We start from the raw sequence: 230686 nt of genomic DNA on the forward strand, positions 1-230686 counted from the left end.
TTGATGCAATTAAAAAGCCCTGATATCGCTATCAGGGCTTTGAACTCAATTAAATACCAGGAGTATTTAAAATTATTTCAACAACTCACGGGCATTCGCCACCACGTTATCAACCGTAAAACCAAACTCGGCAAACAGTTGTTCTGCCGGAGCGGATTCGCCGAAGCTGCGCATGCCAACAATACGACCGTTCAGACCAGTGTACTTGAACCAGAAGTCTGCAATACCCGCTTCCACAGCCACACGTGCACTTACGCCTGATGGCAGCACCGATTCACGGTAACCCGCATCCTGACGGTCAAACACTTCAGTACATGGCATGGAAACGACACGAACTTTACGGCCTTCTGCCGACAGTTTGTCTGCCGCATCCACCGCCAGACTCACTTCCGAACCGGTGGCAATCAGAATTAACTCAGGTGTACCGGCACAGTCTTTCAGTACATAACCACCACGGGCTACGTTAGCCAGTTGCTCTGCGCTACGTGGCTGTTGGGTCAGGTTCTGACGGGAAAAAATCAGGGCGCTTGGGCCATCCAGACGCTCAATGGCTGCTTTCCACGCAATCGCTGATTCAACCTGGTCACACGGACGCCAGGTGCTCATATTTGGCGTCAGGCGCAGGCTGGCCATCTGCTCTACCGGCTGGTGAGTCGGGCCATCTTCACCCAGACCAATCGAGTCATGGGTATACACAAATACGCTGCGGATTTTCATCAGCGCTGCCATACGTACCGCGTTACGGGCATATTCCATAAACATCAGGAAGGTGGCACCGTAAGGCACAAAACCACCGTGCAGGGCGATACCGTTCATCATCGCCGACATACCAAACTCGCGTACGCCGTAATGAATGTAGTTGCCCGCCAGGTCATCCACAATCGACTTCGAACCGGACCACATGGTCAGGTTGCTTGGTGCCAGGTCAGCTGAGCCGCCCAGGAACTCAGGCAGCACTTTACCAAAGGCTTCCAGCGCATTTTGTGACGCCTTACGGCTGGCGATATTGGCCGGATTAGCCTGTAAATTCTCGATAAACTTCTGTGATTCTGCCTGCCACTGAGCCGGTAACTGACCGCTCACGCGACGGGTGAACTCGGCAGCCAGTTCAGGATGAGCTGCCCGATAGGCGGCAAACTGCTTGTCCCACGCTGCTTCCGCCGTCTGACCGGCAGATTTGGCATCCCAGGCGCTGTAAATTTCCTGAGGAATAACAAATGGCTCGTATTTCCAGCCCAGCGCTTCACGGGTGGCGGCCACTTCGGCATCACCTAATGGTGCGCCATGGCTGTCGTGAGTTCCGGCTTTATTGGGTGAACCAAAACCGATGATGGTTTTGCACATCAGCAATGAAGGCTTACCGGTCTCTTTCTGAGCCTGCTCTACCGCTTTACGAATGGCCTCTGCATCATGACCATCGATGCCACGAATTACATGCCAGCCATAAGCTTCAAAACGCATGGCCGTATCATCAGTGAACCAGCCTTCAACGTGGCCGTCAATGGAGATACCGTTGTCATCATAGAAGGCAATCAGTTTACCCAGTTTCAGGGTACCGGCCAGTGAACAGGCTTCGTGAGAAACCCCTTCCATCATGCAGCCGTCACCCATAAAGGTATAAGTGTGGTGGTCAACAATGTCGTGACCCGGGCGGTTAAACTGGGCAGCCAGCGTGCGCTCGGCAATCGCCATACCCACCGCATTACAGATACCCTGACCCAGCGGGCCGGTAGTGGTTTCCACGCCCGGCGCATAGCCATATTCCGGGTGACCCGGGGTACGGGAATGTAACTGACGGAACTGTTTTAAATCATCGATAGTCAGATCATAACCGCTCAGGTGCAGCAGGCTATAAATCAGCATGGAGCCATGACCGTTAGACAGCACAAAGCGATCGCGGTTAGCCCACTGAGGATTGGTTGGATTGTGTTTTAGGAAACCGCGCCACAGAACTTCCGCGATATCGGCCATGCCCATCGGGGCTCCGGGATGGCCAGATTTGGCCTTTTGTACGGCGTCCATACTGAGGGCGCGAATAGCGTTAGCGAGTTCTTTATGAGAAGGCATTATTAACTCCATTTTAGGCTTAGGATTCGAGGTTCAGATCCAGAATAGGAAAAACGCTCTTATCTTCTCAAGTCAGCGCTAAAACGGCAACCCCGATTGACGATACAAATAGTTGCAATTAAAGGTGGGTTTTTGTGTCACAGATCTTTTCATTTCCTCATGACACACTCTTTTATTATTGATATTATCGTCCAACTGGATAGGACCAGTCTTGAAGGCTAATAATCATATAATCACAGGAAGATAGTTTTATGAAAATGCGTTCTACTTTAATCGCTGTAACCTTAGCATCGGCTACCATGTTAGCAGGCTGCCAGAGCGGTAGTTTTGGTGATACCCTTCTGTCTGCTGTAACCGTTAGTGATGCAGAAGTTAAAGCGCTGTCAGATCAATCTTGTAAAGAAATGGATCAGACTAACAAAGTTGCAGGCAAGAGCAGCAAGTACACCAAACGTCTGAACAACATCTCCAAGAAGTTAGGCACCAACATCAATGGTCAACCTCTGAACTACAAAGTTTACTTAACTGATGACATCAACGCATGGGCAATGGCTAACGGCTGTATCCGTGTGTATAGCGGTCTGATGGATAAGATGACTGACGATGAAGTAATCGGCGTTCTGGGCCACGAAATTGGTCACGTTGATTTAGGCCACACTAAGAAAGCATTCCAGGTTGCTTATGCAGCTCAGTTCGCTACCCAGGCAGCACTTCAGTACGGCGGCAAAACTGCAGCAGTTCTGAACGACGCTCAGGTTCTGGATTTCGCTAACGCACTGATCAACGCTCAGTTCTCTCAGTCTCAAGAATCAGAAGCTGATACCTTCTCTTACGACCTGCTGAAGCAGAAGAAACTGAAAACAGCTGCTCTGGCAACTGCGTTTGACAAACTAGCTCAGTTAGACGGTGGCGCAAGTGCTGGTATGATGAGCTCTCACCCAGGTTCTAAAGACCGTGCTGAAGCAATCAGAGCTCGTATCGCTGCTGATGGTAAATAATATATTTATGCGATAACACGCTTATCTATGTATCTAAAACCGAGGTCATGGCCTCGGTTTTTTTATTGCCAGAAAAACTCCCCTCCTCCGAACATTTGGCACGAAATCATTAACACTCAAATATTCAGTGACGTACAGTGGTCAGATTATCGGGAAAAATAGAGATAATCTTTTCATTTATCAGGATTATTTCTTTGCCAGAGTGATGATTGTCAACTATCTTTTATATCAATGCCGCACTTGTGCGGGGTGTCCCGTTTCATCACTTATTCAGGTTGTAGTATTGAATGAATCATCAATAAAATTCACCAAGGAGTCGTCTTATGAGTCAAGTGAAACACGTAGCCGTTTTGGTTGGTAGCCTGCGTAAAGAGTCAATCAACAGAAAAATTGCCCTGGCATTGGCTAAATTAGCTCCCTCTTCAATTAAGCTGGATATCGTGGAAATTGGCGATTTACCTCTCTATAGCGAAGATATTGATGTCACTCCAGCACCTGCCGCTTACACTACATTCCGTAATCAAATCAAAGCTGCTGATGCCGTATTATTTGTCACCCCTGAATACAATCGCTCTGTGCCAGCAGCATTAAAAAACGCACTGGATGTAGGTTCTCGTCCTTACGGTCAAAGTGCCTGGTCAGGAAAACCTGGGGCTGTTGTTAGCGCATCACCGGGTGCCATTGGCGGTTTTGGTGCCAACCACCATCTGCGTCAATCACTGGTATTCCTGAATATTCCATGTATGCAGCAGCCGGAAGCCTATATCAGTAACGCCGGGGCTATTTTTGAAGAGAGTGGTGAGCTAACTGAAAGAACCAAAGCCTTCCTGCAAAGCTTTGTTGATGCTTATGCTGATTGGGTTCTATTTCAGACTCGCCCACAAAAATAGGCTATTGAGATAAATCCATTAATACGAAAACGGCTGATAAATATCGGCCGTTTTAATGTGATGGCCAACCAGATAAATTGGCCTCAATAAATATTCCGACCGTAAAAACACAGTGCTTATATCTGCATCGAGAACGGTCGGTAAACCATCTGTACTCAGCTATGGTGCGCGTTGGGCCTGGCCGGGTTAGGGGCACTTCGTTGGCTTACGCCAAGTCGCCCCCAACACCCGTCCCTCCCAACGATTGGCTATCTTAAGGTATTAAACTGAACTGGCAGACTTTGTCATTAATAAAAAACGGCTGATAATTGTCAGCCGTTTTTTATTATCCTTATATTCGGATTAAATTACTTTTTCGTTACTTTTTCGCTGCCTGCATATACAGCATATCCAGAGCAACTGTCGCGGCTGCCAGCGCGGTCATCTCTGCGTGATCGTAAGAAGGAGCTACTTCCACTACATCCATTCCCACGATATCCAGCGATTGTAATCCACGCAGAATTTTTAGTGCACGGTCAGACGTTAATCCACCACACACTGGCGTACCGGTACCCGGAGCAAAAGCAGGATCCAGACAGTCAATATCAAACGTCAGATAAACCGGCATGTCTCCTACAATCTTTTTAATCTGAGCAACAACATCATCTACTGTGCGATCGTTTACCTGAGCGGCATCCAATACGGTGAAACCGTTGTCAGTATCATGCTCAGTACGGATACCAATTTGTACTGAACGTGTAGGATCAATCAAACCTTCATTTGGCGCATGATAAAACATGGTGCCATGATCAAACTTACTGCCGTTAGAGTAAGTATCGGTATGAGCATCAAAATGAACCAAAGCCATTTTGCCAAAATGTTTAGCGTGAGCTCTTAATAAAGGCAGCGTCACAAAGTGGTCACCACCAAAAGTCAGACAGCGCTTACCGGCAGCCAGTAAACGTTCGGTGTGAGCCTGAAGCTGTTCACTCATGTCCTGAGCGTCACCAAAATTAAAAACCACATCACCGCAATCAACAACCTTCAATTTGCTTTGCAGTTTGAATGTCCATGGCCAACGACAGGATTCCCAGGCCAGATTAGTCGATACCTGACGAATGGCCGCTGGTCCATGACGAGCGCCTGAACGACCAGAGGTTGCCATATCGAAAGGAACACCGGTGATAACCCAATCAGCATCACTCTCATACGGTTGGAAATTGAGTGGTAAACGTAAAAAACCAAAAGCATTGGAGACCAGTGAATTATCAGGCTTATTGCCAAGCGTGCTATTCATTGTATTCCTCAAAAAGTCTGCGTTATCTTTCCGTTATCCCATGCTATCGGCAATGAGTCATAAATGGAAATCAACTAAGTCGCGAAAAAAAATCCCTCCTCGTCAGAATGGAGCGCCCGACGAGAAAGGGATTCAGAGAATTCTTCAATTGTGCTGGGGTAAATTATGGAGTGTATTCCCCCCATCTTCAAGAAAAATCCCGAGCCTCATCGATTATCGTTAGCGGGACTTTTCAGACTCACAAGCAGTTACAGAATTGACTAATCTTTCAGTCTGTTAAAGTTAGTATATAGTTAAACTAAATGCACTAACCGGATTTATATATGGCAGAAATGACATCGGCAATAATTCTACTTTTTCTTATCCTGGATCCGCTGGGAAACCTGCCGATATTTATGTCGATCCTTAAACATATCGATCCGAAACGCCGCCGCATTATTGTTATCAGAGAGATGCTGATTGCGTTGGTGCTGATGATGGTTTTTCTGTTTACCGGTGAGAAAATTCTGGAAGTATTAAATCTGCGTACCGAGACAGTGTCTATTTCTGGCGGGATTATTCTGTTTCTGATTGCCATCAGAATGATTTTTCCATCCTCTGAGAATGGTAGTACTTCTGGTTTACCGGCAGGAGAAGAGCCTTTTTTGGTGCCAATGGCTATTCCATTAGTGGCCGGACCTTCTATTCTGGCGTCATTAATGATGCTATCACATCAATACCCCAACAAAATGGGCTATCTGGCCATTGCGCTGTTTATCGCCTGGGCGCTTTCTGCCATGATATTGATGATGTCCGACTTGTTTTTACGTCTGCTGGGCGAGAAAGGCGTTAATGCACTGGAACGTTTGATGGGATTAATACTGGTGATGATCTCAACCCAAATGTTTCTGGATGGGATTCGAAGCTATTTATCGCACTAGAGAGCAGAAATAAAGCAGGCGATCGTTGACCACCTGCTCCTCAATTAATTACTCATCTTCAAGATAAGTATAACCATACAGCCCGGCTTCAAACTCTTCCAGGAACTGCTCTTCAAGCTCAGGGCTTAAATTGGCGCTCTTGATTTGTTCGCGATAGCGAGTCATCAGGGTTTCCGGATTAAGCTGAACATACTCCAGCATTTCCGCAACCGTATTGCCCTCTTCAGACTGTTCAACTTCAACGCTGCCATCGTTAAAGACGAACACATCAACTGATGCGGTATCACCAAACAGGTTATGCATATTACCCAGAATTTCCTGATAGGCGCCAACCATAAAGAAGCCTAACAGCGGAGGGTTCTCCGGATCGTAAGGCGGCATTGGCATAGTGGTTGCCATACCGTCACCGTCGATATAGTGGTCAATAGCCCCATCAGAATCACAGGTGATATCCAGTAATACTACCCGGCGCTCAGGATCTTTATCTAACCCGCTCAGTGGCAATACTGGAAACAGCTGGTCGATACCCCATGCGTCTGGCATTGACTGGAACAGCGAGAAGTTAACATAAAGTTTATCCGCCATACGCTCATCCAGCTCATCAATGATGGGAAGATGGGCACGATTGCTTGGTTCAAGCTGTAGCTGAATATGATGACAAATGGTCAGATAAAGCTGCTCGGCATAAGCGCGGTCGGTTAAATCCAGCATGCCGTGTGCATATTGAGTATGCACATCATTCAAATCCAGCTGGCTATCGTGCAACCACTCCCGCAGTGAGCGACGATTTTCTGGCTCTTGCATCTCCAGCCAGGTGTCCCACAGGCTACATAAAGCACGGGGAGCATCTTCATTAGGTGGTTGCGGCACTTCAAATTCATTGCGCTCCACACCAATCACGTTAGATACCAAAACCGTATGGTGCGCCGTTACTGCACGTCCGGATTCTGTAATCACCGTTGGGTGCGGTAAACCATGTTCATTACAGGCTTCACCGATTCCCCAGATAACGTTATTCGCATATTCGTTCAGGCCATAGTTCACTGAACAATCAGACTGAGAGCGTGTACCTTCATAATCCACGCCTAAACCGCCACCAACGTCGAAGCATTGAATATTGACACCCAGTTTATGCAGTTCTACGTAGAAACGGGCTGATTCACGTACGCCAGTGGCAATATCACGAATATTAGATAGCTGAGATCCCAGATGGAAGTGCAGCAGTTGCAGGCTGTCCAAACGCCCGGCATCACGCAACGTATCGACCAGTGTCAGTACCTGAGAAGCTGATAAACCAAATTTAGACTTATCACCACCGCTGGCCTGCCATTTACCAGAACCCTGAGAAGCCAGACGAGCGCGAACGCCAAGGCGAGGAATGACATCCAGACGTTTGGCCTCTTCCAGAACCACCTTTATCTCAGACATTTTTTCAATGACCAGATAAACTTTATGCCCGAGTTTTTCCCCGGTTAACGCCAGACGAATATATTCACGATCTTTATAACCGTTGCAGACGATCACTGAGCGGGTAAACCCTGCATGACCTAATACCGCCATTAATTCAGCTTTGGAACCGGCTTCCAGTCCCAAAGGTTCACCGGAATTAACCAGTGACTCAATTACCCGACGCTGTTGATTAACTTTAATCGGATAAACTAAAAAATAGTTGCCTTCATAACCAAACGACTCACGTGCACGTTTAAACGCAGCATTAATAGAACGCAAACGATGCTGAAGTATTTGTGGAAAACAAAACAACGATGGCAGGCGCTGCCCCTGTGCTTGCATTCCCTGAACTAACGTTGCCAGATCCACGCGTGCATCAGGTAAGTCAGGATCCGGACAGACAGTAATATGGCCAAATTCATTCACACCATAATAACCACCACCCCAGTGAGCGACATTATAAGTACGCATCATTTTGCTTGCGGAACCGTTTGTCATAACAACATAAGCCTCTTAGAGCCCGGAACGGAAACAAACCGATCTGAGCAACTCAACAGTAAAAACTACCCGATTAGTTCGTATTTCACCATGCAGCACTGGAGGGTAACTACCCGGACCATACGACCGCATAAGAATAGACGATAATATTGCTATTTCATATTGTTAATGAAGCAATCTGACAGCAAAAAACAAAATTTTTGTTTATAAATATGTCCGGAGGATAGTTAGATACCCTACCATTAAAAATCATTTACAAATCAATTAATAAAGAAGATAACTTCAATTTAGAATACGGTGATTATTGTCCAGCTATATAACCAGATCAAAAGCCTGATTATCTACGGTAAAAAAGCAATTTTTTCAGAACTAAATGATAATTAAACAGTTAATAATTTTATCCACGCTCCCCCACCGGTTATTTATATTTCAACTCGGTATATCGGTACTTTGTATGTGCTAAATCACCGTCAAAACCGCCTTCTATTTCCAGTTATAAAAAAAATGTAATTCAGAACAATAGGTTGAATATTTTCAGATAAAAAACAACTGGCAATATTGTAGTAAATCTTTAGAATAGCCATCCAGAAGTTAATCCGTCTATACCGATTAACTAACGTATTCATAAACTCCTTAATCTGCGCATGCGTTGTCTCACGCCCAACGATCTCCCCAATAAGGGATAACGCCGCTTTGCAGTTAAACCGTCTTAGAGGTAAGAGAAGAAATGGCCCAACACCTGTTTACTTCCGAATCCGTATCCGAAGGGCATCCTGACAAAATTGCCGACCAAATTTCTGACGCGGTGCTTGATGCAATTCTTGAGCAAGATCCTAAAGCGCGCGTAGCCTGTGAAACCTATATTAAGACCGGTATGGTTTTAGTCGGCGGTGAAATCACAACTTCCGCCTGGGTGGATATTGAAGAACTCACTCGTCGTACCGTATGTGACATTGGTTACACACACTCAGATATGGGATTTGATGCTAATTCTTGTGCGGTATTAAGCGCTATTGGCAAACAATCACGTGATATCAATCAAGGTGTTGACCGCAGCGACCCGTTAGAACAAGGTGCTGGCGATCAGGGCATCATGTTTGGTTATGCAACTAACGAAACCGAAGTTTTAATGCCTGCACCAATTACTTATGCTCACCGCTTAATGGAGCGTCAGGCAGAAGTACGTAAAAATGGTACCCTGCCTTGGCTACGTCCGGATGCTAAAAGCCAGGTCACCTTTATGTATGACAATGGCAAAATCAGCGGTATTGATGCGGTAGTATTATCAACTCAACACTCTGACCATATCGGCCAAAAAGATCTGCAGGAAGCGGTAATGGAACACATCATTAAACCGGTTCTACCTGCTGAATGGTTATCAGCTAATACCAAATACTTTATTAACCCAACCGGCCGCTTCGTCATTGGTGGACCAATGGGTGACTGTGGATTAACCGGTCGTAAAATTATCGTTGATACCTACGGCGGTGCAGCTCGTCACGGCGGCGGGGCATTCTCCGGCAAAGATCCTTCTAAAGTTGACCGTTCTGCAGCCTATGCTGCACGCTACGTGGCTAAAAATATCGTGGCTGCTGGCCTGGCGGAGCGCTGCGAAATTCAAGTTTCTTACGCTATTGGTGTTGCTGAGCCAACCTCAATTATGCTGGAAACCTTCGGCACCGAAAAAATTCCACACGACCGTTTAATTCAATTGGTTCGCGAGTTCTTCGACCTGCGTCCTTATGGATTAATTAAAATGCTGGATTTGATCAGACCTATTTATCAGCAAACCGCAGCTTACGGTCATTTTGGTCGTGAACATTTCCCATGGGAAAAAACAGACAAAGCGGCAATGCTGCGCGAAGCTGCCGGACTTAAATAATTCCAGACAGGCATCGTAGCTAATTTTAACGGCGTGATGGCATCAGCCTCACGCCGTTTTTTATTGCTCATTTTATGGCACCTCGTTATGCTAGCGCTCATGACCACACTTCGCCTTCCCATCGCTACTCAGCAAGCCGTTATGCGTTGCTTACGCCATTATCTGGCACTGGCTAATCGCCATTTAGAAACTGAGTATTCAGAACCCAAAGTCACCTATCGCCAGCGTGGAACAACCGCTGGAACGGCCCATCTTACCCACTGGGAAATCCGACTTAATGCAGTGTTGCTGGTAGAAAATGGTCAACAGTTTATTGATGATGTGGTTCCCCATGAGCTGGCTCATTTACTGGTTTATCGTCAATTTGGCCGTGTATCCCCGCATGGTGCCGAATGGCAATGGATGATGGAAAAAGTTCTGGGAGTTAGCGCAACCCGAACACACTGTTTTGATGTGATGTCGGTACAGGGGAAAACTTTTACCTATATCTGTAATTGCCAAACGCATCAGTTAACCGTACGCCGCCACAACAAAATCCTGCGTAAAGAGAGTGAGTATCGTTGTAAGCACTGCGGCAATCTGTTGAAACCAGCTGAAACCTAAACTATTTGCATGTCAGGCCTACTTAACTTTTCCTGCTTTTAGTGATGATAAAAACAACGCAGGGTTGAACAGTCTGTTCTACAATATTAAGCTTATCCGGCTCAGTTAACATATTTACGACTTCTTTGGCCATTTAGCCGGAAAAGAATACCCTTGAATGCCTGTTAATTCAGGAAAATACCGGAAAACAAAATATAACTATGCGTATTCCCCGCATCTATCATCCCCATTCTCTTGCTATCGCTAATGATATCGCCCTGAGCGACGATGCAGCGAATCATGTTGGTCGCGTACTGCGTATGCAGCCGAACCATCAGCTAACGCTATTTGATGGTAGCAATCATGTTTTTGATGCTGTGATTACTCGGGTTGATAAAAAGCAGGTACTGGTCAATATCGTTGACCAGCGGGAAGAGAACCTTGAGTCACCGCTTAATTTTCATCTCGGTCAGGTGATTTCTCGCGGAGAGAAGATGGAGTTTACTATCCAGAAATCTATCGAGTTGGGTGTGAATGTGATTACCCCACTGATTTCAGAACGCTGCGGCGTAAAACTGGATAAAGAGAGACTGGAAAAGAAAGTTCAACAGTGGCAAAAAATTGCCACCGCTGCCTGCGAACAGTGTGGACGTAACCGAATTCCCGAAGTTCGTCCGGTAATGAACCTCGAAGAATGGTGTTCAGAATCTGATGGCGGAATTAAATTGAATCTACACCCAAGAGCCAGCCAGAGCATTAATACGCTCACTATGCCGGTACAAAACATCCGTCTGTTAATTGGTCCTGAAGGAGGATTATCCCAGGACGAGATCGATATGACAGCGAATTACGATTTTACAGATATTCTACTCGGCCCCCGGATTCTGCGTACAGAAACCGCGGCGCTTACCGCGATTGCTGCACTACAGGTACGCTTCGGCGATCTGGGATAAGGAGAAAAAGATGATCAAACTCGGCATCGTGATGGACCCGATTACGTCCATCAACATTAAGAAAGACTCCAGCTTTGCTATGCTGCAAGAAGCTCAAAAACGCGGCTGGGAATTGCACTATATGGAAATGAACGATCTTTATCTACAGACCGGAGAGGCTCGCGCCCGTACGCGTACGCTAACGGTTCAGTATGATAAGGAGCACTGGTTCGATTTCCATCAGGAGCAAGAGATCCCACTGCACGATCTTGATGTTATTTTGATGCGTAAAGATCCTCCATTTGATACTGAATATATCTACGCAACCTATATTCTGGAACGTGCAGAAGCAAAAGGCACGCTGATCGTCAACAAGCCTCAAAGCCTGCGCGACTGCAACGAAAAACTGTTTACCGCCTGGTTCCCTGAGCTAACGCCGTCTACGCTGGTTTCCCGCAGTGCAGAGCATATCCGCCGTTTCTATGCAGAGCATGGTGACATTATCCTTAAACCATTGGATGGCATGGGTGGTTCCTCTATTTTCCGCGTTAAACCAAACGACCCTAATCTGTCGGTAATCATTGAAACCTTGACTGAATTAGGCACCCGTTACTGTATGGCACAAAACTTTGTGCCACAGATTTCGGATGGTGATAAGCGCGTTCTGGTCGTGGATGGCGAGCCGGTTCCTTATTGCCTGGCACGTATTCCAAAGCAGGGAGAAACTCGTGGCAATCTGGCGGCTGGAGGACGCGGTGAAGCGCATCCTTTAAGCGAAAGTGATTGGAAAATCGCCCGTAGCGTAGCACCAATCCTGAAAGAAAAAGGATTAGTATTTGTTGGCCTGGATATCATTGGCGACAAGCTGACGGAGATTAATGTCACCAGCCCAACCTGTATCCGTGAAATTGAAGCTGCTTTCCCGGATGTTTCTATCACAGGTATGTTAATGGATGCCATTGAGCGCCGCATTAAGTAAGCTGCTAAGCTCAAACAATAAGTCTGTTTAACTAAAATGACTCTGTCACCTGTAATTTAAGGGACAGAGTCAATTTTTTTACTACCAATAGTTTTCACGCTAAGCATCGGTGAGCTAAATTTGCTATAATAATCAATGGGTGACAAGCACCTACACATCACATTTCCATTCAGCCAACGGTTTAATACCATGAACTTACAACACCATTTTCTTATTGCGATGCCTACCCTGGAAGATCCCTGCTTTAGCCATTCGGTTGTGTACATTTGCGAACACAATCAGAATGGCACGATGGGATTGGTTATTAACAAACCTCTCGGAGAGCTAACCGTCGAAGAAGTACTCGCGAAGCTGGATATCTACCCCACGCCAAAGGTATCCAATATTCATTTAAACAATCCAGTATTGGATGGCGGACCGCTGGCTGACGATCGGGGATTTATTTTGCATACCCCTCGCCAGAAATTTTCATCCAGTATCCAGATCAATGAACATGTTATGATCACCTCATCGAAAGATGTATTAGAAACCCTGGGTACCGCCTCTCAGCCATCCGAAGCACTGGTTGCTTTAGGTTATGCCGGGTGGGATGCAGGTCAATTAGAACGGGAACTGCTGGAAAACAGCTGGTTGACCGTTGAGGCAGATACCAACATTCTATTTCACGTTCCGGTCAATCAACGCTGGCAAACAGCCGCGAGGAAGTTGGGTGTGAACATCCATACTATTGCAACACAAGTAGGTCACGCATAAATGTCTAACCGTACTGTATTAGGATTTGATTTTGGCACCAAGAGCATCGGTGCAGCTATCGGCCAGGAAGTTACCGGTACTGCTCGCCCTCTTGCTTCATTTAAGGCCAGGGATGGCAGCCCCGACTGGCAACAAATCGAAAAATTGCTGAAAGAATGGCAACCTGATTTAGTGGTGGTTGGGCTTCCATTGAATATGGATGGAACTGAGCAACCAGTTACTGCTCAGGCAAAAAAGTTTGCCAATCGCCTACACGGTAGATTTGGAGTGCAAATCCAATTACACGATGAACGTCTAAGTACGGTAGAAGCTAAAGCTGACTTGTTTTCCCGTGGCGGTTTTCGCGCACTGGACAAAGGCAGCGTAGACGCTGCCTCTGCGGTAATCATTCTGGAAAGTTGGTTTGAACAACAGCTCGGTTAATCTAGTGCAGCAGATTATCCAACGTACTACCCCAGTTAATACTCATTTTAATATTACAGGCTTGATTTGCCGCATAGTAAACGGTATATCCCTGCCGGTTTGATACGCCTTTATATTCCGGAATATCCCCACATCCGGTAATCACATAATCGGTATTTGGCAATGGAATAGAGTTACCGGTTCCCAGCAGAGCGAAATACTTGCCATACTCTCCCTGACCTACTTTCTGCACCAATACATAATCGTTCGCATTCAGTTGAGTTTTACTGACAATTTTTGCCGCACGTCCAGTAGAGTCAGTAACGCCAAACAGTGGCTTGTGAAATGCAGGGTCAGTCTCAGTATCTTTAGTTACTACCAGATAGAACGGCGTATCAGCCATTGGTTGATTGGTTTTTGGCTCTAACAAACCCACAGTAATCTCAAATGTGCCTTCGGAACCGTAAGTTGGTAACGTATTTTTATAATACCAATAGCCACCACCACCAATGATTGCCAGTAAAACAACCACTAAAAGCCATTTAAATGCGTTCAAGATTTACGTTTCCTTTCTGTTTATATTACAAGTCGTTAGGAAAATGGCAGTTCACCATACTTAGGAAGAATAGAAAAGAAGTTTAGCGAAACCTTTACGTTTACTACCCCATAATCAACCCGTTCGATAATAAGCGGCTTCTACATTGCTCCATGGTTTGCATTCCATTAACCGCTCCGGTTTGTAACAGTGTTAATAGCTGGTGGTGTTTACCTTCCCGAATCATATTGCTCACTGCAGGAGTATTCACCAGCACTTCATAAGCAGCGATACGTCCACCTTTACTACAGGGTAAAAGCTGCTGACAAACTACTGCCTGTAAACTGTTTGCCAATTGAGTACTAACAAAACGTTTCTCTTCAGCCGGGAACACATCAATAATGCGTTCAATTGATTGCACTGCAGAACGGGTATGCAAGGTGGCAAATACCAGATGCCCGGTCTCCGCTGCGGTTAATGCCATATGGATAGTTTCCACATCCCTCAACTCCCCCAGCAAGATAATATCCGGGTCCTGTCGCAATGCCGCACGTAACCCCTGAGAGAAGCTTTCCACATGCCTGCCGACCTCACGCTGCTGAATCAGGCAACGATGACTGTGATGTATAAACTCGATGGGATCTTCCAGCGTAATAATGTGGCGAGCTGACTGCTGATTAATCATGCTTATCAGAGCAGCCAGCGTGGTCGATTTCCCACTCCCGGTCGCTCCGGCAACGATAACCAAGCCATCAAGGCAACTGCTCATGGCTATCAACGAATCAGGAATCCCTAACAACTCTGGCGGAGGTATATCATTTCGAATAAAGCGAAAAGCGGCAGATATGCCATCGCTCTGCTGAAAAAGATTCACCCGAAGACGTATGTCTTCAATCGTTAAGGCAAAATCTAACTGCCCCTGTTGCTGAAATGTCACTCGTTGTTCACTGGCTAAGAGCGCTAACAGTTGTTCTGACAGCCATTCTGGCGGTAGTAAACTTTCGCCAAAGTAGTGTAAATCCCCGTTCACGCGCAATACTGGCAAATGCCCGGCAGAAAGGTGCAGATCGGACCCATTTTGCTTTACACTATCAGTTATTAATTGGCATACATTCATAGCAGACTCCCTGAATAGACTTATGACAACTATCCAACAGAATCTAGAAGCAGTCAGGCACCGTATCGCTGAAGCAGCGCAACAATGCGGCCGTTCTCCCAAAGAAGTTCAGTTACTTGCAGTGAGTAAAACAAAACCTGTGGAGGCGATTCAGGAAGCGATTGATGCAGGTCAGCGCCTGTTTGGCGAAAACTATGTGCAGGAAGGCGTCGATAAAATTCAGCACTTTAACAGCACAGCTGAATCAGAGCAGTTGGAATGGCATTTTATTGGCCCACTGCAATCGAACAAGAGCCGACTGGTTGCTGAGCACTTCCACTGGATGCATACTCTGGACAGAGAGAAGATTGCCAGACGTTTAAGTGAACAGCGGCCAGCAGCTATGCCGCCGCTAAATGTACTTATTCAGATTAATATCAGTGATGAACAGAGTAAATCCGGTATTAAACTTGAGGAGTTGTCAGAGCTGGCGGCCCAAATTCACAATCTGCCTCACCTGACACTGCGTGGACTAATGACCATCCCAGCGCCGGAAAACGATCCTGCCCGTCAACTTATCGTATTTCAAAAAATGACACAGGCGTTTAACCAGCTTAAAACTGCCTATCCACAAATTGATACCCTCTCTATGGGAATGACTGACGACATGGATAATGCTATTCGCGCAGGCAGTACCATGGTGCGCATTGGTACTGCTATATTTGGTGCACGTGACTATACCTTGTAATTCATCAGGTAATCCGAGCTACTCCCGATTATCTGAGCTTTAAACTGACAAAGTGAGACTTATCATGCAACACCGTAAAATTGCGTTTATTGGTGCCGGTAATATGGCAAAAGCGATTATTGCCGGATTAGTCAGCGACGGTTATCCGGCGGATTTGATTACCGCAACTTCCCCATCAATGAAACAGGATGGCCCGCTGCATAGCCAATATGGCATTCGTTGTAGTAATGATAACGTTGAAAGCGCTCGTCAGGCCGATGTGGTGCTACTGGCAGTTAAACCACAGATGATGGCTGACGTTTGTGCTCCTTTACATCAGCAGGTGGACCTCAGCAAAAAATTAATTTTGTCCATCGCTGCCGGAGTAAGTGTCACTCGTTTTTCCCAGCTGCTGGGGCCTGTTGACCTTATTCGCATTATGCCCAATACCCCATCATTGATTGGTTTAGGAATGAGCGGCCTGTACGCACCACCACAGGTTAACGCTCAGGATAGAGAATTTACCGCTCAGTTGATGCAATCTGTCGGAAAAATCTGTTGGGTGAATGAGGAAAGTGGGATAAATAGTGTCATCGCTGCTGCCGGTAGCGCTCCGGCCTATTTCTTCCTGTTTATGGAAGCGATGCAAAATGAGTCTGAACGCCTTGGATTTGAACCAGAAACTGCACGTTTACTGGTGCAACAGGCTGCTTTAGGTGCCGCACAAATGGTGGTAAATAACCCACAGTTAGATATCGCGACTCTTCGCCAGCAGGTCACTTCAAAGGGCGGTACTACTGCTGAGGCACTGCGCGTTTTTAATGAACATGGTTTGAGCGAAACTGTAGCTTCAGCTATGCAGGCCGCCATTAAACGTGCCGATGAAATGGAAAAATCACTTTAAAATGATAATCCGGCAATGAATTAGCGGGTTCATTGCCATTTTTCCTTGATTTACTATATGCTAATCCCCAAATATACGGGTGTCGTTATAGCATAATACCGTTTCTCAGATTTCAGTCTGGCTAAGCCAGGGCAGACAATAACCAAGGGTTAACCATGCAATTTTTATCTTTTCTTATTGTAACCGTGCTCGATCTTTACGTATCGGTGCTACTGCTACGGGTATGGATGCAATGGGCAAGAGCCGATTTCTACAATCCATTCTCACAGTTTGTGGTGAAAATCACCCAGCCGATAATTGGACCATTACGCCGTGTCATCCCGTCGATTGGTCCTATCGATACTGCTTCACTACTGGTTGCCTACATCCTTATTCTGTTGAAGTATGTTGTTGGGCTGTGGCTGATTAATCAGGTGCTATTATTCTTCCCGGTTTACCTCCCACTCTCGCTACTGGAACTGCTGACTGCTGCCGGTAAGCTGGTATTCTGGGTTATTATTATCCGTGCGTTGATGAGCTGGATTAGCCAGGGACGCAATCCGGTAGATCAATTGCTTATCCAGCTAACTGAACCACTATTGTCTCCAATTCGTCGCTTACTGCCCTCAATGGGAGGAATCGACCTGTCGCCAATGGTGTTGATCCTGATCCTTTATGCGTTGAATTACCTGAAAGCAGATGTTCTGGCTCTGATTCTGTAATGAGCGCTGTAGAACAACAGTCTGATGCGATTATCCTTCGGCTATATATTCAGCCGAAGGCCAGCCGCGATCAAATTGTTGGTCTGCATGGAGAAGAGTTAAAAGTCGCGATTACCGCCCCGCCGGTTGACGGTCAGGCGAACGCCCATTTGGTTAAGTTTCTGGCTAAACAGTTTCGCGTTGCCAAAGGTATGGTAACGATTGAAAAAGGGGAACTGGGGCGTCATAAGCAGGTAAGAATCGATAATCCACAGCAGGTTCCTGCTGAAATAAAACTCCTGTTACCGGATGCCTGATAACTCAGGCATCCTTTAATATTTCTCTACTGTCTATCAATTAAAATAAATTTTCTGTTTTCAGCAAATCGCACTGATAGTCTTGTATATCTCCGGTATGCCCTGCATTCAGGCCAAAAATATCCAGCCGATTTGCCAACAATAAATACATTGGCCTATCGTTATAGCCAGTGTAAGCCACCAGCGCCAGACCATATTTCTCCATATTATCCGCTGCATCCGATACTTCCGTTGCCAGCCGCTGGAACGGATTGATTTCACGTAACTGAGATTCGGTCAATGTACGGGCAATATAGTGGTGACCATTGATACCATAAGGAACCGATGACCATTTCTCGCTGAAGTTTTCTATCTGGCTTCCCAACTGCGCCTGTATTTCTGGCTTAACGCAGGCAATATGAATGTGCAATTGCTCCTGGCTACGCCCATAGGCTGAATTAACCGCTAATGACACCATTTCCCGGGAAATAGGTTTACCCGCCTGTTGAGCCAGATAGTGGCGAGCTACCCATGCCTGATAGAGGTAATCGGTAGAATCTGGCTGCTGTAATACCTTGCTCTCAATACCATCAATTTTCGCCGTAGGGATTAGCAGAAAATGCAAAGGCCCGTTACGATCTTTAAATATGACGTATCCTCGTTTGGCATCCGGCGTCAAAATCACGTTAATACAGGGAGAAGCTGTTGATGCGCTTAATTGCTGATGAGGAACACATTGCTCACTAACGATCTTCCATAATTCATTTGAGTGACTACGTACCCAGCCCCACCAGATAGCTAAAATTACCAGCGATACAATGATAATCGCGACCAGCCACTTCAGTAATTTAGGCAATCGTTTTTTTCGTTTCATTCTCATCTTCGGAGTGTTAATTGATAGTCTCTCCTGGCAATTATAACACACATGTAACAGTTGGTTTTAATTCAATAAATTATGTTTCTGATTAATAAATGAATAAAACCTATTGATAATATTAAATAAAAAACAAATTACCCTTCATTCAGTGGTCAAAAAACACTCCCCCTTACCATTTTCGCTCATTCACTTACTTCAGTTTGAGTTATGCTATGCGGCTATGAAATATTGAAAAATGAAACACTATTCTATCGCAGGTATACCCTGCCCTGATTAAAACTCGAAATAACAGGTGGACTCCACAATGCAGAAACTGGTGCTTGCAACCGGTAACCCCGGTAAAGTGCGTGAGCTGGCAAATCTTCTGGCTGATTTTGGCTTTGAAGTGATTGCTCAAACCGATCTCGGTGTCGATTCGGCTGAAGAAACCGGATTAACCTTTATTGAGAATGCCATTATTAAAGCACGTCATGCCGCGCAGGTTACCGGTTTGCCCGCCATTGCTGATGATTCAGGTATTGCCGTTGATGTTCTGGGCGGTGCACCCGGTATCTATTCAGCCCGCTATGCCGGCGTTGATGCCAGCGATCAGGCTAACCTGAATAAGCTGCTGGAAACACTGAAAGATGTTCCAAAGGAGCAACGTCAGGCACAATTCCACTGTGTGCTGGTTTATATGCGTCATGCCAACGATCCTATCCCATTAGTTTTTCATGCCAGTTGGCCGGGTGAAGTGCTGTTTAGCCCAGCCGGTGAAGGTGGCTTTGGTTACGATCCTATTTTCTATCTTCCGGAATTAGGCTGTACCGCCGCTGAGTTGAGCAGAGAACATAAAAGTAAGATTTCTCACCGCGGTCAGGCATTGACCATGCTGTTGGATGCCTTGCGTAATGCTTAATCCCCCGCCGCTGAGCCTCTATATTCATATTCCCTGGTGTGTGCAGAAGTGCCCTTACTGCGATTTCAACTCACACGCCTTGAAGGGCGATATTCCCGATATGGATTATGTGGAGCATTTGCTTATCGATCTGGATAACGATTTACCTCTCACCGGTGGCAGGCCTGTCAGTACAATATTTATTGGCGGTGGAACTCCCAGCCTGCTGGGTGCAGAAGCCATGCAGAGACTGTTAGATGGGGTGCGTAGTCGGTTAACGCTGGAGGATAACGCTGAAATTACCATGGAAGCCAATCCGGGAACGGTAGAGGCCGACCGATTTAGAGCCTATCAGCAGGCCGGAGTAAATCGCATCTCTATTGGCGTTCAGAGCTTTAGTCAGCCAAAGCTGGAGCGACTGGGGCGGATACACGGTCCGGAAGAGGCAAAGCGTGCGGCACATCTGGCACAAGGCCTTGGGTTACGCAGCTTCAATCTGGATTTAATGCACGGTTTGCCGGATCAATCACTGGAAGAGGCGTTGGATGACCTGCGGCAGGCCATTGAGTTAGACCCTCCTCATCTATCCTGGTATCAACTCACCATTGAGCCAAATACATTATTTGGTTCACGCCCTCCGGTACTGCCGGACGACGACGCGCTGTGGGATATCTATCAGCGCGGTCATGAATTACTTAGTGCTGCCGGTTATCAGCAGTATGAAACCTCAGCTTACGCCAAACCCGGTTATCAGTGTCAGCACAACCTGAACTACTGGCGTTTTGGTGACTATCTGGGTATTGGCTGCGGAGCGCACGGTAAACTGAGTTTTAGCGACGGGCGAATTATACGCACGGTAAAAACCCGCCATCCCCGTGGTTATATGAACGGTAAGTATCTGGATAAGCAGTACAACGTTGAAGCCGATGAACGACCTTTTGAGTTCTTTATGAACCGATTTCGCCTGCTGGAAGCTGCGCCAAGAGCTGATTTCAGCCGTCTTACCGGGTTGAATGAGAGCGTTATTCGGCAGAATCTTGATAGTGCATTGAAGATGGGGTACCTGACGGAAACCAGTGAGTACTGGCAGGTTACTGAGAAAGGGAAATTATTCCTGAATTCTTTACTCGAATTATTTTTGTAGTTCGCCCTTACTCTTTTCCCTTGACCTTCTCTTTTGACCTGATAGAGCACTGGAATTCAGCCGACAACTGAATGAGGGTAGCACGGCTGGCATGGATGCCAGCCGAGGCGCAGCGACGTCGGGAGCGGCTCTGCGCCGGTGCGTAAGCCCGAATGAAGGCGGAGGGAAGTCGCCTAAGCGACCTGGATTCGTGTGCGAAGGCGCGGGAGTGCAGAGGGAATTCGCCCTAATTCCCTCTGCTCGGCTGCCAGCACCTCAGTCAAACAAAACACTGAAGGTTTAGCAGACGAAACTTACCCTGAGCTACATTTATACTGACAGGATAATTATTGCGGTAATACCTTCAGTAAATTGGCCCGCTGCTGTTCCAGCACCGTAACCTTACCACATGCTTCTTGACCAAACTGGTTGAAGTCTTTTTCCTGCTTCTTCCATTCGTCTTTAATTTGCTGCTGTAAGCCACCCAGGCTGCCTAATACTGCCTGTAAAGGATTGCCTGACTTACCGGCTTTAGCCACTTGCTGGATACCCAGTTCGTTAATGCTGTCCTGTAACACACCACCCAGAGTATTTTGCATAATCACCTGACCATTAGCTTCAACTTGTGAAACGGCCTGATGGTGAAAAGCTAAACCTCCCGGACGAGGCTCCAGTACTTTTTCCATCTCTTTAGTCAGTTCTGAACTCAGAGTGACTAAACGTTTACGCACATTACTCTCGGTACCCAATTGTTTAACAATCACGTTATCCAGTGCACTCTGAGCGATCTTCAGGCGTGAACGAACACCGTCGTTAATATAAGGCAAATCGGTACGCAAATTAGTTTGATAGCTCACCGCCTGAGCGCGAGCCGCATCAGAAAGAGTTAATACTTTACCATTACGGGTCACATCACCATTCTTACCAATTACCAGCTCACCGCTGGCACCAGCAACTTTAACCGTATCCTGGTTAATAAAAATATCATCCTGTGGTTTTACATTACATTCATAAGCCGCTTGCGCCTGCCAGGCCATCAACAGCAAAAGGGCCGCGCCGGTTTTTCGTAACATAATTATTCCTCAATGGTTAATGCGAAATCGTACTTTTGTAGGTTCAACCAGACTATAGACATCAGAGTCCGTCAGGTGTTCATCAAATCGGGGGGATTAACTGAAAAATAGCAGAATTAGTCAAAGCTGTTCAGCGCCATGGATAATCAACCTTACCCAAAACTGAAAACTATCAGGGGGAAATTCTTCCCCCTGACTTAACCATTACTCTTCGTAATAGTTAATATCCATCAGCTCACTGGCTTTTACATCCAGCATGCCTTTGTCTTCCAGCCAGTTAGTCACGATACCACGGTGTTCTTCGGTGCATTTACCGATCTTTTGCAGGCATACCAGACCATCCCACTTCAGATAGCCGCCGCCCTCAAAGGAGAGGTCGTGGGCTTCAAACACTTCGTTGATAAAGTTATCAATTGTTGCGTCGATCTTCTCAACTGCGGTTCCTTCAGGAAATGCCCAGCTAATTAAAAATCCGATTTCCTGAAACTCATCGATACGCATTTTTTTACGTAAACGACGACTACGTTGATGTGCCATTATTCACTCCTCTCAAACATCAAATCCCATACACCATGCCCTAAACGATGGCCACGTAACTCAAACTTAGTTAACGGGCGAGAATCAGGACGTGGCACATAAGTACCATCAACCGACAGATTACGATATGCCGGAATCGCGTTCATCACTTCTAACATATGCTCTGCATAATTTTCCCAGTCGGTGGCCATATGAAACACACCACCCACCTTTAATTTTTTCAGTATCGCCATAGCAAACGGCGTCTGGAGAATTCGGCGCTTATGATGGCGCGCTTTATGCCACGGATCGGGGAAGAACAGCTGAACCATATCCAGAGAAGCGTCAGGAATCATCTTATCCAGCACTTCGACCGCATCATGGCACATTACCCGCAGGTTCCCTACTCCGGCTTCATGAGCCGAAGACAGACAGGCACCGACACCCGGACTATGAACTTCAATCCCCAGAAAATCTTGCTGCGGGTTATCCTGCGCCATTTTGACCAGCGACATCCCCATACCAAAGCCGATTTCCAGAGTGACCGGTGCTTCACGACCAAACACTTCTGACAGGTTTAGAGGTTCTGGTTGAAACTCTACCCCCATTATTGGCCAGTAGTTATCCAGCGCGTATTGCTGGCCTTTTGTCAGCCGCCCCTGACGGCGAACAAAGCTACGAATGCGGCGCATCGCGCGGCCGTCTTCATTAAATTCAGGGGAAATGACATCGTTAATCATAAAAAATTCTGTTTATACCGGCCGCTGTTAATTGTTAATGATGAAGATAAAATTTTCAGGCTGGCATCATACCCTATATTGCCTTAATCCTTAAACAATCCGCGACAATCCATCCGGGTTATTCTGCATGATTATCTCAGGTTAAGGTTTACTCTGGCTGATGTCTGTGCTGGAATCACGCCATCTGTTTTATTCTCCGAGAAATGTCACATTTATATGATGCAAGCAAAGCCATTTGCACAGGCCGTTTTGAGCTGGTACCAAAAATTTGGTCGTAAGACCCTACCCTGGCAAATTGAAAAAACGCCCTATCATGTCTGGCTTTCTGAAGTCATGCTGCAACAAACGCAGGTCACTACTGTAATCCCTTATTTTCAGCGTTTTATTGCTCAATTCCCCGATATTAACTCACTGGCGGCAGCGCCAACGGATGAAGTATTACACCTCTGGACGGGCCTTGGTTATTACGCCAGAGCGCGTAATCTGCATAAAGCAGCAAAAACTATTGCCTCACAGCATCAAGGTATCTTCCCGACAGATTTTGATACCGTACACGACCTGCCGGGCATTGGCCGTTCTACCGCCGGAGCCATACTCTCCCTCTCTCTTAACCAGCACTATCCGATTCTTGATGGCAATGTAAAACGGGTAATCGCCCGTTGCTATGCCATAGAAGGCTGGCCGGGTAAGAAAGAAGTGGAAAAACGGCTTTGGGATATCAGTACTGAAGTCACACCAGCAGAGGGTGTAGCTCAATTCAATCAGGCCATGATGGACCTCGGTGCGCTGGTTTGTACCCGCTCTCGCCCTAAATGCGAACTGTGCCCGCTCAATTCAGGCTGTATTGCCTATGCCAATCAAAGCTGGGCAGACTATCCGGGGAAAAAACCAAAACAAAAAATACCGGAGAAAAACGCATGGTTCCTGTTACTTAAGAACAATGATAAAGTCTGGCTGGAACAACGACCGGATGTCGGGCTCTGGGGAGGACTTTACTGCTTCCCTCAGTTTAGCGATTGGACTTCGCTGACCCACTGGCTGGAACAGCGGGGAATGTCTGCCAACGATTTAAAACAGCAGACGGCTTTCCGCCATACCTTCAGCCATTTCCATCTGGATATTACGCCGATGTTGCTTAATATGGTGCCCGGTCAGCGCTGTCAGGAAGAGAGTCAGGGTATGTGGTACAACCTGACTCAACCGCCATCCGTCGGGCTGGCAACGCCAGTTGAACGATTACTTAATCAGCTTAAAAATGAACACGAGGATTAGCATGAGCAGAACCATTTTCTGTACTTACCTGCAAAAAGAAGCCGAAGGGCAAGACTTCCAGCTTTATCCTGGTGAATTAGGCAAACGGATTTTTAACGAGATTTCAAAAGAAGCATGGGCACTATGGATGAGCAAACAAACCATGCTTATCAATGAAAAGAAATTGAATATGATGGACCCGGAGCACCGTAAATTACTGGAACAAGAAATGGTGAATTTCCTGTTTGAAGGTAAAGATGTCCACATCGATGGTTACACACCACCAAGTCAATAATCTTTGTTTTGAATAATGCGCCATTAAAAAATGATCATTAATTTAAAAAGAATCTGCGCGCTACTGCTGATAGCGCCTTTGCTGGTCTCGTGTGGGGGCGGCAGTAAGAAAAAACCACAGGATGACGACAGATATATTAAAGACACCAATGCGTTCGATATTCTGATGGGCCAGTTTGCCCATAACGTCGAAAACATCTGGGGAATGCATGAAGTCCTGATCGCCGGTCCTAAAGATTATGTGAAATATACCGATCAATATCGTACCCGTAGCCATATTAACTTTGATGCCGGTGTTATCACCGTGGAAACTCTGGCCACAGAGAGCCCTGAAAACAATCTGCGTCAGGCTATTGTGACCACCTTGCTAATGGGTGAAGATCCACAAACCACCGATCTCTATTCGGACGCTAACGATATTCAAATCAGTAAAGAACCGTTCCTGTATGGTCAGGTGCTGGATCAGGATGGTAATACCATTCGCTGGCAATGGCGCGCCACACATTTTGCTGACTATATTATCCAGACTAAGCTGAAGAAGCGTTCCTCCGGGCTGCGGGTAATCTGGTCGGTGGATATTCCGCTGGTAGCTAACCACCTGGATAAGCGGGCCCATAAATACCTGCCGTTGGTGCGTAAAGCCGCCCGTAAATATAATGTTGAAGAGTCGCTGATTCTGGCAATTATGCAAACCGAGTCCAGCTTTAACCCTTACGCCGTCAGCCGTTCTGATGCACTGGGGCTGATGCAAGTAATGCAGCACACTGCTGGTCGTGATGTATTTAAAATGCAGGGTAAATCAGGACAACCAAGCCGTAACTTCCTGTTCGATCCGGAAAGCAATATTGATACCGGCACGGCTTACCTGTCGATTCTGCAAAACAGCTATCTGGGTGGAATTACTAACCCTACATCGCGCCGATATGCGGTTATTACTGCCTATAACGGTGGTGCAGGTAGCGTATTGCGCGTGTTCTCCAGCGACCGCAATAAAGCGCCGGATGTGATTAACCGTATGTCACCAGGTGATGTGTATGAAACACTGACCACCAAGCATCCATCGGCTGAGTCACGTAATTATCTGAATAAAGTGAATACGGCACAGAAGAATTATCGGAGATAATCCATTCATGTCGCTGTCAGTTAAGGCTGTCAGCGGCATAAATTAAACAATAAGGAATCCTGTTATGGGTGGTATCAGCTTACCGCAGATTATCGGCATCGTTGTCGCCGTTGCTATCGTTATCTTCTGGCAAAAACGTCAGCGTGAGAAAATGGCTGCACAACAACGTGAATTAGACAATAAGCAGCAAAATAACCAAGAGTGATCTCAGATTTCTTAGTCTACTGATAAACCTAATAAATCAGCATCAAGAGATATTCCGGCCGTAAATGCATAGTGCTTATATTTCTTTTGTGCGCGGCCGGAAAACAATTTGTACTTGGTATTGGAGTGCGTTGGGCCTAGCCGGGTTAGGGGCGCTTCGTTGGCTGACGCCAAGTCGACCCCAACACCCGTCTCTCCCAACGATTAGCTTTTTTAAGGCACAAAACAGGACCAGATAAAACCGGCAAATAATCGATATTGCCGGTTTTTTAATGGGTTTACATCACCGTAGGCAAACCTGTAAAAACTGATATTATTCTGTTTTAGTTTTCAATCACTCAACCATTAAATCGTGACGCAAAAAGACACTCCGTCACCGCAGTATTAAAGGAATATACTGATGAATGTGGAATTGGATGTTAATGGCCTTAGCTATATCGCCACATTTCCGGATAAGGATATACGGGATCTTCATCTGCCTTTATTGCGGATGTTGACTGAATTCCAACGACGTAAAAAACAGCGTCTGATTGTCTTTCTTGCTGCGCCTCCCGGCGTTGGTAAATCAACCCTGACCAGCTTTTGGCAAATCCTGTCGCGTCAGGATATGGATCTAAAAGATCTGCAAGGGCTGCCAATGGACGGTTTTCACCGTTATAACAGCTATCTGGATGAGCATAATCTTCGCGCTCGTAAAGGCGCACCCGAAACCTTCGATTTAGGCCTGCTGAAAGACTATATCGCGACACTACAGCAACCGGACGCACGTTGGCCTGCTTATGACCGTAATCTTCACGATCCGGTGCATAACGCTATTGAGGTCACATCTCCTATTCTGGTCATTGAAGGCAACTGGTTATTGCTGAAAGAACCAGGTTGGCAGGAGCTGGTAGCCCTGTGCGATTACAGTATTTTTATTGGCAGCCCAATAGAAAACCTGAAGCAGCGTCTGATTGAGCGAAAAATGAAAGGCGGATTAAGCTATCAGGATGCAGAAAACTTCTTTGAAAATTCAGATGCGCTTAACGTCCAACGCGTATTAAACAATAGTCAGCGAGCGGATATGACGCTGATGCTGCTACCTGATGGCTCCTATAGTACCGTTGATATCAATATTCTTGATTGATGCTAATCTGGCATAGCAAATCATGAAGTCGTTGCTTCAGAGATATAAAAAATACAGTAACGAGTTGCGGAACTATTCCTGCTGACAGGTACATATTGCACCGTTTTAAAGTGCTTATCTTATCAAGTCATATGTTTTACAGATCGTTATTACCAACGAACTATATCCTCTGCCGGTAAAAGCCAGACACGGCCAGTACTTTGACAGGGATACCTGATTTTTGCTCAAATACTGAAACGTTTTTTCATTCTTATATGTTGGTTACCGGAGCAACCGCTAATGTCCCGTCCACTATTATTAAAACTATTATGCCTTTTGTCTGGCTTGATGATACCTGCCACCAGCTTCGCGGCAGATATTGATGGTTCAACACTGAGTCTGGGATGGGGTATTCCATTTGTTGGTATTCTGTTGTCGATTGCACTCTGCCCATTGATCATCCCCACTATCTGGCATCATCATTTTGGCAAAATCACCGCCTTATGGTCGGTACTGTTTCTGGTTCCGTTTGCCATCACGTTTGGCATGAGCACCAGTATCGGATTAGTCGCCCATGCCATTCTGGCAGAATATATCCCTTTTATTATCTTGCTGTTTGCCCTGTTTACCGTGTCTGGCGGCATTTTAGTTAAAGGTAATCTGCACGGTTCACCTAAATTAAATACCGCCCTGCTGGCCATTGGTGCGATTCTTGCCTCACTGATGGGAACCACCGGAGCGGCAATGCTGCTGATTCGTCCTCTGATCAGAGCAAACGATAATCGTAAGCACCGGGTGCATGTGATTATTTTCTTCATCTTCCTGGTGGCTAATATCGGTGGTGGTCTTACACCGCTGGGAGATCCTCCACTGTTTATTGGTTTTCTGAAAGGCGTCGACTTTTTCTGGACCGCTAAACATATGCTGCTACCGGTTTTAATCAGTACTCTGGTATTGCTGACGCTGTTCTATTTGGTGGATAGCTACTATTACAAACGTGAAGATGAGATTCTGCCGAACGATCCAACCCCCGACTCTAAATTACGCCTGTACGGTAAATTTAATTTTATTCTGCTATTGGCGGTAGTTGGCAGCGTTTTACTCTCCGGCTTCTGGAAGTCTGGCGTGGAGTTCAGCGTACTGGGTGTACATATGGAATTACAGAATATCACTCGTGACATTCTGCTACTGGTGATCGCTGCTCTGTCGATGATGTTAACCGCCAAACAGGTTCGCTCAGCCAATCAGTTTAGCTGGGAACCCATTCTGGAAGTAGGTAAGCTGTTTGCCGGTATCTTTATTACTATCGGCCCGGTATTAGCTATCCTGCGGGCAGGACAGGATGGTCATATGGCCGGACTGGTTGCCATGGTTTCTGACTCGGAAGGTGCGCCAATCAACGCCATGTATTTCTGGCTGTCCGGAGCACTGTCCGGATTTCTGGATAACGCCCCAACCTATCTGGTGTTCTTTAATCTGGCTGCCGGTGATGCCGCAACGCTGATGGGTCCACTACAGCAAACGCTGCTGGCCATCTCGATGGGTTCAGTATTTATGGGTGCACTGACCTATATTGGTAATGCGCCAAACTTTATGGTGAAGAGTATTGCCACTCAAAGTGGTATCGCGATGCCAAGCTTCTTCGGTTATATGAAGTGGTCGTTCGGTATTCTGATACCGCTGTTCCTGATACTGACGGTGATATTCTTTCTGATCTAAAGATACCGTTACCAATAAAAAATGCCGCTTATGCGGCATTTTTTATTGGTAACAAAGTCTGAAAGTTCGGTTTTATGTTTTAAAATAGTCAATTGTCGGGAGGGGCTTCCGTTGGGGTCGACTTGGCGCAAGCCAACGAAGCGCCCCTAGGGAGACCAGGCCCGACATGCACCAAAGTCAAGTACAGGCGGTCTTCCGGTCGAGCATCAAGCCAATATAAGCACTTTAGATTTTACGACCGGAATATTCATTGAGGCCAATTTATCTAATTTGCCATAATGCAAATGAAACTACTTATATCCCCATTGCCGACATCGACATAACAATAATCCCAAACAGAATACCAAACGCAATCAGCGCGCCGATCAGGTTTGTTCCGCCTTTAGCTTTCAGCGCCGGAATGATTTCTGATTTTTGAGCGACAGCCAGCGTTTCAGCAATTTTCTTATCCATATGCTGTTTATACAGACGGTTAGCTAAAACACCAGCCCCTACTCCCATTCCGATACTGATAACGTTGGTAATCACCTCGGATATGCCCAGCATTGACTGAATACCGGTCAACAGGAAACCAAGCCCCAGATAAATCGCGGCATACAGATACATTTTGCGGTAGATGAACCAGAATACGCCGATAAAAAACGCCGCCCAGTTCCAGCTTTTAGGAATGTCACGACCATGGGGAAAGAAGGAGTAGTATTTGCTACCAACAAATACTTTTGAATATTCCTCTGCTTCAGGCGTAGAGGAAATATCATCGATAGGAAAACTATCGGTAACCGCAGCAGAAACTGCATAAGGATTGACGGATGCCGATTCATCACAAACAACGCACTCACCGTTGTCGTTGACCGACATATTCCCACACTTTTGACACTTCTCCATGACATCTTCCCGTATTTATCTGAGGTCTGTTTTGTCGTTCCGATCGACAAATATGATTAAAGTGAGCCTATAGTATCGTTCATGAAACGGGCTTTCAACACGCCTTTCACCTGATAAATAAATTGATTACTCATGTAACCAATTTATTCTTTGGATTGAATCGATTATGCACCCGGGTAGGTTTTAATTAGTTCAAAGACGCCATTAATCATAAACTGAACGCCCATACATACCAGCAGAAAACCCATAACCCGGGAGATGGCTTCAATACCGCTTTTACCTACGCCTTTCATAATTAAATCAGAACTACGTAAGCAGCCCCACAACACCAGTGATAATACCACCGCCGTTAACACCACCGCGGTATAAACCATCCATTCACTGTAGTTTCCTACCTGATGCCAGGTTGAAGCCGCAGAGATAACCATAGCAATGGTACCCGGCCCGGCAGTACTCGGCATGGCAATAGGCACAAAGGCAATACTTTGAGTGGTGGGCTTCAATACCTTTGTCTCTTCGCCCTCGCTCTTCTCTGGCTTAGGCGGATGCACAGGAGGAAACAACATTCTGAAACCGATGTAAGCCACAATTAATCCACCGGCAATACGCAAACCAGGAATTGAGATGCCAAACAGGCGCATCACCAGTTCACCGCAGAAAAACGAGATAACCAGAATCAGAAACACATAAAATGAGGCCATCATTGCCTGATTATGACGCTCTTCACGGCTCATATCACCGCTCAGGCTGAGAAACAGAGCCACCGAAGTTAAGGGGTTGGTCAATGGGATCAGTAACACCAAACCAAGGCCAATCAAGTGCATAATTTGCAGTACATCATTCATACTTTAGGGAGTTCCATCTTGTATCGCGCAGGCCAAATGCCTGTGATGTTTCATTACCATTAGATTAGCGGATATTGAAGCAACATCAATTTGCTAATCAGACATTCATCATTATCAATGATAACGCATAGTTATCATTTCAATCGCGCAGTATACAGACTAATAATGGATTTTTATTAGCAACCCGAGCCTGAAGCATGATTTATTCCGCTACTCTGCTGGTCTGAAAATCATTAAGTTAACGGCGAAACTGGTGGAAAAAAAACCAGTTAGCTTAGTTTTATAGCCTTACTGGTTTAAAGTATTTGACCTTCGGCACGTAATCCGGTTTAATGTCGCTCCACTGCCCGGATAGCTCAGTCGGTAGAGCAGGGGATTGAAAATCCCCGTGTCCTTGGTTCGATTCCGAGTCCGGGCACCATAATTTAAGAACCCGCCTTTTGGCGGGTTTTTGCTTTTTGGGATTTTATCAACCGTTCTTTATACACCACACCCTGTTTTTTTCCGTACAGCAATATCACTCAAACTCAACACACTTTCCCCACTCTCCTCTCCGGCAAGCACCAAATTTCTTAACTCACCCACCCGAGCTTCTTTTTGCTCCAACAAACGAAGTGCCGAGCACACTACTTCATTAACCGAGCTATAACGCCCATCAGCAATCATCCGTTTCACAAAGTCGTCAAGCCTGTCATCAATATCAACGCTGATAGTTCTTAACATATACATTCCTTGCGTTACCCATTAACTACTATCACCTGATCTCAGCTTATTTTAATATTGATAGAAAAGCAGCCGTTCGCACACAGGAAACTCTAAAAATGTACTGGCAAGAAAAAATCCACTACCTCAAACAACAGTACCCTGCCCCGCAATTTAATGACCCCTTCTGGCGGGGAAAAAATGTTATCGCGACGATCATCGATACCTTCTTCAGTTTCTCTCAAGAAGATATCTATTCAAATAAACTTGATGCTGCGAAAATCAAGAACAGAGAGCTGATAAAAACCTGTTCGGTAAAAACACTCTATCAGGAAGAAATGGACAAACTGCCAGAGAATACGAACTTTTGGCTGTTATTAATGAACCCACCTATGGGTGCAGAATGCCAGATTTACGACTGCCAAAAAAACGCACTAAGAGAACTGTTATATCTCTCTTCCGGAGTGCCTGAACCACAATTTTATATCATTGATAAAAAATACCGATGGTTAGTCTTTTTTGACGTTAACCGGCAGCAGGATATTGCAGCCATCTATAAAAGTCCTTTACAGTCAAAGATATGGGACTGAACAGCCTGACTATTCCTATCTATTTTTTCTTCTTCTGTTGCCATACTTTCTTGCTATATTAATCCCAACCCCATGCTGAACAGGAAATCAGTATATGAGTAGCTCTAAAAAGTTACATGTGCAGGATGTCAAAGATCTACTACCTTTTATGACGCCGTTCCCATCCGCTGAACAGGTTTTCGCCGGTGATATTAAAACCCACCGCCGCCATCTGTTACCGCTGTTAACTCTCGACCTTGCCGCTATCAATCCTGAATGGTCTGGTAAAATTCATTTTATTAGCCCAAAAGAGCCTTATGAAGGCATGATTGGCGGCAGAACCACCGAATATCATGACTATTACAATCGGGAGAACTGGTTGGCATTTCGTCTGGAAAACGATCGCTATACCTTTCTTGGTGATTTCCGCTATTTCTATCTGGAAGGACGTGAAGACAGCGATCTTGCGGAATACTATGAAGATGGTGAACAGGGCCTTGAAAAGGCAAAAGCGTTCTATCTGCAACACGGCATGCTTAACCCCTGGGACCAGACGGATAATCCTCAGGCCTGGGTTGATGATATTGGCTCTGAGCCAGGCGTTGGAAACTGGTGTGATGGCTTCCCGCTGGAGTATGAACCAGGAAGCGACGGATATGATAACGCTTATCCATTAACTCAGGATGGTCGACGCTTTCATCTGATTGGTTGGGTAACCTCTTACTCCTATTGCGATACCGGAGCCGATGCCATTTTGCTATTTTACGACCCGGTTGAGAAGATTGCCCTGTTTACCTTTGACTGGACATAACAGGTTTAGAAAATAGCTCTGCTTTCTGATTCACATCATGCAAAAAGGCCACCCTCGCCGGTGGCCTTTAATTTCAATCAATAAACGACTATCAGAAGTTAATTCTGAATCCGATATTCGCCTTCATTGGTGACTCAATATCGCGACCCTTCACGTAATCCACTTCAGCATAAACGGATGTATGATTGTTTACCGCCAGATTCACCCCTACACCGTACTTACCCGCAGTACCGGAGTAATCATTGGTGAACTTATGGATCTCGTTGATATACACATCGTTATCAGAGATAAACTCATGCTCTGCAGCCACTTTAATGTATGGGCTCAAAATAACCTTATCGTTTAAGGCAAACTCTGCACCAAACGAAACGCCGACTTCCCCTAACAGAGATTTCTGATCGTCAATTTTAGCTTTCATACCGTTATTAAAGCGGAATGACTTCCCTTCAATGGTCAGATAGCTCACACGACCGTAAGGCTCAGCAAACAGACCATATGGCGAGTTAGCAAACTGATGCTTGTAACCCATTTCTAACGCAGCACCCAAACCGTTTTGCTTGTAGTCAGCACTGGCCTGTGAGCCATTGGTGGTTTTCACCCGCAGTTCATTATCAAAATGAGAGTACTTCACCAATCCATCAATATAGACGTTATTCTCTGTTACATAGGTGGCATAGATACCGGCTGTATAAGCATTAATATCACTGTTACCACCGCGAGCGTGCTTCACACGGTTATCCGACATAGAGGCACTTAAACCAATCATCAGCTTATCATTGCCAATATCAAATGCCTTATCGCCCCCCAGCTCCATACCGCTACGGTAAAGCTTATAGGCTGAATTTTCAGGACCATTCACCCGCAGGCTACTATTCAGAACACGACCCCATGCGTTAGCACCTTCACTATTGTTACGCGTGATATCACCGCGACGCAGGCGTAAGTTATCCAACTCTTCGTTGAAAATAAACTGAGTTGCAGAAGCCATGCTCAACACACCATCGGTTGATGGGCTGGTTTTAGGGCGGTCGGTACCAGGCTCTGGATCTGGTGTTGGTATTGGGTCCGGCGTTTCACCCGGCTCTGGATCTGGTGTTGGTTCTGGATCAGGTGTTGGCTCCGGCTCTGGTTCGACTATTGCAGAATTTTGCTGTGTCAGGAACCAGGTATAACGATCGCCACTTTGTGCTGATTTCAGATCGTAAACATAGGCACCAATATCAACACCATTGCCATCGTTTAACAAAAACTGTCCGCTTTCACCTTTACCAACATAAATCAGCGCTAAATTATCCTGACTGGTTGGTTCATTCCCGCTGTCCTGAATTGCCACATTAAACGTACCCGTAGCTTGTTTAATATCCAGCAAGTCACCACTCAGTGTTGATACATCACTGTTCATCGCGATGATACCCGTACCGTCTGAATTCATTTCATCAACGTACAGGTGTTTAAACGCCCCTACCGGTGAAAAAGCAAAGGTTGAACCACTGTTAATATTGATTTGATGAATATAGGAATCATCATAGTGTGGCGTTTTGATACCCGCTTGCTCATTCTCTTCCATGGCATAACGGTTACAGGTATCAGTACAGTCACCTAAATAGTTAAAAACCGAACCATTATTTAATGACAAAGAAGTATTGGTTAAACGCAGCCCACCGTGGCGCTCACTGTATATACCGGAAGTCACCACAGAATTATCTAAATTAACCTGAAACTCGTCCCGATCAAGATCGCCTTCAGTCTGGTATTGTCCGGCATGGGTCAGTAAGTTTTTAAACTCCCCGCTGCTGTTGGTTAAATTGATGGCAAAAGCATTATTACGGTCTGTCCAGCCACTCGATTCGCCAAGCTCAATACCCGCCAATGTTTCTGCTTTTAGCGTACTACCAACAATATTCAGGTTAGCGGTTAAATCATGCTGACTATAATAAAGCCAGTCATTATGCGACCTAAAATTAAATATGCTACCTAAGCGCGTTGACAGATATTGCTGATCGATAGCGCCATCATTATCGGATATATGCTGCTTATTATTGATAATGGTCGAGTCAACAATCGAATAGAGATCGATACTATTAGCCGCAACGGCTTCCTGACCATAAGGTGTAAAAAGAAAAACGGAATGCGCATCTACATTAACGTTAGAGTTAACCAGAGAAATCAGCTCACCATTTTGGCCACTGGTATTGTTCAAATTGTATTCAAAAGAAAATAGCGTATTGATCTTCCCGGTAATATCAACATCCCATGAATTCAGCGTAACACCGCCCGTAGCGGGATTTCCGTATGAATCACCGTAAACATAAATCAGCTCATTGTAGCTGCTTTCATCTTCATACCATTCCGAATTGACGTTCTCATCTCGGAGAGTCAGGTTATTAACAATAAAACGTTTATCAGAATCAGAGTAATTTTCAATCCAATAGTAATTATTAATAAAAATTGAATGTCCGGTGAAATCTAAAACATTATCGGTTTGAGTATCAAAGGTGCAGCCATAGCTATTACAATAATCATCAGGTTCAGCTGCAAATACGCTACCAGAAAGAGGGAGGCTTAAAAGTGTACTAAAAGCAATATAATGGCGAAATTTAATCATAATAACTCCTTGAAATTATACTAATTCCCTAATACTAATTAAGCTTTTGTAAAGATGATTTCATTGAATATTATATTATGATAACCAATCAAAAGCGTGTCATCATTAAAAATCAATCTTGTTGGAGATATTAAATTACAAATATTAAAATAGCAACACATTTGCGTCATTCAATTAATTCAATTGAGTTGAATTAATAATTTTTATTATAAAATTCAAATAAATAAAATGATAACAAAGAGGTTATTTAAAAATATTAAATTACAATCAGGTTTATGTGGTTATAGATAGAATACATACTCACAGTTAATTGATTTAATAAAAATAATTAATATAAAGTTAATTATTGGTTAATAAAATAACTATCAGTAAAAATAATAATCCCTAATTATTACTCATGTAATCATTGCACAAATAGATATCAAGTGAATTAGCCAGCGTATTTATCTGTTTCGTACTTTTTCAGTCCGACTATTTATGCAGTGCATATACACTTTTTGTTCAAAAAACGAGCTTAGAGCGCAATTTGTTCGCTGTAATAAAATAAAATAATTTTACTCCACAACCACATTTGTTTCGTCTTAACATAAATGATTTAATAAAAAAAACAGAAATTAATTGGAAACAAAAAATAATAAACTACTGTTTAAAATCAGTAATATAAAAATAATTAAGAAATAAAAAACAAAACTTAAAAATAAACAAAAAAACGAACAGAAAAAACAAAACAATAAAAAACAACACAATTAATATAGAAAAAACACCAATAAAAACAATAAGTAATGCAGGAAAAATAAAACAACACCATTGAGCAAGTTAATTGACAACCATTACCTTAGCCATTAGCATCATTTTTGATAAGTATATTCCTATATATATTCAGATGAATTCTAAATATAAGCTACTTATCAATTATCATTAGATATTTATATATCGCTTTTAAATAAGGATTTTTACAATGCGTGAATTACATAGCCATGAAGTAGAAGAAGTATCTGACGCTGGTTTTATTACTGATGCAGGTGCCGCTTTAGGTACTGGTATTGGCGCTATCGTTGATGCAGCAACCAAAGGCAACACTGCTACTGCTGCTGGTACCAAATTAGGTGCAGGTATCGGCCAAGTTGTTGAAGCTAGCGTTAGCGTAATCGGCGGCTTCCTGAAGAATCTTGGCAGCCTGTTCGGCCGTAAGTAATCGTTATTCTTCAATAAATAATAATGAGAGGCACGACGCCTCTCATTTTTAATTTTTGTACCTTTCGCTCTAACTCACCGTGATGTCTAAATCGGCAATCAGGATATGCAGGCATGGAAAAGCGTCGTTTATTTCGCCAGGAAGCGATAGAACACCAAAAAGCTAAGTGGACAGGTACTGCGTTACTGGTTACTGGCTATCCCGCATGGATTATTGCCTGCGCCTCCACATTTTTTATTATCGTTTTGGTTATATCGTTAACCTTTGGTAACTATACCCGTCGCATAAACGTTAATGGTGAAATAGTCACTCAGCCTCGGGCTATTAACATTTTTGCTCCGCAACAAGGTTTTATTTCAAAGCTGTTGGTTGATGCAGGCGTTGAAGTAACCAAAGGTACCGCACTCTATCAGTTGGACGTTAGCCGTATTGCTCGCTCTGGTAATGTCACAATTCACACCACTGAAGCAATTGAAAAACAGCTTGTTCATGTTGAAGGGATTATCACCAAGCTGGAAAAAAATAAGCAGGCAACGCAAGAAAATATAAAACAACAGATCGCTCAATCAGAGGCTGCTAATAAGAAATCTCAATTCCTGGTCAATAATGCCGCTAAGGGTGTAGAAGAAATGCGCCAAAGCATGAAAAACTATGAGGAATACCAACGGCAGGGTCTGGTGAATAAAGAGCAGTTTAACAACCAGCGTTACCTCTATTACCAGCAGCAGAGTTCCTATCAGGCACTGAATACACAAATTATTCAGGAAAATCTGAAGATCGGCAATCTGCAAAGTGAACTGACCACCAGCGCTGCCGATTTTGATAATCAGATTGCTCAATACCAGTATCAACTCAATGAACTACAGCGTCAGCTAACTGAAGCTGATGCTGCCGGAATGTTAATTATCAATGCTCCCAGCGATGGCAAAATAGAGTCACTGAGCGTCACTGAAGGACAAATGGTTAATCCGGGCGATAGTCTGGCGCAGTTAATTCCAACCAGTATCAACGCCTACTATCTGGTACTTTGGCTGCCAAACAACAGCCTGCCTTATGTATCACCTGGCGATCGCATCAATATTCGTTATGATGCCTTCCCCTATCAAAAGTTTGGTCATGTTTCCGGGAACCGTTCAAACCGTTTCGGCGGTACCGGCATCTATTCAGGAGATGTCCACCTACAGCAGTGCACCGCGTGCCACAGACGGCGGAACAGCTCAGTCTTACTATTAAGTCATTGTCGCACTGGATAGCCACCACTTTATGTTAGCCAACAAAGAGCTGCGCCTAACCAGCGGTATGAGAGCACAAACCACCCTGTTTCTGGAGAAACGCCCCCTGTATCAATGGATGCTTTCACCTTTTTACGACATCAAAAAGAGCATAACGGGGCCCGTAAATGGATAAGGCAGCCTTCACCCATCTGTTAGAAAGCCTGAATTTTAGCATGCGCAAAAAAGTACCTCAGATACTGCAAACCGAAGCCGCAGAATGCGGACTCGCCTGTCTGGCGATGATCTGCCGCCATTATGGTATGAACGTCGACCTGTTCAATTTACGTCGCCGCTTTGGTATTTCATCTCACGGTGCCACTTTGGGCGTGGTCATCAATACCGCTTCTGAGATCAATCTGAAAAGCCGGGCGTTAACGCTGGACCTTAATGAAGTTAACCAGCTCAAAACCCCCTGCATTCTTCACTGGGATTTAAACCACTTCGTGGTTTTGGTGGCGGTGAAACGCAATAAGTTTGTTCTACACGACCCGGCGTTTGGCCGGCGGGTTGTCAGTGAACAAGAGATGTCACAACACTTCACCGGCGTGGCATTAGAACTTTGGCCGGGAAACGAATTTTTACCTTATAACCAAACCAGTCGTTTAAGCCTGTGGAGCATGATGAGCCATATCGAGGGTCTGAAAGGATTCCTGATTAAGGTATTTGCTCTGTCTATTGTTATTGAAGCAGTTAACTTACTGATACCCGTAGGGACTCAGTTAGTAATGGACCATGTCATTCTGGCAGAGGATCACGATCTGCTTGGGTTGATCTGTCTGGGGTTACTGTTCTTTATTCTGTTCCGCACCTTTGTTGGTATGCTGCGTTCCTGGACGTCACTGGTGATGGAAGCGCTGGTTGGCGTACAGTGGAAAGCTGGTCTGTTCGACCATTTAATGAAGCTTCCTCTCGCTTACTTTGAAAAACGTAAACTGGGTGATATTCAATCTCGCTTTAGTTCGCTGGATACCATCCGCACTACGCTAACCCATAATTTAGTCAGTAGCATTATCGACAGCCTGATGGCCATTGGTGTGTTTATTATGATGCTGCTATACGGCGGCTGGCTGGTGTGGGTAGTGCTGGGTTTTACCGTGTTATATATGGTCCTGCGCCTTTCCACCTATCAATACTACCGACAGGCATCAGAAGAGCAAATCATCAAAGGTGCAAAAGCTAACTCCCACTTTATGGAGACGCTGTATGGCATCAGTACCCTGAAAGCGCTGGGACTAACCTCCACCCGCGGGCAATACTGGCTCAATCTGAATATCGATACCACCAATGCCAATATCCGTCTGACCAAGTTGGATATGGTATTTGGCGGCATGAATACGCTGCTGGGTATGGTAGATCAAGTGGTTATTCTGTGGCTGGGCGCATCCATGGTGATTGACGGACATATGACATTGGGAATGTTCGTAGCATTTAACGCTTATCGTGGTCAGTTCTCAGAACGCTCAGCCAATCTGATTAATCTGGCGCTGGAGTTGAAAATGCTATCGCTGCACAGCGAGCGACTTACCGATATCGTCTTCTCTGAGCCAGAGGTCACTCAGCCTAATAATATGGTATTTCCTGAGAATCAACCGCTGGGCTTTGAAGTTCGCAATGTGGAATTTCGTTATGACAATCTGTCGGCCCCTATTTTTTCTAATCTGAATTTGAAAATAGAACCAGGGGAGAACGTCGCGATTATTGGTCCATCGGGCATTGGTAAAACCACCCTGATGAAAGTGATGGCGGGCTTGTTGTCACCCACACAGGGGGAAGTGCTTGCCAACGATATTGATATTAACAAAGTCGGAGTTAACAATTACCGCAGATATATCGCCTGTGTATTACAGGATGACAAGCTTTTTGCTGGTTCCATCGCCGATAATATCTCCAGTTTTGAAGCTCAGAAAGATAACGACTGGGTAATTGAATGTGCCAAATACTGCAATATTCATGAAGAGATCATGCGTATGCCGATGGGATACGAAACGCTGATTACTGAGTTAGGCGGCAGCCTGTCCGGCGGACAGAAACAGCGCCTGCTGATCGCGCGCGCATTGTATCGTCGACCAAGTTTGCTGTTTCTTGATGAAGCCACCAGCCATCTGGATACCGCCAATGAAGCACATATTAATGCGGCGATTTCGGCGCTTAAAGTCACCAGAATCTTTATTGCCCATCGTCTTTCAACTATTGAAAGCGCCGATCGGGTGATTGATCTGGATCCTGTCGTCGAGTCCTGACCAAATTGACAACCCTATTCCGATTATTACAACGGCCTAAATATTCGAGGCCGTTTTTTATCCCTTCCGGAGCCAGAATGTTTACTGTCATAAAGCTGTTGTATAATCTGCTTCAATAATAGCCATCTATATCGACTACATGGACAGAGAATAACTTTATATGTCTGCACTATCAGGGAAGAACATAAAAGAACTCATTGAATTTTCGCCATTGTTATTCACAGCACTGTTCTCAATTTCTGTTGGCCACACCCAACCCTCACCAATACTTATTCATACCAATATTCCCGATTGCCGTAATACCGATTCTCAAGAAAACTGCGTTATTGCTTACTTTAAGGATTTCGCCGTTACTGATAAAAACAGCAGCCATACATATCGGATCCTGATAAGTAGAGATAGCCAACAACGCTATATTGTTCAGGATTTCTATAGCCAAACCCACCATGCCTACACGGAACCTTTTGTGATCAAAGACCCACAGGATCTCAACAAAACTCTGGATGATTACACAATGGTTAATATTAGTATTGATGGCCGCTACATTGGATGGTATCCCGATGGACAAAAAGAGTTCGAGTTTCTGTATGCTAACGGTGTACCTGTTGGTACCTGGTCTGGCTGGCATGAAAATGGGAACCTCTTATTTCAAGAAGTAAAAAGCGGCGATCTCACCGGCACTGAGCTCTGGTGGTATAAAGATAGCCTTCCTCGTTCTGAAAAACGCTATCAGCGAGGTAAAGAGTTAGCGACTGAAATCTGGTGGTACGAAAATGGTCAAAAACAGTCTGAAGGTAATTACATTAATGACCACCGTAAACACGGCTCATGGAAATATTGGTACCAGAATGGGCAGCTCAAAGAAGAAAGCCTGTATGATCAGGGTCAATTGCTGGGTACCAGTAAAAAATGGGATGAAAACGGCAACCCTATACCATAGTCTGGCGAATTACCCATAGAGGGCCCTATAACGGCCTCCCAGTCAGGAAACCGTTACCACATCTGAAACTATCACTTCTCAAGCTGGTTAAGCACGCTGAACAAGGCCGCCATCTTTTCATGCAAAATAAACTGTAATGATTCCTTCACTGCGACCTGTTCAATATGAATGATCGCACTGGCAAGGGCCATACACTGTTCCGCCAGCTCCAGCGGATCGTTTGGGCGGATATCAGTAACATCAAACATGATGATAACCCCCACTTTTCAGGCAACTGGCTGAAAAAGAGGATCGTTTATTAGATCCGGATCTGAAACTGGATCGAGGGTAATGTATAAATTCAGGGTGAGTTTGGGTATGCTTCTCAATAGCCATGATGTTAGTACCTCTAACGTTGTGGTCAGAAACCCCGTATGTGTTGCATCACTGCGGGGTTTCGCTATTTTAAACCGACCGCTTTTATCAGCAGACAGTCACCGTACGGTATATATGCACAGTTAAAGGGTCAATGCCCAATTACTGGAATTCACCAGAGAATTAAAACTTTCCACGCTGTACCGCAAAAATTTGAAAATTGGGGTGGGGTTTGCAAGGATTTATCAACAGCTGACTACTACTTATAAATATTATACCGCCTACCCTAAATCCTCCTCTCCAATACATAATTTCTGGCATAAGCTATAAACTAAGCGTAAAGTATATGGCATATGCCAATCAGGAGCCTCTATGTCGAGACCAAAAATCCCCCGTAAAATCTGCGGCCAGCCCGCTAACAGCTGCTTTAAACCTAACGGTATTCCGATGCGTTTGCTGGATGAAGTACAACTCTATGACGACGAATTTGAAGCACTGCGTTTGGTTGACTATCTCGGCATGCAGCAACAAGAAGCAGCGATACAAATGGGAGTTTCCCGACAAACCCTGGCAAACGTACTCAAAGCCGGACGATTTAAAGTGGTGGAGTGTCTGAGTCAGGGCAAAGCGCTACTGATGAACCGAAAAATTGAAGATGAAAAAATAGAGAAGGAAAACTAACCATGATAACTGCCGTACCCATTAGCCACGATCGCATTGCCGGACACTTTACCAAAGCAGACAGCTTTATCTTTATCAACGGAGAAGGTCGTGTGGTATGCCACCATATAAACCCTGCTCGCGAATCGGGCTGCGCCGGTAAAAAAGCTTTATTAAATCTGCTTGGCAAACAAAAAACAGAACGCGTCATCACCCGCAACATAGGTGAACGCATGCTAGGCAAACTGCTGGATCGTAATCTGGCAGTATTTCAAATCGACCATAGCCAGTTAGATACACAAATACTGGGCGCCTCTGAAAACCTTCCCCTAACCGCCCTGACCGACTCATCACAGGGCCGCCGCTCTGTAAACTATGAAACCAAAAAAGAGTCCGGCGGATGTGGCTGCCACCATGACGAAGAACATGAAACCGGCGAGAAAACAGAAGGCTGCCACCAACACGGCGGCAAACGCTGCTGCCAGCATTAGTTTTTAGCTAGCAGATAGAACACAGTTCTATATCTCTTCTAAGTTAATGCTAAAGCCAATCGTTGGGAGGGACGGGCGTGGGGGTCGACTTGGCGTAAGCCAACGAAGTGCCCGTAGCCCGGCCAGGCCCAACGCGCACCACAGCTAAGTACAGGTTGTTTTCCGGCCGGGCACAATACCAATCTAAGCACTATGCCATTACGGCCGGAATATACACTAACACCAAATTACCCCTGTACTACCTCACTCAAAACGCAAAACAAGAACACCCCAACGCCCCCCAAAACGCCCCTTCATCCGATACCGGAATCGATGAGCCTCGGGCAATATTGTGTTGATGCTGATGCACCTGACAAGGCCCACAGCAATGATGCACCTGAGCAAACATTCCCGCTTTACTGGCGGCTGGCGGAGCAGGACGATAATGGCCCGGAACCAGTGAAACCGGAGACCAGTCCGGCAGAATCGGTAGCGCCGGTGGCGATAACGGAGCAAAAGTACTGGTGGCATAAACAATTTTGCCGTCTACCACTGTCATGACTGATTCAATACCTTTAATCTCTTCTTCTGCCACACTGAAGTAATCTTTAGATAACACCGCCAAATCAGCTAACTGCCCGGCCTTTATCTGCCCTTTCTTACCCTGATCGCTGGAAAACCATGAACTACCGGCGGTCCAAAGCTCTAATGCAGTATCGCGCGATAACTTATTATCGCTGCTGTACATCTCCATACCACCAACGGTACGACCAGAAACCAACCAGTAAAGCGCAGTCCACGGGTTATAGCTGGCAACCCGAGTCGCATCGGTACCTAAACCTACTGGTACACCGGCGGCCAGCATTTTGGCTACCGGTGGAGTATGTTCTAACGCCTCTCTACCATAGCGTTCAGCGAAATACTCTCCCTGAAACGCCATACGATGCTGCACCGCAATACCGCCACCTAATGCTTTTACCCGATCGATATTTCTCTCACTGATAGTTTCAGCATGATCAAAGAACCAGTGTAATCCGTTAAACGGAACTTCCCGGTTAACCTTCTCAAACACATCCAGCATGCGGCTGATTGATTCATCATAAGTCGCGTGTAAGCGGAACGGCCAGCGATTATCTACCAAATGATGAACTACACGCTCCAGTTCATCTTCCATACCCGGTGGTAAATCAGGGCGTGGCTGTAGAAAATCTTCAAAGTCAGCAGCAGAAAACACCAGCATCTCACCGGCACCGTTATGGCGATAGAAATCACTACCGCTTCCCGGTTTAAGCATATCTGTCCATTTTTCAAAATCATCCAGCTCCTGTTTAGGCCGCTGAGTGAACAGGTTATAAGCAATACGTACCGTCAGTTGGTTCTCTTTCTCCAACTGCTCGATAATTTGGTAATCTTCCGGATAGTTCTGAAAACCACCTCCGGCATCAATGGCGCTGGTCAAACCAAGGCGATTAAGTTCACGCATAAACTGACGGGTGGAGTTAATTTGCGCTTCCAGCGGCAATTTTGGTCCTTTCGCCAGTGTGGCATAAAGAATTGTTGCATTAGGACGCGCAATCAACATACCGGTCGGATTGCCTTTATCATCACGCTGAATTTCACCGCCGGGAGGGTTTGGCGTATCTTTGGTATACCCTACTACCTGTAGCGCCGCACGGTTTAGCAATGCGCGATCGTAGAGATGCAAAACAAAAACCGGCGTATCCGGAGCGGCTTCATTCAGCTCTTCCAGCGTAGGCATCCGGCGTTCGGCAAACTGAAACTCAGACCAACCGCCAACCACCCGTACCCACTGAGGCGATGGCGTTCTGGCAGCCTGATCTTTTAACATTCTTAGCGCATCAGCCAGTGAAGGTACCCCTTCCCAGCGTAATTCAAGATTGTAATTCAAACCGCCGCGAATCAAATGAAGGTGGGAATCGTTTAAACCCGGGATCACCGTATGGCCTTTCAGGTCCACTACTGATGTGCCCTCACCGGCATAACGCATCACTTCTGCGTCACTACCTACGGCAAGAAACTTACCCGCTTTAATCGCAACAGCGCTGGCAAGAGGTTGAGTGCGGTCAACGGTATGAAACTTACCGTTGGTTAAAATTAGTGATGCATGTTCAGACATAATAATCTCCCTTAATTACTCTTATCGGGCTTTTAGCCATCGAGCAAATATTCGTGTCATCATCGGCATCCAGAAATAGACCATTAATCCGGCGACGGTGGCATCATTCAGAAAGTGACCCGGCAAGGTCCCTTTCAGTTGAGGAAATAGAAATCCCCATATCAAAGGAACAACCAGAGTTGACGGGAAAATAACCGCAATAGAAATAATGAATTGTTTCCATTGTGCAGGTTTACTTACCCCTGCCTGAGGCGGTGTAAACCAGAATTCAGCGCCTGGCCGAACTTCTAACACATCATCTCCGGCCAGAATCGGCTTTATATCGACTACTAACTGTTTCCGCTCGGCCGACTGCGTCCAGCGGTACAGGTTATCCAGTGAATTAAAGCGGATTAATACCGTGTAGGTTTCGTCATCACCGGATGGACGTATGACGTTAACCCCCATATGACCTTCGAAATGCTGGGCAACAGGTATAATTCGCTGTAACCATTGCTCATAGTCAGATCGGTGAATAGTGTGAATTTTGTGGGTAATCACCAGCGTTGCTGGCTCAGAATTCGCCATCATAAAGAGATTTCCCTAAGAGAAGGGATGGCGCAAAGCGCCATCCGGGTGCATCACTTAGTGCGAGGCGCGGCTTTGTGTACCAGCGTATAAGCGTAGTCTACGCCCATACCATAAGCACCACTGTGCTCACGAACCAAATCCATCACCGCGTCATAAGTCTCTTTACGAGCCCAGTCACGCTGGTACTCCAGCAGGACTTGCTGCCAGGTCACCGGCACGGCACCGGCCTGAACCATGCGATCAATCGCACGTTCATGGGCATCAACAGAAGTACCGCCTGAAGTATCCGTCACAACATAAACTTCAAAGCCTTCTTTTAAAGCCATCAGTGCCGGGAAAGTCAGACAAACTTCCGTCCACAACGCTGAAATGATCAGTTTTTTACGACCAGTCGCTTTTACTGCTTCAACAAACGCTTTATCTTCCCATGAATTCATGGAGGTACGTTCGATTGGCTTGATTTCCGGATGTACAGCTAAAAGCTCAGGCCAGATATAACCGCTGAAACTTTCGGTTTCAACAGAAGTATAAATGGTCGGCACATTAAAAATTTTCCCCGCTTTAGCTAAGGCGACGGTATTATTTTTCAACTGCTGGCGGTCGATGTTGGCAACACCAAAAGACATTTGTGGCTGATGATCGATAAAAATGAGGGTTGAATTTTTTGGATCAATAAGTTCGTGAATAGACATGTTCATACCTTTTTCAAGAAACAAGAATACATGCAGCACTATTAAGAATAGTGCCAAATATTAAGTTAGCCATAAATTCAGCAACGCTTTACAAAATCATTAATAACTGCTGAATACGTTGACAAGAATACGCTTTAAAAAAGAAAAGGGAATAATCAATATCTTTCAAAAAATAGATTTCGAAAATAAGAAGATAGATATAACTTATTGTATTAACAGATAATAAAAATGTTTATTATTAAGTTCCGTCAACAGCCCTGAACAACAACATCAGCCTGACTGATGAATAATTTCTCAGTAAAAAACAACAAAAACATCAATAAATATCAATATAAACAAAAAGATAGAGAGCGTGCCTTACCTTAATCATAAAACATGCCTCTATCCTGTCACTAATCGCTGATTAACATACAACAGCACTGATATTCATACCAAAGAAGTCATTACTGTATTTATCTTTATTCATTTGATATTTCTTTAATGCTGCTTCTGTTCCCTCAGATAATATATGAACATTAGAGACAACAAATCCCTGATACAGTAATGAACTAATAACTTCACCACACTCTTTATCCTCTAAACATTGAGGAACAATAATTTCATCTTTTAATAAAAAAACGTAATGTTTATTATTCATATATCCTCCGCAATCGGTTATAAATGTTCCACCTGAATCCGGTTGTCAGTGGTAAGCTTGCTACCGGGTAATGTTTCATCGCGATAAGCGGATTACAGCAAAAGCCTGCTGTTATTTATAATGAATAATTATCCTCTGGTGATAACCAACAGGAATGGAATAATGGAAATACGCCAGTTGCATGCGTTTGTGGTGCTTGCAGAATCTCTGAGCTTCAGAGAAGCCGCGCAAAAACTGTTTATCACTCAACCTGCATTAACCAAACAGATCAAAGCGCTGGAGCAATCGCTGGGAGCGCCTCTGTTTACCCGCGGTCGCCATGGAGCCCAGTTGTCATCGTTTGGCCAACAGCTGTATGAAAAAGCCAAAGAACTGGTTGTTCAGGCACAAGATTTTAAGCAGTTTGCCCAAGAAAGTGCCCGTCAAATCAAGGGGAATCTGGCCATTGGCTATGGTTTGTCAGGAATAAAGCTAGTTCCTCAGTTAACCGCTCAGTTCAAAAAACGCTATGACAGCATTAGCATTAAACTGGTGGATATGACCTCCTCAAAACAGACAGAAGCGCTGTTGGAAAATCAGTTACAGATAGGATTTTTACGCCAGCCGGTACACGCCGGTTTAGAGTGCCGAACGCTGTTAACAGAAAATTTGGTTCTGCTGGTTAATCCTCGTTTTTATCCTTCAACCGAGATCAACGCACAAAACTATATTCAGCAACTCAATAAGCTACCTTTTATTCAAATAGCCACCGGATTTTGTGCCGGCTTCTCACACCTTTCTCATCAGATTGAAAAATTTCTGCACGCCAACAACCTGGCACCTAAAGTGATTCAATATGTTGAGGATATGCAAACCATGCTGGCGCTGGTTTCTACCGGAATGGGGGTTGGAATATTTCAGGGAAGTGCCGTTCATATCGCCCCGGCAGATGTGGATATTATTCCTTTATCCGGTGAGCACGCCAGCTGGAGTATGGGAATGTGCTGGAATGCAAAATTTGCCAATCCCGTCAGGGATATCTTTATCAATATGGTAATGGAACAACAAAAATCAATAATGGTGGCTAACAGCTAGCTACAGGTCTGTTGCACAACATGGATGACGCCCGGTGGAATGCCTTCTGGTAACCGATAGCTAACCCGGCAAGACTGCTCATGCTCCTTGCCCCACTGAACCAGCACATCACCATCCTGCTCCAGGCCGCTCAGAAAAACTTGTCCCTTTTCTCCAACCAAACTACTTTGGGGCTGTTCTCCGTTTTCCAGCGTTGCCACCGCTCCAAAAGGTACCGGCCCACCTTCGGTGCGCAATAGTGTCATCAGCACCCGATACCCCGGATAAATATCAAATTCAGTAACCACTACTGCCCCTCGGGTTGGAACCGTCGTACGTATCTGCTGGATAAATTGGTCATTTTCCACTTCCCCTAATGCGTCCAGCGATATCTGATTTCTGCGATAAGGCTGTACGCCGGGTAATACGCCATAACCCCGGAAATCGGTATAAACACCCGTTTGATTATTTACGTTAGCATCACTAAAACCTGGCGCTTTAATCAACGCTATCGTCTCCCCCAAAGGCTGAGACAAAGTAATGCCATCCCGATGTATGACCACTCCACCCGCTACGCCATAATTAAGTTTTTGGTTATAGTCATCATAGCTATAGGCGGTATTGGCTTCGCCATACCCTCCTTTGTAAGTCATCCCCAGATTACCGGTGGTATTACGATTGTTATGGTCATAGCCCGTTTGCGCGTTCCAGCTCAGTTTATTTCCCTCTAATCCACTACCGCTTAAGCCAGCATTTTGAGTCATTCCACCCTTTTTGCTGTTACTGATGTAGTAATTAGCACTGGTTCCTGAGCGCCAACGATCCAGAGGAATGCTGATATTTAGCGCAGAAATCTGGTCACTATCAGTATAAGTGGCCCCGCTACTCGCGCTGGTATTACGGCTATAGGTGTAGTTCAGGCCAAAACGAATACGATCCCAGCTAAAGTTATAGCCAATACCGGCGGAAGCTGTGCTGCTATTATTCCAGTAATCTTCATTGATAAAGCTAAGGGAAAGCGCACTGTCGCCTATCTTTTGAGAGACCAATGCCTCCTGACGGTTACGCTGGCGATTTTGGTAACTTTTACTGTTGTTGTAGCTCTCCAGCACATCTGTCAGGCCATAAAATCCATTGGTGGAGTAACGATACCCCGCCACCGTAACATTGGTGCCGGTTTGTAAAATGTTCTTGTTATAACGCGCACGGAAGGATTGACCCGTATAGTTTTGAATAAGATGCTCCCCCTGCCTGAGAGCGGATTTAGCCTGAGTAGCATCAATAGATAGCGCGCCAAAAATCCCCATGCTTTTACCAAAACCCGCTTGTAACGCATGATATTTACTACCGGCGATCTGGCTACCACCATAGGCTGTCATTCCCCAGGGCAAACCATAACTTCCGGTCAATTGAGTAAAGACTGTTGCTTCAATGCTATTGTTGTAAGAACGATATTGACCGGATGTCAGGCTATATTTCATTACCCCCTCACGTAGCAACATGGCTAATGAAGCATAAGGCACCAGTAGATGCTGCTCGCTTCCATCCGCCTCTTTAATGGTGACATCTAAGTCCCCGGAGCTACCGGTAGGATAAATATCATTAATTTCAAATGCGCCAGGAGCAACATGCGATTGGTAAATCACATAACCGTTCTGACGAACCGTCACTTCAGCATTACTGCGAGCTATCCCTCGTACTACCGGAACATAACCGTTTAAGCTATCGGTAACCATATCATCATCAGACATAATCTGAATGCCGCGAAATGGCACGCTATCAAACAGATCAGAGGGGGTGTTGCTGTCACCAATCGTCAGCTGGCTTTTCAGGGTGTGGATATCCCGCATAACGTAACTATAAATGGACTCCCACTGCTTATCCTGATTGCTGCTGTTCCAGGTCGAGTAGTTGCGAAAACGCCATGCGCCAAGATTAATACCTGGCTGTAAGCTAATAAACTGCGAGTCCGCAGCGGAGTTTGGGCTGACGATATTATGTACCCCGGCCAGACTATAATTAAGCAAAACAGCATTAATACCGTCATCCCAGCGATCTACAGGAACATATCCACTGGGTACATTGGTAATAGCCTCTGCGGGTAAGCTGATATTTAAACGCTGGGCGCTAAATTGTAATACTGCATGGGCTTGGGGTATGGCCAACAGGTTCATGCATGACTCAGTACTGGTTTCGTCTGGCTGTAGTTGAGGATAAATATTAACGTTAATCCCCAATTGCTTAAGATTCTCCAGACTAAAGCAGGGCAGCAGGCTACTTTCACCTTCAGAGTTTTCTCGCAGTTGAAAAGGGACGTACCAGGTATCAATCATTTTGTCGTTGATATAGATATCAACATAGTAGGTATCACCCGGCTGAAACCGATGATTTGTTGATGCATTCGCCTTACTTGAGCCGGCCATATCCCTGGACAGAAAAGCGGGATTAAACGCATCTTCTGCAAAGGTACGGGGTATAGTGCATGTGGTTACAATGAGTAACAAAATAAAAACCATAGTCCAATAGCTATGATAAAGCCTGTAATATAACCATCTATTAATCCTTGTATTTCTACTCAATACTAATCATTCCTTGTCTGATAAAATTATTATTTTGATAATGATTCTTAATAATATGCGTTATAAAAGATAATAATAAATTGTTCCAGAAAATGATTCCCGATTCAATAAAGAATTAATTCATACCATTTAAATTAACAATGCTGTAATAGTTAATTTAAATATAACTCCTGAACAACACACAAAAAACAAACACTAAATGATAAATAATCTCTTTTTTAATAAATAGATAAGTAGTGTTTTTAAATAAAAGCAAATAAGTAAGCGCCTTATATAAGACACTTACTTAAAATAATGTTATTAATATTTAGCAGGCAAATGATTTAATTTAATTAACCGCCCCTTTTTCAGGGTAATATAGCCTCCGGTTTTTAAATCTGATAATACTTTCATAATATAGCTGCGAGACAAATTAGTACGTTCCTGAATAAACTCAGCAATATTAATGCTATAGCGTTTTTCCTCTGGCAACTGATTAAGCTGAAATAGCAAGTGACGAACGACCAGATATGAGCTCTTAGTGTGGGCGTAACTATCGCGCCACAAGAAAACCGCATGATAGTACGACAACACTGCGATAACATCTAACCAACAATGCTCTTTTTCCACTGCCTGATAAAATGCATTACGTTCAACAAGTTCAATATCGCAAACGCTGTTAGTACGCAAATAGCAAAAACGTTGAAAGGTTTCACTCATTGGCAAACCAATAAGTTGACGATTCTCACTTGAGAATAACAATAGATCGTCAGACTTCCTTCTTAATTCAGCTTCACCTTGATAAAAGATAGTGATATCAGGCCCATCATTAGGAATTATTACCCCTGGCTTAATAAGTTCTCTTTTCCCCATTCCTTGCACTAAGGACATAAGACTAATAATGGTCTCTTCGGGTCTTTCTGGTATAGGAAGCATCACTCTTATCCCTGAATAATGTATTTTTATAATGGGTTCAATTAATAAACATAGTTATCCGAGTATGTCTGAGCTTAATTTAACCGAATTAAATAGAATATAAAAGCGTTAAACAATAGAGTGAATTATCTGGCTGTTTATCATTCTGATATCTAAATAACATTCAGCGCTTATTGCCTTAGATTCCTTGCCGTGCCTCATATTTATATCACTAGCTACTATTGTGTGTGGTCATTCTGAGATAACATATCAAGAAGAAACAGAATCGATCCTTGCTCAGAAACACCATCCCCACAATATTCAGCAGTATTTAAAGGATTATCTATATGGATTTACTACGGTTTATATTGCGGCTTCCCTTCACACTTCTGCGAGCGGTTTGGTGGACTATCAGTGCCATCTTTCGCCTTGTCAGTAAGATTCTGTCCCCCGTTATTGGACGCGTCCATTGGCAATTGCCACGCTGGTCTAAATTCGTTGGACAACTATTTACAGCTACGGAAACCTGGGTAAACCGCCATCCTAAAGGAATATCTCTGGCTATCGTTTTGCTTGCTGCCGTGGGAGGTGCTTCTGTTTATGGCTATCACTGGAACCTTAATCGTCCTAAGCCGATAGAACCAGCACCGATGGTTTATCAACAAACCGATATTCGTGTTATTTCTCCCCGCGCTTATGACTATACATCAGCCAAACCATCACCTCAGCGCGTTACCCTGCGTTTTTCACATTCTTCAGCACCCATTACGCTGGTTGGTAAAGCGATAACACAGGGTATTAGCATAACGCCTGCAATAGAGGGTGAATGGAAATGGGAAGATGAAAGAACCCTGGCCTTTACTGCCAGCAAAATTTTACCTATGGGCCAAAAGTATCAGATAAAACTGGATGCTGACAAACTGGTTGCTCCGCAAACTAAGCTGAATAACACCAGTTATGATTTCACTACCGTACCCTTTAACTACAACCTGAATCAGGCTGAGTTTTATCGCGATCCGCAAGATCCACAGAAAAAAAGCGCCATCTTTACCGTGAGTTTTAATGCACCGGTTGATGTGGTCAGTTTCGAAAAACAACTTTCTTTATCCCTGCTACCTTCCCAACCGCTGAAATACTCGGTGGTTTACGACGATAAAAAAATGAAGGCCTGGGTACATTCAGAATCGCTGTCGTTACCGGATAATGCCGGTCAGGTAAAACTGCTGGTTGGTAAAGGAGTAAAATCTACCGTTACTGCTAACCAGATTGAGCAGGCACAAAGTAATTTGGTCAATGTTCCTGGCCTGTATAGTTTGCAATTAACCGGCGTAAATGCCGTATTGGTCGATACGGATAATGGTAAAAGCGCCAAAGCGCTGATCGTTGAAACCAACGATAATGTTAATGATAAAGCCATTAAAAAGTCAGTCACCGCCTGGTTATTACCACAACATAATCCTGAAGATGATAAGCAGAATCTGCAGCCAACCGATTTTTACAGTTGGAACCTCGAAGTGATTGATGAAAAGGTCATGGCGCAATCTAAAGCTTTGGCCCTCACTTTGAATGATACTGAGCAAGAAAATCAATCTGTCTTCAGCTTTGCTTTTGATGCACCGGCTAATCGTTCGCTGCTGGTAGAAGTTGAAAACAATATAACCTCTGCCGGAGGTTATAAGCTTAAACAGAAGCAGTATCGGGTTATTACCGTACCGGATTACCCTAAAACTTTACGCTTTATGTCGGAAGGCTCCCTGCTTTCGATGCACGGGGAAAAACATATCACCGTTGCCGCTCGCAATATGCCGGGTTTACAGCTGGATATTAAACGGGTTATTCCCAGCCAGCTACAACATATCGTCTCATTTAAATACCGTGAGTTTAGCTCTGTAGATTTCCGTCGTTTAGACAGTGAATATTTTACCGAGCACTTTACTCATCAAACCGCGTTGAAAAACGAGCAGCCGGGTGAAATTAACTATCAGGGTATCGACCTTTCCCGCTATCTGACCAACGATCCTAATGCTAAACGCGGCATTTTCCTGCTGACCCTTAGCCAATGGGATCCGGCGAAAAAAGCCAAAAAAGAAGACGTGGAATATGACGGTAACGATCCTGATGCGATTGCAGAAGAGTCCGATGAAGAACAGGAAGAGAATCCAACGCTGGATTCACGCTTTGTTGTCGTTACCGATCTGGGAATTATCACCAAGAAGTCTCTGGATGGATCTCGTGATGTGTTCGTTCAGTCTATTTACTCCGGCAGCCCGGTTGACGGGGCTAAAGTCTCAGTAGTAGGCAAAAATGGTGTTGTACTGTTAAGCCAAACCACCAGCAACGATGGTCATGCACGTTTCCCGTCACTGGAAGAGTTCCGCAATGAACGTTCTCCAGTCATGTTTCTGGTTGAAAAAGAAGGCGATGTTTCCTTCCTGCCAACTACCGCTTATTACGACCGTGAGCTGGATTTCTCCCGCTTCGATATTTATGGCGAAGAAAACCCAACCGACCCAAGAACGTTAAACAGCTATCTGTTCTCTGACCGTGGCGTATACCGTCCGGGCGATACCTTTAATATTGGTTTAATTACCCGTACCGTGGACTGGAAAACTTCGGTAGAAGGCATTCCTCTACGGGCAGAAATTCGCGATCCACGCGATACCATTATGGGGACAATTCCGCTAACGCTGGATAAAGCCGGATTTAACGAACTCAGTTACACCACCAGTGAAAACTCACCAACCGGTGACTGGAGTATCTATCTGTATCTGGTGGGTAAAGATAACAGCAGTTCCCGGCTGTTAGGCAGCACCACCGTTAAAGTGAAAGAGTTTGAGCCAGACAAACTGAAAGTTGAGCTGAAGCTAACGCCAGACCGCCGTCAGGGCTGGGTTAAACCACAAGAGCTGAAAGCAGCAATTAATGTACAGAACCTGTTTGGTACACCGGCTCAGGATCGTCGGGTAACCTCTAAACTGACATTACGCCCTATTTACCCAAGCTTTGGCCAGTTCCCGGATTACATGTTCTATGAAAATCGCCACAGTGATGAAGGATTTGATACCGAACTGGAAGAGCAGACCACTGACGCAGAGGGTAATGCAGATATTCCTTTAGGCATCAACTCTTATGCCGCAGCAACCTATCAGCTACAGCTGGTTTCTGAAGCATTTGAAGCCGGTAGTGGACGTTCGGTCAGTGCCGCCGCACGAGTTATCGTTTCACCTTACGATTATCTGGTAGGCGTAAAAGCCGATGGCGATCTGGACTATATCCACCACAATGCGGTGCGTCATCTGAACATCATCGCAATTGACCCTCAGTTGGCCTCTATTCCGCTAACGGACGTCAAAGTTTCGCTGGTTGAGCAAAAATATCTGTCGGTCCTGACCAAACAAGACTCTGGCGTATATAAATATCAGTCCAAGCTGAAAGAAGAGACAATTTCAGAACGGCCAATGTCCATCGCGGCACAAGGTTCTGACTTTACTCTTGATACCAGTAAGCCGGGCAGCTTTGTCTTAGTGATTAAGGATGCCAACGATAAAGTGCTTAATCGGGTTGACTATACGGTTGCGGGTAATGCCAATATTTCCCGCTCTCTTGACCGTGATGCCGAACTGAAAATGAAGCTGGACAAGACACAGTACCTGCCGGGTGAAGAGATAGAGATTGCTATCAATGCGCCTTATACCGGTAGCGGTATCATTACCATTGAGCGCGACAAAGTGTATAGCTGGCAGTGGTTCCATTCTTCCACGACCAGTTCTATCCAGAAGATTCGCGTACCTGCGGAGATGGAAGGCAACGGCTATATTAACGTACAGTTTATCCGCGACATTAACTCTGACGAAATCTTTATGAGCCCGCTGAGCTATGGCGTAATGCCGTTTAAAATCAGCCATCAGGCTCGTCAGGCGAAAATGACTATCGACTCGCCAAACGTGATTAAACCGGGCGAAACCCTGGCCATCAAAGTCACCACCGATACGCCACAGCGAGTTGCGGTGTTTGCAGTTGATGAAGGTATTCTGCAGGTTGCTCGCTATCAGTTAAAAGATCCGTTGGATTACTTCTTCCGTAAGCGCGTTCTGAGCGTTGAAAGTGCCCAGATACTGGATCTGATACTGCCTGAATTTAGCAAGATCATGTCGCTAACCTCAGCACCGGGCGGGGATGCCGCTGAGAGTGTTGACCTGCATCTTAATCCGTTTAAACGTAAAAGAGATAAGCCAGTGGCCTACTGGTCTGGTATTACCGACGTTAACGGTGAAGTGACCTTTAACTATCCGGTTCCTGACTACTTCAACGGCAAGATTCGGGTAATGGCTATTTCTGTTACTCCGGAACGTATTGGCCGTGCGATGAACTACACCACCGTACGCGATGACTTTGTGCTAACGCCAAATCTTCCAATGATGGTTTCACCAGGGGATGAATTTGACGTCAGTCTGGGAGTAGCCAATAACCTGACAGACCTCAACGGTGCCAAAGCCGATCTGAAGGTGTCTATTACCCCACCACCTCAGCTACAAATCGTCGGTGAAGCAGAACGAGTATTAACACTGGCAGAGAAGCAGGAAGGGTTGGTTACCTTCCGTCTGCGCGCTCAGGATAGCCTCGGTAACGCCTCTGTGGTGTTTAAAGCGGCTTATGGTGATAAATCAGCTCAACGCACGGTTAGCCTCTCTCTGCGCCCTGCTATGCCATACCGTACCCAAACCGTGATGGGTCGTATGGATGGTTCACAGCAGAGCGTGAAGGATATTCGTCAGATGTTCCCGGCATTTGCTCAGCGCGATGCCAGTGTAAGCCACTCACCGTTGGTACTGACTAATGGTCTGGCGAAGTACCTTATCGATTATCCGAATAATTGTTCAGAGCAGATCATCAGCCGGGCGGTTCCTCTGCTGTTCCAGAATAACCATCCGGAAATGCAAGGCACATTAAGCCAGGCTGAAGTTCGCAATCAAATTAAGCAAACTCTGACGGTACTGCTATCACGGCAGAATAACCGGGGAGCAATTGGTGGATGGCGCTCAACGCCAAATCCTGATTCGTTTGTTACCCCTTATGCCGTGCAGTATATGCTGGAAGCAAAAGCTGCTGACTATCCGGTTCCTGAAACACTACTGAAGTCAGCTAACGTTTATCTACGCAGCCTGGCTGCAAATGATGCTTTCCGTAGCCTTGGTGAATTGCGTTTACGCGCTTTTGCCGCTTATCTGCTCACCAGACAGGGCGAGATCACCACGAATGAATTAGCGGCGATTCAGAGTCGGCTACAAAATAACTATCCGGAACGTTGGCAGCAGGACCTGAGCGCGCTGTATCTGGCAAGTGCTTACAAAATGCTGAAAATGGATCAACAGGCCGATCAGTTACTACAACCAACCTGGAAACTGCTCAGCAAGGCTTATGATAAAGCCTGGTGGACACAAAGCTATCTGGATCCGCTGGTTCAGGACAGCACTCGTCTGTATCTGATTACCCGCCACTTCCCGGAAAAAGCGGCACAGATTCCGCCACAACTGCTGGAGAATATGGTATTGACGCTGAAGGCAGAGCGCTACACCACCCTCTCTTCCGCCATGAGTATTTTGGCTCTGGAGCAATACTCATCATTAGTCGCGGCCAATGCCGATGCGACGAATGGATTAACGATTAGCGCCAAAACGGGTCAGGATGGTACAGCACCACAGGTAATCTCTACCCTGATGGGCTTTATTGCTAAAGCGCAGTTTGCCGAAGGTACACAGGAAGTTCTGTTTGATAACCCGGCGAATAAGGCACCAGCCTGGTATGTGGTTACACAATCGGGTTATGACTTACAGGCACCAAAAGAGGCTATCGCCCGTGGGTTAGAAATCACCCGTGATTATACCGATGAGAAAGGTCAGCCGATTACTCAGGTCACTCTGGGGCAAAATCTGTATGTTCACCTGAAAATTCGGGCCAACTCCGCAGAAGGTCTGGATAATCTGGCGATTGTTGATTTATTACCAGGTGGGTTTGAAGTAGTACAGCAAACGCCACAGGCTTCAAACGGTGAAGAAGAGAGTGAAAACACTAACGATGTCTGGTTATCGCCAATCAGCGTAAGTGGCTCCAGCTGGCAGCCGGAATACAGCGATATTCGTGAAGATCGCGTGCTGATTTATGGTAGTGCAACCAATAAAGTACAGGAATTCATCTATCAAATTAAGCCAACCAATACCGGTGTCTTTACTGTTCCACCGGCTTATGGTGAAGCTATGTATGACCGTGAAGTTCAGGCGCTTTCTGTTGGCGGTACTACGCTGACCGTTACCCCACCGGCGGCAGAAAATGCCGCCGCCCAACTCTCACAGTAAGAGGATAAAACGCTTACTGTGAGCCGTTTATGCAACACAATGGGTAGCCGGGTAGTGAATGCGATACGCAGGCAACTACAACCGGTTACCTTTAAGCGTCACCTGCAAAATCTTCTTATGGGAGTGTTTTTGCTGGCGCTGTTTTGCATCGGTTTTCGCCTCTGGCCCCATCCCCCGCTTTCGCAAGGCTTACCGCTTTCTACCGCCTATTATGATCGCCATGACTCGCTCCTGCGTTTTTCTCTGGCTAATGATGACCGTTACCGACTGTGGACCAAACTGGAAGATATTTCACCGTTGGTGGTGGAAGGCATTCAACTGCACGAAGATCGCTGGTTTAATTATCATCCGGGGTTTAACCCTTACAGCCTGATTCGCGGCTTCTGGGTTAGCTATATCAGCGGAGGGCGGCAACAGGGTGGTTCAACGCTAACCATGCAGTTAGCCAGAATGCACTGGCAGCTCAACACCAAAACTCCTCAGGGTAAACTGGTGCAAATTATACGGGCCATTCAACTGGAACTCAGCTATTCAAAACGCGATATTCTGGAAGCCTATCTGAACTATGCTCCTTATGGTCGCAATATTGAAAGCATCGGTGCCGCCAGCCTTATCTACTTTGATAAACAACCTAAGGATCTGACGCTGCCGGAAGCACTAACTCTTGCAGTTTTACCCCAATCCCCCAGTTATCGTATTGATGCCAATACTGGCATTGTTGGAGAAGCACTAACCAAAGCACGCAACCAACTTTACCAGCGCTGGCAGGTAGAACATCCAGCAGATAACAGAATGTCAGCCCTGTTTCAATTGCCACTTTCTTTGCGTCAGCCAGAAAAGCTGCCTTTCGTCGCTCCTCATTTTGTTGAGCAAATACAGCAAAATAAGCAGCGTCGGGCAATAAACAGTCAAAGCGTTACCACCACTCTGGACAGTAACTTACAGCTGCTGGTAGAAAAACAGGTTAACGCCTTTATTGAGCGCAACCAGAACAAAGGAATACACAACAGCGCAGTTTTATTGGTTGATACGCGGGATATGGGGATCAGAGCCATGGTTGGTTCTGCCGATTACCATAATCGCAAAATTCAGGGGCAGGTTAATGGAACCAACGCCAAACGCTCCCCCGGTTCAACACTAAAGCCGTTTATTTATGCCCTCGGCCTGGAACAAGGTATTCTCCACCCGATGACCATACTGAAAGATGTGCCTTCATCTTTTGGTGCTTATGCGCCAGAAAATTTTGACCGTCGCTTTCTTGGCCCAATTTCAGCCACAGATGCATTAAACTACAGCCGCAATATCCCCGCGGTTTATATCTCTTCGCGCCTGAAACAGCCTAATCTTTACCAATTTCTACAGCTGGCTGGCATCTCAAATTTGGCTAGTGAAAAGCATTATGGCTTATCTTTGATTTTAGGCGGTGGTGAAATTACCGCTCAGGAGCTGGCCCGACTCTATTCCATGTTGGCTAATCGCGGTGAGCTAAAACCTTTGCGTCTGGAACAATCGACACCAACCAATTCATCAGTACGCCTGCTAAGCAATGAAGCCAGCTTTATCACTCTGGACATGCTGAGCCAGCACCGCAGGCCGGGAGATACACTGGCCCAACAGCCAACCTCGCTGCCGGTTTACTGGAAAACCGGTACTTCATGGGGGTTCCGCGATGCCTGGAGCGCCGGAATCTTTGGCCCCTATGTTTTGATCGTCTGGCAGGGAAATTTTGACGGTAAAGGCAATAATGCCTTTATTGGAGCTGACGCCGCAGCTCCGCTGTTTTTTAATATTATCGATAGTATCCAGGCTGACTATCCGGCATTAAAAGAGCCCGGCCGGGGAATGCCACCGAACATTAAGCAGGTGGAAATTTGTCTGGCCAGCGGCGATTTACCAACGCCCTGGTGCCAGCGCAAAGGAAAGACCTGGTTTATCCCCGGCAAGTCGCCGATTAAGGTGGATACCGTTTATCGACCTGTGATTATCGATAAAGCCAGCGGTCAGGTTGCCTGCCCCCCTTATCGGGATGAAGACGTCACTACCGAAATATTTGAATTCTGGCCTTCAGATTTAGCTAATGTATTTGCACAGGCCGGATTACCTAAACGTACGCCGCCGTCTTCCGCCCATTGCAAAATAAGTGGTGTAATCACTACCGGGCAAGCTCCGCGTATTACATCGCCATTACGCAATACCACCTACACCCTGCGTAATGTTAAGCAACGCAATGACCCTATCGTTTTTAGCGCGATTACCGATGCTGATACCAAAGTCATTTACTGGTTTGTTGATGATATCTATCTGGGAAATACCGCCAGTAAACGCACCATTGAATGGCGACCGGTTACCAGCGGACGCTATCGGGTACGCGCCATAGACGATCGAGGACGAGCAGACAGCAGAACCCTGAACGTTGAGCTGATTAACTAGATTAAGCTTCTGCGCTTTCCCGTTCAGATTGTTTAACCTTTTCCGGCCAGACCAGAAAACCCGCCAACAGCAGTGCCAGTGCTGCAACATACAGTGCGGGTTCCAGCCGATGAGTTAATGCAGTAGACAGCGCAGACAACATTGGGCCAACCAACTGCCCCACCGCATAGCCAGTTGTTAGCAACCCCGCCATATAACGGGCATAGTCCGGAGCCAATTCTCTGCCATACTGCAAAGCGAGCTGAACCACACACAAAAACGCGCCACCAACCAAAGTTGCCCCTATCACCAGTCCACTAATTCCCGGCACCAGTTCAGCACAGACAATACCAATAGCCTGTAACCAAAGAGCAATGGCTAAACGAACTGGCGTTGGGGTACTGAAATAGTGGCGAGTCATAATGCCAATGGCAATCCCTACCACCGAAGCCGCCCCAAAAACCGGCCAGACAAATTGAGCAAACAGACTATCCGGAAAACGTTGAACTGCCATTTGAGATAAGAACGTAGCCGGGAGAATATAACCGAACCCCGCCAGACTGTAACTGAGGACCAGACGTTTGACTTTTCGCGTCATCACTAACGGAGACTGAACAACACCACTGGCTCGATGTAACTCACCTTTACGTGGAAAATTGATGGTAACGCAGGCAACTAAAACCAATGCGATACAGCCATAACCAAACCAGGCCGTTTGAGCATTCCAGCTAAAGGTATGGAACAATACCGCCAGCATCCCGCTAAGAAAAATCCCTGCTCCCGGCCCGGCAAATACTGCCGCTGCCAGCCCTGGTTTTCCTAACGTTAATAAGCGTTCATTGGTCCAGGCAGCAACCATCACCAAGCCCCAGCCGCTGGCCCAGCCAATAGCAAAACGAATCAGGCTATGCCAATAAATACCGGATACCACCCCTGACAGCAGCGTCAGCAACACCGCCCCCCAAACACCACCCCACAAACGATATTCCACATGGCGGGAAGAACGCATGGCATCATAAGAACCGCACAAATATCCCAGATAGTTAAAAGCCGCGACAATACCCGCCCCAGTGAGAGAAAAATCACCTTCAGCCAACATCAAAGGAACCTGAGGCGTAAAAGCAAAACGCCCAATTCCCATCGCCACCACCAAAGCAATAAATCCACTGAAAGCAATGCGCAACGCCATCGTTGTCTCCCGATATGTTTAAGACAGCGGTATAACTATAGTTGAGATTCGAAGCAGAAATAGAAACGAAAGGCGAGCATGAGAGGAATATCACTTATTGTTCATTGGGTAGCCATGCTTTCATCTTTCATAGTACGCCAGAATTCAGCCTACAACAGAATGGGAATAGCAGTACCCAAATAACAAAAAACCAGCTTTAAGCTGGTTTAGAATTTCTAGCAAAATCAATCGGAGGGAGAGACCGCCGTTGGGGTCGTAGCAGCTTTAGCTGCCGAAGTGCCCCTAGGCGGGCTAGGCCCGACGCGCTCCAGGCCTAAGTACTGATGGTCTTCCGGCCGGGCATAACGGCAATATTTGCAACATCGTTATTACGGCCGGAATATTCTCGAAATCAAAAACGTTCTGATTCAAAAAAATATTCTAATCCGCCGACTTCTGCGCTCTCATCGTATACAGAATCCGTCCTTCACCTAACGACCGGTATTCAATATCACGATTTGGTTTAGCAAATCCGCCTTCTTGTCCCTGATAGCTGGCAAATTGAACATCACGAGTCTTTGAATTACCAAACGGGTTTCTTCCTGTATTGCCGCTATTACTTGCAACACGGGTATTATCATAGCCACCGTTAGGTAAATTGAAGTTATTCACCAGAATCAAATCGCTGGAAAGTGGATCCACAGCACGGTCATTGACTCTCAACTCATAGTGCAGGTGAGCACCTGTGCTGCGACCTGTATTACCCGATAATGCAATCTTCTGGCCACGGCTTACTTTTTGCCCCGGCTGTACCATCAGCTTACTTAAATGCATGTAATACGTTTCGTAGCTGTTCTTATGGCGAATCACAATATAGTTACCAGCAGAAGGACTGTATTTAGCAATAACCACTTCACCCTCTCCCGTAGATACTACGGTTGAGCCAATGGGCATTGAAAAATCAATTCCTTCATGTGGAGCACGCTTACGTGTAACCGGATTTAAACGAGAAGGATCAAACTGAGATGTCACTTTAAAAGGCTCAGCGGTCGGGTAGCGGAACATCGTGCTACTACTAGGACCAGTGGCTAAGCTATATGATTTAGCATCAGCAATTTTAGTTGAAGACAATCTTTCAGATGATACTTTAGCGGTTTTAGTTTTTGCCGTTTTAGTACTGGTAGATTTAGTTTTCGCCGTTTTAGTTACGGAAACTTTTTTCTCTGATGCTTTGGTTTTTGTACTCTTGGTACCTGACGATTTAGCGGTAGACGCTGTCTTAGTACCAGAAGTTTTAGTATTCGATGTTTTAGCGTTAGACGTTTTGCTATTAGCCGACTTAACAGAAACTTTCGCTGTTGAAGCTTTAGTTGATTTGCTACCAGAACTACTGCTCTGAGAAGCGAAAGAACTACTTGTTACCAATAACAGACAGCATCCAATAGCCTGATAAAATCGCTTATTAGAAACTTTCTTAATTATATTAAATCCTGCTGACATTGCACCTGTACCCCACTACAAACATCCATTTTATATTGTGGATTCCGAATCAATAATAAACTAAGTGTGCATTGTGCACTATTCGAGCCAAAATTTGCGTATAATTTTGTAAATATCAGGGATAACCTCAATAAAAATTGAAGTTAGAAAGAGAGTGATAATAAATTTTTTATACAGATCAAAGAATAACTTCACCTCTATTTATAATAAAAAATTTCACCATAGAACCGGTTGTTTACTGAAATAACCCCTTAAACAGGTTATAAAATCGCACAAAATTGTAGTAATTTAGTAAAATCTTAATATATTTCTACCAAACTGCGATTTTCATATAATTAATCTTAATCAAAACTAATAATCAACAAATGTAATTACCTTCATTCGGCTTCCGGATAATAGATTTTAACCGGCTCATTACCGACTACTACATCGTGCCATTGCTTATGTTTTGCTTTCACATTGCCAGATCTCAGTGCCTGCTCAAAATAGCTAGCATTTACCGTTGTTGGAGGAAAATAAGCATGACCAATATTCCGCCATTCTTCACCCTGTTTAGCAAAAACATGACAGCTGATATCGGAATCACGTTCAATATGACACAACAAGTATTCCGATATTCCATCCTGGTTTAAATCCAGTGAATTAACGATACACACATCGCTATCACGTAAACATAAATCAACATCAACCTGTTGGTTATTTTGCAGCATTTTCCACCAACTCTCTTCCGGCATTGATGTACTTTTCGCCAGCACCAATTTTTGTTGTATAAAATCCGCAGTAAATTTTGGATGTATATCTTTCAATTCTTCAAGTTCGCTATTAACTTCCCAACGGTTATGCTCCATCATCATTTTTTCCAGTCGCTGCTTACGTTGCGCATTGTTAACAAACTCGGTGTCCTGATAGAGGAATATCAACGCTTCCTGACCACGTCTACCGGTGTTAAAACGCAATAAAGCTAAATCCAGATTATTTGCAGCCACTTTACCAGACAGATAACGACTCATTTGGTCATTAACACTAATACGATAAGGATCAATTAATGGTGTATTAATTAAAATCAACAGTATGGCACAGCCAGGAAGCAAAATTCGGTTAATCATTCCTAATGGATGTAACCAGCTTCGCTGACTACGCAGCACCGCGATGGCATAACCGCACGAGAAAAAGAACGAGACAATGATTACCAGATATCCCCATACTCGTACCGGAGTCCAACCATACTCACTTACACGAATAGAAATAGCGTACAGCGCCAATCCCGCATACAGAGGTAAAACCAATAAAGAAGCATTTACCATCAACCTGACGGGCGTCGGATATGGCGGTACTTTTAATCCACTTTTATAAACGATATTTGTGGCAATAATCAGCAGACTAACCATGGTAATTAACAGCGCCGAAGGTGACCAGGTTCCGGATAATGCATCCAGACCAACAAATGGCAAAGTCATGATAAAAATTAGCGCAACAAAGGAAAGTACCGGGAGTAGACCTTTAACCATAAGCGTTAAAAGATTACGTACCGCTTTCATCAAATGAGTCTGAAGACGACAGGTTCTAATCGCCACCCCGACTAAAAAACCATTGATGGTATAAATAAACAGGTTGTTTCTGAAAAACAGATGACGAAAAAAATGAATCTCCAGCTGTTTAAATAACTCAACGCATAACCACAAAATTCCCCAAAAAAGAACAATCAGCAATAGCGTCAAAACAACAGTGATAGCGTTAATACACAGATGGTCATAAATAGTGGCATAGCTAACATTCCACTGCTTATTCTTAATCCGCGTCTGTAACCAGGGTAATGCAATAAACATCAGTATGCATAATGAACAGAGGTAAGGCACAACGACACCGTCATATTGACTAATGTTATCTACCGCCTCCACATTCCAGTTAACCCAAGTGGCAGTTAATAAAACAACAACTAAACAAATCGCCAAATTCTGCCACAGGAAACGGTCTTTTAATCTCACAATGGTAAAAGCAAACACCAAAGGCAATACCAGCAATAACGCTTGCCAATACAGGATGGTACTTTGTTGCAACAACAACGAACTGGTGCTGCTATGGTGGATAAAATAGGTTAGAAATCCCTGCATTATGCAGACAAATATGATGAAAATACGACTCAGTCTGGGTAAAGAATTATCACTCATAATGGCTGATTCCATCTGCCTGAAATAAAGTGAATAACGTATGGTGTTATCGATGACGCTTATTACAACATCCCTGCCTCAAATCAATAACCGTTATTATCACGCAACAAAACTTTAAACTTATTTTAGTCGCTTCAATTTAAATAACGTACTGTACTTACGTGATATAGCAACGCAACAGAATGAAATACCCCCTAAAATATCCTTGTTATTTTGAATAAAAGAATAATAACGATCATAATGACTTGATATGGTTAAAATTTTGATCATTTATTTTGATAATAACTACATGTTAATTATTTCAGAAGAAAGTTAATCATAAAAATTTAAAATAAAATGATGGGGTCACATAAAATCATTATATAAATCAAATGATTTAATCAGATCAAATATTATTTTTTTGTAAAACACGATATGTACCGAAGAAATGACAGCAAGAATAAGATTTCATAAACAATAATTTTAAAATTAATTATCACACATTAATCTAACGTCTCTATTTTTATCCATATGTGCGTTATTCCTTTCCCCGAAAAAAGCCTCCTTAAGATCAAAATCGCCTAACCTTTTGAGTTACCGGTCTCTTTAGACATAAAATTCTACCAGGCATCAAAATTGCCATTAATCTATCTGTAGAAAGCCCCTACATTTAATGGTAGCTTATCGATTAATTACATAAACATAAGTTATTTTTATCCCTGGACAACGATTGAAAAATTGAAAGGCACAGGATGAAGAACGCTATGGTTATTAAGATGTGTACAGGCCGTACCTGATAGCCAGCGTTATTCTCAGCCAAAGGTTACATTCCGGCTGTTTTGATTTTCAGTGAGATCGTCAACAAGTCCGCACTCTCTAATCGATATGGGATCATTTTTTAGAGGAGGTTGATTTACACCATGGCGTTTTATACACCAGGTCATTATTTTGCCGGAATCGATGTAGGTTCAACCACAGTAAAACTGGTGCTACTCGATCAACAGCAGCAGCTTATTTATCATGACTACCAGCGTCACTTTTCTGATATCCGCCAAACGCTGCTCGCTCTGCTCGAACAGGTACAACACAAATATCCAACCATCTCCATCACGCCAGTTATTACCGGTTCCGGAGGTCTGGCACTATCCGATTTATTAGCTATACCTTTCGAACAGGAAGTGATTGCCAGCTCTAAAACCATCACCACTCTGGTACCGCAAACCGATGTCGCAATAGAACTCGGCGGGGAAGACGCCAAAATTACCTATTTCGACCATCACAGCGTTGATCAGCGCATGAATAATAGCTGCGCCGGTGGTACCGGGGCTTTTATCGACCAAATGGCCTCACTGCTGGAAACCGATGCGGCAGGACTGAACCAGTTAGCTAACCAATATCAGACCATTCATCCTATTGCTTCCCGCTGTGGTGTTTTTGCCAAAACTGACGTTCAGCCATTAATTAACCAGGGGGCAGCAAAAGCGGATATTGCAGCATCAATTCTGCAAGCGATCGTAAACCAAACCATTAGTGGGCTGGCTTGCGGTAAACCTATTCGGGGAAAAGTCGCCTTTCTGGGCGGCCCCCTCTATTTTTTAGATAATTTACGTAAGCTATTTATCAAGACACTGCGCCTGAAAAAAGATGATGTTATTTTTCCTGAGCATCCCCAGCTGTTTGTCGCCATGGGCGCAGCATTACTGGCCAGACAGCAGGGAGATAACCTGCCGTTAACGCAACTTATAGACCGCCTGCGTAGTGCCCAGGAGAACACCGTCAAAGAGGTCGATCTACTTCCTCCATTGTTTAATCACCAGGAAGAAGTGGAGCATTTCCGCCAGCGCCATGCGAAAGCTAACGTTAAACGTTTACCGTTGGAGAGCTATCGCGGTAACGCCTTTCTCGGTATCGACTCCGGCTCCACCACCACAAAAATCGCCATGATTGGTGAACAGGGTGAGCTGCTGTATGACTTCTACGGTAACAATAAAGGCAATCCTCTGAATATTGTGTGTGAAGTCATACAGGATATATACCGACATCTGCCGGAGCAGGTTACCATCGCTAAAGTCGCTACCACCGGCTATGGCGAGCAACTGATTAAAGCCGCTTTCCGTGCCGATATTGGAGAAGTAGAAACCGTCGCCCATTATAAAGCCGCAGAACAGCTGTTGCCCGGTGTGGAATTTATTCTGGATATTGGCGGACAGGATATGAAGTGCCTGTATATTCGCGATGGCGTTATCAACAGTATTCTACTCAATGAAGCCTGTTCTGCCGGATGTGGCTCTTTCATTGAAATGTTTGCCCGTTCGCTGAAAATCCCGGTAACGGAATTCTCTCAGCAAGCCCTGCTTGCTACTCACCCGGTGGATTTAGGTACTCGTTGTACAGTATTTATGAACTCCAAGGTGAAACAGGCACAAAAGGAAGGCGCTACCGTTGCCGATATTTCAGCGGGGCTCTCCTACTCAGTAATCAAAAATGCCCTGTATAAAGTCATTAAATTGAAACAGTTGGACATGCTGCCGAAGAAGATCATGGTTCAGGGCGGAACCTTCTACAATGAAGCGGTACTTCGTGCCTTCGAAAACCTGACGGAACGCCATGTTACCCGGGTCGATATCGCCGGATTAATGGGTGCTTATGGCGCGGCTTTAATCGCCAGAGAATCAGGACAGCAAGATAGCCAACCCACCTCTCTGTTACTACCTGATGAACTGATTAATTTTGACGTTGAACAGAATAGCGATCGCTGCCGGGAATGTAATAACCAGTGCATGCTAACCATCAATACCTTTGATGATGGTCGGGAGTTTGTTTCCGGCAACCGCTGTGAGAAAGGGGCTCGAATTGAAATCACTCCCAGCCGACTACCTAATCTGTATGAATATAAAGAACATCGGGTATTCGACTATAAATCGCTGGCAAAAGAACAAGCACCCAACGGCACGGTCGGAATCCCCCGGGTACTAAACCAGTTTGAGAACTACCCGTTCTGGCATACCTTTTTTACCGAGCTGGGATTTCGGGTGGTATTGTCCCCCCCTTCTACCGAGCGCTTGTATCTGAAAGGCATTGAGACTATTCCATCGGAGTCTGCCTGCTACCCGGCTAAACTGGTTCACGGTCATATCGAGCATCTGCTTGACCGAAAAGTTGATCGTATCTTCTTTCCTTCAGTGACCTATGAATGGCAAGAGGATAAGGGCAGCGATCACCACTTTAACTGTCCGGTGGTGAGCACCTACTCCGAAGTTATTCGCACTAACATGGACCCAATAAGCCATGGCGATGTTCCATTTCATAATCCATTCATCAACTTTAATCACCTTGAATCCGTGGAGAAGGTACTGTTTGATGAGCTGAAATCGCTGGGGCTTAAACGTAAAGAGGTCAGGAAAGCGGTACAGGCCGCATGGCAAGAGCTACAGGCAGTACGTGACGATATTCGCAACAAAGGGAAGGAAGTGGTGACGTGGTTGGTGGAAAATAACCTCCCCGGCATCGTTCTGGCTGGTCGCCCTTATCATGTTGACCCCGGCATCCATCACGGCATTGACCGAATCATTATCGAAGAAGGCATGGCGGTACTAACTGAAGATAGCGTGGCACATTTAGGCGAATCTTTACTGCAACGCCCTCTGCGGGTTGTTGACCAGTGGGCTTACCACTCTCGCCTTTATGCTGCAGGAGCCTATGTGGCTGCCAGTCCTCAGTTAGAGTTGGTGCAGCTCACTTCATTTGGCTGTGGGCTGGATGCATTAACATCCGACCAGGTGGAAGAAGTTCTGAAAGCAGCCAATAAGGTCTATACCCTGATAAAAATTGATGAAGGGGCAAACCTGGGCGCTGTGCGTATTCGTATTCGTTCGTTAAAAGCGGCCATGAGCGCACGCCGCCTGCGTGGTGTTACCGCTACCGATACGCCTTATAAATCCAAAAGAAGCGCGTTTACTGAAGAAATGCGTGATACCCACACCATTCTGGCACCACAAATGGCACCAATGCATTTTGATTTGATTCAGTCGGTGTTTCGTTCTGAAGGATATCGCCTGCACGTGCTACCAACCGTCACTAAATCAGCCATTGAGCAGGGTCTGAAATACGTTAATAACGATGCCTGTTATCCATGTGTGTTAGTCACCGGCCAAATCGTTGATGCGTTACAAAGCGGTGAGTTCGATGCCGAAACCAGCGCAGCGATTATCACCCAAACAGGAGGAGCCTGTCGGGCAACTAACTATATCGCTTTTATCCGCAAGGCGCTGGAAGATGCCGGTTTCTCACAGGTTCCGGTCATATCATTAAGCGCCTCCGGTCTGGAGGAAAACCCCGGTTTTCGCTACAGCTTCAGCATGATAAAAAAAGCGATAATGGCAGTAATTTATGGCGATTTACTGATGCGTACGCTGTTTCGCACGCGTCCTTATGAAGCTGAAGCTGGCTCGGCACAACGTCTGTATGAGCATTGGAACCAGCGGGTTAAGCAGAATCTGGAAGGCGAAGGCAGTATGGGTCAATTTAAACAGGATGTAGCAGATATTGTTACTGATTTTGACCAGTTACCTCTGCTGACCGTACGCAAACCGAAGGTAGGTGTCGTGGGCGAGATTCTGGTGAAATACCACCCCGGTGCCAATAACGATCTGGTTGGTCAGATTGAATCAGAAGGAGGAGAAGCTGTAGTACCGGATATGCTGGACTTTTTCCTCTCCTGCACTTACGGTACGCGCTATGACCGCCAGCAATATGGCCTGAATTTTCTGAGTATGGCACTTAATCAGGCGGCAACGACCACTATTGAATGGATGAGAAAATCCGTTAATAAGGCGTTAAAACGCAGCCAGCGATTCAGTGCACCTCCAGCAATTGCCGAACTGGCCTCAATGGCAGAGGAGGTCGTTTCTTTAGGTAATCAGGCTGGTGAGGGCTGGTTATTGACAGCAGAAATGTTGGAACTGCTGGAAATGGGCGTCAGCAACATTGTTTGCGTTCAGCCATTTGGCTGCCTGCCAAACCATATTACCGGCAGAGGTGTAATCAAGAGCCTGAAGCAGCGCTATCCGGCAGCAAATATTTTTGCCATTGACTACGACCCGGGAGCCAGTGAAGTTAACCAGCTCAATCGGTTAAAACTGATGATGTCTGTGGCACAAAACGCGATTGATGTTCGGGTTGCGAATAATGAAGGTGAAAAAGGCTTAGGTTTTGGTAATTCTTACCGGCCTAAACCCTCTACCAGCTAGCCATCAATACCGGTTCAGACATGAGCCGGTTTCTTTTAATAATGGAACTGACAGATTGTTCACATAACCTGACGTTGTCTGAATACTTCTTACCATGGAACGGGGTTTATACCCGCTTAAGGATATTATTATAATGAAAAAGTTTTCCCTGCTGCTGTTGCCGGTTCTACTATCCGGCTGCGTTGCTTCTGGCCCTTCATCCCCGGCAGTTGAAGCCTCTACCATTGTGCCAAACTCCATCATTCATCTGGACGATAAGATGAATGCCATGAGAAAAATTACTCTGACCAATGGGCAAGAGCATCAACTATGGTTTAACTACGATTGCACCAATAAGAAAATCTGGTCGCTATATCGCGATCAATATCAGAACGGCAAGCTGCAACAGCGCTATTACGGCTATGGTAGCGGTACTCGCACTTCTCAATATACCGCTCCCGTTCTGATTGGCGGCGGCGCAGAGAACCCTCAACAGGAAGCGGATATTGCCGCCATTTGCCAAATTAAAAGCATGAAAGTTGATTGGGTTACACTGTCTGAAACCAACGCTTTTGATTATCGTCTGTTATTTGACCGAAAAAATAGCTCACGCAAAGGCGATCTATTAATGGCCAGATTGGGATTTCAATTCAGCAATAGCCAATATATCTCTGCCTATAACGCGCCTTATTCATTAACGGTTGAAGACCATATATTTAATTGTAAAACTCAGGAAGATACCGTGGTCGCTACCTTTAATGTTGATCGGGAAAACTTTATTACTAATGCTGATATTGGTCGTCCATCCCTTACGGCCAGTGATGTTCATCAGGATGCGACTAAAAAACGCTTGATCTCAATGTGTAAAGTAAATGACCTGACCAGTTATAAAAATAAATAAAATCAGTTTATTAAATGAATAATATTTTTCTCCCGGTTTGGTTCAATTATCGATACATTAAGCCGGGTGAAAAATACCTGTTAAAACTACCTGCATGAATAAATGATGTCAGCCAAATGGATTATTATTAGAATATTTAAATAACCATTTTATACGGACGTCAAAATGAATCTCTTCAGAAAACTTTTCGGCAATAAAGAAAAGTCAGCTGCCTATCAAATACTCCAATTTGAAGGTGAATCTGCCTGTAAAAGCCAGCAGGAATTGCTGGAAAGATACGGCACTATCGCGTTAGAAAAGCAGAATACCCTGGGCAATATAGTCGAAGACTTATCCTGGGAAACAGACCTGGAAAAAGGCACCATTCAATTCGCCGGCAAGGCTACATTTCCTATGCAGGTGTTGGGAACTTTGTCCCACTCTTCTGGAACATGGATGTGGGCATGGGCTAACGCTAAGTCAGATATTCCACAAAATTTATTACAGCAATCATTAATCCTGAAGCAGTATGGTGAAGATAATGGCATTGATATCCTCACTAACCCGGAATTTACCGCAGACGATCGCGATTTGCATGTTATCGGTATGATTGCTTCGGGCATGTTCAATAACAGTGGTTATTATCTGGCAGACTACGGGCGTGGCATCATGTGCGTCACTATCAAATCAGAAGATATCGATCTGGATTATCACAATAGCCACCTTGATGCACTTACCACATTTCCCCGAATGATCTCTCTTTACGATATTAACCACCGCCGGGCCCTAATCTGCTATTTAAAGCAAAAAGGTTACCAAATCACGGAAAATGGTGCCCAGCTCACCGCTATTCGTAATGATGAAACCATCACAGCATCGTTTGACGATCTTAACCGGTTGTCGCAGCTGAATGGATGATTACCATAAATTTGAACAACTAAATGCCCGGCAAATACTGCGTGATGCTTTTTTAGATATTAATGGTGAAACTGTTCATCGCTTTGATATCAATAACGATTAAATACTGGCCCACCGCAATATCATATAGCAGCAGAAAATAATCCTCTCTGCTGCTATATATCCCACTACCTGCGTACAACCTCAAAATAATGCCTGCAAAATCTTCAATCTTCTGTAGTGAATAAAAGTGAACCAACGATCTTTTGGTAGCAGTTTCCATTATTTGGTGTATCGTTACACTAAACAGACATACATAACGGGTAAACATGCCATAAATGATTAAAGGTATGTTTTGCCGACTTAACTGAAGATAAAAACAGGAAACAGGCTTATGTTTAACGATCTCCAAGGTAAACGCATTCTTATCACCGGTTCCACTGCGGGTATTGGTTTGGCAGCGGCGAAAGCATTCATCCGTAGCGGTGCGAAAGTGGGTATTAACGGTTCTCGTAATGAAAGCTGTCAGAAAGCCAGAGAAGAGCTGGCTGCACTGGGTGGAGACGTCGAATTCTTTGTTGTTGATGTATCCAAATCCGAACAGTGCGAAACGCTGGTTAATGCTTTCGTTGAACGCTTTGGTGGTATGGATGTACTAATCAATAACGCCGGTGGCTTAGGCGGTCGTCGTGGGTTGGAGGCTATCGATGATGAGTTCTACGACCACGTAATGAACCTTAATGCCCGCTCAGCGATGATGGTGACTAAATTTGCCATTCCTCATCTGCGTGCGGCGGCTAAAGCCAGTGGGAAAACCACTTCGGTAATCAGCAGCTGTTCTATTGCCGGACGCGAAGGTGGCGGTATGGGCGCCAGCCTCTATGCCAGCTCTAAAGCCTGGTTACACAACATGCATCGCAACTGGGTAAAAGAGTTCACCAAAGACAACATTCGCTTTAACGTGGTTGCTCCGGGCAGTATTGATACTGCATTCCACAGCGATAAGAGTCAGGAATTAATTGAAAAAATCAGCTCAACTATCCCAATGGGCCGCTTTGGTACCAGTGAGGAAGTAGCACCAACCTATCTCTTTCTGGCATCTCACGCCTGTAGCGGTTACATTACCGGTCAAATTATTGACGTAAATGGCGGTCAGATGGCACCTTAAGCCGCTATTGATTGGCAAATTAGTATCAACAGCCCGGCTTTTACCGGGCTGTTGGTTATAAACCGGGGATACATGGCAAACATACGTGATGTAGCACAGCGCGCTGGGGTTTCTGTCAGCACCGTATCTAATCTGCTCAATGGCCGAACGAATCGTATGAGGCCAGAAACACTGGCGCGAATTGAAGCGGCCATTACCGAGTTACAGTTTTCCCCTAACCGCGCCGCCCGCCAGCTAAAAACCGGACAAGTGAACATGCTGGGGTTGTTGGTTCCTTCCATCGTTAACCCCAGTTTTGCTGAATTGGCTCATGAGATAGATATTGCTGCTAAACAGCATGGGTATCGGGTCTTATTAGGTAATACATACCGTAATCAGGAAGAGGAACGTACCTTCCTTAACGATCTGCTTTCTCAGGGGATCCGCGGCATGATTGTTGTTTCTACTATGACCGAGCAGTCCCATTTTCATGATGCGATCGCGCGTGGCTTAGTAATGGTTAATTACGATATGCAAACCCACCCTGACTCACCAGAACGCTCCGTTATCGGTGACAATATTTCCATGGATAACTTTCAGGCAGGAAATATTGCAGCTCAACATCTGATAAATCGGGGTTGTCAAAATATCGCCTTTGTCACTGAAAGTGGTAAAACCGTGAGTCGAATGAACCGAATCAGCGGTTTTATTCACGCCGCCCAACAGTCTGGTTTGTCAGACCATTATCGCATTATTGAAGGTAAAGCCCGCTCTGGATATGGTGATGCCGAAATGACCGAATTGGGTAAAGCTTTGGCAAAAACCATTAGCCAGCAAGCAACCCCACCAGACGGTATTGTCGCGGTTAACGATGTGATGGCCATTGGCCTGATTGCCGGTTTTCGTACCGCAGGTATTCGAGTCCCTGAAGATATCTCCGTTGTGGGTATCGACAATACCTTCCTCACCAGCCTGATTACACCGGCATTAACCTCTGTTGCTCCACCGCTCACCGAGATTGCTACAGTGATGGTCGACAGACTTATCGCCCGGCTGGATGATCCCGCCATTGAAGTAGAAGAATTTTTGTTTTTACCGGAGTTGGTGATTAGAGAATCAGTTGTTGATTAGTTTTTTAGTTATAAAAAGCCTTTTACTTCATATTGATGAAAAATCTGATGCTACAACTTTATACTTCAAAATAGTTAACCGGAGGGAGACCTTTCCGTTGGGGTCGACTTGGCGCAAGCCAACGAAGCGCCCCTAGGAAAGGTAGGCCCGACGCACTCCATACCTGAGTACAGACGGTTTACTGACCGCTTTCGGTGTATATATAAGCACACTGTTATTACGGTCGGAATATTCTCAGAGGCTGATTTATTATATTTGCTGGCAATTAAAAACCCCGCACCGCGGGGTTTTAAGCTCTAAAACAGCAACCCATCAATAATTAACGGCAACCTCTGCCACCGTACATGCCTTTACCACTGTGCATACCTTTACCACCCATGTGGTCACCCATTCCCATCCCCATGTGGCGACCTGTCATTGGCATACCGGCTTTCGCCATTTCAATGTCCATTGCAACGCGATTCTGGTGAAGAGCATTACGTAATTCATCGATTTCTTTACTTACTGCCTGAACCTTTTGCTCATCCAGCGGGTTACTGGTTAACAGCGCTTTATACTCGTAGTTTTTAGACATCATTTTCTGACGCAGGTCAGCACTTTTAGTCTGGAACTCATTGAATATTTTCTGGCTGGTAGCTTGTTGTTCAGGCGTCAGATTAGCCATAAAGCCACGGTGATAACCCTGTCCTGGTTTCATTCCGTTATGTCCCATCATTGGCTGACCATTCATACCCGGTTGAGGTACAGTTGCGTTTTGTGCCATAGCAACACCACCAAATCCGGTCAGGGCAGCAAGAGAAAGCACAGCAGCAATAGCAGTTTTATTCAGAGTCATAATTAATTTCCTTCTGTTGGTATATCAATAAATAAGTGAAACGTCACTCTGTGGTTTAATCTGATATTGCAACTGCCGTGCCAATTTTTCTCTGGCACGAAAATTGAATAGCTATAAGCACTATTTAAGATAAGCAACCTGACCGTCAAAGCGCATTGCAGCAGGTATTTTCCCCAGTGGCTACGCTTCTATCGGTTAATCAATAAATTTTAGTGACCAGCGGTTTGAGGTTTGAATGATGAGATATGGTCAGGAAGATCGGGTAATTATTACCCGTTCAGTTTATAGTGTGAGTAATTATTACCCGCATGACATTTTAACCATGTCCGGTTATAACCTTCCTCACGCCAACTATAAGGATACCTGTAGTGAAAGCGCTTAAGTGGAGACCGGGGTTACCCGCCATTTTGCCCTCGTGGTTTTTTATCGGTTCCGTCATTATTCTGATCGCTGTCATTATTACCGTGACTATTAAAGATCTGAACCGGGGGCGTGATATTGAAATTCAAACACTGCTGGAAAAAAGCACGGTATTAATACGTGCTTTCGAATCGGGTACGCGAACCGGGATGGGAATGCGCTGGCGTCACGACCAGCGACAAACGCTAGTGGAAGAGATGGCCTATCAGCCTGGTATTCTGTATATCGCAATTACCGATACCTCTGGCAGAGTTTTAGCCCACAGCGATCCGGATAAAGTAGGTGCACAACTTTACACGCCACAGGAAATGCAAAACCTGCACGTTGCCCAAACGGAACAGTGGCGTATTACGCCTTTCGTTGACGAGCAGGACAAACACCAAAGTGCCTTTGAGGTCTACCGTTTCTTCAAGCCGTTGAAGCGCATGCCAGGCCATCGTATGCATATGGGGAATAAAAGGCCTGATACTTACTGGTCTAATGATATCGAGGATGAAGATCAGGATCGTAATGTGATCTTTACCGCCTTCGATACCTCCGCATTAGAAGCCTCGCAGGCAAAAGACATCCGCAATACGATAATCTTTTTATCTATTCTTGGCCTGTTGGCCTTGGCCAGCATACTGTCGTTATTTTGGGCCAAACGTTACCAGCGATCCAGCCGTCAGTTACAGGACTCCAAAGCTTTCTCATCAGAGATCATTAGCAACTTACCGATTGGATTAATCACCACCAACGAACACCGACAAATCAGCGTGGTAAACCATACTGCTGAGAAAATTCTGGGCCACAGTGCTATCGGGCTTTCTGGTCGTAATATCAAACAGGCGCTTCCTGACAACTGGAATCAACTGGCTGGCAATGAGCATAACCATCAACCAGTCATAGAACGTGAAATTGACTATACCCTGACATCAGGCCAGATCATTCCACTCAGTATCAGCGTAGCTAATATCGTTAATGGCAGCGGGAACTTTTTAGGTAACGTATTTATCTTCCGGGATATGCGCGAAGTCCGTCAGCTACAGGAAGAGATTCGACGTAAAGAGAAAATGGCAGCTATCGGTAATCTGGCGGCTGGTGTTGCTCATGAAATCAGAAATCCACTCTCCTCCATTAAAGGCTTTGCTAAATACTTTGAGGGACGTTCGGAACAAGGTAGTGAAGAGCAAGAACTGGCAAAAGTAATGGCAAAAGAAGTTGACCGTTTAAACCGGGTCATAACCGAATTACTGGAGCTGGTTCGCCCAACTGACTTAAGAATTCAGCGGGTGAATATTTGTGAAGTTATTGAGCACTCACTTCATCTGATACGACAGGATGCAGAAACCAAACATATCAACATTCTGTTTAAAGCTGAGCCTGATTTACCGCTGGTTGATATCGACCCGGATCGCTTTACTCAAGCGCTGTTGAATCTTTATTTGAATGCTATTCAGGCCATTGGTAGCAACGGTAGCCTGGAAGTTCATCTGAGCATCAATGCAGCTTCAGAACTACAACTGGTGGTTAAGGATTCCGGAAAGGGTATTCCTGCTGACAATCTGACCAATATTTTTAACCCCTACTTTACCACCAAAGCCTCTGGCACTGGCCTTGGCCTGACCGTGGTTCAAAAAGTAGTGGAGGAACACCAGGGCAAAATCAGTGTTACCAGCCAACTCTCAACAGGCACCAGCTTTGAACTGATTATTCCGATAAAACACAGCCCATCAATACAGGAGGCATCTGACCATGACCACTCATAAAGCTCATATTCTGGTCGTTGATGACGACCTGAGTCACTGCACCATTATTCAGGCACTGATGAAAGGCTGGGGTTATCAGGTTACGCTGGCTCATAATGGCCTTGAAGCGCTGGAGCAGGTCAGGCAAACACCATTTGACCTGATTTTGACCGATGTCCGCATGTCTGAAATGGATGGTATTGAGGCATTGAAAGCTATCAAAGCCTACAATCCGGCCATTCCTATCCTGATTATGACCGCCTATTCAAATGTAGAATCCGCCGTAGAAGCTATCAAGGCCGGTGCGTACGACTATCTCACCAAGCCACTGGATTTTGATATGTTGCAGCTAACTATCGAACGGGCGCTGGAGCATACCAATCTCAAAACCGAGAACCAGCAGTTACGCCAGCAGCTAACGGTAGACAATCCAAATATGATTGGCCGCAGCCCACAAATGCGGCGGCTGATGGAAATGGTGGCGATGATTGCCCCCTCAGAAGCAACCGTGTTGATATGCGGAGAATCAGGCACCGGTAAAGAACTGATTGCCCGCTCGGTTCACGCCTATAGCTTACGCAAAGACCAACCCATGGTGATTGTGAACTGCGCGGCGTTAAGCGAGTCGCTGCTGGAATCAGAGCTGTTCGGTCATGAGAAAGGCGCATTTACCGGCGCCGATAAGCGCCGGGAAGGTCGTTTTATGGAAGCAGATAAAGGTACACTGTTTCTGGATGAAATTGGTGAGGTCTCACTATTGATGCAGGCTAAGCTGTTGCGAGCCATTCAGGAACGGGAAATTCAGCGGGTTGGCAGTAACCAAACTTTGTCGGTTGATGTACGACTGATTGCCGCAACCAACCGCGACCTTAAGGCCGATGTGGAAGCAGGAAAATTTCGTCAGGATCTCTACTATCGCCTCAATGTAGTTACCGTCGATACCCCGGCATTAAGAGAGCGCCGGGAAGATATTCCCCCGTTGGCTATGCACTTTCTGGAGAAGTTTGCTCAGCGCAACCGTAAGTCAGTGAAGGGCTTTACCCCACAGGCTATGGATATGCTGCTGAAATACAGCTGGCCGGGTAATGTTCGTGAATTAGAAAATACTATCGAACGGGCCGTTATCTTGCTGACCGGTGACTTTATCAGCGAGAAAGAGCTGCCGTTAAGTATTAATCAGTTTGCAGAAGAACATCTCCACAGCCTCGATTTGGATAAACCCATTCAACCATTGGAACTGGTAGAAAAAGAAGCCATTTTAACCGCGCTGGAAAAAACCGGCGGTAATAAAACTGAAGCGGCTAAACAGTTAGGTATTACCCGAAAAACGCTATTGGCGAAACTACAAAAGTAGCCAGCATGATTGAAGATTGTCCGGGGCGCTGATACAAACGCCCCTACTCTATGTTTTCATTAGATTTATTCGTGCCAAATGCCACGTTATCCGGTATATATAAACAAAACCTAAAAACCTGATCATGGAACCTTACTCAATGCCTCAAATTCATATCACTTATACCCCTAACCTGCCGTCACAATCGCAGTTAGAGTCTTTTGTTATTCAGATACATAAATCGGTATCACCGCTTATCTCATCTGATGCTACTAACTTTAAAACCTACCTTACGCCAATTGAGAGATCGGTCATTGGTCTGGCAGATAAAGAAAAAGCCGTGATGCACATTGATTTCAGAATGTTTGCCGGGCGCAGCGCGGCTATTAAACAAGAAGTGGCAAAAACCATTCTGGCTCTGGCGAAAAATACCTTTTCACAGCCAAATGGTGTCGAAACAGAAATTACGTTAGAGGTAGGTAATCTGGATAACGATAACTATCATAAAGTTATCGTTAATCAGTAACAATAATGAATTGATACAGAGTACACCGGTAACGCCAAATCAGGAGTTACCGGCATATATCTAGCTGTCGTTTTTAGCAGGAAAAATAAAACTACTCAGAATACCGATAGCTAACGCCGCTAATACCACACCAAGGCTAAGGGTTGCGCCTATTTCATATCCATGATGCCATATATGCTCACTGGCATTCAGTGCCAGCTTAAAGCCAACAAAGAACAGTAAAAAGATAACTGCCTTTTCCAGATGAACCAGATGGTTACGTAACGCTTCCAGCACAAAGTAGAAGGTTCTCAATCCCAACACGGCAAACATCATGGCTGAATAGACAATTAACGGTTCACGACTAACCGCAATCACCGCAGGAACGCTATCAAAAGCAAACATCACGTCAGAAATTTCCACCACTGCCACGCATAAAAATAGTGGCGTGGCGTAACGAACATTTTTCTTCACGTGAAAAACGAAATCTTTATTTTCAGGACGTGCTAAATCAGCCTCAACTTCCCCGGCACTCAGCAAAAAGCGATTACCCACTAACTTTGGATAAACAGGGAAAAAGCGCCGTACTAAACGGTTTGCCGGATGACGTGAATAGTCTTCAATCTCATCACCATCATGATTGGAGCGTAGCATCATCACCGCGGTGAAGAACACGATAACCGCAAACAGCATCTCCACCCAAGGTCCTAACGCCAATAAACCAGTCCCAATCGCCACAAAAATACCGCGGAAAACAATGGCACCAATAATGCCCCAGTAGAGCACCCGGTGGCGATACCCGTAGGGATCTTAAACCAGGCAAAGATAGCCATGATAACAAACAGATTATCAACGGACAGTACCTCTTCCAGCGCATAACCCGTCAGGTACAGGCTGGCGATGTCTGCGCCATGTTGCACATAGAGAAAACCACCGAATCCGAGGCCGATAGACAGCCAAAACAAACACCAGATTGAGGCGTTTTTCAAGCTAATAGGCTTATCCTTGCGATGTGCAATCAGATCGATAGCCAGGGCAGAAACGGCAAGCACAATAAAAACCGTTACGGTTAACGGAGGAAAACCAAGGCTGGTTTGTTCCATGATTTGACGGGCCTTTATTAAATTTGAATAAATTAAATACGACGGGATTCATGCCACTGTCGATTATAGCACCGTTGATAAACAGGTGGGGGAAAGAGTTATTAGTCAAAGAACCAACGAAAAATCAGTATTAAGAGGGGGAAATATCAAGATTTCCCCCATTGATTTTACTTCTTATAATTTCCAGCCAGTCGCATTTCCATCTTTCTGCTTCGATGCTTGATCACCTTCTCTCTTAAGGTGTCATAAGCCAGGTTGAAGATATAGGTATAAGGCAAAAAGAAGAGAAAGAAACCAATCTCCATCATGAATGCCGTTTTAACACTCACCCCTAATATTGCCACCACTAACCCCAGACCGATGATGATAAATCCACCTTCAAAACCCAGAGCATGAAAGGTTCGCACTTTGGCGTTGCGAGTAATGCGACTTGAAAGCCAGAAACGATCGAACAATGCGTTATAAATGACGTTCCAGATCATCGCGGTAGTCGAAAGCACAATTGCCAACGTTCCCATCTGCAAGATGGAGCGATCCATCAACCACGAAAAAAGTGGTGCAGTAATAATAATGGCAATCACCTCAAAACAGACCGCATGAAAAATACGCTCTGCTAATGTTTTCTTCTGCATAAATGACCTGCTTGTTACTTTAAGTTTAAAAAAGGCCGAACTATTCGGAATTGTCGATTATCATCGTTTTTTGGGATATATTAAAAATAGATACCATCTAAAAAATCGATACATCATGAACTATTCCCCTGAAGCATTAGTCGCCTTTGTTGAAGCCGCCGCACTGGGTTCCTTCTCCGCCGCAGCCCGTAAGCTCCATAAAAGCCAGTCCACTATCAGTACCGCCATTGCTAATCTGGAAGTTGACCTCGGGCTTATGCTATTTGACCGCAATAGCCGTCACCCGGTACTGACACCTCAGGGCCTTAGAGTATTAAATCAGGTAAAAGAAATTCTGAACGCCAGCCAACGCCTTGATGAACTGGCAATTCGGCTTTCTACTCATATTGAACCACGCCTCAGTTTTGTCTTATCGGATACCTATCAACCAACCCGCCATGAAGAGATCATGCAAAATTTTGAGCGCCGCTATCCTGATATCGAGTTCGAATGCCTGATTGCTGAAGATGAAGATGTGATCAACTTACTGCAAACTGGTCGGGCTCATATCGGGCTAATCGAAGTACAAAACAGCTATCCACAGGACATCGGCTTCTCACGATTGTTGGAACAAACAGAAATGAGTTTGTTTGTGGCAAAGCTGCATCCGTTAGCATCACTAAAGCAGGTGACTAAAGAGCAGCTGGCAAGTTCACGCCAGCTCTGTCTTAACACCTATCAACGCACCCAGGAACGAATACCTCAGGGCCTTATCTGGTCAGCACCCAGCTACTTAATGCTATTGGAAATGGCTGAACAGGGCTTTGGCTGGGCAATCCTTCCCCGCTGGCTGGTTCGTCAGTTCAGTCAACGTCCACTGATTGAGCTTAATGCTCGGGGCTGGCCAAAAACCATTTCGGTAGATGCCGTCTGGTCAAAGAACTCTCTACCCGGTCCTGCAGGACGATGGTTTTTGGATCAGCTATTAGATCTGGATAAACAGCCCCTGTAAGGCGTTGCACAACCAGTTAGCAATAAAATAATCTCGATTAAATATTGAGAAACCATGGATTAATGCCTACTATGCTGCCGTTAATGTCAGCGGTTAAAGATTATCCACTGAACAATAATGAAACCGGTGCCGACAACAAAGTTCGGTCCGAAACAAAAAATGTGGATAATAATCAATGATTAATACTTATACCTTACGAAGTGTACGTTACATGCTGGATCTCAGTGATGCTCAGATGGTTCAAATCATTAAACTGGCAGATCTGGATGTCTCTGTAGCTGACATGGCTTGCTGGTTAAAAAAAGAAGACGAACCCGGCTATAAAGCATGTGACGATCGGGTGATGGGGCATTTTCTTAACGGCCTAATCTTCTTCAGACGTGGTAAAGACGAAAACTTTCCTGCGCCGGAAATTGAGCCCCGGATAACCAACAACATCGTATTAAAAAAATTGCGTATCGCTTTTGAGCTGAAAGATACCGACCTGCTGGATATTTATAAATCTGTAGATTTTCGCGTTTCTAAACCGGAACTAAGCGCAGTGTTCCGCAAACCAGGCCATAAAAACTACCGCGAATGTGGCGATCAATTATTACGTTATTTCCTGAAAGGCCTCACCAAACGCCTCCGTGGCTAATTAGATTCATGGCTCAATATTCAGGCCGGGATATCCCGGCCTGATGCTAATTATTGAAGTTATAGGTAAAGGTCGCATTAAAGCGAAAACCACGTTTATCACTGTCGCTGGGGACATCTCCCATTGGTCGCGCGCCCTCCAGAGACAGAGAATAGTGCTTACTGTCCCCAACGGTAACACCCGCCGCATAGGATGCTAATTTTCTGTCATCCAACGCCCGTTGATTAAAGTAACTTCTGGCAGTATCGACTAATACATAAGGCTGAATAGTGTTAAGCCAACGACTTTCGCGGCTATACATATAACGCATTTCAAGCTGTCCACCATAACCATAATCACCGCTGGCATCACCGTCCGGATATCCCCTGCCATAGCGTAAACCACCAAAACTGACGCGTTCCGGCTCAGGTAAATCATTATCTGACCAGTCGCCCTCCAGACTGGCGCTTAAACGCCACTTTTCAGCCAGAAGATAAGCCGCATCGTTATTCAATCTCCAGCGGGTAAAAGCAAGATCGGTATCGGGTAAATCACTGTTAGCCATTGAGCCTTCAATACCCTGCCGTAAATTCAACCGGGTAGACCAGACTCCCTGAGTATATTCCCGGTAACGCGCTAACGATAAATCAGCCGCCGGATAACGCAGCTTAAATCCTTCTTTTGCCGAGAAAGGATCTCCCAGCAGTCGGCCATGGTATGAGACATCATATTGCTTATCCAGATAGTCCAGACCACCACTTAAGGTCCATTGATTCTGTCGGGTTAACAGCAAAGGATAATTAAACTGAATACCACTGGTATATTGGGTCTCTTCCGTCTTGCTACCAATATCAACATCCAACTGGGGCAATACCAGGACTGGCGTATTTTTCTTCGGTTTTTTATTGTAATAGCTTCCTTTCAGCTGTATCTGCAAACCCTCATCATTCAGATACTGTTGGTAGTTCATACCAACATAATTCTCTTTATTATCATTGCTCCCCAATGGAACCAGGGTCGCAATACCAAGCTGCTCGCCATAAGAAGTCAAACCGCTTAGCGTGCCGTTAATGACTGCCTTCTGCTGGTCTTTGCGACTATCTACTGTAGAACTCAGATTCCAATAGTGAGGATGGTCTGCTTTGACATCCAGTAACGTAGCGCCATAAATATTGTCTGGATTTTTTGCCGATGCACTGACAGTAGTATCCGGCGTTCGGTTCATTAAAATGCTGTAACGTTCGAACCACTCTTGCGTCAGTGGCTTTTGCTCCATAATTTTACGCGATAGCCGTTCTAATCGATGGGCAACCGCAGTGTTATCACTTTGAACCCGGCTATTAGCAATATAGCCCTCCACCAACGCCACGCTTAACGTACCCTGCTGAAAATTGTTTGATGGCAGGTAAGCATAAGAAAGGATATAGCCATCCTGATGATATCTTTCGGTGATGGTTTGCGTCGCTTCAATCAGCTTCTTCAGCGGAATTTTTTTACCAATAAAATCAGCATAGGGTTTAATTAATGTTTCATTGGTATAGCGTGTTCCGCCAATAAACTGCAGGTGTTTAACGTCGATTAAGGTTTCCAACGTTAGCCCGGTAGTTGCGGCCTGTTCACCAGAAGCTGGAACCGTAGCCTGTGCTCCTCTGGCTCGTGATACGTCAGGTTTGGCAACTTCACTGGCTAATTTTGCCGGATTATTGGGGTCAATCAGCGTTGGCAGAACGTCAGCCCACGCACTGCCCATGCCAGAAGTGAATAAACACAACAGGCCAATTTGTCTTATTTTCATAATCGATTTCTCGTGGCATACCCAGATATTAAAGTGCCCCCACAAATGGGGGCACTAAGTATGATTATTAAAAATGACTATTTCCCTGTCTTATTTTGTGTCCCACCGATGCTGATACCAGCACCTGCCCCAAGACCTGCCGTAACATTACCGACCAGGCTTCCAACCGGGTTGGTATTGGTGCCACCCGCAGCATTACCAGAGGTGATACCTCCAACCGTATTGGTTACACCGCTAACTACACCACCAACCAGACCACCAACACTACCTACGTTCCCCGCTGAAGAACCACCGCCAGAACCGGTTGCACCAGATGCGGTATTAGTCAGGGTATTAACTACACTGCCCACCACGCCGCCACCAGATGATGCTGAACCAGAAGTCACCAGGCCACCGGTATCCCCTACCGCTTTCCCTACATTGGCGACCGTATCTCCCAAACCATTTAATGCTGGTGCAGTATTACCAACCTGATTACCCAAATTGGCAACCGCAGTACCAACCTGACCAAGCACCGTGTTAACTGGCGCACCCAGTCCTGTAGTATCCCCCACTTTTTGGGTGATATTTTCTGTCGTAACAACGACTGGGGTAACAACACCGGTTAATGCTGTTGTCACTTTAGCCGTAGTACCTGAAGTCAGATCTTTTGCTAATCCATCACCAACATCAGAAACAACTCCACCAACCTTATTAACTACGCCACCTGTGGCATCCAGCACGCCTGTTTTACCAACGGTACCTAATAGTTTGGTATCACCTAAAGCAGCAACCGTATCGCCTAAGCCAGAAACACCATCACCCAATGAACTCACGGCTTTTGGCACACCGGCAGCGGTATCACCAATAGCATTTGGGTTTGAACCTAACTTACCAACGCCATTTTGAATGCCGCTACCTACATCGTTAATGGCATTACCTGCGGAATCCACCAGTGATACAGTTCCCTGAACAACAACCCCTCCGGCATCCGGCAATGTCACATTGCTAACCACATCACCAACACCTTTAACCGTGTCGCCAACGCCATTTACGGCACCACCGACGTCGTTCAGCACATTTCCGGTAGTCGTAGAGGCAGTATCAGTTCCACCACCACCGTTGTTGCCGCCATTATTTCCGCCGTTGTTGCCACCATTGTTACCGCCGTTATTTCCTCCATTGTTACCACCATTATTTCCAGCACCGCCATCTCCATTGCCGCCGCCGTTATTTGCATTACCATCATCACCACCAGAACCGCCATTATTGCCAACGTTCTGGTTACCCTTATCTTTTAATGCGGAGCTGATCGATCCTCCCCCACCCCCACTACACGCCGCAAGAGAACAGGCAAGCATAATTGCCAATGCAATGCTGCTCAGGCGGCCAATATTTGTCCGTCTCATATAAATAGCCTCTTATTAGGAAACGTCTGATGACGTAATTATAATTTTAGGATCGCTTTTTAATTATTCCAGATTATATGAGATATATTTATTGATATAACCGATATTGGTTAAAGACAAATTTTAATATTTTATAAATAAGAAAAAAGCATATGGATACAATACACAAAAATATATCTAAAATTACTTTATGAAATAACTGTTAAATATTTTTATTATTAAATATCAAAAAGATAATTAACTAATACAATAGTATTAATATATGCATTAATAATGAATGTTTAATGTATTGAAAGATTCAAACAGAATGATACTTTATTATAAATATCTTACATAAAGTGAAAGGTTTTAAATATACGAGAATATCATTTGTTAATTAAAAAATGATTAATCTGTTAAAAATGTTTCAATAATTTTCAGGGCCATCTTTGGCCCTGTTTTAACATTATTTAGTTAACTAATATTTAACCCAACTTTTCTTTATCGGCAAAATAAAAACTCGATGATATATCTTCTCTGAATTGGCCAAAAAAGATCTTCCCCATAGCGACCAAATCCATTGTGTCAGGAAACAGGAAATCAACGCCACCATGAAAGCACCAGCCATATCCATTGGCCAATGAACACCTAAATAGACTCGAGACCATGCAATCCCCAATGCCCATGCCATAAAGAACATACCAAGGCTTAAAGGGCCCCAAAGCAGAAACGCCAGTGCAAATGTAAACGCTCCCGTACCATGATTACTTGGAAAAGATGGCGTATTGGCATGGCCTAACAATTGATAACCTGCCCCCTGAATAAATGGACGGACATGAGGAAAAATAGTTCCTAACGTTTTGGCCAGTATCACACCGAATACCAGAGCAAGCAGCGTTTTTATCACCAACTCCCGACGAGGTACCCATAACCACGCAATCAACAGAACAACGGGTATAATATTTATCGCCTGTTTTGCTAAAAACATAGCTAACTCAATGACCCATAAGGGAGAGTCTGGCGTGACATTCATTATCATAAATAATTGATAGTTAAAATTTTCCATACAATATTCTCTCTCTTAATAACCTGATCTGCGCCATGCCGTAATACGCCCCACCAGCCAATATCCTCCAAGCTGGCTTAGCCATACCCACCAGCCAGCCCAAAGATTATGAGAAAGAAAATGAGCCCCTCTCATAACTTGCCCATACCCCATAACCATTCCAAGAAAAATACCCAGCAACCAATAGCACCAAGCCAGTTTGGGACGTTCCGGATAAAACAAAAAGAACAGTGCCATCACGGCAAACCCACAAGATGAGTGACCTCCGGGGAAACACTTTCCCGGTCCGGGGTTCATTCCAGTAGAAACCGATTCAAACAGATGAAGATAAGCAGCCTGACCGCCAAATTCACTCAGGCTCCAGGGACATGAATGAATGCTGGATGCTTTTAAAATGCCAACTACCGCAGTGCCAATACCAAGCAGTGCCATCGCCACAATTAAACGGGGATTCTTACGATATATCCCCCAAAACAACGCGATAACAGCAGATGTAATAATCGAGAACTTAAGTAATTTGTGATTAATTAATTCCAGCCAAAAGTTGTCTTTCAGAGGGAAAGAATGTGTTTCGGCCTGGTACCACTGGGTCGTAATCCAAAAATCGAGTCGATCGTGCCAGGAGAGCCCCAAAAAGAGCACGGCTGCGGCTAAAAGAAATAGAGCCTGACGTATATAGAAAGAAGATGGTAATACCTGAATACCATTACCAACGATCTGAGTGTGCTTGCTGCCTGTCATTAAATTACCCTGTCGAGAGTACAACGCGATCTTCACCAACATGGGAACAAAGTGTAGGGAGCAATTCTTAGTCAATTATTAAGTGCTAACTGTTTGACCGGAATTCATTATTAATATCGTTCAGGTATCGCATGGAAGGTATGTCGCGAAATGGTTTTTCGGTCTATTCTAAATGCCTGACACTCAATTCTCATTTCATAACATGGTTAATCGTCTATCAGACTGAGGATGCTATATGCGAATTCTTATCGTAGGGGCCGGAGCCGTTGGTGGCTATTTTGGCGGCAAGCTGCTGGAATCAGGACAGGATGTGACTTTTTTAGTTCGCCCAGCCCGAGCAAAAAAGTTAAAACAAAATGGGTTAAATATTAAGAATCCGGGAAATCAGCTAATCTCACTCCCTTCTCCTCCTTTAGTCACTACAGAGGAAATTAGCCATCCTTACGATTTGATTCTGCTTAGTTGTAAAGCCTACGATCTGGAAAATGCCATCGATTCACTCTCTCCTGCTGTAGGCCCGGATACTACCATCCTGCCATTACTCAACGGCATGCGACACATTCAAGTGTTAGAGCAGGCTTTTGGCCGAGAAAAGATACTGGGTGGATTATGTAATATCGTTTCTACCGTAGAAGCAGATGGCACTATCTATCGTATGACGCCTATCCATAACATCATTTTCGGTGAATTAGACGGGGCTAAAAGCGACAGAACCAACCAAATCGCTAACATTTTTAAACAAACTGATTTTCAGTCTGAACATAGCGACAATATTCTACTGGCAATGTGGGAAAAGTGGCTATTTCTTGCCTCTCTGGCATCCAGTACCTGTCTGATGCGAGCCCCCATTGGTGATATTGTCGCTTCACCAGATGGCAAAACGTTTATTTTAATGTTAATTGAAGAGATAAGAAGCATAGCACTTAAAGCAGGCTATGCTCCCGGCGTAGAACGAGCACATCAAATGCTAACTGAGCCAGGCTCTAAATTAACCGCATCAATGTATCGTGATTTGCAAAATGGCTCACGTATTGAAGCTGACCATATTGTTGGCGATCTGCTATTCCGCGCTCAACAGTTTGGTATCGATCCAAATAGCCTGATACGACTACGAGCAGCCTACACTCACTTGAAATCTTATGAATTACAGCGCCCTACAGTCTAAATTCATTAGTTAATATACTCCCTGGTAATCTGCCGGGGAGTATCACCCTTCCATTCTTAATAATTCATTTTTTGCCGCAACAGCCAAAAAATGGCTGCGGTCACGGTAATCTTCCTGAGTTTTAACCCGCGAATCAATTCGACGAATTAACACATCCGGTAGAGAAATATTTATACGCTGTGGCTTTCCCTCCAGCTCGGACAAATCAACCTCAATCACGAACCACTGTTGCCCATCAAATTCAGGATGTGTTTTCTGATAAACCACCGGGCCAGGATCTTTAATCTGATCCAGAGAATAGCACCCGGATTCAATCATATCAGTGATAGTCAGTAAGATGGCTTCCCGAGCCATTCCGGCTACATCCTCTACGTGGTCCGCCGCAGAAAAACATCCATAGTTTTCATTACATAACGCAGGTATCGTCAAACCATAAGCAGTTTGCTCATCCTGTGGTACTTCAACAGCAATAGAAAATAACATATAGCACCCCCTGATAAAGCTTAAATTCCAGCCGCTCTTCTGATCGATTTAATCGTACCCTCAGGCAAATTCTTTTTAGGATGAGGTACTGGAAATGTTTTTTTCGTTATTGGAGACCACCATATCTGGTGGCTTCCTCCATTATGGCGCCGCCATTCACATCCAGCGGCCCGAAGGTCTTTTATTAAATCCGATGATTTCATCTATCACCTCCATTTCAATATACACACGAATACACATCAATGCAATATTTGTGTGTATTCGTGTGTAAAAAATTAAACATCACCACTACAACCGCTGTTTAATCTAATGGCATATGCTGATAAATAAGAAGAAAGGGTTAATGCGGATGGAATATGCTCTGCTTAAAAAGAGAGCTGAGAATGTAACTTGCATATTTTTTTAGAGAGATATCGCAACGGATAAAACGCGATATTCATATTGATACTATTTTGATAAAGATATGGACAGACAATCTCAATAAAACCAATAGATAAAAGCGGCTTCAATGAGAAAAATCCGACCGAATTAATTGAAAATTTTAATGAAAAAAACGCAATTAATTCGGCCAGAAATGTTCATTTCAGATACTGAAAACAGATAGCCTGTTATAACTGGCCATAATAAGCATTTGGACCATGTTTTCTCTGGAAATGCTTATTTAATAAATAGTTATCTATTGGTCGTATATCAGGGTTAATGCTACAGGCAATCCAGGCCATTTTTGCCACCTCTTCCATAACTACTGCGTTATGTACTGCCTCCTCAGCATTTTTTCCCCAGCTAAAAGGACCATGCTGATACACAACAATACCTGGCGTGTATAAAGGGTTAGATTCGCCGACTGTTTCAATAATGACTTTTCCTGTATTGAGCTCGTACGCGTTATTTACCTCATTGGCGGTTAGTGCCCGAGTGCATAGAATATCGCCAGAAAAATAATCCGCGTGTGTTGTACCCAAAGCGGGTATTGGCATTCCTGCCTGCGCCCAAGCCGTTGCATATGTAGAATGAGTATGAACAATACCACCGAGTTGCTCATAGCGACGGTAAAGTTCAAGATGGGTAGAAGTATCAGAAGAGGGTTTATAGCGCCCTTCCACAACCTTCCCATGGAGATTGACCGTCACCATATCCTCAACTTTCATCTCTTGATAGGCTACACCGCTGGGCTTAATCACCACCAGTTGCCGCTCACGATCGATAGCGCTAACGTTTCCCCAGGTAAAAGTCACCAGTCCATGGCGGGGCAGGTCCATATTTGCTTCATATACTTGCTGTTTTAACTGTTTCATCATGCAACAGCCTCCATCAACAAACCCGCATTTAGCATCCGTTGCTTAACCCAATCCCGTGCAGCTTTCACTTCTTTCACGGGATCGGCTGCAGTTTCACTCCACATCTCAATTAAGTATGGCCCGCAGTAGCCACTCTCCTTTAATGTTCGGAAACAACGTTCAAAATCAACAACGCCAGTACCAAAAGGAACGTTTTTAAATACCCCGGGTAATGTGTCCTTAATATGTACAGCAACAATATGACCACTCCCTGCTTTCAGTTCCATCTGTACATCATTATCCCAGGCAGATAAATTGCCAATATCCGGATAGAGCTGAAACCATGGGTTATTCAAATAGTGGGCATATCCCATCGCTTTGCTGATAGAGTTCATCAAGGGATAATCCATAATCTCCATCGCCAGAGTCACTTGAGCGCGGCTAGCCATATCAACTGCCAGCTTCAAACCATCCCGAAAGCGCTCACGGGTTTCATCATTAGCTTGTTGATAATAAACATCATAACCAGCCAACTGAATTACCCGAATACCGACATCCTGCGCTAGTCGTATTGCTTTACGCATGATTTCTAACCCTTGATTGCGTATAGCATCATCTTCAGAACCAAGGGGAAAGCGACGGTGAGCACTCAAACACATAGAGGGAACGCGTATTCCCGTCATGGCAATAGCATTAACCAACGACAAACGCTGCTCGCTACTCCAGTCAAGCCGGGCCAGTCGGGTATCACTTTCATCTACTGACATTTCAACAAAGTCGAACTCCAGTTCTGCCGCTAACTGCAGACGGTTTAACCAGTCTTCACCTGCGGGTAATGCTTTTTCGTAAATACCTAAAGGCACGGCTTTTTGCAGCATAGCGTTTCCTTAAGCCCAAATACGGGCGATTGAACGTTTAAACTGGCGGGCAGCCTCTACCGGATCGACGGCATCACGAATGCTACGACCAGCAATAAAGACATGAATAGGTATCCCTTTAAACAGAGGTAAATCGTCTAATGCCAGCCCTCCGGTCACCGTCACTTTAAAACCCATATCTGATAGCCGTTTAACAGCCTGAATATCTGCCTGACCCCAGGCTACTCCAGCGGCCTGAGCATCACGACTACGGTGATATACTACTTGTTGAATCCCTGCCTGATACCACTCCTGTGCCTGTTCCCAGGTCCAGTATCCGGTCAGTTCTATCTGAACATCACCACTAAACTCTTTTGCAACTTCCAGTGCACCTTTAGCCGTATTGATATCCGCACAGCAAATGACCGTAACCCAATCGGCATTGGCCTCAAAACACATACGGGAGAGAATCTTACCGGCATCAGCAATCTTGGCATCGGCCAGGATAATTTTATGAGGATAAAGCGCTTTAAGATCGCGTACGGCACGAACCCCTTCGCCGACACAGAGAATGGTTCCCACCTCGATAATATCAACCTCTTCGGCAATCAGACGGGTAGTTTGGTAAGCATGGTCTAATGTCTGGTTATCTAACGCAACCTGTAACATAGGTAAAGGATGATTCATATTTTTTCCTTTTAAATCAATAAATTTAATGTCATCACTACGGCGAACCTAAGCATTCACCCTATCGATCAGTGCCAGCACCTCTTCAGAAGTTCGGCAAGCCCGTAAATGTTCAAAATTGGCGTCGTCTTCAAACAGATTAACCACCTGCATAATCCCCACTTCCTGATGGGTATGCGCATCAACAGCCGCTAAGGTGATCAAAATATCAACCGGATCATTATCTTCATGATGAAAAACCAGCGGTTTTTTCAGCGTTACCAGAGCAAAACCCGTTTTCTTTACCCCTTCTTCAGGCCGCCCATGGGGCATCGCCAAACCGGGAGCAATAACAAAATAGGGGCCAAAACGCGCCACACCATCCAGAATGGCCTGATAATAACGAGGCTCTACAACATCAGCCTTCACCAGTAAATCAACACCAATCTTCACCGCCTCTTGCCAGTCATCGGCCTCTGCCTGCAGGCAAATAGAGTTATTCTCAGCCAGAGAGTCTCGTAACTTCATACTCACTCCCTATTTCATGTCCTGCGGGAAATGGGTTTGAATCACTTCCATTAATTTGGGTCCAAAATCGGCGGCTGATAGCATATTTCGCACACCGACCACATGCTTATTACCACTCACCGTGATTTCACTGGCGACATGGGTAGAAGCAACAATAATGTCAGCTCCCCCTAACTCTGCTTTGTATTCACCTACCGCACAGCTATTAACCGAATGGTTAACACCTTGCTGCGTCAAAAACTGATCCACTTTCATTTTCATGATCATCGAGCTACCCTGCCCACAACCACATACTGCAAGAATGCGTACCGTCATAATTGGTTCTCCTATCAGTTAACTGGCAGAATTTAATGAAGATTCTGTTAAGCGTTTTTCGGTATCTTCCTCAGCTCGTAGGCTGCGACCGGCAAAAAACATGTAAATCAGAGCAATAACAATCACTACCCCCATAAACCACAGGCCCAGCGTTAACCCCTGCATTAGAGGCGGAGCTAAGATAGACCAGTCGGCCATCCCCATCCATGCACTCAACCCTGTTAACTTAACCGCCCATACGCAGCCAAAAATCTCAATCATTCCCATAACCAGACAGATCTTCAGTGCAGCACGCCATCCACCAAAGTGGTTGGCAAATACACCGATAGTGGCATTAGAAAAGAACATGGGAATAAAGCCGGGAATAATCATGATGGAAGAACCTGCTGCTATCAGAATGGCTACCGCAATCAATTGGCCAATCGTTCCCCACAGGAAGCCCCAAACCACAGCATTAGGAGCAAAGCTATAAATTGCAGCACAATCGATGGCCAGTACGGCGCCAGGAATCAGCCGCTGAGAGATTCCATTAAAAGCTTCAGATAGCTCGGCAACAAACATCCGAACGCCCTGAACGATAATGAAGATGGCTACTGCAAACTGAAAACCGGTTTGCAGAATATAGATGCTCCAGTGCACCTTCCCTGCCATCTTTTGCACAGTATCAAGACCAAATGAGCAGAGAATGGCACCGAAAAACAGCGTCATCACAATTGCCGTAGAGACGATATTGTCGTGAAAGATATTCAGCCAGCCCGGAAGTTTTAAATCTTCAACGCTCTCGCCTTTTTTACCCAGATAGGGCGCTATTTTGTAGGCAATCCAAGAGGCAAACTGTTGCTGATGACCAATAGAGAATCCACAGTTATCGGTCACTTCCTGAGTTGGTTTGAACATCATATTTGAGGTGATACCCCAATACAGAGAAACCAACACTGAGGTGCAAAGAATGGTGGTCCACATCGGGTAACCGAGAATATAGAAGAATACAGCAATCAGCCCAGCCTGCTGAAACATGATATGGCCCGTCAGCATGATGGTGCGAATACCCGTCACCCGACGCAGCAACACATAGGTGATATTTAATGCCAGCGCCAACAGCACGGCATAGCCAACCCAGCTGTAGGCATCCCCCATACGTTCTATTGTTGCCATCATTGAAGCATAGGTATCAGAAATCGCACCGTTAATGCCATAAACCTCCGACATCTTTGCAACGACAGGCTTAAAAGTGCTGGTCAAAATACCTGACCCAGCCTGCAGTAGCATGAAACCAATGATGGTTTTAATTGTTCCTTTGATGATCACCGTTGCGCTTTTACGCAGCAGCAAATAGCCAAGACAAGTCACAATGCCCAGTAACAGCGGAGCATTAGTCATTACCTGATTAAAAAAGATGGTAAAAACGTTATAAAAGGTTTCCATAAAGCACTCCATTCGGCTTTTGGCATACTCGTCACCTCTAATATTTCTAACTTAAGATGTGATATGCGAGCTGTGTTTATAATGCTCGACCACTCTAACAATCAAATTTAATCACACAAAGATTAAATTTGATTATTTGTGAATAAGATCGCAACTTAGTTTTTTGTCGTAATCATTTCATTTACCAATAAATCAATATAATCACTTTCTCCTTTATTTACATACAAATAAATTAAATCCCCCATCCAATCCCCAAAAAACAAGCAGAGAAAACAGACTAAGTCAGGAGATAAATCATAAAAAACATGGTTCCCATTCTCATTAGTTAATGATAGATTTATCACAAACAATCTTAATTAATCTTTTTGTGATTAATTTTGATTAATATGAAATGCAACATGCATCAATCATTATTGGGAGTCATCGCCATGAGTAAAATTGCAAATATCACCCGTGAATCCTGGGTTCTGAATACTTTTCCGGAGTGGGGAACCTGGCTGAATGAAGAAATTGAACAAGAGATTGTCGCTCCAGGAACTTTTGCTATGTGGTGGCTGGGTTGTACTGGTATCTGGTTGAAATCTCAGGGAGAGGCAAATATATGTGTCGATTTCTGGTGCGGTACTGGTAAACAAAACCATAGTAGCCCACTGATGAAAACAGGCCATCAAATGCAGCGGATGGCTGGAGTAAAAAAACTACAGCCAAACCTGCGTACTGCACCATTTGTGCTCGACCCTTTCGCTATTCGTAAGATCGATGCTGTTTTATCTACCCACGATCATAATGACCATATTGACGTCAACGTTGCCGCAGCTGTGATGCAAAACTGTGATAGTTCTGTTCCGTTTATCGGCCCACAAACCTGCGTTGATATTTGGGTTGGATGGGGAGTACCGCGCGAACGCTGCATAGTGGTAAAACCGGGTGATGTGATAAAGATAAAAGATACAGAGATTCACGCCCTTGATGCTTTTGACAGAACGGCACTGATTACTCTCCCCGCAGATGAAAAAGCCGCTGGCGTACTGCCTGATGGTATGGATAAACGGGCCGTTAACTACCTGTTTAAAACTCCCGGAGGTAATCTGTACCATAGTGGTGATTCACACTATTCAAACTATTATGCCAGGCATGGTAATGACTATCAGATCGATGTTGCACTGGGTTCTTATGGTGAAAACCCTCGGGGTATAACGGATAAAATGACCAGTGCCGATATTTTGCGTATGGCTGAATCACTAAATACTAAAGTAGTTATTCCCTTCCATCATGATATCTGGTCAAACTTTCAGGCCGACCCTCAAGAAATTCGCGTACTGTGGGATATGAAAAAAGACCGATTGAAATATGGGTTTAAGCCCTATATCTGGCAGGTAGGAGGCAAATTTGTCTGGCCACAGGATAAGGACGATTTTGAATATCACTACCCACGCGGCTTTGATGACTGCTTTACTATAGAGCCAGATTTACCATTTAAGTCATTCCTGTAATAACTTAGCTTTCAGTAGCCGGGCATTACCCGGCTTTCATCCTGTTGGCGATAGGATAAAATGTTTTTTTCAAATATAATCATCAAATCGTCATCAGACATCTGGATTTTTCATGACAGAATCACAACGACATCAGATTTTACTGGAAATGCTACAACAGACTGGCTTTGTTACTGTAGAGCAAGTCATCGAACGTTTAGATATTTCTCCTGCTACCGCGCGCCGGGACATTAATAAACTGGGAGATAGCGGTAAATTAAAGAAAGTGCGCAATGGCGCAGAAGTTATCAGCCAAAATCGCGTGGCCTGGACGCCAATGAATATTCATCAGGTACAGAACCATGAAGAGAAAGTCCGTATTGCCAAAGCCGCTTCCCGTTTAGTACAACCGGGAGAAAGTGTAGTGATTAACTGCGGTTCTACCGCTTTTTTATTGGGGCGTGAAATTTGCGGTAAAGATGCGCAAATCATCACCAACTATTTGCCACTGGCAAACTTTTTGATTGAGCAAGAGCACGATAGCGTGGTCATTATGGGCGGGCAATACAATAAAAGTCAGGCCATTACCCTTGCCCCACAAGACGGTGATGCATCGCTGTATGCTGGCCACTGGATGTTTACCAGCGGTAAAGGATTAACGGCTGAAGGTCTGTATAAAACAGATATGCTAACTGCCATGGCAGAGCAAAAAATGCTGAACTATGTCGGTAAATTAGTGGTACTGGTGGACAGCAGTAAAGTGGGTCAACGAGCAGGAATGCTGTTTAGTCGGGCAGAGCAGATCGATATGGTGATCACCGGTAAAGAAGCCAACCATGAAGTCATTGAACAGCTTAAAACTCAAGGTGTACAGGTCATATTGGTATAAATCTTGATAGTCTCCGGCCTGGCAAATCCATTATATCTACAGATTGCTTTACGGCCGGAATACCTATTAAAACAGCGCTCCGTCATGTTTTTCTGTATGTAGTTAAACCAGAAATAACGTCGCCAGCCCAAGAAAAATAAAAAAGCCGCCGGTATCTGTAATGGCGGTAATCATCACGCTGGAACCAATTGCCGGATCTTTCCCCAACCGGTTCATGGTGATTGGAATAGTTACCCCCATTAAGGCTGCCAGCAGTAAATTCAGTAACATTGCCAGCGTCATTACCCCCCCCATTAACGGGTTACCGTATAACAGCCAGGTGATCCCACCCATGACGCCCCCCCAAACGAGGCCGTTAATCACAGCAACACCCAGCTCACGCAACAGCATAAATGGCATATCTTCGGAACGAATATGGTGTAAGGCCAATGCTCGCACAATCATGGTAATCGTCTGATTACCGGTGTTACCACCAATACCGGCAACAATCGGCATTAACGTTGCCAACGCTACCAGTTCAGAGATAGTTCCTTCAAACAACCCAATTACCCGTGATGCAATAAAAGCGGTACAGAGGTTAATTGCCAGCCAGGCTGAACGTTGACGGACTGAAGTCAGAATCGGGGCAAAAATATCCTCTTTCTCACTTAAGCCCCCCATACGGCGCAAATCATTGTCACTTTCTTCAATGACCACGTTAACCACATCTTCTACGGTTAAACGCCCAATCAATTTGTTTTGATGATTCACTACTGCGGCGCTGATCAGGTTATAACGTTCGAAAGCACCAGCCGCCTCTTCAGCATTATCGTCAGGTAAAAAGGTGAGTGGTTCGGTATGCATCAACGCAGAAACTTTTGTTTCCGGCGTATGCAATAAAATATCGGTAATCAGTAACTCACCCATCAGGCGATTTTCCCTATCGATAACAAACAGCTTATCGGTAGAGTCCGCAATGGTTTTACGCTTTTGCAAAAAGCGCAGTACTGTAGCTAGTGATATATCATCACGAATGGCTATCAGCTCAAAATCCATCAGGGCACCGACTTTATCCCTACCCAGATGAATCACTTCACTGATTCTGGCTCGTTGATGTGCATCCAGAGATGCCAATAACTGTTCAACCAGATCGCGAGGGAGATGACCAGCCAGATAGGCTTGTTCATTCAAATCCAGATGCTGTAGCGCCGACAATAACTGGCGGTCGCTCATATCCTCAATCAGACTATCCCAAACGGCATCCGATGCTTCAATCAGCGTTTTACCGCGTTTTTTATCGCTCAACAGAGACCAGATAGCCTGACGTTTGCTCTTTGGCAGTGACTCCAGCAAATCCGCAAGGTCAGCAGCATGTAGCTTATTGGCCAGCTGTCGAAGCTCATGCACGCCTTTCATCAACGAAGGATCAGACAAACTGGAGGATTGCTTACCGTAATCAATCGCCGCCACCAGCAAATGATCGGACAATAAGTGCATTATCCGCTGGCGACTATGCTCCAGTTTTGAACCGGTCATTTTTTCATTATGTACCTGGTTACTACTTTCATTTTGCATCATAAAAATGGTGACTCTACCGCTGTAAATTCATTACCCAAGACCTTACTACTAAGTCATTGTTATCAGGCTGGGCGATCAATAGTGCATTACCATAACGCTTTTCAATATAAATAGTAGTGAATGATTGGGATTAATCCGCTTGAAAAGTCAGATTAATTTTTCTCAGGCTGAAAAAGAGAGCAGATTCTCCTACCCCAAAAGAGGTGAATTGAGCCTTAATGTCAGCAAACCCGATCTATCTCAATAAACATGCATTTATGATGCAATATTCTTGCCTGATACCCCTGTTTCACTCTGATTAACCGGATGCCCGTATCCATTGCTGCTTGTGCCAGGTGATTATGAAAAGTCTTCCCCAACACCAGTCAGAATCTGATGTTCATGTTTTATGTTCAACCGATGACATAGAGCAAGCTGCTTCCCGCTCCCGTATAAAATTGGTTCGCCGTCCGGGTACCGTGGCGGGTAAGCTGCCCTGGAATGATGTCCGGAATAGCAAGCTTTGGCGACATAGTGCACAGTTTATTTTTGTGCTGATTAATATCTATATCTGTACCACTTTCTACTTTTGGGTAAGATTTTATGAGACTGGCGGTGCCACGACGTATGTGCCCCGTCCGGCAGGAATTGAAGGCTGGTTGCCAATAGCAGGTTTGATGAACCTGAAGTACACGTTAGAAACCTGGAATATCCCCCCCATTCATGCAGCATCAATGCTGTTATTACTGGCTTTTTTATTGATGGCGCTCCTGCTTAAAAAGGCCTTTTGTTCATGGTTATGTCCGGTGGGTACGCTATCGGAAATGTCAGGTAAGTTAGGGAAAAAGCTGTTTGGCCAAACGTTCTTACCACCACGCTGGTTAGATATCCCTTTGCGCAGCTTGAAGTATCTGTTATTGGGCTTTTTTCTGTATCTGGTAATTCCAATGCCAGTAAGAGCTATTCAGGCATTTTTGATGTCTCCTTATGGCTTGATTGCTGATGTGAAAATGCTGAACTTCTTCCGTTTTATCGGGGAAACTACTTTAATTTCAGTTATTGTGCTGATATTTGGCAGCCTGTTTATTCAAAACCTGTGGTGTCGTTATCTTTGTCCATACGGTGCATTATTGGGGCTATTTTCGTTATTTTCACCGTTTAAAATTCGCCGTAATGTGGAAAGCTGCATTGACTGCGGTAAATGCGCCAAGGCCTGCCCTTCACGTATTCCCGTCGATCGCTTAATTCAGGTTCGCACTGTGGAATGTACTGCCTGTATGAGCTGCGTCGAATCCTGTCCGGCAAAAGATACTTTAGTGTTTTCGGTAGCTAAACCAACGGGAGCTCCGGGTCAAACTCGCGCCAGAGGAATTTCCGGTATGATGGTGGCATTGCTGTTAACGCTTATTCTGGGGGGAACCATTGGTTATGCTAAATATGCAGGCCACTGGGAAACCAACCTGCCAGAACAGTTTTACTATCGTTTAATACCTGATAGCCAGATGCTGGGGCATCCCTGATAGATAAACAAAGCCCGCCGATTAGAGAGCTCTGAGGCTTCTGACAAATCTAATAAATCCGCATTTATGCATATTCCGGCCGTAAAAATAATGTGCTTATGTCTGCATCAGTAACGGTCGGTAAACCCTCTGTACTCAGCTACAGAGCGCGTTGGGCCTGGCCGGGTTAGGGGCGCTTCGTTGGCTTACGCCAAGTCGACCCCAACACCCGTCCCTCCCAACGATTAGCAATCTTAAAGTACTAAACTGAACGATAAAGCTTTGTCATTAATCCTCTTACTTCAGCTTAAAATAACGCTCTGCATTTCCGTAGCAGATATCTTTAATCATGCTTCCTACCAGTTGATAATCATGAGGGATTTCACCGTTATCCATCCAGCCACCAACCATATCGCACAGAATGCGGCGGTAATACTCATGGCGGGTATAGGAAAGGAAGCTTCTCGAATCGGTCAGCATACCGACAAACTGGCTTAATAAACCCAGCTGTGATAACTGCATCATCTGACGTTGCATACCTTCTTTCTGATCGTTAAACCACCAGCCAGAACCAAACTGTACTTTTCCGGCAATACCACCGCCCTGGAAATTACCGCACATCGTAGCCAGCACTTCGTTATCTGATGGATTCAGGCAATAAAGAATAGTTTTCGGCAAGTGGTCATCTTTATCCAGCTCGTTAAGCAAACGGGACAACGGCTCGGCAACCGGGCGATCGCCAATCGAATCAAACCCGGCATCTGCGCCCAATCTGGCAAACATACGTTGGCTATTATTACGTAATGCGCCAATATGTAACTGCATTACCCAGCCACGCTGATGATATTTACGCCCCAGCCAGACCTGAACCGCCGTACTGAACTGTGCAATCTCTAATTCACTTAATGTCTGACCCGACAAACGTTGACGCAAAATACGATCCAGCTCTGAAACTGTAGGAATTTCAGCAAAGCGAACAATCTCGACACCATGATCGGCAGCAACACAACCATGTGCGGCGAAATGATCCAGACGTTTTTCCAGAGCTTTCAACAAATCAGCAAAGCCGTGAATGCTGATATCGGCAGCTTTTTCTAACAGCGGAAGGTAATCAACAAACCCGGGTAAATCAATTTTAAAAGCACGATCCGGCCGCCAGCTTGGACATACCCGAATATCAAAACTGTCATCTGCCGCAATGCCACGATGATATTCCAGAGAATCAATAGGATCGTCAGTGGTACCGACCATTTTTACCTTCATCTGCTGCATAATCCCACGAGCAGAAAACTGAGGTTGTGCCAGTAATGTATTAGCCTGTTGCCAGACCTGCTCTGCAGTATCAGAACTCAGGCAAATATTACTGATACCAAATGGACGTTTCAGCTCCAGATGAGTCCAGTGGTAAATTGGGTTTCCTAGAGTTTTAGGTACCACTGATGCCCAGGCCAGATATTTCTCATAATCGCTGGCATCTCCGGTAATCAGACGTTCGTCAATACCAGCAGTTCTCAGTACCCGCCACTTGTAATGATCCCCCGCCAGCCAGATCTCTGACAAATTACCAAAGCGGCGATTCTCCATAATATCTTTCGGAGGCAGATGGCAGTGATAGTCAAAAATCGGTTGAGGAGCGGCATAGTCAAAATAGAGGCGCTGAGCCGCATCGGTGGATAATAAGAAATCATCCGCTAAAAAGTCTTTCATGATTAAATACTCCCCTGACTAACCAACCGATGAACGGTATTTTTGGCCCCGTGTTCCATCAGTGCCAGATAGCTGCGACTTACCGCTTCAACAAAATGAGCGTCCTGTGGCAATGCGGTACCAAACACCTCTTCCACAGCCAATAAACCCTGCACTCTTTCAATACCATCTTTAGTCGAAGTACATACTTGTTTCAGGCGCTCCGCCATTGGATCCCGAACATCAATAGCCGCTCCCGCATCATCAACTCCGCCAACGTAGCGCATCCACCCTGCAACACCCAACGCCAGACAGTCAAAATGGCTGTTGTCGGTCAGATGCCAGCGAATCGAATCTAACATCCGCTGTGGTAACTTCTGGGTGCCATCCATCGCAATCTGCCAGGTACGGTGCTTCAACGAGGGGTTACTATAACGCTCAATCAGACGGTCAGCATAACCCGCCAAATCAACATTTTTCAGGCTCAGCGTTGGTGCCTGCTCTTGTAGCATCAACCGATGAGCAGCGGTACGATAAGCGCTGTCCGTCATGCAGTCGTTGATATGTTGATAACCAGCCAGATAGCCTAAGTAGGCTAGGAAGGAGTGGCTGCCGTTTAGCATTCTCAGCTTCATTTCTTCATAAGGCAGTACATTGTCTACCAGCTCTGCGCCAATAGCTTCCCACTGAGGACGACCGGCAATAAAGTTATCCTCCACCACCCACTGAATAAAAGGCTCACAGGCGATGCCGCAAGGATCGCTTACTCCTAACGTTTGTTCTATTTCCGCCAGAGTTTCATCCGTAATGGCAGGAACAATTCGGTCTACCATAGTGCTGGGGAAAGGCACATTTTGGTCTATCCAGTCAGCCAGTTCAGTATTACTGGCTTTGGCTAATCCAATAACCGCTTGCTTAACAATGTGCCCATTTTCCGGAATATTGTCACAAGACAACACGGTAAAAGGCACTAACCCACGCTCACGGCGACGGCGTAAGGCTTCAATGATAACGCCAATGGCAGACTTCGGTTGGTGAGGTTGCGCCAGGTCGGCTTTAATTAATGGGTTATTAATATCCAGACCACCTCCACCTGGCAACACACAATAGCCTTTCTCGGTGATAGTCATAGACACAATAGCTACCTGAGGTTCAGCCATTTTTTCAATAACAGTTTCTATGCCATCCAGCTCAGAATGCAGAGACTTCGTAACCGAACCAATAATCAATGCCTGATTACTTTCTGCCCCTTTTTCCAATACGCTATACAAGTGATTCTGTTGGCGAAGCGCCTCGATTAATGCCTCCCCCCCAAACAGATTCACTTCACAGATCCCCCAATCGCCGCCAGACTGTTGCAATACCCGGTTGGTTAACAATGCCTGATGAGCGCGATGAAACGCACCAAATCCCAAATGCACAATACGGCTTTTTAGCTGACGGCGGTCATATGTTGGTCGCTGTATTGCTGTAGGTAACTGGCTGTTATCAATGGTTTTCATGTTACATCCCATAATTTTTCGAATGACGAATGGCGCAGAAACGGCGGTCAACCTGCTACCGGAAGCCGCCGTTTGTTATCTATTTCAGATTAAATTCCGGTGATTAACCGCCATAACCCAGAATAGTTCTTGGTAAATACAGGCTGATCTCCGGAATATAGGTCACCATCATCAGCGTAAATAACAACATGGCGAAGAACGGCAGTAATGGTTTCAGTACCTTATCAATGGATACATCACCCACGCTGCAACCGACAAACAGCGCACTCCCTACCGGTGGAGTACAAATACCAATACACAGGTTAAAAGTCATGATGATGCCAAAGTGAACCGGATCAATGCCCATCTGATTGGCTAATGGTAGGAAAATTGGAGTAAAGATCAGCAGTGCCGGTGTCATATCCATAAACACACCGATAATTAGCAAAATAACGTTAATGATCAGCAGAATAATAATTGGATTTTCTGATACCGCATTCAAACCATCGCTAATCATATAAGGAATATCAGCATTGGCCATTGCCCATGACATTCCCATCGAAGTACCAATTAGCAGCAATACGATAGAGGTTGTTACCGCAGAATCAAGAATCACTTTTGGTAAATCCGCCAGCTTCATTTCACGATAAATCATTGATAATCCAATGGTGTATACCACCGCTACCGCTGAGGCTTCTGTCGCAGTAAAAATACCGGCAATGATTCCCCCCATGATCACTACAATCAGAGCCAGAGAAGGTAATGCATCTAACATACGATAGAAGGCTTCTGAACAGGTGGCCTTTTCCGGGCGGCCGTATCCTTTACGCTTAGCAATGATCCCTGCCACGATCATCAAACCAACACCCATCAAAATACCGGGTAAATAACCGGCTAAAAACAGGGCTGAAATGGATGTACCGCCAGAAATAAGAGAATAAACAATCAGGGTATTAGAAGGCGGAATCAACAGGCCGGTTGGGCAAGAGGTAATATTCACTGCCGCCGAGAACGCCGGATCGTACCCCTCTTTTTTCTGCATTGGAGACATAACGCCCCCTACTGCTGCTGCCGATGCGACTGCTGAGCCGGAAAGCGCACCAAACATCATATTAGCTAATACGTTGCAGTGGGCCAGCGGGCCGGGTAAGCGTCCACCCAGTACTTTGGCAAAGTTAATCAGCCGTAGCGCTATTCCGCCCCGGTTCATGATGTTTCCTGCCAGAATAAAAAACGGTATGGCCAATAAAGCAAAACTATCCAACCCGGTTGCCATTTTCTGAGCAATAACAGCAATCGCCGGATCGAAAGGGAGCGACAGCATAATAGTCGCCAGAGAAGCTAAACCGATAGAGAAAGAGATCGGTACACCAATGATTAGCAGGAAAGCGAAAACGCCAAACAGCGTCAAAATAATATCCCATTCCATGATTAAGTTACCTTTTTCAATATTTAGTTATTAAACCTGTTAGCTATCCTGCCTCAGGCTACTAATGGAAAAGCACAATTACCCTGCGGTATTGACAGAGGAATGCGGCGTAAACTTGTTCAGTAAATCGACCAGTGAATAAAAAATAATGGCGATACCGCTGAAAGGAATGGCGAAATAGATATATCCCATTGGAATACCTAAAGCCGGAGAGAGTTGTTGAGTGCTCAGGGTTTTCTGAACTAAGCCAAGGCCGCCATATACCATGACCAGCCCGGCAAACAGGAGCGTCATTAAAATGATGACCACTTCGGAAACCAGCTTGCGTGTGCCGGTCAATTTTTGCGTCAACAAATCAATAGCCAGATGGCGTTTCAGACTTACCGCATAAGCAGCCCCCACCAGACCAACCCACATAAACATAAAGCGGGCAATTTCATCCGTTGCTACGCTGGGAGTTCCCAGGCAATAACGAGAAAAGACCTGCCATAAAACGCAAAGGACAAGAACGCTGGAAATAAGGATCACCGCCCACGCAAGAAATTGGTCAACCATTTTCTTAAGTGTATTCATCAAGTTTGACTCCCTACTGGTATTGCTGATTTAGCCGGACTAACAAATTCATTCTATTTATTTAGCCACAACAGCATGATTTAAATATAGTTACTTTCAATAAGACTAAATTTCACACAAAATTGGTCCGTGTTATAAGACATTTTTTCTGTTTCTCGATCAATCAATTCGAGCGACCTTATTGCATTTTTGAGATATTGATCAACCAATTTGCATTATTATTGTATTTTATTTTGACTTTTTACCGCAAAGTGGTCAGCCTGCTGAGCGTACCCTGCTATACCCACTCTGAAAAATACAACAACGACAGAAGGAGAGTTACATGACACTAAAGAAGGGCCTGTTGCCTCTAATTATTGGTTCCGTCATGATGGTGGCAGCACCTGCCTACGCTGCAGTTACTATGAAACTCAGCCATAACCACAACCGAAATCATCCGGTACAAAAAGCCATGGAACAAATGGCCAGCCGGGTGAAAGAACTGTCCAATGGCAATCTGGTTATCCGCATTTATCCGGATGCACAATTGGGCGACCAAAGAGAATCACTGGAGTTGGTACAAAATGGCGCGCTGGCCATGGCAAAATCGAATGCTGCCGAGCTGGAAGCTTTTGCCAAAAACTATGGTGCCTTTAACATGCCTTATCTGTTCACCGATCGTGAACACTACTATCGCGCTATGTTAAGTGAATCAGGCAAATCCATTCTGCAATCCTCACGACCAAATGGCTTTATCGGTTTGACCTACTATGATGCTGGATCTCGCAGCTTCTACGCTAAAAAAGCCATCAATTCACCGGACGATCTGAAAGGGTTAAAAGTCCGGGTTCAGCCAAGCCCAAGTGCGGTTGAAATGATTAAACTGTTAGGGGGTAATCCTACTCCTCTGGCATACGGTGAGTTATATACCGCATTGCAACAAGGTGTAGTTGACGCCGCAGAAAACAATCTGACGGCACTGACGTTAAATCGCCATGGTGAAGTAACTAAGTTCTACAGCGTTGATGAACATACCTCGATTCCTGACGTGCTGGTGATTTCAGCCAAAGTCTGGGATGAGTTGTCAGATAAAGACCAAAAAGCCTTACAGCAAGCGGCTGATGAATCCATGATGTTTATGAAAGATTTATGGGCTAAATCTGATGCGGAAGAGAAAGTAAAAGCCGAGAAGATGGGCGTTCAGTTTATCTATCCGGAAAAGGCCAGCTTCCAGCAGGCAGTTCAACCAATGTATGACAGCTTACAGAAAAGTAATCCTGAAGTTTATCAACTGGTTGATTCTATGAAAAAACTTTAATGGAACGAATCGAATAATTGGTCAACCAGTTAATTGATCTTGTGTTGGATATTGCTACAATTAGCCTGATACCTACCAAGACCATATAACGCTAAGGATATAACATGTCAGGTGCTAAACGCTCCTATCAAGAAATTGGTAAAGCGCTAAAAGCCATGTTGAGCTCAGGTAATTTTCCCGTGGGTTCACGCCTACCGCCAGAAAGGGATATCGCTGCCCAGTTCAGCGTTAGCCGGGCGGTAATACGCGAAGCATTAATCATGCTGGAATTGGAAAATCTGGTTGATGTGCGTAAAGGCTCTGGGGTTTATGTAATAAACCTGCCTGACGATGTTAAGCAAGCTCCACAACAGAACAGTGACGATATCGGTCCTTTTGAAATGCTACAGGCGCGGCAACTGCTGGAAAGCAATATTGCCGCTTTTGCTGCCACTCAACTGGTTAAATCAGATATCGCCGAACTGCGTCAGGCTCTCGAGCAGGAGCGTTCCGCACTGGAAAGTGGGCAAACCAATTATGACGGTGATGAGCTGTTCCATACCCTGATCGCTAAGGCTACTCAAAACTCGCTGTTGGAAGATATGGTGCAAGATCTGTGGCGCCGCCGCAGAGACAGCGCCATGTGGCAAAAGCTGCATACCCATATCTCCAATCAGGACTATCGGCGGGCCTGGCTTAGCGATCACAACAAGATCTTGCAGGCATTACAACGCAGAGATCCTCAAGGTGCCCGTCAGGCTATGTGGCAGCACCTGGAGAATGTAAAACAGAAGTTGATGGAACTTTCTGATTCAGATGACCCCTCTTTTGATGGTTATCTTTTTGAATCAGTTCCCGTTGAGAATCAGGATCCCTGATATCACGGGAAAAGCGAATAACCGCCATGGCAGGCTCTTCTGTCATGGTCAGACAAGCGACATATAGCGCAACGCTGATGAGTCGATAAATATAATTTTATGTTTATACGCTATTTATGGCGGGGTTGCTGCTGTCTTTAACACCCTGATTTGAAGGTATTTATATATGGAACAAACATGGCGTTGGTATGGTCCTAATGACCCGGTATCTTTAGATGACATTCGCCAGGCTGGTGCTACCGGTATTGTCACTGCATTGCATCATATTCCAAACGGTGACGTCTGGAGTGTTGAAGAGATCGAAAAACGCAAAAAGGTGATTGAAGAGAAAGGATTAGTCTGGTCAGTGGTAGAAAGTATTCCTGTCCATGAAGAGATTAAAACTCAGACCGGTAACTATAAGCAGCATATTGCTAATTACCAGCAATCTATTCGTAATCTGGCCACCTGTGGCATTGATACCGTGTGCTACAACTTTATGCCGGTATTAGACTGGACGCGTACCGATCTGGAATATGTGTTACCTGACGGTTCCAAAGCGCTACGCTTTGACCAAATCGCTTTTGCTGCCTTTGAATTGCATATGTTAAAGCGTCCGGGAGCTGAGGCAGACTACACCGCAGAAGAAGTCATTCAGGCTAAAGCCTATTATGACGCCATGAGTCAGGCTGACATTGATAAACTGGTACGCAATATTATTGCTGGTCTGCCGGGTGCTGAAGAAGGCTATACTCTGGATCAATTCCGTAAGCACCTCTCCACCTATGATGGCATTGATAAAGCGAAGCTACGCGAGCATATGGCTTACTTCCTGAAGGAGATTGTTCCGGTAGCCGAAGCCTGTGGTTTGCGTCTGGCGGTGCATCCTGACGATCCACCGCGTCCAATTCTGGGCCTGCCACGCATCGTTTCCACCATTGAAGATATGCAGTGGTTAAAAGAGACCGTTGATAGTATTCATAATGGTTTCACCATGTGTACTGGTTCTTATGGTGTTCGCGCTGATAACGATTTAGTCCGAATGATCGAAACCTTTGGTGACCGCATTCACTTCACCCATTTACGTTCAACCTGCCGTGAGGGTAACCCAAAAACCTTCCATGAAGGTGCTCATTTAGATGGCGATGTGGATATGTATTCAGTGGTGAAAGCCATTCTGGAAGAAGAATCTCGCCGTCAGAAAACCGGCGATATGCGTAAAATTCCAATGCGCCCTGACCATGGTCACCAAATGCTGGACGACCTGAAAAAGAAAACCAACCCCGGCTATTCCGCCATTGGCCGCCTGAAAGGTCTGGCAGAAATACGTGGTGTGGAGTTGGCGCTGAAACGCACTTTCTTTAACGATCTTAAGTAATAGTTTTCTTAAGTATTGAATGGAAATGGCGCCTTATGGCGCCATTTTGCTACAGATAAATCTAATAAATTAATATCAATGGATATTCCGGCCGTAAAATCGATGTGCTTATATTGTGAAAAGTGCTCGGCCGGAAGGGCCATATACTTAGCTGCAGCGCGCGTCGGGCCTAGGCTGCCTACGGGCGCTTCGTTGGCTTACGCCAAGTCGACCCCCACGGCACCCTCTCCCTCCGATTCGCTATGTAAGACATAAAGCCAAATGGCTCCATAAGGAGCCATTTGGAATATCAGAAGACCAAAAACCTTACCGCAACAACGATAGAGCCATCTCTTCAACTGCCTGACCATTAACATACAGGCTACGCTTTTCTCCCTGCGGTAATACCATCTTCAGCGTATCCCACACTGGAACATAGTTGCCTTTAACATCAATTTTCAGGTCGATGCGGTTGGTATCACTGGTTAACCTCCAGTTCAACCACAAAGCATTGCCATCGCGATAGCCAAAGCTTTCACCGTCATCTTCGAAGATTTCACCACAGGTTTCTCCTGCTGAGACCAGAGGGAAAATATGCAGTTCACGAACTTCCTGCTTAATCAGTTGGGTAGAACCAATATGAGTCGATAGCGGTAAAACTGCACCCGCTTTCACTAATAGCGGCAGACGGTCCAGCGGTGCTGGCAGTACAATTTTTTGCCCGCTCTTATGCCACTGGCCAGAATAGAAGCAGTACCAGCCACTCTGATTATCAGGTAAATAAACCGGGCGCTCACGCTGGCCTTGTTCTACTACGCTGGCTACCAGCAGATCTTTACCAATCAGAAAATCATCGGTTTCGCTGAACGTGTTGATATCATGCTCATGATCCAAAAAAGTAGCACGAAGCATGGGCTCATCATCACGGTGAGCTTGCCACAACAGGTTATAGAAGTACGGCAGCAAGCGATAACGCAAGTTAATAGCATCACGAATGGCAGGCGTCGCTTCCGGATACATCCAGGGTTCATTAACCGTGTGGTCGTCATTCCATGAATGGATGGTAAACCGTGGGTGCATCACACCATTTTGTACCCAACGGACAAACAGTTCTGCATCCGGACGATCGCCTGAGAATCCCCCGACATCGTGTCCTACGTTATACAACCCGGATAAACTCATACCGACACCCATACGAGTGTTATAGCGTAAAGTCTGCCAGCTGGTACGATTATCCCCACTCCAGGTCTGTACATAACGCTGCATGCCTGCACAACCAGAACGGGAGATCAAATAAGGACGTTTTTCCGGCGCAAATTTCTGCTGGGCCTCCATAGAAGAACGACACATCAATAATGGCATCACCGGGCGGATATGCTTAATAGCAATCGGACGACCAAAGCCGTGACAAACTGCTTCGCCATCCCATACTTCATATTCGTTATTATCGTTCCAGGTTGAATTTATGCCCATTTCCAGCAATTGCTGAGTAACATTTCCCTGCCACCATTGAATAGCTTGTGGATTGGTAAAGTCAATGTGGGAACCTTCGTCATCCCAGAAAACTGAACGTTCCGGCGAATCGGATTCAGAATCACGAATAAATAACCCGGCTTTCGCTACTTCCTGATATTTAGGATGATCCTGTAACAGACAAGGTTTGATATTCGCCGCCAGTTTCAATCCGGCCTGATGAAACGCCTGACTCAATATTTTTGGCTGAGGTACTTTGTCGTAGTTCCAGTTAAATACATAGCGCTTATTGTTAATAGAGGTATAACCGGACGAAAGCTGGAAGGAATCACAAGGGATCTGGTGTTCACTGCATAAGGTGATGAATTTTTGCAGTTGCTGTTGAGCATCCGGCGCATCGGTGTAGTGCATGGTCGAGCCGCTGTAACCCAGGCTCCATTTTGGCCCAAAGAAGGTTTTTCCCGTTAGTTGGACAAATTTTTTGGTGACATCCAATACTTTAGGGCCAAGAAACAGATAGTAATCCAAATCTCCTGCCTCCGCCTGATAGCGGCGATATGGCAGATGGTAGTTATCCAACTCTTTACCCAAATCCAGCCAGCAGATGCTCAGGTTATCGTAAAACAAACCAAAACTAACTTCATTACGACGAGTAATGGTAAACGGAATATGCTTATACAACGGATCGGTAGAAGCTGCGTTATAGCCCATTGCGTCCAGATTACGCATTTCAAACCGGCGACCATTGCGATTCAGGTCGCCCGCCTTTTCCCCCAATCCATAAAATTGTTCATTGCCATAACGACGCTGATAATGTGCAACACCATCACCATGGGCATTTAATAAATAGGCGCTGGTAGGACGATCGGCGGCCAGCGGTTGCCAGTCACCATTTTGGGTTTTGTATTCCCACTCCAGCCAGAGAGGCTGATGAACGGTTACTCGTAGTTTATCAGTACTGACACGTAGCCATTCATCCTGCTGTTCCAACTGATAGCCGGGAAGAGAGAATCCCTCACAGCTCAGTCTGGAGCGCCCTTCCCAGGGAGTGTCGTTATCCGGCGCAATCGTCCAGGTACGGTCCAGAGCTAATTGGTTATTTTGCTTGATAAGAACCCGAAATAGATCCGGCTCCAGCACATACAAACAAAAGCAATGGCGGTTATCAACATTAAGTTCTATGCGATCGGTGAGCTGTTGCTGCAACGTCCAGTTTTTTAGTGTTTTCATGATGTTCGTCTTTATAGTTAGCAATAATCACAGGTAATTGACGCTAGCTAATGATAAAAAAAGTCATGTCTCAACGGCTTTTTTTGAAAAAAATTGCATAAATAAGTCATTAATCAGATAAAAATCGAATTTATCCTTATTTAATTACATATTATTTTTATGAAAATTTTTTCATTGCCTTATTCGTGAGAGATCACAAAATGAGCGGAAAGTTAAAAACCCGAAAAAGAACCAAAATTATCCGGCTCAGTGATAACAATTATCTGCTCATTGACCACAAACTGGTAGCCGTTCTGGTTTTCCATTAACAGACAGCATTTGGCGGGAATGTGACAGCAAAAACGGACAGATGAATTAGCCTGTCCTATAGTTAATAAGTTGTGATTAAGATATCCACGGGAGGTGCTATGAACTTATCCTGCTTTCGAGCCAATATGTTGGGGCTGGCAGATTTTTCACTACCGAGGCTAACAACGCTGACGGGTACCAGCTCAAAACCGGTTTCACCAAACGAAACTGACAAGCATCGACAAAAGACAACATCGCGTTTTACATTTAAAACCGATAACTATTCAAAAGACTCATCAGACAACTGATAAGCTATTCAGGCTACCATTGATTAAAGCGGGTGAATCTTACATTCACCCGCTTCAACGGTTTTAATCACTTAAAAAGATGGCTTTTTTCTGACCGATTTTTTTGGCTTTCCACTTTTTGCTGAATGTGCAGTTTCCTGCTTACCGCTTTGTGGTTTAGCGCTTTTCGTTTTATTGTCTGGCTTACGTGGCGTTTCTGCTGGTTGATGCCCTTTTGCCGGATCTCTCTGACGAGTAATATCCGTATGTTTGGTTAACGCAGGACGCGTCTGGCGCAAATTACGTTTAGCGGCTCTTTGCTCTTCAATAGTTGCTGCAGGCACCAGACAATCACGACGGCTACCTATCAGGTGCTTTAATCCCATCTCTTCCAGTGCTGTACGAATCAATGGCCAGTTAGCTGGATCATGGTAGCGTAGCAGTGCTTTTTGTAACCGACGCTGGCGATCCCCTTTTGGAATAGTGACATCTTCGCTTTTATAGTCCACTTTCGACAATGGGTTCTTGCCGGTGTAATACATAGTGGTTGAATTAGCCAGCGGTGACGGATAGAAGTTTTGTACCTGATCCAGACGGAAACGGTTCTTCTTCAACCATAGCGCCAGATTAACCATGTCTTCATCTTCAGTACCCGGATGGGCTGAAATGAAATAAGGGATAAGATACTGCTCTTTTCCTGCCTGCTTAGAGTAAGTATCAAACAGTTCTTTAAAGCGATCGTAACTGCCCATGCCGGGCTTCATCATTTTGGATAGCGGCCCTTTTTCCGTATGTTCCGGCGCTATCTTCAAATAGCCACCAACGTGATGGGTTGCCAGTTCCTTAATATAACGAGGATCCTGCACCGCTAAATCGTAGCGAACACCGGAAGCAATCAGGATTTTCTTGATACCCTTTAAATCTCTGGCTCGACGATACAGTTTGATGGTTGGCTCATGGTTAATATCCATGTGCTGACAAATTTCAGGATAGACGCAGGAAGCACGACGACAGGTCTGCTCCGCTCTTGGCGACTGACAACGCAACATATACATATTGGCCGTTGGCCCGCCGAGGTCAGAAATAATACCGGTAAAACCCGGTACGCTATCGCGAATCTCTTCGATTTCACGAATGATCGAATCTTCTGAACGACTCTGAATAATGCGCCCTTCATGCTCGGTAATCGAACAGAACGAGCAACCGCCATAGCAGCCACGCATGATATTAACGGAAAAGCGAATCATCTCATAAGCCGGCAGCTTTTGACCGTTATAGGCAGGATGAGGAATACGCTGATATGGCAAAGCAAATACGCTGTCCATTTCTTCCGTTGACAGTGGAATGGCCGGTGGATTAATCCACACGTAGCGATCCCCATGTTTTTGCAGTAACGCCCTTGCACAGCCGGGATTAGTCTCATGATGCAAAATACGTGAAGCATGGGCATACATGATTTTATCAGCCTTCACCTTTTCATAAGATGGCAGCAAAACATAGGTCTTTTCCCATGGCTTCGGTTTGGCTGGTTGAACGATAACTTCTTTCGCCACCGGCTGTTTTTCAAGAGCAAACGGGCTGTCTTCATCAACGCAGGGCAGGTCATCACCATAAGGATGAGGAATAGGGTCGATACGCCCCGGTTTATCCAGACGGGTGGAATCTACGCCTGACCACCCAGGCAAAGGCCCTTTGCGCATTAGCGCCGTGTTACGTACATCCTGAATATCGGCGATGGCTTCTCCGGCAGCCAGACGGTGAGCCAACTCAACCATTGGGCGCTCACCATTACCGTACACCAGCATATCTGCCTTTGAGTCCACCAAAACAGAACGGCGCACGGTATCAGACCAGTAGTCATAATGAGCAATACGACGCAGGCTGGCTTCAATACCACCAAGGATCACCGGAACATCTTTATAGGCTTCTTTACAACGTTGGGTATACACCAACGTGGCACGATCCGGTCGTTTACCGCCGACATTATCTGGCGTATAGGCATCATCATGGCGCATACGTCGATCGGCGGTATAACGGTTAATCATGGAATCCATGTTTCCTGCGGTTACCCCGAAAAACAAATTGGGTTTTCCAAGCCGCATAAAATCGTCTTTATTAGTCCAGTCGGGCTGAGCAATGATGCCCACGCGAAACCCTTGGGCTTCCAGCATTCTGCCGACGATCGCCATTCCAAAACTGGGATGGTCAACATAAGCATCGCCGGTCACGATAATAATGTCACAGCTGTCCCAACCTAATGTGTCCATCTCCTCGCGGGACATCGGCAAAAAAGGTGCCGTGCCAAAACACTCAGCCCAGTAAGGCTTGTAGGAAAAAAGGTCACGTTCAGGCTGGATCAGACTAATGCTGCTACTCATAGAAAACTCATTTAAACGTTATTAGGGGAACCGACGATACGGCAGGCCGGGAATTATACCGTTTTATTACGCTGAATCACGGACAAAAAGTCATCACTCTCGGAATTATTACCAATGTGCTGAAATTAATAACAATAGATTTGATGAAAAAATACGCTTTTTCCGATTATTTTCGTCTGAAGAATGAGCAAGTAATCAATTCCTTGTTCTTCGTCAAATAAATCGGCTTTTATTTGTGCCAGATACAATATATAGTGTACGCAATTTCGAACACACCTATATATAGTGATTTATCCACATTCCATCCACAAGAACCCCCTCCTATGAGGTGGTATTTCTTGTGGATAACTACGAATAAAGAAGACTAAACAGTCAGCTAGTGAAGGAGTCAATAGTGAAACCAGTTGTGATTAAACGTGATGGCTGCAAAGTGCCTTTTGATGAAGTACGAATCAAGGAAGCGATTGTACGTGCAGCCACTGCCGCCAATATCTACGACGACGACTATTGTGCCGACGTAGCAAAAGCAGTTTCAGAGCAAATGGAAGGCCGAACCGCTGTTGATATCAATGAGATCCAGCAAGCAGTAGAAAACCAGCTGATGAGCGGTAACTACAAGACGCTGGCCCGTACCTATATCGAATACCGCCACGACCGTGATATTTCACGGGAGAAACGTGGTCGTCTGAACCAAGAGATTCAAGGTCTGGTTGAGCAAAGCGATCTCGCTCTGCTCAATGAAAACGCCAATAAAGATAGCAAAGTTATTCCAACCCAACGCGATCTGTTAGCCGGTATCGTGGCTAAACACTATGCCAAGCAACATCTGTTGCCACGCGATATTGTCATGGCTCATGAGCGTGGTGAAATCCATTATCACGATTTGGACTATGCCCCATTCTTCCCAATGTTTAACTGTATGCTTATCGATCTGAAAGGCATGCTGACCAACGGGTTCAAGATGGGTAATGCAGAGATTGAGCCACCAAAATCTATTTCTACTGCTACGGCAGTAACGGCTCAAATCATCGCTCAAGTCGCCAGCCATATTTATGGTGGCACTACCATTAACCGTATCGATGAAGTACTCGCGCCATTTGTTACAGAAAGCTATAACAAACACAAAAAAGTAGCGCTGGAATGGAACATTGCCAATGCAGAAGAGTACGCTCAGTCCAGAACGGAAAAAGAGTGCTACGATGCATTCCAGTCACTGGAATATGAAGTGAATACTCTCCATACCGCCAATGGTCAGACGCCATTTGTTACCTTTGGCTTTGGTCTGGGCACCAGTTGGCAATCACGTATGATTCAGCAATCTATTCTAAAAAATCGTATTGCCGGGTTAGGTAAAAACCATAAAACCGCCGTGTTCCCTAAACTGGTATTTGCCATTAAAGATGGGATTAACCATAGATTTGGCGACGCTAACTACGATATCAAACAATTAGCGTTGGAATGCGCCTCTAAGCGCATGTACCCGGACATTCTTAATTACGATCAGGTGGTAAAAGTTACCGGTTCATTTAAAACCCCAATGGGCTGTCGTAGCTTCCTGGGCGTTTATGAAGAGAACGGCGAGCAAATTCACGATGGTCGTAATAACCTTGGCGTTATCAGTCTTAACCTGCCACGTATTGCGCTGGAAGCCCGTGGCGATGAAGCTCGCTTCTGGCAGATTCTGGAGCAGCGTCTGACCTTGGCTAAACGCGCCCTGATGACTCGCATCGAACGCCTCGACGGTATTAAAGCCCGTGTTGCACCAATTCTGTATATGGAAGGTGCCTGTGGCGTTCGTCTGAAGGCAGATGACAACATTTCTGAAATCTTTAAAAATGGCCGCGCCTCTATTTCATTAGGCTACATTGGTATTCATGAAACGGTAAATGCGCTGTTTGGTAATCAGGTACATCCTTACGATAGTCAGCAACTGCGTGATAAAGGTGTGGAAATTGTTCAGCGTCTGAAAGTGGCAACTGAAGAGTGGAAAAAAGAGACTGGTTACGGTTTCAGCCTGTACAGTACGCCGAGCGAAAACCTGTGTAACCGCTTCTGTCGTCTGGATACTACTGAGTTTGGCGTAATTGAAGATGTGACAGATAAAGGTTACTACACCAACAGCTTCCACCTGGATGTTGAGAAAAAAGTTAACCCGTATGACAAGCTGGACTTTGAAGCTCCTTACCCGCCATTAGCTAACGGTGGTTTCATTTGTTATGGCGAATATCCAAACATTCAGCACAACCTGAAAGCGCTGGAAGACGTATGGGATTATAGCTACAGCCGTGTTCCTTACTATGGCACCAATACGCCAATCGATGAGTGCTACGCATGTGGTTTCTCAGGTGAGTTTGAGTGCACCAGTAAAGGCTTCACCTGTCCGAAATGTGGTAACCACGACTCATCAAAAGTGTCGGTAACCCGTCGCGTTTGCGGTTATCTTGGCAGCCCGGATGCCCGTCCGTTTAACGCCGGTAAACAGGAAGAAGTAAAACGTCGCGTGAAACATTTAGGCAATGGTCAGTTGGACCAAAGTGAGAGCCAGGCCAGCTAACAAGAACTCCGCTTTAACCTGACAAGCAGCAGAACCCAGTATCTTATTGGGTTCTGCTGCAAGTTAACCGCTTCCCGGATACAGACATTTAAACTATGAATTACCACCAGTACTATCCCGTCGATATCGTTAACGGCCCCGGCACGCGTTGTACGCTGTTTGTCTCTGGCTGTGTTCATCAATGTCCCGGCTGCTATAACAAAAGTACATGGCGCTTGAACTCGGGTGTACTGTTTACCTCAGAAATGGAAGATCGCATTATTGCCGATCTCAACGATACCCGAATCTCTCGTCAGGGCCTTACTCTGTCTGGTGGCGATCCCCTGCATCCGCAGAATGTTCCCGATATATTGAAGCTGGTAAAACGAGTACGGCAAGAGTGCCCGGGGAAAGATATCTGGCTTTGGACTGGATACTTACTGTCTGAACTCACTCCTGCACAGCAAGAGGTGGTCGATTTAATCAATGTGTTGATCGATGGAAAATTCGTTAAAGAATTAGCCGATCCATCGCTGTTGTGGCGCGGTAGCAGTAACCAGATCGTACATAAATTGCGATAAATATCGCATTCTTTTGCTTATCTCTCACCAGTATGGTAATTAAATTTCGATGCGCCTCGCAACCTGAGCGCCTCCATGTCCTGCCTGTCTTTTATTAACCTCCATTAAGCGTAATCTTCCCATCAGGATATTTTCCTCCTATTGATTTGGGGGCTCATTGTGGTCACAATGAGCTCATGCAATCAGATACTAATTAAGGGGAATATCATGAATGACGCAATCGTAAAAGCGCGAGTTTCACCGGAAATAAAGGCGGCAGCAATGGCAAATGCAAAAACACTGGGTTTCGATTTATCTACCGTCATCCGACTGGTAGTCAGACAGCTGGCAGCAACGGGAAAAATACCCGAAGGCCTGATTAACCCAAATAAGGAGACCCTACAGGCAATTAAAGAGTTTGAACTGGGTATTGGTGTACATCGTGTTAATTCAGTAGACGAGCTGAAAAAAGATCTGGGATGGTAAGTAATGCTGACGATTGTTTATCAGAATCGGTTTAAAAAAGACGCTAAACATTATGCAAATAATAGAAACGCGCAAAGAGTCATCCTGTACACAATCGCTTTGCTACAAACAGGTCAACCATTACCAACTGGCTACCGGGAACATAAACTATCCGGTAGCTATGTTGGTTATCTGGAATGCCATGGGGCTCCGGACATTTTACTGATTTATCAACGCACCGATTCAGAGTTAAGATTGTATCGGGTTGGAAGCCATTCTAATCTGTTCTGACTATTCACATTCACTGCGCAGCCAGTAAAACTTTTTCCCAAACCCAAGTTTATTATCAGTCATTTTGATTTCATCAAAACTCAATCGCCACAAAGGTGCGCTGGTTAACTTAGCAATCGGAAAACGTTGAACATATTGTTCCCGAGCCCTTTGCGCATCTTCTCCGCTCAGCAAGTGAAGCTGTCCGGTATATTGAATACCCTGAATTAAGGCTATATTTTTTGTCTGGGCAGCAATTGTTCCTGCTACCTGAGGGTTAGTCAGTGCCTGCTTACCATGTCGGGTATGAGGCTCTGACATAATAATTAACCCCATACTTTCCACATCAAACAGATAAAAACAGCTGGCGCACCACAGTTCATCGGAACTCATGGTACATAAGCTGACAACATGATTTCTTTTCAGATAACGACAAATGGATTTCAGACTGTATTCAGGGTCAGTTGTCATCAGATTAATATCCTACGATGAAAATAGAGTTCTGCCGCCAAGTTAACACAAAGGATAATTCGGAACACCTGTAGGACCGTACGCTGTTTTCAGACAATAAAATTGGTAAGATGCGCGCTGATTTAGCAACCGAAAATGGAACTGGTGTGAAACAAAGCGACTCCCAGACAGAAAACAGCGACTGGTATCTGTATATTTTGCGTACCGCAGATAATCGCCTGTATACCGGGATCACCACCAGTATTAAACGCCGCTTTAAACAACATCAATCCGGTAATGGTGCCAAAGCCTTAAGAAATGCGGGAGAACTAACCCTGGTTTATCAGGTGAAAACCGCCGGACACTCTGATGCGCTGAAGTTGGAATACCGTGTAAAACAGCTGACTAAAGCTAAAAAAGAAAAGCTGGTCAAAGACCAGCCTTCCATTGAACAGCTAACCGCATTGTTAAATCATTAAAAACGGTTAAAGGGTTCTGAATACTCTACCAACCCGGAAACACCCTGTAAGGATTCTTCAGCCAAAGGATAGATTTGGAAAGCAGAAGCGGTATCCGGCCACTTGCAGTGTAAATCATACTCAGCAGCGGTTTTAAAACCTAAAGCGCCGTAATAGGCTGGTTCACCTAATACCGCAACAGCGGCATAGCCGAATTCATTAAGCGCATCTAATCCTTCGTAAACTAATGCTTTGCCTAGACCTTTTCCACGGTATTTTTCAGATACGGCTAATGGCGCTAAACCAACCCACTGACGATCTTCACCATTAACCATCACCGGACTAAATGCTGCATAGCCAATAACACCGCCATAATCATCGGTAGCAACAATGCCCAACGTTATCAGACCATCTTCACGCAGATGATTAACCAGTTCAGCCTCACCATCACTGGCAAATGCCTTACGCAGCAGCTTATTTATGCCTGCCGCATCAACGGGTATTTCAACACGAATTAACACGATGCAGGTGCGTGCGAATGCTCTTCGCCGCCCTCTTTTAAACCAGCTTCAACAAAATCAGCCAACTGCTGTAACCCAATTCTCAAAGGAGCAGGCATATTTTCCAGCTCTATCGCATCCATCAGGTTTTTCACATACAGGCCCAGTTCAGTATCGCCTTCAATCACCAAGCGACGTTGGAAAAACAGAGTATCAGGATCTTGTTTGCGGGCCGCAATCAGAATCAGATCGTTCGCATCGCCGCTAAAACTGACATCTTCTTGCTGATTATCACTGACCAACAGTACACCTTCGCGTACGGTAACAAACCAGCGCAAACCCAGATCGCGAACTTCAACTTTCAACCAGCGTTGTTCGAGAAAATCTAAATCCCCTTCTGCTAATGCATGGCGAAACTGCCAACCCAACAGTTGTTGCAGAACCTGTTTCTGTAAAGCAAACGGGGTTAACTTTATTGGTAGACGTAGAAGGGAAGGTCCCTGACGAACCAAACGGGCTCTCAGTTGATCAAACACGGGCTGACTCCTGCAAAAAAATAATTAGGCTATTTTGCCACAATGAAGCACGAGATCATCGAGTCAGGTCAAAAAATTATCAAATTATCTACTGCTAAATACTACAACCTCAGAATGAAAATGCTTTTTCCTGTGCGCCCTGTACTTTGGGACATCATAATTAACTGACCAATCAGCAATAAGCTGCCTCAAATCAAAAATCGTTATCAAAAGGTTAACTACAATCAGCCAACAGAATCAGGTAACGACTTCAATAGGTTATTAGGCGCTTCGCTTTAATAACCTTCTTACTTTTTGCAGGACGATAAGATGGAACTGCTGTGCCCTGCCGGTAATTTGCCGGCGTTGAAAGCAGCCGTAGATAACGGCGCTGATGCCGTCTATATTGGCTTTAAAGATGATACCAATGCCCGTCATTTTGCCGGTCTGAACTTTACCGATAAAAAACTTGAGGAAGCGGTAAGTTACGTTCATCGTCATCGGCGTAAACTGCATATCGCCATCAATACCTTCGCTCACCCGGACGGTTATAGCCGCTGGCAACGCGCAGTAGATCAAGCGGCGGATATTGGTGCCGACGCATTAATTCTGGCGGATATCGCGATGCTGGAATACGCATCAGAACGTTATCCTCACCTTGAACGCCATGTCTCAGTTCAGGCATCAGCGACCAATGAAGAAGCCATTCGTTTTTACCAGCGAAACTTTGATGTCGCACGGGTCGTTTTACCACGGGTGCTTTCTATGCATCAGGTTAAACAACTAGCCCGTACCAGCCCGGTACCGCTGGAAGTTTTTGCCTTCGGTAGCCTGTGTATTATGGCTGAAGGCCGTTGTTATCTTTCCTCCTATCTTACTGGTGAATCCCCTAATACCGTAGGGGCCTGTTCACCAGCCCGTTTTGTTCGCTGGCAACAAACGCCACAGGGTTTAGAGTCACGCCTGAATGATGTCTTGATCGACCGCTATAAAGAGGGTGAAAACGCGGGTTATCCAACGCTGTGTAAAGGTCGCTATCAGGTAGGAGATGAGCTGTACCATGCTCTGGAAGAGCCAACCAGTTTAAATACGCTGGAACTATTACCAGACCTGTTAGCCGCCAATATTGCCTCGGTAAAAATTGAAGGACGTCAGCGCAGCCCGGCCTATGTTAGTCAGGTAGCGAAAGTTTGGCGTCAGGCAATCGATCGCTGTCTGGCAAATCCTCAGAACTTTAGCGTGGAAAAATCCTGGATGGACACGCTGGGATCTATGTCAGAAGGTACTCAAACAACACTGGGTGCATATCACCGTAAATGGCAATAACAGGAGGCAACAATGAAATATTCTCTGGGGCCTCTGCTCTACTACTGGCCTAAAAATCAAACCGAAGCGTTCTATCATGCGGCAATGGAAAGCAGTGCCGATATTATCTATTTAGGCGAAGCGGTTTGCAGTAAACGCCGTGAAATGAAGGTGAATGACTGGCTGGATCTGGCTAAAACACTGGCACAATCGGGTAAGCAGGTGGTGTTATCCACACTGGCACTTATACAGGCTCCGTCAGAATTAACCGAGCTAAAGCGCTATATCGAAAACAGCGAATTTCTGATTGAGGCCAACGATCTTGGTGCCGTCAATATGGCATCTGAGCACGGCTTACCCTATGTTGCTGGTCCGGCACTCAACTGCTACAACGCCTATACTCTACGTTCATTACATAAGCAGGGAATGATACGTTGGTGTATGCCGGTGGAACTTTCTCGTGACTGGCTATCTAATTTGCTGAACCAATGTGAAGAATTGGGCATTCGCCGTCAATTTGAAGTTGAAGTATTCAGCTACGGTCATCTGCCTTTGGCCTATTCCGCCCGCTGCTTTACCGCCCGTTCAGAAAATCGGCCTAAAGATGAATGTGAAACCTGTTGTATTAACTACCCAACAGGCCGCAACGTTATCTCTCAGGAGAATCAGCAGGTCTTTGTGCTAAACGGCATTCAAACCCAAAGTGGCTATTGTTATAACCTCGGTAACAACCTGAAAGAGATGGATGGACTGGTGGATATCGTTCGCCTGTCACCACAGGGACATGACACTCTGAACCTCATCACGCAATTTCGTAAAAACGAACAGGGCCAGTCACCACTGAAACTGCAAAATCATGCTGACTGCAATGGCTACTGGAAACGTATTGCCGGACTGGAGTTAGTAGAGGAATGACAACCTTTCCGCTCGGGTCAATGACAAAGTCTGATAGTTTAGTGTGATGGCTTAAAACAGCTCATTGTCGGGAGGGACGAGGTTGGGGCGACCTGACGTCAGCCAGGATGGCACTCAAGCTGAGTATATGGCCCTTCCGGCCGAGCACGATGATAATTTTTCTCATAGCTTTTACGGCCGGAATATCCACTGAAATTGAAACAGACAAATTTGCTATCACTCTGATGTTGGATAGATTCAAATCCCCGTAAGGGCATAGTCGACATAAATCTTAACGTATATCCCCCTGCAACAGGGGTTCCAGAGTCGATCTTTCCTGTTTTTCTGCTATGTTCAAATTAACGCTGGCTTCGTGCCTACTCAGAATTCCGATGCTTCACCAGGCCAACCACCGGCGATAAGTTCAGGTTACAGAGAGCGTTCATTATGACTAACCCTACCATTCTTATTACCGGCGGAACGGGTAAGACCGGCCGACGTATCGCATCCCAGCTAAAAGATGCCGGGCATTCCTGCGTCATTGCTTCACGTTCTGGCTCATCGATTTATGGACATCAGGCAATTCGTTTCGACTGGAGCAACAGACTTAATCATGCTGATGTTCTACAGGGTATTGATGCGGTTTATCTGGTAGCTCCACCGAATGTTGCTGAACCACTTACCGTGATGCGCCCCTTTATTGATCTTGCGCTTAAACAAGGCATTCGACGTTTTGTATTACTCAGCGCTTCCCTGTTAGAGGAAGGCGGTCCAATGATTGGCACGGTACACAGCTATCTGAAACAAAATGCGCCTGAATGGGCCGTTTTGCGCCCTACCTGGTTTATGCAGAACTTTTCGGAGGAGTATCATATGTCCTCCATTCTGGATGAAAGCCGTATCTATTCCGCTACCTTTGATGGGCGAGTTCCATTTGTTGATACCAGCGATATCGCAGCGGTTGCCTGCTCGGCACTGTTACGCCCTGATTCATTAAACCGGGATGTCGTTATTACTGGGCCTAAAGCACTGTCTTATTGCGATGTGGCGAAAATTATCAGTGCGGCAATTGGGCTGAAAATAGACCATATCAAACTGACAGAAGGAGGACTGGCTAAGCGTTTTGTGGCTCAGGGTATGAATGAAAATTATGCCCGCGCACTGGCCTCTCTGGATACCATGATTGCAGGAGGCGCAGAAACCCGGTTAACCAATGAAGTTGAAACACTCACGGGCAGAACACCGAAAAATCTGGAAACCTTTGCCAGAGAAATGCGTAAAGTCTGGCTGTCAGATTGATGCGGTGAAATCTGCCCTGATGCGTTATTACTCGGCTAATACCAATGATAAAGCAGCGCTTTCGGTCAAACGATAAAGCGGAAGCACTGACAATTTGACCTCTGCATTAGCAGCCTGAGGTTTAGCTTTGTTTTTTTTCTTTTCTGTTTTTACTTTTGGCAGACTAATAATGCCATTTGCCACAAAGCTACTTTGCGTTTCTGGCTCCAGGGCCGCTATAGTCAGATTAGCCAGAGATTGATTCAGCGGAATGTAATAGTAACCAGCCGTCAGGTCCAGTTCCCGGTCGTCTATTTTGGTGGTTACCTGAATCATCTGATTCCCTTTCTGACCTACGCTGCCGGTAACATCCTTTTTAGTCCTTTCATTACGATCTGCCAAAGTATATTGCTGAACCTTAACTTTTTGCGGTTGAGTAACGCGATAAACTTCAATCCCTAATGCCTGAAGATTTTGTACCGTTTTTTTCTCGGTCGGCGCTAACAGATAAGCATAGGGACGAGTACGGGTAATCACTGGCATGATGCTTAATGCCGAGCGCCAGTCTGCATTCACTTTAATGCCATCGGCGGTTTTCGCGTCAATCATAGAGATAGTACGTTTTTCCGGCGTCATAGCACCTTTCACAACAATTGCCCCCTGTCCTGCCTGAGTGGCAATGTCGTGGCGAATCTCTTGCCCACTATTAAGCAAGTCGGCACTATTTTTAGCACTGGTTTTGACGACGGTTTGCATCGCCAAAAACTGGGTGTACACCCGACGGGCAAAGTGTGCTTTTCCTAAACCTACACCACGGTTCTCCAGCAAAAATGAAACTGAATTACGTAATCCGGCAATATTACGCAGCGTGTCAGCTTCAATACCGCCCATAGATAATGTCTTATCCTGCTTATCTAATTTATCTGTGGTGTAGTACCAGGAATGGCTTAACCCATTGGTTTCAAAAGTACTGACGATACCTTCACGAAATGGTTTATCCATCATCTTGGTTAAACGTGTCGGCAGATTATTGGTAGTTGCCTGTTGTAGCATGGCGTCATAACGCTGTACTGCACCAAATTTATCCACCCAACGACCGGCAACGCTATATTCATGACTATCTAATACGACATCTGGTTGATACTGAATAAATATCTGTGCAATAGCACGACTTTCTGGCGTGCTCAGTAGTAAATGGTCGCGGTTAAGATTGATACCGTTTGCCAAATCGCGACTGAAACTTTCGGCACCATCCGGGTTGGCTCTGGGCATAATTAATACGTTGACCCGTGAGAGCACATCCCCTTCTTTTCCTTCAGCCAGGCTTTTAGCGTAAGCCAGTGCTGCTTCACCCGGAGCAGGCTCATCACCATGCTGTAACGCAATAATCAATACCGTTGGTTTGCCATTTTTCAGCAAAACTTCCGGTGAAGCCGTTTGTGTGGCAGAAAATACTAACAGTGGGATTGATTTTCCCTGTTGAGATACCCCAATTTGCTTCACCCGCAATGTATTGGATGTTTTGCTCAGGTCATTAATAAATTTTTCCATCTCCTGTTGAGAGGTGAAATCAGTTTTATCTTTATCAAAGGCTGGAGTACCCAACTCAATCAGACTGGGTGCCGGGAACTGTTTTACGATAGCGGGAATTTCCTGATAATCTTTCGTGGGGTCGTATTTTGCCAAACTGACTGAAGGAAAAACTAACCCGGATAACACACAGGGAAGCAGTACGGATACTACCGTGCGAGAAAAGCACTTCATTGAACTCTCCAAAATACGCTATCGATTATCAGCCTGGCTAACGGCATGATTTTTTCTGTATGCCAATGATAAATCGGTTTATCACTGATGTGTTATACAACACATAAAAAAACTTCATAAAGAAATTCAAATTACTTCATCTGTGCTTCACATAAGACACTTATGCTGAATCTCATGACCTCAGTAACCTATGCTTGTAGCGAGCTTTTTACAGGATGTTGATATGCCAACCATTATCACCCATGCAGCAGTACCTGTCTGCCTGGGGATCGGACTAGGATCGCGTAAAATTCCACCAGCCTTATTTATAACTGGTATTGCCTTCTCAATGATTCCCGATCTGAACGTGCTGGCCTTTAAGTTTGGTATAGCTTACGCCAATGCTTTTGGTCATCGGGGGTTTACCCACTCTCTGCTGTTTGCGTTTGCTCTGCCAACTCTGGCGTTATTATTCAAAAATGCGTTTAAGGTTGGCTACCGACGAATTTGGAGTTTTCTAACGGTTTCACTGCTATCTCATAGCGTGCTGGACTCACTAACAACAGGTGGAATGGGTGTTGGCTGGTTATGGCCGTGGTCAGAAGAACGTTTTTTTGCCCCCGTTCAGGTGATTAAGGTTGCACCATTCCAGCTGGCACAGTACCTGAAGCCTAATGGTATCGCGGTTATTCAGTCAGAATTACTGTGGGTTTGGCTACCGGGCGTCGTCATAATGTTAGCGTTAATAGCATTAAGAAGAATAAATAACCGCTCAACAGCCTCATCATCGGTATAAGCTATCTCTTTGATAGTCTTTATATTCAGTCTAATCTGATCACACTTTCTGGTGAATAATATCGTTATTCACCAGTCGGGTCGTTTTTTAACAAATTTAACACCTTGGGCATAACCTTTTAGTCTGTAATATAAAAAACCGCAATAAATATTATTTAACTATTTTTGATAGGAAATCATTAAATATCCCCCTGCAAAGCAGGGTTTTATTCCTGATTCTTTCGAAAAATCCACATCATCCGCTCAATTAAACCACAACAAAATGATATCATTTGATGACAACGATTTAATGATATTTACATATTTGTAACTTTTCCATAAAATTGCCGCACACCCGGAACCAATTTTCATCGGTTCTCAATACCACAAAGCGCTTATGTACTTTGTCATGAGGTCGTTCAATGAGACTCAAACAATGCAATAAGTTTTCTAAAGTGCTAATGCTCGGCCTTGTAGCTTTGCTACTTACTGGCTGTGATATGGCTCTGATGAATCCTAAAGGCCAGATCGGGATGGAACAAAAATCCCTGATCATTACGGCTACCCTTCTAATGTTGATCGTTGTTGTTCCCGTTATCATTATGACTTTTCTATTCGCATGGAAATATCGCGAATCGAACAAAGAGGCTAAATACACACCTAACTGGGCCCATTCAAATAAAATTGAAATGGTCGTTTGGGGTATTCCTTGCGTCATCATTTTGGTATTGGGCACATTAACCTGGAAAAGTACTCACGCACTTGACCCGCGTCAGACCATTCCAAGTGAAGCTCAAACGATTACCATTGAAGCAGTCTCCATGGATTGGAAATGGTTATTTATCTACCCTGACCTCGGTATTGCGTCGGTTAACGAACTCTCTTTCCCTGAGAACGTGCCGGTGAAATTTAAAATTACCTCCGATACCGTTATGAACTCTTTCTTTATTCCTCGTCTGGGCAGCCAGATTTACGCCATGGGCGGTATGCAGAATATTCTGCATCTGGTCGCCAATGAAAAAGGTGTTTATCCAGGCATGTCGGCTAACTATAGCGGCAAAGGATTCTCCGGAATGAAGTTCAACGCTATTGTTACTTCTCAGGAAGACTTTGATAAATGGGTTGAAAAAGTTAAGCAATCCCCGAATCAGCTCCAATGGGAAGATTACAATCAACTTGCTAAACCAAGCGAAAACAATGCTGTTGAATATTTTTCAACGGTTAAGCCTGGTCTGTATCTCGATATTATTAATAAATATATGAAAATGGATACCAGCAAGCACTCACATCATTCTGGAGGCGAGGAATAAACGATGTTAGGAAAATTAACACTTGAAGCGATTCCTTACCATGAACCGATTATTATGGGTGCTGTTGGCCTCATTGTTGTCGGCGGAATTGCCTTACTTGCTTTGATTACCTGGGCAGGAAAATGGAAATGGTTATGGAACGAATGGCTCACCAGCGTTGACCACAAAAAAATTGGTGTGATGTATATTCTGGTTGCCATGGTGATGTTACTGCGCGGCTTTGCCGATGCCATCATGATGCGTACCCAGCTGGCGGTGGCTGCTGCCACCAGTGGGGAAGGTTTCCTCCCTCCTCATCACTATGACCAAATCTTTACCGCTCACGGCGTTATCATGATCTTCTTCATGGCCATGCCGTTCGTTATTGGTTTGATGAACATTGTGGTGCCACTGCAAATCGGTGCTCGTGACGTCGCATTCCCATTCCTGAACTCTCTGAGTTTCTGGCTGTTTGTTGCCGGTGTGGTGTTAATCAACATCTCTCTTGGCGTGGGTGAATTTGCGCAAACCGGCTGGCTGGCTTATCCACCGCTCTCGGGTAAGGTTTATAATCCAGGGGTCGGGGTCGATTACTGGATATGGAGCTTACAGATATCCGGGGTCGGTACCTTGCTTACCGGGGTTAACTTCTTCGCTACCATTCTGAAGATGCGCGCCCCTGGCATGAAAATGATGCAAATGCCGGTTTTCACCTGGACAGCATTATGTGCCAACATACTGATTATCGCGGCGTTCCCTATTCTGACCGCCACCATCGCCATGCTCACTCTTGACCGCTATCTGGATTTCCACTTCTTTACCAATGATCTTGGTGGTAACCAGATGATGTACGTCAACCTGATCTGGGCATGGGGTCACCCTGAAGTCTATATTCTGATTCTGCCATGCTTTGGTATCTTCTCCGAAGTAGTAGCAACCTTCAGTAAAAAACGGCTGTTTGGTTATACCTCGTTGGTATGGGCAACGGTAGCGATTACCCTGCTCTCCTTTATCGTTTGGTTGCACCACTTCTTTACCATGGGTGCAGGCGCCAACGTGAATGCCTTCTTTGGTATTGCCACTATGATTATCTCCATCCCGACAGGTGTGAAGATTTTCAACTGGCTGTTCACCATGTATCAGGGCCGTATTAAGTTTTCTACGCCAATCCTGTGGACGCTGGGCTTCCTGGTGACCTTTACCGTAGGTGGTATGACCGGGGTTCTGCTGGCGGTACCAGGTGCCAACATGGTACTGCACAATAGCCTGTTCCTGATTGCTCACTTCCATAACGTGATTATTGGCGGTGTAGTGTTTGGCTGTCTGGCTGGGTTTAACTACTGGTTCCCGAAAGCCTTTGGTTTCAAACTGAACGAAACTTTGGGTAAATACGCTTTCTGGTTCTGGATTATCGGTTTCTTCGTTGCCTTTATGCCGCTGTACATTCTGGGCTTTATGGGTATGACCCGTCGCCTGAACTACAGCCTGCAACCTGAGTGGACGTCACTTCTGGTAGTCGCAGCCTTTGGTGCGGTATTAATTGCACTGGGTATTGCCTGCCAAATCCTGCAGTTACTGGTGAGTATTAAAGATCGTAAGAAAAATATGGACGTTACCGGCGACCCATGGGGCGGCCGTACGTTGGAGTGGGCAACGTCTTCTCCGGCACCGTTCTATAACTTCGCTCATCTTCCGGTAATTAAAGGTATTGATGCTTTCTCCGACATGAAAGATGACGGTACTGCCTATAAGCACCCGGCAAGTTATGAGCCGATTCATATGCCAAGAAATACCGGCACTGGCGTTATCATTGCCGCCTTTAGCGTGGTGTTTGGCTTTGCTATGGTCTGGGAAATCTGGTGGATGGCTATCGTTGGTCTGATTGGTATGGCAGTAGTTTATATTGCTCATACCTTCAATGATGATACCGACTACTACGTACCTGTTGAAGAGATTGAGAAAATCGAAAATCAGCGTTTTGAACAATTAAGCCAGGCAGGGGTAAATCATGGCAACTGATACCTTGATCAATTCTCACGCTCATCTCGATGAGCATGAGCACCACGATCACGACAGTGGTGCCAAGACCGTATTCGGTTTTTGGATCTACCTGATGAGCGACTGTATTCTGTTCGCCTCGGTATTTGCTACCTATGCAGTACTGGCTACCGGAATTGCGGACGGCCCATCAGGCAAAGAGATTTTTGAACTGCCTTATGTTATCGGTGAAACAGCCTTGCTGTTATTAAGTAGCTTTACTTACGGTATGGCTATCATTTCGATGTACAAAGGTAATAAGAGTCAGGTTATTGGTTGGTTAGCCATCACTTTCCTGTTTGGCCTTGGCTTTATTGGCATGGAAATTAACGAATTCCACCTGCTGATAAGTGAAGGTTATGGCCCATCACGCAGCGCCTTCTTATCAGGATTCTTTACTCTGGTTGGTACTCACGGACTGCACGTTACCCTGGGTCTGATCTGGATGGCAATCATGATGATTCAGGTATCAAAAAAAGGGTTAACGCCTAAGAACAATGCACGTTTAATGTGCCTCAGCCTGTTCTGGCACTTCCTGGACGTTATCTGGATCTGCGTGTTTACCGTAGTTTATCTGATGGGGGCAATCTAAATGAAACATACCTCTGTAGACGTTTCCGGTGCCAGCCATGGCTCGGTTAAGTCTTATCTTATCGGGTTTGTGCTCTCAGTTATTCTGACGGCAATTCCTTTCTGGATGGTAATGACAGGTTCAGCCGCTCCGGCGACGCTGGCTGTAGTTATCTCCCTGTTTGCCGTAGTTCAGATCGTGGTTCATTTGGTCTATTTCTTACATATGAACACAAAATCAGAGGGCGGCTGGAACTTTGTCGCCCTGGTATTCACCGGATTGATAATCGCCATCGTCGTTGTAGGTTCACTATGGATTATGTACAACCTTAATACCAACATGATGGTTCACTAAGAGCTACTCAGATGATTAAGAAATATCTGTTAGTCACCAAACCGGGAATCATTTTTGGCAATATGATTTCAGTCATTGGAGGATTCCTGCTCGCCTCTCAGGGCAGCGTGGACTTCTCCCTGCTGTTTGCCACTATTATCGGCGTCTCTCTGGTAGTGGCATCCGGCTGCGTGTTTAATAACTATATTGACCGGGATATAGATTGCCTGATGGAAAGAACCAAGAACCGCGTTCTGGTTCAGGGATTAATCTCCCCTGCCATCACTATTCTCTACGCTTGTTTGTTGGGAATTGCTGGCTTTGCTTTACTCTACGCTTATACCAATCTGCTGGCGGTAGAGTTTGCTCTGTTAGGGTTCGTGGTTTATGTGGGGCTATACAGTCTGTATCTGAAACGTAAATCCGTTTACGGTACTCTGGTAGGAAGTCTGTCTGGTGCAGCTCCACCGGTTATCGGTTACTGTGCAGTGAGCAATCAGTTTGATACCGGGGCATTAATTCTGCTGGTGATTTTTAGCCTGTGGCAAATGCCTCACTCATACGCGATCGCGATTTTCCGCTATAAGGATTATCTGGCAGCGTCGATTCCGGTTCTACCAGTAAAACGCGGAATTTCCGTAACCAAAAACCATATTACGCTGTATATCATCGGCTTTATTGTGGCGACTCTGATGTTAACCATCAGTGGCTATGCAGGTTATAGCTATCTGTTTGTTGCGGCAGTAGTCGGTTTTGGCTGGCTGATTATGGCCTTAACCGGTTATAAAACCACAGATAACAAAATTTGGGCTAGAAAGCTGTTTATCTTCTCCATTGTCGCTATCACCACGTTAAGCATCATGATGTCGGTAGACTATTCTCAGGTGGCAGCACCTGAATCTCTGCTTACCTTCGTCTGGCCATAACTATCTGTAATATGGCGGCAGCCGCTCAATTGAGCGTGCTGTCGCTAATCCACCCTAAATCTTGTCGTTATCTCGATCTTTATCAGAAATATAAAGCAATTCACCTGGCTTACTACTATCCTATTCAATGCCATAGCCTAATGGTTTAACTAACCCATGGCAGAATAAGAATAACAACAGGCCGTTCGTTTTCAGTTGGAAAATTCCGGCAATGGACGCGAAGTGTTTTGAGGTGATATGAACGATTATGCAATGACTCCGGGAGAGCGCCGGGCAACCTTTGGTCTGGGGCTAGTATTCTCCCTGCGTATGCTGGGAATGTTTATGGTCCTGCCGGTCCTCACTACTTATGGTATGGCGCTGGCCGGAGCAACCAAGCCGCTAATTGGCCTTGCTATTGGTATTTATGGTCTGACACAGGCTATCTTCCAGATCCCTTTTGGCCTGATCTCCGATCGGATTGGTCGTAAGCCATTGATTGTTGGTGGGTTGCTAATTTTTGCTATCGGCAGCGCGATTGCTGCTCTAAGTGATTCGATATGGGGCGTGATTCTTGGACGAGCTCTTCAAGGCTCAGGAGCTATTGCTGCCGCCGTTATGGCCCTACTTTCCGACCTGACAAGAGAACAAAACCGAACTAAAGCCATGGCGTTTATTGGCGTTAGCTTCGGTATTACTTTTGCTATTGCCATGGTGCTGGGGCCCATTGTTACGCACGCTTTTGGCCTTAATGCGCTGTTTTGGGGCATCGCCGTATTAGCGCTGGCAGGAATAATACTAACACTCACTCTGATACCAAATCCTTCCGGCCATGTATTAAACCGGGAATCCGGTATGGTAAAAGGCAGTTTTAGCAAAGTACTCAGAAATGAACGTTTGCTAAAACTGAATATCGGCATTCTCTGCCTGCATACTTTACTGATGGCCACCTTTCTTGCCCTGCCGGTCGCGATGGAAAATGCTGGTTTTATGCCAGCCGATCACTGGAAGGTTTATCTGGTCACTATGTTGGTTTCTTTTGTCGCAGTTGTGCCCTTCATCATAATTGCGGAAAAAAAACGCAAAATGAAGCAAGTATTTTTAACCTGCGTCGCACTGCTTCTTATTTCAGAGTCTATACTTTTTTCCAGCGGGCAACACCTGTGGACTATTTTCGTCGGTGTTCAGCTATTTTTTATCGCTTTCAATATCATGGAAGCCATCTTACCTTCGCTGATAAGTAAAGAAGCGCCTGCAGGTTATAAAGGTACAGCGATGGGTGTCTATTCGACCAGCCAATTTATTGGTGTGGCTATCGGCGGAAGTTTGGGTGGATGGTTATTTGGCCTTAACGGAACAAGTGCAGTATTTATTGGCTGCGTTGTGCTCTGTGCGTTGTGGTTGATGCTCAGTACCACAATGAAACAACCACCTTATGTCAGTAGCCTGCGCATCGAATTACCAGAAACAGCATTACAAGACGGCCTGTTAGAAAGTTACCTGAAAATGGTTGCCGGTGTGAACGACGTGGTCATTGTGCCGGAAGAACAGTCCGCCTACGTAAAAATCGATTCGGGTAAAACTAATCGTGCCAAATTGGAACAGTTAATCAGTTCGTATCACTCTCAGCCGGCGTAGCCCGATGGGATAATCTATTAAATAATAGCGATAACGGAGATTACCAGTATGTCTAATTCTTCCAGCGTACCACTTTCAGTGCTTGACCTCTCACCCATTATTCAGGGTGGAACTATCCCTCAGGCATTCACTCGCTCAAAAGAGCTGGCCATTCTGGCAGAACGTCTTGGTTATCATCGCTACTGGATGGCCGAACACCATAACATGGCGGGTATCGCCAGTTCAGCGACTTCCGTACTGGTCGGTTATATTGCAGGAGCGACATCAACCATTCGCGTTGGTGCCGGTGGCGTAATGCTACCTAACCATTCACCATTGGTGATTGCCGAGCAGTTTGGCACTCTGGCATCCCTGTATCCTGACCGTATCGATTTAGGCTTAGGGCGAGCACCAGGAACCAATCAGGAAACCGCACAGGCCCTGCGCCGTAATGACCATGATGCCTCAGAGAACTTTCCGGCCAATATTGCCGAGCTGACCAGCTATTTTGATGATGAAAAACCGACCCAGACCATAAAGGCGATTCCAGGACAGGGATTACGCGTTCCGGTTTGGCTATTAGGTTCAAGCTTATATGGCGCTCAACTGGCTGCGCGTATGGGGATGCCTTACGCTTTCGCGTCCCACTTTGCGCCAGATATGATGTTACAGGCACTTGAGCTATATCGCCGTGAGTTCAAACCCTCTGCCGATTTGAAAAAACCTTATGCCATGGTGTGTGTTAATGCGATTGCCGCTGATACCAGTGCTGAAGCTGAGTATATGTTTACTTCTTTACAGCAGCACTTTGTCAACATGTTGCGTGGAACGCCGGGTCCACTGCCACACCCTGTAGAAGACATTAATTCAGCAGTGGCTAAACATGAGCTATACAGTGCAAACCATACGCTGAGCCTGTCGGTTATCGGTGATAAAAATGGTGTACGTACCGGATTGCAAAACTTGCTGAAGGAAACCGATGCGGATGAGATCATGATTAATGGGCAGATATTCGATCATTCTGCCCGTATGCGCTCTTTTGAACTGATTGCAGAAATCTCTGCTGATTTAGCTAAATAACCGCCAAAAACGTGAATAAACAGCAATGGGAGCAAACATTATCATCACTTTCTACATTAATGGACGTTCTGGTGAATTATGAAAATAGTTATCTTAGATGGTCATACCCTTAATCCGGGAGATATTTCCTGGACTGAAATTGAACAGCTGGGTCAGTTAACCGTTTACGACCGCACTCCGGCAGAACTCATTGTCGAACGAATCGGTGATGCCGACATTGTATTAACTAACAAAACACCGCTTAGCCAGCAAACCATTGAGCAATGCCGTTCAATTAAAATGATTGGTGTATTAGCAACCGGTTATAACATTGTTGATGTTAAAGCAGCCCGTCAAAGGGATATACCAGTATGTAATGTACCCAGTTACAGCACTATGGCAGTCGCTCAGTTAAGCACCGCTCTGTTACTGGAACTCTGTCATCACGTTGGCGAGCATAGCAGCGACGTACGGTCCGGCGGTTGGTCAAAAAGCATCGACTTCTGCTACTGGCACTCATCGCTTATTGAACTGATGGGTAAAAAGTTAGGCTTGATTGGTTACGGTCAAATTGGTTCCGCCTTTGCCAAAATAGCGCTGGCTATGGGCATGGAGGTACTGGTGTATACCCCAAGCCAGAAAAAAAGCATCGAACAACCTAATTTGCACGTCGTTACGTTAGACCAGCTATTGGCAGAGTCGGATGTGATCAGTTTGCATTGTCCGCTGACCGAGCAAAATACCGGTTTAATTAATCAAAGCAATATCGCCAAAATGAAGAACGGGGTAATGCTGATTAACACTTCTCGCGGTGGGCTAATTGTTGAACAAGACTTGGCTGATGCATTGAACAGTGGAAAAGTTGCCGGTGCAGGATTAGATGTATTATCTGTCGAACCACCGTCCGAAAAGAATCCGTTGCTTAATGCCCGTAACTGCATTATCACGCCTCATATCGCCTGGGCACCAAAAGAAGCTCGCCTGCGCCTGATGGAGATTACGGTCAACAATCTGAAACACTTCATCGCCGGTAAGTTACAAAACGTCGTGAATTAAACCTGACACATTAACGGGGCAATGTGAAACATCACCATTGCCCCGTTGTTTCTCACTATTTTCTGATTAAATAGCGAATGGTTGGCCCATCCTGCTGAATATCCAACACTTCATAGCCATGATTTTTGGCATCAAGAGGGATATTATTAATGGATTGTGGGCAATCACTGATCACTTCCAGTATTTCCCCGCTCTTCAGTTGAGGCATTGCTTCCAATGTTGCTACTGCCGGATAGGGGCAAGGCTCGCCAACCATATCTAAACGGTAATCCGGAACTATATTTTGGTTATTCTGACTCATGCTGGTTCCTTACTGGTATCAAGGGAAAGGGCGCTTTGGGCATTCTTTTTGGCAAAGAAATGCTTCTCCCACCACAACATGGCGGCAAAGGCTATGCCCAACAAAATATAGGTGACTAACAGGCCGCCATAAGGGCCAAAGGTATCAAGCAGGTTTACTTTGTCATAGTTGGTCGCCAGCGCCGGAGCAATGTCATCCCAATAATAGGCCAAAATAGTCGCGCCAATAACGTTACCTATACCTACCCACCAATAGTGAACTTGTCCTTCAACTGCACGATACATCCAACCAGTTTCACAACCACCGGCTAAAACGATACCGAAACCAAACAGTAAGCCACCCAACACCGCATTTGGCCCGGCCCACATAATTTTTGGATGTGCGCCCATCTGAACATAGCTGAAGATACCAATAGCGCTCACCGCCATACCGATAATAATGGCTTTCGCCATATGGGTACGCCCGGTAATCCATAGGTCGCGAAAAGCCGATGTGAAGCAGATTTGAGCCCGTTCAATCAATAAACCAAACCCCAACCCAAACAGCATCGCAATTCCCAGTTTAGGACTGCTGGTAATCTCCACCATCCCCCAGATAACCATCAGCAAAAAGATAATCATACCGATGCGAAAGCGACGACGAGCCTGTGTCGGTTTTTGAGTCAATGGTGATGCGGCGCTAACCTTCTGCAATTTGACCGGAATACGAAATATTGGCAATAGAGTAAAACGAGCGCCAAAGTAAGAACCCACCGCCGTAGCCAGTGCAAAAAACCAGGCATGCAGAGAAAACTGAGGAATACCGGTAAAGAAAGCGGCCAGGTTACATCCCATCGCTAAACGAGCACCGAAACCCGCAATGATGCCGCCCAGTACCGCCTGAAAAATACGAATACGATGCTGTGGTAAACGTAGCTTAATATTATTGGCCCATAGTGCAGCGGCAATACAGCCACCGAACATACCAATAATCATCATGCCATCAATTCGATCCAGCGGTGTTCCTTCCAGACCTATTACTTTGAAATAACCCCACTGTTGAGGATCTGCACCAAATAGCTGAGCTATATGGCCACCCCAGCGAGTAAACTCACCCGTCACTGCCCAAAATGTGCCGGTTAAGCCAAAATAGTAAGTAGAAAGAATACCTGCCGCAATAACCGCAGGGAGAGGTGCCCAGAACTTTATCAGATACTGGGTTTTAAAATCTTGCCAACGCATAGATTTCTTATCCTTGAAAAAATTATTTTAAATAAATAATTGTTCTCAATAGTGATAAATCAATCTTAATCAGGAACAGTATCAGCACTTGCCAGCCAGAAGGCGACAAACAAGATAAGAATTGATGTATTGCAGTATTAAGTAACGAACAGGCGCTGAGCTATTAGCATCAGAGCCGCGTTATTTTACCCAATAACATGTAAAAAAACCGTGATATTTTTGTGTCATCACACAAAGTTTATAGCAATAAAAAAACGGCACTATGGCCGTTTTTTTATTCTTATCACTGTAATAATTATTTCAGCAACTCAGCAACTCAGCAACTTTTGGCGTGAAGTAATCAACGTTCAGGTAGTGCTCCTGACCCATAAGTTGACCACTGCCATACCAGTTAATGCCACCCAATCTCAGGCTCAAACCATTAATGTCATAGTTAAATACATAACCATTTGAACTGGTGAAAGTAAATTGATTGTTCTGCATTTGTAACAAGTTGAAATTCAAACCATTATGGAAATAGGCCTGAACGCGCTCCATATATACCGGTGCTAATAAACCAAACAGACGAGAGATTTCAGTACGGTAAGCTTCAACTGTTAGATTGTCTGGCAAAATGCGAGCAATCAAAGCAAACACATCAACGTTAGCTAAAGCAACCGCCAGCTTAGTGGTTAATGACGCATTCAGTCTTTCCTGGTTAATCGAGAATTCTTGTTTATCCTCTTTATTATCATCAGATTTTTCTGTCGCAGGCTCCAGGAATTCAGCAAAATTAGGCGGGATTAATACTGTTGAAGCAATATACGCAGCACATGCTGCATCTTGCTCAGGACGACGTTCGCCAACAAACAACGAGAATGCCTTATCATTAGAGGTATCAATAACATTTTCTTTTAAATAGTTTGCCGCTTCTTCCGCTGTTTTTTCACCACGAACTAATGCACATAATACGTTCATATGTCCATCATGACGTCCACCTGCAAAGGTCGGTGCTGAAGCTAAAACAGTGCTTTGAATAATAGGTAATGCCGGAATAGGTAAAACGTTTGTTGCTGTATTCATGTGTTAATTATCCGTAAATTAAAAACAAATTAAATAAAACCTTTCACCTCATTATATGCAGGAGTCGGGTTAATATCAGATTAAATCCATTAATAATGACAATAGGTGAATGCTCCTGTTTATATAATAGCATAATAAAAAAAAGCACCTGATGAGAGTACTCACAGGTGCTTTTTATGTAATCTTTAATGAATAAGGGCTTACAAACCTTTACCCATATTTCTTACATCTTATTCGTTACCAGAATATGAACGGCGACGTGAAGCGCTATTGCCACCCTCACGGCTACCAGATTCACGGCGTGGACCACGAGATTGACCATCACGACCACGACCCGCACCACCGTTACCAGAGGAACGACGTTCGCCATTAAAAGGACGACGCTCACCACCACCAGCAGGAGCACCATCACGGCGGCCACCGCCACCACGACGAGGTTCACTGGCAGGTGCATCACCCATCAGTTGCATATTTAATGGCTTATTCAGTACCCGAGTTTTAGTGAAGTGCTGTAACAGCTCTCCAGGCATACCTTTTGGCAACTCGATGGTTGAATGAGTGGCGTACAATTTAATGTTACCAATGTAACGGCTGCTGATATCACCTTCGTTGGCAATAGCACCAACGATATGGCGAACTTCAACACCATCATCACGACCCACTTCAATACGGTACATATCCATCTCGCCAACGTCACGACGTTCACGACGTGCTGGAGCTTCACGATTATTGTCACGCTCGCGACGGCCAAAACGGTCGTTGCTGCCACGATCGTCACGATCGCGCATTTCACGACGTGGACGGCGGTCAACTGGCGCATCCGGTGGCAGAATCAATGGGCGTTCACCCTGAGCCATCTTCAGCAGTGCAGCTGCCAGAGTCTCAATATCCTGCTCTTCTGCTGGCTGCAATTTAGCCAACAGCGCACGGTATTGATCCAAATCGCTGCTTTCCAGTTGCTGGCTAACGCGAGTAGCAAACTTCTCTAAACGGCGCTTGCTCAGCAGATCGCCTGAAGGCAAATCAACTTCAGGAATGGTAATTCTCATCGTACGTTCAATGTTGCGCAGTAAGCGACGCTCACGGTTCTCAACGAACAGCAATGCACGACCTGCACGACCTGCACGACCGGTACGGCCGATACGGTGAACATAAGACTCTGAATCCATCGGGATATCATAGTTTACTACCAGGCTGATACGCTCAACGTCCAGACCACGCGCAGCAACGTCAGTTGCAATCAGAATATCCAGACGACCATTCTTCAGACGTTCCAGAGTTTGTTCACGCAGAGCCTGATTCATATCACCGTTTAACGCAGCGCTGTTATAACCACTGCGCTCTAATGCTTCAGCAACTTCCAGCGTGGCATTTTTGGTACGAACAAAGATAATTGCCGCATCAAAATCTTCTGCTTCCAGGAAACGAACCAGCGCTTCGTTTTTACGCATACCGTATACCGTCCAGTAGCTCTGGCTGATATCTGGCGTATTCACTACGCTGGACTGAATGCGAACTTCCTGTGGATCCTTCATGAAACGACGGGTAATACGACGAATCGCTTCCGGCATGGTAGCAGAGAACAGAGCGGTCTGATGTTCAGCCGGGATCTGCGCCATGATGGTTTCAACGTCTTCGATGAAGCCCATACGCAACATTTCGTCGGCTTCATCCAGCACTAAACCTTTCAGTTTAGATAAATCTAATGTGCCGCGCTTCAGGTGATCTAACAGACGACCTGGGGTTCCCACTACAATTTGTGGACCCTGACGTAAAGCACGTAACTGCACGTCATAGCGCTGGCCACCGTACAGAGCAACAACACGAACACCCGACATATTTTTAGCATATTCAGTACAGGCTTCTGCTACCTGAACCGCTAATTCACGGGTTGGAGCCAATACCAGAACCTGCGGGCAGGCCATATCGGCTTGAATATTGTTAAGAAACGGCAATGCGAATGCCGCTGTTTTACCGCTACCGGTTTGCGCCATGCCTAATACATCGCGACCTTCCAGCAGGTGTGGAATACAAGCCGACTGAATCGGGGATGGTTTTTCATATCCCATATCGGTCAATGCTTTTAATAAAGGTGCTGATAAGCCTAAATCAGCAAAAGAGGTTTCTATCTCAGACATGTACACGTGCCTCACTAAAAATGGCGGCCAGTCTACATACCTTATTGAGAAAATACTCAGTCATTTTCATTTAAAAGTGTGAACCAGCTCAAATTAGATTAAAAAACGAACAGAAAAACCGCCCTTGTTTATCCTTAAGACACGCAAGGCCGCTTTGACTTAATCGTCAGTCTATTTTTTATCCGATTCTGATAGGTCGTCTTGCTCTAGCCCGAACAAGGCTAATTCCAACAGTGCATAGCGGTGCTCAACAAAGTTATGTACGTTATTGGCAACCGTCAGTTTGAACAACGCCACGGCGGTGTTCTTGTCCCCCAGACTCAGGTAGTGTTTACCTAAATAGAAGTCAGTTTCACTGAGATGCTCAGCGAGCGAAGTGTTATCCGTTGCTTCTGCCTGTAAACGGTTAACCAGCGTTTTTTCGCTGATATCACCCAGGTAGAACTCCACAATATTCCAGCCCCACTCTCCTCGTTCAGCCTTAGCATAACGCTCTTTAAGAGCTTTTTTTGCTTTGCCTGAATCAATCTCTTTTTCAGCTAAATACAGCCACAGAGATCGGAAAGGATCGTTAGGGTCGTCATGATAAAACGCCAGCAGATCATCCTGCGCTAAAATGTAGCGACCGCCATAATACAAGGCAATCCCTCGGTTTAAACGCGCGTAGTTATAAGTTGGATCAAGCTCTAATACAGAATCAAACGCATCATAAGCAGCATCAAAGTTGCCGCCCTGCGTCAGATATATTCCTAAGTAATTGAATGCCTCTGGAATATCAGGACGAATCATTAACGCTTGCGAAAAGTCATTACGTGCCAGTGCCCGCAGCCCAAGACTGTCGAACAATACGCCACGCTCATACAATAGCTGCGCTCTTTCATCACCTGATAAGACCTGACTCGCAAGAATTTGTTCCATGCGGGCCAGCATCACTTCCTGTTGCAGCGTTGGCTGCAATGGAATTGCCAAAACGCCATATTTACGCCCTTCAAGGCTGCTACATCCTGTTAACAGAATGGCTGTTGCAACAATGTAGCACCAGCGCAAAATAGGCTTCATTTCAACTCCCGGAGACAAACATGGGATAGGTATCCTACCATCCACTTGCTTTTACACAAGAACTCCCTGTCCCAGTCATACACATGGTGACTTGTCATTATACAACAACAAGACACCATGTAATTAATTACAGTAATAATAAATATTACCGTTATTGCTCTTCAGATGCTGCTGGAGTGTCTTGACTCGGTGCAGTCGCTTCTTTAATGCTTAAGCGAATACGACCTTGACGATCAACTTCCATCACTTTCACCTGAACTTCCTGACCCATTTGCAGGTAATCTGATACTTTCTCTACACGCTTATCAGCAATTTGAGATATATGAACCAGACCTTCTTTACCGCCAACGATGGATACGAAAGCACCAAAGTCAACAATACGGGTCACTTTACCGGCATAAATACGGTTAACTTCAACGTCAGCCGTGATCTCTTCAATGCGGCGAATAGCATGTTTCGCTTTATCACCATCAACTGCTGCGATCTTCACGGTACCGTCATCTTCGATTTCGATAGTAGTGCCGGTTTCTTCAGTCAGAGCACGAATTACTGCACCACCTTTACCAATAACATCCTTGATTTTCTCAGGATTGATCTTGATGGTATGAATACGTGGAGCAAACTCAGAAATATCACCACGAGGAGCAGAAATAGCCTGTTCCATCACGCCAAGAATGTGCAGACGAGCACCTTTAGCCTGATTCAGAGCCACTTTCATGATCTCACGAGTAATACCTTCAATTTTAATATCCATCTGCAGAGCAGAGATACCCTCGCGGCTACCGGCTACTTTAAAGTCCATATCACCTAAGTGATCTTCATCACCCAGAATATCTGACAGAACAACAAAGCTTTCATCATCTTTCACCAGACCCATTGCAATACCGGCAACGGCGGCTTTAATTGGCACACCTGCATCCATCAGTGCTAATGAAGCACCACAAACAGAAGCCATTGAAGATGAACCGTTAGATTCAGTAATTTCTGATACTACGCGAACGGTATATGGGAATTCAGTCTGGTCAGGCATCACCGCTAATACGCCGCGCTTCGCCAGTCGACCGTGACCAATCTCACGACGTTTCGGTGAACCAACCATGCCGGTTTCACCTACAGAGTATGGAGGGAAGTTATAGTGGAACAGGAAGCTGTCAGTACGCTCACCGGTCAGCTCATCAATGTTTTGTGCATCACGGGCAGTACCCAGAGTTGCCACAACCAGAGCCTGAGTTTCACCACGGGTGAACAGCGCAGAACCATGGGTGCGTGGTAATACGCCAGTGCGTACATCCAGACCACGAATCATATCTTTTTCACGACCATCGATACGTGGCTCACCGCGTAATACGCGACTACGAACAACGTTTTTCTCGATGCTGCTCAGCATATCGCCGATTTCGCTTTGGTTTAAGTCTGCATCCTGAGCTAACAGAGCAGCCACTACGTCCGCTTTAATCACGTCGATTTGAGCATAACGATCTTGTTTATCAGTAATACGGTAAGCATCACCTAAACGGGCAGAAGCTAAAGCTTCAACCTGAGCATACAGCACCTGATTAGTTTCAGGTGCTTGCCATTCCCACTTAGCTTTACCCGCTTCTGCTGCCAGTGCATTGATGTTATCAATCACAACTTGTTGTTGCTCATGACCAAACATAACTGCACCCAGCATTTGTTCTTCGCTCAGTAACTCTGCTTCTGATTCAACCATCAGTACTGCGCTTTGAGTACCTGCAACTACCAGATCCAGACGGCTCTCTTTCAGCTCATCGGTAGTTGGGTTCAGAACATATTGATCGTTAATAAAACCAACACGTGCAGCACCAATTGGGCCGTTGAATGGAATACCTGACAGCACTAATGCTGCGGAAGTACCAATCATTGCCACGATATCAGGGCTAACCTGTGGGTTTACAGAAACTACGGTTGCGATAACCTGAACTTCATTCAGGAAACCTTCCGGGAACAGAGGGCGAATTGGACGGTCAATCAGACGAGCGATCAGTGTTTCACCTTCGCTAGGACGACCTTCACGACGGAAAAAACCACCAGGGATACGACCAGCAGCGTAAGTACGCTCTTGATAGTTAACGGTTAATGGGAAGAAGGATTGACCTTCTTTGGCTTTTTTCGCGCCCACTACGGTCACAAATACTGCGGTGTCATCAACGTTTACCATCACAGCAGCCGTTGCCTGACGAGCCATCATACCGGTTTCTAACGTCACGGTATGTTGACCATACTTAAATTTACGAACAATCGGATTTAGCAAGCTATTTTCCTTTATTTTCATACGAGTCCATCAAGCATTTGCTTCAACAGACTAATTTTAACTTTCTTCTAACTGCATCCTCGCGACTAATGAAAGTCCTGATTTAACAAAGCGTTAGTTAAAGAAACAACCACAACTCTATCAATACTTTCATTAGCCGCGCGAAACGCTGCACCAGAAGGCCCAAAAAACTAACGTTCTATAATACTGCTATTTCTCATCTAATCCTAGAAGAAAGGGGCCACATTTGGCCCCTTTCTCCTGAAACTCATCGACTTAGCGACGCAGACCCAGACTTGCAATCAGTTGAGTATAACGTGAGCTGTCTTTACGCTTCAGATAGTCCAGCAACTTACGACGCTGAGAAACCATACGCAGCAGACCACGACGACTGTGGTGATCTTTTTTGTGCTCGGAGAAATGGCCTTGCAGGTGGTTAATTTGTGCAGTCAGCAGGGCTACCTGAACTTCTGGTGAACCACTGTCGTTTGCGCCACGACCATACTCAGCAACAATTTTAGCTTTCGCTTCAACACTTAGAGACATTATAGAACTCCAACTCTTAGATATAAATAAAACAGGCGCCGATCTCTAATTCAGCCACCCAATGCATAAGCCGACATATACTACTCCCCACTCTGCCATATAGCAAGCCAGCGAACGGGTCAGCCTGTAAAAATTATTTAACAAACCTCAATAACCATTAACGATGGCCATTGAGAACATTTCATATTCCCACCTAACCATTAGCTACCTAATGAGTTTTATGGAAAAGAGTGGGATATTATATCAAAAACGCACAAATCCTCTTTTCATAAAATCCCTTGGCGAGTATGATTATCGTTCCTCAATCCCCCGCTACATTTGATTTTCTGGGTGCTGAGGGCCTTGGCTAAAATAATTTTTTGAATATATGGATTTGGTCAATACTTTATAGACCATAAACTCCCTAAGGAAAGAGAAACATACTATGACTCAACAAGACCATAACCCTTACACACCACCAGAATCTAACGTCGAAGACGTTGCAGTGGTACTTGATAAAACGGGTGAAACCTTTATCCCTGGTGGTCAGGCTGTTCCTGCCGGTGAAGGTGTGAACTGGATTACTCAAGCCTGGAACTTCATGAAACCTAAATTAGGTATGTGGGTTGTTCTGGGTATTGTCCTGTTCGTAATTCTGATGATTATCAGTTTTATTCCATTCCTGAACATTTTAACTGCCGTTATCATGCCAATTTTTGTTGGTGGCATCATTGCTATCTGTGAAAAACAACGTATGACGGGTGAAGTTGACCTTGGCCTGCTGTTCTCTGGTTTCCAAAAGAATCTGGGTTCACTGCTGGGTGTTGGCGCTATCATGTTCGGTATCATGATTCTGGCTATTATTGTGATGTTCGTTGTTGGCGGTAGCGCTATGCTGGCAATGGCAGTGGGTTCACAAGCGGGTGGCGATCCTTCAATGGCAATGGCTGGCGCAAGCGGCGGTATGATGTTCCTGGCCTTCCTGTTAATGATGGTTATCTATCTGGTTGGTTATGCATTAACCTGGTTTGCTCCTGCATTAATCGTTGTTCACAACCTGCCTTTAGGTCAGGCTGTTTCTATGAGCCTGTCTGCTGTTAAAAAGAACATTGTTCCCGGCCTGCTGTTCTTCCTGGTAATGGGTATCATTATGTTCGTTTCAGCCTTACCTTTTGGTTTAGGTCTGTTAATCACCATGCCTCTGTTCCTTGTTACTTACTACACGACTTACCGTAGTCTGTTTATCGCTAAGTAATTTTCAGAGATAAAGCCGGGCTCCGCCCGGCTTTAATATATGATGCTTGATACAGTTCGTGACATTACCACGCCGGAGCTGATTGAGATCCGATTGCACCCTGCCGGATTCCTGCCCCGCGGCTTTGCTTTTTTTATTGATACCATCCTGCGCTGGCTTTTAATGCTACTTATCGCAATCCCCTCTATGTTTATTGGCGATTTGGGTGTTGGGCTCTTTCTGATTTCAATTTTTCTTATTGAATGGTTTTACCCGGTCTTTTTCGAAGTGGTATTTAAAGGAAAGACACCTGGTAAACGCCTTGTTGGCTTAAAAGTACTTAATGACAATGGGACACCGGTTAGTCTGAGTGCTTCTATCATTCGTAATTTTCTACGTTTCGCTGATTTCTTCCCGCTTTTCTATTTGTTTGGCCTGATCGCTATGCTGACCAATAAAGAGTTTCGCCGTTTAGGCGATATTGTGGCGGGTACGATAGTGGTTTATACCGAACCCGCAGCCAGACGCTTTAGTGTGCCAGAAGCCATGCCGGTTCCTCCTGATTTTCCATTATCGCGCGATACTCAAAAAACTATTGTCTCTTTTGCTGAACGTTCGGTAGGTTTAACTAAGCCAAGGCAGGAAGAGCTGGCGGCCTTGCTACCGCAATTATCACAAACAATGCACCCGCAAGAACCTCAGGGTGCAGCACGCCTTATCAGCCTTGCTAACTTTTTGATAGGACGCAAATCATGAAGCAGGAACGCTTCGAGGCATTACATCAGGCGGAATGGGAAGCCTTTGAAAACTGGTTAGGTCACCATCTGAGAATTATAAAACATCAGGATGGAACAGTATCTCAGCCGCCTTTTGCTAACCATGAGATGCCGCAACGCTACCGAAATCTTTGTCAACATTTGGCTATCGCCCGCGATCGCGGTTATAGCCTGTTGCTGGTTGAACGGCTACATAATTTGGTCCAATCAGGGCACGACATCTTATATCGAGCCAACAGTGGTATCAGTGGCCGAATGCTCAATTATATTGCCGGTGGGTTTGCTGCCGATCTGCGTGCCAACCTTCGTTGGGTACTTCTTTCTACCCTTCTTATTATCGGGCCGTGGATCGTTATGATGGCGGTAATTCGCCTGTGGCCTGATTTTATCTACGTGGTTATTGCTCCTGATGATATTCATCAGATGGATGAAATGTACAACGGCGATGATGCCTTTGACTATGGAGCAAGTATCCTGCGTGATTCTGGTTCTAACTGGAAGATGTTTGGATTCTACATTTATAACAATATCAGCATTGCTTTCCGGGCTTTTGCCGGTGGTCTATTGGCCGGTTTAGGCACAGTATATACGCTGGTATTTAATGGTATTCATATGGGTGCCATTGAGGCCAGACTGGTCAATATTGGTGCCGGGCGTAACTTCTATTCGTTTGTTCTTGGTCATACCGCGTTTGAAATTGGTGGAATAATTATTTCAGGTGCGGCCGGATTAAAGCTGGGCTGGAGTTTAATTATGCCAGGTCGACTGAGTCGCCCTGATTCATTGAAAACTACGGCGCGTTCAGTGCTGGGACTGATTTGCGGTAGCGGCATTATGTTACTGATTGCTGCTATGATTGAAGCATTCTGGTCGCCACATAATTTCCCTCTACCGATAAAAATTGCTGGCGGTGTCATTACGCTGCTTCTGCTGCTTGGCTACTTTATTTTTACAGGGCGCCGCCATGCAGCTTGATCGTTTAGCTATTGTGCTACGTACCAGACCAGCCAATGAAGCCATTGATTTAGGCGTTCGTATGGCGATGCATTGGTTCAAGCCTCTCTATATTGCGTGGTTATGCTTTTCGTTACCAGTGATTGGACTGTTGTTTGGTTTGTCCTATTGGGCAGAGTTTAGTTATACCGCTATTTATCTGCTGATTTGGTGGATAAAACCGATGCTCGACCGTATGGCTCTATTTGTCATTAGCAGGGCGGTTTTCGGTTCTGCCCCAACATTACGTCAAAGCATAAAGGCGATCCCTACTTTACTGTTCAAAACCCGGCTAATTCGGGCATTAACCTGGGCCCGTTTCTCACCCTATCGTTCACTGACGCTACCGGTTGATGTGCTTGAAGGTGTTAAAGGCCGTAACGCCAGAATAAGACGTAAAGCGATATCAAACTACATTGGTATTAATGCTGCGGTATTAACGCTGTTTGGCTTTGTGGTTGAAAAAGTTTTTCCGGTTTGTGCCATCGCCTTCGTGGCCATGATATCGATTGATAACAATAGCTATAGCGACGATCTGCTAAAAGACTTATGGTTCAACAATGTTAGTTACCATTCACTAATGGCATTGGGATTCTATATTTTAGGTATCTTATTGTGGGAACCTATTTATGTCGCCGCTGGTTTTTCACTTTATCTAAAAAGACGCAGTGATATCGAAGCATGGGATATTGAACTGGAATTTCGCAAAATAGAAAAGCGGAGTCGTATTACTTCATCAACTCTGTTTAGTGCTCTGCTGCTTGTTCTGACCATTGGCATATCTGGCTATTCTCCCCATAGTTACGCCGATCAGGACGTTTCCGCTACCCGGCAAGAAACCATTACCAACGCGCCTGAAAAATTACAACAAATACTGAAACAACCGGAGTACGGCGGCAAAGAAGTCAGAAAGCGTCTGAAGTTTATGCAAGAAAAAAAGGTGAAAAAGCCCAATAAGAAACCGGATTTCTCACCGCCTCCCGTTTCAGCCAATCCTAACAGTGCCTTAATGGCATTGACGGGTGCTGGTCAATGGATGCTTTGGGGGATTCTGGCTTTGGTGGTTATCGCTATTGCCTATTTTATTATTATTCGATTACCTGATATTCGCGGACAAAAAGGCCAAAAAATGGCCCCTCCGGCACAAATTGCCGGCCTGGATATTCAGCCAGAATCTCTGCCTGAGAATATCGCAGAAGTTGCTCTGTCGATGATTCATGCTGGCGATTTGCGATCTGCCCTCAGCCTGCTATTTCGCGGTTCGCTCTCGGTTCTTGCCCATCGGGATCGGGTGATGTTCCGTTCTTCAGATACCGAGCAAGACTGTATCCGTTTAGTCAAACGAGCGGAACTGAACAGTGCAGCTTTCTTTATTAAATTAACTCAGCTTTGGCTGGCACAAGCTTACGCGCACCGTTCACCTGATATCTCCAAATTAGAACAGCTTTGCCGGGAGTGGCCAACTCACTACGATCACCAATCTCAGTGGGAGGCCAGTTAATCATGTCAACGGACAATGTGAAAAAGAGCAGCAACCCATGGCTGATTTTGGGGATTATATTCGCCGTTATCGCCGGGCTGGCAATTTACTACTATCAGCAACTAGAGTGGGAAGAAAAAGAAGTTACCACACCACCCAGTTGGAAAGTTATTGCCAATAACTACTACACTGCAGAGCAACTACTCAGCAAGTCTGGCTATCAGGTTAAAACCGTTGGTGATTCGCTGTCATTGAATAAGTTACCGGCTAAATCAACCTTAGTGTTATTCAATCCTGATGGCTTACTTAAAGAACCCACGCAAAAAACGAAATTGATGGACTGGGTTAGTCAAGGCGGCCACCTGATCATTTCACCCCTTGAAGATAAAAACAGCATCGACCTGCAGGAGCTGTTTGATATTTATCTGAAAGATGAGTGTGATGACGATGATAAATGCGAAACCACAAAAGCGCCGGTTGAGCTGGTTACGGTTACATTACCTGAAAAAGAAACAGAGAATGATACGCCAGCCAAAAAGCGAGATGGGGTGCCAATCGTTTTTGAAAAAGACAAAATGGTAGCTGATGTCGCTGACACGCCTCGTTTTTACGTAGACTGGAAAACCACAGAAAACGTTCCGGAATCAACCAAAAGCGAATGGGATATTATCAGTCGTTTTCAGTTTGAACAGGGTTGGGTTACGGTTGTTCCACTCAAGCTGTTTAGTAATAGCAATATTAAGCAATATGACCATGCCAAACTCTGGCTACATGTTGCCACCTTGCCAGACAGAAACGACACCCTCTATCTGGTTCGTTATGCCACTTTACCAAACCTGATGAGTTGGCTGGTTGAACATGCGCTTTACACATTACTGGCATTTGGGCTTTGTATCTTACTGGTGTTGTGGCGCTATATTCCGCGTTTTGGTGCACTTATCCCTACGCCACCGCCAGCCCACCCCAGCCTTACCGAACATTTAAGGGCCGTCGCTGATTTCCATTTGCATAATTACGACTATGAACGGCTGGTCGCCCCATTGAGGGAAGAGGTGTTACGCCTGCTTCAACCATTACGCATTCAGTATCCAGGCAGACGTAGTGATGCCCAACTTATTGAACATATTACTCATTATGACATCGGGCTTATTACTCAGGCGATGGAAGGGGAAGTTCAGCATCTGAACCAATTTACCCAGTCGACCCAAACCCTGTGCCTGCTGATTGACCGATTAAACTCACTGCAAAGCAGTTCGAGTAGGAGACTAAACTATGGAATTTAACTCAACGGATAGCTATTTTTCACCATCCGCTCCGGTACCCACTATCCCGACTACTCCTCAGGATGCAACGGATATTGTTCTGCGTATTCAGGAACAAATTCGTAAAGTATTTATCGGTCAGGATCATGTTGTAGAACAGATTCTTTGCGCTCTATTAGCTGGCGGCCATGTGCTGCTGGAAGGCGTTCCGGGGCTGGGGAAAACGTTACTGGCTAAAGCACTGGCCCAAGCCTGTAGCTGCCACTCGTCACGTATTCAGTTTACTCCAGACTTAATGCCAGCTGACGTTACCGGTCATATGTTTTATGACATGAAAGCATCTGAATTTGTGGTACGCCGTGGCCCCGTATTTACCAACCTGATGTTGGCGGATGAAATTAACCGTGCTCCAGCAAAAACCCAGGCCGCGTTGCTGGAAGTTATGCAAGAAGGTCAGGTGACCATTGAAGGAGAAACGGCCCAGCTGTCACCGCCTTTTTTAGTTATTGCCACACAAAACCCGATCGAACAGGACGGAACCTACGCCTTGCCGGAAGCTCAGTTAGACAGATTTTTACTTCATGTGATGTTTGACTACCCTACTGAGCAGGAAGAGCTGGCATTAGTTGCCGCCAGTACCTTTGAGCGCGTAGGCGATCGTCTGGACGTTGATAAAATCGAAGCGGTTGCCAGCCCGGAAATGATTGTTGCCTTACAAAAAATTACTGCCAGTATTCGGGTTGATGATAGCGTATTAAACTATGCATTAAGCATTGTCAGAACAACGCGTAACTGGCCAGGTATCAGTACTGGAGCTGGCCCACGCGGCGGTATCGCACTGATTCGCTCAGCCCGAGCCAGCGCCATATTGGCAGGTCGCGACTTTGTCACACCTGATGATGTGAAACAACAGGCAATACCAACATTACGCCATCGTATTGCCCTTTCACCTGATGCTGAAATTGAAGGACTGACAGAAGAGCACATTCTCAATCGCCTGTTAGACCAAATTGAGGCTCCACGCAGATGATTCTGCCTTCTAACCGGCTATTAGTGCTTGGAGGTCTTTGGTTCTGTGGGTCAATACCCGCAGCGATTGTACCTTCCCTGTTTCCGGTCTGGCTAATAGGTGGCGCAGCACTTTTACTGCTGATTACGCTGGACGCAATCGGTTTATATCGGCAGCCGTTGCCTGTTATTGAACGCGAAGTTGCGGGCAGTCTGCCGCAAACCATTTGGCGAAACGTGACCTTATATGTCACTTCGCAGGTATCCGTACGTCAAAAAATTCAATTAAAAGATAGCCCGCCGGAAAAGTGTGAATACGATGACAGAACCATTCATCTGATGCTTACCCCACCACAAGTTTCTCAGGTTGTTTACCGCATCAAACCGCTAATGCGGGGCGATTTATGGTTTGGTCACGTTCACCTGCGTCTGTTTTCCCCTTTGCAGCTATGGCAACGTCAGGCATTGGTTGGCTCAACACAAAAAGTCAGTGTTTTTCCAAACTTTGCACCAATAACCCAAATGGCACTGCAAACTACCATTACTCAGGCAGGTATGGGATTTCATAAATTCCGTAAACGAGGTCAGGGTATGGAGTTTGAACAACTGCGTGAATATCGTAGTGGTGATGCTATGCGGCAAATAGACTGGAAGGCCACAACCCGAATGAGAAAAATGATCTCTCGGGAATATCAGGACGAGCGCAATCAGCGCATTATTATGATGCTGGACTGTGGACGCCGTATGGGCGCCAGTGAAGGCGAATTAATGCATTTTGACCATGCTCTAAACGCCGTATTACTACTCTCTTATGTTGGGCTACGCTATGGCGACTCAGTAGGGTTAATAACTCTGGGTGGCCCGGAACGCTATTTACCACCGGTTCGCTCGGTTAACGCGATTAACCGAGTCCTGCATGAGGTGTACGATCTGCAACCGACGTTGTCCAGTAGCGATTTTGAAGTCGCAGCCCAATCTCTAATTACCCGGGAACGTAAGCGTTCACTGGTAGTTATGTTTACCAACTTAAGAGATGAAGATGAGCAAAGCCTGCTGGCATCGGTGAAACTGCTAAGTAAACGCCATCTGGTGTTAGTTGCCAGCCTGCGGGAAACCGAGCTGGATGATGCAGCTTCAATGTCGATTAATAATCAGCAGGATGCTGCTCTGCGTGCCGCAGCTGCCAGCTATCAGTCTAAGCGTCAGGCGGTATTAACGCGATTACGTAGTGCCGGGGTACTTTGTCTGGATGTTCAGCCGCAGCAGTTGGCGGTTGAGAGTGTGAATAGGTATCTGGCGATTAAGGCGGCGGGACAACTATAGTGGGAATTATGTGGTTGATGGTTCCACTTTAAATTAGCTTTTGAGAATATTTCGGCCGTAAAAGCAAAGTACTTATATTAACTTCGTGCTCGGCCGGAAGACCGTTTGTACTTAGCATCAGAGTGCTTCGGGCCTAGCCCGCCTAGGGGCCGTTACAAAACACCTTCGGTGTTTTGCCCTTCGGGCCAGCGTTCGTCCTTCCCGACAATTGGCTCAAACCGAACTTTATTCTCAATACAAAATGATAATATATGAATCTACAGTACCAGCAAATTCAAACTGAGGGAGAGACCGCTGTTGGGGTCGTAGCAGCTTTAGCTGCCGGAGCGCCCCTAAGCGGGCTAGGCCCGAAGCGCACCAGAATAGAGTACAGACGGTCTTCCGGTCGAGCACTTTAGTGATATAGGCACTTTGCTTCTACGACCGGAATATACTCAGTAGTCAATTTCTTAGGTTTATCAATAAAAAGACTACTCAACCGGGTTTTCAACTACCAAACGGCGGGGGGCTACACGGCCGTCGTCGTCGATTTGGCCGACGCCGATAAATTCACGTTCATCGCCTACGGTAATGCGCACCAGTCCGCTGCGTGGTGCGCCAGCGGCTTGTACTGCTTGCCCTTGTTTAACGTATACGCCCATGACTGGCAGTAAGTTAACTTCCGGGAAATCAGCAACGGCGCTGTCCATTGGTAATAATAGTGGATCTAAATCTTCCGCCGGAGCGCGTTCTTCAGCCTGAGCGTTATTAACAATTTGCTCAAGCTGAGTTAGCGTTACCATTCGTTCGGTTGGATAGTCTGCCACATTCAATCGACGCAGATAAATCACATGAGCACCACAGCCCAATAGTTCACCTAAATCGTCAACGATGGTGCGGATATAGGTACCTTTGGAACAATGAATTTCCAGTTCCAGCTCATTGCCTTCCCAGCGAATGAATTTCAGCTCATATACCGTAATTTTTCGGGATTCGCGTGGTACTTCAATACCCTGACGGGCATATTCATATAATGGTCGCCCCTGATATTTCAATGCAGAATACATTGATGGGATCTGGTCTGATTCACCTCGAAAAGTTTCCAGAGCACCATCAAGCTGAACCTGAGTAAAGCTAACCGGACGCTCAGAAATAATAGCGCCATCAGAATCGGAGGTATCGGTTCTTTGTCCTAACCGTGCAATCACTCGATAACGTTTATCAGCATCCAATAAGAACTGGGAGAACTTGGTGGCCTCTCCCAGACAGATTGGCAACATACCCGTCGCCAGTGGATCCAGCGCACCGGTATGTCCCGCTTTGTTGGCGTTAAAGATACGTTTTACTTTCTGCAAGACATCGTTCGAGCCTATGCCCGTCGGCTTATCCAGCAGCAGAACACCATGTATATCGCGACCGCGACGACGAGGACGTCCCATTACTCTTTTTCCTCATCCTCACCGGCAGCAGCACGGCGCTCGGCATCGTTCTTCACTACACTGGTAACCAGGTTTGACATACGCATACCTTCCACCAGTGAATTATCATAAGCAAAGGTCAGCTCAGGAATAACTCGCAGGCGCATTGCCTTTCCTAGCAGTGAACGGATAAAACCAGATGCATCCTGCAATGCTTTCAGACCGCCAGCAATGGCATCTTCATCATTGTCATTAAGGAAAGTCACGAATACTTTGGCGTAGGCCAGATCGCGTGAAAGTTCTACACCAGAAACCGTTGCCATTCCAATGCGCGGATCTTTAACTTCGCGCTGTAAAATGATGGCAATCTCTTTTTGCATCTCCTGAGAAACGCGCTGAGTACGGCTAAATTCTCTTGCCATAAATATAATCTCCAAAACAATGAGGGGGGCGCCAGGCCCCCCAAATGGATACTACTTTAAGCCATCGGAATTAAGCGATAGTACGCTGAATCTCGATAACTTCAAACACTTCAATCAGGTCGCCAACGCGAACATCATTGTAGTTTTTCACGCCGATACCACATTCCATACCGTTACGAACTTCGCTGGCATCATCTTTAAAGCGACGCAGGGATTCCAGCTCGCCTTCATAGATAACCACGTTGTCACGCAATACGCGGATTGGGTTATGACGTTTAACAATACCTTCAGTTACCATACAACCAGCAATGGAACCAAACTTCGGTGAACGGAATACGTCACGCACTTCAGCCAGACCGATGATCTGCTGTTTGTATTCAGGCGCTAACATACCACTCATGGCTTGTTTCACTTCGCCAATCAGGTCATAAATAACTGAGTAATAACGCAGATCCAGATTCTCAGATTCAATAACTTTACGCGCAGAGGCATCAGCACGAACGTTAAAGCCTAAGATGATAGCGTTAGAAGCCGCTGCCAGAGTAGCGTCAGTTTCAGTAATACCGCCTACGCCTGAACCAACAATCTTCACTTTCACTTCATCAGTAGACAGGTTCAGCAGTGATTCACAAATCGCTTCAGTAGAACCCTGAACGTCCGCTTTCAGAACGATATTCAGTTCAGAAACATCACCTTCTTCCATGTTAGCAAACATGTTTTCCAGTTTAGATTTCTGCTGACGAGCCAGTTTCACTTCACGATATTTGCCCTGACGATATAAAGCTACTTCACGCGCTTTCTTCTCATCACGAACTACAGTCGCTTCATCACCGGCTGCAGGAACCGCTGACAGCCCCAGAATCTCTACCGGAATAGACGGGCCCGCTTCATTGATTTCATGACCCACTTCATCACGCATTGCGCGAACACGGCCATATTCGAAACCACAAAGAACGATATCGCCTTTATGCAGTGTACCTTCCTGAACCAGAACCGTTGCCACCGGGCCACGACCTTTATCCAGGAACGATTCAATCACTACGCCGCTCGCCATACCTTCGCGTACTGCTTTCAGCTCCAGAACTTCAGCCTGTAGCAGAATCGCATTCAATAGATCATCAATACCGGTACCCACTTTCGCAGACACTGGAATGAACTGAGTATCGCCGCCCCATTCTTCAGGCAGAACGTTGTGCTGTGACAGTTCGTTCTTAACGCGATCCATATCTGCTTCTGGTTTATCGATTTTGTTTACAGCAACCACTAAAGGAACTTTCGCCGCTTTAGCATGCTGAATAGCTTCGATTGTCTGTGGCATTACGCCATCATCTGCCGCAACCACCAGAACAACGATATCCGTTGCCTGAGCACCACGAGCACGCATTGAAGTAAACGCGGCGTGTCCCGGGGTATCCAGGAAGGTGATCATGCCATTGTCAGTTTCAACGTGGTAAGCACCGATATGCTGGGTAATACCACCCGCTTCGCCGGAGGCTACTTTGGTTGAACGGATATAGTCCAGCAGCGATGTTTTACCGTGGTCTACGTGACCCATGATGGTAACAACTGGTGCACGAGGTTCCAGTGCTGCATTGGTATCACGGTCGCTCATCAGCGCTTCTTCAAGCTCATTTTCACGACGCAGAATAACTTTATGGCCCATCTCCTCAGCAACCAGCTGAGCGGTTTCCTGATCGATAACCTGGTTGATGGTCGCCATGGCACCCAGTTTCATCATGGTTTTAATAACCTGAGAACCTTTAACTGCCATTTTGTTTGCCAACTCAGCAACGGTGATGGTTTCACCAATCACTACGTCACGGTTTACTACCTGAGCCGGTTTATTAAAGCTGTGCTGTAAGGTGCTTGGCTTACGCTTGCCTTTACCACCACGGGTAACGGCGCGAGCTTCTTCACGGTCAGCTTTAGATTCAGAGAGTTTATTCCCTTTCTTCGGCTTACCTGATTTACCACCACGAGCACGGCGATCGCCTTCAACTTTACGATCGTTCTCGTCTTCAGCTTCACGCGCATGATGGGAAGTTGTAACGTGGTAATCTTCAGCCACTTCTTCTTCCACAGATTCAGACGCCCAACGGCCTTCGTTCTCTTCGGCCATCTTGCGCGCTTCTTCCGCTACGCGTTTTGCTTCTTCTTCAACTTTGCGCTGCATTTCTTCTTCAGCTTTACGCTTCAGTTCTGCTGCTTCTGCTTCACGACGGGCTTTTTCCGTCTGGGCTGGTTTTTCAGCCTTTTCTGCAGGTTTATTCGCTGTTGTCGCCACTTTAGCTTTCTCTTCAGCCGCTTTCTTAGCAGCAGCTTCACGCTTAGCTTTCTCTTCAGCTTCGCGTTTCGCCTGCTCTTCTGCAGCACGTTTGGCTTTCTCTTCTGCTTCGCGTTGGGCTAATTCTTCAGCTTCGCGAGCAGCCTGTGCTTCCGCTTCCTGAGCTTCTTGTGAGTCACGGTTTACATAAGTACGCTTTTTACGTACTTCAATCTGGACAGATTTACTTTTGCCACCGGTACTTGGAATACTCAGGGTGCTACGGGTCTTACGTTGCAACGTAAGTTTGCTCGGCGCACCACCATGTTCATGGTTTAAATGCGCCAGCAAGGTCTCTTTTTCCTGCTGGGTCACGGAGTCCGAGGCAGACTTTTTAATACCTGCATCAGCAAACTGCTGTAACAGGCGGTCTACCGGAGTTTGGATCTCTTCGGCCAGCGATTTTATGGTTACTTCTGACATGCTGTTCCTTCCTGCTACAGTGATTACTCTTGATCGCCAAACCAACAAATATTACGTGCGGCCATAATTAACTCACCCGCTTTTTCGCTGGTCAGGCCATCAATATCTGTTAAATCGTCAACACCTTGCTCTGCAAGGTCTTCTAACGTACAAACGCCTTTTGCAGCCAATTTGTACGCCATAGAACGATCAAGATTAGGCAGACCTAATAAATCTTCTGCCGGCTTGTTGTCGCCAAGGCTCTCTTCCTGTGCTAATGCCAGCGTAGTTAACGCATTTTTAGCACGGGTACGTAACGCTTCAATGGTATCTTCATCCAGACCGTCAATTTCTAACAGCTCTTTCACCGGCACATAAGCCAGCTCTTCCAGAGATGAGAAACCTTCCTGTACCAGTACAGTAGCGAAATCTTCATCGATATCCAGATACTTGGTAAAGGCATCGATAGCAGCGTACGTTTCTGCCTGATGTTTTGCATGTAACTCTTCAGTTGTCATTACGTTCAGTTCCCAGCCTGTTAGCTGAGCAGCAAGACGAACGTTTTGACCGTTACGACCAATCGCCTGAGCCAAATTTCCGGCTTCTACAGCGATATCCATGGTATGTCTATCTTCGTCAACGACGATAGAGGCCACGTCTGCGGGGGCCATCGCATTAATCACAAACTGTGCAGGGTTATCATCCCATAACACGATATCGATACGCTCACCGCCCAATTCACCTGAAACAGCCTGTACACGCGCACCGCGCATACCAACACAGGCACCAACCGGATCGATACGCTTATCGTTGGTTTTCACTGCGATTTTCGCACGAGAACCCGGGTCACGAGCGGCGGCTTTAATTTCGATAACTTCTTCGCCAATTTCCGGCACTTCAATGCGGAACAGTTCGATCAGCATTTCCGGGCGTGAACGGCTAATAAACAGCTGAGCACCACGTGCTTCCGGACGGACGATATACAGTACGCCACGAACACGGTCGCCTGGACGGAAGTTTTCGCGCGGTAACATATCTTCACGACCGATAACCGCTTCTGCGTTGTTACCTAAATCGAGAATAATGCTATCGCGGTTAACTTTTTTAACTACACCAGTAACGATTTCGCCTTCGTACTCGCGGAATTGTTCAACCACCATCGCACGCTCAGCTTCACGTACTTTCTGTACGATAACCTGTTTCGCGGTCTGAGTTGTAATGCGGTCAAACGTTACTGATTCAATTTGATCTTCAACGTAATCGCCAACCTGAATTTCAGGTTCATCAAGACGAGCTGCATCTAACGTAATTTCACGTGTAGGTTGCGTAACAGTTTCAACCACCATCCAGCGGCGGAAAGTATCAAAATCACCTGAACGATGATCGATACTTACGCGAACCTCGATTTCTTGCTCATACTTTTTCTTAGTTGCCGTTGCCAGAGCTGTTTCTAGCGCCTCGAAAATTTTCTCACGAGGAAGCGCCTTTTCATTAGAAACCGCTTCAACAACAGCCAGAATCTCTTTATTCATCTAGTTGCCTCATATGAGCTCTAAAAGTGGGGGACCAGATTCGCCTTCTGAATATTGCTCAGAGCGAATACTTCATCTTTACCATCCACATCAAGAGTTATCATTTCACCCTCGACGGATTTAATCTTGCCTGCCCATCTACGACGGTTTTGTACACCCATGCGTAAAGTCAGGGATACGTCTTCATTGATAAAGCGCTCATAGTGAGCCGCTGTGAATAATGGTCTTTCCAGACCCGGAGACGATACCTCCAGGTTATAGGCCGTGGTAATTGGATCTTCAACATCCAGTACCGCACTGACCTGATGACTGACATCGGCGCAATCATCGACATTAATACCGTTTTCGCTGTCAATGTAGATACGCAGTGTCGATTGACGCCCACGGATGAACTCAATACCAACCAGTTCAAAGCCTAATGCTTCCACCGGTGCGCTTATCAACTCTGTCAACTTCTGCTCTAGCGTGGCCAACCCCACCCCCAAGACATAAAAAAAGGGCATAAAGCCCAGTGATTCTGCTGTCTAATAACAAAAAACCCCGATAAGTCGGGGTTTTTTGCAACTGGACCCTGTTACTGAGAAAGCGATTGAGCTGCTGACTCAGAGAGTATCTTTTCAAATACACAACCACAACAAACTGTCGTTGCTCTATTTGAAAATAAACTAGGGAAAATGGTTGCGGGGGCCGGATTTGAACCGACGACCTTCGGGTTATGAGCCCGACGAGCTACCAGGCTGCTCCACCCCGCGTCCGAACGATGCGTATAATACGCTAACCACCTGCAAAACGCAAATGTTCAAAAGGTAATGCTTATGGGGCAGGCCTGAAATACTAATGCGGTTGGTTTAATGATGATAAATATTCACTAACCGGCTTTGCCTGTCTAAATCCAATGACTGCATCTTTTATATTTGCATACGATAACTTAATGACAATATAAACACCTTAGATACGCGGATAATACGGATTCCTCGGGAAGAAATCAAAATTTTATCTATTAGCGCAACACGGCATTTGATTTTAAAAATGGCCAACATGAGCCAGAAGGCAATAAAAACACGCTATTCGATTAATCTGCCATCGCTGCTGTTCAAGTAAACCGGATACTCAACCACTCACCATTCGATTTTAACCGCTTAGCCTTCAGATCAAACCGCTGACTCAAATTGAGATGTTATCCCTTGACGCGGGTCATGATAATGAGACGTCACTATTATATTCCCCCCCTTATTATTAGGGTGGAAATGACATTTGTCCGGATCAGGCAGCGACTTGCTTAAAACGACATATAACCGGGCTAATCACTCAATTTATTACAGATAGGAAGAAAAAGGATACCTCATGAAAAGAGAGGGAATATTAAAACATATCCCATGGATATTGTTGGCGATACTCGGTGCTTCTTGCCTGGGCGTAGTTGCTCTGCGCCGTGGTGAGTCCATCAGTGCCCTGTGGATTATCGTTGCTTCGGTATCGGTTTATCTGGTGGCATATCGCTACTACAGCCTTTATATCGCTTCTAAAGTGATGCAATTGGATCCAAACCGTGCAACCCCAGCCGTGATTAATAATGACGGTCTGAACTACGTACCTACTAACAAAAAAGTACTGTTTGGTCACCATTTTGCCGCCATCGCTGGTGCGGGTCCTTTAGTTGGTCCTGTATTGGCTGCGCAAGTTGGTTATCTGCCAGGTACCCTATGGCTGTTGGCCGGTGTGGTATTAGCAGGTGCAGTACAAGACTTTATGGTACTGTTCATCTCCTCACGCCGTAACGGTGCTTCACTGGGTGAGATCATCAAAAAGGAAATGGGCCCGGTTCCGGGAACTATCGCGCTGTTTGGCTGCTTCCTGATTATGATCATCATTCTGGCGGTACTGGCTCTGATCGTTGTTAAAGCCTTAGCCGAAAGCCCATGGGGCGTATTCACCGTATGTTCTACTGTACCGATTGCGCTGTTTATGGGGATTTACATGCGCTTCTTACGCCCGGGTCGTGTGGGCGAAGTTTCGGTTATCGGTATCGTACTGTTAGTTGCATCCATTTGGTTCGGTGGCGTTATTGCCCATGACCCATACTGGGGCCCTGCTCTGACTTTCAAAGACACCACTATTACCTATACGCTGATTGGTTATGCCTTTATCTCTGCCTTACTGCCTGTATGGTTGATTCTGGCACCGCGCGATTATCTGGCAACTTTCCTGAAAATCGGTGTTATTGTTGGCTTAGCAATTGGTATCGTGATCCTGAACCCGGACCTGAAAATGCCTGCGGTAACGCAGTTTGTTGACGGTACTGGTCCAGTCTGGAAAGGTTCACTGTTCCCATTCCTGTTTATTACTATTGCCTGTGGTGCTGTTTCTGGCTTCCACGCACTAATCTCTTCTGGTACTACACCAAAACTACTGGCTTGCGAAACCGACTCTCGCTTTATCGGTTACGGCGCAATGCTGATGGAATCTTTCGTAGCTATCATGGCGCTGATCGCGGCTTCTATTATTGAGCCAGGTCTGTACTTTGCAATGAATACCCCACCAGCAGCGTTAGGCATCACCATGCCAGACCTGCACAGACTGGGTACTGCAGATGCGCCAATGATCATGGAATCACTACGTGATGTGACTACTCATGCTGCGGCTACCGTTAGTTCATGGGGCTTCGTCATCAGTCCTGAGCAAATCCTGCAAACCGCTAAAGACATCGGTGAACCTTCAGTACTGAACCGTGCTGGTGGTGCTCCAACATTAGCTGTTGGTATTGCACACGTGTTCCATCAGATCATTCCTGCTGCAGACATGGGTTTCTGGTACCACTTCGGTATTTTATTTGAAGCACTTTTCATTCTGACCGCTCTGGATGCCGGTACTCGTTCTGGCCGCTTCATGCTGCAAGACTTGCTGGGTAACTTCGTACCATTCCTGAAGAAAACCGATTCTCTGGTTGCCGGCATTGTCGGTACTGCAGGTTGTGTTGGTCTTTGGGGTTATTTACTGTATCAAGGCGTAGTGGATCCATTAGGCGGCGTGAAGAGCCTGTGGCCTCTGTTCGGTATCTCCAACCAGATGTTAGCAGCTGTAGCGCTGGTTCTGAGTACTGTTGTACTGATTAAGATGAAGCGTACCAAGTACATTTGGGTTACTGTGATTCCAGCGGTTTGGCTGTTGATCATCACCACTTATGCTCTGGGTCTGAAACTGCTGAGCGACAATCCACAGCTTGAAGGCTTCTTCTTCCAGGCTAACACCTATAAGCAGAAGATCGCAGAAGGTGGCGCTAACCTGACGGCACAACAGATTGCAAACATGAACCACATTGTAGTCAACAACTACACTAACGCTGGTTTAAGCATCCTGTTCCTGTTAGTGGTTTACAGCATCATTTTCTACGGTATCAAAACCGCGATGGCTGCTCGTAAGAAACCAGAACGTACCGATCAGGAAACGCCTTTTGTGCCAGTTCCTGAAGGTGGTATTCAGATTTCTTCGCACCACTAATAGACGTAATGAATACGCTGCATAATGTAAATGATGCCGTATTCAGAACAACTTAAGATCTGATATTCATGGGCGCAGCAAACACTGCGCCCATTATCCATCAGGTTTACAGATAATATCTGTAGCGTATTTTCCTGGAGAACAAAATGTTTGGAAATCTCGGTCAGGCTGGTAAATATCTTGGACAAGCAGCACGTATGTTAATCGGTGTACCTGACTATGATAATTACGTTCAACATATAAAGCTCACTCACCCGGACCAAACGCCGATGACTTATGAAGAGTTTTTCCGCGAACGTCAGGATGCCCGCTATGGTGCAGACGGTAAAGGCGGAATGCGCTGCTGCTAATAAACATTAAGGATGCTATATGAAACCCATTGCAGTCACGATCCTGACAGGCTTTTTGGGTGCAGGTAAAACCACACTGTTACGCCATATTCTGAATGAAAATCACGGTTACAAAATCGCCGTTATTGAAAATGAATTTGGTGAAGTACCGATAGACAACACCATCATTAGCGATCGCGCCAGCCGTATTACTACCCTCAGCAACGGCTGCATTTGTTGCAGTAAATCAGATGAATTGGAAAACGCGCTGTTGGATTTGTTAGATGGCGTAGATAAAAATCAGTTGGAATTTGATCGTCTGATTATCGAATGTACCGGTATGGCCGACCCAGGCCCGATTACTCAAGCGTTTTTTGCCCACGAACTTATTTGCCAACGTTTTCTGTTAGATGGCATCCTCACATTAGTTGATGCAGTACATGCCGATCAGCAACTGAACCAGTTTACTATCTCACAGGCCCAAATCGGCTACGCCGATCGTATTTTGCTAACCAAAACCGATGTGGCAACAGATAACGAAGCGCTGATCCAGCGACTACAGCTAATGAATGCTCGTGCCTCTATACATAAAGTGACTCACGGTAATATCGACCTTAGTCTGTTGTTTGATATTGAAGGCTTTGTACTTAATGATAAGTTAAATGTTGCAGCACCAATGCCAATTTTTCGCCGCATACCTCAGCCACAAAATAATATTCAGTCAATAGTCATTTACCACGATCAACCGGTAGAGCTGATGCAAATATCAGAGGTTATGGAAAATCTTTTGGTGAAATTTGCCGACAACTTACTGCGTTATAAAGGAATTTTATTGATAAAAGACGAGCCTCGTCGTTTGTTATTTCAAGGCGTACAACGCCTGTATAACGCTGACTGGGATCGTGAGTGGCTTTCTGATGAAGAACAGAAAAGCACCATGGTATTCATTGGTATCGATTTACCAGAAGAAGAAATTCGAACCAAATTTGCCGAGTTATCAAACTGATAATTATCATCAATAACACCAATTCAAAAACACAAAAAGCCCTGTAAATACCGGGCTTTTTTGTTTTAATTAACAGTATATCAACTTAATTACCATGATAAAAAATCAGCTTATTAAACTGTTTCATATAATAAAATCACACATATTTGAATTGATATTATATAAATATAATTTATGAAAAATAAATAATTTTACTAATATAAATCAAATAAATAGAAGAATTCTCGATAGTGAAATTAAAAAATAACATAATCTCAACAAAATATAACCATTAAAAATTGAATAATACATAAACATCATTGAGTAAAATTAAGTAAATAATGTCGTTATCTATCCAAAGAATAGATAAGAACTATTGATATTTGACCAACATTTATTCTATTATTATAAAAGCGTTGCTATACAGATGAATTAATCACCAACTCAATCTTGTTGTTATAGATAATTCAATGGAAGCCACATAAGGATATGAATTTGATAAATAAAGAATTATTTATAAAACACACCTCCTGCAAACACGTTGAACATGAAATCAAATGAATTGATTTCTATTTCATAATTTATTATTAGCCGACTAATAAGCTAAAGCTAAACAGTTGCGACTCTGACTTTTTAATGAAGCATCATTCCGATTATAGATAAATCTGTGCGGAGGGAGATTATGACTTCATTTTTTACCAGGTCACTTGGATAAATTTTTCTATCGTTGTGGAGAGTATCAGGGATGAAAAAAATCAAAAAAACGGACATCGCCATCTTAGTGATGACCGCATTGTCTATCTATCCTGCTACCAGTAGCGCCTATTTCACCGCAGAGTGGAACAATACTGGCACCGATTATCACGCTGATGAGAGTTGGAATATCAACTACGATGACAGTGAAAAATCGACCACCATCATCGGTAATACTGACCAAACCATTCACGCCCCTATTGATAGTTGGGATTGGTTTAATCCCCATTCTGTAGGTAGAACCGAGAGATATATTGTTGGCAATGCAGGCGGAAACGCCTCTATTATTTTTGAAAAGGCGCCCGACTTTTTCGTCTGGAGCCAGACTGACAGTGAAATCATCATTGGTAGTGGTACCAATAGCGTAGGTGAAGTCACGTTATTAAGTTCCGGTAAAACTTTAGCTCACCAAAACCCAAACTCTCATTCAATGGAGTCAAGAGAGAATGTCACCGTTGGTTCTGACGGCGGAGACGGTAAGTTAAATATTGTTGGTACCGGCTTTGGGGTTAGTGCTGACGCTAAACTGTTTATTGGCGATGGTACAAACTCATCAGGTCAAGTCTCGGTATTAAGCGGCGGGAAACTACTGGGTGGCGGATATTCAGCCTACCTCCCTCCTGATAGTGAAATCTTTGACGAAACAAATATTGGTACCGCACAAGCGATTATTGGATACAACGGCGGCCAGGGAACGCTTATTGTCAACGGTAAAAATAGCGATGGAACAGCAACCAGCCGTGCTGCCCTCCACACAGGTACCATTGTTGGTTCCGGTGCAAACAGCGTTGGGCAAATATTCGTTAGCGATGAAGCTTATATAAACGCCGTCGGATATTACGAAGGCAATGATACGACAACCATAGATGCACTAACACCTGAAAAAGCAGCATTTGTTATTGGCCATAATAGCGGTACCGGTTTTGTCACTATAGATAATGGTACGCTGAATGTTGCTGGCACCATGGGCAAAAAATACTTTGCAGATTATGATGGTGACGGTATTAATGAACATGAAGAGATTCATGCTGAATCTATCATTGGTGAGATCAATGTTGGCTATTCTGGTCAGGGCACCTTAGTGGTTAAAAATCAGGGTACTGTTAATGCGACCCGGATGTATGAATTTGATGCCTATGATCCTTCAGTTGGTTCCTACTATGATCATCAAATCACTGGTGAACAAGGTTTGCTCTCTATAGCTAAAAATAGCAATTCAACGGGATCACTTTATATCGGCTCACTACTGGGTGATACCATCAGTGAAGCGGGCTATTTAAACGTCAGCAAAGTTCTGTTTGGTGAAGGCCAGGGAAGCGTTAACTTTAACCATAGCAATACTGACTATATTTTCGATACGCCAATGGAAAGCACCGTTCAGGGTTTAGGTAACGTTAATGTTTATAGTGGCGTGACTATTCTTAATCCTGTTGACGAAATGCAGGCTGAAGTTAGCAATACTTATTCTGGTTCAACCACTGTTTATGGTGGTGAATTGCAGGCGGGCAGAGTCAACGTCTTCAGCGCTAATTCATTCCATGACATTCAGCAAAATGGCCTGCTGAATCTGAATGACTACGATCAAACTATCGACTCGATGCACAACGCAGGGACAGTATCCCTGAGCGGAACGGGTGCGCAGACCAATACTCGCCTGACCATCTCACATGATTATGTAGGTAATGGTGGTTCACTAATACTGGACACGGTTTTAGGCGATGATAACTCAGAAACTGACAAGGTAATTATTGAAGGTCAGGCATCTGGTCTGACATACGTGATGATCAATAACGCGGGCGGGACCGGTGGTGAAACCGTTGACGGTATCGAAATTATTACCACTCAAGGTTCAACGGATGATGCCTTTGTTAAAGGTGGGCGTATCGTTGCCGGTGCTTATGAATATGATGTAGCAAAATCGGGAAACAATTGGTATCTAGTGAATTACATTCCACAGCCACCAACTGAGCCTGAAGTACCTACTGAACCCGAAATACCCGTTGAACCAGAGACTCCGACTCCAACCCCTGAACAGCCTGATGAAGGTAATGGGGGAAGCGATGGCGGCATCAAGGTTATGCGCCCGGAAAGTGGTGCTTATATAGCTAACCTGGCGGCAGCCAACACCATGTTCCTGTCTCGCTTACACGATCGGCTGGGTGAAACGCAATATACGGATTACTTAACTGGCGAAACAAAAGTCACCAGCATGTGGTTACGTCAGGAAGGCGGTCATAACCGTAGCAGAACTCAGTCCGGACAAGCAAAAACCCAAACTAACCGTTATGTGGTACAAATCGGTGGAGATGTGGCTCAGTGGAGTACCGATGGTCTGGATCGTCTTAACTTAGGCGTAATGGCTGGCTATGGTTACTCTCATGGTAATACCGATGCCAAATACAGCGCTTACCGCTCCAAAAACAAAGTGGATGGTTATGCTCTGGGTCTGTATGGCACCTGGTATGCTAATCAGGCCGATAAATCCGGACTCTATGTTGACAGCTGGGTGCAGTATGCCTGGTTTGATAATACGGTTCAGGGTGATGGTTTGGCACAAGAGAACTATGACTCTAAAGGCTGGTTAGCTTCGCTTGAGACTGGCTACAGCTTTAAAATGGGTCAGAGCGAACGCGTAAGTTACTGGCTACAGCCAAAAGCTCAGGTAACCTGGATGGGTATCCATGCGGATAAACATTATGAAGCAAATGGGACCAAAGTCACTGGTAATGGAGATAACCTGTCGACCCGCTTAGGCTTACGCGCTTATCGTCAGGGTCATAGCGAAATTGATGATAACACCGGTCGCGTATTCCAACCGTTTGTGGAAGCTAACTGGATCTATAACAGCAAAAACTTTGGCGTAGCGATGAATGGTGTATCCGACTATCAGGCAGGAACCCGTAATATCGGAGAAGTTAAGGTTGGCTTAGAAGCTCACCTGAACAACAATCTGAATATGTGGGGTAGCATTGGTCAGCAAATAGGTGGCGAAGGCTATAGTGATACTCAGGCAATATTTGGAATTAAGTATAGCTTCTGATTAGTTCCGCCCTGAATAAAATATACAGCTGATTTAATGGCTTAATGACAAAGAGGACACAATATGTGTCCTCTTTTTGTGGATAAGCAAAAGCTATCGCATATCTACATATATATGTTTTCCTGAACTAAAGTATTATCCAGTCCCAACGATACGTTGTGGTATACATCAAAAGATTGGCTCTCTATAGCATGCTCAACGTTGGCACCCCCTGATTTCCTCCGGTGAATTGAATAATGTGATATAACCGCTATCTTCATCTTCGGCGGAGATTAAAAGAGCACCGTGCTGGCCATTTTTGTCTTCGGTGCTATCAGGCAATGAAAGTGGCAACTCTCCTGATTTGGCACTACTCGCCACATGAGCTGTTTGAGAATTACTCAATGCTGGCTCAATCAGATCGATAAGAGAATAATTAAATATCAGGTTACTCATACCATTGGTACTATCAGCAGTATTTTTGTCGGTTGTTTTTGTCTCATCATGGGGTTGGTAACTATCAATATTCTGCTCTGTGGCCATCAGTGAAAACAGTACTGATAATCTCGCGTCTCCAGTATCAACAACAAAATTACCATTCTGTGTAACAGAATTTCCCGCGATATCTTGCGCTGTCACCTCCAATGCGACGGAGCCTTGCGGTAATGCCTCCAAAGCTGCAACAGGTACGGTTATCTGCCAATTACCGTTACTACCTGTCTGCGCTGAATAAGTATCGCCGTTAAGTGTTACCAGAATATTCAACCCCGGATGGATATGGGTACTGGTTCCCGTAATAATTAAATCGGTAGTCATTTCACTTGCGCTAAGGGTGTTATCCACCGTCACTGAATTAATATTCAACGTTGGTTGATTTACTGTTTCAGTCATAAAGGTCAGCACTCTGGAAGTATCTGCTTCAATACCACCAACCGTACTAACCGATGCTGTTATTGAGTAAGTATCATCAGGCAAGGCTTGTATATCGGCAGCGGGAATACTGGTTCCCCAACTACCTCCGATACCTACAAAGGCCGTATAAGAAATCCCATTTAAAGTAATTATTACTGACTGACCGGCCTCTACTCCTATCGTTGTCCCCGTAACCGTTAAAGGTGCATTGACTTCCAGAGCATTAATATAATCATCTCCAGCAATCTGGTACATGGCTACTGCCGGGACACTGGTGTTAATCGTAAAGGGATGATCAATCGCTATGATATTGCCAGACAAGTCCCCCATAGTGGCGTGTAATGTATAACTTCCATTACCAAGGCTTTGCAAATCAGCAGTAGGAATATTAAAACTCCAGGAACCGTTAAGATTTGGATTGACAGTATAGGTGAAAGTACCCATGGTCAGCGTGATAATCGAACTGACATCATCCCCGGAGGCAATACCGTATATCCACACCGGTGCGGTCAGCTCTGCGGAGTTAATGATGTCATCTCCGGTTATTGGATCAATCGTTAAAGCAATATAAGTATCCACGATGACGGCATGCTGAGCGGTTGCTTCAGTGCCGCTACTGTTAGTAACACTCGCGGATACAATATAAATATTGTCCGGAGTTGCTCCCACAGCCAAAGCAGGAACAGTAAAACTCCAACTTCCATCTGACTGAACGGTGGCCGTATACTCAAGCTCATTGAAAGTCACGGTTACAATCCGACCTGCCGCCACGCCAGTAGAGGTACCGCTAATTAATAAATCCTGATTAATTTCAGTGGAGTTTATATAGTTGTTATTACTAATATCATTAATGGTCAGCGTAAGAGGTGCTGATGCATTAATAGTAATGTTGTGATCGACGGAGATGCTATTTAAGGCGAAATCGGTATAGCTGGCAGTCAGAGTATAAGGGCCATCGGGAAGAGCCTGAATGTCCGCGGCCGGAATATCCAAACTCCAGCTACCACCTGTTTGTACTGTAGCCGTATAATCCACACCATTAAGCGTTACTGTAACAATTACATTAACATCATCTGCCGATGCTGTTCCGCTGATGGTCACTGGTGAGGCTGCCTCAGTATTATCGATAATATCGTCATCAGCAACGGTACCAATAGTCAGCTCAATTAGGGTATCAACAGTAAGTCCGCCATGAATAGTTACCGAATTACCAATCACATTCGAGACGCTGCCCGTTACGGTATAGTCCCCATCTGATAAAACCGCCACATCCTCAGCCGGAACCACCAGACTCCAGGTTCCATCTTCCAATACTGTTCCCGAATAATTCTGACCATTGAGGTTGATAGTAACTATTTGGCCTTCTTCAACATTGTTCGTATTGCCTGTAACAGTCATCGCCTGAGCGATTTCCTGCAAGTTAATATAGTTATCACCAGTAAATGCGTTGATAATTAAAGTTGGGAGATTAGTGTTTACATCCAGCGTAATGTTATGGTCAACCGAGATACTATTACCTACACTGTCAGACAGGCTGGCACTGATAGTATAATCACCATCTGCCAGTACACTGATATCCGCCGACGGAATAGAGAGACTCCAGGTGCCATCGCTCTGTACCGTAGTGGTATAGTCTGTGCCTTCCAGAGTGACAGTCACTGTCCGGCCACTATCAGCAACATCTGCGGTTCCACTGACCACCACAGAAGAAGCCGCTTCCACAGCATTAATGATATCGTCACCTGATATTGGAGCAACCGTCAGAAATACTTGTGTATCTACCGCGATTAGCTTGGTTTGCGTACTGTTGTTCCCGGCCAGATCGCTGGCACTTAATACAATACCTATCTCTCCCTGAGGGAGGGCTCTTAAATCTATCGATGGGATTTCAATACTCCACAAACCACTACCATCGGCAACCGTGGTATAAGTGATGTTATTTAACACCAGCGTAATAGGCTGTCCGATTTCCAGATCGATATAACTTCCAGTTATGACAAGAGGATTGAGGCTTTCAGGCCCGCTGATAATGTTATCTATTGCTATCGGATCCGTAGTCAAAGTGGGAGGTATGGTATCCACAAAGAAGTCCTGTTGGGGCGCAATACCATAGTTTCCCAGTCCGTCAGCAGCAGCAACAGTAATCGTAATAGTGCCGTTATTAAGCTGTTGTAGAATCTCGGGGGGGTAAATCCAATACCCAGTTGCCATTAACATCAACCTGAGCTACATAGGTATGCCCCCCAGCCTCAGGAGCAACTAATATTGCCCATTTACCACTGCTGTCTCGTTGTGTTATAGCGTGCTGATTAACATTCAAGCCACCAATATTCACCACAACAGTTTGATTTTCTCCATAGGAATTAGTTACACCGCTAAGCTGCTGGGGCTGCGTGATATCACTGCTATTCAGAATATCGTCATTAAAAGGGATATTTAACGTAGGAGCGGGAGGTACAAGTGCCATAGTTACAGACTGACTTGCGCTGGCACTATTCCCAGCAGAGTCAGTAGCGACAGCTGTTAATGTATATATTTCATTACTCATGCCGCTTAACGTATCTGGTGGTAACTCTACACTCCACATACCTTGCTCATCAGCTTTCGTCATATACTGTTGATTATTATAAGTTACTAATATTGATGTTCCTGGCTCAGATGTTCCGGTAATGAAGATAGAGTTATGTGATTCAGCCAGATTAACAACATTATCTGGTGTCATAGGATTAACAGTAACTACAGGTGGAATTGTATCGACTAAAAAAACCGTTGAAACCGTTCCTGTCAGACCAGCACTATTAGCCGCCACTACTGTTACAGGCACTTCCCCTTGTGCCAGAGAAGTTAAGATGGATGGCGAAAGAATTAAACTCCAGTTACCGTTATCATCTACATTTGCCATGTATGTATTTCCGGCAATAGATACGGTTACGCTTTGTCCGGAGCCTGTTATACCTGTTGTACCACTTATTACCTGCTCATTTTGACTTTCAACGAGATTTAACAGGTTATCTGTAAAAGGCGGAACAATGGTTGGAGCAGGGGGAATGGAGGGTTGAGGGTCATCAGTAGATATATCGATAAAAGACCCCTTACTACTATTGTTAGCAATAGCAATTCCTGTCCCCAGTATGGCTAAGGCCCCCAATCCCAATGGGAAGAGATAATCTGAACTATGTTGCTCTCCCAGATAAAGAGGCGAAATATCCTCCATTATTTGATATTCCGGAATAAGTACATTAACTTCCTGACTTTCCGGGAATGTAACATGTACAATCCCCTGTGCATCATCAGTAAAAACTAATTCACTATGAGTTCCATCTACTTCAAAAAAGTAATCTTTACATATTACGACAGAGCCATCCGCCATATGTATAATAAGATCATTGCCTTGACGTTCATAACGAACAACCGTTTTCACATCACCATGAATATCAATAATCGATGGTTCTGTTAATGCTATAGTCTGAGTTCCGGAAAAAAGCGTAACCGAAGAAATAAAATTACCGCCCTCTCTGGACAAAATATTAATTTTATTATTCATTGAATAATTTGAATTATTATCACTATCCATACCATTCCCCAAAATATAAAGCTATGCAGGTTAAAAAATCTCACACACTTAATGAGATAAATTATGGTATGAGTTAAAAATAATTCCATCCGTTAAATAATCATCAATAAAAATTAAAATCAGGGAAGATAAATATATTTACTTCAATAAAATCAACCAGAAAACAAATTAAACTTCAATTAAATAAATTAACACCAAACATACAATAACTAATTATAACAACATGATATAAATAGCCTTGTGCAATATTATTAATTTAAAGAAGCATGCCATAATAAAACAGTAAAATCAGGTGATTGACAAAATTCAACTCATTAATAAAAAACAATAATAGAGAATGTTTTTACCACAACTTTCATTTAAATAATTAATATTTATTGAAAATAAAAAATTACCATAAATAAAACCAAGCGCCAGAAATAAAAAAACCTGCATAAAATCATTTTAAAATACTAACTTTAGTATTAGTTTACATATCATCATCGTCATATTTAATTGATAAGAAAAAGCAATCAATCATAAACGACATAAATATCACTATTAATAGGGAAATATCATCAAACTAATTTATAATGAAAATCGAATAATTTGCTACCAATAACAAGATAATACTACTACCGCTTATCCTGAATGTTCCAAGACAGAGATATGGTATAGTTATCTTGCCGCCTAATTCTGAAAGCTTAATATCAAGAAAACACATTTATTCAAAAGAATACGATCAAAAATAAGTGAAGATAATACAATAGACGATCCAGACGACAATCATCAATATGAGAAAGATGTTGTGATAGCAGTGAGGTATCTTGTTGATGAGATGAATATTGTGCATGACAGAACAATCGTTTTTGAGATGCGCTTGCACATAACAGGAAGAACAATGTGAGTGTCTGGATTGGGAAAGCAAAAACCAAGGCAGCTTCTGGCTATTCTCCAGCAATGGGAGAACAGTGCGTCTCAATGGACCAGCGGATACTATGTTTACGTAATCCTTTCATTTCGTGTTGTTTATTCCAGGTTCATGCCGGCGAGCCTCCCGCAGAGATTTTTAACGGGAAAAAGAAAACTAAAAAATAGGTCAGATTTTTATCTTGATACAAAACTATTTCTTAATCACTTCACCATTCTTAAAAGAGTAAGTACTTTTTTGTTTGCCATCTTCATACCATGAAAGCCATAAACCATCTGATAGACCATTTAAAAATTGACCTTCTTCTTCTTTTTGACCATTAAGATACCAAGAGGTGTAAGAACCTTCTTTCTTTCCATTAACATAATTTAATTCAATCCATTTTTCACCATTCACAGGATACCAGGCAAAACTTGCCCCATGTGGCTTACCATCTAAATAGTTTGTTTCACTAAATTTAACCCCATTAGCCGCCCACATCGTTTTTGTTCCTTCAATGGGTACCGAATCAAATTCTTTTAATGAGGTTGTTTTAACCTTATACGGGTCAGTTAATTTAAGTGTATCTGTAGGATCAGCCTGTTCAGAAAGCACATAAAAGTCCTGAATAAGAGAGCTACCGTCAGAGTTGTTTTGTAGAACAGTTCTATAATAATAAGCATCTGTGGTTTTTCCTGAACACAAGTTCTCTGACATGTCGAAATAAGCAACAATTTGCTCAGTATAGTTATTCGTGTTGTTTGCCCAAACCGTAAAAGGTAACCAAAATAGAACTAAAATGAGTATTTTTTTCATTGTGAATCTTCCCTGTGTTTTATTAATTCTTTTTGCACACTATTATCAACATCTAACTAGTTATAATGCCATGCATAAACCCTTTTGACGGTATAAATTTAACCTAACCGGAAGTATCGTCAATTAATGCTGTATGGCAATAGACAGAAAAAAACACATAGCTACTGAATTTCAGGCATAAAAAAAGACGTCCGTAGACGTCTGTTTACTTCATATTGGTACGAGGACGGGTCTCGACTTTAATTACATCTCAATGATAAATAATGCATAAATTAATAAAAACATTTTTATACCATCATTTATACCATCAAAATAATTTTCTTCTCATCTTATTTGATGCTATCTAACTCTTACTTGCGTATCTTTAGGTCGCTTAAATATAACTATTTAGCGGCCTTGGTATTTGTCTCTCCCAGTTCCTTTTTTATGTGCTTTGCAAAAAGTGCCAATGTAAATATCCCAATAACTAAACCACCAATATATAAAGGCCATCCAGAAAACGCAGCTAATGAATGTAATCCACCAATTTCCTTAGCCGCTTCCCCCATTTCATAGGAGATATACATACCATTAATCACCAGACCATACGCGACAGGAAGACCCGCAAGAACAACAACAGCAAAACGAAAGTATTGCTTCCTTTTAAACGTAGTAACGCCTGTAAGCCCGAATAGCATTAAAACAATAGTAAATGTAATTATTTGCGTTACATTCCCTGATAGCTGACCATACGCTTTTCCAACCGTAATTATATTTTCCATATCTCTCCCATATATCCCTATTACATAATTTCAAGGCAAATTATCATGCTAAATTAATCATTTGACGAGCTTCCATCAGAAACTCTAATCAATCCTAACATAGAAAGGGATTCAGCTACTTACCTACAGTTAATCCGTCAAACCCTGTCAAGAAATTGTGCCTGTAATAGAAAATGACGAACCAGTAACTTTTAGAGAAATTTGTTTGACCTGCTTCAACTCCAAATATTAACTAAGGCCGCTAAGAGCAAGGGATTATGCTGAGTACTTGCCGCAAATCTGTCTAAGTCTGTATAACTTAATAAAACTAAATCAGGTATCAGTCTCAGAATAATTTAGGACATAACCAATGCTTAAATATGGCTTCAGGCCAGTAATGGCACACACTTGCGTTATTATCAGGTTTTTAATCCGTCATAATCAGTCCTAAATTTTAACTATCAACAGAGGGTGAGAAAGCGGCTATTTGTTGAGATAATTTGTTTGACGAGCTTTACTATGAAATTTTGTCTAACATCAGACATAGCAAGGATTATAGCTCTTTTCTGACGCTCAACTTGTCCAAGTCTGTCAAGGTAAATAAAGCTAAATCATCTGCGGGGGGCTAGTTTCTTCCACTGGTAAGCTGGCGCTTTCATTCTTTGGCGATGGAGCTTTTTAGCAGCCAGTGTTGTCGCTATTCTCGTCCTAATCTCTAACAGGTCTTTGCCATCCAAGGTTAAGCCCTGCTGATTAGCGACCTCAATTAGTGTTAATTCGACTGTCTGATGGTCTAACATGATGTACCTCTGAGAACTACGCTGTTATGAGTACCTATTATCGTTTGTCATGTTATCCGCATAAAGCATTAGGCTGCTCTTTGGCGGTTTCCACTTCGGTTTCCAGTAAAATACTTGCGTTTTCTTGCGGTCTGGGTGGTAACTTTTTACTGATAAAAAATATACTAAACTCTTTATATCAGTGGGCTTATAGCTTGGTTCGCACTTAGTTCGCAGTGTGGATTTTTCTGCGTACTATTGCGGATTTTTATCGCCGTTCCTGTGTGTACTTTTCATGTAGGAATACTGCTCTATCCCACCCTATTAATGCTAAGGTTGCGGTAAGAGTCGCGTTTAAAAAACTTTGGTTTTCTTGGGGTTCGCATGGAAACTTTTTGCACCCTAATTAGTTGATTAACCCTGTCAGGATTTGGTTTACAGCTTGGTTTGCAGTGGTAACTCTTGGTGGTAACTTTTCATACTGGTAACCAAAATATACCCACCAAAATGTGATACTCATCACACTATATCTTTTGTATATAAGCAAAAGTGCGTCGGTTTGGTCGGTTGGTCGGTTTTTTATGTAAAAATTGTTATTTATTAATTAGTTATATTGAATAAAAAAACCGACTCTGGATTTTTCAAGGTCGGTTTTTGCTTTCTAAGGTCGGTTTTATTGTGAATTAATAGATACATTCTCTTGATTCTAACTTTTTAGTCTTATTTAAATGATTTTTTACTTACTACTTTTGATTCCCTCACTAACTCAGCAACAATTGAGGATATTTGGGAACTGACCCCGTATTTTTCACTTTCGTACACATAAGAGGTGCCGTTAATTACTCTGCCTGCCAGAGTTCCATTCTCAATCCATTTTTTAATGGTTCGATTATCCGGCTCAGAACCGGATGAGAACCCACGGGTTTTCCATTGGCTTGCTTTCATTAATTTATCATTAGGCATATTCCACCTCTTGCTAAATTATTAATCAAAAACTTTAGGGGTTAATTTAGATAGATTAATTCAAGGAAGTCATAAACTTTTAGTATTTCTGCATAGGAATCGCAAGCAAAATACTCTCGTTTAAATGCTATTGCCGCCTGACCAGTAAAACAGAATACGAGTATCATCCAACCATCCCTTATCATCTGATAGAATGGCTGCGGCTTACCGTTATGTAACTCATTGTTTTCATAGCAAAGCGTAAAATTGCGCTCTGCAAATACCCATTATCTACAGGGTAAATTGCCATTCAGAGAGTAATGATTATTAGAAAAGCACTCAGCCTTTCAGAATACTTTGGCTTTCTTGGGGTCTGGCTGCGGATTGATTATCAACTGAACCGGAGCTAATCCCTGTCTGACTCTGACTTTCTGCGTTATCCGCACTGCGGACATTTTGCGGACTTTCACTTACTACCCATCCTGCGGATTTAATCCTATTGCGGATGGTCTTCTCGTTGACCCCGTACTTATCAGCTATCGCACGAATGGAAAGCTGACCAGAGTGACATTAACAATTAATATATTTTGTTCAATTAAATGCCCTAATACTGAGTGTTATAAATAAATTATTATTGTATGCTAATAAATGTTTTTCATTACATAGGATGACTATGAATTTAATTGATCTTGTCGCAGAAATAATTGATTTCCAGATACAAAAAAATGGATGTCAACTTGAACTTTGCTACCAAGCTTATGATTGTAATAACTGTATTTATGAATCAATACCTCTACACAATATACTAAGAGATAAAAAATTGGCTGATGAATGATCTGTCAAAGAAGATAGGCACAACTTTCAGATTAATATCAAACAAAAAATTATTAATACATTGAAATATTTTAATATTGCTCAAGAAGGATCTGTTAACTCAAGCTCAAATGTACCACCTTTTTTAGGCATGACTTGATCTACCATCTTAATAAATCGTTTCCAACCATATCCACTAGATATAGCCAAGCGTTGAAGCATAACCAAAGAATGAAGATGTTGAGACAACATCGGATTGCCAATATCATCGGTTAACCACTGATGAAGCTTATTATTTCTACTTCCTTTATCATTTTTAGGGGACTTTCTTTCAAGTTCTTTCAATACACCATCACCTAAACGCTCATAAACTAAGTCTCTTGTATAATGAGAAACAACACTATATCTATTTTTACTCATTCCCTGCCATGGCCATCCCCTTAGTTTGTAAATATTTTCATAAAATTCATCAGGAAATTTCTTTGCCCACGCAGCTAACTCTTTACTGATGATTTTATTCAAATATTCTTGTAAAGCATCTCGCGGCCTAACCTCTTGATACCCTGTAGCTTCATCAACTAATGAAACTATACCTACTCTAGCAAAGGCACGTATCAACATATCCGCGTGTTGAGCATATCTATATTCTTGCTCAGTACTCAGAATATTTAGATCTCTCGCAGTCAATATAGACTCGCATATTTCTTGTAAAACAATGGCTTCAAAGCCATCACTCAGACCATCTTTTCTTGGTGATACAGCCCCTATAAATTTAATTGGTGATTGAATGGCCGATACTAATTCATTGTTATTATTGTGATTAACCATCCTATGAGTAGCAATACGGCTAACCCCTTGACCCCGACCTTTCATTCCGATTGCGCTAGTCAACCCTCGTCCAGTAATTACTCTACGACCATCATCAAGAACAAAACATGGTATTTCTATATCAGCGATCTTAAGCGCTCCTCTATGAGTGGCCTTAGGAAGGTTCTTAGCTACAGCACCCATTCTAGCTATTTCAACTCTACGTTCAGGTGTTAATTTCTTAGCCCTCTCTTTTCCACCTTTAGAACGGCCATTCTCATTACTATCCATAGATATACCCTATAAAATAACATTTGATTTCATATTAATTCTAAAAGAACAACATCAGCAAGCTATTTTTAAACTTTGCTTGCTGATAAAGATGAATCCTACTTGAATAATCAAATCTCATATTCGTCACTACCCCTACATAACCGAGAGAGGCTTTTAACAATTAGCTTAAATCAGGAAGTAAAATTTTCTCTATCAAGCCTAAAGCTTTTTTGTCTCGTTCTCCGAAATATTTTGGAGCATGATTTGGCAACCAAACGGTATTAAAGTGCTCTTTGAAATCTGCCAGATACTCATTTGGATACAGTCTTGCAGGATAAATTCGACCATCAGGATATTTATGAGCATATGTTGGAAATGTTTTTGGCTCTACTCCTCGATTTTCTCTTAGCCACTTCGAAAACACCTGACCCTGAGATATATCAGGAACCATGTTTTCAGGCAGTGTATATCCGGCCTGCTCTAATGGAGCAACTAAGTTAAATGTTAACTCATTAAGAATAGAAAAATGTGTATGCGGAATTGCGGCTCTATTAATCATATATCTTTCTAAATGAACCGGAAGTTTAGTTGATGGAACCCCTCCTCCATTCATCCATTCATAAATCCATCCAGACACTCTTACAGCAAACTTTGGAGATAACCACTGAGCAAGATTAATACCAACCTGAGGATGTATCCACGTACCTTGGTTTTCTACTCTCCCACCTTTAAATGTCTGAATTAGCTCCGAAACGGGAATTCCCGTTTCGTTACTTAACTCAGTGAGAAATTCTCCTGTAACCTTAAGCCTTGAATAATCATGAAATGACTTATTAGCTAACTGACACATTGCTGTTGCGTTTATATAGCCATCTTTAGCTCTTAAATGAATTATTTCACCCTCAATTTCATGAGGAATTAAAGCTAGTGGGAATTGATACATTTATAACCACCTTAAAATATTGAAAGAAAAATCAATAATAACGGTAGCTAAAGACTTATTTTTGATCCTGATCTCTAAATGAAAAAATAATTTATATATTAGACTGTTATCTCAATTTTTCCGAATAACTGTACGTCATTTAACACAGATAATCTCTATATCATTAAGTCGGTTTTTTCTGGCTAAAGTCGGTTTGAGGTCGGTTTTCTTGAGTTAATTAACTTATTGATATTAATAGATACTACCACAAGAAAACCGACCAACCGACCAAACCAACCTGTTTTTCCTCACATGTGAGAAATGCCAATGTGATTTACATCACAATTATTCTTCTGATTCATCGTCTGCCTCTGGCTGATAGCGCAGAACGATGAAGTGAGGCTGTTTACCATCAACCACCAGCGTTTTCTTGGTGATCCCTTTCTTTGGCTTATCCAACATACCGACATCCGCTAAAACCTGAGCAAAGGCGATATGGTTCGCACCTGTGGCAATTTCATCTTTGAACACGGCAGGCCATGTATGAAAGACAATCTCTTCACTCATTCGGTTTTTTACCCGATAACCGGCAAGGTCTTTAATCGGCAGGTCTCGCGGGTCACTGCTGGGGTGTGGCATATACCGGCTATAACCATAGCGTTGTAAGAATGACTCAGCCTGTTCTATCCATGCCTTAGCTTCTCGGTTCTGCATACCAAACTCATTCACCCATGCATTGAAGCTGTGCTGAAGTGCGTCACGACTCTCTTGTTCCGTCCAGCCAGTAAGATGATGAGATAAGAGCAATGCGGCTTCCAGAACGGCAAAGCGGGACGATACACGGCGTACCTGCTCACTGGCTTCAGCAGGTAACAATGATAACCAGCGGCGTTCTGCTGCTCTTACTGCCTCGGCAGCGGCTTCTTTCTGGCTGGCAAGGTACTTTACCCATTCGCGGCCTACAGCACCATAATGATTCAGACAGGCATCTCGCATAGCATCAGCGTGAGCTTTACCATCAGCATGCCCGTGAAACTCTAAAGCTTTGGTAATAGGGACATTTAGCAGCCTGACCAGTTGACCGGCATTAACCTTACCGCCATCAGCACGGATATAGCTCTCAAGGTCAATCTCACCGGTACTGAAGGCCATTGCCCGCCAGCGTTTAACATCACGATTACCGCCTTCTTTAGCCCCCTGAATCTTACCCACGCCGTTAAACAGCGCATAAGCAGCATCAGCAACTGCTTTGCGATTACTCCCTTGTCCGATTTCATCCAGCGGCATAAAACCATCGTTATGAGCAGCGGCTTCGTTCACCAGCCCTAACGCAGTGGAATACCACGTCAACTTCAGTCCTTCGGGTTCACCGTAGATACTGGTGGCTGCGTTACCAGTTGTTGTCTTACCTGCTGATGAGCCACCGAACAGGTGAACACCAAACCCATCAGCACCAGCAAGGCCAATCAATGGAGCAGCAAAGGCGCAGGCTATGCCTAACATCATGGAAGGGTTACCCGATGCCAGCAGTCCTACACTATCTCGCCAGCTTTCCGCTGTCCCTTTCACCGTATAACCTTTAGCCGCAGCAGAACGCCCGTTAAACAATACTGGTTTATCTGGTTCACCAATAACAGAACCATCCGGCATGATGTATGCGCCACACTGCCAACCAGTAGCGCCGGCTATCGACCACATATCCCGCTTACCGCTACGCTGAAGGTAGTCGGCAAGGATAGCCCGCAATCCGCTTCTTGCAGTGATAGACAAGCCACCAGCGCGTAACTTAGCCCAACCTTCGCGCTCACCAATATCACGCATAGGGAGCGCCTCCGTGCGCTCTGTCTGACTGCCTTCAGGCGTCCATTTCAGAATCAGATAACGTTCGTTATCATCCTCACCAATGCCTGCAATGATTAGCGGGTCGCACAACCAGCTTTCACGCTCTATTTGTTCGCCGGTATCCCTGTCAGTTTTTGGTTCAATCCAATACAAACCGCCGTGACGAATATCAGCATAGGGCTTTAATGGGTCACGTTTAATGGTCATTGGATTTGATGTTGTTGCTGGCGGCTCAGAATTACACTGATATAGAGACGCATTAAACGCGCCTGTGGCGCACTCTAAGCCGTTCAGTTGTCGGTAGTCGTCCCAGTCCGCCTTATCATCCGTTGGCGGCAAGGCTACCCATCCAGCTACGGATTTTGCCGCCTGTTCTGCTTTCTCTTTACCAGTGTTGGGTTCGTCCGGCTTAATATCATTATCAGCAGCAATAATTATTTGCGCTTCAGGGTATTTCCGGCGCATCACTTCAGCAACCGGCTTTAGGTTACCAGCGTCAATAGCCGCCACTGTAAAAGCATCAGGACGTATCAGGTGAACAGATAACGCCGTTGCTAACCCTTCAGCAATAATTATGACTGATACCCGCTCCGGTGCCTTCTGTACAGGATAGAACGCACCTTTCTTAGTGGAGCCGGTCAATAGTCGTTTATCACCTGCGGGCGTAATGGTTTGAGCGGCACTTACTGCTCCTGACTCATCCACCAGTGAGGCAAGTAAACGACCATCAGCCAGAACGGGAAACAGAAAACCGGTTAGTCCTTTGCCGGTCAGGTAGCTATGCTCATGCTCAATGGCATTTTCCCTAAGGCCAGTGTAGCGAGTGAGGAATGTTTGATGGCGTGATACTGCTTCATCCTGCTGCCTGTCAAATGCCATCTTTTGGCTGGTGGCTCTGGTTGAGCGAGTATCACCGCCTAACGCCTCAGACACTATTTGAGCTGCCTCATAGTTAGAACACTGCTTTACCTTTTTGACCAGTTCCAGACCATCACCAGCACCGCAAACATTACAAAGATGGGTGCCTCTGCCGTCCTTATCATCAAATCGAAATCGGTCATTTCCACCACAAGCAGGGCAGGGGGCGTGAGTGCGAGGGTTCTCCGGTACATTGATACCAATTGAAGATAATACTTCGCACCAGTGGCCTTGTGCTTTACTGGTTACATCACGGATTAAATCGAGATGTCTCATTAATCTGCCTCTCCCGCATCATGAGCATATTTCCATGCTACATCCAGAACCTCTAAAGCAATGCGCGTCTGATTTCCATCATTCAAAAGAATCAAACTGGCCTCAATCAGATTAGCTATACGGTTTAACTGGTCACGTAAATCCAAAACATCAACCAGACCAGAGCGGCTATTATCAGGGCTCTTCTGAAGGCTTTCATTTGATAGGGATTCACGCATCAGCAACCTCCGAAGACATCAGGGATAACAAGGTATCCAGCTTTTCAAGCAGGATGAAGGAAAGGGACTCTTTTACTGGTGTGTGCTCTGCCGCTTGCAGGCTATAGGTCAGAGCAAGACATTGCTCTACCAGCTCTTCAGATGTTAGCGGAGTCTTATCAATCAGATTATGCATGGCGAACCTCCTGACGAGAAACGAACACCAGAGAAGGGAACCCAGCCAGAGAACGGACTTCTTGCTCATTAGCAGCAGTGACCGAGATAAACTGAAGCGGGAGAAGGTCAGACAGGCGTTGACGGCCTGAGCCAAGAAGAAATGTAAATTTAGGGTGAGTTTGGGTATGCTGTATATCAGCCATAGCGTTAGCCTCATTAACGTTGCGGTTAGAAGCCCTTTGGTGTTAGTAGCACTGAGGGGCTTTGTTATTTTAAGGTGTATTTCACCTTGGGTTCTGAGGTTACATTTAAGTGAAATACACTTCAAGTCTTTTTTTCTCTTTGTTTTCGCGTATACTGACATACACCTAAATAGTGGAGCATTAGTAATGGCAACCGGCGCGAAGAACGCAAAATCACAAATGACAACTGTTCGAATCCCCCATGATGTAATGGAAGATATAGAAAAATTTAAAGAAGATGGGGAAAGTACGGCGGGCTTTCTCGTAACGGCGGCGAAAGGTGAGATTAAACGCCGACAACGTAAAAAGCCTAAAGAAGAAGCCAAAGACTGAACACACCTCAACGTTGAGGTCTGCTTATTTATCAAAAGGGTAGCATTCGCAGTGTTACCCTTTTTTATGGACTGAAGAAACTCACCTCGCGCGTAGTGATAGTGAGAAAACCTTCTCACTCCAGCTCGCGTAGTGACCCCGATAAAATCTTCCCGTGTCTCACGTAGTGACCACCCGAAAATCTTCATGTCAGGTTTTATCTGGTTCAACCTGCCAGTTTTTGGCAACGAAACAGCCAGAGAAAGCCCCCCGTTCTGTATGGTGACGTCAGTCATTAGCTACCTCAAGTTGCTTGGCAAGATGGCGCTGTGACAGGCGAGTTAATTCGGTCTTACGCTGGTGATAATCCCAACCAAGCTCTATCAAAGTGATATTGCTCTGTTCAAGGTATGAAAGGTGCTTTAACTGGTCGGCGGACATACTATTACGAGGGTCACCAGAGATACTATTACCCGTAGCCCATTGTTTGGCTGTCAGGCCACCAAGAACCAGACGGGCTATCATGTTGCTTTCACTGGTGTAGTGGTGAGCTTGCGTTAACTTGCCTTGTTCCGCTCTGGCTAACTCCAAGGCAGCGCACATTGGTTTAAAGTAGTTAGCCGCTGTAATACGAGCCTTTAACTGGTCTCGTAATTTTCGGACATCTTGAGGGGCAATATGTTGTAGCCGCTCTTCACACTGGATAAAGTAGCGGCGAACAGCACGGCCTTGTTCATTTCGCTCAACCATCGCCAGTTCTTTAGCCATGCCAAGAGAGATACAGTAATCCTTACTGCGCCGGTCTCCACCTCGCTTAGTTTTCCACTGTTTAATCTGATCACTTTCTGTACTTTGATTCGCCAGATTTGGTGAATCAAAATTAATGTAATCTTGCTCGTAAATAAAACTGTATTCCTCAATCCTCCCCTTAATCCAATTGCTAAAGTCACGTCCAACACCTAAATAAGCGTGTAGCTTCTTAGCGCTGGTGGTTTGTATTTCTCGCCCATTAATATTATTTAAGCTAACCGGAACCAGTTCAGTTAATAAGCCAAGAGCCTGATTTTGGGTAAAAGAATCCCCTGCCGTTAATTCAGCATTTTTAATTACTGTCATATTAATTACCTATTATGCGGCTTGTTTATCGTCTGGATATAAACTCAGAATGTCGTTTATTTCGCCTAGAGTTAATGCTGGATAGCCTGAAGTGGTCGCTCTGGCATTAACCAGACTAATCACGCGCTGAACGTCATCACGACAGGCAAAACGGTAGCGGTAATGTGAGCCAATACCGTCAGGGTTCCGCTCATCTATGCGCTCCAAGTGAATAGCGCAACGACGTTCTAATTCAGACGCATAATTCCGTCCAGAAGATAACCGACAGTAATAAAGGATTTCATTTTCAGTGAAGCCATTAACGCCAGTACGTAGCATATAAAGGCGAGCACGGTGCTTTTTTGGGGTGCCTTGCTTTTTCATTACGCAGTCTCCCCGCGAGATTCAGCGATACGTTGATTAATCCATTCGTTTATTTCACTTTCAATAAACGCAATGGAACGAGTGCCAATCTTTACAGATTGTGGGAAGCGCTTTTGGCTAATAAGGCGGTAAATCCATGCCTTGCTGTAACCAGTTCGGCGTTGGACTTCGTGTAAACGGATGAGTGATTGTGTTAGCTTGGTCATATTGCCTCTTGTTTTCGTTAGTTGCCATTAATAGACATTGAGATAACAAGCGCATTGTCGCCATAGTCAAATAAGAGTTGAAGGAAGGAAAATAAATATTTTAATTACCGGAAGAAAAAATATTTCAATTTATTCCGGTAATACCTAACTTAATCTAATTTCTGATGTTATTTTTTTCATTAAATTATTTAAGTAATACCCACTTAAAATTTCATTCACCAGAGGTATTAGCGTTTTTCTAACTTTTTCAGTTGTGTCAATATCAGGCTCATCAAAATATAAAGCATCTGCATATTGATTTAGTGTTAGTGGGGCATTAATAAATGATGAGAAAATTTTTATATCAAGATATGCCAATACTCTCATTGAGTGCCATTTTTTCATATGTGCTGGTTTAACATTATTTTTTACTGAACTATGATGTGTTACATTACCATTAATCGTATTATGGTGTGCTCTGGCACGTACCAGCCAATTTTTAAAACCATCCAAGAGAATATCATCAGGAGCATTCAGATCGATTTCCGCCCAAACAAGTCCTTCATTTATTTGGTCTTCAGCCCATCCGTAACCATCAGGAATTTCTTTTAACTTATGAAGATCTTCTAGAGAAGCATTTTGATGAATAGCTTTGGCTATAATTTCATTATAACTCTCATTAGACATCCCTCCCATGAAGCCACAATATCTATTTTTAAACGCGATATCTTTCATATCAATAAGCTTTATAGGCTCTTTAATTCCCCGCCTGATATGAATAAGGTCTTCCTCCCAAATACTCACATTATCACCAGCAAGAATACGCAAAATAACTTTAATTAGATCTATGGTTTCAACAAGAATTTGCTGTTCCTTATCAACTTCATATTCTTCTTTAGCTAATGGTTTATCCTCATCATCTAAAGAAAAAGAATTGACATAATCTTCATAAGTATCATTTCTAATTAGAGTAATATTTTCTATATGTTCCAGAGCACTTTCTCTTTTCTTAAAAGAAAGATAATAATCAATTAGTTTAAAATCTTTTGATAATTCGTCATATGTTTTCACGTCAACCATTGAAATAATATCTTTCGAATTTAAATTGAGTGATTGGATAATTTTCAGAGCTTCTTGAGTCGATGTTATTTCTTCCTGTATTTTTTCCATATCATTATTTAATCGCTCAATACTCATAGCATGTCTTACCACACCTCACCTCACGCCCTCTAAATTAGTGATTATGCCCGCCAGTAGAGGTGTACAGGTTTTCGGTAACGAACCTAGGCATAACCTTATTCTTTTAACGGCTACTATAATCTACCGTTGTCTATAAACCAACATCATGCCCGCTTACCGAACGTACCATGAACCACATTCCCAATACCGTTCTTAGCAAAATCATGCGGCGTAATGAATTGCTGATTATTCGCATCCAGATAATCAGCCCACCACTGGATCATGCTTCTGCGCTGTTCCATAAATTCAGCACGATGAGTGTAAGCCCCTTTAACCTTCTTGCGTTCCCTGTGACTCATTTGGCGCTCTATCGCATCTTCTGACCATAAGTCAGATTCATATAGTGAGCTGGACGCCATAGTACGGAAACCATGACCACAAACCTCTACTTTTGTGTCGTATCCCATGACCTGTAGCGCTTTGTTAATTGTTCCTTCGGACATAGGCTTATCAGCATAATGATCACCAATAAAAACCAATTCATGCTGTCCGCTGATTTCCTGTATCTGCCTTAATATCTGTATTGCCTGTCTACTTAACGGTACTAAATGCTCCGTTCTCATCTTTGAGCCGCGGTAGGAAAACTTAACCCCTGATATTTCCTTTCTCTCTGCCGGAATAACCCATACTGATTTATCAAAATCAATTTCATTCCAACGAGCAAAACGTAATTCACTGGAACGAATAAACACCAACAATGAAAGCCTTAGCGCTAATTTGGTAAGTGTTCGTCCGCGATAGTTATCAATATTGCTTAGTAGTTCAGGAATTCTATTTAACGGTAATGCAGGGCGGTGAGTGGCTTCTCTGGTGGCTATTGCGCCGGTTAGGTCATTGGCTGGATTATGGCTAATTATTCCATTCTGAACGGCATAGCGCATTATTGCTGTTATTCGCTGCTTTAAGCGCCCTGCCATATCAAGATGGTCTTTTGCCTCAACTAATTTGATTGGAGCTAATAAGATGGGAACAGTTAAAGTTGATATATTCTCGCTGCCGATATAAGGAAAGATATGAAGCTCAAGGCTGCCTAAAGTCCGCTTTGAGGTTTCTTCCCCCCACTTCTTATTAGCAGCGTGCCATTGTCTCGCCACATCCTCAAAGGTCACGCTTAATTCAACTTTATCAGCTTTTTTCTTCTCGCTAGGGTCAATGCCTGCCGCTAATAGTTCTCTGGCTGAATCTCACCGCTTTCTGGCCTCTGCTAACGTAACATCGGGATAAACTCCAATCGCTAACATCTTTTGCTTACCATCATAACGATACTGGAACCGCCAGTATTTAGAGCCATTAGGATGAACAAGCAAAAACATACCAGCACCATCAGTCAATTTATATGCTTTTACTTCTGGTTTAGCTGCCTTAGCTTTGATGTCTGTCAGAGCCATAGTTACGCCTCTTTTGATGGTACATTTTTTTCCAAACCGGATATACCATCATTTGTACCATCAATTGATGGTATATTTCAATAGACGTTAAAATACCTCAAGAGACAGCTAAAGCGCATAATTACTGGATTTCAGGCATAAAAAAAGACGTCCGTAGACGTCTCTTTATATTGAACTGGTACCGAGGACGGGACTTGAACCCGTAAGCCCAATCGGGCACTACCACCTCAAGGTAGCGTGTCTACCAATTCCACCACCTCGGCACTGTATATCACTCTATAATGGCAGGGTAATCCTGCCATCTATTGCTCTTTATTCCTTAACGAGGAATATCGCTGCTTGGGGTCTGAGGAGCTGGTTTAGCTGGCTCAGTTTTTACCGGAGTGCTCAGGTCATCCCACTCGCCGACTTTTTTGTCCTGATGTGTGCTCAGGTTACCCAGTGCCAGGCTGATAACAAAGAACAGCGCAGCTAAAATTGCTGTGGTCCGGGTCATGAAGTTACCTGAACCGCCAGAACCAAATAAAGTCGCAGATGCACCAGCACCAAAAGAGGCACCCATATCAGCACCTTTACCTTGTTGCAGCATGATCAGGCCAATCAGACCGATGGCTACCAACAGGAAAACAATAAGAAGCGCTTCGTACATATTCTTGCCTTTATCCTTGCGGGATAATCCCGTGCTAAAGCTTTAACCCGTTATCGGAGTAATTCATGTTGAATGATGTCACTTATTATACCCGACCGGAGCGGGTGTGAATACTAACTAAAGCCAGAAAGAGGTGCAAGTGCATTTTCGCAGTCAATGCGTATTTGCGGAAAAAATCAACATTTTGTTCGGGTATTTGTCTCTACTGGCCAAGCGGGAAACTGCTCAATCATGGTATATACCGTATTTTAACCACCTGACCACGAGATTCCAGACGGCCAATGAGTGTCTAAAATTTAGTAATAAACAATGTCCCGGTTCTGAGTAAACTTATTATCCTGATTACCCCATACTGCATGTAACCAGTTATGGTTTTGATCGTAATGGATGTAATTCTTTTCACCACGACGTTTTTGGGTTGAATAAGCGATTGCCTCGTTAATAACCCGTTGCAGCATATTATGATCGTTATAATCAAAGTAGTAGGTAGAAACTAAAGTATTGTTATGGGTTTTCAAATCGTGGCGGGCTAAATAGCCTTTTGAATTATAATAATATTTTTTAACCGAATATTTTCTAACATATTGTTCTTCATCACTATTATAACTGGCTTTTCGCTTTTCAATGACTTCTGTGAGTTGTGCATTATCATTATACAAATACTCCCGAATCCATTCACTGTGCATTAATTCACTACGAATAATTCGCCCTTGAGGATCGCTTAAATATCGAACTTCGACTTTACCCACATCGGACTCTTTACCGTTGATCAACCATTTGATGCACTTAACCCAATAGCCTTCTTTATTTTTGTAAATTTTTGTAACCGATTCGCCCCGGTGTTTCTTTTCTCGTCGTTCAAGGAAGGTCAGGTTGCCTGAAATATCATAGGTTATCAAACTGGTAAGCATCCATTCCCCATTCTTTTGGGTAACTTCTTTTAATTCTTTCATTCGAAAATCAGGAGGGAAGATAGAATGGCTCGAATTCTCAGTTAAAACTAAATTCATTGAGAAAATAGCATTTTCTTCTGCGGTTAAACTTCTATAAGAGGTTAAAGCATAAGATAAAGAAGAAAAGGTGAATGCGAAGATCGCTATAACAATTTGAATAATAAACGATCGAGTAAGCATCACTAGTCCTGATATTATATCTGTAATTCCGTTGTGCAGAATTCTACCATCACTAAATAGTTTCTAACAACAACTATAAATAATAGAAATCAATTTCGACCTAATTCTTAATGAGTGTTTCAAATTCTTCTTTGCTCCCATTGAACGCGTTGAGATCAACGACGGTATCAATGCCATCCAGTAGGCCACGATTAGCAAATTGCCAAAACAACCAGGGACGTTGACCTTTTAAAGCTGGAGTACGATAAATATTTCGAATCCATAATGGATTTTGCTCAAACTGCCCTTCAAGGAAATCATCAAAAAATTCTTGAGTCACATACAGAACAGGTTTCTTCTGATAAAAAGCCTCAAGCCGCTCAATCAGTATTGTAATCTCTGCCAGAACTTGTGATTTCTCCATGGTTAACTGGCAATTTCCGCCATACTCCAGATCAATCACTGGTGGCAGCATATTTACTGCTTTTGGTACGGTTTCAATGAAATTTTGCGCCTGTTTTTCACCCGGCTTACAAAACGTAAAGAAGTAATAAGCGCCGACCACAAAACCTTGATCACGCGCCTGCTGCCAGTTGATACTGAAAGACTTGTCTTTAAAATCACCGCCTTCAGTTGCTTTGATAAAAACAAAGCGAACTCTTTCCTTATCTAACTGTTGCCAGTTAATTCCATTCTGATGATGGGATACATCAATTCCCTGAATCGGATACTTAGTAAGTGATGGATAATTGAATCTGATATAGCCGCTATACAACCCATATATAAGCAGTAATCCAACAATGATTAAGCCCAGAAAAATGATTAGCACTTTATTGATTAGCTTATACATAAGTGTGCTGCATCCTTGCTTATAACGATCAATTCACAGTTAAACAAAAGGCGGAAATATTTCCGCCTTTTGTATCAACTCAATATCTAAAAACAAATTAACCTGCGGCTTTCACTGCATCCGCAATACGGTTAGCTAACCGCAGAACTTCTTCGTCGTTCTCACCTTCGACCATCACACGAATTAGTGGCTCGGTTCCTGATTTACGTAACAGTACCCGACCGCGGCCTTCCAGCTCTTTTTCTACTTCAGCAGTCACATTCATCACTGTTTCATTAGCCAGTGGATCGTGTTGACCAGCAAAACGAACATTCACCAGAACCTGAGGTAACAGTTTCATACCGCTGCATAAATCATGCAGTGACATATGGTTGCGGACCATGGCAGCCAGTACCTGCAGCGCTGCAACAATGCCGTCTCCGGTGGTGGTCTTATCTAACAGGATGACGTGGCCTGAGTTTTCAGCACCAATAGTCCAGCCAAGCTCCAGCATTTTTTCCAGCACGTAGCGGTCGCCCACTTTCGCTCTGGTAAATGGAATGCCCAGTTGCTTTAGCGCCAGTTCCAAACCAATGTTACTCATTAACGTACCAACGGCACCGCCTTTAAGCTGCCCCTGACGTAAGGATTCGCGAGCAATGATATACATAATCTGATCGCCATCGACTTTATTGCCCTGATGGTCAACCATAATCACCCGATCGCCGTCGCCATCAAATGCTATGCCAAGATGTGCCTTTTCAGCCACTACTCGTTCTTGCAACAGACGAACATCCGTTGCGCCACATTTTTCATTAATGTTCATACCATCAGGATCGCAACCAATAGTAATGACATTAGCACCCAGTTCACGCAGTACGCTTGGGGCAATGTGGTAAGTTGCACCGTTTGCGCAATCTACCACGATCTTTAATTCACTCAGGCTAAGCTCGCTTGGAAACCCACCTTTACAGAACTCAATGTAACGACCAGCAGCATCATTAATGCGACTGGCTTTACCCAGTTCAGCTGACTCAACACAAGTCAGCGGCTTTTCCATTTCGGCTTCGATGGCTTCCTCAACTTCATCCGGCAGTTTTGTACCGTCAATAGAGAAGAACTTGATACCGTTATCGTAATAAGGATTATGAGAAGCAGAGATAACAATACCCGCTTCCGCACGGAAGGTACGGGTCAGATAAGCAACTGCCGGTGTCGGCATTGGACCAGTAAATGAAGCAGAAAGCCCCGCAGCAGCTAAACCAGCCTCCAGAGCAGACTCCAGCATATAGCCAGAAATACGCGTATCTTTACCTATAATAATTTTACGCGAACCGTGGCGGGCTAAAACTTTACCTGCAGCCCAACCAAGCTTAAGCACAAACTCAGGCGTAATTGGATGATCGCCCACTTTGCCCCGAATACCATCTGTACCAAAATACTTACGATCGCCGCTCATGTTATCTCTATTCCTTAGCAGAAAGTGTTGCTTCAACAATTCGCATTGCTTCAGCGGTTTCTTTTACGTCGTGAACACGAATAATTTGTGCCCCCTGCATCGCGGCGATTGTTGCACAGGCTATGCTGCCAATAACCCGCTGATCGGGTGGAACGTTTAATAATTGCCCAACCATCGACTTTCTCGACATTCCAACCAATAGAGGAAGGCCAAAATGGTGAAAATCTGACAGATGAGCCAATAACTGGTAATTGTGCCTCAAATTCTTGCCAAAACCGAATCCCGGGTCGAGCAATATCTTTTTTCTGTCCATACCGGCGTTAACGCAGCGGGTAATGTGCTCAGTAAAGAAGTCATCAACTTCAGACACTACATCGGTATATTGTGGTTCATGTTGCATGGTTCTGGGCATACCTTGCATATGCATCAGGCATACGGGCAGTCCGGACTCTATAGCAACCTCTAATGCACCCGGTTCTTGTAACGCCCGGATATCATTAATCAGATGAACTCCAACCCGATGAGATTCTCTCATAACTTCGGGCTTATAAGTATCGACAGATACCCATACTTCAAAATTTTTTGCGATGGCTTCCGCAACCGGAATAACCCGCTCAAGTTCTTCATCCGTTGGAACTTCATCTGCACCAGGGCGAGTCGACTCACCGCCAATATCAATAATTGTTGCTCCGGCCTGAATCATCTCATTGGCATGGCGTAGAGCATTTTCTATCTGGCGGTAACGGCCTCCGTCAGAAAAGGAGTCAGGCGTTACGTTGAGAATTCCCATCACCTGAGGGTAATTGAGATCTAACGTTAATCCCCTACTTTCTAACTTCATGATGAATTCCTTAAGACTGGTTAAAACATAACTATTGTGCGGATACCTACTCAAAGATAAGTGAGCAGATACTTACAAATTTAATAAGACTATCAGAATATACCAAAATAGAGGCAGGGATGAACATTCAGCTCAAATTCCCTGCCTTGAGAAATGAAATAGTTAACCGGTAATTTTTAAGCTCTCAGCAATCTTTCTGAATTCCGGCAGATATTGCTCACTTTGTTCAGCCTTAACCAGACCCTTAATCACATAGTAAGTGCCATTAGATTCTACAATCAGCTGATAGACCTTCATAGGTTCATGATTTTTTGCATTTTCTGCATTAGCCAATAGCTCCACACCATGATGACCATTTATATCGACGGACTTAATGCTCTCTTTCTGCACTGCAATTTCTATCAGAGAAGCAGTATTCATCATGTGTTTTTCGCTGAATGCCACCAAATCGCCTATAGCCACCTTGCTGTATGATGAAGCAATAACCATCATTGGCTGAACCCCAGCGGCAGCCGGAGCTGGAGCCGCATCACCAGGCAGGCTTAATATCAGCATATTATTAACCCGGCGAACAATCTTAAGATTATCGGATTCTTGTATTGAGTAACCCAATGCATCCAGATTCAGTTTACCTTCTTCTCCCTGCGCAACTTCCATGCTAATCAGCGAACGTTTAATGGCATCGCCCAGCTTAGCTTCTTCGGTTGCAGGATAAGTACCTACTAACATCAGCGAACGCTTACTGTCACCCTGAAGTAATATCCATTTATTAACTTCTTGATTATTCGCGGTTTGACCAATTTTATATAACCAGACTTTATGTTCATGGCTAACGGCTTCTTCAGTTCCCAGAAGACGGACTCCCTGTGTTTTCATCAGATCGGGGATAAACGCGTGTTTAATCTCTTCCAGAGGTGCAGGCATCTCATTAACCATAATAGATGCGCCCGCAGCTTCATTCATATATCCGGTAAACTGTTTGGATAATGAAAAACCAGCAGGTGGTTCAATAGATACTGAGGTACCGGGAATACGTTCTGCTGCCTGAGCCGCGTTTAAAAGACCACAACTGGTCAGCAATACAGCTACCATTAATCGAAACATCTTCATCGTTATAATTTCACTCCTTAAAATCAAAATCATCCCTTGAATAGCACCGTGGCAGCCAAAGGTGTGTTTAGACCACTGCGAAAGCACCAGACAATAGCACACATCAAAAGGGATGTTACATGCCGGATTAATATTTTAGAGATAAAAAAACGGCTCCCGTTTGGGAGCCGTTATCATTTATTTACGCAAATTAAACCGCAGGTTTATCACTTGGTTCATCAGTCTTGCTGAATTCCGGTGACGCCGTTTTTTCTTCTGGCGTTACTGGTGGCTGAGTATTGCTGGCTGGTGGTTTAGTTCCGCCGCTTTGAGCATCATCCCAACCTGCTGGCGCACGAACTTCACGACGGGCCATCAAATCATCAATTTGCGGCGCATCAATAGTTTCATACTTCATCAGCGCATCTTTCATCGCATGCAAGATGTCCATATTGGCTTCCAGGATTTCTCTGGCACGCTGATAGTTACGTTCAATCAGCAGCTTAACTTCCTGATCGATAATACGTGCAGTTTCATCAGACATATGTTTGGTTTTCGCTACTGAACGACCTAAGAAAACCTCACCTTCTTCTTCTGCATACAACAAAGGCCCTAATTTTTCAGAGAAGCCCCACTGAGTCACCATGTTACGGGCGATAGAGGTAGCAACTTTAATATCGTTAGATGCACCGGTAGACACTTTTGCCGGACCATAAATCAGTTCTTCAGATAAACGGCCACCGTACAGCGTTGATATACGGCTTTCCAGCTTCTGACGGTTTTCACTGATAGCATCACCTTCCGGTAAGAAGAAAGTCACGCCCAGCGCACGACCACGAGGGATAATGGTAACTTTATGTACTGGATCGTGTTCCGGTACTAAACGACCAATAATCGCATGTCCTGCTTCATGATATGCCGTAGATTCTTTCTGCTCTTCGGTCATAACCAAAGAACGGCGCTCAGCACCCATCATGATTTTATCTTTGGCTTTTTCAAACTCAACCATCGATACCACACGTTTATTAGTACGTGCAGCGAACAGAGCGGCTTCGTTAACCAGGTTAGCCAAATCTGCACCCGAGAAGCCTGGAGTACCACGAGCAATCACAGACTCATCCACATCCGGAGATACTGGCACACGGCGCATATGCACCTTCAGAATTTGTGCACGACCACGAACATCTGGCAGCCCAACAACGACCTGACGGTCGAAACGACCCGGACGCAGTAATGCCGGGTCCAGAACGTCCGGACGGTTAGTCGCTGCAATGACGATAACGCCTTCGTTGCCTTCAAAACCATCCATCTCAACCAGCATTTGGTTCAATGTCTGTTCACGTTCATCGTGGCCACCACCTAAACCAGCGCCACGCTGACGACCTACCGCATCGATCTCATCGATGAAGATAATACAAGGCGCAGCTTTCTTCGCTTGTTCGAACATATCACGAACACGAGAAGCACCCACACCAACAAACATTTCAACGAAATCAGAACCTGAGATAGTAAAGAATGGCACTTTTGCCTCACCGGCAATCGCTTTTGCCAATAAGGTTTTACCAGTACCCGGAGGCCCTACCATCAGAATACCTTTTGGAATCTTACCGCCCAACTTCTGGAAACGGCTCGGATCTCTCAGGAATTCAACTAATTCACTGACATCTTCTTTCGCTTCATCACAGCCAGCAACGTCAGCGAAAGTAGTTTTAATTTGCTCTTCCGTTAGCATGCGAGCCTTGCTCTTACCAAAGGACATAGCACCTTTTCCACCGCCGCCTTGCATCTGACGCATAAAGAAGATCCATACACCAATCAACAGCAACATTGGGAACCAGGAAATAAATACCTGTTGCAGGAATCCTGGTTGCTCCGGTGGTTCGCCAACGGTTTTAACATTATTTTTCAGCAGAAGGCTCAGCAGCAGAGGGTCTTCTGTTGGCATGTAGGTTGTATGAGACGCGTTATCGGGCTGCGTTTTATACTGAATTTCACGTCCACTTATGCGAGCTTCGCTGACCTGATTATTACTAACCTGCGTCATGAACGTCGAATAATCAATTCGGCGTCCACCCGACTCACTAGGCCCGAAGCTCTGAAATACGGTCATCAGCACAACGGCGATGACTAACCAGAGAATTAGGTTCTTTGCCATATCACTCAAGGAATTAACCTCATATTACAATGGTGTTAACAATACGCGTTAGGGTACTATAGTTTGCGCCCAGTCGCTACAATGTATACTTCACGTGAACGAGACCGTGAAGCATCGGGCTTACGGATCTTCACTGTTTTAAACAGGGCCCGGATTTCTCGTAAATACTCATCAAATCCATCCCCCTGAAAGACCTTAACCACAAAACTTCCACCTGGTGCCAGCACGTCTTTACACATGTCTAACGCCAATTCAACCAGATACATCGCCCGGGGAATATCAACGGCAGGAGTACCGCTCATATTTGGCGCCATATCAGACATTACTACCTGAACTTTACTGTCACCGACGCGCTCAAGCAAAGCCTTTAGCACCATTTCATCACGAAAGTCGCCCTGAAGGAAATCGACTCCGGCGATAGGATCCATTGGTAAAATATCACACGCAATTACTCTACCTATGTTACCAATCTGTGTCACAACATATTGCGACCAGCCACCCGGAGCTGCACCTAAATCAACGATCGTCATACCCGGTTTAAACAGTTTGTCGGCTTGCTGTATTTCATCTAGTTTAAACCATGCGCGGGAACGTAGCCCCTTTTTCTGCGCCTGTTGTACATATTTGTCGTTAAAGTGTTCTTGTAACCAGCGCGTTGAACTGGCCGAACGCTTTTTATTACCCATGTGGTATTCCAACCATAACTTAATATCAGGTTTTACACCAAACCTTGGTGATAACTATCAGATGGCGGTAGAATACATTGTTTTCAACCCCCAACCCCAAACTGACGTAAAGAAAATGAATCTATCTAACAAGCAAAAACAGCACCTTAAAGGCTTAGCGCACCCGTTAAAGCCGGTTGTCATGGTAGGTGCAAGCGGTCTCACTGAAGGCGTTCTCGCTGAAGTTGAGCATGCTTTAGAGCATCATGAACTCATCAAAGTAAAGATATCAACAGAAGATCGTGAAACTAAACAATTGATTGCAGACGCGATTGCTCGTGAAACTGGCGCTAACAATGTGCAGGTGATTGGTAGTGTTTTAGTGCTCTATCGAGCCAGTAAAGACAAAAAAATCAGCCTGCCACGTTAAGTTTGATGAAAAAAGGTGATAATTGTCGCCTTTTTTCATTTCTTTACACTCGGTCAAATAACAACCTGCATAAATTTGGTTGATGGTTAAAGATATTCAACGTTCAGAATTTCAAACTCGATATCACCACCAGGTGCTTTAATCACCACCACATCGTCCGCTTCTTTACCAATCAAACCACGCGCCATCGGTGAGTTAATTGAGATCAGATTCTGTTTAAAATCCGCTTCATCATCACCCACAATACGGTAGACAACTTCTTCTTCTGTTTCCAGATTCATCACTTTAACCGTCGCACCAAAAATCACCCGGCCAGTATAAGGCATCTTGGTAATATCAATGACTTGTGCATTAGACAGTTTAGCTTCAATTTCCTGAATTCGCCCTTCGCAGAAACCTTGCTGTTCACGCGCGGCATGATATTCAGCATTCTCTTTCAGGTCACCATGAGCTCTTGCCTCAGCGATATCAGCAATAATTTTTGGCCGACGTACACCTTTTAAGTACTCGAGCTCTTCACGCAGTCTTTCTGCACCCAGTAACGTCATTGGAATTTGTCGCATACTCTTGTATCCCTCTCAAATCACTTGTCACTCTCAAATAATCAGTGATTTATATAATAATCAACCTATAGCAGTCGGTGACTCCCACTGCTTTTATAAGCAAAAAACGCCCGGCCCGGTATAACTTCGCCAGACCAAACGAGATGTCATAGATAAGTGGCATTTTACCTTAGAGTTGCATTGGGGTCATCGTTTACTTTTGTTTCGCCTCTGGTAATCGATAAACCTACGATAACAATAAGGGTATAAATTAGCCGCTCAAATGATGGTACACTATTCATTAAACAGACGTTTGCCCTGAGCGTATCACTGATTTATTGGTATCAAACTGCGTTGGGTAATCATTTTTTCATGCAGAAAAGCAGGTCATTTTTCACTATGCGCTTATTGAACGTTTTCAGCGGAATTGCCTGTTCACTGGTTATTACTGGTGCACAAGCTACTCAAATAGATCAATACACTCAATTATTACCTGAAGGTGCCAATCTTTCATTGATGGTACAGAAAGTTGGTGCGTCGACACCTTCTATCGATTATCAGGACAAGCAGCTAACCTTACCGGCCAGTACACAAAAAGTCGTTACTGCGCTGGCAGCTCTGTTGCAACTGGGTGCCGATTACCGTTTTACTACCACTATTGAAGGCTCTGGTTCAGTCAATAATGGCGTATTGAATGGTGATTTAATTGTTCGTTTTAGTGGTGATCCTACCCTGAAAAGTCAGCAAGTACGCTCGATGGTTCAATCCCTTAAGCAACAAGGGATCCGTCAGGTATCAGGCGGTCTGATAATTGATACCTCAGTATTTGCCAGCCATGACAAAGCCCCTGGATGGTCATGGAATGATATGACCCAGTGCTTCAGTGCCCCACCATCAGCCGCTATTATTGATAAAAACTGCTTTTCTGTAGCATTACAAACTTCCAAACAGGAAGGTGGAACGGCCACGGTGCAAGTCGCATCTTACTTCCCGGTACAGGTTAATAGTCAGGTGCGTTCTTACCCAAGAAATTCACCAAATGCTCGTTTTTGTGAGTTTGACGTTACCGCTGGTGAAAACCTGCGTTATACCCTGACAGGCTGCCGCACTCAACAGGACAAACCGATTACTCTGTCATTCGCCGTTCAGGATGGTAATGCATACGCGGCTCAAATTGTGAAAAATGAGCTAAGACAAGCAGGTATTCAGATTGGTAATGCTATTCGCTACCAAACCACTCGCACTGGCCCGGGTAAAGTATTAGCCCAAAATCAGTCTGCTCCTCTGCATGACCTGTTAAAAGTAATGTTGAAAAGCTCTGACAATATGATTGCCGATACCGTTTTCCGCACTATGGGTAATAAGCAATATAACTTGCCGGGAACCTGGCGCTCTGGTTCCAGCGCAGTTCGGCTAATATTGCGTCAACAAGCCGGTATTGATATTGGCAACACGGTAATTGCAGATGGTTCTGGTTTATCACGCCATAATCTGATTTCTGCGGACACGATGATGCAAATTCTACAGTACATTGCCCGCAACGATAGCCAGTTGGATTTTATTTCCATGTTGCCTACTGCAGGTCAGGATGGAACACTGCGTGCGCGCAGCGGTTTTAAAGATGCAGGTTTAGAAGGTAAAGTTTCTGCTAAAACAGGTGCATTACAAGGCGTTTATAATCTGGCTGGATTTATGACTACCGCCAGCGGAGAGAAAGTCGCTTTTGTTCAGTTCCTTTCCAGCTATGCAATGTCACCACAGGATCGCTCTGGCCGTAAAGCCACGCTGGCAAACTTTGAAAGCACGCTATACCGGGATTTGTACAACAGTAACTAGCTGATGTTTTGATAGATAATAGTGAATCCGCCTGCTTTGTGTGCAAGATGTGCAAGCAGGCGGAACGCTTCAGCTTTTTTCCATAAACTCTTCTAACACCCAAACGCTAACACTGCTGGCATTAACCGGAAAGGTTCCCTTTCCCTGTTCATCAGTTATCACGGTATCCTGACGAATACCGAGATAATCCCGATATTGCTTATTGGCTAATCCCTCACCCAGCTCTATTAACTTGCTGTTTTCTGCTTCATTTGACAACACTACAACACAGCCTGGCTCTTCAGCCGTTCCTTCCCGAACAAATGCAATACAGTTTGGAGAGTCAAAATAATCAGTCTGCTGACCATTAGCAAAACGCTGACGAGCGCGAATCAACAGAGGAAGCTCACGAATTGCCGGCATATCAACCCGACACATTTTACCGTCATGCCCCTTATCACGGTAGCTGGCACCAAACAGATCAGGATAGAAAATACAAGGAACACCCTGCTCTCGCAGTAAAATTAATGAATAGGCTAATGGTTTAAACCATGGATCAACCGGCGTTTCTAACGCTTGTAAAGGCTGGGTATCATGATTAGCAACCAAAGTGACCGAATGTTCCGCATCAGCTTCAGTTAACGTCTCAACAAAGATCTTACTGAGATCGAACTCCTTACCTTGTTGTGATGCATGGTGAAAATTGAGGTGCAAGGGAGCATCAAACAGCATCAGTTTATCATCCACCAGTTCCAGATAATTTTGTAGCGTCGCCAGATCGTGAGACCAATACTCCGCCACGGTGAATAAATCGCGCTGGACTGTACCTCGTGCATGGTCGAGCCATTGCTTAAAAAACCATGCCGGGATGTGTTTAACCGCATCCAACCGAAAACCATCGCTGGGAACTGTTTCCATCAACCAGGTAACCCAGCGTTTAAGTTCCTCCATTACTGCCGGATTACGGAACTCAATATTGGCCCCCATCAGATAATCATAGTTGCCGTTTTCACTGTCAACTTCATCAACCCATCCATCGTCAGTGTAGTCATTAACAATTTTGAATATCCCTTCTTCTCTTGGTTCATCAAGGTAATCCACACCATTAAAGCTGTGGAAATCCCACACGTATTCTGAATACGTATTTTTCCTACCGGGAAAGGTAAAACGGGTATAGGCCTTCGCCTCAATAACTTCATCAGAGATAATGTTTCGATCGTCAGGATCAACCCGGGAGACCTTGATCAGCTCAGTTTCATCAGCACCGATCTTATGGTTTAGTACCACATCAAGATACACTTCCAGGCCATTCTCTTTCAGCGTATTAACCGCTTTAAGTAGCCCTTCTTTATCACCATATTTGGTTGCCCGGCTGCCCTTTTGTTCAAACTCACCCAAATCAAACAGGTCATAACTATCATAACCAACCGAGTAACCCCCTGAAGCGCCTTTATAAGGTGGAGGCAACCAAACGGCAGTAATGCCCATATCTGCCAGCTCTGGTGCTCGTTTCGTAGCTTCTGGCCACAATTTGCCACCATCCGGATAATACCAGTGGAAAAACTGCAATAAGGTCGCTTTCTTCATAGCGTTTCGATTCCCCGATTTATAAAGGTATGGCCAAATCATAGAATCGATTTAGCAAATGGCTGTTTAAACCATAGACAATTTTAGTTCGGATGTAAAAAAAGCTACCTTATCAGGTAGCCTTTTATAGGTTTGGTATGGGCTTAATCAGCGCTCATAGACGATTTCAACACCATCATCATCTTCTTCATCCCAATCGTCATCGTCCCAGTCTTCCTCATCAACGTGTGGTTCTGGTTCTTCCAATTGGGTACGGTGATAATCATCCCACATGAATTCAACTTTTTCAGGAGATTTCTCTTCAATTGCCATCGTTTTAGGATGAGCGTTCAGGAATGACATAACATCCCAACAAAGTGCCGTAGTACCTTCACGGTTTGCAGCAGAGATCAGATAATATTTACCTTCCCACCCTAGCGCATCGGCAATGGTTTTGGCTCTTTGCTGTGCTTCTTCTTCGTCAACCAGATCCACTTTATTGAATACTAACCAACGTGGTTTATCAGCCAGATTTTCACTGTACTGATTCAGCTCATTCACAATAACGTGAGCATTTTCTACCGGATCTGATTCATCAATTGGTGCAATATCAATCAGATGTAACAATACCCGGCAGCGCTCAAGGTGCTTAAGAAAACGAATGCCTAAGCCAGCGCCATCAGAAGCACCTTCAATCAAACCTGGAATATCGGCCACAACAAAGCTCTGTTCACTGTCCATGCGCACTACGCCCAGACTAGGTACCAGCGTGGTAAATGGATAATCCGCCACTTTAGGCTTAGCAGCTGAAACCGCACGAATAAACGTCGATTTCCCGGCATTAGGCAACCCTAACATACCTACATCAGCTAACAGCAGCAGTTCCAGCAACAGCTCGCGCTTATCACCCGGTGTACCACTGGTTTTTTGACGCGGAGTACGGTTGACCGAGGATTTAAAACGCAGGTTGCCCAAACCGTGAAAGCCGCCTTTGGCTACCATCAATTTTTGCCCATGACGCGTTAAATCACCCAGCACTTCACCCGTTCCCTGATCCAGAATACGAGTACCAACAGGCACCTTAATGGTGATATCAGAACCTCTACGACCGGTACAAGCCTTGCTTTGACCATTTTGCCCACGCTCGGCACGGAATGATTTTTCAAAACGATAATCAATCAGTGTGTTCAGGTTTTCATCAGCAATCATGAAAACGTCGCCGCCGTCACCGCCGTCACCGCCGTCCGGCCCGCCTTTAGGAATATATTTTTCGCGGCGGAAACTGACACAACCATTACCACCATCGCCTGCTTCAACGCGAATGACGGCTTCATCAACGAATTTCATTCACTGTCTCCGTAATTTATCTATTTGGCTTACCCACACACTTTTCTGCCAACAAGCCTTAGCATGTCTGATACATAAAAAATATATTATTTCAGGGGTAAACCGGTGTTTTTCTCTGACCGCCGGGGAAATAATCGATGGCCCGCAGCGGAAAACATGGCGCCCATTACCACAATGAATGCGCCGCTATATCCAAGTATATTTAGCACAGTGCTGGAGAACATATCCGGCCATATCAGCGCTAATAAATCAGAAAATAATAAAGTAAACAGCGGTGTCAGGGTGATTAATGCACTCACCTGGGCCACTTGCCAGCGCGCCATGGCTTCTCCTAGCGCACCGTAAGCCACCAGCGTGTTTAAACCACAAAAGGCTAAACAGGCGAGTTGCCAGCTATTCAGTTGATAAATCTCCGATGGATCCGCCAACGGAGTCACAAAAATAGTGCTCAACACATAAAGTAGAAACAGGATTTGAGAGGCTGAAAGCCTACGCTGTAATACCTTTTGCGCTACGCCATAACTCACCCAAACCAGAGATGCACACACGCCTAATAAAACACCTCGGGTGTAATCCGTCAGGCGAGTGAAAATCTCAATCAGGTTAGTATTAAAAAACAGTATCAAACCCACTATCAGCATCACCGCACCAATAATTTGAGTGACCCGCATATTCTCTTTAAGAATAAGTACGCTGGCAAACAGCATTCCTACAGGAGAAAGCTGCCCTATGACCTGCGAAGCAGTTGGACTCAAATACTGTAATGCCGAGCTAAAAAAAACAAAGTTAGCTGCCAGTCCCACTGCAGCAATAAGCAACAATATCAACCAGCGAGGCCGCCGAAACAGACCTAAACGAGGCAACTTACGCTGCATCGCTAATATCAAGCCCAATCCAAGAGCCGAGATTGAAAAGCGATACCATACCAACGTATAAGGCGTCATCACCGGAAGAACTTGTTTCATCGCGATAGGCACCACACCCCATAACACGGCGGTGATCAGGGCAAATGTTATGCCTAATGCCATACTCTGCTTAACCTGCGACATTTCTTTCCGAAAGCTCCAGAGCAGCATTTCTGCTCTTAACTGTATCTGACTGATGGATGCTTGATATTTTATCGGGTATGGTGCTTTAGCTAACCAGACCTTCGCCTGTTACTTTATAGAATCTCTATTAAAGTAACACATTTTGAAAATAAAAAGCCCCGCAATAACCATTGCAGGGCCTGGATCTATTTGGCTATCGAAAAATTATTCAGCAACGATGCTTATAAATTTACGATTTTTTGGGCCTTTTACTTCAAATTTGACTTTACCGTCAATTAAAGCAAACAGGGTGTGATCGCGACCACAACCAACATTGGTACCCGCGTGGAATTTAGTACCACGTTGACGAACCAGAATGTTACCTGCCAGAATTGATTCACCGCCGAAACGTTTTACGCCCAGACGTTTACTTTCAGAATCGCGGCCATTTCGTGAGGAACCGCCAGCCTTTTTATGTGCCATTTATCCGCTCTCCTAAACCTTAAGCGCTGATACCAGTGATTTTAACATCAGTAAACCACTGACGGTGGCCCTGCTGCTTACGGTAGTGTTTACGACGACGGAACTTAACGATTTTAACTTTATCGCCACGACCGTGCGCCACAACTTCTGCTTTAATTTTGCTGCCGTCTACAAACGGAACGCCGATTTTAACGTCGTCACCATTAGCAATCATCATCACTTGGTCAAACTCAATAGTTTCACCAGTTGCGATGTCCAGCTTTTCCAAGCGAACAGTTTGACCTTCGCTTACTCGGTGTTGTTTACCACCACTTTGGAAAACCGCGTACATATTAACTCCGCATTTCCGCACACTCACTTCCAGCTAAATATAGTGTTATTAGAGTGCGCTATAAAATATTCACAATAGGGCGCGAATTCTACGCAAAAAACTTACCGTTTACAAGCTCAGAATAAGAGAAGAATCAGAAGAAAATAAATAAGCACTTTTAATGGCGTTCATCTATGCTATTTTTCGAGTACAATCTCCCCGACCTTGCGTTCATTTTGCTGCGCTAGTGGATGGCTCTTACTATCAAAATCATAATATTATAATTTGACGCTATGAATATTGAAAAAATCACCCAGTTAGCAGAAAAGGACATGACGGCAGTTAATGCCGCAATACTTGCCCAGTTAGATTCCGATGTTGTGTTGATCAATCAGTTGGGGCATTACATCATCAGTGGTGGTGGGAAACGCATTCGCCCTATGATTGCCGTTCTCTCTGCTCGCGCACTGGGATACCAAGGAGATGGGCACATTACTTCCGCGGCTTTAATCGAGTTCATTCATACCGCAACCTTGTTGCATGATGACGTGGTTGATGAATCGGACCTTCGCAGAGGAAAGGCCACAGCCAATGCTGCATTTGGTAATGCGGCCAGCGTATTAGTCGGCGATTTCATCTATACCCGCTCTTTTCAAATGATGACCAGCCTGGGTTCATTAGAAATTTTAAAACTGATGTCATCGGCGACTAACGTTATTGCCGAAGGCGAAGTCATGCAACTGATGAACTGTAACGATCCTGATATAACTGAAGAAAATTATATGCAGGTGATTTACAGCAAAACGGCACGACTCTTTGAGGCTGCCGCACAAGCTTCAGCAATCCTCGCAGGCGCAACGCCAGAACAGGAAAAAGCACTGCAGGATTATGGTCGTTATATTGGTACCGCATTCCAATTGATCGATGACCTGTTGGATTACAGTGCTGATGGTTCCAAACTGGGTAAAAATCTGGGAGATGACCTGAACGAAGGCAAACCAACATTACCATTGCTGCATGCTATGCGTAATGGGTCAGCTGAAAGTGCTGCTCAAATTCGTGAAGCTATTGAACAAGGAAACGGGCGTCATTTACTGGAGTCTGTACTGAAAACCATGAATCAATGCTGTTCACTAACGTATACACAACAGCGTGCAGAAGAAGAAGCTGATAAAGCAATTTCTGCACTAGCCTGTTTGCCAGATACACCATACAGAACAGCATTAGAATCACTGGCTCGTCTGTCTGTACACCGAGACACCTAGATTATATCGCCGCTAAACTCGATTATTCACAGAGCTGATTTAACCTGACGGTCATATCAGCTCTGTGAAGCATCATCACTACCACCATTCCAATTAACTTTCTCCATTAATCCGGCGATACCCTGCCTCATAATCAAAGAGATAATTCTCTCTCGCTCAGCCTCTGTTAATTGGTGAAACGCACTTATCCAGACGGCTAATGAATCATTAGCAATAGCATCAAACTGCACCCCACTCTCTTTAGCCTGTAGTGCAATTTGAACCTTTTCAGGAATACTATTGATATGATATTCCAAAGCTTTCCCCTGAACACCCGTACGTTTACGGCTTTCCCACTTCTCCCGATGGGCTTTTTGATTGATGCCCTGAATGGTACCGGGTAATCCAGCAACGCCAGTCAATTCTCTGGTCGAAAACCATTTTTTTTTCATTGCACCACCCAATATCAAAAGTGCTAAATCAGCAAACTTCTTCTACTTCAGCAGGCTCAACGGTAAACATATTAACTTTATCCATTAATCCTGAAATACCATGACGAACGATTAAGGAGATAATTCTTTCACGCTCGGTCGATGTCAATTGATTGTATGCGGTTACCCAAATGGCAAAAGGATCGTTAACCATCGCACTATACTTTGCCCCTTCTTCATGGCTGCGAAGCACGATCCTGACTTTGTCCGGGATACTATCAATGTGGTATTCAAGAGCTTTACCCTGCACGCCAGTACGTTTGCGACTTTTCCATTGCTCACGGCGTGCTTTTTGATTAATTCCCTGAATGGTTGAGGGTAGCCCAGCTATTCCAGTTAACTCACTTGTTGAAAACCATTCTTTTTTCATAAAACACCATCCCTTTATTCCAATATTCCTACTGGTTCCAGTTACTTCTTACTCTCCTGAAAAAACAAACAATAAAGAAGTAAACAAATCCATATCTCTGATAAATCTCAATCAGAGTATATAAACAAGTAAGTAGTTTATGTTAGTTGATTAAATAAAAGAATAGTTTATTTATCACAAAGGCCCTGTATTTTAATACAGGAAAATGCGTTGCAACAGTGCATCTTATGCGTTGTATTATTTTTTTCAATTGATTGATAAAAAACAATATTTAAATGAAAAGCAGTGTTTTACCAATATTTATTGGTGTAAATAGCATATTAATGTCATTTAAAAACAATTCAATTGATTCAATAAATTATTTTTAATAAACAAGTTAAGAAAATAAAAAAACATTCTATTTAATTTTGTTAAAAAACAAGTCACTAAATCATATAAAACGCCAACTATAATAAAAATAACCCCTTTCAATAAAAATAAATCATTTGAATTATATTAAGAAATTTGTTGATATAAATTTTACTAAAAAATCAATATGGTCGATTAATAATGTGTTATCTACCACTTATAAACAACAAGTTTGTACTGACTTTAAAAGGAGATATTAAATGATTTCAAGGAAAGAAGATTGGCATTCTGCAGATATCATTGCCGCCTTACGTAAAAGAGGTACCACATTAGCGGCGTTATCACGCCAATCTGGTTTAAGTTCATCAACTTTAGCCAATGCACTTGTTCGTCCGTGGCCCAAGGGAGAAAGGATTATTGCAGCAGCGTTAGAAAAACACCCTTCTGAAATATGGCCCAGCCGATACTTAAAAATAAAAAATAATCAATTAAATTCTGGTGAACAACAGCACATCTGACAGCAATAAAAACAATATTAAATAAAAAACCGCTACCGACAGAGATTCGATAGCGGTTTGATGTAACTTAGTTCTGAGAGAAAATTATCCCTGAATGAATTTTTCACCCAGTTCAATATCTTTGTGCAGTACATCCAGCATTGAATCCAGCGCTTTTTGCTCAAATGCGCTTAATGTGCCGATCTCTTTTCTGCTCTCAATACCATTCTTACCTAGTACCAGCGGCTGTGCGAAGAAACGTGCATACTTGCCATCACCCTCAACATAAGCACATTCAACAACGCCTTGCTCACCCTGTAATCCGCGCAGCAGTGACAGAGCAAAACGCGCTGCGGCTTGTCCCATTGACAACGTTGCCGATCCACCACCCGCTTTAGCTTCAACCACTTCGGTACCCGCATTTTGGATACGTTTAGTAAGTGACTCGATTTCAGCATCGGTAAAGCTTACGCCAGGAATTTGTGATAACAGAGGCAGAATAGTTACCCCTGAATGACCACCAATAACAGGAACTTCTACATCGCCAGGTAACTTACCTTTCAGATCTGTAACGAAAGTATTAGAACGAATAATGTCCAGAGTAGTAATACCGAACAGTTTATTTTTGTCATAGACACCAGCTTTCTTCAACACTTCTGCCGCAATGGCTACAGTGGTATTAACTGGGTTGGTGATGATACCAATACAGGCTTTCGGACATACCTGAGCTACCTGCTCAATCAGATTACGTACAATGCCCGCATTAATATTGAATAAATCGGAGCGATCCATACCTGGTTTACGTGCAACACCTGCAGAAATTAAAACAATATCAGCACCTTGCAGAGCTGGTTTTGCATCTTCACCGCTAAAACCGGTGACTTTAACTGCTGTAGGAATATGACTTAAATCAACAGCAACCCCCGGAGTAACCGGTGCGATATCATAGAGAGATAACTCAGACTTCGCAGGAAGTTGCGTTTTCAGTAACAGGGCTAAAGCCTGACCAATTCCACCGGCTGCGCCAAGAACTGTAATTTTCATTCATTACTCCTTTTGTTTTTGCTTATTTTGATGTGTAACTAAAATGCAACATCAAGCTTAGAGGATCGTGAGCATAATCACCAATCCTTAGATTTAAGATTGAGATATGCTGCAAAGAATAATTAATTAAAAACATTTTGGTCACATAAATCAGGAATTAAAAACGTTTTGGTCGTGAGAATCAGGAGTTAAATGCATTTTAATCACAACAATACGTAAAGACTTTTGAGTACTCGGCCATTTTTATTCATAATGCTAGTATTGTTATCCAACTATCGACGGTGCAAGATGCGAAGCCCAACAAAACAAGATGATTTGGTGAAGGCGTTTAAAGCGCTGTTAAAAGAAGAAAAACTCAGTTCTCAGGGAGAAATCGTCCAGGCTTTACAGGATGAAGGCTTTGAGAATATTAATCAGTCCAAAGTCTCCCGCATGCTAACCAAATTTGGCGCAGTACGAATTCGTAACGCTAAAATGGAGATGGTGTATTGCCTGCCAACTGAGCTGGGCGTGCCCACTGCAACCAGCCCGCTAAAAAACCTGATTCTGGATATTGATTATAACGATGCTCTGGTAGTTATCCGCACTAGTCCCGGTGCCGCGCAACTTCTGGCACGATTACTCGATTCAATCGGTAAATCAGAAGGAATTCTCGGTACTATCGCCGGTGATGATACGATTTTTACCACCCCAGCCAGAGGATTTAGCGTAGAGCAGCTTTACCAGGCAATTCTCGATTTGTTTGAGCAGGAACTCTAATCACGCTCAAAAAACTAAGGCCTTCCAAAGAAGGCCTTTTTTACATATCAATTCAAGTTACTGGGTATCTTTTTGCTTTTGTTTCAGCCCAGCCAACAGCTTATCGTGAATACCGCCAAAGCCGCCGTTACTCATAACCAGAATGTTATCTCCCGGCTGAGCACTGCGAACAATCATATCTACCAAGGCATCCAGATCGCCAGACCAGTGAGCCGGTTGAATACAGGCATCAGTTACATCAGAAACCTGCCATGGAAGATTTGCTGGCTGAAGCAAGAAGACTTCATCCGCCCGGCCAAATGCCGGTGCCAATTCATCTTTGCTCACCCCCATCTTCATGGTGTTTGAACGGGGCTCCAGCACCGCCAGAATACGTGCCGTGCCGCCAACCTTGCTGCGTAGAGCCGTCAGTGTGGCCAGAATCGCTGTTGGGTGATGGGCAAAGTCATCATAAACAGTAACGCCATTAACTTCACCGCGTAACTCCAGACGGCGACGAGCATTAATAAAGTCATCTAACGCACGGCAGGCATCCTGAGGCTGAACACCTACGTGACGAGCAGCTGCAACAGCCATCAGGCCATTTTGCATATTATGCTCACCCACCAGCGACCAGTTAACTTCGCCGACTACTTCGCCGTTTAACAGCACCTGATAGTGACTGGCGTCGACCGTGATTTTATTCGCTGCCCATGTGTGTCCTTCACCGGTCGTTTCCAGTTCACTCCAGCACCCCATATTAATCACATGCTTTAAGTTCAGATCGTTTTCCGGCAATAAAATCTTGCCTTGTCCCGGAACTAAACGCACCAAATGGTGGAACTGTTTCTGGATTGCACGCAAATCTTCGAATATATCTGCATGGTCAAACTCAAGGTTGTTCAGTACCAGAGTACGTGGGCAGTAATGAACGAATTTAGAGCGCTTATCAAAAAAGGCGCTGTCATATTCATCGGCTTCAATCACAAAAAATGGGCTGTCACCCAGACGAGCGGAGACATCGAAATTTCCCGGTACGCCGCCAATAACAAAACCTGGCTTATAACCACAACTTTCTAAAATCCAGGTCGCCATACCAGCGGTAGTGGTTTTACCGTGAGTTCCAGCAATAGCTACCACCCAACGATCGCGTAATACATTGTCATGCAACCACTGAGGTCCGGAAGTGTATGGGATACCCTCTTCCAACACTGTTTCAACACAAGGATTACCGCGCCCCATGGCATTACCAATAATGACCAGGTCTGGACGAGGGTTAAGCTGTGATGGAGAATATCCCTGAATGAGGTCGATACCCTGTTTTTCTAACAGCGTACTCATCGGTGGATAAACGTTAGCATCAGAGCCTGTGACCTGATGTCCGAGGACACGGGCCAACATGGCAATACCGCCCATAAAAGTGCCACAAATACCAAGAATATGAATATGCATTATATTTCCAGTTTTTGGTGTATCGAGTTAGCTCTCATTCTAACGCCTCAGGTAGGTTATAAGAAGGGGAATAACCTATCAATTTCTTTAACCTTTAGTTAAAATTTCCCCACACATAACACGGATGGCATACCATCGCCATTATACCTTCGGTTGACTCAGGAATCGTTCATGAAAACGTTAGGCGAATTTATCGTCGAGAAGCAACAAGACTTCCCTCACGCTACAGGCGAACTTACTTCACTGCTTTCTGCAATTAAACTAGGCGCTAAAATTATTCACCGTGATATAAATAAAGCGGGCCTGGTTGACATTCTGGGAACCAATGGAGCTTCTAACGTACAGGGTGAAGCTCAGATGAAGCTTGATCTGTATGCCAACGAAAAGCTAAAGGCCGCATTAATAGCCCGTGGCGAAGTGGCAGGAATTGCCTCCGAAGAAGAAGACGACATTGTTGTTTTTGAAGGCGAACGCGCTACTCATGCAAAATATGTTGTCTTAATGGATCCACTGGATGGTTCTTCAAATATCGATGTAAACGTCTCTGTAGGTACCATTTTCTCTATCTATCGTCGTATTACACCAATCGGTCAGCCAATCACCGAAGCTGACTTCTTACAGCCTGGTAACCGTCAGGTTGCTGCGGGCTACGTGGTTTATGGTTCATCAACCATGCTGGTATACACTACTGGTGTTGGTGTGCATGCCTTTACTTACGACTCTTCTATTGGGGTGTTCTGCCTGTCCCATGAAAAAGTTCGTTTCCCAACCAAAGGGAACATGTACTCCATTAACGAAGGTAACTATATTAAGTTTCCATTAGGGGTTAAAAAATACCTCAAATTCTGTCAGGAACAGGATGAATCTACCGGTCGACCTTATACCTCCCGCTATATTGGTTCGCTGGTAGCTGACTTCCACCGTAACCTGCTGAAGGGGGGAATTTATCTCTACCCAAGCACAGCTTCACACCCGAAAGGTAAACTTCGTTTACTTTACGAGTGCAACCCAATGGCCTTCCTGGCTGAACAGGCTGGTGGTCGTGCCAGTGATGGGTTCAAACGTATTCTGGACATTGTTCCGGAAGAGCTTCACCAACGTATGCCGCTATTTATCGGCACAGAATCTATGGTTAAAGATGCTGAACGTTTCATGCATAACTATCCGGATGAGTAGTATTTCTCATCTATAGATAAGCAAGTGTTAGAAAGGGCAGATATTTCTGCCCTTTTTTATTGTTGCTGTACAAAAACTTGATCAATTTAACAAAATTAAACATTTTCATTCATATTTATTAACATTGTCGGGAATCATTACCTTTTAACGATTAAGATATCAGTATCAATCTGATCGTTATTAGAGAGAATGACATGCTGGAACACCTTCAGTGGATCGATCTGATCGTCATTGGCGTGGGATTAACCATAGCCTATATCATTTTTGGTATTACCGGTTTTGGCACTGCTCTGATTGCCAGTCCATTACTGGCTTTCTTTATTCCGGTAGATAAAATCGTTCCTCTGTTAGCCCTGTTGGATTGCTCAGCTGCTATCACCAATGTGATGCGTGACAGAAAAAATGCCGTAATGAGCGAAATTAAACGACTGGTTCCCTTGATGATTATTGGTAGCTTATTGGGAGCTGCAATTCTGCTCTATACCAATCCAGACAACTTATTAATTTATCTGGCCGTGTTTGTTATCGCTTATTCGCTTTACTCTCTGAGCGGCTTTAAGCCCAATACGCAATTTACCCCAAAAGCTTCGGTGCCATTCGGTTTTATTGGTGGTATTTTCAGCGCCCTGTTTGGCAGCGGTGGATTCATTTATGCAATTTATCTGTCAGGGCGGATCCCCGATAAAAATGATATTCGGGTTACTCAGAGCACTTTAATTGGGTTAAGCACTTTCACTCGCATAGTGATATTTCTGATTGCTGGTGTTTATACCGACTGGTCATTCCTTTCTATGACATTAGCCCTGTTCCCGGCCATGATTATCGGCGTCTTTATTGGCCGCCGTATCACACTGGCGCTTTCCAGAGAAAACTTTCTACGTATCATTAATTTGGTGATTCTGGTTTCAGGTATCAGTTTGCTGATTCGTGCTGTTATTTAGCGATTTGTATAAAAATTGACTTGTTATTATTGTTTACATTTATAAAACATTTATAATAATTTTGTTTTACAACTCTCTGAGGCTGGATAATGAATAACATCATCAATAAAAGTATTGTTGCACTGATTTCTATCTGCGCATTATCCGGCATCGGTGGCGTTGCGCTGGCAGGTTTAATCATCTATACCCACTCAATCTCCTGATAGCACCACTTCAGTTCTGACACCAGAAGATAACGGTTTTCTGGCTGCCCCGTGTTGGTATAAATCTTCTGACCTCAATGTTTTAATGTATCTATTTGATTAATATTTAATTAAAAGCAATCTTGTCAAAAATTGAAGATTCCGCTCCAGAGTCGGCTATAATAGGCGCCAACTGTAACCCAACTTTATTTGAGCAAAAGGAAATAGAGATGAGCCTTAATTTAGTCCCGGCAGGAAAAGACCTTCCGGAAGATATCTACGTTGTTATTGAAATCCCTGCCAATGCTGATCCAATCAAATACGAAGTAGACAAAGAGACTGGTGCTATTTTTGTTGACCGTTTTATGTCAACCGCCATGTTCTACCCGTGCAACTATGGCTACATTAACCACACATTATCTCTGGATGGGGATCCGGTTGACGTTTTAGTCCCAACACCTTATCCACTGCTGCCTGGCTCTGTTATCCGCTGCCGTCCGGTTGGCGTACTGAAGATGACTGATGAATCAGGGGAAGACGCTAAATTAGTTGCCGTTCCTCACACCAAGCTGAGCAAAGAATACGATCACATCAAAGATGTTAACGATTTGCCTGAGCTGCTGCGCGCACAAATCACTCACTTCTTTGAACACTATAAAGATTTAGAAAAAGGCAAATGGGTGAAAGTTGACGGTTGGGATAACGCCGCCGCCGCTAAAGCTGAAATCATGGCCTCTTTCGAACGCGCTAAAAAGTAATTTCGCGGTTGATAAACGTAAAAAGAGCGCTAAACAGCGCTCTTTTTTGTGGTTATATATCTTAGTGATTAAGATTAGCCGACATCAACTACTACTACTCATCATGCTTACGGTGAACCCAGTCACCGCTATCAATACGCTTAAGCCCTTCCACAGAATGCAAATACAGATACATCCATGCACTTCCATAAGGCGTTTGTACCAGCTCTCGCTTATAGTCCCGCGTATCATTTTTCAGCTCGTCAAGCTCAGCCAGAATGGATGAATCAATGCGATAAACCTCGCAGTCGATCTCTCCCTCTCCTTTAATCACGGCAGGGTAGTGCCCTAAATCATACAGCTCGTAGCCAGCAATGCGATATTCACCAAGCCACTGGGCGTTTGTCATCCAGTGACTATTACCCTGACCCCGTCGTAAACTACCATAAACAATAATTCGCATAATCAAAACTCAAACTGATAGAGCAAATCCAACGCCTGATCGATACCAGACACCGCTTCAAGATACAATTTTGGCATCAGTCGATAGCGTAAAGTTAATGTTGCCAGTGAGTCAAAGATCCCTACACCATATTTTACCTGTAAGCCCGGCATAATATAGCCACTCACTACAACAGAAGAGCTGTCGCCGACACCTTGCGTATCCAGTGATAAATTTTTAACGCCAAAAGCTTCACCGATCTGTCCAACCAGTTTACCGCTCTTAGCAACACCTATTCCAATCAGCATCGAGGTCATCATATCACTGTCACCACCACCACTGTCCAGCCCCTGCCCTCTGAGCAGGTAAGATAGCGCTTGTTCCTGTGACATTGCCGGGTCTGAGAAAATCTCTACTTTCGGTTCACTGGCAAGCCCGGTGACTCGAACCCCGGCAGTAACATCATTCTCTGTTGCATCAGGATTACGAATAGCCTCCAGATTCAGCATTGGCTGATCGGCCGCTCCGGCAAACAAGATCTGGCCTTTACGAATCACCAAATCCTGCCCATAAGCGCGGAAAGAACCACTCGGAATATTAACCTGACCGTTTAAACCCAGTCCTTTTTTATCCTGGGCAACTTTTAAATCGCCCTGTAAACGCGCTTTTAAGCCAAATGCATTAATTGCAACGTTATTACCGATATGAATAACTAAGTTACTGTTAATTGGTATCGATGCCGTTTTGGTTTCAATCGGTTTTAGCTGGTTGTCCAGCATCACTTCATCAGAAGAAATACCTGTAGCACTTTCAGGGATCTCTTCTACTGTGATTCTGGCCCATGGCACGCCAACAGAACCATTTAACGTTAACAATTGAGGTGTTGCCTCAAAAACAATATCAGGAGAAACATCCAGCATCACTGTTGGCGGCATAGAAATGCGAATCCGGTCGCCTTTTGCCGTAATTGATGCTCTCCATGCATTAATTTGACGCCAGTCGGCATTACCCCCAAGGTTCAACGAACCTTTCTCAGTCTGAATAAGGCCAGTTAATTCAGAACTGGTACCGCTAAAGTTCAGAGCAATTCGCCCATCTTTAACCGTCAAAGGAACCATCTGGGTATTTAACTTCAGTTGTTCAAGTACCAGAGGACCAGAAATTCTTGGGTTTTGCGCATTACCGGACAGACTTAAATTGGCATTCAACACGCCATCAGCTTTTTCGCTACTCAGCAATACTGGCTTTAATAATGCGAGAGAAAATGCATCGATTTTCACGTTACCAGACAAATTACGGCTATTTTGCGGATCATTCACCTGAAGATTAACGCTGAAACTACCGTTATTGGCTATTTTCATCAACCAGTTAAGCTGGGCCCGATTCCCCGTCAGGTTAGCATCCAGCTTCATATCATCCAGCACCACAGGCAATGGACGACCATTAACGATTTGGGTTACTGCAACGCCATCACCTTTCAGCAGTACTTTTGCCTGAGGTAATCCACCGTTTGCTTTCCAACTGATATCCGCATTACCGCTAAATACCCCTTTAGCTTTGGTATCTCTGTCCAGCAATGGCGCCAGCATTGCTAAATCAAAACGACTAAGCACAATCGAAGCCTGACCATTCGGGCCTGCCTCAATGGTTTTTGGTACACAAAGTTCTGCGTTCGGGTTACGCCAGCAGTGAGAGCCAATGCTGATAGTTTGCTGTGCGTTACGATAGTCTAACGCCACATCTTGCGAAGTTTTCCATTCACCAACGGGCGTGTCAAATCGGGTATTGCTCAACGCACCTTTCCAACGTTCGCTGGCCCGATCAAAACTACCGGATAATGCCAACTGGCCAGAAACTGGTTTACCATTAATATTCAGCTTAAGCTGGTGCTTACTTTCATTACCTTCTGCATCAAGATTCAGTTGGCTGACATTTAAGTCGCCCTGTTTTAAACCGCTTATTGCCAGCGCCAGAACCCCTTTAACCTGTGATTCTGAAGTGATATCACTGTTCAGAGAAACTTTAGCAATTTGCATATCCTGCCAGCCTAAGCCATTTGCCGTTACATCAGCTAACAGTTGTGGCGCTTTTGCATTCCCTCTGAGTTTCACCGTACCTTTAGCAACACCGCTTAATCCCGGCAGCATCCCCGTCAATTTAGGCGCATTAATATCTGCATCTAATACCCATTTATTAGCCAGATCCCCTTTAACATCAACGGTATTGGGACCCAAAGCCAAATTAATACCAGGAATCACCCACTGTCCGGCATCATTGCCTTTTAGCGAGCCGGTAGCACTCAGCCGATTTTGCTTCACCAGACCATTCAGATTAAGTTCCGGTACCTCAACCTGCCAGCTTCCACCATTCAAACTGCCTTTAGTACTCACTTTCCCGTTGAGGCTTACCGGCCATTCTGGCCACTGTTTCGCGGTATTGATACCATCAATAGTTAACAGTGAGCGCCAACTAATAGCATTACTCCAGTCAACGACACCATTCATCTCTGCCTTGCCCTGCAAGGCATTTAAACGCAGACGAGATAAATTGAACTGTTGAATATTACCTTTACCATCAACCTGTACATTAGCAGGAGGAATATCTGTTCCTTCAACGGCTGAACGTAAAGACAATGCATAATCGGTAGCTTTTCCGGTCAAACGCAGACGAGTGTCATTAACTTTATAATCAACTTTTCCCGTCAGTGGCCAACGAACCTGCTTACTCTCCAACGTTAGTGCCAGAGGTAATCCTGCTGTAGCCAGCTCAGTCTCTGCTTTTAACTGAGCACCAACCGGACCAGAGGCATTAAGATCAACGGTTAACTGACCGGTAATTTCACCACCGGCAACTAGCTTAACTTTCTCACCTTTCAAAGAAGGGTCATTGACGGTTCCATTAAGAGTAAGATTCACCGGCCAGTTGCCATTCATGGTGACTTCACCAGTCAGAGCAGCAATTCCCTCTGGTGCATTCACTTTTAATGATTGAATCTGAATATGAGACTCTTTACTGATAGCCTGTAGCTCCAGCCGGTCTATCTGAATCGGTGTACTTCCCGCCAACCGTAAATCTTCACCAATCAAGCCTGGCAGATTAAAATCCATCGGCAGAGGCACTTCCGGCAATGATGCCAATAGAGGCTCAGCAAATAATTGCTTCAGCATCTCTCCGGTGGTTTGTTGTGGACCAGTCGGGGCTGGTTCTGGCTCCGACGACTCGGGTAACACCACCAATAGTTGACGAATAGTGGTTGGTTGAATGGACACTTCACGCTGCTGCCAGTTAGCGGCGGTACGGAACTCATTCAAACTAATAGCAATATCGTCAACAGTAACATTGACGTTATTTAAACGAAGCAGGTTAAGGGCGATAGGATAAGGGGTTTGAATATCGGTAACCGGTTCACTGTCCGGGTCATCAATAACATCAGACGATGGGATCTCGCTGGTATTAACCTTAACATCAACATCGGTGGCAGTAATGGCATTAACACAAATCTTCTTGTTGGTAATGCAGCCCAAATTTAATGACAGATGAAACTCACCAACACCAACATCAATACCGGGCATAGCGTAGCTGACTTTCGACAGCGTCAGATCACGCCATCCCCCATCGACTTTGCCAATTTGTAATCCGGATACCAGACGAGGTGCCTGATTAAGGACAAAATGTAACCCGCTCTGGGTTCCCAATAGCCACGCCAGTGCACCACATAGCAGCACTATCAACAGTAACAAAGCAATCAGAACTCGTTTAACCCACTTCATCCTCATAGTTCTGGCCCCAAACCGATATAAATCTGCATCCCATGCTTATCACTATCCCCAATAGGGGCGGCGATATCCAATTTAATTGGCCCTATCGGCGACGCCCAGCGAACACCAACACCAGCACCTTTCTTAAAGGTGTAATCATCTAATTTATTAACTGCATCACCACCATCAGCAAAGGCAGCACCCCACCAGTTACCAGTGACGTTATACTGATACTCCAACGATCCGGTTGCCAGTTTAGATGCCCCGGTCAATTTGCCATCATCGTCTTTTGGTGAAAGGGATTTGTATTTATAACCCCGAATGCTGCGATCGCCACCGGCGAAGAAACGTAATGAAGGAGGAACTTTGCTGAAATCACCAGTCTCTATCCAGCCCAAATTACCCCTGGCAATAAAGCGGTGCTTATCCCCTAACGAGCGAATCCAGACGTTTTGCGCCTGAACGACAGCAAAATCCACATCTGAGCCCCAGCTGGTTTCTGATACATCTAATGAGTAACGTTGACTATCGCCCCACATTGGCATCAAACCACCACGCTGACGGGTTCGGTTAATGCTGACGCCAGGATAGAGCAGCATGGTGGTATTGGTTACAGACCCCTGAGTAAAGTTATCCAGACTCCAGCGCAGGTTTACCGCTCGCTGCCAGCCGCTGGTGCTGTCCCAATATCGGGCAACGTTAAACATCCCAGAGCTGGATTTAGTATCGTTTTGATCTTCATGCTTATAGCCAGATTGCAGCAGGTAATATTCTTCCAGCGGGCTTTTTTGTAATGGAATCTTATAGCTGAAATCCAGACTTTGCTCGGGAGCAGACAGACTAATACCGGTCTCCAGACTGTGGCCACGATCGTTAATCCACGGTTTCTTCCAGTTAGCTTTAACCCGAGGACCAATATCTGTGGAATAACCGCCACCCAGCTCAATAATATTTTTGGTTCTTGGAGAAAGAACACCTTCTAATGGTAATAACTTATCGCCATAAACACCGTCGAAATTAGGAGAGACCACCACGCTGTTAAACCAGTTGGTTGATGAAAGACGGCGGTTCAGCTCAGAAAGTTGGGCAGAGGTATAGTATTCACCCTCTTTAAATGGGATCAGATTCTGCAGGTAGTCATCCCGAATCTGTGAATCAATAAAGGTTACTTTGCCAAAGCGATAACGATCGCCGCTGTTAAAATCGATATCCCAGAATGCCTGATGGAGATCGGCGGCAACGCCTAACTGACTTCGCTCAATGCTGGCATCAAAAAAACCACGGCGAATAGCCAGCCCGGTAAGAGAACCTTTAAAACTATCATAAGTACCGTGATCGAGAACCGTTCCTTTAGCTGGAATATCCTTTTTCAGCAGGTCAATATAGAATTCATCATCTTTTGCCTGACCGGTGATAACAACATTTGTCTGTTCAATGCGTACCGGTTCACCTGGTGTTACCGTGGCAGTCAATGTAGGTTTTAGTGCCAGCCCGGACTGGACAACATCAAATTTAATTTCAGGATCGTAGTAGCCTTTTGCCCGTAATCCTTTACGAATAGTCTCTTCTACCTGGCGAGTAAAACGAGGGTTATCGGATATTTCTTCTTCAGGAATAGTTGAAAGTAACGCCTCAACGTTTGCCTCCAGATCATCACTTAATCCTTTTACCTCAAGACTCAGCCCCGCCGTTTTTGCCGATGAGACAACCAGCATAAATGGCAGCAACAGGTAAAATACTTTGTATCGTGATTGAGGCACTACAACTCCTAAAATATTCTATCTGATTTACTACAATGATTAACAACGTAGTAAGAGTTTAGATCAGGTATGCTTTATCTCATAGCCTGTTAATTACTTGTATATTGTCGGTAAAGATTGATTCAGATACAACCGGCTTAACTCTATCCTGACAAAAACATCCGGAGAAAATTTATGTTACCCGTTAATATATTAGAATTCACCTCACCGGAAAACGCCCTTCCTGGCAGAGATACCCCGATGAAAGTTGCCGCTGAACATTTGGTTTTACATACATCCATGACTGAGACTCCCCAAAATATGTCAGAGGCAATTTTCGCAATGGGTTGTTTTTGGGGCGTGGAACGCCTGTTCTGGCAACAGACTGGGGTATATAGCACCGCAGCAGGATATAGCGGTGGTATAACGCCTAACCCAACCTATCGCGAAGTTTGCAGTGGACAAACAGGACATGCCGAAGTAGTAAAAATTATTTTTGATCCATCGATTATCAGTTATAACGATTTACTTAAACTGTTTTGGGAAAATCACGATCCTGCTCAGGGAATGCGGCAGGGAAATGATATCGGTACTCAATACCGTTCAGCTATTTATGCAACCACTCCTGAGCAATTGCTACAGGCGCTGGACAGTGAAAAAGCGTTTACTCAGGCCATGAGCGATGCCAAAGATACACGACATATCACCACTGAAATTACTATGGCGAAACCTTTCTATTTCGCTGAAGACGAGCATCAACAGTATCTGGCGAAGCACCCTAATGGTTATTGTAACCTGGGTGGTATTGGCGTTTGCCTGCCGCCAGAAATCTAAAGGCATATGACAAGCGTTAACCAACTGTTATACTAATTAATGATAACGGACTAAAGCCCGTCGGTCCTCATAGTCCGTTACTCTTTTTGCTCATTCTGAGTACTCAACGTTAAAATCTATTTCCGATATAACTGCGGATAAATTATGTTAAACAGTCTATTACTGATTATTTTGTTGATCGCAATAAGTGCGTTCTTCTCTTTTGCCGAGATCTCTCTCGCTGCCTCACGAAAAATGAGGCTGAAAATGATGGTGGATGAAGGCAACGTTAATGCAGCGCGGGTACTGGAACTACAGGCAACTCCTGGGGTTTTCTTTACCGTTGTGCAAATTGGCATTAATGCCGTAGCCATTCTGGGCGGTATTGTAGGTGATTCTATTTTTTCACCTTATGTTGCTACTTTTCTCAGTCGCTTTATGGAGCCAGAACTTTCAGAACAACTTGGATTTATCGTTTCATTCTCTATCGTTACCAGCTTATTCATTCTGTTTGCTGACCTGACGCCAAAACGCATTGGCATGACATCACCGGAGGCAGTCGCAATCCGGATTATCAATCCAATGCGTTTCTGTATTGCTCTGTTTCGTCCGCTGGTTTGGTTCTTTAATGGTATGGCTACCCTGATTTGCCGCCTGTTTAAAGTTCCGATGATCCGTAACGACAATATTACCTCTGACGATGTGTATGCCGTATTCGAAGCCGGTGCACTGGCTGGTGTATTACGCAAGCAAGAACATGAACTGATTGAAAATGTGTTCGAACTGGAATCCAGAACGGTTCCCTCTTCCATGACCGCTCGTGAACACGTGGTCTATTTTGAGCTGGATGAGCAAGAGTCAGAAATTAAAGACAAAATTGCCAATTACCCTCACTCGAAGTTTTTGGTGTGTAATGGATCTATCGATCAAATTATTGGCTATGTTGACTCTAAAGATTTACTGATTCGGGTACTAAGCAATCAAAGCCTGACATTAAAAGGCGGCGTTCAAATTCATACGCCACTGATCGTTCCGGATACCTTAACCCTGTCAGAAACACTGGAAAGCTTCAAAGTTGCCGGTGAAGACTTTGCGGTTATCCTTAACGAATATGCGCTGGTGGTTGGCATTATCACCCTAAAAGATGTGATGACCACGTTAATGGGTGACCTGATTGGCCCAGGCCAGGAAGAGCAGATCGTTGCACGTGACGAAAGCTCATGGCTGGTTGACGGCGCAACACCTATTGATGATGTAATGCGAGCACTGTCTATCGACGAATTTCCTCAGTCTGAAAATTATGAAACCATCGGTGGTTTTATGATGTATATGCTGCGTAAGATTCCAAAGCGCACTGATTCAGTAAAATTCTCTGGTTATAAGTTTGAAGTGGTTGATATCGACAGCTACAAAATCGATCAACTTTTAGTGACTCGCCTGCAGGACAATATGACAATATCATCAGATGACAGTAAAGAGAAACAACCAAAAGAAACTGAATAAAAATTCATTATTCAGAAAACAAGATGGCCATCGTTAAGGATGGCCATTAAAGTTAACATAAGTTGTGAATATTCATTCAATGTCAGGCAAATTCAGCGCGTAATTCCTGGACTTCACGGTTTACTTCCGCCATAACATTGAAGTGAATTTTATCACATACTTTTGGAAGCAGAATTTTCCCCATATCAAACTCAAATGCACCAATACCCTTGATGTAGAGCCTGCCACGGAAGAGAGTCTTCACGTATAGCGCAACCCGTTGTGGATTGTAGCTAGGGAAGATTTTCATTTCATGTCCTCCATAATTATTTAAGACGTAACGTCACTATAGCCCGGTCACCCGAACAACTTATTAGTGACGCTAGCTATGTCTCTTAGTTAACACTACTATTCTTTATACTCATAGCCTCTTTAACGTTATTTACATAACATGCTGAAATGTCAGGAAAGCATTGAGTACCAATAACTATAGGACAAAAACTGAGTTTTCACGAATTAAAAACTATATATTGTGAAGTATATAAAATTTAACACTCGCTAACTTAATTTATTCCGAGGGTTAGCTGATACATAAAATCCGGGATTAAGAAATGTGTGAGCTGGCGCATAGTTAAGCGGAATATTATCCCAATTATTCACTTGCAGGCCCGCAGCACGAACAATAGCATGACCCGCTGCCGTATCCCAAATACAGGTTGGCCCAAAGCGGGGGTAGATTTGAGCACTGCCTTCGGCAACCAGACAGAATTTTAGTGAAGATCCTACCGCGGTGGTTTCATAATCACCTAATGATGCCAGAAATTGTTCCAACGGCTCATCACGATGTGAGCGGCTACAAACTACTTTTGGTGGATATGCCAGCTTAGGATTAATGACCTGTCGCTTGCCTTCAATCTCTTTCCAGGCGTACTCATCTTCTGCAGCATAAAGCACATCTGGCACCGGGGCGTAAACCACCCCCATTACCGGAACACCCTGTTCAATCAAAGCAATATTGACAGTAAATTCACCATTCCGATTTAAGAACTCTTTGGTACCGTCCAGTGGATCAACTAACCAGTAGCGCTGCCAGTGGCGTCGTTCTTCCCATTCCTGAGGAGATTCTTCAGAAAGCACTGGGATATCTGGCGTTAACCGGGTAAGGCCATCGACAATGACGCGATGGGCAGCCAGATCGGCGGCGGTAACTGGTGAGCTGTCGGCTTTAAGCTGGGCTTCCAGCGGCTGATACCCCTGATAAACCTGTAAAATAGCCTCACCAGCCTGACGAGACAAAAGGCAAATCGCTTCCAATCTATCTGATACCTGCAACATAAATCCCCTTTTTCACCACCATCAGAATCATTCAGATTAGCAATTTTATACCTAATAACCAGTTTTTCAGGTAATTAACTCTCAACCTCTCCCTTCATCAACAAACTGAAATAAAACTCACATTGCATTTATTAATGATGCATTTAAAATACACTTTAATCAAATATCAAACCTGACCTTTAAATATATGGGGAGTCATTATGGAATACGCCAGCCAATCATTAGGGGCTTTAGCCGTTGCTATTCCCGGAGCGACAAAGTTATTTCGTCAATATGACCTCGACTTTTGCTGTGGCGGAAAACAGACGCTACAGCGCGCCGCAGACAAAAAAATGCTGGATATAGCCGAGTTATCTCAACAGCTTGATCGGCTCGCCAGTAAACCTTCTGAGGCCAAAGATTGGTCTCAATCACCTTACTCAGAAATGATTTCACATATTCTACAGCGCTATCATCAACGTCACAGAGAGCAACTACCAGAATTGATTTTACTGGCTCAAAAAGTTGAACGCGTCCATGCAGCTAAATTGACCTGTCCTCATGGCCTGGCGGAAAGACTGACCATTATTTATCAGGATTTAGAACAGCATATGATGAAAGAAGAGAGAATTCTGTTTCCAATGATCGAACAGGGAATGGGAACTCAGGCAGGTGGTCCCATCAATGTCATGGAGATGGAACACGATCAGGCGGGTCAGGATGTCGAAAAAATTAAACAAATAACCAATAATTTAACGCCTCCGGCTGAAGCTTGTAATACCTGGAGAGCGCTGTATAGCTCAACAGAAGAGTTTATTACTGACCTGATGGAACATATTCATCTGGAAAATAATATTCTTTTCCCTCGGGCTTTAGCAAACAAGTAATCCGGTAAATAAATCAGCCAGAGTAAAATAGACTCTGGCTGATATTCTGTCTGAATGCTACTTCTCAATAATTAGAGAATTTCCAGCAATTCCACTTCAAATACCAGTGTGCTAAATGGTGGAATAGAAGCTCCGGCGCCACGTTCACCGTAAGCCAGATGCTGAGGAATAGTTAACTTCCACTTGGAACCGACTGGCATTAGCGTTAATGCCTCAATCCAACCAGGGATCACACCGCTTACCGGAAACTCAGCTGGTTCACCACGTTTAACCGAGCTGTCAAATACAGTACCGTCAATCAGGCTACCGGTATAATGAACACGTACGCGATCCTGACGGGAAGGGATAGTACCTTCGCCCTGAGTCAGAACTTCGAACTGCAGGCCAGACTCGGTGCTGTTCACTTCGCTACGTTTAGCGTTCTCTTCTAAGTAATGTACGCCTTCCTCGGCCATTTTTTCCTGCTTATCACGGCGAACCTTATCGGCACGCTCATGAATTTCACGCAATGCGCGATGAACAACGTCTACTGGCACAGAAGGATGGTTGCCATGCAAAGCATCCGTTAAACCGGCTAACAGCGCTTCTGGCACCAGTCCTTCTAAACCGGACTCCTGGAGCTGTTGCCCAACCTGCAAACCAATACCGTAACTGGCCTGTGATTCTACGCTGTCAAAAGATGGCTTTGTCATTATGTTTCCTCAGAAAATAGCCTTAGAAAATAGATCTGGAAAGATAAACAGAGGCGAAGCATACCACAGGAAATCCGGCAGAATAAACGACAACAACAAAGCATTGCCTGAATTATATCTGTGCTTCCTCATGTTGCACTGCTTCTTGCGCTATTCTCCCTTTGGTCAGCCACCAGATAACAATTCCCATCAGGCTTAATACAGCGCCGGTCACACAAACACCCTGCCACTGAGCATATTGATAGGCCATCGCAGAAATCAGTGAACCTAAAGCACCACCAATAAAATAGCTGGTCATATAGCCTGCGGTTAGTCGACTTCTTGCCTCCGGCATCATACGGTACATCACTGATTGGTTAGTAACGTGAACGCCCTGTACCGCTAAATCCAGTACAATAATGCCAAGCAGTAAAGTCCAGATAGAAACCTCGCCAAAGGCAATCGGTATCCAGGAAAGAAACAGTAAAACTAAACCAATACTAGTTGTCTGGCTGGCTTTACCTTTGTCTACCAACTGCCCTGCACCACTCGCCGCCAGCGCACCTGCCGCGCCCACCAGACCAAATAATCCAATTACGGCTTCAGAGTAATTATAGGGTGGGGATGCCAGCAGAAATGCCATTGAGGTCCAGAGCACGCTGAAATTAGCAAAAGAGAGTGCCCCCAGAAAAGCCCGGGTACGCAGCGTGGTATTACGGGAAAACAACGAAATAATTGATACCAATAATTGCGGATAATTAAGTCCGCTACTTTGCTTATAGCGGGGAAGTGCAAACCATAGAATGATGGCAACCAATATTAAGAGTACCGTTGCAACCCAATAGATAGTTCGCCAGCTACCAACAGCGGCCAGTAAACCCGCCGCTGTCCGCGCCAACAGAATCCCCAGCAACAGGCCACTCATCACAATACCGACAACTTTTCCCCGCTTAGCCGGTTCTGCCAGCGTCGCAGCAAAAGGAACCAGTAATTGGGCCACGACCGAGAACAAGCCGGTTAACGCCGTACCAATAATAATGCCCATCACCGTTGATGAAGTTGCCGTAATCAACATGCCCGCCGCAGAAAGCAGCGTCATCAAGACAATAAGCCCACGCCGTTCAAACATATCGCCCAATGGAACAATAAACATCAGTCCTGCGGCATAGCCCAACTGAGCAGCAGTCACGATGAACCCTGCCTGGCTTACTGACAAACCAAAGGCTTTAGCAATAGTTTCCAGCAAAGGCTGTGCGTAATAATTACTGGCAACAACCAATCCGGTTGCCAGCGCCATAATCATAATTAATGTTGGCGTCAGGACTTTATTTTCGGTTTTCTGATTCATTATTTAGATTCTTAAAATGGTACTGGCAGGCATTACTGCTAAGAAAGTAACAATCGCACCATAAAGTATACTGTGTATGGAGCACCACACCATCTAAAGCCGCTAATCATTTTTTACAAACTGTACAATCTGCTATTGGAGAAAATCAGGAAAACCATCATGATGAATAAATAATGGCGATTTATCCCACAGCAAACAGAAGCTATCTGTTTATATTATTTACCAAATCTATTTTATTCGATCTATTATGGTTAAAATCACACGACTACCAGACAGGCGGTTCATGTCTGATGGAGTTCCAGATGAGGTGTTGTGATGCAGGTAAATAAAGTCAAACAGAGATCGCAAAGCGGTAATAACCCGCTGAAGATCCTATTATCTAAATTATGGCACTTGCCTGACGGTTTCAGCTGGATGGAACCTCTCCCTTATGCTCACCGCCGTGGTGTGATACTCGCTACCCTATTAATTCTATGTGCTTTCTTGTGGCCCAGTGATAAAGGGGAAACCACAACCAGCAGCAATACTCCCGTTGAGTTATCGGCGCCGGAGGCGAGCACTACGCAGCCAAATGCGCCACCGCCTGAGCCATCTCAGGCCTTAAATACACCAGCACCAATTCAACCACCTCCTTTGGCTTCCAGTCAGCAAACTACCGAAACGCCAACCCCCTCCCCAACATCTCAACCTCCTGTGATACCTGAGCAACCCACTAATCACGAGTGGAAAGAGTTTACTATCCAGAAAGGACATACGCTGACTCAGCTGTTCCGGGAGAATCGTTTTATCGTTAGTGATGCATTTTTACTGGCGCAGGTTGAAGGGCCGGGAAAACCGGTTAACGCCTTAAAGATTGGCCAAAAAATTCGGATTCAGCTTACTCAGGATAAGCAAGTTATGGCACTGGAAGTTGAACTTTCTGCTAATAAATCAGCCCTGTTTACTCGCCAGAATGATGGACGTTTTCGCCGGGAACGTTAAGCTGTTGCAACAAAAAATCTCGCAGCACTACTCCTTGATTATGTTCCATATCCTTACTGCCAAAGAGCAAAGTAATACTTTTATTTTGTTGTAGTAATTGCAACAACGGCATCCAGTTCTGCCCATACTTAAGCTCTGTCAGATAGTCGCGACAAAAATCATCCCAACGCGTTGGGTCGGCATGGAATCGTTGACGCAGTTCAGTGCTTGGAGCGACTTCTTTTAGCCAGATAACACCTGACAGACGCGCTTTGGTTACCCCTCTGGGCCATAAGCGATCGATAAGAAAACTATTTTCTGCAATGGGCGGACTAATTTCATAGACCCTCGCCAGATGAATATTAACCATCATATTCTCCTTATCAACATAGCTCTGTTGGCTTAATAACTTTATCGTTCGGGCATTACTGAACCCGAAGCTAATATCACATCGATAAAACAAAAAAGAAAGGAAACGTTTCGAAAATCAAAAAGCAAAACGCCGACATAAGTCGGCGTTTTAAACATGGTAAGAAAACTAAATATTAGTCTTCAGCAACCACGATAACGTTCAGTTTAGCAAATACTTCGCTGTGAACCTGGAAGCTAACTTCGAACTCGCCCAGATTGCGTAAAACGCCTTCTGGCAGACGAACTTCGCTCTTGGCCACTTCAACGCCAGCAGCAGTTACTGCATCAGCGATGTCACGAGTACCGATAGAACCAAACAGTTTACCTTCGTCACCCGCTTTAGAAGCGATAGTCACGCTGCCCAGACCAGAGATCTTAGCGGCACGAGCTTCTGCAGCTGCCAGAGTTTCAGCCAGTTTGGCTTCTAACTCAGCACGACGAGCTTCGAAAAACTCAATGTTTTTCTTGGTTGCCGGAACCGCTTTACCTTGCGGTACCAGATAGTTACGAGCATAGCCCGATTTAACATTAACTTGATCACCCAGGCTGCCCAGGTTAGCTACTTTATCAAGCAGAATAACTTGCATTACCGTATCCTCTTTAAGTTCGTGGATCGTTGCCGATTACTGATGACGATCAGTATACGGTAACAAAGACAGGTAACGTGCGCGCTTAATAGCACGTGCCAGCTGACGCTGGTACTTAGCACGGGTACCGGTGATACGGCTCGGGACAATCTTCCCGCTCTCGGTGATATAATTTTTCAGCGTTGCGATATCTTTATAGTCGATCTCTTGAACGCCTTCCGCGGTGAAACGGCAGAACTTGCGACGACGGAAATAACGTGCCATATGGCTAGTCTCCAGAATCTATCAATTCAATCTGCTCGGCATGTAACACTAATTTATTGAGTCCGTTGCGGCCTTGATGGCTGCTGACAAAACCGGATACTCTCAGGCTACTGCCGACCGTTATACTGTGAGTTAACGCTTGAGACTGCTGTCCACTGACAACCACGGGCATTCTGCACCATGCTTGTCGGTTAAACCCGGCTTCCTGCTGTTGTGAGCGGTGCTCTAGCACAAACTGACAATGCGGAACCCCAGATGGACTTACTTTACGGATGGGGGTCTTGGTTACTATACCAGACAACACCAACCGATTTGCAGTCTGCACCGGCAATTACTCTTCAGAATCCTCAGCATCATCTGAGTCATCATCCATTAGCTCTTCAGCAAAATCTTCACGACGCTCGCGACGTTCGTCTTTTGCTTTAACCATTGGAGAGGCTTCAGTTACGGCATGCTTAGTACGCATTACCATGCTACGGATAACGGCATCGTTGAAGCGGAAGTTAGTTTCCAGCTCATCGATCGCTTCCTGCGGTGCTTCAACGTTCAGCAGAACGTAGTGAGCTTTATGCAGTTTGTTAATTGGGTAAGCCAGTTGACGACGACCCCAATCTTCTAAACGGTGAATTTCACCACCTGCAGTTTTGATCGCACCGGTGTAACGTTCGATCATACCTGGAACTTGTTCGCTTTGGTCGGGATGGACCATAAAGACGATTTCGTAATGACGCATCAATTGCTCCTTACGGATTATTCAGCCTCCTGTCAGGGTCAGCCGTGGCCCATGGAAGCAAGGAACGTGTTTATGTGTACGGCTGAAAAAATGACGCTGAATTGTACGTTTATGGCGAGGGAACTTCAAGGAGATTCAGCATTGGTTTAGTAATAAACTGAATCTCTTGAAGTTAAACTGTTTTAAGCCTGTGCAATAGCCTCTATTTCAAGGGCAGAACCAAAATGCAGACAAGAGACACCAGCAACAATTCTGGCGGGACGATGGTCACCAATCCATTCAGCATACAGGCGGTTAAATTCCGGCCACATATCCATATCCACAATAAAAATACGTACCTGAACCAGCTTGCTTTTACTACTGCCGGAAGCTTTCAGACTGACTTCAATATTAAAAAGTACCTGCTTTGCCTGCTGTTCAAATGGCTTGTCTGCCAATGCCTGGCCCTGAGCATTCACCGGCAGTTGTCCTGAAAGATAGACCATACCATTGCAAATACAGGCGTGAGAGTAATGCCCACCGGGTTTTGATAATTCAGGGCTGTTAACATGCACAATACTGTTTTCTGTATCAGAAACGCTCATATCCATTTCCCCTTATCCGGCAAAAATATCGCTCATCCCACCGGAAGCCTTCAGGCCAGAACCGGTCAGAATCACCACTGTCGTTTCCCCTGGTTTTATCACCCCACGACGCATAAATTCATCAATGGCTGCGGCAGCCGTTGCGCTGGTTGGCTCGGCATAAAGCCCCATCGACGTTAGCTTAATCACTGCCTGAGTGATTTGCTCTTCCGTTATGGCTACCGTATTGCCGCCAGAACGACGGATAGCGTCTAACAGCTCTTTCAGACGCACCGGGCTTCGAATGGCGGTACCTTCCGCAATAGTTGCGGCATATTTTGTTGGTACCAACTCTGTCGCACCAGCCTGAAAGGTCGCATCTATTGGCGCACAATTTGCCGGTTGCGCAATCAGCAATTTAGGCAGTTTTTTAATTTGACCGGCGGCTAACAGTTCGCTGAAACCAATATCACAGCCCAACACATTACTACCGGCACCGGTAGGAATAATAATGTTATCCGGGGCTTTAAAACCTAAATCTTCCCATAGCTCATAGGCTAATGATTTAGTTCCCTGCAGAAAGAAGGGGTGCAGTTATGGCTGGCGTAAAACGTAGATTCTGACTGTCGCAGTGCTTCATTTTCTGTATCCTGACGGGAACCGGGTACTAACTGAACTTCTGCACCAAAGGCCCGACTTTGTAATAGCTTAGCCGGTGAGGTTGATTCGGGAGCCAGTATTCGCGCTTTGATCCCCGCAGCGGCACAAGAGGCAGCAATTGCCGCACCGCCATTACCGGAACTATCTTCAATCAACTCCTTCACACCTAACTGAGCCAGAAAAGAGACCATCACCGCTGCGCCACGATCTTTAAAACTGCTGGTTGGATTAAACCATTCCAATTTGAACAGTACATCGGTGTTGTTCCAGCGCTTACCAACCAGTGGCGTGCAGCCTTCCCCCAGAGAAACCGGATGTTTAATAGCGACGGGTAAAGCTGCCTGATAACGCCAGAGTGAGCGATAACGACTATCAATTTCATCACGGGTAATTCCGGGTAAGGGTGTAATCATCAATGGCGCTTTCTTTTCGGAACACCAACGTAACTCATCTATTTGATAATTCAGTCCATTACGTTGATCAATATATTCGGGTATAACTTTTTTCATCGTCACTCTCCGGAGATCTGTCAATTTGGCCTAGAACAGACTCTTTTATACCTCTGCTTTCATATACAAACAATAAAATATTATACAAAGTGTTAATTCGATCCTATCAAAAAACTATCCGTAACTATTCCATAAAAAATAATTTCGTTATAAAGTTTTTTTTAATCTTTAAAATTTTTTCATGTTTGTCACACATAAATAGTTTTAAAGGTAGTTATTCACAATTTTTATTAAGTAATACAAAGGAATGTAGATGAAAAAGCTGATAATTCCCTTATCTCTGCCCGTATTATTGTTTGGCCCCTCAACTCAAGCTACTGATAGCTACCAAATTACTAACCCACAAGGTGCTTCCGTATTTCAGGCTACATTCTTTAATCAGGGTGAAGCACCAGAAGTACATCCGGATGCTGAACCTGTTAAGCCTTCGACCTGGACTCTGGATAATCTGCAAAAAACAAAAGTTCTTAACAGCATCGACTACTGGGCTGAAGTGATTAATCCTCGACCCGGACAACTACCTGCTCAGATTCACATCACTACATTTGATGAGGAAAATGCTACTGGTAGTAGCGGATTTGTACATCAGGGCCAATTGAGCGTTACTGAATTACAGGCTGCATTACTTGGCCAGGATCCCGGATTGTTACCGTTTGGTTCCCATGCTCAGCTTTCTTTGGGAAAGATGGATTACGATACCCTTGCTTACGTCCCTTCATTACTACCTCGTTCTACCACTCAGGCTGATACTTTCGGTATTGCACTTCATGAACTGGCACATGGTTTAGGCATCAATAGCAACATTGCAGGACTAAACAAGCCGGTTGATGAAGATGAAGACTCGACCAGTACCTCCTCGGATTCCGACAACCAGGACGATAGTTCAACTCAGGACAACAAACCCTACGCATCAACTACTTATGGAAATTGGACCGAACACCTGCGCGATGATAATGGTCGTTCAATGCAGCCTGGTCAGGCTGTTTTATGTTCAGACTGTGAAAATCCTTACTCAGATAACGCTTTCGATGTACGCAAGGATAAAGGTTATTTCGCAGGGCAATATGTTAGTGAAGTTCTGGCTGGTTCAATGCCGGGCGTTCCGGTAAAGATTATGGGAGAAGATGGCAAACTTGATACCGATTACATGAGTCATATTGAATTAAAAAATAGTCTGATGAGCCATCAAAACTATCGAAACTATACCACCTTTATGGAAGCTGAACTGGCGATATTGCAGGATATGGGATACCAGATTGAACGCCGCAATATGTATGGATTTTCTGTTTACGGCGATAATCAGACAATCATTAGCCAGCATAGTTACTCATTATGGGATGCAACTGCTCAGGCTTATGTTTCTGACCAGTACAATACTTCCACTCTGGGGCTGGGCTTACATATCTATGGCAGTAATAACCAACTGCATCAGGCGGCTGATATTCTTACTGCCGGTGCTGGTGCAGCCGGTATCCGAGTCGATGGTGAAAACAATACCCTGATAATCGAACCTGATACGCGTGTTTACGCTGATGGAGTCAATGGTCGTGGCGTAATGTTCACCTACGGTAAAGATCATAACTTTATTCATCGGGGAGATATTCAGGCGAATGGTGAAATGGGGATTGCCGCTATCTTTGATTTTGGTAATAACCTGCTGGGTAATACCAGCGAATATCGTGGTTCCTTTATCCGCTTCGTCAATTCCGAAGAAGCTGAGTTACTGCCAGAATTAAATGGAGCACTGGTCAATAATGCTGATATCAGCGGCCGTCTGGCAGGAACAGATGCTGCTATTTATATTGCACCCAATGCGCTGGTTAACAATATAAATATAATGAATGGTGCCCGTCTGGAAGGCGCTATCTATTCTGACTATAACCAAAAAGATGACAGTGAACAGCAACGCCTGACCCACCTCACTTTTGGTAAATTAGCCGATGACAGTGGCCGGGCAACCGATGAAGCTGATGCCAGTTTCAATTTGCGTTACGACAATAATATTCAAGGCATCAACAACCTGGCATTGGAGCTATCAGGAGGGCAAACCTCCCTCAATGGGATTCATCAACTCTATAGCGTTAATGTCGCTTCAGATGCCAGGCTGGCAGGTAACAGCCAATATACGCTAAACAGTAACGGATTATTCACTAACCACGGAGTTATTGCTCCGGGTAACTCTATGGGTAAAATCGATATACTGGGCAACTACCAACAGGGTGAGGATGGACAACTACTGCTTGAAATTGCCAACGATGGTTCCAGCGATATATTTACCGTTAGTGGTACTGCGGATTTAAATGGTCAGTTAACCTTTGTACCTCAGGCCGGCTGGTATCCGGGTGGCTGGACACAAGATACTCGTAGCATGTTGAGCTTCGGTTCAACAACTGGAGAATTTAGCGAAATCAACAGCCAATTTGAATCATTAACCCTGAAATTACAGATTACTCCTCAAGGTAATGGCCTGTATCAATTATCCATGCTGCGGGATAATAATGCTTATAGCCAATATGCTTTAGATGACAACGCCCGGCGAGTTGGTCGCGCATTAGACCAGATCGTCATGAATGCCCAGTCCGATTTGCAGCCACTGTTTAGCACGCTGGACTTTATCGATAGCACCACTATTGCCAATGCGCTAAACCAGCTTTCTCCGGCCAATTATAGCGCCATGTTTGCCAGCGCACTAAACCGTGAACAGCAAATTACAGACATTATCAGCATTCAAAGGGCATCTGCCTCTGACCGTTCTGAAACCGGATCTCGAGCTTTTGCCATTCCGTTTGGCGGTGGTTTCTGGCAAGACCGGCAAGATAACAGCGTGGGATATAACGCTTCCAGCTATGGCGTTATCTTTGGTGCCGAGAAACCTTATGAAGCAGCCCCTGACTGGACATTAGGATTCCACGGTGCGGTTAGCGGTCAAACGGTAAAAGTTAAATCACCGGAGAACGGTACCGGAAAAACGACTGCATTTAATTTAGGTCTGCATACTCGCTATACACAAGACCCAATGGCAGGTTTGTATCTGTTTGGTAACGGACGTATTGGTATTGA

The 230686-nt window shown here is 44.7% G+C and carries 202 protein-coding genes, 3 tRNA genes and 5 pseudogenes (1 of these 210 running past the window's edge); 95 read left to right on the forward strand and 115 right to left on the reverse strand.

Features of this window, described 5'->3' with window-relative positions:
- Nucleotides 1-72: 72 nt before the first annotated feature.
- Nucleotides 73-2067, reverse strand: coding sequence for a transketolase (gene tkt / locus GOL65_RS09495; RefSeq protein ID WP_179038288.1), 1995 nt, complete (start codon nucleotides 2065-2067; stop codon nucleotides 73-75).
- Nucleotides 2068-2318: 251 nt separating this feature from the next.
- Between tkt and GOL65_RS09500 the strand changes: the two genes are divergently transcribed.
- Both GOL65_RS09500 and GOL65_RS09505 read left to right on the forward strand, forming a co-directional pair.
- The gene (locus GOL65_RS09500; RefSeq protein ID WP_179038289.1) at nucleotides 2319-3065 is read left to right on the forward strand and encodes a M48 family metalloprotease; all 747 of its coding nucleotides are present in this window, start codon (nucleotides 2319-2321) and stop codon (nucleotides 3063-3065) included.
- A gap of 323 nt (nucleotides 3066-3388) precedes the next feature.
- A complete protein-coding gene (locus tag GOL65_RS09505) occupies nucleotides 3389-3955 on the forward strand; it encodes an NADPH-dependent FMN reductase (protein WP_140919857.1) in 567 nt (188 codons plus the stop codon).
- A 358-nt stretch (nucleotides 3956-4313) separates the two neighbouring features.
- Here GOL65_RS09505 and speB read toward each other — a convergent pair whose 3' ends face one another.
- Entirely contained in the window at nucleotides 4314-5231 is a 918-nt protein-coding gene (gene speB / locus GOL65_RS09510; RefSeq protein ID WP_140919856.1) for an agmatinase, read from the reverse strand.
- Between the two features lie 323 nt (nucleotides 5232-5554).
- Here speB and GOL65_RS09515 point away from each other — a divergent pair, with 323 nt between their 5' ends.
- On the forward strand, nucleotides 5555-6151 hold the full coding sequence (locus GOL65_RS09515; RefSeq protein ID WP_140919855.1) for a YhgN family NAAT transporter: 597 nt from the start codon (nucleotides 5555-5557) through the stop codon (nucleotides 6149-6151).
- A 48-nt stretch (nucleotides 6152-6199) separates the two neighbouring features.
- Here GOL65_RS09515 and speA read toward each other — a convergent pair whose 3' ends face one another.
- The gene (gene speA, locus GOL65_RS09520) at nucleotides 6200-8098 is read right to left on the reverse strand and encodes a biosynthetic arginine decarboxylase (protein ID WP_140919854.1); all 1899 of its coding nucleotides are present in this window, start codon (nucleotides 8096-8098) and stop codon (nucleotides 6200-6202) included.
- A 727-nt stretch (nucleotides 8099-8825) separates the two neighbouring features.
- Between speA and metK the strand changes: the two genes are divergently transcribed.
- The 6 genes from metK to ruvX all read left to right on the forward strand — a co-directional run bounded on the left by metK (nucleotide 8826) and on the right by ruvX (nucleotide 13649).
- On the forward strand, nucleotides 8826-9980 hold the full coding sequence (metK, locus tag GOL65_RS09525; RefSeq protein WP_140919853.1) for a methionine adenosyltransferase: 1155 nt from the start codon (nucleotides 8826-8828) through the stop codon (nucleotides 9978-9980).
- A 99-nt stretch (nucleotides 9981-10079) separates the two neighbouring features.
- A complete protein-coding gene (locus GOL65_RS09530) occupies nucleotides 10080-10583 on the forward strand; it encodes a SprT family zinc-dependent metalloprotease (protein ID WP_140919871.1) in 504 nt (167 codons plus the stop codon).
- A gap of 200 nt (nucleotides 10584-10783) precedes the next feature.
- Nucleotides 10784-11515, forward strand: coding sequence for a 16S rRNA (uracil(1498)-N(3))-methyltransferase (rsmE, locus tag GOL65_RS09535; RefSeq protein WP_140919852.1), 732 nt, complete (start codon nucleotides 10784-10786; stop codon nucleotides 11513-11515).
- Between the two features lie 10 nt (nucleotides 11516-11525).
- The gene (gshB, locus tag GOL65_RS09540) at nucleotides 11526-12473 is read left to right on the forward strand and encodes a glutathione synthase (protein ID WP_140919851.1); all 948 of its coding nucleotides are present in this window, start codon (nucleotides 11526-11528) and stop codon (nucleotides 12471-12473) included.
- A gap of 189 nt (nucleotides 12474-12662) precedes the next feature.
- On the forward strand, nucleotides 12663-13226 hold the full coding sequence (locus GOL65_RS09545) for a YqgE/AlgH family protein (RefSeq protein ID WP_140919850.1): 564 nt from the start codon (nucleotides 12663-12665) through the stop codon (nucleotides 13224-13226).
- Complete coding sequence (gene ruvX, locus GOL65_RS09550) at nucleotides 13227-13649, forward strand: Holliday junction resolvase RuvX (RefSeq protein WP_130590407.1); 423 nt, start codon at nucleotides 13227-13229, stop codon at nucleotides 13647-13649.
- Between the two features lies 1 nt (nucleotide 13650).
- On the opposite strand, the gene GOL65_RS09555 is transcribed toward ruvX, so the two are convergent.
- Nucleotides 13651-14184 carry a hypothetical protein gene (locus tag GOL65_RS09555; RefSeq protein WP_140919849.1) on the reverse strand — a complete coding sequence of 178 codons (534 nt, stop codon included), beginning with the start codon at nucleotides 14182-14184 and terminating at the stop codon, nucleotides 13651-13653.
- A 103-nt stretch (nucleotides 14185-14287) separates the two neighbouring features.
- The gene (locus GOL65_RS09560; RefSeq protein ID WP_140919848.1) at nucleotides 14288-15280 is read right to left on the reverse strand and encodes a type IV pilus twitching motility protein PilT; all 993 of its coding nucleotides are present in this window, start codon (nucleotides 15278-15280) and stop codon (nucleotides 14288-14290) included.
- Nucleotides 15281-15302: 22 nt separating this feature from the next.
- Between GOL65_RS09560 and GOL65_RS09565 the strand changes: the two genes are divergently transcribed.
- The 4 genes from GOL65_RS09565 to yggU all read left to right on the forward strand — a co-directional run bounded on the left by GOL65_RS09565 (nucleotide 15303) and on the right by yggU (nucleotide 17887).
- Entirely contained in the window at nucleotides 15303-16007 is a 705-nt protein-coding gene (locus GOL65_RS09565) for a YggS family pyridoxal phosphate-dependent enzyme (protein ID WP_140919847.1), read from the forward strand.
- 64 nt (nucleotides 16008-16071) lie between these two features.
- On the forward strand, nucleotides 16072-16890 hold the full coding sequence (gene proC / locus GOL65_RS09570) for a pyrroline-5-carboxylate reductase (RefSeq protein WP_140919846.1): 819 nt from the start codon (nucleotides 16072-16074) through the stop codon (nucleotides 16888-16890).
- 155 nt (nucleotides 16891-17045) lie between these two features.
- Nucleotides 17046-17591: a YggT family protein gene (locus GOL65_RS09575; protein ID WP_140919845.1), complete on the forward strand. Its 546-nt coding sequence runs from the start codon at nucleotides 17046-17048 to the stop codon at nucleotides 17589-17591.
- Nucleotides 17591-17887, forward strand: a complete 297-nt coding sequence (gene yggU, locus GOL65_RS09580) for a DUF167 family protein YggU (protein ID WP_140919844.1) — start codon at nucleotides 17591-17593, stop codon at nucleotides 17885-17887. Before GOL65_RS09575 ends, yggU begins: the two co-directional genes overlap by 1 nt.
- Before the next feature lie 40 nt (nucleotides 17888-17927).
- Here the strand turns inward: yggU and GOL65_RS09585 are convergent, their stop codons facing one another.
- Nucleotides 17928-18740: a CDP-diacylglycerol diphosphatase gene (locus GOL65_RS09585; RefSeq protein ID WP_179038290.1), complete on the reverse strand. Its 813-nt coding sequence runs from the start codon at nucleotides 18738-18740 to the stop codon at nucleotides 17928-17930.
- 307 nt (nucleotides 18741-19047) lie between these two features.
- On the opposite strand from GOL65_RS09585, the gene GOL65_RS09590 reads away from it, so the two are divergent.
- Nucleotides 19048-19641 carry an XTP/dITP diphosphatase gene (locus GOL65_RS09590; RefSeq protein ID WP_140919842.1) on the forward strand — a complete coding sequence of 198 codons (594 nt, stop codon included), beginning with the start codon at nucleotides 19048-19050 and terminating at the stop codon, nucleotides 19639-19641.
- Nucleotides 19634-20764 carry a radical SAM family heme chaperone HemW gene (gene hemW / locus GOL65_RS09595; protein ID WP_140919841.1) on the forward strand — a complete coding sequence of 377 codons (1131 nt, stop codon included), beginning with the start codon at nucleotides 19634-19636 and terminating at the stop codon, nucleotides 20762-20764. The genes GOL65_RS09590 and hemW overlap by 8 nt, the downstream gene beginning before the upstream one ends.
- Before the next feature lie 326 nt (nucleotides 20765-21090).
- Here the strand turns inward: hemW and GOL65_RS09600 are convergent, their stop codons facing one another.
- The 3 genes from GOL65_RS09600 to trmB form a co-directional block, all read right to left on the reverse strand.
- Complete coding sequence (locus GOL65_RS09600; protein WP_179038291.1) at nucleotides 21091-21816, reverse strand: DUF2884 family protein; 726 nt, start codon at nucleotides 21814-21816, stop codon at nucleotides 21091-21093.
- A gap of 204 nt (nucleotides 21817-22020) precedes the next feature.
- On the reverse strand, nucleotides 22021-22353 hold the full coding sequence (locus GOL65_RS09605; protein WP_140919839.1) for a YggL family protein: 333 nt from the start codon (nucleotides 22351-22353) through the stop codon (nucleotides 22021-22023).
- On the reverse strand, nucleotides 22353-23072 hold the full coding sequence (gene trmB / locus GOL65_RS09610) for a tRNA (guanosine(46)-N7)-methyltransferase TrmB (RefSeq protein WP_140919838.1): 720 nt from the start codon (nucleotides 23070-23072) through the stop codon (nucleotides 22353-22355). The genes GOL65_RS09605 and trmB overlap by 1 nt, the downstream gene beginning before the upstream one ends.
- A gap of 216 nt (nucleotides 23073-23288) precedes the next feature.
- Here trmB and mutY point away from each other — a divergent pair, with 216 nt between their 5' ends.
- From mutY to GOL65_RS09640, 6 genes are all read left to right on the forward strand, one after another.
- The gene (gene mutY / locus GOL65_RS09615; RefSeq protein ID WP_179038292.1) at nucleotides 23289-24344 is read left to right on the forward strand and encodes an A/G-specific adenine glycosylase; all 1056 of its coding nucleotides are present in this window, start codon (nucleotides 23289-23291) and stop codon (nucleotides 24342-24344) included.
- 1 nt (nucleotide 24345) lies between these two features.
- A complete protein-coding gene (locus GOL65_RS09620) occupies nucleotides 24346-24618 on the forward strand; it encodes an oxidative damage protection protein (protein ID WP_108901378.1) in 273 nt (90 codons plus the stop codon).
- A 30-nt stretch (nucleotides 24619-24648) separates the two neighbouring features.
- Nucleotides 24649-25740, forward strand: coding sequence for a membrane-bound lytic murein transglycosylase MltC (gene mltC / locus GOL65_RS09625; RefSeq protein ID WP_140919837.1), 1092 nt, complete (start codon nucleotides 24649-24651; stop codon nucleotides 25738-25740).
- Nucleotides 25741-25804: 64 nt separating this feature from the next.
- Nucleotides 25805-25945: a hypothetical protein gene (locus GOL65_RS09630; protein ID WP_179038293.1), complete on the forward strand. Its 141-nt coding sequence runs from the start codon at nucleotides 25805-25807 to the stop codon at nucleotides 25943-25945.
- A gap of 399 nt (nucleotides 25946-26344) precedes the next feature.
- A complete protein-coding gene (locus GOL65_RS09635) occupies nucleotides 26345-27070 on the forward strand; it encodes a nucleoside/nucleotide kinase family protein (protein WP_140919836.1) in 726 nt (241 codons plus the stop codon).
- A 279-nt stretch (nucleotides 27071-27349) separates the two neighbouring features.
- Nucleotides 27350-28768 (forward strand): sodium:proton antiporter, encoded by a 1419-nt coding sequence (locus GOL65_RS09640; RefSeq protein ID WP_140919835.1) that lies wholly within the window; start codon nucleotides 27350-27352, stop codon nucleotides 28766-28768.
- Nucleotides 28769-29062: 294 nt separating this feature from the next.
- On the opposite strand, the gene GOL65_RS09645 is transcribed toward GOL65_RS09640, so the two are convergent.
- Together GOL65_RS09645 and GOL65_RS09650 are read right to left on the reverse strand one after the other, a co-directional pair.
- Nucleotides 29063-29653: a DUF2628 domain-containing protein gene (locus tag GOL65_RS09645; RefSeq protein ID WP_140919834.1), complete on the reverse strand. Its 591-nt coding sequence runs from the start codon at nucleotides 29651-29653 to the stop codon at nucleotides 29063-29065.
- Nucleotides 29654-29817: 164 nt separating this feature from the next.
- Nucleotides 29818-30498 (reverse strand): MarC family NAAT transporter, encoded by a 681-nt coding sequence (locus GOL65_RS09650; protein ID WP_140919833.1) that lies wholly within the window; start codon nucleotides 30496-30498, stop codon nucleotides 29818-29820.
- A 345-nt stretch (nucleotides 30499-30843) separates the two neighbouring features.
- Here GOL65_RS09650 and GOL65_RS09655 point away from each other — a divergent pair.
- Nucleotides 30844-30919, forward strand: a tRNA-Phe gene (locus GOL65_RS09655).
- Nucleotides 30920-30978: 59 nt separating this feature from the next.
- Here the strand turns inward: GOL65_RS09655 and GOL65_RS09660 are convergent.
- The gene (locus tag GOL65_RS09660; protein WP_140919832.1) at nucleotides 30979-31221 is read right to left on the reverse strand and encodes a type II toxin-antitoxin system ParD family antitoxin; all 243 of its coding nucleotides are present in this window, start codon (nucleotides 31219-31221) and stop codon (nucleotides 30979-30981) included.
- A 98-nt stretch (nucleotides 31222-31319) separates the two neighbouring features.
- On the opposite strand from GOL65_RS09660, the gene GOL65_RS09665 reads away from it, so the two are divergent.
- The gene (locus GOL65_RS09665) at nucleotides 31320-31790 is read left to right on the forward strand and encodes a hypothetical protein (protein WP_140919831.1); all 471 of its coding nucleotides are present in this window, start codon (nucleotides 31320-31322) and stop codon (nucleotides 31788-31790) included.
- A gap of 94 nt (nucleotides 31791-31884) precedes the next feature.
- Complete coding sequence (locus GOL65_RS09670) at nucleotides 31885-32580, forward strand: hypothetical protein (protein ID WP_140919830.1); 696 nt, start codon at nucleotides 31885-31887, stop codon at nucleotides 32578-32580.
- A gap of 91 nt (nucleotides 32581-32671) precedes the next feature.
- Here GOL65_RS09670 and GOL65_RS09675 read toward each other — a convergent pair whose 3' ends face one another.
- Nucleotides 32672-35185, reverse strand: coding sequence for an autotransporter outer membrane beta-barrel domain-containing protein (locus GOL65_RS09675; protein ID WP_140919829.1), 2514 nt, complete (start codon nucleotides 35183-35185; stop codon nucleotides 32672-32674).
- A gap of 958 nt (nucleotides 35186-36143) precedes the next feature.
- Here GOL65_RS09675 and GOL65_RS09680 point away from each other — a divergent pair.
- From GOL65_RS09680 to GOL65_RS09695, 4 genes and pseudogenes are all read left to right on the forward strand, one after another.
- A complete protein-coding gene (locus GOL65_RS09680) occupies nucleotides 36144-36380 on the forward strand; it encodes a hypothetical protein (RefSeq protein ID WP_140919828.1) in 237 nt (78 codons plus the stop codon).
- Between the two features lie 113 nt (nucleotides 36381-36493).
- Nucleotides 36494-37787 (forward strand): annotated as a pseudogene (locus tag GOL65_RS09685) (HlyD family secretion protein).
- Entirely contained in the window at nucleotides 37780-39894 is a 2115-nt protein-coding gene (locus GOL65_RS09690) for a peptidase domain-containing ABC transporter (RefSeq protein ID WP_140919827.1), read from the forward strand. The pseudogene GOL65_RS09685 and the gene GOL65_RS09690 overlap by 8 nt, the downstream one beginning before the upstream one ends.
- 160 nt (nucleotides 39895-40054) lie before the next feature.
- A complete protein-coding gene (locus tag GOL65_RS09695) occupies nucleotides 40055-40834 on the forward strand; it encodes a toxin-antitoxin system YwqK family antitoxin (protein WP_140919826.1) in 780 nt (259 codons plus the stop codon).
- Between the two features lie 71 nt (nucleotides 40835-40905).
- Here the strand turns inward: GOL65_RS09695 and GOL65_RS09700 are convergent, their stop codons facing one another.
- Nucleotides 40906-41082, reverse strand: coding sequence for a hypothetical protein (locus tag GOL65_RS09700; RefSeq protein ID WP_179038294.1), 177 nt, complete (start codon nucleotides 41080-41082; stop codon nucleotides 40906-40908).
- Between the two features lie 478 nt (nucleotides 41083-41560).
- Between GOL65_RS09700 and GOL65_RS09705 the strand changes: the two genes are divergently transcribed.
- Both GOL65_RS09705 and GOL65_RS09710 read left to right on the forward strand, forming a co-directional pair.
- Nucleotides 41561-41869 carry a DUF134 domain-containing protein gene (locus GOL65_RS09705; protein ID WP_130590379.1) on the forward strand — a complete coding sequence of 103 codons (309 nt, stop codon included), beginning with the start codon at nucleotides 41561-41563 and terminating at the stop codon, nucleotides 41867-41869.
- 2 nt (nucleotides 41870-41871) lie between these two features.
- Nucleotides 41872-42339, forward strand: coding sequence for a NifB/NifX family molybdenum-iron cluster-binding protein (locus tag GOL65_RS09710; RefSeq protein WP_140919825.1), 468 nt, complete (start codon nucleotides 41872-41874; stop codon nucleotides 42337-42339).
- A gap of 247 nt (nucleotides 42340-42586) precedes the next feature.
- Here GOL65_RS09710 and GOL65_RS09715 read toward each other — a convergent pair whose 3' ends face one another.
- The 4 genes from GOL65_RS09715 to GOL65_RS09730 form a co-directional block, all read right to left on the reverse strand.
- A complete protein-coding gene (locus GOL65_RS09715) occupies nucleotides 42587-44455 on the reverse strand; it encodes an amidohydrolase (RefSeq protein ID WP_179038295.1) in 1869 nt (622 codons plus the stop codon).
- A gap of 21 nt (nucleotides 44456-44476) precedes the next feature.
- Entirely contained in the window at nucleotides 44477-45022 is a 546-nt protein-coding gene (locus tag GOL65_RS09720) for an antibiotic biosynthesis monooxygenase (RefSeq protein WP_140919869.1), read from the reverse strand.
- Between the two features lie 53 nt (nucleotides 45023-45075).
- Nucleotides 45076-45717: a hydrolase gene (locus tag GOL65_RS09725; protein ID WP_130590376.1), complete on the reverse strand. Its 642-nt coding sequence runs from the start codon at nucleotides 45715-45717 to the stop codon at nucleotides 45076-45078.
- Nucleotides 45718-46120: 403 nt separating this feature from the next.
- Nucleotides 46121-46354 (reverse strand): hypothetical protein, encoded by a 234-nt coding sequence (locus tag GOL65_RS09730; protein ID WP_140919823.1) that lies wholly within the window; start codon nucleotides 46352-46354, stop codon nucleotides 46121-46123.
- 162 nt (nucleotides 46355-46516) lie between these two features.
- On the opposite strand from GOL65_RS09730, the gene GOL65_RS09735 reads away from it, so the two are divergent.
- Nucleotides 46517-47428 (forward strand): LysR family transcriptional regulator, encoded by a 912-nt coding sequence (locus tag GOL65_RS09735; RefSeq protein ID WP_179038296.1) that lies wholly within the window; start codon nucleotides 46517-46519, stop codon nucleotides 47426-47428.
- Here the strand turns inward: GOL65_RS09735 and GOL65_RS09740 are convergent.
- Complete coding sequence (locus GOL65_RS09740; protein WP_140919821.1) at nucleotides 47425-49923, reverse strand: fimbria/pilus outer membrane usher protein; 2499 nt, start codon at nucleotides 49921-49923, stop codon at nucleotides 47425-47427. The two genes, GOL65_RS09735 and GOL65_RS09740, sit on opposite strands and share 4 nt — an antisense overlap.
- Before the next feature lie 363 nt (nucleotides 49924-50286).
- A complete protein-coding gene (locus tag GOL65_RS09745) occupies nucleotides 50287-50901 on the reverse strand; it encodes a helix-turn-helix domain-containing protein (protein ID WP_140919820.1) in 615 nt (204 codons plus the stop codon).
- Nucleotides 50902-51227: 326 nt separating this feature from the next.
- Between GOL65_RS09745 and GOL65_RS09750 the strand changes: the two genes are divergently transcribed.
- Nucleotides 51228-57233 carry an alpha-2-macroglobulin family protein gene (locus GOL65_RS09750; protein WP_179038298.1) on the forward strand — a complete coding sequence of 2002 codons (6006 nt, stop codon included), beginning with the start codon at nucleotides 51228-51230 and terminating at the stop codon, nucleotides 57231-57233.
- 39 nt (nucleotides 57234-57272) lie between these two features.
- Entirely contained in the window at nucleotides 57273-59663 is a 2391-nt protein-coding gene (gene pbpC, locus GOL65_RS09755; RefSeq protein ID WP_140919868.1) for a penicillin-binding protein 1C, read from the forward strand.
- Between the two features lies 1 nt (nucleotide 59664).
- On the opposite strand, the gene GOL65_RS09760 is transcribed toward pbpC, so the two are convergent.
- Both GOL65_RS09760 and GOL65_RS22585 read right to left on the reverse strand, forming a co-directional pair.
- Nucleotides 59665-60831 (reverse strand): YbfB/YjiJ family MFS transporter, encoded by a 1167-nt coding sequence (locus GOL65_RS09760; protein WP_140919818.1) that lies wholly within the window; start codon nucleotides 60829-60831, stop codon nucleotides 59665-59667.
- 420 nt (nucleotides 60832-61251) lie between these two features.
- Nucleotides 61252-61875, reverse strand: a complete 624-nt coding sequence (locus tag GOL65_RS22585) for a peptidoglycan DD-metalloendopeptidase family protein (protein ID WP_407657474.1) — start codon at nucleotides 61873-61875, stop codon at nucleotides 61252-61254.
- Nucleotides 61876-61894: 19 nt separating this feature from the next.
- Between GOL65_RS22585 and GOL65_RS22195 the strand changes: the two genes are divergently transcribed.
- A complete protein-coding gene (locus GOL65_RS22195) occupies nucleotides 61895-62209 on the forward strand; it encodes a hypothetical protein (protein ID WP_228723082.1) in 315 nt (104 codons plus the stop codon).
- A 478-nt stretch (nucleotides 62210-62687) separates the two neighbouring features.
- Here GOL65_RS22195 and GOL65_RS09770 read toward each other — a convergent pair whose 3' ends face one another.
- Nucleotides 62688-64478, reverse strand: coding sequence for a DUF4153 domain-containing protein (locus GOL65_RS09770; RefSeq protein ID WP_179038299.1), 1791 nt, complete (start codon nucleotides 64476-64478; stop codon nucleotides 62688-62690).
- Nucleotides 64479-65377: 899 nt separating this feature from the next.
- Here GOL65_RS09770 and GOL65_RS09775 point away from each other — a divergent pair.
- The 3 genes from GOL65_RS09775 (at nucleotide 65378) to GOL65_RS09785 (ending at nucleotide 71483) form a co-directional block, all read left to right on the forward strand.
- Entirely contained in the window at nucleotides 65378-69706 is a 4329-nt protein-coding gene (locus tag GOL65_RS09775; protein ID WP_179038300.1) for a 2-hydroxyacyl-CoA dehydratase, read from the forward strand.
- A 133-nt stretch (nucleotides 69707-69839) separates the two neighbouring features.
- A complete protein-coding gene (locus GOL65_RS09780) occupies nucleotides 69840-70586 on the forward strand; it encodes a hypothetical protein (protein ID WP_140919814.1) in 747 nt (248 codons plus the stop codon).
- 165 nt (nucleotides 70587-70751) lie between these two features.
- Nucleotides 70752-71483, forward strand: coding sequence for a DUF6882 domain-containing protein (locus tag GOL65_RS09785; RefSeq protein ID WP_140919813.1), 732 nt, complete (start codon nucleotides 70752-70754; stop codon nucleotides 71481-71483).
- A 52-nt stretch (nucleotides 71484-71535) separates the two neighbouring features.
- Here the strand turns inward: GOL65_RS09785 and GOL65_RS09790 are convergent, their stop codons facing one another.
- Nucleotides 71536-71745, reverse strand: a complete 210-nt coding sequence (locus GOL65_RS09790; protein WP_140919812.1) for a hypothetical protein — start codon at nucleotides 71743-71745, stop codon at nucleotides 71536-71538.
- A 111-nt stretch (nucleotides 71746-71856) separates the two neighbouring features.
- Here GOL65_RS09790 and GOL65_RS09795 point away from each other — a divergent pair, with 111 nt between their 5' ends.
- Both GOL65_RS09795 and GOL65_RS09800 read left to right on the forward strand, forming a co-directional pair.
- A complete protein-coding gene (locus GOL65_RS09795) occupies nucleotides 71857-72630 on the forward strand; it encodes an SDR family NAD(P)-dependent oxidoreductase (RefSeq protein ID WP_140919811.1) in 774 nt (257 codons plus the stop codon).
- 72 nt (nucleotides 72631-72702) lie between these two features.
- Nucleotides 72703-73740: a LacI family DNA-binding transcriptional regulator gene (locus GOL65_RS09800; protein ID WP_140919810.1), complete on the forward strand. Its 1038-nt coding sequence runs from the start codon at nucleotides 72703-72705 to the stop codon at nucleotides 73738-73740.
- Nucleotides 73741-74059: 319 nt separating this feature from the next.
- On the opposite strand, the gene GOL65_RS09805 is transcribed toward GOL65_RS09800, so the two are convergent.
- A complete protein-coding gene (locus GOL65_RS09805) occupies nucleotides 74060-74575 on the reverse strand; it encodes a periplasmic heavy metal sensor (RefSeq protein ID WP_140919809.1) in 516 nt (171 codons plus the stop codon).
- A gap of 235 nt (nucleotides 74576-74810) precedes the next feature.
- On the opposite strand from GOL65_RS09805, the gene GOL65_RS09810 reads away from it, so the two are divergent.
- The 4 genes from GOL65_RS09810 to GOL65_RS09825 all read left to right on the forward strand — a co-directional run bounded on the left by GOL65_RS09810 (nucleotide 74811) and on the right by GOL65_RS09825 (nucleotide 78581).
- On the forward strand, nucleotides 74811-74957 hold the full coding sequence (locus GOL65_RS09810; protein ID WP_179038301.1) for a hypothetical protein: 147 nt from the start codon (nucleotides 74811-74813) through the stop codon (nucleotides 74955-74957).
- Entirely contained in the window at nucleotides 74944-76743 is a 1800-nt protein-coding gene (locus GOL65_RS09815; RefSeq protein ID WP_140919808.1) for a PAS domain-containing sensor histidine kinase, read from the forward strand. The genes GOL65_RS09810 and GOL65_RS09815 overlap by 14 nt, the downstream gene beginning before the upstream one ends.
- Entirely contained in the window at nucleotides 76730-78076 is a 1347-nt protein-coding gene (locus tag GOL65_RS09820) for a sigma 54-interacting transcriptional regulator (protein ID WP_140919807.1), read from the forward strand. Before GOL65_RS09815 ends, GOL65_RS09820 begins: the two co-directional genes overlap by 14 nt.
- 139 nt (nucleotides 78077-78215) lie before the next feature.
- Nucleotides 78216-78581 (forward strand): 5-carboxymethyl-2-hydroxymuconate Delta-isomerase, encoded by a 366-nt coding sequence (locus GOL65_RS09825; RefSeq protein WP_140919806.1) that lies wholly within the window; start codon nucleotides 78216-78218, stop codon nucleotides 78579-78581.
- Between the two features lie 60 nt (nucleotides 78582-78641).
- Here the strand turns inward: GOL65_RS09825 and GOL65_RS09830 are convergent.
- Nucleotides 78642-79663 (reverse strand): annotated as a pseudogene (locus tag GOL65_RS09830) (TerC/Alx family metal homeostasis membrane protein).
- Between the two features lie 167 nt (nucleotides 79664-79830).
- Nucleotides 79831-80295, reverse strand: a complete 465-nt coding sequence (locus GOL65_RS09835) for a multidrug/biocide efflux PACE transporter (protein ID WP_140919805.1) — start codon at nucleotides 80293-80295, stop codon at nucleotides 79831-79833.
- 115 nt (nucleotides 80296-80410) lie between these two features.
- On the opposite strand from GOL65_RS09835, the gene GOL65_RS09840 reads away from it, so the two are divergent.
- Both GOL65_RS09840 and GOL65_RS09845 read left to right on the forward strand, forming a co-directional pair.
- Nucleotides 80411-81286 carry a LysR family transcriptional regulator gene (locus GOL65_RS09840; RefSeq protein ID WP_140919804.1) on the forward strand — a complete coding sequence of 292 codons (876 nt, stop codon included), beginning with the start codon at nucleotides 80411-80413 and terminating at the stop codon, nucleotides 81284-81286.
- 175 nt (nucleotides 81287-81461) lie between these two features.
- Entirely contained in the window at nucleotides 81462-81923 is a 462-nt protein-coding gene (locus GOL65_RS09845; RefSeq protein ID WP_140919803.1) for a YehS family protein, read from the forward strand.
- A 46-nt stretch (nucleotides 81924-81969) separates the two neighbouring features.
- Here GOL65_RS09845 and GOL65_RS09850 read toward each other — a convergent pair whose 3' ends face one another.
- From GOL65_RS09850 to GOL65_RS09865, 4 genes are all read right to left on the reverse strand, one after another.
- Nucleotides 81970-83697 carry a ShlB/FhaC/HecB family hemolysin secretion/activation protein gene (locus tag GOL65_RS09850; RefSeq protein ID WP_140919802.1) on the reverse strand — a complete coding sequence of 576 codons (1728 nt, stop codon included), beginning with the start codon at nucleotides 83695-83697 and terminating at the stop codon, nucleotides 81970-81972.
- Nucleotides 83698-83774: 77 nt separating this feature from the next.
- Nucleotides 83775-85085, reverse strand: coding sequence for a collagen-like triple helix repeat-containing protein (locus tag GOL65_RS09855; protein WP_140919801.1), 1311 nt, complete (start codon nucleotides 85083-85085; stop codon nucleotides 83775-83777).
- Between the two features lie 457 nt (nucleotides 85086-85542).
- Nucleotides 85543-86130, reverse strand: coding sequence for an undecaprenyl-diphosphate phosphatase (gene ybjG, locus GOL65_RS09860; RefSeq protein ID WP_140919800.1), 588 nt, complete (start codon nucleotides 86128-86130; stop codon nucleotides 85543-85545).
- A gap of 15 nt (nucleotides 86131-86145) precedes the next feature.
- Entirely contained in the window at nucleotides 86146-86871 is a 726-nt protein-coding gene (locus GOL65_RS09865) for a phosphatase PAP2 family protein (RefSeq protein ID WP_140919799.1), read from the reverse strand.
- 235 nt (nucleotides 86872-87106) lie between these two features.
- On the opposite strand from GOL65_RS09865, the gene panE reads away from it, so the two are divergent.
- Entirely contained in the window at nucleotides 87107-88036 is a 930-nt protein-coding gene (gene panE, locus GOL65_RS09870) for a 2-dehydropantoate 2-reductase (RefSeq protein ID WP_140919798.1), read from the forward strand.
- 42 nt (nucleotides 88037-88078) lie between these two features.
- Here panE and GOL65_RS09875 read toward each other — a convergent pair whose 3' ends face one another.
- The 8 genes from GOL65_RS09875 to ulaA form a co-directional block, all read right to left on the reverse strand.
- A complete protein-coding gene (locus GOL65_RS09875) occupies nucleotides 88079-88519 on the reverse strand; it encodes a type II toxin-antitoxin system HicB family antitoxin (RefSeq protein WP_140919797.1) in 441 nt (146 codons plus the stop codon).
- A gap of 20 nt (nucleotides 88520-88539) precedes the next feature.
- Nucleotides 88540-88722, reverse strand: coding sequence for a type II toxin-antitoxin system HicA family toxin (locus GOL65_RS09880; protein WP_140919796.1), 183 nt, complete (start codon nucleotides 88720-88722; stop codon nucleotides 88540-88542).
- Between the two features lie 405 nt (nucleotides 88723-89127).
- Entirely contained in the window at nucleotides 89128-89814 is a 687-nt protein-coding gene (locus GOL65_RS09885) for an L-ribulose-5-phosphate 4-epimerase (protein WP_140919867.1), read from the reverse strand.
- Nucleotides 89814-90674 carry an L-ribulose-5-phosphate 3-epimerase gene (locus GOL65_RS09890; RefSeq protein WP_140919795.1) on the reverse strand — a complete coding sequence of 287 codons (861 nt, stop codon included), beginning with the start codon at nucleotides 90672-90674 and terminating at the stop codon, nucleotides 89814-89816. Before GOL65_RS09890 ends, GOL65_RS09885 begins: the two co-directional genes overlap by 1 nt.
- Nucleotides 90675-90683: 9 nt before the next feature.
- Nucleotides 90684-91340, reverse strand: a complete 657-nt coding sequence (locus GOL65_RS09895; RefSeq protein ID WP_140919794.1) for a 3-keto-L-gulonate-6-phosphate decarboxylase UlaD — start codon at nucleotides 91338-91340, stop codon at nucleotides 90684-90686.
- A gap of 48 nt (nucleotides 91341-91388) precedes the next feature.
- Complete coding sequence (gene ulaC, locus GOL65_RS09900) at nucleotides 91389-91847, reverse strand: PTS ascorbate transporter subunit IIA (RefSeq protein WP_140919793.1); 459 nt, start codon at nucleotides 91845-91847, stop codon at nucleotides 91389-91391.
- A 9-nt stretch (nucleotides 91848-91856) separates the two neighbouring features.
- Complete coding sequence (gene ulaB, locus GOL65_RS09905) at nucleotides 91857-92162, reverse strand: PTS ascorbate transporter subunit IIB (protein WP_130590341.1); 306 nt, start codon at nucleotides 92160-92162, stop codon at nucleotides 91857-91859.
- Between the two features lie 18 nt (nucleotides 92163-92180).
- Entirely contained in the window at nucleotides 92181-93587 is a 1407-nt protein-coding gene (gene ulaA / locus GOL65_RS09910) for a PTS ascorbate transporter subunit IIC (protein WP_140919792.1), read from the reverse strand.
- Between the two features lie 428 nt (nucleotides 93588-94015).
- Between ulaA and ulaG the strand changes: the two genes are divergently transcribed.
- Together ulaG and ulaR are read left to right on the forward strand one after the other, a co-directional pair.
- Nucleotides 94016-95080: an L-ascorbate 6-phosphate lactonase gene (gene ulaG, locus GOL65_RS09915; protein WP_140919791.1), complete on the forward strand. Its 1065-nt coding sequence runs from the start codon at nucleotides 94016-94018 to the stop codon at nucleotides 95078-95080.
- A 112-nt stretch (nucleotides 95081-95192) separates the two neighbouring features.
- A complete protein-coding gene (gene ulaR, locus GOL65_RS09920) occupies nucleotides 95193-95948 on the forward strand; it encodes an HTH-type transcriptional regulator UlaR (RefSeq protein ID WP_140919790.1) in 756 nt (251 codons plus the stop codon).
- A 102-nt stretch (nucleotides 95949-96050) separates the two neighbouring features.
- On the opposite strand, the gene mgtE is transcribed toward ulaR, so the two are convergent.
- On the reverse strand, nucleotides 96051-97505 hold the full coding sequence (mgtE, locus tag GOL65_RS09925) for a magnesium transporter (protein WP_140919789.1): 1455 nt from the start codon (nucleotides 97503-97505) through the stop codon (nucleotides 96051-96053).
- A 341-nt stretch (nucleotides 97506-97846) separates the two neighbouring features.
- Here mgtE and GOL65_RS09930 point away from each other — a divergent pair, with 341 nt between their 5' ends.
- Nucleotides 97847-99004, forward strand: coding sequence for a 4Fe-4S binding protein (locus GOL65_RS09930; protein ID WP_140919788.1), 1158 nt, complete (start codon nucleotides 97847-97849; stop codon nucleotides 99002-99004).
- 276 nt (nucleotides 99005-99280) lie between these two features.
- Here GOL65_RS09930 and uxaC read toward each other — a convergent pair whose 3' ends face one another.
- The 4 genes from uxaC to GOL65_RS09950 all read right to left on the reverse strand — a co-directional run bounded on the left by uxaC (nucleotide 99281) and on the right by GOL65_RS09950 (nucleotide 104152).
- Nucleotides 99281-100690, reverse strand: coding sequence for a glucuronate isomerase (uxaC, locus tag GOL65_RS09935; RefSeq protein WP_140919787.1), 1410 nt, complete (start codon nucleotides 100688-100690; stop codon nucleotides 99281-99283).
- A gap of 2 nt (nucleotides 100691-100692) precedes the next feature.
- Complete coding sequence (locus GOL65_RS09940; RefSeq protein WP_140919786.1) at nucleotides 100693-102171, reverse strand: mannitol dehydrogenase family protein; 1479 nt, start codon at nucleotides 102169-102171, stop codon at nucleotides 100693-100695.
- A 103-nt stretch (nucleotides 102172-102274) separates the two neighbouring features.
- Nucleotides 102275-103579 carry a TRAP transporter large permease gene (locus tag GOL65_RS09945; RefSeq protein ID WP_140919785.1) on the reverse strand — a complete coding sequence of 435 codons (1305 nt, stop codon included), beginning with the start codon at nucleotides 103577-103579 and terminating at the stop codon, nucleotides 102275-102277.
- Between the two features lie 78 nt (nucleotides 103580-103657).
- The gene (locus GOL65_RS09950; RefSeq protein ID WP_130590333.1) at nucleotides 103658-104152 is read right to left on the reverse strand and encodes a TRAP transporter small permease; all 495 of its coding nucleotides are present in this window, start codon (nucleotides 104150-104152) and stop codon (nucleotides 103658-103660) included.
- 322 nt (nucleotides 104153-104474) lie between these two features.
- On the opposite strand from GOL65_RS09950, the gene GOL65_RS09955 reads away from it, so the two are divergent.
- The 3 genes from GOL65_RS09955 (at nucleotide 104475) to uxuA (ending at nucleotide 107663) form a co-directional block, all read left to right on the forward strand.
- Nucleotides 104475-105449, forward strand: a complete 975-nt coding sequence (locus GOL65_RS09955; RefSeq protein ID WP_140919784.1) for a TRAP transporter substrate-binding protein — start codon at nucleotides 104475-104477, stop codon at nucleotides 105447-105449.
- Nucleotides 105450-105553: 104 nt separating this feature from the next.
- On the forward strand, nucleotides 105554-106306 hold the full coding sequence (locus tag GOL65_RS09960) for an FCD domain-containing protein (RefSeq protein ID WP_130590331.1): 753 nt from the start codon (nucleotides 105554-105556) through the stop codon (nucleotides 106304-106306).
- A gap of 166 nt (nucleotides 106307-106472) precedes the next feature.
- Nucleotides 106473-107663, forward strand: coding sequence for a mannonate dehydratase (gene uxuA / locus GOL65_RS09965; RefSeq protein ID WP_140919783.1), 1191 nt, complete (start codon nucleotides 106473-106475; stop codon nucleotides 107661-107663).
- Between the two features lie 306 nt (nucleotides 107664-107969).
- Here uxuA and GOL65_RS09970 read toward each other — a convergent pair whose 3' ends face one another.
- Nucleotides 107970-110345: a glycoside hydrolase family 31 protein gene (locus tag GOL65_RS09970; protein WP_140919782.1), complete on the reverse strand. Its 2376-nt coding sequence runs from the start codon at nucleotides 110343-110345 to the stop codon at nucleotides 107970-107972.
- A 407-nt stretch (nucleotides 110346-110752) separates the two neighbouring features.
- Between GOL65_RS09970 and GOL65_RS09975 the strand changes: the two genes are divergently transcribed.
- On the forward strand, nucleotides 110753-110941 hold the full coding sequence (locus GOL65_RS09975) for a hypothetical protein (protein WP_140919781.1): 189 nt from the start codon (nucleotides 110753-110755) through the stop codon (nucleotides 110939-110941).
- Nucleotides 110942-111012: 71 nt separating this feature from the next.
- Here the strand turns inward: GOL65_RS09975 and GOL65_RS09980 are convergent, their stop codons facing one another.
- Entirely contained in the window at nucleotides 111013-113298 is a 2286-nt protein-coding gene (locus tag GOL65_RS09980; protein ID WP_140919780.1) for a YgiQ family radical SAM protein, read from the reverse strand.
- Nucleotides 113299-113692: 394 nt separating this feature from the next.
- On the opposite strand from GOL65_RS09980, the gene nrdD reads away from it, so the two are divergent.
- From nrdD to GOL65_RS10000, 4 genes are all read left to right on the forward strand, one after another.
- Nucleotides 113693-115852, forward strand: coding sequence for an anaerobic ribonucleoside-triphosphate reductase (gene nrdD / locus GOL65_RS09985; RefSeq protein WP_140919779.1), 2160 nt, complete (start codon nucleotides 113693-113695; stop codon nucleotides 115850-115852).
- 95 nt (nucleotides 115853-115947) lie between these two features.
- The gene (gene nrdG / locus GOL65_RS09990) at nucleotides 115948-116412 is read left to right on the forward strand and encodes an anaerobic ribonucleoside-triphosphate reductase-activating protein (RefSeq protein WP_140919778.1); all 465 of its coding nucleotides are present in this window, start codon (nucleotides 115948-115950) and stop codon (nucleotides 116410-116412) included.
- 207 nt (nucleotides 116413-116619) lie between these two features.
- Nucleotides 116620-116877 (forward strand): type II toxin-antitoxin system RelB/DinJ family antitoxin, encoded by a 258-nt coding sequence (locus GOL65_RS09995; RefSeq protein ID WP_140919777.1) that lies wholly within the window; start codon nucleotides 116620-116622, stop codon nucleotides 116875-116877.
- A 3-nt stretch (nucleotides 116878-116880) separates the two neighbouring features.
- A complete protein-coding gene (locus GOL65_RS10000; RefSeq protein ID WP_140919776.1) occupies nucleotides 116881-117147 on the forward strand; it encodes a type II toxin-antitoxin system RelE/ParE family toxin in 267 nt (88 codons plus the stop codon).
- Here GOL65_RS10000 and GOL65_RS10005 read toward each other — a convergent pair whose 3' ends face one another.
- Nucleotides 117148-117597, reverse strand: coding sequence for a YhbP family protein (locus GOL65_RS10005; RefSeq protein ID WP_140919775.1), 450 nt, complete (start codon nucleotides 117595-117597; stop codon nucleotides 117148-117150).
- A 146-nt stretch (nucleotides 117598-117743) separates the two neighbouring features.
- On the opposite strand from GOL65_RS10005, the gene GOL65_RS10010 reads away from it, so the two are divergent.
- On the forward strand, nucleotides 117744-118055 hold the full coding sequence (locus GOL65_RS10010; RefSeq protein WP_228723083.1) for a GIY-YIG nuclease family protein: 312 nt from the start codon (nucleotides 117744-117746) through the stop codon (nucleotides 118053-118055).
- Here the strand turns inward: GOL65_RS10010 and GOL65_RS10015 are convergent.
- Nucleotides 118052-118555: a GNAT family N-acetyltransferase gene (locus GOL65_RS10015; protein ID WP_140919773.1), complete on the reverse strand. Its 504-nt coding sequence runs from the start codon at nucleotides 118553-118555 to the stop codon at nucleotides 118052-118054. The two genes, GOL65_RS10010 and GOL65_RS10015, sit on opposite strands and share 4 nt — an antisense overlap.
- On the reverse strand, nucleotides 118549-119070 hold the full coding sequence (gene ubiT, locus GOL65_RS10020) for a ubiquinone anaerobic biosynthesis accessory factor UbiT (RefSeq protein ID WP_140919772.1): 522 nt from the start codon (nucleotides 119068-119070) through the stop codon (nucleotides 118549-118551). The genes GOL65_RS10015 and ubiT overlap by 7 nt, the downstream gene beginning before the upstream one ends.
- A 309-nt stretch (nucleotides 119071-119379) precedes the next feature.
- Here ubiT and ubiU point away from each other — a divergent pair, with 309 nt between their 5' ends.
- The 3 genes from ubiU (at nucleotide 119380) to GOL65_RS10035 (ending at nucleotide 122547) form a co-directional block, all read left to right on the forward strand.
- A complete protein-coding gene (ubiU, locus tag GOL65_RS10025) occupies nucleotides 119380-120375 on the forward strand; it encodes a ubiquinone anaerobic biosynthesis protein UbiU (protein WP_140919771.1) in 996 nt (331 codons plus the stop codon).
- A gap of 12 nt (nucleotides 120376-120387) precedes the next feature.
- On the forward strand, nucleotides 120388-121269 hold the full coding sequence (locus GOL65_RS10030; protein ID WP_140919770.1) for a U32 family peptidase: 882 nt from the start codon (nucleotides 120388-120390) through the stop codon (nucleotides 121267-121269).
- Between the two features lie 426 nt (nucleotides 121270-121695).
- The gene (locus GOL65_RS10035; protein WP_140919769.1) at nucleotides 121696-122547 is read left to right on the forward strand and encodes an ergot alkaloid biosynthesis protein; all 852 of its coding nucleotides are present in this window, start codon (nucleotides 121696-121698) and stop codon (nucleotides 122545-122547) included.
- 27 nt (nucleotides 122548-122574) lie between these two features.
- Here the strand turns inward: GOL65_RS10035 and GOL65_RS10040 are convergent, their stop codons facing one another.
- Nucleotides 122575-124290, reverse strand: coding sequence for a M14 family metallopeptidase (locus GOL65_RS10040; RefSeq protein ID WP_179038302.1), 1716 nt, complete (start codon nucleotides 124288-124290; stop codon nucleotides 122575-122577).
- A 223-nt stretch (nucleotides 124291-124513) separates the two neighbouring features.
- Between GOL65_RS10040 and GOL65_RS10045 the strand changes: the two genes are divergently transcribed.
- From GOL65_RS10045 to GOL65_RS10085, 9 genes are all read left to right on the forward strand, one after another.
- Nucleotides 124514-125065: a metal-dependent hydrolase gene (locus tag GOL65_RS10045; protein WP_140919767.1), complete on the forward strand. Its 552-nt coding sequence runs from the start codon at nucleotides 124514-124516 to the stop codon at nucleotides 125063-125065.
- Nucleotides 125066-125465: 400 nt separating this feature from the next.
- Nucleotides 125466-126353, forward strand: coding sequence for a ubiquinol oxidase subunit II (gene cyoA / locus GOL65_RS10050; protein WP_140919766.1), 888 nt, complete (start codon nucleotides 125466-125468; stop codon nucleotides 126351-126353).
- Between the two features lie 3 nt (nucleotides 126354-126356).
- Entirely contained in the window at nucleotides 126357-128351 is a 1995-nt protein-coding gene (gene cyoB / locus GOL65_RS10055; RefSeq protein ID WP_140919765.1) for a cytochrome o ubiquinol oxidase subunit I, read from the forward strand.
- Nucleotides 128341-128961 carry a cytochrome o ubiquinol oxidase subunit III gene (locus GOL65_RS10060; protein WP_130590314.1) on the forward strand — a complete coding sequence of 207 codons (621 nt, stop codon included), beginning with the start codon at nucleotides 128341-128343 and terminating at the stop codon, nucleotides 128959-128961. Before cyoB ends, GOL65_RS10060 begins: the two co-directional genes overlap by 11 nt.
- Nucleotides 128962-129294 carry a cytochrome o ubiquinol oxidase subunit IV gene (locus tag GOL65_RS10065; protein ID WP_140919764.1) on the forward strand — a complete coding sequence of 111 codons (333 nt, stop codon included), beginning with the start codon at nucleotides 128962-128964 and terminating at the stop codon, nucleotides 129292-129294. It begins immediately after the preceding gene.
- Between the two features lie 11 nt (nucleotides 129295-129305).
- Complete coding sequence (gene cyoE / locus GOL65_RS10070) at nucleotides 129306-130199, forward strand: heme o synthase (RefSeq protein WP_140919763.1); 894 nt, start codon at nucleotides 129306-129308, stop codon at nucleotides 130197-130199.
- 237 nt (nucleotides 130200-130436) lie between these two features.
- Nucleotides 130437-131816 (forward strand): MFS transporter, encoded by a 1380-nt coding sequence (locus GOL65_RS10075; protein ID WP_140919762.1) that lies wholly within the window; start codon nucleotides 130437-130439, stop codon nucleotides 131814-131816.
- Between the two features lie 48 nt (nucleotides 131817-131864).
- The gene (locus tag GOL65_RS10080; protein ID WP_140919761.1) at nucleotides 131865-132875 is read left to right on the forward strand and encodes a luciferase-like monooxygenase; all 1011 of its coding nucleotides are present in this window, start codon (nucleotides 131865-131867) and stop codon (nucleotides 132873-132875) included.
- 78 nt (nucleotides 132876-132953) lie between these two features.
- On the forward strand, nucleotides 132954-133910 hold the full coding sequence (locus tag GOL65_RS10085; protein WP_140919760.1) for a D-2-hydroxyacid dehydrogenase: 957 nt from the start codon (nucleotides 132954-132956) through the stop codon (nucleotides 133908-133910).
- Nucleotides 133911-133965: 55 nt separating this feature from the next.
- Here GOL65_RS10085 and yedF read toward each other — a convergent pair whose 3' ends face one another.
- From yedF to rpsO, 8 genes are all read right to left on the reverse strand, one after another.
- Entirely contained in the window at nucleotides 133966-134211 is a 246-nt protein-coding gene (gene yedF, locus GOL65_RS10090; RefSeq protein ID WP_140919759.1) for a sulfurtransferase-like selenium metabolism protein YedF, read from the reverse strand.
- Complete coding sequence (gene yedE / locus GOL65_RS10095; RefSeq protein WP_140919758.1) at nucleotides 134208-135431, reverse strand: selenium metabolism membrane protein YedE/FdhT; 1224 nt, start codon at nucleotides 135429-135431, stop codon at nucleotides 134208-134210. Before yedE ends, yedF begins: the two co-directional genes overlap by 4 nt.
- A 300-nt stretch (nucleotides 135432-135731) precedes the next feature.
- A complete protein-coding gene (locus GOL65_RS10100; protein ID WP_140919757.1) occupies nucleotides 135732-136493 on the reverse strand; it encodes a hypothetical protein in 762 nt (253 codons plus the stop codon).
- Between the two features lie 230 nt (nucleotides 136494-136723).
- The gene (locus GOL65_RS10105; protein ID WP_140919756.1) at nucleotides 136724-138631 is read right to left on the reverse strand and encodes a DEAD/DEAH family ATP-dependent RNA helicase; all 1908 of its coding nucleotides are present in this window, start codon (nucleotides 138629-138631) and stop codon (nucleotides 136724-136726) included.
- Nucleotides 138624-138701 (reverse strand): protein YrbN, encoded by a 78-nt coding sequence (gene yrbN, locus GOL65_RS22590; protein WP_108902124.1) that lies wholly within the window; start codon nucleotides 138699-138701, stop codon nucleotides 138624-138626. The genes GOL65_RS10105 and yrbN overlap by 8 nt, the downstream gene beginning before the upstream one ends.
- Before the next feature lie 101 nt (nucleotides 138702-138802).
- Complete coding sequence (nlpI, locus tag GOL65_RS10115) at nucleotides 138803-139690, reverse strand: lipoprotein NlpI (RefSeq protein WP_130590304.1); 888 nt, start codon at nucleotides 139688-139690, stop codon at nucleotides 138803-138805.
- A gap of 151 nt (nucleotides 139691-139841) precedes the next feature.
- Nucleotides 139842-141962, reverse strand: coding sequence for a polyribonucleotide nucleotidyltransferase (gene pnp, locus GOL65_RS10120; RefSeq protein ID WP_140919866.1), 2121 nt, complete (start codon nucleotides 141960-141962; stop codon nucleotides 139842-139844).
- Between the two features lie 276 nt (nucleotides 141963-142238).
- Nucleotides 142239-142508 carry a 30S ribosomal protein S15 gene (rpsO, locus tag GOL65_RS10125; RefSeq protein ID WP_047779836.1) on the reverse strand — a complete coding sequence of 90 codons (270 nt, stop codon included), beginning with the start codon at nucleotides 142506-142508 and terminating at the stop codon, nucleotides 142239-142241.
- Nucleotides 142509-142932: 424 nt separating this feature from the next.
- Here rpsO and GOL65_RS10130 point away from each other — a divergent pair, with 424 nt between their 5' ends.
- The 7 genes from GOL65_RS10130 to GOL65_RS10160 are packed head-to-tail and all read left to right on the forward strand — an operon-like array spanning nucleotide 142933 to nucleotide 150563.
- On the forward strand, nucleotides 142933-143742 hold the full coding sequence (locus GOL65_RS10130) for a BPSS1780 family membrane protein (protein ID WP_228723084.1): 810 nt from the start codon (nucleotides 142933-142935) through the stop codon (nucleotides 143740-143742).
- A gap of 39 nt (nucleotides 143743-143781) precedes the next feature.
- Entirely contained in the window at nucleotides 143782-144477 is a 696-nt protein-coding gene (locus tag GOL65_RS10135) for an RDD family protein (RefSeq protein ID WP_140919755.1), read from the forward strand.
- A complete protein-coding gene (locus GOL65_RS10140) occupies nucleotides 144474-145472 on the forward strand; it encodes a stage II sporulation protein M (RefSeq protein WP_140919754.1) in 999 nt (332 codons plus the stop codon). The genes GOL65_RS10135 and GOL65_RS10140 overlap by 4 nt, the downstream gene beginning before the upstream one ends.
- Nucleotides 145462-146991 (forward strand): DUF4129 domain-containing protein, encoded by a 1530-nt coding sequence (locus GOL65_RS10145; RefSeq protein ID WP_140919753.1) that lies wholly within the window; start codon nucleotides 145462-145464, stop codon nucleotides 146989-146991. The genes GOL65_RS10140 and GOL65_RS10145 overlap by 11 nt, the downstream gene beginning before the upstream one ends.
- A gap of 2 nt (nucleotides 146992-146993) precedes the next feature.
- Complete coding sequence (locus GOL65_RS10150) at nucleotides 146994-148253, forward strand: DUF4350 domain-containing protein (protein WP_140919752.1); 1260 nt, start codon at nucleotides 146994-146996, stop codon at nucleotides 148251-148253.
- A complete protein-coding gene (locus GOL65_RS10155) occupies nucleotides 148243-149262 on the forward strand; it encodes an AAA family ATPase (protein ID WP_140919751.1) in 1020 nt (339 codons plus the stop codon). Before GOL65_RS10150 ends, GOL65_RS10155 begins: the two co-directional genes overlap by 11 nt.
- The gene (locus tag GOL65_RS10160; RefSeq protein ID WP_140919750.1) at nucleotides 149259-150563 is read left to right on the forward strand and encodes a DUF58 domain-containing protein; all 1305 of its coding nucleotides are present in this window, start codon (nucleotides 149259-149261) and stop codon (nucleotides 150561-150563) included. Before GOL65_RS10155 ends, GOL65_RS10160 begins: the two co-directional genes overlap by 4 nt.
- Nucleotides 150564-151033: 470 nt before the next feature.
- Here the strand turns inward: GOL65_RS10160 and truB are convergent, their stop codons facing one another.
- From truB to GOL65_RS10190, 6 genes are all read right to left on the reverse strand, one after another.
- Entirely contained in the window at nucleotides 151034-151981 is a 948-nt protein-coding gene (gene truB, locus GOL65_RS10165) for a tRNA pseudouridine(55) synthase TruB (RefSeq protein ID WP_140919749.1), read from the reverse strand.
- On the reverse strand, nucleotides 151981-152382 hold the full coding sequence (rbfA, locus tag GOL65_RS10170; RefSeq protein ID WP_140919748.1) for a 30S ribosome-binding factor RbfA: 402 nt from the start codon (nucleotides 152380-152382) through the stop codon (nucleotides 151981-151983). The genes truB and rbfA overlap by 1 nt, the downstream gene beginning before the upstream one ends.
- Nucleotides 152383-152452: 70 nt before the next feature.
- Nucleotides 152453-155128 (reverse strand): translation initiation factor IF-2, encoded by a 2676-nt coding sequence (gene infB, locus GOL65_RS10175; RefSeq protein WP_140919747.1) that lies wholly within the window; start codon nucleotides 155126-155128, stop codon nucleotides 152453-152455.
- Between the two features lie 23 nt (nucleotides 155129-155151).
- Nucleotides 155152-156639 carry a transcription termination factor NusA gene (nusA, locus tag GOL65_RS10180; protein WP_140919746.1) on the reverse strand — a complete coding sequence of 496 codons (1488 nt, stop codon included), beginning with the start codon at nucleotides 156637-156639 and terminating at the stop codon, nucleotides 155152-155154.
- A 20-nt stretch (nucleotides 156640-156659) separates the two neighbouring features.
- Complete coding sequence (gene rimP, locus GOL65_RS10185) at nucleotides 156660-157112, reverse strand: ribosome maturation factor RimP (RefSeq protein ID WP_140919745.1); 453 nt, start codon at nucleotides 157110-157112, stop codon at nucleotides 156660-156662.
- A 202-nt stretch (nucleotides 157113-157314) separates the two neighbouring features.
- A tRNA-Met gene (locus tag GOL65_RS10190) sits at nucleotides 157315-157391 on the reverse strand.
- 592 nt (nucleotides 157392-157983) lie between these two features.
- Here GOL65_RS10190 and GOL65_RS10195 point away from each other — a divergent pair.
- The 4 genes from GOL65_RS10195 to GOL65_RS10210 all read left to right on the forward strand — a co-directional run bounded on the left by GOL65_RS10195 (nucleotide 157984) and on the right by GOL65_RS10210 (nucleotide 165244).
- Nucleotides 157984-160137, forward strand: a complete 2154-nt coding sequence (locus tag GOL65_RS10195; RefSeq protein WP_140919744.1) for a carbon starvation CstA family protein — start codon at nucleotides 157984-157986, stop codon at nucleotides 160135-160137.
- A gap of 146 nt (nucleotides 160138-160283) precedes the next feature.
- A complete protein-coding gene (locus GOL65_RS10200; RefSeq protein WP_108901291.1) occupies nucleotides 160284-160487 on the forward strand; it encodes a YbdD/YjiX family protein in 204 nt (67 codons plus the stop codon).
- A 19-nt stretch (nucleotides 160488-160506) separates the two neighbouring features.
- Nucleotides 160507-161472, forward strand: coding sequence for a GTPase (yjiA, locus tag GOL65_RS10205; protein WP_140919743.1), 966 nt, complete (start codon nucleotides 160507-160509; stop codon nucleotides 161470-161472).
- A 724-nt stretch (nucleotides 161473-162196) separates the two neighbouring features.
- Nucleotides 162197-165244 carry an autotransporter outer membrane beta-barrel domain-containing protein gene (locus tag GOL65_RS10210; RefSeq protein WP_140919742.1) on the forward strand — a complete coding sequence of 1016 codons (3048 nt, stop codon included), beginning with the start codon at nucleotides 162197-162199 and terminating at the stop codon, nucleotides 165242-165244.
- A gap of 195 nt (nucleotides 165245-165439) precedes the next feature.
- On the opposite strand, the gene GOL65_RS10215 is transcribed toward GOL65_RS10210, so the two are convergent.
- From GOL65_RS10215 to GOL65_RS10265, 13 genes and pseudogenes are all read right to left on the reverse strand, one after another.
- The gene (locus GOL65_RS10215; RefSeq protein ID WP_179038303.1) at nucleotides 165440-168346 is read right to left on the reverse strand and encodes an Ig-like domain-containing protein; all 2907 of its coding nucleotides are present in this window, start codon (nucleotides 168344-168346) and stop codon (nucleotides 165440-165442) included.
- Complete coding sequence (locus tag GOL65_RS10220) at nucleotides 168297-169709, reverse strand: BapA/Bap/LapF family prefix-like domain-containing protein (RefSeq protein WP_179038304.1); 1413 nt, start codon at nucleotides 169707-169709, stop codon at nucleotides 168297-168299. Before GOL65_RS10220 ends, GOL65_RS10215 begins: the two co-directional genes overlap by 50 nt.
- Before the next feature lie 1102 nt (nucleotides 169710-170811).
- The gene (locus GOL65_RS10225; protein ID WP_140919739.1) at nucleotides 170812-171414 is read right to left on the reverse strand and encodes a toxin-antitoxin system YwqK family antitoxin; all 603 of its coding nucleotides are present in this window, start codon (nucleotides 171412-171414) and stop codon (nucleotides 170812-170814) included.
- 383 nt (nucleotides 171415-171797) lie between these two features.
- Nucleotides 171798-172175 (reverse strand): hypothetical protein, encoded by a 378-nt coding sequence (locus GOL65_RS10230; RefSeq protein ID WP_140919738.1) that lies wholly within the window; start codon nucleotides 172173-172175, stop codon nucleotides 171798-171800.
- 590 nt (nucleotides 172176-172765) lie between these two features.
- Nucleotides 172766-172954 (reverse strand): hypothetical protein, encoded by a 189-nt coding sequence (locus GOL65_RS22200; RefSeq protein ID WP_140919737.1) that lies wholly within the window; start codon nucleotides 172952-172954, stop codon nucleotides 172766-172768.
- A gap of 699 nt (nucleotides 172955-173653) precedes the next feature.
- Nucleotides 173654-173896: a hypothetical protein gene (locus tag GOL65_RS10235; RefSeq protein WP_140919736.1), complete on the reverse strand. Its 243-nt coding sequence runs from the start codon at nucleotides 173894-173896 to the stop codon at nucleotides 173654-173656.
- Nucleotides 173897-173937: 41 nt separating this feature from the next.
- Nucleotides 173938-174135, reverse strand: a pseudogene (locus tag GOL65_RS22595) (hypothetical protein); the annotation flags it as partial.
- Between the two features lie 655 nt (nucleotides 174136-174790).
- Nucleotides 174791-175786 (reverse strand): P63C domain-containing protein, encoded by a 996-nt coding sequence (locus GOL65_RS10240; protein WP_140919735.1) that lies wholly within the window; start codon nucleotides 175784-175786, stop codon nucleotides 174791-174793.
- Between the two features lie 163 nt (nucleotides 175787-175949).
- Complete coding sequence (locus GOL65_RS10245) at nucleotides 175950-176711, reverse strand: KilA-N domain-containing protein (RefSeq protein ID WP_140919734.1); 762 nt, start codon at nucleotides 176709-176711, stop codon at nucleotides 175950-175952.
- A gap of 324 nt (nucleotides 176712-177035) precedes the next feature.
- Nucleotides 177036-179726 carry a TOPRIM and DUF927 domain-containing protein gene (locus tag GOL65_RS10250; RefSeq protein ID WP_140919733.1) on the reverse strand — a complete coding sequence of 897 codons (2691 nt, stop codon included), beginning with the start codon at nucleotides 179724-179726 and terminating at the stop codon, nucleotides 177036-177038.
- Nucleotides 179726-179944, reverse strand: coding sequence for a hypothetical protein (locus GOL65_RS10255; RefSeq protein WP_140919732.1), 219 nt, complete (start codon nucleotides 179942-179944; stop codon nucleotides 179726-179728). Before GOL65_RS10255 ends, GOL65_RS10250 begins: the two co-directional genes overlap by 1 nt.
- Nucleotides 179937-180119: a hypothetical protein gene (locus tag GOL65_RS10260; RefSeq protein WP_179038084.1), complete on the reverse strand. Its 183-nt coding sequence runs from the start codon at nucleotides 180117-180119 to the stop codon at nucleotides 179937-179939. The genes GOL65_RS10255 and GOL65_RS10260 overlap by 8 nt, the downstream gene beginning before the upstream one ends.
- Nucleotides 180112-180303 carry a hypothetical protein gene (locus GOL65_RS10265; RefSeq protein ID WP_179038305.1) on the reverse strand — a complete coding sequence of 64 codons (192 nt, stop codon included), beginning with the start codon at nucleotides 180301-180303 and terminating at the stop codon, nucleotides 180112-180114. Before GOL65_RS10265 ends, GOL65_RS10260 begins: the two co-directional genes overlap by 8 nt.
- A gap of 186 nt (nucleotides 180304-180489) precedes the next feature.
- Between GOL65_RS10265 and GOL65_RS10270 the strand changes: the two genes are divergently transcribed.
- Nucleotides 180490-180675, forward strand: a complete 186-nt coding sequence (locus GOL65_RS10270) for a YlcI/YnfO family protein (RefSeq protein ID WP_179038306.1) — start codon at nucleotides 180490-180492, stop codon at nucleotides 180673-180675.
- Between the two features lie 267 nt (nucleotides 180676-180942).
- Here GOL65_RS10270 and GOL65_RS10275 read toward each other — a convergent pair whose 3' ends face one another.
- The 14 genes and pseudogenes from GOL65_RS10275 to rlmE form a co-directional block, all read right to left on the reverse strand.
- Nucleotides 180943-181770: an antA/AntB antirepressor family protein gene (locus tag GOL65_RS10275; protein WP_140919731.1), complete on the reverse strand. Its 828-nt coding sequence runs from the start codon at nucleotides 181768-181770 to the stop codon at nucleotides 180943-180945.
- Nucleotides 181771-181782: 12 nt separating this feature from the next.
- The gene (locus tag GOL65_RS10280; RefSeq protein WP_228723085.1) at nucleotides 181783-182133 is read right to left on the reverse strand and encodes a hypothetical protein; all 351 of its coding nucleotides are present in this window, start codon (nucleotides 182131-182133) and stop codon (nucleotides 181783-181785) included.
- On the reverse strand, nucleotides 182133-182339 hold the full coding sequence (locus GOL65_RS10285) for a helix-turn-helix transcriptional regulator (RefSeq protein ID WP_140919730.1): 207 nt from the start codon (nucleotides 182337-182339) through the stop codon (nucleotides 182133-182135). The genes GOL65_RS10280 and GOL65_RS10285 overlap by 1 nt, the downstream gene beginning before the upstream one ends.
- Before the next feature lie 144 nt (nucleotides 182340-182483).
- Nucleotides 182484-183515, reverse strand: a complete 1032-nt coding sequence (locus GOL65_RS10290; RefSeq protein WP_140919729.1) for a DUF6387 family protein — start codon at nucleotides 183513-183515, stop codon at nucleotides 182484-182486.
- Nucleotides 183516-183661: 146 nt separating this feature from the next.
- Nucleotides 183662-184945: pseudogene (locus GOL65_RS10295) on the reverse strand (tyrosine-type recombinase/integrase).
- Nucleotides 184946-185121: 176 nt separating this feature from the next.
- A tRNA-Leu gene (locus GOL65_RS10300) sits at nucleotides 185122-185208 on the reverse strand.
- Between the two features lie 56 nt (nucleotides 185209-185264).
- Nucleotides 185265-185594 (reverse strand): preprotein translocase subunit SecG, encoded by a 330-nt coding sequence (gene secG, locus GOL65_RS10305; protein WP_130590265.1) that lies wholly within the window; start codon nucleotides 185592-185594, stop codon nucleotides 185265-185267.
- A gap of 296 nt (nucleotides 185595-185890) precedes the next feature.
- Complete coding sequence (locus GOL65_RS10310) at nucleotides 185891-186727, reverse strand: hypothetical protein (RefSeq protein ID WP_140919728.1); 837 nt, start codon at nucleotides 186725-186727, stop codon at nucleotides 185891-185893.
- Between the two features lie 100 nt (nucleotides 186728-186827).
- Nucleotides 186828-187556, reverse strand: a complete 729-nt coding sequence (locus GOL65_RS10315; RefSeq protein WP_218652023.1) for a glycoside hydrolase family 25 protein — start codon at nucleotides 187554-187556, stop codon at nucleotides 186828-186830.
- A gap of 97 nt (nucleotides 187557-187653) precedes the next feature.
- A complete protein-coding gene (gene glmM / locus GOL65_RS10320; protein ID WP_130590263.1) occupies nucleotides 187654-188994 on the reverse strand; it encodes a phosphoglucosamine mutase in 1341 nt (446 codons plus the stop codon).
- 7 nt (nucleotides 188995-189001) lie between these two features.
- Nucleotides 189002-189835: a dihydropteroate synthase gene (gene folP / locus GOL65_RS10325; protein WP_140919727.1), complete on the reverse strand. Its 834-nt coding sequence runs from the start codon at nucleotides 189833-189835 to the stop codon at nucleotides 189002-189004.
- 162 nt (nucleotides 189836-189997) lie between these two features.
- Entirely contained in the window at nucleotides 189998-190945 is a 948-nt protein-coding gene (locus GOL65_RS10330; RefSeq protein WP_140919726.1) for a hypothetical protein, read from the reverse strand.
- A gap of 190 nt (nucleotides 190946-191135) precedes the next feature.
- A complete protein-coding gene (gene ftsH, locus GOL65_RS10335) occupies nucleotides 191136-193088 on the reverse strand; it encodes an ATP-dependent zinc metalloprotease FtsH (RefSeq protein WP_179038307.1) in 1953 nt (650 codons plus the stop codon).
- A gap of 47 nt (nucleotides 193089-193135) precedes the next feature.
- Nucleotides 193136-193765, reverse strand: coding sequence for a 23S rRNA (uridine(2552)-2'-O)-methyltransferase RlmE (gene rlmE, locus GOL65_RS10340; protein WP_140919724.1), 630 nt, complete (start codon nucleotides 193763-193765; stop codon nucleotides 193136-193138).
- 115 nt (nucleotides 193766-193880) lie between these two features.
- Here rlmE and yhbY point away from each other — a divergent pair, with 115 nt between their 5' ends.
- Nucleotides 193881-194174: a ribosome assembly RNA-binding protein YhbY gene (yhbY, locus tag GOL65_RS10345; RefSeq protein ID WP_130590258.1), complete on the forward strand. Its 294-nt coding sequence runs from the start codon at nucleotides 193881-193883 to the stop codon at nucleotides 194172-194174.
- An 86-nt stretch (nucleotides 194175-194260) separates the two neighbouring features.
- Here the strand turns inward: yhbY and greA are convergent, their stop codons facing one another.
- On the reverse strand, nucleotides 194261-194737 hold the full coding sequence (gene greA, locus GOL65_RS10350) for a transcription elongation factor GreA (RefSeq protein ID WP_130590257.1): 477 nt from the start codon (nucleotides 194735-194737) through the stop codon (nucleotides 194261-194263).
- A gap of 378 nt (nucleotides 194738-195115) precedes the next feature.
- Here greA and dacB point away from each other — a divergent pair, with 378 nt between their 5' ends.
- Nucleotides 195116-196552 carry a serine-type D-Ala-D-Ala carboxypeptidase gene (gene dacB, locus GOL65_RS10355; protein ID WP_179038308.1) on the forward strand — a complete coding sequence of 479 codons (1437 nt, stop codon included), beginning with the start codon at nucleotides 195116-195118 and terminating at the stop codon, nucleotides 196550-196552.
- A gap of 69 nt (nucleotides 196553-196621) precedes the next feature.
- Here dacB and amyA read toward each other — a convergent pair whose 3' ends face one another.
- The 5 genes from amyA to rplU all read right to left on the reverse strand — a co-directional run bounded on the left by amyA (nucleotide 196622) and on the right by rplU (nucleotide 201286).
- Entirely contained in the window at nucleotides 196622-198118 is a 1497-nt protein-coding gene (gene amyA / locus GOL65_RS10360) for an alpha-amylase (protein ID WP_140919722.1), read from the reverse strand.
- 147 nt (nucleotides 198119-198265) lie between these two features.
- Nucleotides 198266-199444: an Obg family GTPase CgtA gene (cgtA, locus tag GOL65_RS10365; protein WP_130590254.1), complete on the reverse strand. Its 1179-nt coding sequence runs from the start codon at nucleotides 199442-199444 to the stop codon at nucleotides 198266-198268.
- Nucleotides 199445-199530: 86 nt separating this feature from the next.
- Nucleotides 199531-200493 carry a DMT family transporter gene (locus tag GOL65_RS10370; protein ID WP_140919721.1) on the reverse strand — a complete coding sequence of 321 codons (963 nt, stop codon included), beginning with the start codon at nucleotides 200491-200493 and terminating at the stop codon, nucleotides 199531-199533.
- 204 nt (nucleotides 200494-200697) lie between these two features.
- Entirely contained in the window at nucleotides 200698-200955 is a 258-nt protein-coding gene (gene rpmA, locus GOL65_RS10375; RefSeq protein ID WP_108901277.1) for a 50S ribosomal protein L27, read from the reverse strand.
- 19 nt (nucleotides 200956-200974) lie between these two features.
- On the reverse strand, nucleotides 200975-201286 hold the full coding sequence (rplU, locus tag GOL65_RS10380; RefSeq protein WP_130590252.1) for a 50S ribosomal protein L21: 312 nt from the start codon (nucleotides 201284-201286) through the stop codon (nucleotides 200975-200977).
- Between the two features lie 272 nt (nucleotides 201287-201558).
- On the opposite strand from rplU, the gene ispB reads away from it, so the two are divergent.
- Complete coding sequence (gene ispB, locus GOL65_RS10385) at nucleotides 201559-202530, forward strand: octaprenyl diphosphate synthase (RefSeq protein ID WP_140919720.1); 972 nt, start codon at nucleotides 201559-201561, stop codon at nucleotides 202528-202530.
- Nucleotides 202531-202586: 56 nt separating this feature from the next.
- Here the strand turns inward: ispB and GOL65_RS10390 are convergent, their stop codons facing one another.
- A complete protein-coding gene (locus GOL65_RS10390; protein WP_140919719.1) occupies nucleotides 202587-202961 on the reverse strand; it encodes a DNA-binding protein in 375 nt (124 codons plus the stop codon).
- A gap of 28 nt (nucleotides 202962-202989) precedes the next feature.
- On the reverse strand, nucleotides 202990-203370 hold the full coding sequence (locus GOL65_RS10395) for a DNA-binding protein (protein WP_140919718.1): 381 nt from the start codon (nucleotides 203368-203370) through the stop codon (nucleotides 202990-202992).
- Between the two features lie 608 nt (nucleotides 203371-203978).
- Between GOL65_RS10395 and GOL65_RS10400 the strand changes: the two genes are divergently transcribed.
- The gene (locus tag GOL65_RS10400; protein WP_140919717.1) at nucleotides 203979-204236 is read left to right on the forward strand and encodes a helix-turn-helix domain-containing protein; all 258 of its coding nucleotides are present in this window, start codon (nucleotides 203979-203981) and stop codon (nucleotides 204234-204236) included.
- A gap of 84 nt (nucleotides 204237-204320) precedes the next feature.
- On the opposite strand, the gene mdh is transcribed toward GOL65_RS10400, so the two are convergent.
- On the reverse strand, nucleotides 204321-205259 hold the full coding sequence (gene mdh / locus GOL65_RS10405; RefSeq protein ID WP_140919716.1) for a malate dehydrogenase: 939 nt from the start codon (nucleotides 205257-205259) through the stop codon (nucleotides 204321-204323).
- Between the two features lie 288 nt (nucleotides 205260-205547).
- Here mdh and argR point away from each other — a divergent pair, with 288 nt between their 5' ends.
- Nucleotides 205548-206018, forward strand: a complete 471-nt coding sequence (argR, locus tag GOL65_RS10410) for a transcriptional regulator ArgR (RefSeq protein WP_140919715.1) — start codon at nucleotides 205548-205550, stop codon at nucleotides 206016-206018.
- Between the two features lie 57 nt (nucleotides 206019-206075).
- Here the strand turns inward: argR and mpl are convergent, their stop codons facing one another.
- A complete protein-coding gene (gene mpl, locus GOL65_RS10415; RefSeq protein ID WP_140919714.1) occupies nucleotides 206076-207449 on the reverse strand; it encodes a UDP-N-acetylmuramate:L-alanyl-gamma-D-glutamyl-meso-diaminopimelate ligase in 1374 nt (457 codons plus the stop codon).
- 171 nt (nucleotides 207450-207620) lie between these two features.
- Here mpl and fbp point away from each other — a divergent pair, with 171 nt between their 5' ends.
- The 3 genes from fbp (at nucleotide 207621) to ppa (ending at nucleotide 210506) form a co-directional block, all read left to right on the forward strand.
- The gene (gene fbp, locus GOL65_RS10420; protein WP_140919713.1) at nucleotides 207621-208625 is read left to right on the forward strand and encodes a class 1 fructose-bisphosphatase; all 1005 of its coding nucleotides are present in this window, start codon (nucleotides 207621-207623) and stop codon (nucleotides 208623-208625) included.
- A gap of 194 nt (nucleotides 208626-208819) precedes the next feature.
- Nucleotides 208820-209566, forward strand: a complete 747-nt coding sequence (locus GOL65_RS10425) for a sulfite exporter TauE/SafE family protein (RefSeq protein ID WP_140919712.1) — start codon at nucleotides 208820-208822, stop codon at nucleotides 209564-209566.
- Between the two features lie 412 nt (nucleotides 209567-209978).
- The gene (gene ppa, locus GOL65_RS10430) at nucleotides 209979-210506 is read left to right on the forward strand and encodes an inorganic diphosphatase (RefSeq protein ID WP_108901268.1); all 528 of its coding nucleotides are present in this window, start codon (nucleotides 209979-209981) and stop codon (nucleotides 210504-210506) included.
- 94 nt (nucleotides 210507-210600) lie between these two features.
- On the opposite strand, the gene GOL65_RS10435 is transcribed toward ppa, so the two are convergent.
- From GOL65_RS10435 to tamA, 3 genes are read right to left on the reverse strand one after another with little or no spacing between them, the layout of a single operon-like run.
- Nucleotides 210601-210948 carry a gamma-glutamylcyclotransferase family protein gene (locus GOL65_RS10435; RefSeq protein WP_140919711.1) on the reverse strand — a complete coding sequence of 116 codons (348 nt, stop codon included), beginning with the start codon at nucleotides 210946-210948 and terminating at the stop codon, nucleotides 210601-210603.
- 2 nt (nucleotides 210949-210950) lie between these two features.
- Nucleotides 210951-214697, reverse strand: coding sequence for an autotransporter assembly complex protein TamB (gene tamB / locus GOL65_RS10440; RefSeq protein ID WP_140919710.1), 3747 nt, complete (start codon nucleotides 214695-214697; stop codon nucleotides 210951-210953).
- 2 nt (nucleotides 214698-214699) lie between these two features.
- Nucleotides 214700-216400, reverse strand: coding sequence for an autotransporter assembly complex protein TamA (gene tamA / locus GOL65_RS10445; RefSeq protein ID WP_140919863.1), 1701 nt, complete (start codon nucleotides 216398-216400; stop codon nucleotides 214700-214702).
- A gap of 219 nt (nucleotides 216401-216619) precedes the next feature.
- Here tamA and msrA point away from each other — a divergent pair, with 219 nt between their 5' ends.
- Nucleotides 216620-217258, forward strand: a complete 639-nt coding sequence (msrA, locus tag GOL65_RS10450; protein ID WP_140919709.1) for a peptide-methionine (S)-S-oxide reductase MsrA — start codon at nucleotides 216620-216622, stop codon at nucleotides 217256-217258.
- Between the two features lie 144 nt (nucleotides 217259-217402).
- Nucleotides 217403-218740: a hemolysin family protein gene (locus tag GOL65_RS10455; RefSeq protein ID WP_140919708.1), complete on the forward strand. Its 1338-nt coding sequence runs from the start codon at nucleotides 217403-217405 to the stop codon at nucleotides 218738-218740.
- An 82-nt stretch (nucleotides 218741-218822) separates the two neighbouring features.
- On the opposite strand, the gene GOL65_RS10460 is transcribed toward GOL65_RS10455, so the two are convergent.
- Both GOL65_RS10460 and cysQ read right to left on the reverse strand, forming a co-directional pair.
- Nucleotides 218823-219029, reverse strand: coding sequence for a DUF1107 domain-containing protein (locus GOL65_RS10460; RefSeq protein ID WP_130590239.1), 207 nt, complete (start codon nucleotides 219027-219029; stop codon nucleotides 218823-218825).
- Between the two features lie 248 nt (nucleotides 219030-219277).
- Complete coding sequence (gene cysQ / locus GOL65_RS10465) at nucleotides 219278-220054, reverse strand: 3'(2'),5'-bisphosphate nucleotidase CysQ (RefSeq protein ID WP_140919707.1); 777 nt, start codon at nucleotides 220052-220054, stop codon at nucleotides 219278-219280.
- A gap of 200 nt (nucleotides 220055-220254) precedes the next feature.
- On the opposite strand from cysQ, the gene ytfE reads away from it, so the two are divergent.
- Nucleotides 220255-220920, forward strand: coding sequence for an iron-sulfur cluster repair protein YtfE (ytfE, locus tag GOL65_RS10470; RefSeq protein ID WP_140919706.1), 666 nt, complete (start codon nucleotides 220255-220257; stop codon nucleotides 220918-220920).
- A 71-nt stretch (nucleotides 220921-220991) separates the two neighbouring features.
- On the opposite strand, the gene fklB is transcribed toward ytfE, so the two are convergent.
- Nucleotides 220992-221612: an FKBP-type peptidyl-prolyl cis-trans isomerase gene (fklB, locus tag GOL65_RS10475; RefSeq protein ID WP_140919705.1), complete on the reverse strand. Its 621-nt coding sequence runs from the start codon at nucleotides 221610-221612 to the stop codon at nucleotides 220992-220994.
- A 112-nt stretch (nucleotides 221613-221724) separates the two neighbouring features.
- A complete protein-coding gene (locus tag GOL65_RS10480; RefSeq protein WP_140919704.1) occupies nucleotides 221725-222939 on the reverse strand; it encodes an MFS transporter in 1215 nt (404 codons plus the stop codon).
- A 315-nt stretch (nucleotides 222940-223254) separates the two neighbouring features.
- On the opposite strand from GOL65_RS10480, the gene GOL65_RS10485 reads away from it, so the two are divergent.
- Entirely contained in the window at nucleotides 223255-223920 is a 666-nt protein-coding gene (locus GOL65_RS10485; RefSeq protein WP_140919703.1) for an OapA family protein, read from the forward strand.
- Here the strand turns inward: GOL65_RS10485 and GOL65_RS10490 are convergent.
- The 7 genes and pseudogenes from GOL65_RS10490 to GOL65_RS22600 all read right to left on the reverse strand — a co-directional run bounded on the left by GOL65_RS10490 (nucleotide 223880) and on the right by GOL65_RS22600 (nucleotide 227626).
- Nucleotides 223880-224269, reverse strand: a complete 390-nt coding sequence (locus GOL65_RS10490) for a DUF488 domain-containing protein (RefSeq protein ID WP_140919862.1) — start codon at nucleotides 224267-224269, stop codon at nucleotides 223880-223882. The two genes, GOL65_RS10485 and GOL65_RS10490, sit on opposite strands and share 41 nt — an antisense overlap.
- 175 nt (nucleotides 224270-224444) lie before the next feature.
- A complete protein-coding gene (gene rplI / locus GOL65_RS10495; RefSeq protein ID WP_140919702.1) occupies nucleotides 224445-224897 on the reverse strand; it encodes a 50S ribosomal protein L9 in 453 nt (150 codons plus the stop codon).
- Between the two features lie 36 nt (nucleotides 224898-224933).
- The gene (rpsR, locus tag GOL65_RS10500; protein WP_000135199.1) at nucleotides 224934-225161 is read right to left on the reverse strand and encodes a 30S ribosomal protein S18; all 228 of its coding nucleotides are present in this window, start codon (nucleotides 225159-225161) and stop codon (nucleotides 224934-224936) included.
- A 4-nt stretch (nucleotides 225162-225165) separates the two neighbouring features.
- Nucleotides 225166-225486, reverse strand: coding sequence for a primosomal replication protein N (gene priB / locus GOL65_RS10505; RefSeq protein ID WP_140919701.1), 321 nt, complete (start codon nucleotides 225484-225486; stop codon nucleotides 225166-225168).
- Nucleotides 225487-225492: 6 nt separating this feature from the next.
- Nucleotides 225493-225894: a 30S ribosomal protein S6 gene (rpsF, locus tag GOL65_RS10510; RefSeq protein WP_108901257.1), complete on the reverse strand. Its 402-nt coding sequence runs from the start codon at nucleotides 225892-225894 to the stop codon at nucleotides 225493-225495.
- Between the two features lie 182 nt (nucleotides 225895-226076).
- Nucleotides 226077-226478: a RidA family protein gene (locus GOL65_RS10515; protein WP_140919700.1), complete on the reverse strand. Its 402-nt coding sequence runs from the start codon at nucleotides 226476-226478 to the stop codon at nucleotides 226077-226079.
- Nucleotides 226479-226490: 12 nt separating this feature from the next.
- Nucleotides 226491-227626 (reverse strand): annotated as a pseudogene (locus GOL65_RS22600) (threonine synthase).
- 253 nt (nucleotides 227627-227879) lie between these two features.
- Here GOL65_RS22600 and GOL65_RS10525 point away from each other — a divergent pair.
- Nucleotides 227880-230686 carry the 5' portion of an autotransporter outer membrane beta-barrel domain-containing protein gene (locus GOL65_RS10525; RefSeq protein WP_140919699.1) on the forward strand. Its footprint extends 559 nt past the window's final position, so only the first 2807 of its 3366 coding nucleotides appear in the window; the start codon lies at nucleotides 227880-227882; its stop codon lies beyond the right edge, outside the window.

Origin of the sequence: Limnobaculum xujianqingii (assembly GCF_013394855.1) — a bacterium.
Classification (GTDB): Bacteria; Pseudomonadota; Gammaproteobacteria; order Enterobacterales; family Enterobacteriaceae; genus Limnobaculum; species Limnobaculum xujianqingii.

Bases quoted from the DNA above. Each gene is read 5' to 3' on its own strand.
- tkt (WP_179038288.1), bottom strand. From the start codon at position 2,067: ATGCCTTCTCATAAAGAACTCGCTAACGCTATTCGCGCCCTCAGTATG.
- GOL65_RS09500 (WP_179038289.1), top strand. From the start codon at position 2,319: ATGAAAATGCGTTCTACTTTAATCGCTGTAACCTTAGCATCGGCTACC.
- GOL65_RS09505 (WP_140919857.1), top strand. From the start codon at position 3,389: ATGAGTCAAGTGAAACACGTAGCCGTTTTGGTTGGTAGCCTGCGTAAA.
- speB (WP_140919856.1), bottom strand. From the start codon at position 5,231: ATGAATAGCACGCTTGGCAATAAGCCTGATAATTCACTGGTCTCCAAT.
- GOL65_RS09515 (WP_140919855.1), top strand. From the start codon at position 5,555: ATGGCAGAAATGACATCGGCAATAATTCTACTTTTTCTTATCCTGGAT.
- speA (WP_140919854.1), bottom strand. From the start codon at position 8,098: ATGACAAACGGTTCCGCAAGCAAAATGATGCGTACTTATAATGTCGCT.
- metK (WP_140919853.1), top strand. From the start codon at position 8,826: ATGGCCCAACACCTGTTTACTTCCGAATCCGTATCCGAAGGGCATCCT.
- GOL65_RS09530 (WP_140919871.1), top strand. From the start codon at position 10,080: ATGACCACACTTCGCCTTCCCATCGCTACTCAGCAAGCCGTTATGCGT.
- rsmE (WP_140919852.1), top strand. From the start codon at position 10,784: ATGCGTATTCCCCGCATCTATCATCCCCATTCTCTTGCTATCGCTAAT.
- gshB (WP_140919851.1), top strand. From the start codon at position 11,526: ATGATCAAACTCGGCATCGTGATGGACCCGATTACGTCCATCAACATT.
- GOL65_RS09545 (WP_140919850.1), top strand. From the start codon at position 12,663: ATGAACTTACAACACCATTTTCTTATTGCGATGCCTACCCTGGAAGAT.
- ruvX (WP_130590407.1), top strand. From the start codon at position 13,227: ATGTCTAACCGTACTGTATTAGGATTTGATTTTGGCACCAAGAGCATC.
- GOL65_RS09560 (WP_140919848.1), bottom strand. From the start codon at position 15,280: ATGAATGTATGCCAATTAATAACTGATAGTGTAAAGCAAAATGGGTCC.
- GOL65_RS09565 (WP_140919847.1), top strand. From the start codon at position 15,303: ATGACAACTATCCAACAGAATCTAGAAGCAGTCAGGCACCGTATCGCT.
- proC (WP_140919846.1), top strand. From the start codon at position 16,072: ATGCAACACCGTAAAATTGCGTTTATTGGTGCCGGTAATATGGCAAAA.
- GOL65_RS09575 (WP_140919845.1), top strand. From the start codon at position 17,046: ATGCAATTTTTATCTTTTCTTATTGTAACCGTGCTCGATCTTTACGTA.
- yggU (WP_140919844.1), top strand. From the start codon at position 17,591: ATGAGCGCTGTAGAACAACAGTCTGATGCGATTATCCTTCGGCTATAT.
- GOL65_RS09585 (WP_179038290.1), bottom strand. From the start codon at position 18,740: ATGAAACGAAAAAAACGATTGCCTAAATTACTGAAGTGGCTGGTCGCG.
- GOL65_RS09590 (WP_140919842.1), top strand. From the start codon at position 19,048: ATGCAGAAACTGGTGCTTGCAACCGGTAACCCCGGTAAAGTGCGTGAG.
- hemW (WP_140919841.1), top strand. From the start codon at position 19,634: ATGCTTAATCCCCCGCCGCTGAGCCTCTATATTCATATTCCCTGGTGT.
- GOL65_RS09600 (WP_179038291.1), bottom strand. From the start codon at position 21,816: ATGTTACGAAAAACCGGCGCGGCCCTTTTGCTGTTGATGGCCTGGCAG.
- GOL65_RS09605 (WP_140919839.1), bottom strand. From the start codon at position 22,353: ATGGCACATCAACGTAGTCGTCGTTTACGTAAAAAAATGCGTATCGAT.
- trmB (WP_140919838.1), bottom strand. From the start codon at position 23,072: ATGATTAACGATGTCATTTCCCCTGAATTTAATGAAGACGGCCGCGCG.
- mutY (WP_179038292.1), top strand. From the start codon at position 23,289: ATGATGCAAGCAAAGCCATTTGCACAGGCCGTTTTGAGCTGGTACCAA.
- GOL65_RS09620 (WP_108901378.1), top strand. From the start codon at position 24,346: ATGAGCAGAACCATTTTCTGTACTTACCTGCAAAAAGAAGCCGAAGGG.
- mltC (WP_140919837.1), top strand. From the start codon at position 24,649: ATGATCATTAATTTAAAAAGAATCTGCGCGCTACTGCTGATAGCGCCT.
- GOL65_RS09630 (WP_179038293.1), top strand. From the start codon at position 25,805: ATGGGTGGTATCAGCTTACCGCAGATTATCGGCATCGTTGTCGCCGTT.
- GOL65_RS09635 (WP_140919836.1), top strand. From the start codon at position 26,345: ATGAATGTGGAATTGGATGTTAATGGCCTTAGCTATATCGCCACATTT.
- GOL65_RS09640 (WP_140919835.1), top strand. From the start codon at position 27,350: ATGTCCCGTCCACTATTATTAAAACTATTATGCCTTTTGTCTGGCTTG.
- GOL65_RS09645 (WP_140919834.1), bottom strand. From the start codon at position 29,653: ATGGAGAAGTGTCAAAAGTGTGGGAATATGTCGGTCAACGACAACGGT.
- GOL65_RS09650 (WP_140919833.1), bottom strand. From the start codon at position 30,498: ATGAATGATGTACTGCAAATTATGCACTTGATTGGCCTTGGTTTGGTG.
- GOL65_RS09660 (WP_140919832.1), bottom strand. From the start codon at position 31,221: ATGTTAAGAACTATCAGCGTTGATATTGATGACAGGCTTGACGACTTT.
- GOL65_RS09665 (WP_140919831.1), top strand. From the start codon at position 31,320: ATGTACTGGCAAGAAAAAATCCACTACCTCAAACAACAGTACCCTGCC.
- GOL65_RS09670 (WP_140919830.1), top strand. From the start codon at position 31,885: ATGAGTAGCTCTAAAAAGTTACATGTGCAGGATGTCAAAGATCTACTA.
- GOL65_RS09675 (WP_140919829.1), bottom strand. From the start codon at position 35,185: ATGATTAAATTTCGCCATTATATTGCTTTTAGTACACTTTTAAGCCTC.
- GOL65_RS09680 (WP_140919828.1), top strand. From the start codon at position 36,144: ATGCGTGAATTACATAGCCATGAAGTAGAAGAAGTATCTGACGCTGGT.
- GOL65_RS09690 (WP_140919827.1), top strand. From the start codon at position 37,780: ATGGATAAGGCAGCCTTCACCCATCTGTTAGAAAGCCTGAATTTTAGC.
- GOL65_RS09695 (WP_140919826.1), top strand. From the start codon at position 40,055: ATGTCTGCACTATCAGGGAAGAACATAAAAGAACTCATTGAATTTTCG.
- GOL65_RS09700 (WP_179038294.1), bottom strand. From the start codon at position 41,082: ATGTTTGATGTTACTGATATCCGCCCAAACGATCCGCTGGAGCTGGCG.
- GOL65_RS09705 (WP_130590379.1), top strand. From the start codon at position 41,561: ATGTCGAGACCAAAAATCCCCCGTAAAATCTGCGGCCAGCCCGCTAAC.
- GOL65_RS09710 (WP_140919825.1), top strand. From the start codon at position 41,872: ATGATAACTGCCGTACCCATTAGCCACGATCGCATTGCCGGACACTTT.
- GOL65_RS09715 (WP_179038295.1), bottom strand. From the start codon at position 44,455: ATGTCTGAACATGCATCACTAATTTTAACCAACGGTAAGTTTCATACC.
- GOL65_RS09720 (WP_140919869.1), bottom strand. From the start codon at position 45,022: ATGGCGAATTCTGAGCCAGCAACGCTGGTGATTACCCACAAAATTCAC.
- GOL65_RS09725 (WP_130590376.1), bottom strand. From the start codon at position 45,717: ATGTCTATTCACGAACTTATTGATCCAAAAAATTCAACCCTCATTTTT.
- GOL65_RS09730 (WP_140919823.1), bottom strand. From the start codon at position 46,354: ATGAATAATAAACATTACGTTTTTTTATTAAAAGATGAAATTATTGTT.
- GOL65_RS09735 (WP_179038296.1), top strand. From the start codon at position 46,517: ATGGAAATACGCCAGTTGCATGCGTTTGTGGTGCTTGCAGAATCTCTG.
- GOL65_RS09740 (WP_140919821.1), bottom strand. From the start codon at position 49,923: ATGGTTTTTATTTTGTTACTCATTGTAACCACATGCACTATACCCCGT.
- GOL65_RS09745 (WP_140919820.1), bottom strand. From the start codon at position 50,901: ATGCTTCCTATACCAGAAAGACCCGAAGAGACCATTATTAGTCTTATG.
- GOL65_RS09750 (WP_179038298.1), top strand. From the start codon at position 51,228: ATGGATTTACTACGGTTTATATTGCGGCTTCCCTTCACACTTCTGCGA.
- pbpC (WP_140919868.1), top strand. From the start codon at position 57,273: ATGGGTAGCCGGGTAGTGAATGCGATACGCAGGCAACTACAACCGGTT.
- GOL65_RS09760 (WP_140919818.1), bottom strand. From the start codon at position 60,831: ATGGCGTTGCGCATTGCTTTCAGTGGATTTATTGCTTTGGTGGTGGCG.
- GOL65_RS22585 (WP_407657474.1), bottom strand. From the start codon at position 61,875: ATGTTCCGCTACCCGACCGCTGAGCCTTTTAAAGTGACATCTCAGTTT.
- GOL65_RS09770 (WP_179038299.1), bottom strand. From the start codon at position 64,478: ATGAGTGATAATTCTTTACCCAGACTGAGTCGTATTTTCATCATATTT.
- GOL65_RS09775 (WP_179038300.1), top strand. From the start codon at position 65,378: ATGGCGTTTTATACACCAGGTCATTATTTTGCCGGAATCGATGTAGGT.
- GOL65_RS09780 (WP_140919814.1), top strand. From the start codon at position 69,840: ATGAAAAAGTTTTCCCTGCTGCTGTTGCCGGTTCTACTATCCGGCTGC.
- GOL65_RS09785 (WP_140919813.1), top strand. From the start codon at position 70,752: ATGAATCTCTTCAGAAAACTTTTCGGCAATAAAGAAAAGTCAGCTGCC.
- GOL65_RS09790 (WP_140919812.1), bottom strand. From the start codon at position 71,745: ATGGAAACTGCTACCAAAAGATCGTTGGTTCACTTTTATTCACTACAG.
- GOL65_RS09795 (WP_140919811.1), top strand. From the start codon at position 71,857: ATGTTTAACGATCTCCAAGGTAAACGCATTCTTATCACCGGTTCCACT.
- GOL65_RS09800 (WP_140919810.1), top strand. From the start codon at position 72,703: ATGGCAAACATACGTGATGTAGCACAGCGCGCTGGGGTTTCTGTCAGC.
- GOL65_RS09805 (WP_140919809.1), bottom strand. From the start codon at position 74,575: ATGACTCTGAATAAAACTGCTATTGCTGCTGTGCTTTCTCTTGCTGCC.
- GOL65_RS09810 (WP_179038301.1), top strand. From the start codon at position 74,811: ATGATGAGATATGGTCAGGAAGATCGGGTAATTATTACCCGTTCAGTT.
- GOL65_RS09820 (WP_140919807.1), top strand. From the start codon at position 76,730: ATGACCACTCATAAAGCTCATATTCTGGTCGTTGATGACGACCTGAGT.
- GOL65_RS09825 (WP_140919806.1), top strand. From the start codon at position 78,216: ATGCCTCAAATTCATATCACTTATACCCCTAACCTGCCGTCACAATCG.
- GOL65_RS09835 (WP_140919805.1), bottom strand. From the start codon at position 80,295: ATGCAGAAGAAAACATTAGCAGAGCGTATTTTTCATGCGGTCTGTTTT.
- GOL65_RS09840 (WP_140919804.1), top strand. From the start codon at position 80,411: ATGAACTATTCCCCTGAAGCATTAGTCGCCTTTGTTGAAGCCGCCGCA.
- GOL65_RS09845 (WP_140919803.1), top strand. From the start codon at position 81,462: ATGATTAATACTTATACCTTACGAAGTGTACGTTACATGCTGGATCTC.
- GOL65_RS09850 (WP_140919802.1), bottom strand. From the start codon at position 83,697: ATGAAAATAAGACAAATTGGCCTGTTGTGTTTATTCACTTCTGGCATG.
- GOL65_RS09855 (WP_140919801.1), bottom strand. From the start codon at position 85,085: ATGAGACGGACAAATATTGGCCGCCTGAGCAGCATTGCATTGGCAATT.
- ybjG (WP_140919800.1), bottom strand. From the start codon at position 86,130: ATGGAAAATTTTAACTATCAATTATTTATGATAATGAATGTCACGCCA.
- GOL65_RS09865 (WP_140919799.1), bottom strand. From the start codon at position 86,871: ATGACAGGCAGCAAGCACACTCAGATCGTTGGTAATGGTATTCAGGTA.
- panE (WP_140919798.1), top strand. From the start codon at position 87,107: ATGCGAATTCTTATCGTAGGGGCCGGAGCCGTTGGTGGCTATTTTGGC.
- GOL65_RS09875 (WP_140919797.1), bottom strand. From the start codon at position 88,519: ATGTTATTTTCTATTGCTGTTGAAGTACCACAGGATGAGCAAACTGCT.
- GOL65_RS09880 (WP_140919796.1), bottom strand. From the start codon at position 88,722: ATGAAATCATCGGATTTAATAAAAGACCTTCGGGCCGCTGGATGTGAA.
- GOL65_RS09885 (WP_140919867.1), bottom strand. From the start codon at position 89,814: ATGAAACAGTTAAAACAGCAAGTATATGAAGCAAATATGGACCTGCCC.
- GOL65_RS09890 (WP_140919795.1), bottom strand. From the start codon at position 90,674: ATGCTGCAAAAAGCCGTGCCTTTAGGTATTTACGAAAAAGCATTACCC.
- GOL65_RS09895 (WP_140919794.1), bottom strand. From the start codon at position 91,340: ATGAATCATCCTTTACCTATGTTACAGGTTGCGTTAGATAACCAGACA.
- ulaC (WP_140919793.1), bottom strand. From the start codon at position 91,847: ATGAAGTTACGAGACTCTCTGGCTGAGAATAACTCTATTTGCCTGCAG.
- ulaB (WP_130590341.1), bottom strand. From the start codon at position 92,162: ATGACGGTACGCATTCTTGCAGTATGTGGTTGTGGGCAGGGTAGCTCG.
- ulaA (WP_140919792.1), bottom strand. From the start codon at position 93,587: ATGGAAACCTTTTATAACGTTTTTACCATCTTTTTTAATCAGGTAATG.
- ulaG (WP_140919791.1), top strand. From the start codon at position 94,016: ATGAGTAAAATTGCAAATATCACCCGTGAATCCTGGGTTCTGAATACT.
- ulaR (WP_140919790.1), top strand. From the start codon at position 95,193: ATGACAGAATCACAACGACATCAGATTTTACTGGAAATGCTACAACAG.
- mgtE (WP_140919789.1), bottom strand. From the start codon at position 97,505: ATGATGCAAAATGAAAGTAGTAACCAGGTACATAATGAAAAAATGACC.
- GOL65_RS09930 (WP_140919788.1), top strand. From the start codon at position 97,847: ATGAAAAGTCTTCCCCAACACCAGTCAGAATCTGATGTTCATGTTTTA.
- uxaC (WP_140919787.1), bottom strand. From the start codon at position 100,690: ATGAAAGACTTTTTAGCGGATGATTTCTTATTATCCACCGATGCGGCT.
- GOL65_RS09940 (WP_140919786.1), bottom strand. From the start codon at position 102,171: ATGAAAACCATTGATAACAGCCAGTTACCTACAGCAATACAGCGACCA.
- GOL65_RS09945 (WP_140919785.1), bottom strand. From the start codon at position 103,579: ATGGAATGGGATATTATTTTGACGCTGTTTGGCGTTTTCGCTTTCCTG.
- GOL65_RS09950 (WP_130590333.1), bottom strand. From the start codon at position 104,152: ATGAATACACTTAAGAAAATGGTTGACCAATTTCTTGCGTGGGCGGTG.
- GOL65_RS09955 (WP_140919784.1), top strand. From the start codon at position 104,475: ATGACACTAAAGAAGGGCCTGTTGCCTCTAATTATTGGTTCCGTCATG.
- GOL65_RS09960 (WP_130590331.1), top strand. From the start codon at position 105,554: ATGTCAGGTGCTAAACGCTCCTATCAAGAAATTGGTAAAGCGCTAAAA.
- uxuA (WP_140919783.1), top strand. From the start codon at position 106,473: ATGGAACAAACATGGCGTTGGTATGGTCCTAATGACCCGGTATCTTTA.
- GOL65_RS09970 (WP_140919782.1), bottom strand. From the start codon at position 110,345: ATGAAAACACTAAAAAACTGGACGTTGCAGCAACAGCTCACCGATCGC.
- GOL65_RS09975 (WP_140919781.1), top strand. From the start codon at position 110,753: ATGAACTTATCCTGCTTTCGAGCCAATATGTTGGGGCTGGCAGATTTT.
- GOL65_RS09980 (WP_140919780.1), bottom strand. From the start codon at position 113,298: ATGAGTAGCAGCATTAGTCTGATCCAGCCTGAACGTGACCTTTTTTCC.
- nrdG (WP_140919778.1), top strand. From the start codon at position 115,948: ATGAATTACCACCAGTACTATCCCGTCGATATCGTTAACGGCCCCGGC.
- GOL65_RS09995 (WP_140919777.1), top strand. From the start codon at position 116,620: ATGAATGACGCAATCGTAAAAGCGCGAGTTTCACCGGAAATAAAGGCG.
- GOL65_RS10000 (WP_140919776.1), top strand. From the start codon at position 116,881: ATGCTGACGATTGTTTATCAGAATCGGTTTAAAAAAGACGCTAAACAT.
- GOL65_RS10005 (WP_140919775.1), bottom strand. From the start codon at position 117,597: ATGACAACTGACCCTGAATACAGTCTGAAATCCATTTGTCGTTATCTG.
- ubiU (WP_140919771.1), top strand. From the start codon at position 119,380: ATGGAACTGCTGTGCCCTGCCGGTAATTTGCCGGCGTTGAAAGCAGCC.
- GOL65_RS10030 (WP_140919770.1), top strand. From the start codon at position 120,388: ATGAAATATTCTCTGGGGCCTCTGCTCTACTACTGGCCTAAAAATCAA.
- GOL65_RS10035 (WP_140919769.1), top strand. From the start codon at position 121,696: ATGACTAACCCTACCATTCTTATTACCGGCGGAACGGGTAAGACCGGC.
- GOL65_RS10040 (WP_179038302.1), bottom strand. From the start codon at position 124,290: ATGAAGTGCTTTTCTCGCACGGTAGTATCCGTACTGCTTCCCTGTGTG.
- GOL65_RS10045 (WP_140919767.1), top strand. From the start codon at position 124,514: ATGCCAACCATTATCACCCATGCAGCAGTACCTGTCTGCCTGGGGATC.
- cyoA (WP_140919766.1), top strand. From the start codon at position 125,466: ATGAGACTCAAACAATGCAATAAGTTTTCTAAAGTGCTAATGCTCGGC.
- cyoB (WP_140919765.1), top strand. From the start codon at position 126,357: ATGTTAGGAAAATTAACACTTGAAGCGATTCCTTACCATGAACCGATT.
- GOL65_RS10060 (WP_130590314.1), top strand. From the start codon at position 128,341: ATGGCAACTGATACCTTGATCAATTCTCACGCTCATCTCGATGAGCAT.
- GOL65_RS10065 (WP_140919764.1), top strand. From the start codon at position 128,962: ATGAAACATACCTCTGTAGACGTTTCCGGTGCCAGCCATGGCTCGGTT.
- cyoE (WP_140919763.1), top strand. From the start codon at position 129,306: ATGATTAAGAAATATCTGTTAGTCACCAAACCGGGAATCATTTTTGGC.
- GOL65_RS10075 (WP_140919762.1), top strand. From the start codon at position 130,437: ATGAACGATTATGCAATGACTCCGGGAGAGCGCCGGGCAACCTTTGGT.
- GOL65_RS10080 (WP_140919761.1), top strand. From the start codon at position 131,865: ATGTCTAATTCTTCCAGCGTACCACTTTCAGTGCTTGACCTCTCACCC.
- GOL65_RS10085 (WP_140919760.1), top strand. From the start codon at position 132,954: ATGAAAATAGTTATCTTAGATGGTCATACCCTTAATCCGGGAGATATT.
- yedF (WP_140919759.1), bottom strand. From the start codon at position 134,211: ATGAGTCAGAATAACCAAAATATAGTTCCGGATTACCGTTTAGATATG.
- yedE (WP_140919758.1), bottom strand. From the start codon at position 135,431: ATGCGTTGGCAAGATTTTAAAACCCAGTATCTGATAAAGTTCTGGGCA.
- GOL65_RS10100 (WP_140919757.1), bottom strand. From the start codon at position 136,493: ATGAATACAGCAACAAACGTTTTACCTATTCCGGCATTACCTATTATT.
- GOL65_RS10105 (WP_140919756.1), bottom strand. From the start codon at position 138,631: ATGTCTGAGATAGAAACCTCTTTTGCTGATTTAGGCTTATCAGCACCT.
- yrbN (WP_108902124.1), bottom strand. From the start codon at position 138,701: ATGAAAATGACTGAGTATTTTCTCAATAAGGTATGTAGACTGGCCGCC.
- nlpI (WP_130590304.1), bottom strand. From the start codon at position 139,690: ATGAAGCCTATTTTGCGCTGGTGCTACATTGTTGCAACAGCCATTCTG.
- rpsO (WP_047779836.1), bottom strand. From the start codon at position 142,508: ATGTCTCTAAGTGTTGAAGCGAAAGCTAAAATTGTTGCTGAGTATGGT.
- GOL65_RS10130 (WP_228723084.1), top strand. From the start codon at position 142,933: ATGACTCAACAAGACCATAACCCTTACACACCACCAGAATCTAACGTC.
- GOL65_RS10135 (WP_140919755.1), top strand. From the start codon at position 143,782: ATGATGCTTGATACAGTTCGTGACATTACCACGCCGGAGCTGATTGAG.
- GOL65_RS10140 (WP_140919754.1), top strand. From the start codon at position 144,474: ATGAAGCAGGAACGCTTCGAGGCATTACATCAGGCGGAATGGGAAGCC.
- GOL65_RS10145 (WP_140919753.1), top strand. From the start codon at position 145,462: ATGCAGCTTGATCGTTTAGCTATTGTGCTACGTACCAGACCAGCCAAT.
- GOL65_RS10150 (WP_140919752.1), top strand. From the start codon at position 146,994: ATGTCAACGGACAATGTGAAAAAGAGCAGCAACCCATGGCTGATTTTG.
- GOL65_RS10155 (WP_140919751.1), top strand. From the start codon at position 148,243: ATGGAATTTAACTCAACGGATAGCTATTTTTCACCATCCGCTCCGGTA.
- GOL65_RS10160 (WP_140919750.1), top strand. From the start codon at position 149,259: ATGATTCTGCCTTCTAACCGGCTATTAGTGCTTGGAGGTCTTTGGTTC.
- truB (WP_140919749.1), bottom strand. From the start codon at position 151,981: ATGGGACGTCCTCGTCGTCGCGGTCGCGATATACATGGTGTTCTGCTG.
- rbfA (WP_140919748.1), bottom strand. From the start codon at position 152,382: ATGGCAAGAGAATTTAGCCGTACTCAGCGCGTTTCTCAGGAGATGCAA.
- infB (WP_140919747.1), bottom strand. From the start codon at position 155,128: ATGTCAGAAGTAACCATAAAATCGCTGGCCGAAGAGATCCAAACTCCG.
- nusA (WP_140919746.1), bottom strand. From the start codon at position 156,639: ATGAATAAAGAGATTCTGGCTGTTGTTGAAGCGGTTTCTAATGAAAAG.
- GOL65_RS10195 (WP_140919744.1), top strand. From the start codon at position 157,984: ATGAAAAGAGAGGGAATATTAAAACATATCCCATGGATATTGTTGGCG.
- GOL65_RS10200 (WP_108901291.1), top strand. From the start codon at position 160,284: ATGTTTGGAAATCTCGGTCAGGCTGGTAAATATCTTGGACAAGCAGCA.
- yjiA (WP_140919743.1), top strand. From the start codon at position 160,507: ATGAAACCCATTGCAGTCACGATCCTGACAGGCTTTTTGGGTGCAGGT.
- GOL65_RS10210 (WP_140919742.1), top strand. From the start codon at position 162,197: ATGAAAAAAATCAAAAAAACGGACATCGCCATCTTAGTGATGACCGCA.
- GOL65_RS10215 (WP_179038303.1), bottom strand. From the start codon at position 168,346: ATGGCAACTGGGTATTGGATTTACCCCCCCGAGATTCTACAACAGCTT.
- GOL65_RS10220 (WP_179038304.1), bottom strand. From the start codon at position 169,709: ATGGATAGTGATAATAATTCAAATTATTCAATGAATAATAAAATTAAT.
- GOL65_RS10225 (WP_140919739.1), bottom strand. From the start codon at position 171,414: ATGAAAAAAATACTCATTTTAGTTCTATTTTGGTTACCTTTTACGGTT.
- GOL65_RS10230 (WP_140919738.1), bottom strand. From the start codon at position 172,175: ATGGAAAATATAATTACGGTTGGAAAAGCGTATGGTCAGCTATCAGGG.
- GOL65_RS22200 (WP_140919737.1), bottom strand. From the start codon at position 172,954: ATGTTAGACCATCAGACAGTCGAATTAACACTAATTGAGGTCGCTAAT.
- GOL65_RS10235 (WP_140919736.1), bottom strand. From the start codon at position 173,896: ATGCCTAATGATAAATTAATGAAAGCAAGCCAATGGAAAACCCGTGGG.
- GOL65_RS10240 (WP_140919735.1), bottom strand. From the start codon at position 175,786: ATGGATAGTAATGAGAATGGCCGTTCTAAAGGTGGAAAAGAGAGGGCT.
- GOL65_RS10245 (WP_140919734.1), bottom strand. From the start codon at position 176,711: ATGTATCAATTCCCACTAGCTTTAATTCCTCATGAAATTGAGGGTGAA.
- GOL65_RS10250 (WP_140919733.1), bottom strand. From the start codon at position 179,726: ATGAGACATCTCGATTTAATCCGTGATGTAACCAGTAAAGCACAAGGC.
- GOL65_RS10255 (WP_140919732.1), bottom strand. From the start codon at position 179,944: ATGCGTGAATCCCTATCAAATGAAAGCCTTCAGAAGAGCCCTGATAAT.
- GOL65_RS10260 (WP_179038084.1), bottom strand. From the start codon at position 180,119: ATGCATAATCTGATTGATAAGACTCCGCTAACATCTGAAGAGCTGGTA.
- GOL65_RS10265 (WP_179038305.1), bottom strand. From the start codon at position 180,303: ATGGCTGATATACAGCATACCCAAACTCACCCTAAATTTACATTTCTT.
- GOL65_RS10270 (WP_179038306.1), top strand. From the start codon at position 180,490: ATGGCAACCGGCGCGAAGAACGCAAAATCACAAATGACAACTGTTCGA.
- GOL65_RS10275 (WP_140919731.1), bottom strand. From the start codon at position 181,770: ATGACAGTAATTAAAAATGCTGAATTAACGGCAGGGGATTCTTTTACC.
- GOL65_RS10280 (WP_228723085.1), bottom strand. From the start codon at position 182,133: ATGAAAAAGCAAGGCACCCCAAAAAAGCACCGTGCTCGCCTTTATATG.
- GOL65_RS10285 (WP_140919730.1), bottom strand. From the start codon at position 182,339: ATGACCAAGCTAACACAATCACTCATCCGTTTACACGAAGTCCAACGC.
- GOL65_RS10290 (WP_140919729.1), bottom strand. From the start codon at position 183,515: ATGAGTATTGAGCGATTAAATAATGATATGGAAAAAATACAGGAAGAA.
- secG (WP_130590265.1), bottom strand. From the start codon at position 185,594: ATGTACGAAGCGCTTCTTATTGTTTTCCTGTTGGTAGCCATCGGTCTG.
- GOL65_RS10310 (WP_140919728.1), bottom strand. From the start codon at position 186,727: ATGCTTACTCGATCGTTTATTATTCAAATTGTTATAGCGATCTTCGCA.
- GOL65_RS10315 (WP_218652023.1), bottom strand. From the start codon at position 187,556: ATGTATAAGCTAATCAATAAAGTGCTAATCATTTTTCTGGGCTTAATC.
- glmM (WP_130590263.1), bottom strand. From the start codon at position 188,994: ATGAGCGGCGATCGTAAGTATTTTGGTACAGATGGTATTCGGGGCAAA.
- folP (WP_140919727.1), bottom strand. From the start codon at position 189,835: ATGAAGTTAGAAAGTAGGGGATTAACGTTAGATCTCAATTACCCTCAG.
- GOL65_RS10330 (WP_140919726.1), bottom strand. From the start codon at position 190,945: ATGAAGATGTTTCGATTAATGGTAGCTGTATTGCTGACCAGTTGTGGT.
- rlmE (WP_140919724.1), bottom strand. From the start codon at position 193,765: ATGGGTAATAAAAAGCGTTCGGCCAGTTCAACGCGCTGGTTACAAGAA.
- yhbY (WP_130590258.1), top strand. From the start codon at position 193,881: ATGAATCTATCTAACAAGCAAAAACAGCACCTTAAAGGCTTAGCGCAC.
- greA (WP_130590257.1), bottom strand. From the start codon at position 194,737: ATGCGACAAATTCCAATGACGTTACTGGGTGCAGAAAGACTGCGTGAA.
- dacB (WP_179038308.1), top strand. From the start codon at position 195,116: ATGCGCTTATTGAACGTTTTCAGCGGAATTGCCTGTTCACTGGTTATT.
- amyA (WP_140919722.1), bottom strand. From the start codon at position 198,118: ATGAAGAAAGCGACCTTATTGCAGTTTTTCCACTGGTATTATCCGGAT.
- cgtA (WP_130590254.1), bottom strand. From the start codon at position 199,444: ATGAAATTCGTTGATGAAGCCGTCATTCGCGTTGAAGCAGGCGATGGT.
- GOL65_RS10370 (WP_140919721.1), bottom strand. From the start codon at position 200,493: ATGTCGCAGGTTAAGCAGAGTATGGCATTAGGCATAACATTTGCCCTG.
- rpmA (WP_108901277.1), bottom strand. From the start codon at position 200,955: ATGGCACATAAAAAGGCTGGCGGTTCCTCACGAAATGGCCGCGATTCT.
- rplU (WP_130590252.1), bottom strand. From the start codon at position 201,286: ATGTACGCGGTTTTCCAAAGTGGTGGTAAACAACACCGAGTAAGCGAA.
- ispB (WP_140919720.1), top strand. From the start codon at position 201,559: ATGAATATTGAAAAAATCACCCAGTTAGCAGAAAAGGACATGACGGCA.
- GOL65_RS10390 (WP_140919719.1), bottom strand. From the start codon at position 202,961: ATGAAAAAAAAATGGTTTTCGACCAGAGAATTGACTGGCGTTGCTGGA.
- GOL65_RS10395 (WP_140919718.1), bottom strand. From the start codon at position 203,370: ATGAAAAAAGAATGGTTTTCAACAAGTGAGTTAACTGGAATAGCTGGG.
- GOL65_RS10400 (WP_140919717.1), top strand. From the start codon at position 203,979: ATGATTTCAAGGAAAGAAGATTGGCATTCTGCAGATATCATTGCCGCC.
- mdh (WP_140919716.1), bottom strand. From the start codon at position 205,259: ATGAAAATTACAGTTCTTGGCGCAGCCGGTGGAATTGGTCAGGCTTTA.
- argR (WP_140919715.1), top strand. From the start codon at position 205,548: ATGCGAAGCCCAACAAAACAAGATGATTTGGTGAAGGCGTTTAAAGCG.
- mpl (WP_140919714.1), bottom strand. From the start codon at position 207,449: ATGCATATTCATATTCTTGGTATTTGTGGCACTTTTATGGGCGGTATT.
- fbp (WP_140919713.1), top strand. From the start codon at position 207,621: ATGAAAACGTTAGGCGAATTTATCGTCGAGAAGCAACAAGACTTCCCT.
- GOL65_RS10425 (WP_140919712.1), top strand. From the start codon at position 208,820: ATGCTGGAACACCTTCAGTGGATCGATCTGATCGTCATTGGCGTGGGA.
- ppa (WP_108901268.1), top strand. From the start codon at position 209,979: ATGAGCCTTAATTTAGTCCCGGCAGGAAAAGACCTTCCGGAAGATATC.
- GOL65_RS10435 (WP_140919711.1), bottom strand. From the start codon at position 210,948: ATGCGAATTATTGTTTATGGTAGTTTACGACGGGGTCAGGGTAATAGT.
- tamB (WP_140919710.1), bottom strand. From the start codon at position 214,697: ATGAAGTGGGTTAAACGAGTTCTGATTGCTTTGTTACTGTTGATAGTG.
- tamA (WP_140919863.1), bottom strand. From the start codon at position 216,400: ATGCTGGTTGTCTCATCGGCAAAAACGGCGGGGCTGAGTCTTGAGGTA.
- msrA (WP_140919709.1), top strand. From the start codon at position 216,620: ATGTTACCCGTTAATATATTAGAATTCACCTCACCGGAAAACGCCCTT.
- GOL65_RS10455 (WP_140919708.1), top strand. From the start codon at position 217,403: ATGTTAAACAGTCTATTACTGATTATTTTGTTGATCGCAATAAGTGCG.
- GOL65_RS10460 (WP_130590239.1), bottom strand. From the start codon at position 219,029: ATGAAAATCTTCCCTAGCTACAATCCACAACGGGTTGCGCTATACGTG.
- cysQ (WP_140919707.1), bottom strand. From the start codon at position 220,054: ATGTTGCAGGTATCAGATAGATTGGAAGCGATTTGCCTTTTGTCTCGT.
- ytfE (WP_140919706.1), top strand. From the start codon at position 220,255: ATGGAATACGCCAGCCAATCATTAGGGGCTTTAGCCGTTGCTATTCCC.
- fklB (WP_140919705.1), bottom strand. From the start codon at position 221,612: ATGACAAAGCCATCTTTTGACAGCGTAGAATCACAGGCCAGTTACGGT.
- GOL65_RS10480 (WP_140919704.1), bottom strand. From the start codon at position 222,939: ATGAATCAGAAAACCGAAAATAAAGTCCTGACGCCAACATTAATTATG.
- GOL65_RS10485 (WP_140919703.1), top strand. From the start codon at position 223,255: ATGCAGGTAAATAAAGTCAAACAGAGATCGCAAAGCGGTAATAACCCG.
- GOL65_RS10490 (WP_140919862.1), bottom strand. From the start codon at position 224,269: ATGGTTAATATTCATCTGGCGAGGGTCTATGAAATTAGTCCGCCCATT.
- rplI (WP_140919702.1), bottom strand. From the start codon at position 224,897: ATGCAAGTTATTCTGCTTGATAAAGTAGCTAACCTGGGCAGCCTGGGT.
- rpsR (WP_000135199.1), bottom strand. From the start codon at position 225,161: ATGGCACGTTATTTCCGTCGTCGCAAGTTCTGCCGTTTCACCGCGGAA.
- rpsF (WP_108901257.1), bottom strand. From the start codon at position 225,894: ATGCGTCATTACGAAATCGTCTTTATGGTCCATCCCGACCAAAGCGAA.
- GOL65_RS10515 (WP_140919700.1), bottom strand. From the start codon at position 226,478: ATGAGCGTTTCTGATACAGAAAACAGTATTGTGCATGTTAACAGCCCT.